Origin of the sequence: Neolewinella aquimaris (assembly GCF_014197245.1) — a bacterium.
GTDB lineage: Bacteria > Bacteroidota > Bacteroidia > Chitinophagales > Saprospiraceae > Neolewinella > Neolewinella aquimaris.
The window spans coordinates 260,077-490,762 of the sequence record NZ_JACIFF010000003.1 but is presented as its reverse complement, the minus strand read 5'-3'; the positions used below and the strand labels follow the sequence as shown (position 1 = coordinate 490,762).

The 230,686-nt window shown below is 57.8% G+C and carries 169 protein-coding genes and 2 tRNA genes (1 of these 171 cut by a window edge); 84 read left to right on the top strand and 87 right to left on the bottom strand.

Annotated features, from left to right (window positions below; genetic code table 11):
* The 6 genes from GGR28_RS08625 to GGR28_RS08600 all read right to left on the bottom strand — a co-directional run.
* Positions 1-763 carry the 5' portion of a RagB/SusD family nutrient uptake outer membrane protein gene (locus GGR28_RS08625; protein ID WP_183495359.1) on the bottom strand. Its footprint begins 578 nt before the window's first position, so only the first 763 of its 1,341 coding nucleotides appear in the window; its start codon is at positions 761-763; its stop codon lies beyond the left edge, outside the window.
* A 25-nt stretch (positions 764-788) separates the two neighbouring features.
* Positions 789-3,929 (bottom strand): SusC/RagA family TonB-linked outer membrane protein, encoded by a 3,141-nt coding sequence (locus tag GGR28_RS08620; RefSeq protein WP_183495358.1) that lies wholly within the window; start codon positions 3,927-3,929, stop codon positions 789-791.
* A gap of 183 nt (positions 3,930-4,112) precedes the next feature.
* Complete coding sequence (locus GGR28_RS08615; protein WP_183495357.1) at positions 4,113-5,708, bottom strand: ATP-dependent DNA ligase; 1,596 nt, start codon at positions 5,706-5,708, stop codon at positions 4,113-4,115.
* Positions 5,709-5,855: 147 nt separating this feature from the next.
* Entirely contained in the window at positions 5,856-6,902 is a 1,047-nt protein-coding gene (locus tag GGR28_RS08610; RefSeq protein WP_183495356.1) for a ligase-associated DNA damage response exonuclease, read from the bottom strand.
* Between the two features lie 83 nt (positions 6,903-6,985).
* Entirely contained in the window at positions 6,986-8,875 is a 1,890-nt protein-coding gene (locus GGR28_RS08605; RefSeq protein ID WP_183495355.1) for a CocE/NonD family hydrolase, read from the bottom strand.
* A 72-nt stretch (positions 8,876-8,947) separates the two neighbouring features.
* Positions 8,948-10,792 carry a hypothetical protein gene (locus tag GGR28_RS08600; protein ID WP_183495354.1) on the bottom strand — a complete coding sequence of 615 codons (1,845 nt, stop codon included), beginning with the start codon at positions 10,790-10,792 and terminating at the stop codon, positions 8,948-8,950.
* A gap of 105 nt (positions 10,793-10,897) precedes the next feature.
* Between GGR28_RS08600 and GGR28_RS08595 the strand changes: the two genes are divergently transcribed.
* The 6 genes from GGR28_RS08595 (at position 10,898) to smpB (ending at position 17,763) form a co-directional block, all read left to right on the top strand.
* A complete protein-coding gene (locus GGR28_RS08595; protein ID WP_183495353.1) occupies positions 10,898-13,087 on the top strand; it encodes a S9 family peptidase in 2,190 nt (729 codons plus the stop codon).
* A gap of 302 nt (positions 13,088-13,389) precedes the next feature.
* Positions 13,390-13,845, top strand: a complete 456-nt coding sequence (locus GGR28_RS08590; protein WP_183495352.1) for a helix-turn-helix domain-containing protein — start codon at positions 13,390-13,392, stop codon at positions 13,843-13,845.
* Positions 13,846-13,862: 17 nt separating this feature from the next.
* Positions 13,863-15,236, top strand: a complete 1,374-nt coding sequence (locus GGR28_RS08585) for a T9SS type A sorting domain-containing protein (RefSeq protein ID WP_183495351.1) — start codon at positions 13,863-13,865, stop codon at positions 15,234-15,236.
* A 118-nt stretch (positions 15,237-15,354) separates the two neighbouring features.
* Positions 15,355-15,807, top strand: a complete 453-nt coding sequence (locus GGR28_RS08580; protein WP_183495350.1) for a helix-turn-helix domain-containing protein — start codon at positions 15,355-15,357, stop codon at positions 15,805-15,807.
* A 23-nt stretch (positions 15,808-15,830) separates the two neighbouring features.
* Positions 15,831-17,234 carry a T9SS type A sorting domain-containing protein gene (locus GGR28_RS08575; RefSeq protein ID WP_183495349.1) on the top strand — a complete coding sequence of 468 codons (1,404 nt, stop codon included), beginning with the start codon at positions 15,831-15,833 and terminating at the stop codon, positions 17,232-17,234.
* Positions 17,235-17,298: 64 nt separating this feature from the next.
* Positions 17,299-17,763, top strand: coding sequence for an SsrA-binding protein SmpB (gene smpB, locus GGR28_RS08570; RefSeq protein ID WP_183495348.1), 465 nt, complete (start codon positions 17,299-17,301; stop codon positions 17,761-17,763).
* Here smpB and GGR28_RS08565 read toward each other — a convergent pair.
* Positions 17,758-18,870, bottom strand: a complete 1,113-nt coding sequence (locus GGR28_RS08565) for a lytic transglycosylase domain-containing protein (protein ID WP_183495347.1) — start codon at positions 18,868-18,870, stop codon at positions 17,758-17,760. The genes smpB and GGR28_RS08565 overlap by 6 nt on opposite strands.
* Positions 18,871-19,341: 471 nt before the next feature.
* On the opposite strand from GGR28_RS08565, the gene GGR28_RS08560 reads away from it, so the two are divergent.
* Genes GGR28_RS08560 through GGR28_RS08550 form a run of 3 tightly spaced genes read left to right on the top strand, consistent with a single transcriptional unit; the run spans position 19,342 to position 22,667 of the window.
* A complete protein-coding gene (locus GGR28_RS08560; protein ID WP_183495346.1) occupies positions 19,342-20,346 on the top strand; it encodes a Gfo/Idh/MocA family protein in 1,005 nt (334 codons plus the stop codon).
* Between the two features lie 9 nt (positions 20,347-20,355).
* Positions 20,356-21,207 carry a hypothetical protein gene (locus tag GGR28_RS08555; RefSeq protein WP_183495345.1) on the top strand — a complete coding sequence of 284 codons (852 nt, stop codon included), beginning with the start codon at positions 20,356-20,358 and terminating at the stop codon, positions 21,205-21,207.
* Complete coding sequence (locus GGR28_RS08550; RefSeq protein ID WP_183495344.1) at positions 21,204-22,667, top strand: sugar transferase; 1,464 nt, start codon at positions 21,204-21,206, stop codon at positions 22,665-22,667. The genes GGR28_RS08555 and GGR28_RS08550 overlap by 4 nt, the downstream gene beginning before the upstream one ends.
* Positions 22,668-22,670: 3 nt before the next feature.
* On the opposite strand, the gene GGR28_RS08545 is transcribed toward GGR28_RS08550, so the two are convergent.
* Positions 22,671-23,420, bottom strand: coding sequence for a TrmH family RNA methyltransferase (locus GGR28_RS08545; RefSeq protein ID WP_183495343.1), 750 nt, complete (start codon positions 23,418-23,420; stop codon positions 22,671-22,673).
* Between GGR28_RS08545 and tamL the strand changes: the two genes are divergently transcribed.
* Complete coding sequence (tamL, locus tag GGR28_RS08540; protein WP_183495342.1) at positions 23,389-25,908, top strand: translocation and assembly module lipoprotein TamL; 2,520 nt, start codon at positions 23,389-23,391, stop codon at positions 25,906-25,908. The two genes, GGR28_RS08545 and tamL, sit on opposite strands and share 32 nt — an antisense overlap.
* Here tamL and GGR28_RS08535 read toward each other — a convergent pair whose 3' ends face one another.
* The 5 genes from GGR28_RS08535 to GGR28_RS08515 all read right to left on the bottom strand — a co-directional run bounded on the left by GGR28_RS08535 (position 25,909) and on the right by GGR28_RS08515 (position 33,224).
* Positions 25,909-29,343 carry a M36 family metallopeptidase gene (locus GGR28_RS08535; RefSeq protein ID WP_183495341.1) on the bottom strand — a complete coding sequence of 1,145 codons (3,435 nt, stop codon included), beginning with the start codon at positions 29,341-29,343 and terminating at the stop codon, positions 25,909-25,911.
* Between the two features lie 113 nt (positions 29,344-29,456).
* Positions 29,457-30,209 (bottom strand): ribonuclease H-like domain-containing protein, encoded by a 753-nt coding sequence (locus GGR28_RS08530; RefSeq protein ID WP_183495340.1) that lies wholly within the window; start codon positions 30,207-30,209, stop codon positions 29,457-29,459.
* Positions 30,210-30,275: 66 nt separating this feature from the next.
* On the bottom strand, positions 30,276-31,157 hold the full coding sequence (locus GGR28_RS08525; RefSeq protein ID WP_183495339.1) for an OmpA/MotB family protein: 882 nt from the start codon (positions 31,155-31,157) through the stop codon (positions 30,276-30,278).
* Between the two features lie 9 nt (positions 31,158-31,166).
* Positions 31,167-31,937: a M48 family metallopeptidase gene (locus GGR28_RS08520; protein WP_183495338.1), complete on the bottom strand. Its 771-nt coding sequence runs from the start codon at positions 31,935-31,937 to the stop codon at positions 31,167-31,169.
* Positions 31,938-31,952: 15 nt separating this feature from the next.
* A complete protein-coding gene (locus tag GGR28_RS08515) occupies positions 31,953-33,224 on the bottom strand; it encodes a 3-phosphoshikimate 1-carboxyvinyltransferase (protein ID WP_183495337.1) in 1,272 nt (423 codons plus the stop codon).
* 181 nt (positions 33,225-33,405) lie between these two features.
* Here GGR28_RS08515 and GGR28_RS08510 point away from each other — a divergent pair, with 181 nt between their 5' ends.
* Positions 33,406-34,611: a PAS domain-containing sensor histidine kinase gene (locus GGR28_RS08510; RefSeq protein ID WP_183495336.1), complete on the top strand. Its 1,206-nt coding sequence runs from the start codon at positions 33,406-33,408 to the stop codon at positions 34,609-34,611.
* Positions 34,595-35,656, top strand: a complete 1,062-nt coding sequence (locus tag GGR28_RS08505; protein WP_183495335.1) for a response regulator — start codon at positions 34,595-34,597, stop codon at positions 35,654-35,656. Before GGR28_RS08510 ends, GGR28_RS08505 begins: the two co-directional genes overlap by 17 nt.
* A 20-nt stretch (positions 35,657-35,676) precedes the next feature.
* Here the strand turns inward: GGR28_RS08505 and GGR28_RS08500 are convergent, their stop codons facing one another.
* The 7 genes from GGR28_RS08500 to GGR28_RS08470 form a co-directional block, all read right to left on the bottom strand.
* Positions 35,677-36,423, bottom strand: a complete 747-nt coding sequence (locus GGR28_RS08500; RefSeq protein WP_183495334.1) for a hypothetical protein — start codon at positions 36,421-36,423, stop codon at positions 35,677-35,679.
* Complete coding sequence (locus tag GGR28_RS08495; RefSeq protein WP_183495333.1) at positions 36,420-37,331, bottom strand: universal stress protein; 912 nt, start codon at positions 37,329-37,331, stop codon at positions 36,420-36,422. The genes GGR28_RS08500 and GGR28_RS08495 overlap by 4 nt, the downstream gene beginning before the upstream one ends.
* Before the next feature lie 221 nt (positions 37,332-37,552).
* Positions 37,553-38,308, bottom strand: a complete 756-nt coding sequence (locus GGR28_RS08490) for a hypothetical protein (RefSeq protein ID WP_183495332.1) — start codon at positions 38,306-38,308, stop codon at positions 37,553-37,555.
* Positions 38,309-38,320: 12 nt separating this feature from the next.
* A complete protein-coding gene (locus GGR28_RS08485; protein ID WP_183495331.1) occupies positions 38,321-39,136 on the bottom strand; it encodes a universal stress protein in 816 nt (271 codons plus the stop codon).
* 4 nt (positions 39,137-39,140) lie between these two features.
* Positions 39,141-40,010, bottom strand: a complete 870-nt coding sequence (locus GGR28_RS08480; protein ID WP_183495330.1) for a universal stress protein — start codon at positions 40,008-40,010, stop codon at positions 39,141-39,143.
* 133 nt (positions 40,011-40,143) lie between these two features.
* Positions 40,144-40,635 carry a universal stress protein gene (locus GGR28_RS08475; RefSeq protein WP_183495329.1) on the bottom strand — a complete coding sequence of 164 codons (492 nt, stop codon included), beginning with the start codon at positions 40,633-40,635 and terminating at the stop codon, positions 40,144-40,146.
* Positions 40,636-41,009: 374 nt separating this feature from the next.
* On the bottom strand, positions 41,010-41,489 hold the full coding sequence (locus tag GGR28_RS08470) for a hypothetical protein (RefSeq protein ID WP_183495328.1): 480 nt from the start codon (positions 41,487-41,489) through the stop codon (positions 41,010-41,012).
* Positions 41,490-41,706: 217 nt separating this feature from the next.
* Here GGR28_RS08470 and hemN point away from each other — a divergent pair, with 217 nt between their 5' ends.
* Complete coding sequence (gene hemN / locus GGR28_RS08465) at positions 41,707-43,128, top strand: oxygen-independent coproporphyrinogen III oxidase (protein ID WP_183495327.1); 1,422 nt, start codon at positions 41,707-41,709, stop codon at positions 43,126-43,128.
* Here hemN and GGR28_RS08460 read toward each other — a convergent pair.
* The 5 genes from GGR28_RS08460 to GGR28_RS08440 all read right to left on the bottom strand — a co-directional run bounded on the left by GGR28_RS08460 (position 43,063) and on the right by GGR28_RS08440 (position 47,340).
* Positions 43,063-44,259: a T9SS type A sorting domain-containing protein gene (locus GGR28_RS08460; RefSeq protein ID WP_183495326.1), complete on the bottom strand. Its 1,197-nt coding sequence runs from the start codon at positions 44,257-44,259 to the stop codon at positions 43,063-43,065. The genes hemN and GGR28_RS08460 overlap by 66 nt on opposite strands.
* Before the next feature lie 270 nt (positions 44,260-44,529).
* On the bottom strand, positions 44,530-45,243 hold the full coding sequence (hisA, locus tag GGR28_RS08455; RefSeq protein WP_183495325.1) for a 1-(5-phosphoribosyl)-5-[(5-phosphoribosylamino)methylideneamino]imidazole-4-carboxamide isomerase: 714 nt from the start codon (positions 45,241-45,243) through the stop codon (positions 44,530-44,532).
* 81 nt (positions 45,244-45,324) lie between these two features.
* Entirely contained in the window at positions 45,325-45,600 is a 276-nt protein-coding gene (locus GGR28_RS08450; protein WP_183495324.1) for a YciI-like protein, read from the bottom strand.
* Position 45,601: 1 nt separating this feature from the next.
* Positions 45,602-46,312 (bottom strand): LytR/AlgR family response regulator transcription factor, encoded by a 711-nt coding sequence (locus GGR28_RS08445; protein ID WP_221233842.1) that lies wholly within the window; start codon positions 46,310-46,312, stop codon positions 45,602-45,604.
* On the bottom strand, positions 46,309-47,340 hold the full coding sequence (locus tag GGR28_RS08440) for a sensor histidine kinase (RefSeq protein WP_183495323.1): 1,032 nt from the start codon (positions 47,338-47,340) through the stop codon (positions 46,309-46,311). Before GGR28_RS08440 ends, GGR28_RS08445 begins: the two co-directional genes overlap by 4 nt.
* 171 nt (positions 47,341-47,511) lie before the next feature.
* Here GGR28_RS08440 and GGR28_RS08435 point away from each other — a divergent pair, with 171 nt between their 5' ends.
* The 4 genes from GGR28_RS08435 (at position 47,512) to GGR28_RS08420 (ending at position 55,422) form a co-directional block, all read left to right on the top strand.
* Positions 47,512-47,913: a Spy/CpxP family protein refolding chaperone gene (locus tag GGR28_RS08435; protein WP_183495322.1), complete on the top strand. Its 402-nt coding sequence runs from the start codon at positions 47,512-47,514 to the stop codon at positions 47,911-47,913.
* 118 nt (positions 47,914-48,031) lie between these two features.
* Positions 48,032-50,776, top strand: a complete 2,745-nt coding sequence (locus GGR28_RS08430; RefSeq protein WP_183495321.1) for an outer membrane beta-barrel protein — start codon at positions 48,032-48,034, stop codon at positions 50,774-50,776.
* A gap of 132 nt (positions 50,777-50,908) precedes the next feature.
* Positions 50,909-53,578 (top strand): M1 family aminopeptidase, encoded by a 2,670-nt coding sequence (locus GGR28_RS08425; RefSeq protein WP_183495320.1) that lies wholly within the window; start codon positions 50,909-50,911, stop codon positions 53,576-53,578.
* Positions 53,579-53,622: 44 nt separating this feature from the next.
* Positions 53,623-55,422, top strand: a complete 1,800-nt coding sequence (locus tag GGR28_RS08420) for an SLC13 family permease (RefSeq protein ID WP_183495319.1) — start codon at positions 53,623-53,625, stop codon at positions 55,420-55,422.
* A 58-nt stretch (positions 55,423-55,480) separates the two neighbouring features.
* On the opposite strand, the gene GGR28_RS08415 is transcribed toward GGR28_RS08420, so the two are convergent.
* The 9 genes from GGR28_RS08415 to GGR28_RS08375 all read right to left on the bottom strand — a co-directional run bounded on the left by GGR28_RS08415 (position 55,481) and on the right by GGR28_RS08375 (position 62,599).
* Positions 55,481-55,554: transfer RNA gene (locus GGR28_RS08415), tRNA-Pro, on the bottom strand.
* A gap of 128 nt (positions 55,555-55,682) precedes the next feature.
* Entirely contained in the window at positions 55,683-56,618 is a 936-nt protein-coding gene (locus GGR28_RS08410) for an energy transducer TonB (protein WP_183495318.1), read from the bottom strand.
* An 18-nt stretch (positions 56,619-56,636) separates the two neighbouring features.
* Complete coding sequence (locus GGR28_RS19185; RefSeq protein WP_183495317.1) at positions 56,637-57,077, bottom strand: VanZ family protein; 441 nt, start codon at positions 57,075-57,077, stop codon at positions 56,637-56,639.
* Positions 57,078-57,082: 5 nt separating this feature from the next.
* Entirely contained in the window at positions 57,083-57,472 is a 390-nt protein-coding gene (gene gcvH, locus GGR28_RS08400; protein WP_183495316.1) for a glycine cleavage system protein GcvH, read from the bottom strand.
* Between the two features lie 23 nt (positions 57,473-57,495).
* Entirely contained in the window at positions 57,496-58,800 is a 1,305-nt protein-coding gene (locus GGR28_RS08395; protein WP_183495315.1) for a citrate (Si)-synthase, read from the bottom strand.
* A 136-nt stretch (positions 58,801-58,936) separates the two neighbouring features.
* Positions 58,937-59,557, bottom strand: a complete 621-nt coding sequence (locus tag GGR28_RS08390) for a hypothetical protein (RefSeq protein ID WP_183495314.1) — start codon at positions 59,555-59,557, stop codon at positions 58,937-58,939.
* Positions 59,558-59,629: 72 nt separating this feature from the next.
* Entirely contained in the window at positions 59,630-60,442 is an 813-nt protein-coding gene (locus GGR28_RS08385) for an aldo/keto reductase (protein ID WP_183495313.1), read from the bottom strand.
* A 33-nt stretch (positions 60,443-60,475) separates the two neighbouring features.
* Positions 60,476-61,855, bottom strand: coding sequence for an NAD(P)H-binding protein (locus GGR28_RS08380; protein WP_183495312.1), 1,380 nt, complete (start codon positions 61,853-61,855; stop codon positions 60,476-60,478).
* Positions 61,856-61,915: 60 nt separating this feature from the next.
* Positions 61,916-62,599 carry a LolA family protein gene (locus GGR28_RS08375; RefSeq protein WP_183495311.1) on the bottom strand — a complete coding sequence of 228 codons (684 nt, stop codon included), beginning with the start codon at positions 62,597-62,599 and terminating at the stop codon, positions 61,916-61,918.
* 258 nt (positions 62,600-62,857) lie between these two features.
* On the opposite strand from GGR28_RS08375, the gene GGR28_RS08370 reads away from it, so the two are divergent.
* Complete coding sequence (locus GGR28_RS08370; protein ID WP_183495310.1) at positions 62,858-63,310, top strand: MarR family winged helix-turn-helix transcriptional regulator; 453 nt, start codon at positions 62,858-62,860, stop codon at positions 63,308-63,310.
* Between the two features lie 24 nt (positions 63,311-63,334).
* The gene (locus GGR28_RS08365; protein ID WP_183495309.1) at positions 63,335-64,576 is read left to right on the top strand and encodes an ABC transporter permease; all 1,242 of its coding nucleotides are present in this window, start codon (positions 63,335-63,337) and stop codon (positions 64,574-64,576) included.
* Between the two features lie 72 nt (positions 64,577-64,648).
* Here GGR28_RS08365 and GGR28_RS08360 read toward each other — a convergent pair whose 3' ends face one another.
* The 3 genes from GGR28_RS08360 to dprA form a co-directional block, all read right to left on the bottom strand.
* Positions 64,649-65,698, bottom strand: coding sequence for a fatty acid desaturase (locus tag GGR28_RS08360; protein WP_183495308.1), 1,050 nt, complete (start codon positions 65,696-65,698; stop codon positions 64,649-64,651).
* Positions 65,699-65,865: 167 nt separating this feature from the next.
* The gene (locus GGR28_RS08355) at positions 65,866-67,050 is read right to left on the bottom strand and encodes an alkaline phosphatase (RefSeq protein ID WP_246416535.1); all 1,185 of its coding nucleotides are present in this window, start codon (positions 67,048-67,050) and stop codon (positions 65,866-65,868) included.
* Between the two features lie 81 nt (positions 67,051-67,131).
* Positions 67,132-68,229, bottom strand: a complete 1,098-nt coding sequence (gene dprA / locus GGR28_RS08350) for a DNA-processing protein DprA (RefSeq protein ID WP_183495307.1) — start codon at positions 68,227-68,229, stop codon at positions 67,132-67,134.
* Positions 68,230-68,376: 147 nt separating this feature from the next.
* Between dprA and GGR28_RS08345 the strand changes: the two genes are divergently transcribed.
* Positions 68,377-68,464: transfer RNA gene (locus tag GGR28_RS08345), tRNA-Ser, on the top strand.
* Positions 68,465-68,558: 94 nt separating this feature from the next.
* Here GGR28_RS08345 and GGR28_RS08340 read toward each other — a convergent pair.
* On the bottom strand, positions 68,559-70,775 hold the full coding sequence (locus GGR28_RS08340; RefSeq protein WP_183495306.1) for a RecQ family ATP-dependent DNA helicase: 2,217 nt from the start codon (positions 70,773-70,775) through the stop codon (positions 68,559-68,561).
* Between the two features lie 242 nt (positions 70,776-71,017).
* On the opposite strand from GGR28_RS08340, the gene GGR28_RS08335 reads away from it, so the two are divergent.
* On the top strand, positions 71,018-71,992 hold the full coding sequence (locus tag GGR28_RS08335) for a KpsF/GutQ family sugar-phosphate isomerase (RefSeq protein ID WP_183495305.1): 975 nt from the start codon (positions 71,018-71,020) through the stop codon (positions 71,990-71,992).
* A 10-nt stretch (positions 71,993-72,002) separates the two neighbouring features.
* Here GGR28_RS08335 and rplI read toward each other — a convergent pair whose 3' ends face one another.
* The 5 genes from rplI to GGR28_RS08310 all read right to left on the bottom strand — a co-directional run bounded on the left by rplI (position 72,003) and on the right by GGR28_RS08310 (position 75,461).
* Positions 72,003-72,449, bottom strand: a complete 447-nt coding sequence (rplI, locus tag GGR28_RS08330) for a 50S ribosomal protein L9 (RefSeq protein ID WP_183495304.1) — start codon at positions 72,447-72,449, stop codon at positions 72,003-72,005.
* Between the two features lie 212 nt (positions 72,450-72,661).
* Complete coding sequence (gene rpsR / locus GGR28_RS08325) at positions 72,662-72,928, bottom strand: 30S ribosomal protein S18 (protein WP_221233841.1); 267 nt, start codon at positions 72,926-72,928, stop codon at positions 72,662-72,664.
* 30 nt (positions 72,929-72,958) lie between these two features.
* Positions 72,959-73,429 carry a 30S ribosomal protein S6 gene (gene rpsF, locus GGR28_RS08320; protein WP_183495303.1) on the bottom strand — a complete coding sequence of 157 codons (471 nt, stop codon included), beginning with the start codon at positions 73,427-73,429 and terminating at the stop codon, positions 72,959-72,961.
* A gap of 259 nt (positions 73,430-73,688) precedes the next feature.
* On the bottom strand, positions 73,689-74,672 hold the full coding sequence (locus GGR28_RS19350; protein WP_183495302.1) for a M23 family metallopeptidase: 984 nt from the start codon (positions 74,670-74,672) through the stop codon (positions 73,689-73,691).
* Between the two features lie 276 nt (positions 74,673-74,948).
* Positions 74,949-75,461, bottom strand: coding sequence for an RNA polymerase sigma factor (locus GGR28_RS08310; protein ID WP_183495301.1), 513 nt, complete (start codon positions 75,459-75,461; stop codon positions 74,949-74,951).
* Between the two features lie 353 nt (positions 75,462-75,814).
* Between GGR28_RS08310 and GGR28_RS08305 the strand changes: the two genes are divergently transcribed.
* Positions 75,815-76,138, top strand: a complete 324-nt coding sequence (locus GGR28_RS08305) for a thioredoxin family protein (protein ID WP_183495300.1) — start codon at positions 75,815-75,817, stop codon at positions 76,136-76,138.
* A gap of 15 nt (positions 76,139-76,153) precedes the next feature.
* Positions 76,154-76,690, top strand: a complete 537-nt coding sequence (locus tag GGR28_RS08300) for a response regulator transcription factor (protein WP_183495299.1) — start codon at positions 76,154-76,156, stop codon at positions 76,688-76,690.
* Positions 76,691-76,716: 26 nt separating this feature from the next.
* Here GGR28_RS08300 and GGR28_RS08295 read toward each other — a convergent pair whose 3' ends face one another.
* A complete protein-coding gene (locus tag GGR28_RS08295; RefSeq protein ID WP_183495298.1) occupies positions 76,717-77,250 on the bottom strand; it encodes a helix-turn-helix transcriptional regulator in 534 nt (177 codons plus the stop codon).
* A gap of 239 nt (positions 77,251-77,489) precedes the next feature.
* Between GGR28_RS08295 and GGR28_RS08290 the strand changes: the two genes are divergently transcribed.
* The 4 genes from GGR28_RS08290 (at position 77,490) to GGR28_RS08275 (ending at position 79,263) form a co-directional block, all read left to right on the top strand.
* On the top strand, positions 77,490-77,966 hold the full coding sequence (locus tag GGR28_RS08290; RefSeq protein ID WP_183495297.1) for a YtxH domain-containing protein: 477 nt from the start codon (positions 77,490-77,492) through the stop codon (positions 77,964-77,966).
* 96 nt (positions 77,967-78,062) lie between these two features.
* Positions 78,063-78,431, top strand: a complete 369-nt coding sequence (locus GGR28_RS08285; protein WP_183495296.1) for a phage holin family protein — start codon at positions 78,063-78,065, stop codon at positions 78,429-78,431.
* 1 nt (position 78,432) lies between these two features.
* The gene (locus GGR28_RS08280) at positions 78,433-78,879 is read left to right on the top strand and encodes a hypothetical protein (protein WP_183495295.1); all 447 of its coding nucleotides are present in this window, start codon (positions 78,433-78,435) and stop codon (positions 78,877-78,879) included.
* Positions 78,880-78,885: 6 nt separating this feature from the next.
* Positions 78,886-79,263, top strand: a complete 378-nt coding sequence (locus GGR28_RS08275) for a PRC-barrel domain-containing protein (protein ID WP_183495294.1) — start codon at positions 78,886-78,888, stop codon at positions 79,261-79,263.
* Positions 79,264-79,269: 6 nt separating this feature from the next.
* Here GGR28_RS08275 and GGR28_RS08270 read toward each other — a convergent pair whose 3' ends face one another.
* The 5 genes from GGR28_RS08270 to GGR28_RS08250 form a co-directional block, all read right to left on the bottom strand.
* Positions 79,270-80,364, bottom strand: a complete 1,095-nt coding sequence (locus tag GGR28_RS08270) for an AEC family transporter (protein ID WP_183495293.1) — start codon at positions 80,362-80,364, stop codon at positions 79,270-79,272.
* Positions 80,365-80,440: 76 nt separating this feature from the next.
* Positions 80,441-81,613: a pyridoxal phosphate-dependent aminotransferase gene (locus GGR28_RS08265; RefSeq protein ID WP_183495292.1), complete on the bottom strand. Its 1,173-nt coding sequence runs from the start codon at positions 81,611-81,613 to the stop codon at positions 80,441-80,443.
* 22 nt (positions 81,614-81,635) lie between these two features.
* The gene (locus GGR28_RS08260) at positions 81,636-82,028 is read right to left on the bottom strand and encodes a hypothetical protein (RefSeq protein WP_183495291.1); all 393 of its coding nucleotides are present in this window, start codon (positions 82,026-82,028) and stop codon (positions 81,636-81,638) included.
* Positions 82,029-82,045: 17 nt separating this feature from the next.
* Positions 82,046-83,542 (bottom strand): SusD/RagB family nutrient-binding outer membrane lipoprotein, encoded by a 1,497-nt coding sequence (locus tag GGR28_RS08255; protein WP_183495290.1) that lies wholly within the window; start codon positions 83,540-83,542, stop codon positions 82,046-82,048.
* Positions 83,543-83,604: 62 nt separating this feature from the next.
* Positions 83,605-86,814 (bottom strand): SusC/RagA family TonB-linked outer membrane protein, encoded by a 3,210-nt coding sequence (locus GGR28_RS08250; RefSeq protein ID WP_183495289.1) that lies wholly within the window; start codon positions 86,812-86,814, stop codon positions 83,605-83,607.
* A gap of 279 nt (positions 86,815-87,093) precedes the next feature.
* On the opposite strand from GGR28_RS08250, the gene GGR28_RS08245 reads away from it, so the two are divergent.
* Together GGR28_RS08245 and GGR28_RS08240 are read left to right on the top strand one after the other, a co-directional pair.
* On the top strand, positions 87,094-88,563 hold the full coding sequence (locus GGR28_RS08245) for a hypothetical protein (RefSeq protein ID WP_183495288.1): 1,470 nt from the start codon (positions 87,094-87,096) through the stop codon (positions 88,561-88,563).
* A 72-nt stretch (positions 88,564-88,635) separates the two neighbouring features.
* Entirely contained in the window at positions 88,636-90,567 is a 1,932-nt protein-coding gene (locus GGR28_RS08240) for a sodium:solute symporter family transporter (RefSeq protein ID WP_183495287.1), read from the top strand.
* Between the two features lie 80 nt (positions 90,568-90,647).
* Here GGR28_RS08240 and secG read toward each other — a convergent pair whose 3' ends face one another.
* Positions 90,648-90,911 carry a preprotein translocase subunit SecG gene (gene secG, locus GGR28_RS08235; RefSeq protein ID WP_183495286.1) on the bottom strand — a complete coding sequence of 88 codons (264 nt, stop codon included), beginning with the start codon at positions 90,909-90,911 and terminating at the stop codon, positions 90,648-90,650.
* Positions 90,912-90,915: 4 nt separating this feature from the next.
* A complete protein-coding gene (locus tag GGR28_RS08230) occupies positions 90,916-91,737 on the bottom strand; it encodes a hypothetical protein (RefSeq protein ID WP_183495285.1) in 822 nt (273 codons plus the stop codon).
* Positions 91,738-92,058: 321 nt separating this feature from the next.
* Here GGR28_RS08230 and GGR28_RS08225 point away from each other — a divergent pair, with 321 nt between their 5' ends.
* A complete protein-coding gene (locus tag GGR28_RS08225; RefSeq protein ID WP_183495284.1) occupies positions 92,059-92,394 on the top strand; it encodes an ArsR/SmtB family transcription factor in 336 nt (111 codons plus the stop codon).
* On the opposite strand, the gene GGR28_RS08220 is transcribed toward GGR28_RS08225, so the two are convergent.
* Both GGR28_RS08220 and GGR28_RS08215 read right to left on the bottom strand, forming a co-directional pair.
* Entirely contained in the window at positions 92,391-94,049 is a 1,659-nt protein-coding gene (locus GGR28_RS08220) for a M23 family metallopeptidase (RefSeq protein WP_183495283.1), read from the bottom strand. The two genes, GGR28_RS08225 and GGR28_RS08220, sit on opposite strands and share 4 nt — an antisense overlap.
* Before the next feature lie 85 nt (positions 94,050-94,134).
* Positions 94,135-95,373: an acyl-CoA dehydrogenase family protein gene (locus tag GGR28_RS08215; RefSeq protein ID WP_183495282.1), complete on the bottom strand. Its 1,239-nt coding sequence runs from the start codon at positions 95,371-95,373 to the stop codon at positions 94,135-94,137.
* 160 nt (positions 95,374-95,533) lie between these two features.
* On the opposite strand from GGR28_RS08215, the gene GGR28_RS08210 reads away from it, so the two are divergent.
* Both GGR28_RS08210 and GGR28_RS08205 read left to right on the top strand, forming a co-directional pair.
* Positions 95,534-96,121 carry an SET domain-containing protein gene (locus GGR28_RS08210; RefSeq protein WP_183495281.1) on the top strand — a complete coding sequence of 196 codons (588 nt, stop codon included), beginning with the start codon at positions 95,534-95,536 and terminating at the stop codon, positions 96,119-96,121.
* Positions 96,122-96,134: 13 nt separating this feature from the next.
* Positions 96,135-96,767 (top strand): SDR family oxidoreductase, encoded by a 633-nt coding sequence (locus tag GGR28_RS08205; RefSeq protein WP_183495280.1) that lies wholly within the window; start codon positions 96,135-96,137, stop codon positions 96,765-96,767.
* Here the strand turns inward: GGR28_RS08205 and GGR28_RS08200 are convergent.
* On the bottom strand, positions 96,764-97,096 hold the full coding sequence (locus tag GGR28_RS08200) for a DUF2853 family protein (protein ID WP_183495279.1): 333 nt from the start codon (positions 97,094-97,096) through the stop codon (positions 96,764-96,766). The genes GGR28_RS08205 and GGR28_RS08200 overlap by 4 nt on opposite strands.
* Positions 97,097-97,237: 141 nt before the next feature.
* Between GGR28_RS08200 and GGR28_RS08195 the strand changes: the two genes are divergently transcribed.
* Together GGR28_RS08195 and GGR28_RS08190 are read left to right on the top strand one after the other, a co-directional pair.
* The gene (locus GGR28_RS08195; RefSeq protein ID WP_183495278.1) at positions 97,238-97,903 is read left to right on the top strand and encodes a DUF4129 domain-containing protein; all 666 of its coding nucleotides are present in this window, start codon (positions 97,238-97,240) and stop codon (positions 97,901-97,903) included.
* A gap of 23 nt (positions 97,904-97,926) precedes the next feature.
* Positions 97,927-99,171 carry a DUF4350 domain-containing protein gene (locus GGR28_RS08190; protein ID WP_183495277.1) on the top strand — a complete coding sequence of 415 codons (1,245 nt, stop codon included), beginning with the start codon at positions 97,927-97,929 and terminating at the stop codon, positions 99,169-99,171.
* Between the two features lie 3 nt (positions 99,172-99,174).
* Here GGR28_RS08190 and GGR28_RS08185 read toward each other — a convergent pair whose 3' ends face one another.
* On the bottom strand, positions 99,175-100,056 hold the full coding sequence (locus GGR28_RS08185; protein ID WP_183495276.1) for an aldose 1-epimerase family protein: 882 nt from the start codon (positions 100,054-100,056) through the stop codon (positions 99,175-99,177).
* A 68-nt stretch (positions 100,057-100,124) separates the two neighbouring features.
* Here GGR28_RS08185 and GGR28_RS08180 point away from each other — a divergent pair, with 68 nt between their 5' ends.
* From GGR28_RS08180 to recG, 3 genes are read left to right on the top strand one after another with little or no spacing between them, the layout of a single operon-like run.
* Complete coding sequence (locus GGR28_RS08180) at positions 100,125-102,449, top strand: CotH kinase family protein (RefSeq protein WP_183495275.1); 2,325 nt, start codon at positions 100,125-100,127, stop codon at positions 102,447-102,449.
* A gap of 19 nt (positions 102,450-102,468) precedes the next feature.
* Positions 102,469-103,215, top strand: a complete 747-nt coding sequence (rlmB, locus tag GGR28_RS08175; protein WP_183495274.1) for a 23S rRNA (guanosine(2251)-2'-O)-methyltransferase RlmB — start codon at positions 102,469-102,471, stop codon at positions 103,213-103,215.
* Positions 103,216-103,253: 38 nt separating this feature from the next.
* Positions 103,254-105,383 carry an ATP-dependent DNA helicase RecG gene (gene recG, locus GGR28_RS08170; RefSeq protein WP_183495273.1) on the top strand — a complete coding sequence of 710 codons (2,130 nt, stop codon included), beginning with the start codon at positions 103,254-103,256 and terminating at the stop codon, positions 105,381-105,383.
* Positions 105,384-105,448: 65 nt separating this feature from the next.
* Here recG and GGR28_RS19460 read toward each other — a convergent pair whose 3' ends face one another.
* Positions 105,449-119,311 carry a PKD domain-containing protein gene (locus GGR28_RS19460; protein ID WP_183495272.1) on the bottom strand — a complete coding sequence of 4,621 codons (13,863 nt, stop codon included), beginning with the start codon at positions 119,309-119,311 and terminating at the stop codon, positions 105,449-105,451.
* A 1,338-nt stretch (positions 119,312-120,649) separates the two neighbouring features.
* On the opposite strand from GGR28_RS19460, the gene GGR28_RS08160 reads away from it, so the two are divergent.
* From GGR28_RS08160 to fcl, 19 genes are all read left to right on the top strand, one after another.
* Positions 120,650-121,429, top strand: a complete 780-nt coding sequence (locus GGR28_RS08160; protein WP_183495271.1) for a polysaccharide biosynthesis/export family protein — start codon at positions 120,650-120,652, stop codon at positions 121,427-121,429.
* 29 nt (positions 121,430-121,458) lie between these two features.
* Entirely contained in the window at positions 121,459-123,816 is a 2,358-nt protein-coding gene (locus GGR28_RS08155; protein WP_183495270.1) for a GumC family protein, read from the top strand.
* Between the two features lie 8 nt (positions 123,817-123,824).
* Positions 123,825-125,132, top strand: coding sequence for a lipopolysaccharide biosynthesis protein (locus tag GGR28_RS08150; RefSeq protein WP_183495269.1), 1,308 nt, complete (start codon positions 123,825-123,827; stop codon positions 125,130-125,132).
* Between the two features lie 27 nt (positions 125,133-125,159).
* Positions 125,160-126,089, top strand: coding sequence for a hypothetical protein (locus GGR28_RS08145; RefSeq protein ID WP_183495268.1), 930 nt, complete (start codon positions 125,160-125,162; stop codon positions 126,087-126,089).
* A gap of 6 nt (positions 126,090-126,095) precedes the next feature.
* Complete coding sequence (locus tag GGR28_RS08140; protein WP_183495267.1) at positions 126,096-127,262, top strand: glycosyltransferase family protein; 1,167 nt, start codon at positions 126,096-126,098, stop codon at positions 127,260-127,262.
* Positions 127,259-128,512, top strand: coding sequence for a glycosyltransferase family 4 protein (locus GGR28_RS08135; RefSeq protein ID WP_183495266.1), 1,254 nt, complete (start codon positions 127,259-127,261; stop codon positions 128,510-128,512). The genes GGR28_RS08140 and GGR28_RS08135 overlap by 4 nt, the downstream gene beginning before the upstream one ends.
* Entirely contained in the window at positions 128,512-129,861 is a 1,350-nt protein-coding gene (locus GGR28_RS08130) for a hypothetical protein (RefSeq protein WP_183495265.1), read from the top strand. Before GGR28_RS08135 ends, GGR28_RS08130 begins: the two co-directional genes overlap by 1 nt.
* Positions 129,854-130,879, top strand: a complete 1,026-nt coding sequence (locus GGR28_RS08125; protein ID WP_183495264.1) for a glycosyltransferase family 4 protein — start codon at positions 129,854-129,856, stop codon at positions 130,877-130,879. The genes GGR28_RS08130 and GGR28_RS08125 overlap by 8 nt, the downstream gene beginning before the upstream one ends.
* Positions 130,876-132,009 (top strand): glycosyltransferase family 4 protein, encoded by a 1,134-nt coding sequence (locus tag GGR28_RS19330; protein WP_183495263.1) that lies wholly within the window; start codon positions 130,876-130,878, stop codon positions 132,007-132,009. The genes GGR28_RS08125 and GGR28_RS19330 overlap by 4 nt, the downstream gene beginning before the upstream one ends.
* A complete protein-coding gene (locus GGR28_RS08115) occupies positions 132,006-132,932 on the top strand; it encodes a glycosyltransferase family 2 protein (protein WP_183495262.1) in 927 nt (308 codons plus the stop codon). The genes GGR28_RS19330 and GGR28_RS08115 overlap by 4 nt, the downstream gene beginning before the upstream one ends.
* A 13-nt stretch (positions 132,933-132,945) precedes the next feature.
* Positions 132,946-133,548, top strand: coding sequence for a putative colanic acid biosynthesis acetyltransferase (locus GGR28_RS19455; RefSeq protein ID WP_183495401.1), 603 nt, complete (start codon positions 132,946-132,948; stop codon positions 133,546-133,548).
* A gap of 86 nt (positions 133,549-133,634) precedes the next feature.
* Entirely contained in the window at positions 133,635-134,888 is a 1,254-nt protein-coding gene (locus GGR28_RS08105; RefSeq protein WP_183495261.1) for a WcaI family glycosyltransferase, read from the top strand.
* Positions 134,867-136,285 carry an exopolysaccharide biosynthesis polyprenyl glycosylphosphotransferase gene (locus tag GGR28_RS08100; RefSeq protein WP_183495260.1) on the top strand — a complete coding sequence of 473 codons (1,419 nt, stop codon included), beginning with the start codon at positions 134,867-134,869 and terminating at the stop codon, positions 136,283-136,285. Before GGR28_RS08105 ends, GGR28_RS08100 begins: the two co-directional genes overlap by 22 nt.
* Before the next feature lie 108 nt (positions 136,286-136,393).
* Entirely contained in the window at positions 136,394-137,509 is a 1,116-nt protein-coding gene (gmd, locus tag GGR28_RS08095; protein WP_183495259.1) for a GDP-mannose 4,6-dehydratase, read from the top strand.
* A 360-nt stretch (positions 137,510-137,869) separates the two neighbouring features.
* A complete protein-coding gene (locus GGR28_RS08090; RefSeq protein ID WP_183495258.1) occupies positions 137,870-139,495 on the top strand; it encodes a DUF1800 domain-containing protein in 1,626 nt (541 codons plus the stop codon).
* A gap of 12 nt (positions 139,496-139,507) precedes the next feature.
* Positions 139,508-141,103, top strand: a complete 1,596-nt coding sequence (locus GGR28_RS08085; protein ID WP_183495257.1) for a DUF1501 domain-containing protein — start codon at positions 139,508-139,510, stop codon at positions 141,101-141,103.
* Positions 141,104-141,230: 127 nt separating this feature from the next.
* Positions 141,231-142,190, top strand: coding sequence for a UDP-glucuronic acid decarboxylase family protein (locus GGR28_RS08080; protein WP_183495256.1), 960 nt, complete (start codon positions 141,231-141,233; stop codon positions 142,188-142,190).
* A gap of 110 nt (positions 142,191-142,300) precedes the next feature.
* Positions 142,301-143,617: a UDP-glucose dehydrogenase family protein gene (locus GGR28_RS08075; RefSeq protein ID WP_183495255.1), complete on the top strand. Its 1,317-nt coding sequence runs from the start codon at positions 142,301-142,303 to the stop codon at positions 143,615-143,617.
* A gap of 18 nt (positions 143,618-143,635) precedes the next feature.
* Positions 143,636-144,568, top strand: a complete 933-nt coding sequence (gene fcl / locus GGR28_RS08070; RefSeq protein ID WP_183495254.1) for a GDP-L-fucose synthase — start codon at positions 143,636-143,638, stop codon at positions 144,566-144,568.
* 157 nt (positions 144,569-144,725) lie between these two features.
* On the opposite strand, the gene sucD is transcribed toward fcl, so the two are convergent.
* The 4 genes from sucD to carA all read right to left on the bottom strand — a co-directional run bounded on the left by sucD (position 144,726) and on the right by carA (position 148,546).
* Positions 144,726-145,595 carry a succinate--CoA ligase subunit alpha gene (gene sucD, locus GGR28_RS08065; protein ID WP_183495253.1) on the bottom strand — a complete coding sequence of 290 codons (870 nt, stop codon included), beginning with the start codon at positions 145,593-145,595 and terminating at the stop codon, positions 144,726-144,728.
* 45 nt (positions 145,596-145,640) lie between these two features.
* Complete coding sequence (locus GGR28_RS08060) at positions 145,641-145,958, bottom strand: FtsB family cell division protein (protein ID WP_183495252.1); 318 nt, start codon at positions 145,956-145,958, stop codon at positions 145,641-145,643.
* Between the two features lie 72 nt (positions 145,959-146,030).
* Positions 146,031-147,314 (bottom strand): phosphopyruvate hydratase, encoded by a 1,284-nt coding sequence (gene eno / locus GGR28_RS08055; protein ID WP_183495251.1) that lies wholly within the window; start codon positions 147,312-147,314, stop codon positions 146,031-146,033.
* Between the two features lie 113 nt (positions 147,315-147,427).
* Complete coding sequence (carA, locus tag GGR28_RS08050; protein ID WP_183495250.1) at positions 147,428-148,546, bottom strand: glutamine-hydrolyzing carbamoyl-phosphate synthase small subunit; 1,119 nt, start codon at positions 148,544-148,546, stop codon at positions 147,428-147,430.
* A gap of 81 nt (positions 148,547-148,627) precedes the next feature.
* Between carA and GGR28_RS08045 the strand changes: the two genes are divergently transcribed.
* Positions 148,628-150,346, top strand: a complete 1,719-nt coding sequence (locus tag GGR28_RS08045) for a GMC family oxidoreductase (protein ID WP_319936710.1) — start codon at positions 148,628-148,630, stop codon at positions 150,344-150,346.
* Between the two features lie 17 nt (positions 150,347-150,363).
* On the opposite strand, the gene GGR28_RS08040 is transcribed toward GGR28_RS08045, so the two are convergent.
* A complete protein-coding gene (locus tag GGR28_RS08040; protein WP_183495249.1) occupies positions 150,364-152,190 on the bottom strand; it encodes an acyltransferase family protein in 1,827 nt (608 codons plus the stop codon).
* A 260-nt stretch (positions 152,191-152,450) separates the two neighbouring features.
* A complete protein-coding gene (locus tag GGR28_RS08035) occupies positions 152,451-154,250 on the bottom strand; it encodes a S8 family serine peptidase (protein ID WP_183495248.1) in 1,800 nt (599 codons plus the stop codon).
* Positions 154,251-154,530: 280 nt separating this feature from the next.
* Here GGR28_RS08035 and GGR28_RS08030 point away from each other — a divergent pair, with 280 nt between their 5' ends.
* Both GGR28_RS08030 and GGR28_RS08025 read left to right on the top strand, forming a co-directional pair.
* The gene (locus tag GGR28_RS08030; RefSeq protein ID WP_183495247.1) at positions 154,531-155,409 is read left to right on the top strand and encodes a hydroxypyruvate isomerase family protein; all 879 of its coding nucleotides are present in this window, start codon (positions 154,531-154,533) and stop codon (positions 155,407-155,409) included.
* Entirely contained in the window at positions 155,406-155,984 is a 579-nt protein-coding gene (locus GGR28_RS08025; RefSeq protein WP_183495246.1) for a hypothetical protein, read from the top strand. Before GGR28_RS08030 ends, GGR28_RS08025 begins: the two co-directional genes overlap by 4 nt.
* Here GGR28_RS08025 and GGR28_RS08020 read toward each other — a convergent pair.
* Entirely contained in the window at positions 155,930-158,806 is a 2,877-nt protein-coding gene (locus GGR28_RS08020) for a CHAT domain-containing protein (protein ID WP_183495245.1), read from the bottom strand. The genes GGR28_RS08025 and GGR28_RS08020 overlap by 55 nt on opposite strands.
* Before the next feature lie 116 nt (positions 158,807-158,922).
* Here GGR28_RS08020 and GGR28_RS08015 point away from each other — a divergent pair, with 116 nt between their 5' ends.
* The 3 genes from GGR28_RS08015 to GGR28_RS08005 all read left to right on the top strand — a co-directional run bounded on the left by GGR28_RS08015 (position 158,923) and on the right by GGR28_RS08005 (position 161,883).
* Positions 158,923-159,741 carry a 2,3,4,5-tetrahydropyridine-2,6-dicarboxylate N-succinyltransferase gene (locus GGR28_RS08015; protein WP_183495244.1) on the top strand — a complete coding sequence of 273 codons (819 nt, stop codon included), beginning with the start codon at positions 158,923-158,925 and terminating at the stop codon, positions 159,739-159,741.
* A gap of 694 nt (positions 159,742-160,435) precedes the next feature.
* Positions 160,436-161,572, top strand: a complete 1,137-nt coding sequence (recF, locus tag GGR28_RS08010; protein ID WP_183495243.1) for a DNA replication/repair protein RecF — start codon at positions 160,436-160,438, stop codon at positions 161,570-161,572.
* A 5-nt stretch (positions 161,573-161,577) separates the two neighbouring features.
* Positions 161,578-161,883 carry a DUF721 domain-containing protein gene (locus tag GGR28_RS08005; RefSeq protein WP_183495242.1) on the top strand — a complete coding sequence of 102 codons (306 nt, stop codon included), beginning with the start codon at positions 161,578-161,580 and terminating at the stop codon, positions 161,881-161,883.
* Positions 161,884-161,965: 82 nt separating this feature from the next.
* Here GGR28_RS08005 and GGR28_RS08000 read toward each other — a convergent pair whose 3' ends face one another.
* Positions 161,966-162,637, bottom strand: coding sequence for an endonuclease III domain-containing protein (locus GGR28_RS08000; protein ID WP_221233838.1), 672 nt, complete (start codon positions 162,635-162,637; stop codon positions 161,966-161,968).
* A 354-nt stretch (positions 162,638-162,991) separates the two neighbouring features.
* Between GGR28_RS08000 and GGR28_RS07995 the strand changes: the two genes are divergently transcribed.
* Positions 162,992-163,462, top strand: a complete 471-nt coding sequence (locus tag GGR28_RS07995) for a single-stranded DNA-binding protein (RefSeq protein WP_183495241.1) — start codon at positions 162,992-162,994, stop codon at positions 163,460-163,462.
* 213 nt (positions 163,463-163,675) lie between these two features.
* Here GGR28_RS07995 and nadC read toward each other — a convergent pair whose 3' ends face one another.
* A complete protein-coding gene (gene nadC / locus GGR28_RS07990) occupies positions 163,676-164,539 on the bottom strand; it encodes a carboxylating nicotinate-nucleotide diphosphorylase (RefSeq protein WP_183495240.1) in 864 nt (287 codons plus the stop codon).
* A 100-nt stretch (positions 164,540-164,639) separates the two neighbouring features.
* On the opposite strand from nadC, the gene GGR28_RS07985 reads away from it, so the two are divergent.
* Positions 164,640-165,263, top strand: coding sequence for an HD domain-containing protein (locus tag GGR28_RS07985; protein WP_183495239.1), 624 nt, complete (start codon positions 164,640-164,642; stop codon positions 165,261-165,263).
* A gap of 16 nt (positions 165,264-165,279) precedes the next feature.
* Here GGR28_RS07985 and GGR28_RS07980 read toward each other — a convergent pair whose 3' ends face one another.
* The 4 genes from GGR28_RS07980 to mqnC all read right to left on the bottom strand — a co-directional run bounded on the left by GGR28_RS07980 (position 165,280) and on the right by mqnC (position 170,544).
* Complete coding sequence (locus GGR28_RS07980) at positions 165,280-165,984, bottom strand: SCO family protein (RefSeq protein WP_183495238.1); 705 nt, start codon at positions 165,982-165,984, stop codon at positions 165,280-165,282.
* An 18-nt stretch (positions 165,985-166,002) separates the two neighbouring features.
* Positions 166,003-168,552 (bottom strand): protein-disulfide reductase DsbD family protein, encoded by a 2,550-nt coding sequence (locus tag GGR28_RS07975; protein ID WP_183495237.1) that lies wholly within the window; start codon positions 168,550-168,552, stop codon positions 166,003-166,005.
* Between the two features lie 126 nt (positions 168,553-168,678).
* A complete protein-coding gene (locus GGR28_RS07970) occupies positions 168,679-169,389 on the bottom strand; it encodes an SAM-dependent methyltransferase (RefSeq protein WP_183495236.1) in 711 nt (236 codons plus the stop codon).
* 12 nt (positions 169,390-169,401) lie between these two features.
* Entirely contained in the window at positions 169,402-170,544 is a 1,143-nt protein-coding gene (gene mqnC, locus GGR28_RS07965) for a cyclic dehypoxanthinyl futalosine synthase (RefSeq protein ID WP_183495235.1), read from the bottom strand.
* 469 nt (positions 170,545-171,013) lie between these two features.
* Between mqnC and GGR28_RS07960 the strand changes: the two genes are divergently transcribed.
* From GGR28_RS07960 to GGR28_RS07950, 3 genes are read left to right on the top strand one after another with little or no spacing between them, the layout of a single operon-like run.
* Positions 171,014-173,971, top strand: a complete 2,958-nt coding sequence (locus GGR28_RS07960) for a SusC/RagA family TonB-linked outer membrane protein (RefSeq protein ID WP_183495234.1) — start codon at positions 171,014-171,016, stop codon at positions 173,969-173,971.
* A 19-nt stretch (positions 173,972-173,990) separates the two neighbouring features.
* Positions 173,991-175,736 (top strand): RagB/SusD family nutrient uptake outer membrane protein, encoded by a 1,746-nt coding sequence (locus GGR28_RS07955; RefSeq protein WP_183495233.1) that lies wholly within the window; start codon positions 173,991-173,993, stop codon positions 175,734-175,736.
* A 28-nt stretch (positions 175,737-175,764) separates the two neighbouring features.
* Positions 175,765-177,537 (top strand): alkaline phosphatase, encoded by a 1,773-nt coding sequence (locus GGR28_RS07950; RefSeq protein ID WP_183495232.1) that lies wholly within the window; start codon positions 175,765-175,767, stop codon positions 177,535-177,537.
* 298 nt (positions 177,538-177,835) lie between these two features.
* Here GGR28_RS07950 and GGR28_RS07945 read toward each other — a convergent pair whose 3' ends face one another.
* The 5 genes from GGR28_RS07945 to GGR28_RS07925 all read right to left on the bottom strand — a co-directional run bounded on the left by GGR28_RS07945 (position 177,836) and on the right by GGR28_RS07925 (position 183,162).
* On the bottom strand, positions 177,836-178,561 hold the full coding sequence (locus GGR28_RS07945; RefSeq protein WP_183495231.1) for a rhomboid family intramembrane serine protease: 726 nt from the start codon (positions 178,559-178,561) through the stop codon (positions 177,836-177,838).
* A 10-nt stretch (positions 178,562-178,571) separates the two neighbouring features.
* The gene (gene rbfA / locus GGR28_RS07940; protein WP_183495230.1) at positions 178,572-178,967 is read right to left on the bottom strand and encodes a 30S ribosome-binding factor RbfA; all 396 of its coding nucleotides are present in this window, start codon (positions 178,965-178,967) and stop codon (positions 178,572-178,574) included.
* 67 nt (positions 178,968-179,034) lie between these two features.
* On the bottom strand, positions 179,035-180,435 hold the full coding sequence (locus GGR28_RS19320; protein WP_183495229.1) for a c-type cytochrome: 1,401 nt from the start codon (positions 180,433-180,435) through the stop codon (positions 179,035-179,037).
* A gap of 255 nt (positions 180,436-180,690) precedes the next feature.
* Positions 180,691-181,275, bottom strand: coding sequence for an energy transducer TonB (locus tag GGR28_RS07930; RefSeq protein ID WP_183495228.1), 585 nt, complete (start codon positions 181,273-181,275; stop codon positions 180,691-180,693).
* An 87-nt stretch (positions 181,276-181,362) separates the two neighbouring features.
* Complete coding sequence (locus tag GGR28_RS07925) at positions 181,363-183,162, bottom strand: tetratricopeptide repeat protein (protein WP_183495227.1); 1,800 nt, start codon at positions 183,160-183,162, stop codon at positions 181,363-181,365.
* Between the two features lie 182 nt (positions 183,163-183,344).
* On the opposite strand from GGR28_RS07925, the gene GGR28_RS07920 reads away from it, so the two are divergent.
* Genes GGR28_RS07920 through GGR28_RS07910 form a run of 3 tightly spaced genes read left to right on the top strand, consistent with a single transcriptional unit; the run spans position 183,345 to position 191,868 of the window.
* A complete protein-coding gene (locus GGR28_RS07920; RefSeq protein ID WP_183495226.1) occupies positions 183,345-188,468 on the top strand; it encodes an adenylate/guanylate cyclase domain-containing protein in 5,124 nt (1,707 codons plus the stop codon).
* Positions 188,465-189,622, top strand: coding sequence for a catalase family protein (locus GGR28_RS07915; protein WP_183495225.1), 1,158 nt, complete (start codon positions 188,465-188,467; stop codon positions 189,620-189,622). Before GGR28_RS07920 ends, GGR28_RS07915 begins: the two co-directional genes overlap by 4 nt.
* Before the next feature lie 5 nt (positions 189,623-189,627).
* The gene (locus GGR28_RS07910; protein WP_183495224.1) at positions 189,628-191,868 is read left to right on the top strand and encodes a hypothetical protein; all 2,241 of its coding nucleotides are present in this window, start codon (positions 189,628-189,630) and stop codon (positions 191,866-191,868) included.
* Positions 191,869-191,871: 3 nt separating this feature from the next.
* Here the strand turns inward: GGR28_RS07910 and GGR28_RS07905 are convergent, their stop codons facing one another.
* Positions 191,872-193,194: an aminopeptidase P family protein gene (locus GGR28_RS07905; RefSeq protein ID WP_183495223.1), complete on the bottom strand. Its 1,323-nt coding sequence runs from the start codon at positions 193,192-193,194 to the stop codon at positions 191,872-191,874.
* A 364-nt stretch (positions 193,195-193,558) separates the two neighbouring features.
* Between GGR28_RS07905 and GGR28_RS07900 the strand changes: the two genes are divergently transcribed.
* Positions 193,559-196,024 (top strand): ligase-associated DNA damage response DEXH box helicase, encoded by a 2,466-nt coding sequence (locus tag GGR28_RS07900; RefSeq protein WP_183495222.1) that lies wholly within the window; start codon positions 193,559-193,561, stop codon positions 196,022-196,024.
* 366 nt (positions 196,025-196,390) lie between these two features.
* Here GGR28_RS07900 and GGR28_RS07895 read toward each other — a convergent pair whose 3' ends face one another.
* Both GGR28_RS07895 and GGR28_RS07890 read right to left on the bottom strand, forming a co-directional pair.
* Positions 196,391-196,924, bottom strand: a complete 534-nt coding sequence (locus tag GGR28_RS07895; RefSeq protein WP_183495221.1) for a hypothetical protein — start codon at positions 196,922-196,924, stop codon at positions 196,391-196,393.
* A gap of 48 nt (positions 196,925-196,972) precedes the next feature.
* Positions 196,973-199,993, bottom strand: a complete 3,021-nt coding sequence (locus tag GGR28_RS07890) for a T9SS type B sorting domain-containing protein (RefSeq protein WP_183495220.1) — start codon at positions 199,991-199,993, stop codon at positions 196,973-196,975.
* 104 nt (positions 199,994-200,097) lie between these two features.
* Here GGR28_RS07890 and GGR28_RS07885 point away from each other — a divergent pair, with 104 nt between their 5' ends.
* The 7 genes from GGR28_RS07885 to GGR28_RS07855 all read left to right on the top strand — a co-directional run bounded on the left by GGR28_RS07885 (position 200,098) and on the right by GGR28_RS07855 (position 204,393).
* On the top strand, positions 200,098-200,826 hold the full coding sequence (locus tag GGR28_RS07885; protein WP_183495219.1) for a CDP-alcohol phosphatidyltransferase family protein: 729 nt from the start codon (positions 200,098-200,100) through the stop codon (positions 200,824-200,826).
* Entirely contained in the window at positions 200,823-201,074 is a 252-nt protein-coding gene (gene purS / locus GGR28_RS07880) for a phosphoribosylformylglycinamidine synthase subunit PurS (protein ID WP_183495218.1), read from the top strand. Before GGR28_RS07885 ends, purS begins: the two co-directional genes overlap by 4 nt.
* A 172-nt stretch (positions 201,075-201,246) precedes the next feature.
* The gene (locus GGR28_RS07875; protein WP_183495217.1) at positions 201,247-201,663 is read left to right on the top strand and encodes a methionine-R-sulfoxide reductase; all 417 of its coding nucleotides are present in this window, start codon (positions 201,247-201,249) and stop codon (positions 201,661-201,663) included.
* Between the two features lie 9 nt (positions 201,664-201,672).
* The gene (locus tag GGR28_RS07870) at positions 201,673-202,176 is read left to right on the top strand and encodes a peptide-methionine (S)-S-oxide reductase MsrA (RefSeq protein WP_183495398.1); all 504 of its coding nucleotides are present in this window, start codon (positions 201,673-201,675) and stop codon (positions 202,174-202,176) included.
* A gap of 43 nt (positions 202,177-202,219) precedes the next feature.
* Positions 202,220-203,440 carry an IscS subfamily cysteine desulfurase gene (locus GGR28_RS07865; RefSeq protein ID WP_183495216.1) on the top strand — a complete coding sequence of 407 codons (1,221 nt, stop codon included), beginning with the start codon at positions 202,220-202,222 and terminating at the stop codon, positions 203,438-203,440.
* Positions 203,441-203,638: 198 nt separating this feature from the next.
* Entirely contained in the window at positions 203,639-204,055 is a 417-nt protein-coding gene (iscU, locus tag GGR28_RS07860) for a Fe-S cluster assembly scaffold IscU (RefSeq protein ID WP_183495215.1), read from the top strand.
* Between the two features lie 11 nt (positions 204,056-204,066).
* Entirely contained in the window at positions 204,067-204,393 is a 327-nt protein-coding gene (locus tag GGR28_RS07855; protein ID WP_183495214.1) for a HesB/IscA family protein, read from the top strand.
* Between the two features lie 164 nt (positions 204,394-204,557).
* On the opposite strand, the gene GGR28_RS07850 is transcribed toward GGR28_RS07855, so the two are convergent.
* On the bottom strand, positions 204,558-205,103 hold the full coding sequence (locus GGR28_RS07850; protein ID WP_454557394.1) for a DUF7935 family protein: 546 nt from the start codon (positions 205,101-205,103) through the stop codon (positions 204,558-204,560).
* A gap of 204 nt (positions 205,104-205,307) precedes the next feature.
* Here GGR28_RS07850 and GGR28_RS07845 point away from each other — a divergent pair, with 204 nt between their 5' ends.
* The 3 genes from GGR28_RS07845 (at position 205,308) to GGR28_RS07835 (ending at position 206,956) form a co-directional block, all read left to right on the top strand.
* On the top strand, positions 205,308-205,607 hold the full coding sequence (locus tag GGR28_RS07845; protein ID WP_246416529.1) for a HesB/IscA family protein: 300 nt from the start codon (positions 205,308-205,310) through the stop codon (positions 205,605-205,607).
* Positions 205,585-206,388, top strand: coding sequence for a class I SAM-dependent methyltransferase (locus GGR28_RS07840; protein WP_183495211.1), 804 nt, complete (start codon positions 205,585-205,587; stop codon positions 206,386-206,388). The genes GGR28_RS07845 and GGR28_RS07840 overlap by 23 nt, the downstream gene beginning before the upstream one ends.
* Positions 206,389-206,458: 70 nt before the next feature.
* Positions 206,459-206,956 (top strand): hypothetical protein, encoded by a 498-nt coding sequence (locus GGR28_RS07835; protein WP_183495210.1) that lies wholly within the window; start codon positions 206,459-206,461, stop codon positions 206,954-206,956.
* Between the two features lie 8 nt (positions 206,957-206,964).
* Here the strand turns inward: GGR28_RS07835 and GGR28_RS07830 are convergent, their stop codons facing one another.
* From GGR28_RS07830 to GGR28_RS07810, 5 genes are all read right to left on the bottom strand, one after another.
* Complete coding sequence (locus GGR28_RS07830) at positions 206,965-207,744, bottom strand: OmpA family protein (protein ID WP_183495209.1); 780 nt, start codon at positions 207,742-207,744, stop codon at positions 206,965-206,967.
* Between the two features lie 32 nt (positions 207,745-207,776).
* Complete coding sequence (locus tag GGR28_RS07825; RefSeq protein ID WP_183495208.1) at positions 207,777-208,877, bottom strand: ferredoxin--NADP reductase; 1,101 nt, start codon at positions 208,875-208,877, stop codon at positions 207,777-207,779.
* Positions 208,878-208,949: 72 nt separating this feature from the next.
* Positions 208,950-216,341, bottom strand: coding sequence for a T9SS outer membrane translocon Sov/SprA (sov, locus tag GGR28_RS07820; RefSeq protein WP_183495207.1), 7,392 nt, complete (start codon positions 216,339-216,341; stop codon positions 208,950-208,952).
* A 71-nt stretch (positions 216,342-216,412) separates the two neighbouring features.
* On the bottom strand, positions 216,413-217,006 hold the full coding sequence (gene ruvA, locus GGR28_RS07815; RefSeq protein WP_183495206.1) for a Holliday junction branch migration protein RuvA: 594 nt from the start codon (positions 217,004-217,006) through the stop codon (positions 216,413-216,415).
* An 88-nt stretch (positions 217,007-217,094) separates the two neighbouring features.
* A complete protein-coding gene (locus GGR28_RS07810) occupies positions 217,095-218,438 on the bottom strand; it encodes a TolC family protein (RefSeq protein ID WP_183495205.1) in 1,344 nt (447 codons plus the stop codon).
* Positions 218,439-218,480: 42 nt separating this feature from the next.
* Here GGR28_RS07810 and GGR28_RS07805 point away from each other — a divergent pair, with 42 nt between their 5' ends.
* Positions 218,481-220,580, top strand: coding sequence for a ComEC/Rec2 family competence protein (locus tag GGR28_RS07805; protein WP_183495204.1), 2,100 nt, complete (start codon positions 218,481-218,483; stop codon positions 220,578-220,580).
* Between the two features lie 11 nt (positions 220,581-220,591).
* Here the strand turns inward: GGR28_RS07805 and frr are convergent, their stop codons facing one another.
* Together frr and serS are read right to left on the bottom strand one after the other, a co-directional pair.
* Positions 220,592-221,155, bottom strand: coding sequence for a ribosome recycling factor (gene frr, locus GGR28_RS07800; protein ID WP_183495203.1), 564 nt, complete (start codon positions 221,153-221,155; stop codon positions 220,592-220,594).
* A 34-nt stretch (positions 221,156-221,189) separates the two neighbouring features.
* Positions 221,190-222,473: a serine--tRNA ligase gene (serS, locus tag GGR28_RS07795; RefSeq protein WP_183495202.1), complete on the bottom strand. Its 1,284-nt coding sequence runs from the start codon at positions 222,471-222,473 to the stop codon at positions 221,190-221,192.
* Between the two features lie 385 nt (positions 222,474-222,858).
* Here serS and rho point away from each other — a divergent pair, with 385 nt between their 5' ends.
* Together rho and GGR28_RS07785 are read left to right on the top strand one after the other, a co-directional pair.
* Positions 222,859-224,820, top strand: coding sequence for a transcription termination factor Rho (rho, locus tag GGR28_RS07790; protein ID WP_246416506.1), 1,962 nt, complete (start codon positions 222,859-222,861; stop codon positions 224,818-224,820).
* Between the two features lie 188 nt (positions 224,821-225,008).
* Complete coding sequence (locus GGR28_RS07785) at positions 225,009-225,650, top strand: MBL fold metallo-hydrolase (RefSeq protein ID WP_183495200.1); 642 nt, start codon at positions 225,009-225,011, stop codon at positions 225,648-225,650.
* Between the two features lie 596 nt (positions 225,651-226,246).
* Here GGR28_RS07785 and GGR28_RS07780 read toward each other — a convergent pair.
* Entirely contained in the window at positions 226,247-229,423 is a 3,177-nt protein-coding gene (locus GGR28_RS07780; protein WP_183495199.1) for an ATP-dependent DNA helicase, read from the bottom strand.
* Positions 229,424-229,450: 27 nt separating this feature from the next.
* Complete coding sequence (locus GGR28_RS07775; RefSeq protein ID WP_246416498.1) at positions 229,451-230,410, bottom strand: ribose-phosphate pyrophosphokinase; 960 nt, start codon at positions 230,408-230,410, stop codon at positions 229,451-229,453.
* Positions 230,411-230,686: the final 276 nt, after the last annotated feature.

Here is a 230,686-nt window from a genome sequence, read left to right as displayed (position 1 = left end):
AGGTTGGCGTAAGGGAATAGAATCCGCTTTCGATCACGGTATTGGCGGCATCGCGTGCTTCGGCGTAGCGGTCCATTTGCAGGTAGACCCGCGCAAGCAGTGCGGTAGCGGCGTACTTGTCGGCAAATATTCCGTTGGTTTCCGGAAGCAGGTCGGCTGCCGTGGTCAGGTCAGAAATCACCTGAGTGTAGACGTCTTCCACCGACGACCGGGCAACGTTGCTTTCTTCCGAGATTCCGCGGGTGGGGGTCAGTACGAGGGGCACACCTAATTGATCGTTGCTCTGACCGGATTCGTACGGAAGGCCGTAGAGGCGAACCAGGTCGAAGTACACCAGTGCGCGAATGAAGCGGGCCTCTCCTTCTATTCGTTCGCGATCGTCGGCGTCCACGACCTCGAGAGCGGAAAGTACGTTGTTGGTGATGTTGATGGCATCGTAGCTATCGAGCCAGGTAGACTCCGCATCGGCATTGCCGGTACTGATTTGCTTGCGCGCGATCTCGTCGGGGCTGTTGAAGGTGCCGACAAAGAGGATTTCGCCGGTTCCGCCGAGCAGGTCAGCGTCGCGTAGGTTGTTACCGCCGTATAGGTCGCCGTCGCCGAGGATGTCGTAGGCACCGACGAGTACGGCCTTTACCGTAGCGTCGGAGCTGAGGGCGACATCTTCGCTGATGCTCTGGGAGGGTTGCAGTTGGAGCTGGTCGCTACAGGAAGCGGAGAAGATACCGAGCCCCAGCAGCGTAACGAGAATAGAATAGTTCATGATGTTCGTTTGGGTTGGTGGGGAATTACAGTCCGACGTTGATACCAAAAATGATGGTTCGGGGCTGGGGAGCGGTGTAGAAATCCACGCTCGTCAGCACGTTCGGTGAGTCGTCGGCCAGGAAGTCGGCGGCCACCTCGGGGTCCCAACCGGCGTAGTTGGTGATGATGGCCAGGTTCTGACCGGTGACGTAGAACCGCAGACGGTTGACTCCGATGCGGTCGACGATGCTCGTCGGCAGCTCGTAAGACAGGGTGACCGTCTTGAGGCGAACGAAGTTGCCGCTGCTGAGGTAGCGACTGCTCCGGCCGTTGTCGGCGTTACCCCAGAAGAAGCGGGCTTCGGGTACGTTGGTGATGGTATTCTCGGGGGTCCAGGCATCTAGCTGGTCGCGGGTCTGGTTGTCGAACCAGCAGCCACCGCAGCTCTGGAAGACACCGGCGGAATTGTGCACCTGATTGCCGAAGCTGCCCTGCATGAAGACGCTCAGGCTGACGCCCTTGTAGCTAAAGTCGTTGGTCCAGCCGGCCAATTTATTGGGTAGGGCATCGCCGAGCACCACGAAATTGGCTTCGTTGGCACTGTTGGTGGTAGCTTCAGGATTGATGATGTTGCCGTCGTCATCCTGCTCGTTAATGTAAAACAGGCCGTCTCCGTTGGCGGGATCCACGCCGGCGTACTCGTAGCCGTAGAAAGTGCCGATGCTCTCGCCGACCTTTACGACATTCATGTACCGGCTCCCCCCGTCGTCAATGATATCCTGCCCCTCGGCGAGGGAAAGAATTTCATTTTCATTGAGCGCGAAGTTGGCGCTCGAACTCCAGCTAAAGGCCTGGTCAAAAATGACGGCGTTGAGCAACACTTCCACTCCCCGGTTGCGCAGTTCTCCGACGTTGCGGAACTGGGTACGGAAGCCGGTGGTTCCGGGTACGGGCACGTTTAGGAGTAGGTCGTTGGTGTTCTTAACGTAGTAATCTACTTCACCGCTGAGTCGGTTGTTGAACAGACCGAAATCGATACCGACGTCAAACTGAGCAGTTTCTTCCCAGGTCAGGTCGGGGTTCGCGATCTGGATAGGTCCGAGACCGGAGGTAGCAGCATAGCTGGACGCATCATACAGACCCCGACTCGCGAAGTTGTTGATGTCGGCGTTGCCGGTCAGGCCGTAGCTCGACCGCAATTTCAGGTAGCTGACGGTGGCGTTGCTTTCGAAGAAGTCTTCCTCGCTGATGACCCAGCCCGCGGCAACGGCCGGGAAGAAACCATACTGATTGTTGGTCCCGAAGCGGCTCGAGCCGTCCAGGCGACCGCTGATGCTAAATAGGTACTTCCGGTTGAAGTTGTAGTTCGCCCGCCCGAAGTAGCTGAGGAAGGTGAATTCGGTCAGGTCGGTGGTGCCGTCCGTGATCTCCGCCGCACTGGCGATCGTCCGGAGCTGGTCGAGGGGAAACTCCTGTCCTTCGACGAGGATGTTCTCCTGGTCTGACTTTTGAAACTCGATACCTCCGACAAAATCAACGTTGTGGCCGGCGTCGAAGTCCTTATTGTACAGCAGCAGGGCCTTCGTGTTGTAGTTGACGATGTTACTCCAGCGGCTGTCCGCGAAGCCGTTGGTGCTCTCGCCGCCGTCGGTGAGCCGCCCGAGGAACCTGTCCTGTTTGATGTTGGCCACGTCGACACCCGCCTCCGCACGCAGGGATAGCCCCTCGACGAGGTCGAATTCGCCGAATACGTTGGCCAGTGTACGGAAGCTGATGGACTGTTTTTCACTGTTCTCCAGTTCCACCAATCCGTTGTAGTAGGTGGTTACGGGCCGGTCGAAGAGCTGGCCCGGTTCGAAACCCTGGTATTCTTCTCCGGTAGTGTTCCGTACGGGAGTGATGGGCGACAGGGCGATCAGTTGGAGTGGGGTGCTGAACTGATTGTCGTTGCTTACCCGGCTGTTGTCGGAGCGGCTAAGACCGAGGCGCAGTCCGTAGCGAAACCGATCGGAGGCCTCCGCGTCCAGGTTGAGGCGGGTGCTGAGGCGCTGAAAGCCGTTGTCCACCAGAATACCCTCCTGATCGGAGTAACCGAAGCTGGCGTAGTAGGTCAGTTTGTCGCTGCCTCCGCTGGCGCTCAGGTCGGCGTTGCGGCTCTGGCCGGTACGGAAGGCCTCGTCTTCCCAGTTGGTATTGGTTTCGTTGGTGCGCCAGTTGCTCGGACCACTGTAGCGGTCGAAGCGGCCTTCCACGAAATCCAGATAGGCCTGGGTGGTGTTTTCCAGGGTGTACTCATCGTCGGAGAGGCCGAACTCGTTGAGCCCGTTGTTAAAATCGTAGCGGGCACCGCCCCGGGCCGTTTGTTGGAAGAATTCGACGAATTCCTGGGCATTGAGAAATTCCTGACGGCGGCTCGGTTCGCTGCTGCCGAAGCTGACGTTGAAGTTGATTTTCGTACGGCCGCTGACGCCTTCTTTGGTGGTGATGAGCACGACTCCGTTGGCGGCCCGTGATCCGTAAATGGCGGCAGAGGAGGCGTCCTTCAGGATCTCGATCGACTGAATGTCGTTAGGATTGAGGTCGGCCAGGAAGTTCTGACTTCCCGAACCCGGGCTGCTGAAGGTACCGCTGGTGATGGGTACGCCATCGACCACGTAGAGCGGATTGTTGCCGGCTGAGATGGAGGAGCTTCCACGTACCCGGACGTTGATCCGGCCACCGGGCTTGCCGCTGACCGCCTGTACGAACACACCGGCGGTACGTCCCTGAATGGCTTGCTCGGCACTGGTAACGGGCAGGTTCTGGATGGCATCTCCCTCGATCTGGGCGATGTTGCCGGTCAGGGTACTCCGAATCTGCTTACCGTAGCCTACGACGACCACTTCAGACAACTGGGCGGCGTCTTCATCCATGACGATATCGTAGGTAGTTCGACCGTCAAGGGGTATGTTTTGGGTCTTGAATCCGGTATACGAGGCCACCAGTGCTTCCACTCCCGCGGGGACGTTTAGGCTAAAGTTGCCGTCGATATCGGAGACCGTCCCGGTGCTGGTGCCCTCGGCGAGGACCGAAGCTCCGATGAGTGGCTCCCCGGATTGGTCGGTAATGGTTCCGCTTACGGTAGTCTGTGCCGTCAACCCGAGCACAAAACCCAGGCAGAACAGGCTTAGTAGTAGTCTCTTCATTTCACTAGTGAGTTGTTGAACCGATAAAGGTAATATTGTCTCATATACCAGCAATCGCAATCTATGTGGTATTTGTGACGGGTAACCACCATCCTATGGCGATATCACTAAGATAAGCTATTGATAGATTGGTTGTTACTAACCAATGGGCAAGCTTGCTTACGTTGTGTTCACTGCCCCGCCCTAGCTGCCGTATGTTTTCAGCAGCGCCTCCAGATCGTCCTTGGTATTAGCTTCTTCGACGGGCTTGTCCTGCCGCCAGCGGAGCATTCGCGGGAACCGGAGGGCCACGCCCGATTTGTGACGTGTACTGCGGCGAATGCCCTCGAAACCGATCTCGAACACCTGCTTTGGTTTAACGCTCCGCACCGGACCGAACTTCTCTACGGTGTTGCGGCGTACCCAGGCGGTGATCTGGTTAAATTCTTTGTCGGTAAGCCCGCTGTATGCCTTGGTGAAGGGCACGAGCTGCTCGCCGTCCCAAACGCCGAAGGTGAAGTCGGTATACAGGTTGGCGCGCCGGCCATGGCCCCGCTGTGCGTACATCATCACGGCGTCGATGGTGAGGGGATCGACCTTCCACTTCCACCAGTCGCCCTTTTTTCTACCCTGTTTGTATTCGCTATCGAGGCGCTTGAGCATGATGCCCTCGCTAAATTTCTCCCGTGCGGTTTCCCGCTCGATGGCCAAATCTTCCCAGTGCTCGAAGGCAAAGACGGGGGACAATTGCAGGATGCCCTCGGTGTCGTATTCCTCCACCACCCGTTCGAGTAGTTGGCGGCGCCCGGACATGGGCAGCTTGCGGATGTCGCGGCCTTCGTATTCGAGCAGGTCGTAGCACATCAGCACCACAGGGGCGTCCTTCAGCAGTTTTTTGCTAACGTTTTTGCGGCCGATGCGGGTTTGGAGCACGTTGAAGCCAAGGGGCCGGCCGTCCTTAAAGGGCAGTATTTCTCCGTCGATCACCGTGCCGTTGGGAAGGGCCTGGGCTAAGATGGCGTATTCAGGATACTTATCGTTGACCAGTTCTTCCCCCCGCGACCAGATGAAGGCCTGATCGTCGCGCACGATGAGCTGGCCGCGGATCCCGTCCCACTTATGCTCCGCCTGCCATTCCGCGGGTGTACCCAGGTCTTCGGCGGGCTGCTCCAGTTGGTAGGCCAGGTAGAAGGGATAGGGGCGGGAGATATCGTCGGTGGCCGACTCCGAGTGAATCAGGTCTCCAAAGGTGGTGTCGTTGGGCGTCCAGTTGCCCATGAGTCGGTGGGCCAGGTTTGTTTCCTCGATGCCAGTGGCGCGGGCGAGGGCGCGGGTCATCAGTTTTTGACTAACCCCTACCCGAAAATTGCCGGTGATGAGCTTATTGAAGAGGTAGCGCTCGGTGGTGCCGAGGCCGCGCCAGGCTTCCTGTACGGCTTCCTTTTTACCCTCCTCGTCGTAGCCGGCGAAGCGCTCGATGTAGTCGATCCAGTAGGTAAGGGTGTGGTCGTAGTCGGCCTCCGGCGGCGGCAGCACGAGCGCAATGGTTTCGGCCAGATCACCGACGACGTGGTAGCTTTCTTCCAGGATCCAGGTGTCGATGCCGCTGAGTTCGGAGGCCCAGGCGCGCAGCAGTTTGGAGTTGACCGTCCTGCGGGGCCGGCGGTGGGAGAGCAGGGCAACGGTCCAGAGCTTGTCCTCATCATCGACCTGCAGAAAATAGTCGGCCAGGGACTCCACTTTGGAGTTGATCTTGGTGGTGCGGTCGAGGCGGCGAAAGAGTTCGGCGAAGTTTTTCATGGGTTAACCGCAGATTTTGGCAGATTTTGGTCGCGGATCAACACAGATTGCCGCGTCAGGTCCCCTGGGCCCCAAAGGGGGGCAACAGCCGTGCAAGAAAATCCGCGAAAATCTGCGAAGCCAATCTGCCCTGATCTGCGGTTCACCTCACTCCCCATCAGCTACCGCATTTTCCTTGTTTGTCTCCTCGTTCCCCTTGGTTTCGATCTCTGCCAGTTCGCCCTCGTATTCGGTCTCCAGTTCCGTGGCGTTGTAGCCGAGTTCGCGGAGGTATTTGCTGAAGATGGAGGTGTAGCCGTGGGTGACGTAGATGTTATCGGCTTCGGTGAGCTTGATGGCTTCGAGCAGACTGGGCCAGTCGCAGTGGTCGCTGAGGATGAAGCCCCGGTCGGCTCCCCGTCTTCTTCGCGCGCCACGCAGCGTCATCCAGCCCGAGGCGGCGGCCACGGAGGCATTGCCGAATTTCTTCACCCAGGGCTGTCCTATGGCACCGGGGGTCGCCACGACGATATTGCCGGGGTATTCTTTTTTATTGACTTCCCGGGTCACGCGGGTGGTCTCGGGCAGCACGATGCCCTGATTGCGCAGCACCTCGTTGGTGTTTTCGATGGCGCCGTGGGTGTATATTTTGCCGATGGAAGTGTCCAGACCGTTGAGCAGGCGCTGGGCCTTACCGAGGGCATAGCCGGTAATGATGGCGGTGCGTCCTTCGGCAGCGGTGGCGCGCCACCAGTCGTTGATGTCGGCGAAGAGTTCTTCCTGGGGCGTCCAGCGGTACACGGGGAGTCCGAAGGTAGATTCGGTGATGAAGTGCTGGCACTTCACCGGTTCGTAGGGCTGGCAGAGGCCGTCGTCCTCGAGCTTATAATCGCCGCTGGCCACCCAGATTTCCCCCTTATACTCGACCCGAATCTGGGCCGAACCGATGATGTGTCCCGCCGGGTGAAAGCTGAACTTCACCCCGTTGATGGTCTTCACCTCGCCGTATTCGACCGTCTCGAGCTTGATGTCGCCCAGGCGGTACTTGATCACGGGGGCGGCCAGGCGGGTGGACAGGTAGTACTCGTTGCCCCACCGCGAGTGGTCGGCGTGGCCGTGGGTGATCAGGGCGCGGGGGACCGGTTTCCAGGGGTCGATGTAGACGTCGGCGCGTTCACAGTAGATTCCGCGGTCGTTGAAGGTGAGGAGGGGCATCGGGAGTGGAACGGGGAGAATCGCCCATCGGTTCAGGCCCCTCGTCCGCCGAATCCTTAACTCTTACTCGGCCGACGAGCCGGCTACCGCCGGAACTCGGCGGACGAGACCACCGGCACCCGCACCACACTCGGATACTCCGCCGAGTGGTGAATGGCATTACGCGCCACCACGCCCTCCTGCTCCGTCACGTTATCGCCCCCCGTATTCAGGTTGCGGTCGAAGCGGGGAAAATTGCTGCTGCTGACCTCGATGCGAAGGCTGTGCCCCGCCCGGAAGAGATTGCTGGTGCTCATCGGCGTGAGGTCCACCCGGTAGACGTTGCTTTCCTCCATGAATACTTCCTTGTCGTAGCCCTCGCGGTAGCGGACACGCTGGATGGTCTCGTCGAGGTTATAGGCCGCACCGTCGGGGCTTACGTCGATCAGTTTGATGGTCACGTCGGTGTCCTTTGCGTCGCTGCTGAGGTAGAGGCTGGATTCTACGAAACCACTGATTTCCGTATCATCCGTAAAGGGTTCGGAAGTATAGACCAGAATGTCGTTGCGCGCCTCCATCACCCGCTGATCAAAGCTACCGCCCTCCACTGCATCACCGGTGCAGCAAACGTTGCCGCCGTAGCTCTTCACCGGGTTCATCGGGTCGTAGAGATAGTGGTCCGGACGGTCTTCCCCGGGGGCTTCCTTTACCAGGCGACCATTTCCGTACATGGTGTTGGCGCCACCGTCGCTGTCGAGGTAGAAGCTCATCATTTCCGCGCTCGGCGGGGGCCAGGCGGTGGTGGTTTGCCATTCGTTGCTGCCCATGGTGTAGTAAGTGACCCGGGCTAGCGTATCGATTATTTCGGGGGAAGCGTCTTTGAGCCACTTGTCGAAGAAACCGTATACCAGCGCATCGTAGTCGTAGCGGGCATCGCCCACGCTGCGCTCGCCCACGATGGTGTTCTCGGTTGCGCGGGTGTAGGCGCAGTGCAGCGTCGGTGCGATCCAGAGAAACTGGTTGTCGCGGGCTTCCTGGGATTCCGCATTCTCGCGTACGTGATTGAACAGCGCCAGGTTCGGACTGATCGATACGTCGTACCAACTCGTGAACCAGAAGGTCGGCACGTCGAAGGGCATATCGTCGTGGTAAAGTCCGCCCTCAAACCACGCCAGATCGTTGGGCTTACGCTTGATCATGTCTTCGTAGATGCCCTTCGGTCCCTTCCCTTCCTTGATGATATCTGCCACCGGGAGGGTCGCAAGCAATTCGGTAGAGGAGATCTCCGGGTATTCGGGAGCCATATCGTAAAAGCGAGACAAACGCAGCAGGTCTTCCCGGCTAAGCCCTTCCTGCAACCGGGGCGCCTGGGGGTCGTGCTGCACCTGGTAGAGCCAGCTGGTAAAGAGCATTTGCTGGGCCCCGCCGCGGTACCAGTTGCCCTGTTCCATGTAGTCCCCTACCCTGCCCACGCCGGCACCGTAGCCCATCGGCACCATGGCCTTGAGGGCGGGATGTCCCATGCTGGCGACGGCCATTTGCCACTCGGCGGTGGAGCTGCAGCCGTACAGACCGACGTTTCCGTTGCTCCAGCGCTGCTTACTCAGCCAGTCGATCGCGTCGTAGCCGTCGGTCAGTGGCACGCCCAGTATGTCCCATTCCCCCTCGCTGAAGTAGCGCCCCCGCTCGTTCTGCACCACGTAGGCGTAGCCGCGCTCCACGGCTTCCATGGCCCGTTCGTAGTTGCGCGTTTGCTCCTCGCCGTCCACCCATGCGTTAAATTGGTAGGGCGTACGCACCAAAATCACCGGGGCCCGGTCAACATTTTTCGGGCGATATACGTCGGTGGCCAGCCGCTTCCCGTCGCGCATCGGCACCATGATTTTTTGCTCGATCACCGCTATCTCCGCTAGCTCGTTGTAGGCGTCGGAGGTCTGGGCGGGGACGCGGGTGCAAAGGAAAATCAGTAAGAGCAATGATAAATGGCGCAGCATAACAGGTTGGTTTGGTAGTCGTCGTGAAGATAGTTTACCCGCCCGACGATTCTCTATGCACACCCAACAGCATCATCCCCCGTCCGACGGATCCTTCTGCTCACCCAAAGGCATCATCCCCCCGTCCGACGGATTCTTTTGCTCACCCAAAGGCAACGTCCCCCCGTCCGACGGATCCTTCTGCGTGCGAAGCAGCAGAAGTCCGTCGGACGGGTATACCAATCCCACCCGCCGATAAAGCTCAATATCCGCCGCACTCCCCACCAACTCAAAGTTTCCTTCGGGCAGTGGTTCCCGCCGCTCCTTCATGTAAAATTCGGCTACCGCGGGATCCTCCACGACGGTAATCTCCCGGTTCTTCCCCAAATACCGCGCATAAAATCCCTCGTCGGAAAAGGCTACCCGTGCAGTGGTGGGTACCTGACTGACCAACTCGGCCACGGCAGTGTAGGTGGGGACAATGTCGTAGTAGTACAGGTGCAGCGAGAATTTCTGCGGGGTATCAAGGGCGAGATACAGTGCCGACAGCAGTACCGTAGCCGCCGCAATAGGAGTACCCTTCACCCTGAGCCGCCTACCTAACGCTACAATTCCCCAGATTAGGAACAGGGCAACCACCATCCCGCCAAACTGCAACTGAAAGATGATCGTCCGGTGGAACGGCACCGCCCGCATCAGCAGGACTGTAACGACCGTACAGCTGATCAATAGGAGCTGAAAACATGCCAGTCGTCGGTACCCTTTCACCCGCGACCGCCACCAGGCCACCACGGGCAGCAGAAACAACAGCGACATCAGCCAGGGAAAGACCTCCGCCAGTTCCTGGGTACTGTAGTTAGCGTAATCCGGAAGGGTCGGCAGAAACCGGGCCGCAAATGCCCCGTATTCCTCCGTACCCGCCGCCACGTATCGGTTGGCCGTGATGGACTGGAATCCGGAAAAAGTGAGGGCGGGCAGATAGAACATGAGCACCGCTGCTCCGGCGATCAATTGGGAGATCAATAGCTGGTAATCAATGCGCCGCTCCTTAATCCAGTCGGTCAGGACCCAGCACAGCATAGCAACGTGCACGTACAGAAATACCGGCACCGTAGCGTAAGCCATCACGCTCCCCACCGCGAATAACCCTCGCCAACGCGCCTTTCCACTACCCAGGTAATGCCACAGTCCCACAAAGGCCAACCAACTGGCCAAAAGAAGCAACAAATACCCCCGCGCCTGGACGGCAAAGCCCCAAACTGGTAGTAGCACCGATAAGAGTACGATGACGGCCCCAGCCAGCCAGCGGTTTTTAATCACCCCTTTCAACCAGAAAAACTGAATTGCCCCCAGGGCGATAAAGCTTACGAGCGATATTATCCGACCGGTAAGCAATAGGTCGCCCATACTTCCGAAAGCGGCGGCATTGAGGGCATTGAACAGCAGGTGATTGTTGGGGAGCATGTAGTACGACAGCGACCGAAACACCCCCTCCCCCGCCGCGTTAAGGGCCGAAAAGATTTCGTCAAAGGAAGGGGGCAACAAGCCGTTGCCGTACCACCATAGGGCACCCTGAATCATGGCAATGGAAGAGATAACCGCAACATCCACTCTCGGTACCGAGAATCGCGAGGTTGCAAACCCCCTCCGCTCCCGCTTCCGCCACGATCGGTACAGGTAGGCCAGGCTGATCAGGCCGACAACTATCCCGATTGTAGCAAAGGCGTTTCCCGCGTGCTTGACGGTCGGGGTAAAGAAATCAGTGGTCCACTGCGCATCCCGGTAAAATGCATCCCGCTGCATATAGAATACGACCAGATTGTCGTATTTCCGACTCAGGTACCACGCCGCGTAACCCGTCCCCGCCAAAAAGCAGCTCGCCGCAACCAGGTAGGCCACCCTCGACGCACTCCTGCACATGGTACCGGACAGGATCATGATATTTTTTTGCCAAGATAGCGCGTCGGGATACGTTGTCGTGGCAACCTCTGTGGGCCGCGCGCCGTTGTCTAATTTTCCTATAACCCCACCTAAGGTCCTTTGATGCGTCTACTCCTTCCCCTCCTCTTTATCCTGTCCGTTGGCCTTTCCGCCCAGCAAAAGGCCATCACCCTCGAAGACATTTGGGCCGATTATACCTTTAACCCCGACGGAGTCAGCGGCTTTAATTTTCTACAGGACGGCCGGTCCTACGTTCGCCTGGAAGATAACCGGGTAGTCACCTACGACATCGCCACCGGCAACCGGGAGCGGGTGATCCTAAACGCAGATGTCCTCCCCACCGATAGCGGGTTTAGTGGTCGAATGGACGACTATACCTTCAGCGACGACGAGACGAAAATTCTCCTGAGTAGCCAGACGGAACAACTCTTCCGCCGCAGCTCCCAGTCGTACTTCTTCGTCTACGATACGGAAACGGAGCAGCTTACGCCGGTCTACTCCGAAGGGAAGCACCGGCTGGCTACCCTCGATCCCGCAGGCGAACGGGTAGCCTTCGTGGTCGACAATAATGTATTTATCAAGAATCTGGCCGACGGGAAGCTCACCCAGGTCACCGAGGACGGGGAAGCCAATGCCATCATCAACGGTGCCACCGACTGGGTATACGAGGAAGAATTTGGGTTCAGCAAGGCACTGTACTGGAGCCCCGACGGGGAGCGGCTCGCCTACCTGAAGTTCGATGAGCGCAGGGTACCGGAATTCACTTACACCAATTTCAAGAACGGGATGTACCCCGAGTACGTCACCTTCAAGTATCCGAAGGTTGGCGAGGCCAACAGTACCGTCAGCCTGCACAGCTACAGCGTTTCCAGCGCACAGACCACCGACCTCCTCACCGTAAACCAGGAGAACTCCGGCGACTGGCACTACCTGCCCCGCGTAAGGTGGACCGAAAACCCCGATGAGCTCACCGCCCAGCGCATGAACCGCCACCAGAATAAACTGGAACTGCTGCTTTTTGATCTCCACACCGGCGAACGGCGTACCCTGCTGACGGAGGAGAACAAGTACTACGTCGACGTTCACGACAACCTGACCTTCGTCGACGACGGCTTCATCTGGAGCAGCGAGCAGGATGGCTTCAACCAGCTCTACCTCTACGATATGCAGGGAGAAAAGCCCCAACAACTTACTTCCGCCCGCTACGACGTCACCGAATTTTACGGGGTATACGATGGCCGGTTGTATTTCCAGGCTGCCGGGCGCGATCCCATGCAGCGGGAAGTGTACACCAAGAGCCTGCGCGGGCGCGATCTGCCCCGTCCGGTTGCCGCCGAGCCGGGCTATAATTCAGCCCAGTTCTCGAATACCTACGACTACTTCGTGCTGAGTAACTCGACGATCAATCGCCCGGAAACCGTCACGGTCATGGATGCTACGGGCAGTCCGGTACGCAAGATCATCAGCAACACGGAACTTGCCGAGCGTGCGGCGGCCTACGGTTACCGGCCTGCGGAATTCTTCACCTTTGCGACGGAAGAAGGAACCGAGCTTAACGGTTACATGATTAAGCCCGCCAGTGCGACCACCAACAAAAAGCATTCCCTGCTGATGCACGTCTACGGCGGTCCGGGTAGCCAGCAGGTTGTCGACAACTGGCGCGGGCAGAACATGGCCTGGTTTCAATACCTCGTACAGCAAGGTTTCGTGGTGGCGGTAGTCGACAACCGGGGTACCGGCGCCCGGGGGGAAGAAATGAAAAAGCGCACCTACCTCACACTGGGTAAAGAAGAAACGGAGGATCAGATCAGCGCGGCCCGCTACCTCGGTTCCCTGGATTACATCGACGAAAAGAAGATCGGCATTTTCGGGTGGAGCTACGGTGGATTTATGGCCCTGCACGGTATTCTACAGGGCAACGACGTTTTCGCCGCCGCCATCGCCGTAGCCCCGGTAACCAACTGGAAGTGGTACGACACCATCTACACCGAGCGCTACATGCGTACCTACGCCGAAAACCAACGGGGGTACGACGAGAACAGCCCGATCAATTACGCCGATCGGTTAAAGGGGGACCTGCTGCTCGTACACGGAATGGGAGACGATAACGTCCATTTCCAGCATACCGCCGAGATGGCGAATGCACTAATTATGAACAACAAGCAGTTTGATACCTACTTTTACCCCAACCGAAACCACGGCATCTACGGCGGCCCCACCCGGCTGCACCTGTACACGAAGATGACTAACTTTCTGATGAACAGCATCGGACCGAGTATTACTTCAAAATAAGATTTTACCGCTTAGAGCGAACTCCAAAGCTAAGGGGGCAGTTGATCCACCCACAGTATAAGTTTAATTGATTCAGAAAGGCACGTCATGACCCGGCAGTGCCTTTCTTCTTTTTACTCCTTTCGGTGGCCTAATCCCGGGGTTGGCCTGTCCGTATCCACTTACGGCCCGAAAAGAGGAATATTTAACTAAATGCGTCGGGTTTTTTCAATACGGGCACGCTCCGGGGCCGCTAATTTCATATAACGGTTAGGCCCGTTCGCCCTCGGTATACTCCGCTTCGCACCAGTTAAATATCCGCTATGCTATCCGTGACCACAACGCTGGCTCGCACGGCCATTTCTCGCCTGCGAACTGCCGAGGATTCCCTTACCCGGCACACCATACTGGCCACCTTCGATCACTGGAGAAGCAACTTCCCCTCAAAGAAAAACTGTCGCTTCCAGCGGACGCTGGCGATTCTCCGGCAATCCGACGGGCCCAGTTCGGTGGAAGAATTAAGCCAGGCCGTCGGGGTAAGTGAACGGCAGCTGCAACGCCTCTTTCGCGATCGGGTGGGAATGACGCCCAAATTTTACCTCCGATTTCTCCGCTTCGAGCGCACCTACCAATTCTTAGTGGCTAACCCCCGGCACCCCTACGCGGAAATCGCCTTCCGGTACGGATATGCCGACGAAGCACACCTCATTCGGGAGTTCCGATTCTTCTGCGGCCTTACCCCTCGTGGGCTAGCGGCTACTATTCCCGCCTTATCCTAAATTCAATTATCCAAGCTATGAAGACACCCATCCTCCAACTAGCCGTTTTCCTTCTCCTGACCTGCCCGCTTATTGCGCAGACCAGCCAACTACCGTACGCGCTGCGAAGCCACCGGGCGGACCTGCCCACACCCGTAAGCAAACACTTGCAAGAGCTGGAACAGCGGTTACTTGCCGGACCGTTGGAGCGCACGCTCACCAAAGCTATTGCCGATTCCATGTACCTAGATTCTACCATCACCTATCATCCGGTAGACGTGGGTGAAGCCAACCCCGTATTCGTCCCCAGTTCCCGCAGTGTATTCATGGAAACCGGCCCCGGGCAACTGCGTATCGTCGAATCGGTATTCGAGGAAGACGCCTGGCACTTCAGTACTCAGACCCGCACTCAACACGATGAACTGGGCCGGGTAATCACCCAGTTTGCCGAGGCCTTCGATCGTGACATCGGTACCTGGCTGCCCGTATCGCGGCTAAGAACGTACCCCCGGGCTGTCTCTACCACGCTGTTAGATTCCCTCTATGTGGAAATGTGGATAGAGGAGGATAACAGTTGGCAACGCGTGATCAATGTCCGCCATACCTACGGCGAAATGGAAAGGCTGCAAAAATCCACGACGTCCCTCATCCTCGATGGGGAAGAATTAACGTTCGAGGATGAGTATTCCTACGACGAGAACGGCGACAATACGGAGATCCACTATTACTTGATCAGTGATTCCGAGCGCCTACTAACCAGTCAGGAAACCAGAGAATATTCCAATCATCTGGTGACAAATTCGACCCTATTTCTCTATGATCAAATCGACGAAGACCTGCTCCCGGAAGAGTACATTACTTACACCTACACGGGTACTGGATTGACGGATTCGATCACAACTTACCTATGGGACGATGCCCAGGAGGACTGGTCGTTGAGTAGCCTGAACAACTACGACTACAACGGCCTGGATGCCGTGACCGATGAGTACACCGCCACCTTCGATATTTTCGGAGATACGAGCCTGACCTGGATTAAAAATACCTACGTGGCCGGAACAACGTATCTCGAAACAGTAGAGGAGTTTGCCTTCGTGGAAGACCTGAATTCCTACCGGCGGGACGCCTACACCCGTTACTTCTACCGCGAGGCTTCTACCGCGGTCAACGACCGGCCACGACTCACTCGTCAACTTGCCATCTGGCCAAATCCAACCGCCCATTCGGTGGAAATTAACCTTCAGGAATCCGCCCTGCTCCACCTCTACGACCAGACCGGCAGGCTGATTCTGACCCGCAACTGGGCTCCCGGTCAGGATCGCTTCGACCTGCCCGGTCTGTCCCCGGGAATCTACCAGCTAAGTGCCCGAACCGCTGAGGGAGTATATGGAGCGCGTCTCATCAAGAATTGATTGTAGGGGACCAGGAGTTGCATGTTTTAACATAAAATGTCTGAAACATACAATCCTGCCGGGTGCTGGGGGACTATTTTTATAGGCGACCTCCCCTCACCTGCTTTCTCCGTCCGTTATGGTTGCCCTGGGTTCCGGCTTCGTCTCCAACGCGATCGACCTGCTACGCAGCGCCGAACGTCACGAAGCACGCCACCTTGTCCTGGCGAGCCTCGCCCGCTGGCGGGAAAAGCTACGCACATCGCCCCCCGGACACTTCCGAAGAGCGATCCACCTGATTCATCGGGGGTCTCCGGTTCCGCGATCCGTGCGTGACCTCAGTCTGGCCGTGGGAGTAAGTGAACGACAGCTGCAGCGCATCTTTCGCGACCGTACCGGAGTGACGCCGAAGGTCTATCTGCGCTTCTTCCGGTTCGAACGAGCCTTCCTGTTTATGCAAGGCAATTTCTGGGCGTCGCTGGCTACTACCGCTTTCCTCCATGATTATACGGATGCGGCCCACTTAATCCGGGAGTTTCATGCCTTTGCCAGATCCACGCCACAGGGCTTGCTGCGTGGGGTCGGAAATTGACGCTCCCCCTAATTCGCTTGACTATGAACCACGCTACACTCCTTTATCTGCTTCTCTGTTTATCCTTCGCGACGCCCGTGTTAGCTCAGGTACATCAACTACCACCCAGCGTGGCCACTCACTGGGAAGAGGTGCCCCCGACCATCCGGTTTCAGTTGGAGTCCGCCGGATGGCAGATCGGGGATCCGGTGCCGGAGGAAGCGGTCCGTAGGAGCCGTTCGCGGACCGATACGATGTACCTGGATTCAACGATCACGTCCGTCCCGTTCGGTGCGGGAGGCGGGAATGCGGCGTTACGACCCTTCCACCGAATAGATTTTACCGACGTCGAGCCGCGGGTGCAGTCGATCGTCAGCTCGTTTTATGACACCATTACCACCAGCTGGGAGTTACACAGCCGTCAGTTGATTACGCGGGACGATCTGGGTCGAAACATTTTTCACACCAACGATTTTTACAACGACACCTTAGATAGTTGGCAGCCGAATACCCGGACATTTACCTTTCCCTACGGGACTTCCTTGACACAGGTCGATTCACTCACTATTGAATCTTTGTACCCCGATAGCTCGGAGTGGACGCATACACTGACTCAGAAAAACGAGTTCGACGGCCAGAACCGACTCGTGCTCTCCCGAAACTGGTTGGGCGAAGGAGACAACCTGCTTCTGTTTGAGGACCGCTACGCATACGACACGGCCGGAGACAACCACGAGATCCGCAGCTATATTCTTCAGGATACGGGAGAGTACTGGGCCACACTCACCGAGAAAGAATACGACAACCACTACCTCACTACGCAGACCATAAGCAGGTTTCCGGCGCCCGGCATCCGGTTACCGATTCAGCAATTCCGGTTCAGCTACACGCCAGAAAATCTCGTCGATACCTTCGAAGATCATTACTACGGCATCGTAAAAGAAGATTGGGAGCTCGCGCGTAGGGAACACTACGAGTACAATGAGGATCAGCAGCGTACCGACGCATACACTACCTTTTACAATTTTGCCCAACCCGGTACCCCCTCCCTCGAGGCCTGGCACCATGTCGACTACCTGGCGGGTTTGAGCTACGCGGATACGGAAGATTACTACATCTACGATACGATCGCGGACACCTACGTGAGGGAGGAGCACACCCAACATCATTACCGCTCGCAGGCTACCTCCCTGTGGGAACGACAACTAGTCGCACGCCCTTTATCCGTTTGGCCGAATCCGGCCGCCCAATGGGTGGAACTCAGGCTGGATGAACCGGCTACCCTACGTGTCATCGATCAGTTCGGTCGCTCGCTCATCGAGCGAAGGCACCCGCCCGGAACGGGACGGCTCAGTCTTGCCGCACTTCCGGCCGGCAGCTATTACCTTACCGCGACGACCGCCACCGGAATATACCTGGCCCGCTTACTTAGATCGGGCAGCCCGTAACCGGAAAGCCGCGAGCCTTAGGTAGGAGCAACTTTTCCGCCGGTCGGCGTATTATATCCCAGCTATGGCCAAGAAAAATAAGGAAAAGGAGTTCGTAAACCGTAAAGCCAGATTCGAGTACGAATTTCTGGAATCGGTGGAGGCGGGCATTAAGTTACTGGGTACCGAGATCAAGAGCATCCGGGCCGGCCACGTGAACCTGCGGGATGGCTACTGCGCCTTTGACCGCGGTGAGCTCATCCTGCGCTCCCTCTACATTGGCGAGTACAAACAGGGCAACCAGTTTAATCACGAAGAACGCCGCCCCCGGAAGTTGCTGCTCAAACGGCAGGAACTGCGCAAGTGGGAAAAGAAGGTCAAGGAAAAGGGCTTCACGATCGTTCCCTACCGATTGTTTCTCAACGAGCGGGGCCTGGCCAAGGTCGAAGTGGTCCTCGTACAGGGTAAGAAGGTCTACGATAAGCGGGACACCATCCGGCAGCGCGAGAACAAACGCACCATGGACCGGATCAAGAAGGAGTACCTATAGACTGGCGAAGGCGCGGTAGTCCGTGAGGAAGCCCAGCAACATCCGCTCCTCAAGCAGGCGTAAGCTCCATACGGGCGAACGGTAAGCGAGGCGGCTGGCACTGATTCCCAGCAGGGTGAACTTCGGGTCGAAGCCCATCATGTTTGCTGCCTCATTTGCCGCTACGAGGTTCTCGTCGAAGGGCAACTCGACCAGGTTTGGTCGTCCCCAAATGAATTGCTGCACCCGATATTTTTGCTCCTGCGGTACCCGCAACCTATATCCCTGCTCACTGGCCGGAATGTAGTGCTGAACGAAGGTGGGATTCATACGGATCAGGGTGGAGAGCCGTACGTCACATTCGCGGGCAATCTTGGCCAGGCTCATGCGGGTATACACCCGGATGCTCTCTACGCCCTCGGCCGCCATGGGATTCAGTCCGTGATCGTCGTAATAGTTTACCGCATAGGCGGCGGCGAGGTAGGCGGCAACGTAGCGGCGCGTCTCCCGGGGCAGGTAGTTGCTCGCCTTGTCGTACTGCCTGCTGCCCGCCGAGCGGATGGCCTTGCGTACACGACCGGCACCGCAGTTGTACGCGGCCAGCGCGAGGTGCCAGTCTCCGAACTGAGCGTGCAGGTCCTTCAGCATGAGCACGGCGGCTTCGGTGCTGCGGTGCAGGTCGAGGCGCTCGTCGATGATACCGTCTACCCGCAAGCCCATTTCGCGGGCGGTGGCGGGCATCAGTTGCCACAGGCCGGCCGCACGCGCCGAAGAGACGGCATTGGGTACGAGCATCGACTCAGCTACTGCCAGGTACTTCAGTGAAGCGGGCAGGTCGTGCTTGCGGAGGTAAAAATCGAAAATGGGGAAATACTGGTTGGCACGGCCGAGCATGCGCTCGGTACTGCTGCCGCCACCGCCCATGTAATCGTTGATCTTGCGTTGAACGAAGGCGTCGGAAGTGGGAATGCCGGGGGGAAGGTCCAGTCGTTCTAGCCGGTGTACCATCTGGGCACGGCTGCGACTTTTAAATTTGACGGGTGAGGAAAGGGAAGCGACAGCTATGGAGGGGACTGCTACCAGTAGGAGTAATAACCACTGGCAGAGCGTCCTTTGCAGCTTGCTCATTAAAGTAAATTTCGTGAAAAGATGACGTCCCGCAGTGCAATGCGTGACGTGTGGCGGACGGATATCCTGTCCTGGTGAGCAGGTCCAAAAGGACCGTTGTCCTGCACCTGTGACCACAAAGCTAGGGGCATTGGCCTACACCGATCAAGGGTTTAGGGGGTACCCCGGGGTTTTTTAACAGTTCCGGGTGTGGGAGGACAGACGCCCGGATTTCGTCACTTTCCGCGACTTCCGACGTTTCGTTGGCCCCCGCCTCCCGCACCGTTGATTACCCGTATCGTCTGCACCTCTGCGGAATTTAATTGCAGGGGATCGAACGCCTCCCGGAGAAGCCATTCTTTCTTTAATGTTTTGTTAATAATCCGCCAAGTTGACTTTTTAACACTTCCCAACGCCTCCGGTCAGCGGTTGCTGCGCCCGATCGTTGTGGCCGGTGCGACTTAGCTTTGCCGTCACTTAACTACTGACACCATGCTCAAGATCGGACTCATCGGCGTAGGCCACTTGGGCAAGATTCACCTAAAGTGTATCCGCCTGGCCCGGGAGGTCTACGATCTGGTCGGGGTCTACGATGCCGATGCGGAACTTGCTGCCCGAATTGCCGAAGAGTATAAGGTGCGGGCCTTCGGTTCGGCCGCCGAACTCATTGCGGCGGCGGAGGTCATCGACGTAGTGACGCCTACCTCCACCCACTTTCGGGTAGTGAAGCAGGCACTGGAGGGCAACTGCCACGTCTTCGTGGAAAAACCCCTGACCGAGACGTTGGAGGAAGCCAAGGAGCTCATCGAACTGAGCCGCCGCGCCAAAAAGTTGGTGCAGGTCGGACACGTAGAGCGCTTCAATCCGGCCCTGCTCGCACTCGGAGAGGTCAGCGTACAACCCTACTTCATCGAGGCCCACCGCCTAGCCATGTTCAATCCGCGCGGAACGGACGTGAGTGTCGTGCTCGACCTGATGATCCACGACCTCGACATCGTGCTTAAACTGGCCGACAGTGAGGTAAGTGAAGTGCGCGCCAGCGGAGTTGCCGTCCTGAGTGAAACCCCCGATATCGTGAATGCCCGCATCGAATTTTGTAACGGTGCCGTGGCGAATCTCACCGCCTCCCGCATCAGCCTCAAAAACATGCGCAAGGTCCGCCTCTTCCAGCGCGATGCGTACATCAGCCTCGACCTGCTGGAAAAAGAGAGCCAGGTGATCCGGCTTTTTGACGCCGATGCCACCGGCATTCCCGAACGCGGGCAGCAGTTTCCGCTCGAGACGCCCCGCGGTCACCGGATCATTCATGTCGACCAACCGCCGAGCGGACCGGTCAACGCCATTCAGATGGAACTTGAGAGCCTGGCCCACAGCATTCGGGAAGGCAAACCCGCCGCCGTCAGCATCGAAGACGGGTACCGCGCCCTCTCCCTCGCCCAGCGCATCTCCGACGCAGTCGCTGAGAACCAGCGCCGGTTGCCGCACCCCCAATCCTGATTCCCGAGCATGCGCCCGCTGTTTCTCCTCTCTCTGACCCTGTTACTGACCGCCTGCCCGCCCGATCTGGAGGTAGCCCCGGCCCTGCTCCTGGTGGAAGATTTTTCCCTTTCCACCACCGAGGGGCAAGGCGCTCCGACTACCGAGATCACCGAGGTATGGGCCTTTGCCGACGAGGAATTCATTGGCGTCTTCCCCCTCCCGGCCAGAATCCCCCTGCTGCGCGTAGGCACCGTAGCTATTCGACTGGAAGCGGGCATCCACCAGGACGGTCGTAGCGTGACGCCGGACATTTACCCCTTCTACACCTCCTTCAGCAGCAGCATTGACGTGGCCAGCGGCCAAACCCTGGACCTGGGCGTACTGCCCATCCGTTACCGTGACGAAACCGTCTTCGGGTTCATCGAAGATTTTGAGCCGGGTCGCGGGCGGACGTTTACCGAAATCCTGGCTGGCACCGGCGGAATTCGTCCGCAAACGGACGTAGTAAGAAGTGGCGGGGCCGCGGGTGCCGTGGAACTCGGGGACAGCAATCGGCTCGCCGAGATTGCAACTGGCCAAACCTTCACCGGGCTCGCTACCGTACCTATCAACGTCTGGTTGGAAGTCGACTACCGTGGCGACGCCCCGGCGGTCTTCGGCGTGATCGGAGAGCAAAACGGGATCGCGGTGCGCGTCTTCGATCCCGGCTTTCTGCCGCGGGACAATTGGACAAAGATTTACTTCAACCTCGGCCCCGTGATCGGTTCGTCCGGGCTGGAGCAACTGCAGGTGGCCATTTCCACTCTGCTCGGCGACGAGCGGGATCGGGGCACTGTTTACCTCGACAACCTTAAATTGCTCTACTTTCCACCCCAATGACCCACGTCCTACCCGATACTACCGGTTTTCCACCGGACACGGCCGCGCGGCGGCGGCGTGACGGGTGGGTCTACATCGCCGGCGATCTGGTGGCCGCCTGGCTGGCCTGGACGATCTTCTTCTGGTACCGGGGCGTGGCGGAAGGTTCCATGGACCGGATAACGGACATCCTCGGTGACATCAACTACGCCTGGGGCAGTTTCTTCATCCCCCTCTGTTGGGTGCTGGCCTATGCCCTCTTCGATCAGTACCGCGACATCTACCGCCTGAGCCGGCTAACTACCCTGGTGCAAACCCTGGTGCTATCGGTACTCGGTACCCTGGTCCTTTTTTTCGCGGTGCTGATCGACGATGCGGTGGCCGACTATTCCTACTATTCCCGTAGCCTGCTCGTCCTGTTTAGCCTCCACTTCCTGCTTACCTCCTTCGTGCGGATGTACCTGCTCACCCGCGCCAGCCAGCGCCTGAAGGCGGGGGAAGTATCCTTTAATACCCTCATCATCGGGGGCGGGGATCGCGCCCTCGATCTCTACCAGGAGATCGCCTCCCGCCCGAAGGCCCTGGGATACCGCTTCATCGGCTTCGTAGATGGTCGTCCGCGTGCCAACTCCCCCCTGGCGGAGGAACTGCCGAAGCTCGGTAACCTAAGCGATCTCGGGCACCTCATCGAATCCGGGGGAATCGAGGAGGTGATCATTGCCGTCGACAACAGCCAGCACAGCCGGTTGCGTGACCTGCTCGGCATCCTGAGTGCGTACGAGGCGCAGGTATTGGTCAAGGTTATTCCGGACATGTACGACATCATGCTCGGTACGGTGAAGATGAACCACGTCTTCGGGGCCGTACTCATCGAAATCCGGCAGAACCTGATGCCCCGGTGGCAGCGGGTAGTGAAACGACTTCTTGACGTGGCTTCCTCCGCGGTCCTGCTCCTGCTGCTGTTTCCCCTCTGCGTATACATCGCGATCCGGGTCAAACTCTCTTCTCCCGGGCCCGTGCTCTATACCCAGGAACGCATCGGGCTGAACGGAAAACCGTTTCGCATCATCAAGTTTCGGTCCATGCTCCCCCACGCCGAGGCGGCGGGACCGCAGCTGAGCAAGGACGACGACGACCGGTGCACCCCCTGGGGAGCCACGATGCGCAAGTGGCGGCTCGACGAAATCCCCCAGTTCTGGAACGTGCTGCGGGGAGACATGTCGATCGTCGGTCCCCGCCCGGAGCGGCAGTACTACATCGACCTGATCAGTGCCCGGGCACCCCACTACCGCCACCTGCTGCGGGTACGCCCCGGCATCACCAGCTGGGGACAGGTCAAGTACGGGTACGCGAGCAACGTAGAGGAAATGATCCAGCGGTTGAAGTTCGATATTCTCTACATCGAGAACCGTTCGCTGGGGCTCGACTTTAAGATCCTCTTTTACACCGTGGTGGTATTGGTACAGGGCAAGGGCAAGTAGCTCCTACCTACGTAGCGCGCTACACAGGATGCCGGCCGCCACCGCAGCGTTCAGGCTCTCGGCGGTTCTGCCCGGGGCACGGGGAATGGTGATCCACCGGTTGACTTGCTCCCGCGTCCCCGCCCCGATGCCCGGCCCTTCCGCTCCGATGACCAGCACGCCCGCGGCGGGTGGGGTGATCGAATAGATGTTTTCGCCGGCAAGGTCGGCTCCGAACACGGGGAGGTCGGGGCTAGTGCGGATTACCTCTTCCAGGAATTGCTCCCGGTAAACGATGCGTAGGAACGACCCCATACTGGCCTGGATGCTTTTGCTGTTGTAAAGATCCGCTGTACCGGGGCCGCCGAAGACGTAGGAAAAGCCGAACCAATCGGCAATGCGGAGTAGCGCACCGAGGTTGCTGGGCGACTGAACGCCGTCGAGGTAAAGCGACCAGCCGTCCGCCAGATCGGGGGGCAGTGCCGGATCGTGAGCCGGCATATCGACTACGGCGAGGACCTGGTTGGGGGTAGTGAGCTGGGAAATGCGGCCTAACTCCCGTGGGGTAACAACGGTGAGCGGAACATCGGCTTGGCGGGGGGCGTTATCGGCCCAGGTTTCGAGGGCGTAGAGGTGATCGACGCGGTAACGGTCCTGGGATAGGAGCTCCGCTACGATCCGGGTTCCCTCTACGGTGAATTTATGGTAGTTTTGCCTTACTTTTTTCTGACGTAGGCTGCTTATGAACTTGATGGTACCGGAGCTGATGGGCATACTGGCTGGGGGTCTGCGGCGCGTCGTTCCGGTCTTGGTAGCCGCCCTGTTGCTGACATCCTGCAATGTTACGAAATACCTGGGGGACGGCGAAGAACTGCTCACCGCCCAGCGGGTAGCGGTCGCTAAGGGCAGTAAACTGGAAAACCGGAGTGAGGTCGTGTACGAGCTTTCCACCCTCACCCGCCAGAAACCCAACGGCAACTTCCTGTTCCTCTTCCCCCGCGAGCATTTTTACCTGGCCAACAGCAAAGCCCGGGACACCACCCGCATCGACCGTTTCCTGCGCAACACCATCGGTCAGCCCCCGGTGCTGTACAGCGACAGCCTCTCGCGGCGTTCGGCGATCCTGATGACCGATTTTCTCCGGTACCGGGGCTACTTCAACGCGACGGCCTACCACGAAGCCGATCGCCGCCGGCGCAAGAAAGTCAGCCTGATCTACCACGTTTCCCCCGGTGCCCGCTACGTGATCGATACCGTGGAGTACGGCAGTCCGGAGCCGCAGATCGACAGCATTCTGCAGGTACTGAAGCAGGAAAGTGCCCTGCAACCGGGAGCGCCCCTCAACCTTACCGCCTTCGACGAGGAGAAATCGCGGATCAGTCAGGCGCTCCGCAACGAGGGCTACGCCTACTTCTCGGCCAACTACTTCGACAAACTGGAGATCGATACCAGTCAGCGGAAGGGGCACGCGAACATTTACCTGAATATCCTGCCCCCACAGCAGGACGATGCCTACCGCAAGTACCGGGTGGGACAGATCACCGTGCTCACCGATTACTCTCCCGCCCGCAGCGCCACGGGTACTACCTATCCCGGCGACACCGTTGTGGAGGGCATCCGTTTCCTCTCACCCACCGTCGATTTTCGGATGCGCCCCGAGCTGCTGGTCGATAATATATTCCTGCAGCAAGACAGTCTCTACAGCCGGGAAGCCTACGAAAAGACCAACCTATCGCTCGGCGGTCTCGGGATCTATCGCTTCGTCCGAATCAATCAGGTGGTCGACCCGAATCAGGACGATGTCCTCAACTACGAGATCCAGCTGTCTCCCAATAAACGCATGGCGATCGGGGTGGACCTTGACCTGAACTTCACCAACCGGAGCCTCCTCGACAGCACCGGCAGCGCGGGGGGTGCCCAGAACAACAACCTGATCGGCATCAGCGTAAGTCCGAATTTTCGCAACCGCAACGTGTTCGGGGGGGCGGAACTGCTCTCGATTTCCCTACGCGCGGGGGTGGAAGTAAACCCCAGCCCCGACAGCTCCCTGCAGTTTTTTAACACCATCGACCTGGCGGCCGAGGCCACCCTAAACCTGCCACGCTTCAAGGATTTCGGCCTGTACGGCCTTGCCCGGAGGACCGGTCTGGTGTCGAGCGACTTTTACCAGCAGTTGCGGGAGCGAGCGAGTACCCGGTACAGCATGGCCTACGAATACCTGCTGATCCGCACCTTCTACGCCTACACTACGGCCAACGCCCGGCTGGGCTACGATTTCAGGAGGTCCGCTACCACCTCCTACCGCATCAATCATGCGGCCCTCGACATCCTCAACTTTACGATCGAGCCGCAGTTTGAGGCCATCCTGAGTACCAACCAGCGGTTGCGGCGCAGCATCAGCGATCAATATTTTTTGAGCTTGCTGTTCCGTAACCTGGAGTATACCCGCGTGGGTCGCCCGGACCGGCGGGGCCGGTCGATCACCTTCAACGGTCAGTTCGAACTGACCGGGGCGGAGATGTTCCTTGCCCAGCAGTTGTACGATCAGCTGGACACCCGCAACGACTTCGCCCGCTACGCCCTGCTGGTGGCAGATACCCGATTTGCCAAACAGATCTCCCCGCTACGGAGCATCGCCACCCGTTTACTCGTCGGCATCGGCAGGCCCTTCAACAGCGACCAGGAACTACCTTACGTCAAGCAATTTTTCGCCGGTGGCGCCAACTCCATGCGGGCCTGGGCACCCCGGGGCCTCGGGCCGGGCGGCTACGTCGATACCCTGAGCATCGACAACTCGAGCGGAAGCTTCAACAACAACCTGCGGCTGTACCAGACGGGCGACCTCCAACTGGAACTGAACCTGGAATACCGCTTCAACCTGTTTTCCTTCGTCCGCGGAGCCATCTTCACGGATATCGGCAATGTGTGGACGATCCGGGAAGATCCCGATCGGCCGGGATCTCAGTTTCTCCTGAAGGGCAGAATTCGGGAGGAAGAGGGCTCTACACCCTTCTATCACCAGCCGTTTTACCGGCAGCTGGCGGTAGCGGGGGGCACGGGCATACGAATCGACCTGAGTTACTTCGTATTCAGGCTCGATGCCGCCATTCCCCTTCGCTACAATTATCCCCAGCTGGGAGACGGAGAGCCCATCCGGCCCCGGGAACCGATCAGCTATCCGGAGCGTGCCTACTGGAGGAGTTTCGACAAATTCGGCCTGGGCGACATTACGTTCCAGCTGGGCCTGGGCTACCCCTTCTGATTACCGGGCTAGGGTGACCGTCACTACGGTAGAGGCACCCGGCTCGGTGACGCGCAGGGTGTAATTGCCCGCAGGCAAGTCGTCCAGCATGAAGGGGATGGAATTTTGTCCGGCCGCCAGCCAGCGGGATTGGGAGAGTACCCTCCGACCCGCGGCACTCCAGAGCTCGATGTGTGCATCTCCCGCCACCTTCGCGGCGAGGGACACGGTGGCGGAACCCGTGGTGGGGTTGGGAAACAGGCTTACGGAAGGGTTGCGGGGAGCGGTGCCGGCTACGCCGCTCACGAGTTCCCCGCGGTCGACTACAACGCCGAGTTCGGGAGCCTGTGCGGTCGCGCGATCGCCGGCACTGGTCGTCACGGTGACCTCTCCGTTGTAGGAAAAAAGGTCCAGCACCTCCACGTTATCTATCCACCAGCCGTCGTCTCCGGCGGAAGCGTCCGCGACAAATCGCCAGCGCACGTACAGGTCTTCGTCCCGGAAATCACTGAGGTCAACAATGGCTTCGTGATAACCCTCACTGTCTCCCCAGAAGGAAGGCGTACCGCGGAGGGCGGCCGGCGCCCGGGGGCCTACCGTGCCCCGGTAACCAAAGCGCATGAACCGGCGATCGACGTTCTCCCACGTAGTACCGTCCCTGCTTACCTGGACGATACCGGCGTCGTAGGCGGGCTCCGTACGGTACCTGGTGTGAAACCGGAGGGCCGGGTGCGTGCCGGTTACCCGGACGGGTTCGGTAAACTGTAGGATTTGGTCCTGTTCCGCCGATGCATTGGGGATAAACCAGGCGTGCTGTCCGGCAAAAGTCAGTGAATCACCCCGTACCCAACCGAGGTTGCCCTCCCGGGAGATCGTTGTCCACGGCGAGGTCTCCGTTGCTTCGGCCCCGTCAAAAAACAGCCGGTCGCTGAAGCGTTCCGGATCGGTCACCGCCGTGTAGACGATCACTTCCCGTTCGCCGGGCGCAATGTCGTCTAGCTGGAATACCAGGCGGTTTCCCTCCAGAGCGAAAGCGAGGGCGCCCCGCACACTGCCGCCGTCGATCGTGAGCCCGTCGGGCAGCTCGTCGGTCAGCGTAATGCCGGTGGCCGGATCCGGCTTATCGTTGCGTACCGTGAGGGTGTACTCGATGCGCTCGCCGGCGGTGACCGTTGGGGCACTCGCCGACTTGGAAACCTTTATCGTACGAATGCAACTCGGTTCCGTGTCGAAGGCCTCCCGGTTGTCGTCGCGAAACTGACTGTCGCCCTGCGTTGCGGAACGTCCGAGCCCGCGCCGTTGAAACACCTCCCACAGCAGGCACTGATTCGCACCGTCGTTCTCGAAGCGGTCGGCGATGAGGAGGGCGTCGCGACCGTCGATGAGTCCGGGACTACAGGGGGTGTACTTCATCGCTTCGATGACAAGGCGTACGGCGGCATTGTTTCCGCCGGTTCCGTTGACGAGGTCAGCGTCGAAACCGTAGGTTTTGGTCATTTTCCAGTAGATGTCCCAGAGGGTAGTCGCCCATACTTCTCCGAGTCCGTGGGGCACGGCGGCCGTGATCACGTCGTCGTACGTATGGTTGTTGATCCGAAAATCAGTAGAGTAGTACTGGGAACGCAGGCCCCGCGCGCCGGGTCGGCTGGAGGTGGAGTACACACCAATGCTTCTTGGTTCAGTGCCCGTGGGGGTGGAAGTAGGGGATTGGGGGGTGGAAGCCAGGAGGAAAAAGTCGGACCACCCCTCCCCCATTTGCTCGTCGTTGAGCAGGCAGGTATTGGTTTGGGGGCCACCGACGAGGCGGATGCTGACGCCGTGTCCGTACTCGTGGGCCACGACGCCGTTGTCGAAGGCACCGTCCAGCGGACTGAGGTCGTTGTCGCGCAGTTCTACCGCTACGGCACCCCCGGTTTCGACGATTTGGCGCAGCGGCTGGCAGTCACTTTCCCTCATGAGCACGGCGGGAATGGTGACGGGAATGTCGTCGGGTTCGCTCGCTCCCGACATGGTGAGAATCCCGTTAGCGGGATTGGAGATGATGACGCCTACCGCCCCCGCCCGCTCGGCGTGGTAGGCCTTGAGCTGAAAGGAGCAGGACCCACGGGAGAGCATGGCGATTTTCCCCCTGACTTCTTCGGAATTGATCAATTCGGAACACCCCTCGGTGGGTTTTTCAGTGCCGTCGCGACCGATGGCAACCTCCGCCCGTACTTCAGTTCCGTTGATCCTGGCACCAAACATCGCGCCCCCGGTCGCACGAATACCCGATTGCTCGACGGGAGCGATCACCCGCAGGAGGCTGTTGGAACGCCACAGGTACATTTGCATCCGCGCGGACCTGCCGTCCCTCCCGGTATAGAAATTGGCATTGTTCGAGCCGGCACCGTCCTGGCTTTCCGCGTGAACGGGGTCGTTACCGATACCCCCCCGGCCGTAGTTGTTCTGCTGGAAGTTGCCCGCCGCCTCATCGAAGCCGTGGCGGTAGGTCCAGTCGTGGATCATGTTGCCGAGGTAGAACAACTGGGTGATCGAGGAACGGTAGATGCTGTCGGGCGACTGCTGCGGCTGAAAGGGAAAATCAAAATCGAGCTCCCGCCCACCGTCGGCGACGAAGCCGGAGTCGGGTTGGTTGCGCTGCTCGTCCGCGTCGCGGTAGGCAAATACGTTGTTGCCGCGGGTGCTGGTGTATTCCGGCCCCGGTTTACCGTCGGTATCGTGCCAGCCATAGGGGGAAGCCACCGGGTCGGAAGGGTCGATCAGCAGCTTCCGCCCACCGTCGTTTGGTGATTCCAGCCCGAAGGGGAACACGTGATACAGTGCTTCGTCATTGGGTGACATGAGGGTTTCGGAAGTCTTTGCTTTCAGTGGTGGCGTTACACCCGCGGCCCCGCCCGTATCCGGTGCTTCAAGTTGGCAGCTGACCGTAAGGGAAGCGCGGTACAGCTCGGTGCCGTCGGTCGCGTCGATCATGGAAAGGTAGTGGATCGATGAATCGAGGTTCTCGATGTCGAGTTGCCAGGCCAGCCGAATATCGTGGTTTCCCGGAAGCGGATAGTAGGTCAGCTCCGCCGAAGCAAGATGGGAGTTTGGGGCTGGCCGGGAAGCACTGAAGGCGCGCTGGGCAGACAGGGAGGGGGAAAGTGCGGCGGTGCGTTCGTGGATGTTCGCCTCCAGCCGGGAGGTGTAGTGCCCGACGCGTCCGTTGCGAAAATGTACCGCGGCCTGGGCGTTGTAGACGGGGGTGCCGTAAAGAAACTGGCCGACGTACACGTGCTCGACGCCACTCGGCGAAGCGTACCCGCGCACAATGCGCAATTCGGCCAGATCGCTGGCCACGAGCCCTAGGTCCTCCTGTTGTGTCCGTAAAAAATCAAGTGCGGGAATGCTGCCCTCCTGAGCCAGCAAAGCAGCCGTGGTGCCATAAAGGCACAGGCAAAAAAGAAAACGTGTCATGAGAGAAAATTAGCGACCCGCTCCAAAGCGGCATCGGGGATCATACCCGAAGCTAACGTCACGAACTGCCCCCGGCGTGTGGCGACCGGTATATCTCTCTATTTATCCGCTCTTTATCGTTCCACGTAAAATACCTGATCGTCCTCAAAGAGTGGCTTGCGTTGGTAGCGGAGAAACAACTGCGCGGTGGCCAACACGTCTTTCTCGCAGTATACGGCAATGCGCTCCACGTCGTCTTCTTCCCAGAACACTCGGCCTACATCGCTGCCGTCGATGTCGTCCTTCGGGCTGGGAAACCCGAGTACGGCGGCCAGCAACTTGAGGGAGACGTAGGCCTTGCGGTCGCCGAATTTCCACAGGTCCATCGTATCCACCAGGTGCTTCGTCTCCCAGGGCTTTTTGCCACTGATGTCGAGCAGGGCGGGCAGTTTCTGCTGGTGGGTCACGATCCGGCGACACATGTAGGGCACGTCGAATTCCTTGATGTTGTGCCCGCAGAGGAAGTACTTACCGGGGTCGCCGTAGTACTGGTCGAGCATTTCGTTGAAGTCGGCAAGCAGCTTGGCCTCGTCGCGGCTGGCGAACGACTTCAGGCGGATCTTGAGCTGCTTGTCCTTGTCGCGGTACACGGCTCCGACGCTGATGCAGACAATCTTACCGAACTCGGCGAAGATGGCGGCCTTGTCGGTGTAGGAGGCTGCCAGCTCGTCTTCCGTCAGTTCTTCCCCGTACCGCTTGAGGGCACTGGGGGCTTTATACGCCCAGAGCTTTTGAAAATTTTCGTCCAGCTGCCCGTACGTGGGCTGGCCGCTGACCGTCTCGACGTCTAGAAATAATACCCGGGTAATATCAATCTGCTCGACCATACGTATAGAATAGGGCAACAAGTTATCAACTTATTGCTAAATTTAAAACAATTGTTAGCAAAAAGTTTACTCTTCGCCGATGCGGGCGACCTTATTCAGTTCCCTCAGTAAGTTGCCGATGTTGCTGGTAAAGATGAAGTCGATGCGGCGGTTGCGGGTGCGGCCGTCTTCGGTGGCGTTGCTGCGGGTGGGTCCGTATTCGCCCTGGCTGGCGGCGATGAGCCGGTTGGGACTGACGTAGTAGGCAGTGGCCAGTTCGTCGGCTAATTTGCTGGCACGCAGGGCCCCGTATTTCCAGTTGTCGGTACCCCGCAGGGGGTTGGGCTGGTTGTCGGTATGGCCCACGATGCGCAGTTTCAGTAGGGGGTTCTGCTGCAGGGTTTCGGTGACCAATTTGAGTATGGCCTCACTCCCATTGGCGAGGTAGCCGACCGATCGCGGTCGAAACAGGACCATTTCCTGAATGCTCAAAATGATCTCCCCGGGCATTTCGGCCACCTCGTAATCTTCCGGGGGGAGCTTCGTTTCCAGGGAATCGCTCAAGCGGTTTGCGGCCCGGCGCAGCCCGTCGGAGTACTGCCCGATGGCCAGGGCCTGGGCGTTGATGAGCGAATCGAGCGTACGCTGTCGGTCCAGCAGTCGCCGCCGCAAATCCTCGATTTGTCCGCTCATGTCGGAGTTGGTGGAGCTCAGGCTACGCTGGAGGCGCTCGATTTCGTCGTCCTGAACGAGGAGGCGGTCCTGTAATCGGTTCTGGGTTTCGAGGAGCATGTCGTTGCCGCCCCGGCTGCGTTCGAGGGCGAGGGTGAGTTGCTGAATGGTATCGGCCTGCATCCGCGTCACGGTAGCCAGGCTATCGATCCGGGGCTGATAGCGTTCGGCGGCTTTTTTGGGGGAGATGCAACTGGATAAAACGATGGCCAATAGGCCGTAGATGAGAGGACGCATGGGGTAAAATTAGGGTAAGGCGATGGGATTGAAACGCAATCCGGCCCCGTGTTCTTTTAGCCACGCGTCGTATACGACATAATCCGGCAGGGCACGGGCCACTTCGGCCCAGAAGCGGGCGGAGTGATTCTGCTCTACGAGGTGTGCCAGCTCGTGGATGATCACGGCATCCAGTACCGCGGTCGGCGCCAGCAGCAGGCGGGTGGCCAGGTTGATGTTCCCGACGTGGGAGCACGATCCCCAGCGGGTGTAGGTGTCGCTCAGTTTGACCTTTCTGATCGGCCTGCGGAAGTGCTGTTCGTTCAGTTGCCGTACGCGTTCACTAACGAGGGGAAGGCACTGTCCGGCAAAGTACTTGGCCAGCAACTTCGGGATCACCTTCGTCGTATTTGGGCGGGAATCGCGGGAGCAAAGCAAAATTCGCAAGGAGCCGTGCCCGGTACGCTCGATCTTGTGCAGGCTCTGGTCGTGGGTCTCCAGCTCGATCCGGTAGGCCTCTCCCCGGAAGTCGAAGCGGTACGCACTGGCGGCGGCGGGTACGGCAAAGTGTTGGAACGCCTCGGGCTTTTCACGGGCGGTCTGCTCGGCCCAGGCCATCATTTCCGCAACGCGCCGCTCCCGTTCACCGGCCCGCAATCCGTGGGGCAGGCGGATGTAGAGTGCGCGCTGCCGCACCGAAGCGATGGTCGAGCGCCGCCCGCGCTCGGTGATGATGCGTACCGGGACCGGGAGGCCATCCAAATCAATGATGCTGCGCGTCTCGCTCGTTTTACGGGGCATTACGTGGCGTGTTTTTTAGGTATCCGAATCTTCCCTGACCGCAAACCCCAGTAGCTGCAGGTCTTCGTAAAAATCAGGATAGCTCTTTTCGACCACTCCGGGATTTTCGATCCTGACGGGATGGAGCAATCCGAGCGGAGCCAGGGCCATGGCCATCCGGTGATCGTGGTAAGTCGCGAAGGTGGGGGTGCCGCCGGCAAAGGAGGCTTCTCCCTCCTGGGCAAAGTACTGGATGCCGGTCTTTCCGGACATGCGCGGGGGAATTTTGTAAAGCGACACGCCCAGTTTGCCCAACTCCGCCTTCATAGCCTTGACCCGGTCGGTTTCCTTGATGAACAGGGTCTGCAGACCGGAGTAAAGCCCCTGCACCCCCAGCCCCGCACAGGTAGCCATCAGGGTCTGGGCGATGTCGGGGCACTCCACGAAATTATGCTCGAAGAGGGCGGGAGCCGCCGTACCGTTTGCCTTGGTCAACCGGATACCCGTATCGGTAAACTCGGTTGCAACGCCGAAGTCCTCGTACAGGCGAGCGACTACTGAATCCCCCTGCAGGCTGTCGCGGAAGAGTCCTTCGATTTCCAGGTCCGCCGCTTCGGCCATTGCCGCCAGACTGTAGTAGTAGCTGGCCGCCGACCAATCGGCTTCCACCGTGAAGTCGCGCGCCTGGTAGTACTGGGGGTTGATGACGATGGTCTGCCCCTCCCAGTGGTGGTGGATGCCGAAGTAGCTCATCAGCCCCAGCGTCATATTGATGTAGGGCAGACTCACGATGTCGCCCTCCAGGGTGAGCTTGAGCCCGGTCGGCAGGGTGGGAGCCAGCATGAGCAGACTGGAAATATACTGGCTGCTGGTATTGGCGGCGATGCTGATGCGGTCGGTCTTGTCCAGGGCGCTGTAGCCGATGCGGAGGGGAGGGAACCCTTCCTTTTCCGCGTATTCGATGTTTGCGCCGAGCGCGCGCAGGGCTTCCACCAGGATGCCGATGGGTCGCTCCTTCATGCGCTGGCTACCGGTCAGCAACTGGGTGCCCCGGCGGCGGCAGAGGTAGCCGGTGAGGAAGCGGTAGGTGGTGCCGGCCGGTCCGCAGTCGAGGGTATCCTCTTCGGAATCGATGAGCCGTTGCAGGCGTACGGTATCGTCGGCGGCGGCCAGGCGCTTGATGGCAAAGCCGCCGGGGGTCAGGGCCCGGATGAGCAACGCACGGTTGGCGATGGACTTGGAGCCGGTAAGCTCGACGCGGCCCCGCAGGGGCCCGCCGGGATGGGTGATCTCGAGGGGGGCATTCATGGCGGACAAAGGTAGCTAGTCAGCAGACAAGGACCCACCCGCCCTGAGACAGCGGATAAGGTAGCCTAGGACCTGGAGGGCTTACCCGTAAGTTCTAAATATCATTCTTTGGGGCTTAGCGGGCGGCTACCAGAACAGCATCCGGTATCTTCGGCATCGACACCAAACCGCCCGCAAGAGAATGAGCAACCGCATGAGTCAGGACGAGAGCCTTCGGTTAAAGGCCCTGTTCGAGATGGCGACCGATGGCATCATCACCATGAACAAGTACGGAGTGATCGAGAACGTCAACCGCGCCGCCGGTGAACTATTCGGATACGACCCGGAGGAGCTGCGGGGGCAAAAAGTGAATATCCTGATGGCGGAGTACGATCGCACCCACCACGATGAGTACCTCGAACGCTACCAACGAACCAACGTCCCCCATATCATCGGCATCGGTCGCGAGGTGACCGGTAAGTGCAAAGACGGACGGGAGTTCCCGCTGCGCCTCGCGGTAAGCGAGGTGAAACTCGACGGAGGCATCCTCTATACCGGTATGCTGCACGACCTGAGCAGTTTCAAGTTGGCCCAGAAGCGGGTGGAGGATCTGAATAAAAACCTGGAAGAAAAAGTAAAGGAACGCACGGTGGAACTCCGCCGCCGGGAGGAAGATCTCCAAAATGCGCTCGGGAAAGAACGGGAGCTCAACGAACTAAAGAGCCGGTTCCTGAGCATGGCCAGTCACGAGTTTAAAACTCCCCTCAGCACCATACTCAGCTCGGTGGAGCTGATCGATCTGTACCAGGAGACGGAGCAGCAACCCAAGCGTTCGCGTCACATCGGGCGCATTAAGGCCGCCGTGGGCCAACTCATCGACGTACTCAACGATTTTCTCTCCTTTTCGCAGCTCGAACAGGGGCAGGTAGCGGTCAACATCACTGCGGTAAACATCCGTTCCCTGCTCTCGTCAAGCATCGAAAGCAGTCAGGGACAGTTCCGCTCCGGCCAGGAAGTCACCCTCGATACCAATGGCGCACCCGACCAGATACACACGGATCCCAAGCTGCTCCGGCATGCCGTAATCAACATCATATCCAATGCCGCCAAGTACTCCGGAGACGATGCGCCGATCCACATAGCCGCGGGAGCGGCGGAAGATGGGGTATTCATCAACGTTACCGACCAGGGAATCGGCATCCCCCCCGAAGATCGACCGCACCTCTACGACCGGTTCTTCCGGGCACGCAACGTTGAGAACATCCAGGGTACCGGCCTGGGGCTTAACATCGTGAACCACTACGTGAAACTACTGGGCGGGCGCCTCGATTTCACCAGCACCCTGGGCCAGGGCTCCACCTTCACCATATTTCTTCCCCTAACTATCGACAATGGCAACGGAGACTGAATGCATCTTAATCGTTGAGGACAACCAGGAAGTAAGGGAGAATCTTGCCGAAATATTGGAATTGTACGGTTACCGGATTCGCATTGCTTCCAACGGCCTCGACGGGGCCAAAGCGGCCATCGAGCACCTTCCGGATCTCATTCTTTGCGATGTCATGATGCCGGAGTTGGACGGCTTCGGCGTACTGAACCTGCTCTCGGAAAACGAACGTACCGCCGCCATCCCCTTCGTATTTATTACGGCTAAGACCGACTCGGAAGACATCCGCCGGGGCATGAACCTGGGTGCGGACGACTACATCACCAAACCCTTCTATAAGGACGAACTGCTACAGGTCGTCCGCACCCGCCTAAAAAAGGCCAGAACCCGCGTCAGGGTACTGGAGGGGAATGCTCCAGCCGGAGTACACCTGAGCGACCCGGAACGAGGGCATGCCCGACTAGAAGAATACTTCGCTTCCGAAGGAGAACGACGCGAATTCGAACAGGGTACTATGCTGGTCCGTGAGGGAGAATACCCCCACTTTATCTACCGGATCACGCAGGGACATGTCCACCTGAGCCGCACCCACGAGTACGGCCGCAATTACATTATCGCCGAGGTTGGCAACGGGGAGATGTTCGGCATTTCGAGCGCGCTCGAGCGAAGCCCCTTTCACTATACGGCCAGGGCGGCGTCTCAGCAGGTAGTCGCCCTGTGTCTCCCGATTGCCAAGCTGCTCCACCTCCTGAACAGCGACCGTTTTGTCGCCGAAGCCCTCATGCACACCCTCGCCAGGCGCGTGGTTAACTACAGCGAACGGCTGGTCAACCAGGCGTACGACAGCGTCAGAAGACGCACCGCCCTCGTACTCTGCGACCTGCACCAGCAGTATGCGGAAGGAAAAATCGATCTGTCGCGGGAGGAACTCGCACAAATGGTGGGCACCACGAAGGAAAGCGTGACCCGCGCCCTGTCGGAATTCAAGCGCGACAACATGGTAGAGATCAGCGGCCGGGAAGTACGTGTCACGAAGCCGGACGCGCTCTACACCCTACTGGTGTAGGTACCCGAATCGGTAAGGGGCTATATCCGGAATTCCTCATCGGGACCGAACAGAAACAGCAGATCCCAGAGCGCTTCGCTTACCCGCTCCACCCTAATTTTGACCTGGGCGGGCGACCGCTCCCCTGCATCCCGACGGAATGCCTGTAACTCTTTCGTAAGCCGGTCGTGCGCCGCCCGGAACGGGAGGGGGTCGGACTTGATCCCGGGATAGAACTGGGCAGACGGCTGAATATGCTTGACGTCCTGCCAAACTTCCCGCGCGTCGAGGCCACAGTCCTCGATCTCTTCCCAATCGAATAATTCATCGGTGTGGGAGATCATATAGTCTACTGCCAACCAGGACGCAACGAAGTCGTAAATACTGGCTACGTACAGCTCGTTGAACGAAGCGGGATCGCCCACAGACAATTCGTACACGGCACGGTCCAGTTGCACCGCGGCCAGCACCAGGTCGCCGTCTTCAATGCTGTTGCGGGCATCCTCGTACGCACACTCCGCCATGTCGATATGGTACAGTACGCGGTCGACGGCGTCGGTCGTCATGGGCCGGTACCACTGCTGACGCAGTTGCCGGATCGTAAGGTCGAAGTCCCGTACCGCAGCAACACTTGCTTTGGGCTGTTGAAAATGCACAGCATGCAGCAAGTTGACGTACTGCTGTTCCGCCTGCAGCCCCAGCGCTTGCTGCTCGTCGGTGCAGTGGAGCATAAGCAAGGCCGTGACGGTCAGAACCAGGGTGCGGAGTGGGTAGCGTAGGAAATTCATGCTTCTTCATTTTCACGGTAGGCCCGAACGGCACTTCCCTCCTGCTTGTCGTTGCCCGCGTGTAGGACCAGCACGGGCAACTTGGAACGAAGCGCCAGATCCTGGGTCAGGGAAGCCTTGAGCAGTGCGCGCCAGTGGCTGCGCATCCGATTGACGATGACGATCAGGTCGGCATCGATTTCGTCGGCGTAGTCGAGGAGGCCCTGACTGAGGTCTCCGGCCTTTACGGTGGCAACCTCGAAGGGATAGTTCATGCCGGCATCCTGATCGATCAGCTGCTCCATCAAGTCCCACGGAATGACCCTTCGCTCTCCGTCCGCCTTTGCGTCCTGCACGTGCACGAAGTCCACTTTACTCGCGTACCGGCCGGCCAGTTCGGATAGCTGCCACAGGGGGAAGGGATCGGCGGTGGTGTGGTTGTTCGCCACCACCATGCGGCGAAAGGGACGGTACCGCATGTGGGGTGGCACAATGAATACGGGCCGCTCGCACGCTTCGCTCACGGTCGTGGCCGTGCTACCCAACCACTTGCCGAGGATGGAACGGCTGCTGCGCGGAGCCATGACCACCATCGCGATATCGGGTTTACTGGCGCGCCGTACGATGGCAGCGGCCGGGGTCAGGCTCACCCCCGTCTCGAACGCGAGTTCAACGCCGCAGGGGGGCTCGACCAGGGGATATTCCGTCCCGTCGCCGCTGGGATAAGCGAATTGCCGCAGTCGCTCTTCGTAACTGCCCTGTATCGTACCGTCCCCCCCGATGTACAGGGTTGAACGGGGGTCGATGGAGCCGCTATAGTAGTGCACGAGCACCACGTTGAGGTTCATCTCGCGGGCCAGGTGGAGGCCGAAGCGGTACGCATTGTGGGAGGGGATGCTGAAGTCAGTGGGAATTAGGATGTTTGGCATGGTAGTTGGATTGGATTACCCTCCAAAATTGCGCCCTACCGGCGACCCCGGGACTGTTCGGCATCAGGTGACCGGATGATTCGTATCACTTTTCAGTCGGCGCCCCGGCCGGCGGTCCCGAACCCGATCGGCAACTGTTTCGGTTCGCCGTAGTAGCTCGGATAGTCATCCTCCGATTCCGCGAGGTAGTCCAGCAGGCGTCGAGATGGTCTGGGAGTAGGTTAGATCGCCGGAGCGGCGAAGGGGTAATCCGTGATTACGGCGAGGTAATAGAAAAAGTGATCGCGAATTTCCTCGCTCGGGACGGCCATGAGGCCGTGATCCGCCCGCTGAATCAACTCACCGAATTCTACCAGGGCGACACTAAGCGTCACCCGCGCATTCTCGGCCTGGGCGCTGTAGCGCGTCAGACCCGGAAATAGGTGATCGGAGTAGCCTACCGTGAGAGCAGCGGACTCTTGCCACTTTTCGGCCGCGCGCTCGTAGGCATCCCGGTATTCGTTCCACTCTACCAGGCACATCATCTGGTCGTGACTGATCTCCTCTACCCACTCCCAGGATCGAATGAAATCGTAGAGCACGTCGGCCGGATGATCGATGCCGTACTGGGGCCGCAGATCTTGCAGGGCGTTGCGCAAGTGTTGCAGGTGCATCGCTACGGTTTGGGACTGACCGTTGTCAAGCGACGCATTCAGACCCGTCATCCACAGGTCGAACATTCGGACGACTACCTTCTCCCGGTCGGTCAGCGGCAACGAGACGTATTTCTCACGCAGTTGCCGCCAGCTGTGCTGGGCCAGCGAGTTATAGGCGGTAACCACCGATTTATGGTTCCACTCCGTACCGATCCATACGATCATTAACTGCCGCTCGAGCGGGCTGAAGTCGATGCGTTGATCTTCCGTACAACTCCCGCCGGAGACGGAAGCCAAGGTAGTGAGCAGGAGTACGGCCGTAGTACGTAGCATTACTAACATGTCAAACTTGGTTTAATGGGCAAAAGAGAGTTGTTCCTGAAGTACCAGGATGGGCACCGCGGAAGTCCACACCGCACGCCGGGTATTCGAAGACATCAGCACCCGACTGAGCCAGTGGGAGTCTCGGTGGACGATCGCGAGGAGATCGGCAGCTACCGTCCTGACAAATCCCCGGATCGCCTGATCCACGGAAGCGCCGTCGTTGGACTGAGTGAACAGGTCGTAACGGACGTCGCTAAGCAATTCCTTGACCCGGTCTTCGGGGAAGGCCTTCGGCTTACTGCCGCGGTAGTGAAATACCTTCAGTTCCGTGCCCGCCCGGTCGACCAGGTCGAACAGGGGGTACAGCGTTTCGGCACGTCGGACGGAAATTTCGTCCGTAGTCCACACCATTTTTTGCGGGAACGCGGGTGCAAAGTCACCGGGAACAGCAAGGATGGGAACCGCTACCTCATCCATCAATTCGGTAGTGGTACTCCCAAAAAATTTGGCTGGTATGTAGTGTTCTCCCTGGCACCCCATGACCACCAGGTCGGTATCGCTGTGCTGTATGATGCTCTTCAGCCGGGCCGCCGGCGTTCCGAGCTCCATCCGTACTTCGACGGCTAGGCCCTGCTGCCGCAGCCGTTCGGCCAGGGCGTTCATGTGGGCCTCTCCGTCCCGGTATAGTTCGGCGCTGACTTCACCGATACGCATCGGGTCCATCGGCATAGAGTGGATGTACGCCAGGGTGATCCGCGCGCCGAATTCCGTGGCCAGGATGGCTGCGTAGGCGGTGGCGTTGTCCGCGGCCTTACTGAAATCGGTGGGAACGAGTATGTGTCGCATCAGACTAGTTCTGATTGGTATCGGTAGGAAGGATCAGCAGGGGAATGCGGCAGTGTGTAAGCAGCTTTGCCGTGGTGGTGCCGAAGAACAGACGCACCAGTAGCGAGTGCTGCCGCCGGCCCAGCACCAGCAGATCGATCTGTCGATCGTCGATGTATGTTCCAAGCCGATCGCACAGCTCGCCGGGGGGAATGAGGTCGACCTCCACCGGATAGCCGGGGAAATCATCGTTGAATGCGAGCTGCACTGCCTCCCGCTGGATCCGGTCTTCCCGGCTTTCGTCTTCCCGGATAACGTGGACAAACCGGATGGACACATCGAGGGCAGACCGAAAAAAGTCGAAGCCCCGCTTAGTTTTCCGTAGATCTTCCTCCCGGTCGAAAGCCAGCGCAACATTGGCGATTGCGGGTCGGTCGAATCCCTGAGGAATAACGAGTACCGGACAACTGCTGCGTAGGGTCACGGCCCGCACGATACTTCCGTCGAGCATCGGCCGGTCGCGCTCCAGCCCGGATCCTACTCCCCCCATCACGATGAGTTTCGTTTCGGGATCCCGGGACATTTCGATGATCTGGGATGCCGGATTACCAATGATCGCGCTCTTTTTGACGACCGTAAGGGTGTCGCCCCGCCGCCCGGAAACCGGCGAGTAGAGGAGACTGTTGACGCGAACGAACTCCTCCAGCCTCCGCTCCGCCCGAATCTGGGCTTCCGGTCGCCCCTTCAGTTCGATGAGGGTATCCTGGGAAGTGAAGCCGTCGTAGACGTGTACGACGTGCAGGGTGGACGCGGTGAGCTCGGCAAGGTGATTGGCGTATCCGAGGGCAAAGGCTGAGGTGGGCGAAAAATCGGTGGGGACGAGAACGGTGGACATTGTGTTGGCGGTTGGTGTCCAACAAATATGCCGGGGGGTGACCGGCTTTTCGCTGACACGTGTCATACCGCTATATGATAAAGATCATCAACTGTCGGATACTGCGCCACGACATCAGCATTACCTCCTATTCCTACATGCCGGCGGCGACCCCACGCCACAGCTTTGCGGTCTTGCGCATCAGCTCGTCGGTGAACCCGCGGGGGATAAGGATCACCGGGCACCCGCCGCCGTCCGATACCTGCTGGGCGATACCGCCGAACAGATCGAGCTTTCCCCCGACACCCGTCCCGATACCGCCCATGATGATGAAGGCCACGTTTTCGTCCTGGCTGCGCCACTTGATGTACACCGGCGGCACGCCCTCGGCCAGAATGGTCTCAACCGTATTGATCGCGCTGCTGGAAAAGACGTGCGCCTCGGTAAATTGGCGGAGCTCCTTGCGGAGGGCCTCCCGGGCCGCGGCACGTTCCTCCGGGGTTTCGGGCCGGTTGCTGCTGATCAATGAGTTATACACATGGATCACCGACAGCTGAAGCCCCGTGGCCTCCGACAGGTAAGTGGCAAACCGCAGTGCGGCGGCGGAAGCCGTAGAAAAGTCGACGGGTACGAGTATTTTATTCATGACTGCGCGGTGTTAGTTGTAGCGTGAAGTTCGGCCACAGAAAAATGTCACCGAATGATGCAAATCAGTCTAGATAATGACCCTCATCAACCCCAAGGCTGAGGCTTTCCAAGCCGACCCTGCAATTCCAAGGTTGAGGCTTTCCAAGCCGACCCTGCTCCACCCGCCTTTCAGGGTCGCCCCAGAGGGGCTCAACCTGAGACCATACCAAGGATGAGGCTTTCTAAGCCGACCCTGCAACACCCGCCTTTCAGGGTCGCCCCAGAGGGGCTCAGCCTCAGACCACTCCAAGGATGAGGCTTTCTAAGCCGACCCTGCTCCACCCGCCTTTCAGGGTCGCCCCAGAGGGGCTCAACCTTACCCCCCAGCAATCCTTACCCCATCATCCAGTACAACAACAGATTAGTCAGTATACCGGCCACCAGTCCGCGCACGATTTGCACCTGCCTGCGGTGGGCAGTCGGCCACAACCGGACCATGAAAACAAGCCCCCCGAGCACGCAGCCGGCAACCAGTACCGACGGCACGGTCGACAACGGGAACCCCGACCACCCCAGCACCGAAAGCAGCAGGTCCTCCCCCACGTAAGCGACGAAATAGGTGAGCGCCAGGACCATCCACTTCGTCCCGAACAGGAGACCCGTTCCGGCAATCAGTAGGGTAACGTAAATGGAAATCGCAGTCACGGCATCCCAAAAAATCGGATCAAAGTACGGGGACGGCCCAACGAAGTCCGCTGCCGAATAGGGAAAATGGTAGAGCAACTGGTTCGTCAGCAAGCCCACCGCCAGCAGGCAAAAAACCGAACCATACACCCGCCGGGTGCGCCGGGAAATGAAAGTAGTCTGGGTCATCGTCTGCATTAGTAAGATGGTTGGGATTAGGAAGACCGTTCAATGACCACAAGTAGCCGGCTTTCCCACATTTCTCCCAAATCCATTCTACTACCGGCGGGGTAAGGTCGACGTCCGTCGCAGCCCGTTCGATCCGGTGATCTAAATCACGCCCCGGAATGACGTACGTCACTTGCGGACTTCCCCGTCCACCGGACATTTGTAAAAAGCCTTTCACTTGTCTCTTTTCCAGAAATACGACCGCCCGGTACCCCGCTACACCAGCTACCCGACTGTCCCCTACTGGCAATCCACCGCGCCGTCGGAGCAGGCCTGGCTCGGCGCGATCAACCGGCGACTGTCGGCCTCCCCGGAAATTAGCCTGTACGTCCACCTTCCTTTTTGCGAACGGCTGTGCACCTACTGCGGCTGCAACAAACGCATCACCAATAACCACGCGGTAGAGGGAATATACATCGATGCCGTACTGGCGGAGCTGGCTATTTACAGAAGAACATTGCACCCGCGGCCCCGCCTGAAGGAACTCCACCTCGGCGGCGGTACGCCCACTTTTTTCTCACCGGCCTCGCTGGCCAGGCTCGTCGACGGAATCACCCAAGAACTGGATGTGGCGGAGCAACCCTCCTTCAGTTTCGAGGCCCACCCCGGCAGTACGACGCTGGAACACCTGCGCGTGCTGGCCGAACGGGGATTCAACCGGATCAGCATCGGTGTACAGGACTTCAGTCCCGCGATCATGCGGCTCATTAACCGATGGCAAACGGAAGCCGACGTGATCCGTACCATCGAAGACGCCCGACAATCCGGTTACCAATCCGTCAACTTCGACCTGATCTACGGACTACCCCGGCAGGCAATCCGCGACGTGGTGTACACGGCCGAAAAAGTACACGACCTGCGTCCCGACCGGATCGCTTTTTACGGCTACGCTCACGCACCCTGGGTCAGTCCGGGACAGCGCGCCTACGCCGAGTCTGACCTGCCGCGCGGCCGGGAAAAATGGAACCTGTACACCATCGGCCGCAGCCTGTTGGAAGAGGCGGACTACCGGGACATCGGCCTCGATCACTTCGCCCAACCCGGGGACGAGCTGTACCGCGCGCACAACAACGGCACCCTGCACCGCAACTTTATGGGGTATACCACGGCCAGCAGCCCGGTTACCCTGGCCCTGGGTTGTTCTGCCATCGGCGACAGTTGGGACACTTACGTCCAGAACGAAAAACAAGTAGAGGCATACCAGTACGCGGTGCTCGTGCAGGGCAAACTGCCCATCGTGCGTGGCCACCAGCTTACGGACGAGGAGCAAATCGTGCGCCGCCACATCCTGAACCTCATGTGCCGCGGCTACACGGATTGGAAGGACGAAAACCTTCAGTGCCCGGCACTCGACCGCGCCGTGGAGCAGTGGAACGAGATGGCCGTCGACGGTATCGTAAGGCGCTCCCCCTACCGGGTGGAGGTGACCGCGGCCGGACGGCCCTTCCTGCGCAACATTTGCCTGCCGCTCGACGACCATTACTGGGAGAAGCAGCCCGGCCGTGTGGCGGGTAGCACCCCGCTTGCTACTGAGCTAGAGTTTTACGACCGGCAGATACCCGAACTCACCATCCAGAATGCGATAGATTCCCGTAGATAGACCGGTGAGGTCCAGTCGGTAAGTATTGGTGCCACTGCGCTTCATCCTTCCGCTAAGATCGATGGATCGGCCCAGGGGATCCAGTACGCGGGGAAGTTGCTCGGAAGTGGTGGTCGTAAATTCCAGCACGCCGGCGGTGGGGTTTGGAAAGGCTACCGGGCCAGTTCGGCTGCTGCTACCCTTGTGGACGGCAACTTTGGCTATGAGTGAATAGGTGTATGTCTGCCCGAAATCGACCTGCCGTAGCCGGTAAAATGAAGTGCCGGTGAGCGGATTGCGATCCGTAAAGTCATACCGATTGGTGCTTGCGGAGGTACCACTTCCGGTTACTCGTCCAAGTGCTTCCCACGCGCTGCCGGTTGCCGATCGCTCCACCTCGAAGTAGTCGTTGTCGATTTCCGTGGCGGTGGTCCAGTTGAGGTTTACCTGACCGTTTTCGGGGATGGCGGCGAAGTCAGTCAGTTCGATGGGCAATTGTGTCTGAAAGTTGGGCTCCTGCAGCAGCAGATTATCCATCAGCGCGTTTCCTTTTCCGCCTCCGTCCATGAGGGTACCGATTACGATTTCGCCGTCGTCGGTCCAGCAGAGATCCTGATTGGGGGTTTCGGTACCGGTGTTTGTCCAGAGTTGGGTGTTGTCTCGGTACAGGGTGCCTACGCCGGAGGTAGGGTCGTAGGTAAAGCGATAGTTACGGTAAACGTCGTCGTCGGCGATGGAAAAATTCGGCGAACTGATCACCGCGGAACATCCGCCCCCGGCTTCGGTAACCCGGTATTTGACGTTCATGTCATTTGCCCCCATGATGAAATTACCCCGCTTGAAGATCGTGGCCGTCGTCTCATCGCGCTGGTAGTCGAAGGACAGGTCGATTCCCTTCACGTTGAATTGGGCTACGGAGGGAATGGTCAGTAGAATATCCTGCTTATTGGTACCACCGCCCGGGGTAAGTCCCTTCGAATTTCCATCTATGCGGGTCTTGGTATTAGCGAAGGAACCGACCGAGGTTGCGTTGGGACCGACGACCGCAACCTTAGGATCGGTATTCTCCCAGTTGTAGTATAGTACTATAGTTTGGGCTTTGGCGGCGAATGAAAGGGTGAAACACAGGAAGAGAAAGTACAGATTCTTCATGGAGTGTAGTGTAAAGGTGAGCGGGCAAAGCGGTCCCGGCATCCTTGCTCTGAAGGAACCAAGGCATCAGGAAACTCGAAAATCAGGAATGGAGGAGGGGGACCGTTATTGCACCAGCTAAGAAAGCGACAAGGGTGATTTACTGTCGAAAATTCGGCAGTAAGTAGTCCGGTCAGTTTACGAATTTGGACACGGAATCCCATTAACGCCAAGCAGCCGGACCCTCGTATATGTTAATTCAACTCTGGTTGAAAAAGAAGCGGTAATTCTTCAAAATCGACTCAGATCCCCTAACCCGATCCGCCCCTCGTAAATCGCCTTCCCCACGATCACCCCGTAGCAGTCCAGCGCAGCCAGCGCGTCCAGGTCTTCGGTCGTGGTCACTCCCCCGCTAGCGATCAGGTTCACCTCCGGCTGTTCCCGACGGATGCGGGCGTACAGCTCGCGGGCCGTCCCCTGCAGCAGCCCGTCCTTACTTACGTCGGTACAGATGGTATACTTCACCCCCCGCTCCACGTAATCCGCCAAAAACTCAAACAGCTCCCGGTCGCTGGCCTCCTCCCAGCCGCTTACGGCGATCTTATCACCGCGCACGTCAGTCCCCAGAATAATCCGCTCCGGCCCGAAGCGCTCCAACCACCCCAGAAATACTTCCGGCTGCTTCACGGCAATCGTTCCCCCGGTCACCTGGTGGGCTCCCGCCTCGAAGGCCACCCGCAAATCCTCGTCGCTCTTCATCCCCCCACCCCAGTCGATCTTCAACTTCGTTCCCCCGGCAATCCGCTCCAGCACCTTATGGTTGACGATCCCGCCACCCCGCGCCCCGTCCAGGTCCACCACGTGCAACCGCTCCAGCCCCGCCGCCTCAAACTCCCGCGCCACCGCCAGCGGATCTTCATTGTAAACCGTCTTCCGCGCATAATCGCCCTGCGTCAGGCGCACGCACTTACCATCAATCAAATCAATCGCGGGAATAATAAACATAGCGCTCACTTTAATTTAAAGCCCCAAGGTAACCACCCCCCTCAATCCCTCTCCCCTTCACCCCCTCACTCCTTCTCCCCTTCACTCCCCCACCACCACCGTCCACTTCCTCACCCACCACCGCTTCACCAGCCCGTTCTTGACGTACGGATCCTCCCGGGCGAATTCCTCCACCGTATCCTGATGTTTGCAGCGGAACACCAGGGCAGCCCCGTCGATTGGGTCGTAGGCGCCGGCCATCAGGAGCGTCCCCTCCTCCTGTGCCTTTCTGAGCATATTCAGGTGGGTATCGCGGTAGGGTTGCCGGCGCTCTTCGTAGCCGTCGGCCGTTTCGTAGAATAGAATGTAGTAGTTCATATCAGCTAAACAGTTCTTGCTTGACGTGTTCCCGGTAACTGCCGCCAATGGGAATTTTTGCTCCCCCGATGTGCAACATGTTTCCCTCCAGGACCTCGACCTTGTCCTTCGCTACGATGTACGACTTGTGTACCCGCAGGAAGTTGGCCGGCAGTTCTTCCTCCAATTGCTTCAGGGAGCCCAGCGCGAGGGTGCGCCCGGTAGGGGTATGGTAAGCGACGTACTCCCGCATGCTCTCGATGTAGAGGATATCGGCGTGGGGAATGCGGTAGGTTTTTCGGTCCGAGCGGACCAACTGGTAGGGCGGGGCGTCACTCTGGGGCGGCGGCGCGCCGGAGCGGGCTACATCGGAAAAGCGGTATTCTCTGGCCTTACCCACCGCGCGGACGAAGCGTTCAAAACTGAATGGCTTGACCAGGTAGTCCACCACGTCGAGTTCAAAGCCCTCCAGTGCATAATCGCTGTAAGCGGTGGTCAGGATCACGGCGGGCGGGCGGCGCAGGGTACGCAGAAAGTCGAGCCCGGTCATTTCCGGCATCTGAATGTCGAGAAAGAGCAGATCGATCTCGTGCTCCCGTAGGATGTCCATGGCCGCTACCGGATTGTTCGCTTCCCCCACCACCCGCAGGTCGCTTAGGCGATCACAGTAGGAACCGACTAACCGGCGGGCCAGTTCTTCGTCGTCGACGATCAGGCAGTTGATGGGGTTCACGTTAGTTGGAGGTTCAGGGTGACGGCAAAACGTTCCTCGGCTGACTCGATGCTCATTTGGTGCCGGTTCGGGTACAGGAGTTCCAGCCGCTTGCGGACATTATCCAACCCGATCCCCCCTACACCGTCCAACGGGGTGGGGATCGCGGGGACGCTATTGATCACCGTGAATTCAATGCCCTGCGACGTCGTTGCCAGGTTGATCTCGATAAAGCCCACCCCAATATCCTCCACGCGGCTGTGCTTAAAGGCGTTCTCCACGAAGGGAATCAGCAGGAGGGGGGCGATCGGCAGGTTCGGACGGCTGTCGTCCAGGTCAGCGGTGATGTTCATTCCCCGACTGTCCTTCAGTTGCAGCAGCGCGATGTAGTTGCGGATGTATTCGATCTCCCGGCTGAGGGCTACTGCTTCCGTTTCCGAATCATACAGCATGTACCGAAGCATACCGGAGAGGCGGAGGAGACTTTCCGGAGCCTTCTCGTCCCGCAGCAGGGTCAGGGTATAGATGTTGTTGAGGCTATTGAAGAGGAAGTGGGGGTTGACCTGCGACTTCAGAAACTTGAGCTCCGTAGTCAGCTGCTCCCGCTGGGCCTGCACGGCCTGTTTCTCCCGGTAGCCGGCGTAGCGCATCACCTCGATCAGGGAAGAACCCAGAAAGGCCGTCGCCACGGGCAGCAAGTACCGTAGGGTGGCCATACCCATTCCGCGCGGACGTGCACCCCGTCCGAAATCGATCGGAAAGGCCCGGTCGGGTACCGAGCCGTATTGCAGGATCAGTGTAGCCGCAGCGACTAGGGCCGCTCCCGCCACCACGTACCAGCCCCGCCGGTCGGAAAAGTAAAGCCGGGGAAGCAGTACCGCCCCGTTAATGATCACTACCGCAGCAATAGCGACCAGCAGTGGCCACAGGCGGCGAAAGAAGCGCAACGGTGCATCGTTCCCGCCGCCAAGAATCATAAAGACCACCACCCACAGACCTACCCAGGCCAGGGCCTGCAGGGCGATCCGCGAGAGTTTTAGTCTTTCCATGGGGCAAAGGTCGCCCGTGGGGGGCGGGGATTAAAGTCCGTTTCGACCTGTTCATTGATGAAACCGGCCCGTTGATTGAAAAGAATTGCGGAGGGCAGTCGGCCGCGGCACTTTTGTATCACAAACCGCGGGAACGCCCGCTTCTTCAATCATCATCAAAACCAAATCACGATGAAAACTACAAAAGCAATCTTATTCTCCCTCTTCTTCGTCCTGGCCGTCGGCTCCGTCAGCGCGCAGCGCGGCGGCAACCACGACCCCGTAGCCCAGGCCGAGCAACAAACCGAACACCTTACCGAGGTACTCGAGCTCACCCCCGAACAGACCGAACGCGTAAAGGCGATCAACCTGCAGTTCGCCGAAACCGTGAAGGGTGCCCGTGAGGAAATCGGCGACGAACGCGCGGCCATGCGTGAAATCGTGGAGAAGGCCAACGAAGCCCGCAGGGAGGAAATGAAGTCCGTGCTCAACGACGAGCAACTGGTCAAACTCGAAGCCCTGGAAGCCGACCGCGAGCGTCGTCAGGAAAACGGCAAGAAAGGCGGCCGCAAGGGTGGTAAGGACCGGAGCTGATTTCACCCGTAGCGACGGCCTTCAGCCGTTACGCTGCCTGGCATATCCGGGTGGGGTGACGGCTGGAGGCCGTCGCTAAATTAATAGCGTGACGGCTGAAGGCCGTCGCTACTTGACTATGCGAATCACCTTACTACTACTTATTGTTGTCGGAATTCCTGGCGTAATTCTGGCCCAAACCGTCCGCGGTCATGTCGTGGATGCCGGCGAGACGCTGCCCCTGCCCGGTGCGTACATCAGCTTAGCGGTTGCCGGCGAATCGGCTCCGGTACGCCAGACTACTACGGATGCGGACGGTGATTTTGTGCTTGCCCCGGTTTCTCCCGGAAGCTACCGACTCACCGTCAGCTTTCTCGGCTACCGCACCGAAGAGCTGCTACTTACGGTAACGGATACCGACCTACAACTACCCACCTTCAAGCTCGTGCCGGGCATTGAACTCGATGAGGTGGAGGTCACCGAAGCCGTCGTGCCCGTCCGCCAGCGCGGCGATACGACCGAGTTCAACGCCGACGCCTACAAAACCATGCCGGACGCCACGGCCGAGGACCTCATCGAAAAGATGCCCACCATCACCATTACTGACGGCAAGGTGCAGGCCCAGGGGGAAGACGTGGCGCGGGTACTCGTAGACGGACGTCCCTTCTTCGGCAACGACCCCACCGCCGCCCTGCGCAACCTGCCGGCGGAAGTGATCCAGCGCATTGAAGTATTCGACCAGCAGAGCGACCAGGCTGAGTTTACCGGCTTCGACGATGGAGAAACCACTAAAACGGTAAACATCATCACCCGTCCGTCCATGCGCAACGGAGAGTTCGGCAGCGGATACGCGGGCTACGGCACCGACGATCGCTACTCCGTGGGCGGCAACCTCAACTGGTTCGACGACGATCGCCGCATCTCCGTGGTGGGGCTCTCCAACAACGTAAGCAAGCAAAACTTCTCCTCGGAGGACCTTCTCGGCGTAACCAGTTCGGCCTCCAGCGGACGCGGGCGGAGGGGACCGGGCGGCGGAGGCGGAGGCGGCGGGCAACGCGGGAGCGACGGCGGCGGCCCGGAAAGCAACACGGCCAGCGATTTCCTCGTCAGCGACCAGGCGGGGATCGTAGCCTCCGACGCGTTCGGCATCAACTACTCCAATAAGTGGAGCGACAAACTGGAAGCCACGGGCAGCTACTTTTTCAACCGGGCGGACAGCTACACCGAAAGCGACATCAGCCGGCAGTTCTTCGACGCGGAGGAGCTACGGGAAACCTACCTGGAGGAAGGAGTAACCACCAGCACCAACACCAACCACCGCTTCACCGGAAAACTGGAGTACGCCCTCGACGAGCGAAACTCCTTTATCTACCGCCCCCGCCTGACCTGGCAGGGCAATACCGGTACGGAAAGCATCTTTGGGCAAACCCTAGACAGCGGCCAGCTGCTGAACGACAACCAGAGCGACTACACCGCCGACCTCACGGCCCTCAATTTTTCCAACAACCTGCTCTGGCGCCACCGCTTCGCCACCCGGGGCCGTACGCTTTCCGTCAACCTCAGCGGCGGCATCAGCCCGAACGACGGCAGCAGCTACCTGAATTACGTAAGCACGTCGGCCACCGATACGCTCGCTAACGAGCAAGTCGACCAGCAGTCGCTCCTTGATACGCGACAGTGGAACGGGGGCCTTAATGTCCGGTATACCGAACCCCTCAGCCGCTCCGCCATGCTGCTTTTCTCCGCCGCCACCGGCTACCGGCGGGAAGACAGTGAAACGTTCACCTACGACCTGGACCCCACCAACGAAGCATACACCGCCCTGAATTCCACCCTGAGCTACGTGTTCGTCAACGACTACTTCACCCAGGAAGTGGGCACGGGAATCAACTACCGCAGGGGCAGCCTGAACGCTAGTGCCTCCGCCGGACTACAGTACGCTAGCCTGGCCGGCGATCGCAGCTACTGGACGGTGCTCCCCACGCTCCGCCTGCGGTACCGTACCGGTAATTCGGGTAACCTGACTGCCCACTACCGTAGCCGCACCGAACTGCCGTCGATCCTGCAGTTGCAGGAGGTGATCGACAACTCCAATCCGCTCTTCCTCACCACGGGCAATGCCGACCTGCTCCCCGCCACGGACCATAACTTCACGGCCCGCTACAACCTGACCGACACGGAACGCTCCAGCGTCTTCTTCGCCCTGCTCGGAGGAAGCTACACGGCCAACGCAATCGTCAACAGCACCACCCTCTCCGAATCAGCCGGCGGTGTACAGCTTACCCGCCCCGTAAATTTGGACAACGACTGGACCCTGCGCGCCCTGACTACCTACGGCTTCCCGGTCGGGGTGCTGGGCAGCAACCTCAATGTCGATCTATCGACTAATCTGCGCAACGCCCCCGGCCTGATTGACGAACAGCTCAATAATGCCCTTACCACCACCACCGGCCTGGGCCTCACCTTGAGCAGCAACATCAGTGAGCGCATCGACTTCACCCTCTCCTCCCGCAGTAGCATGAACTGGGTCCGCAACGACCTGCAACTTGCCAGTAACAACGACTTCTTCCAGCAGCGCAGTCGGGTGAAATTCAGCTGGCTCCCCGGGGAGAAGATCGTAGTGCGTACCGACCTTACCCACCAGCTCTACCGGGGCCTGGAGGAGAGTTTCGACCAGGACTACCTGCTCTGGAATGCCAGCATCGGTATGAAGGTGATGGAAAACGACCGGGGTGAAATCAGCCTGAATGCCTTCGACATACTAGGGCAAAATACCGCCCTGACCCGCAGCGTGACCGAAACCTACACCGAAGATATTCGGACGAACGCCCTGCAGCAGTATTTCATGCTGAGCTTCAAGTACGACCTGCGCCGCTTCCAGTAACGTGCCCACGTAGTCTGCTTTTCCGAATTTGCCCGGCTCCCGCGCGCCGCCGCCCTAAAGTCCCGTTAACGAAAGTCCGTTGTCCAAACAATTAGCGCCCTGGCGCGTCATACTTGCTTAAATCAAGTCTTGATGTACAGATCCGCGATTCTGAGTCTGCTGGCCACCCTGCTGCTGGCCGTAAGCTGCAACACCACCCGTCCGACGGTCGACCCCGTTCAAACCACGCCCGCCCCGGTAGAGGAACCGGCCATCACCGAAACGCGGGACCTGGACACGATGACCGTCACCCCCGAAGCCAACGGCACGATCACCGAGGAAGAGATGGAGGGGACTCCGGAACCCACGGAAACGCGGGTAGCGCCCCGCGCCATTGCCTTCACCCGCGTCAACGACCTGATGCACACCAAGTTGGAGATCAGCTTCGACTGGGAGCAGGAAATGGTGATCGGTAAAGCCACCCTACGCCTGAGGCCGATCTTCAAGCCGGCTACGGAGGTTACCCTGGATGCGAAGAATTTTGAGTTCAAGTCCATCACTTCCGCCAGTGGTGAGCCGCTGGAGTACAGCTACGGCGAGGACAAGCAGCAGGTGACCATCCAGCTGGATAAGGTGTATACCCGCGGAAAGGAGTTTACCGTGGTGATCGACTATACGGCCATCCCCCACGACGCGGGCGGTGCCGGTGAGGCCATTACCTCCGACAAGGGCCTGTTTTTTATCAACCCCCGCGGAGAGGAGGGCGATAAGCCCCGCCAGATCTGGACACAGGGAGAGACCGAAAACAACAGCCGCTGGTTCCCGACCATCGACAAACCTAACGAACGTACCACCCAGGAAATCTACGTCACCGTCGAGGATGAATACAAAACCCTCTCCAACGGCACCCTTGTGAGCTCCACGCCCGCCGGCGACGGCATGCGGACCGACTACTGGAAGATGGACATCCCCCACGCCCCCTACCTCTTTGCCCTGATTGTGGGTGATTTCGAGATCGTGGAAGACGAACCCTGGAAAGGCAAACCCGTCAACTATTACATGGAGCCCAAGTACGCCGACCACGCCAAGGCGATCTTCCCCCACACCCGCGAGATGCTGACCTTCTTCAGCAACCTGACCGGCGTGGAGTATCCCTGGCCGAAATACAGCCAGGTGGTCGTGCGCGACTACGTTAGCGGCGCGATGGAGAATACCACCGCCGTGATCTTCGGCGAGTACATGAACGGCACGGCCCGCGACCTGATCGACGTAGACCAGAACGAAAAGGTCGTGGCCCACGAGATGTTTCACCACTGGTTCGGCGACTACGTGACCTGCGAAAGCTGGTCGCAACTGACCCTCAACGAGGGATTTGCCAACTACAGCGAGTACCTGTGGATGGAGAAGAAGTACGGCCAGGACGCCGCTGACTATCACCTGATCAACGAGTGGCAGGGCTACTTCGGCTCCGTCCGCAACGGCGAGCCCCACGAGCTGATCTGGTACGACTACGACGACAAAGAGCAAATGTTTGACGCCCACAGCTACAATAAGGGCGGCTCGGTGCTGCACATGCTGCGTAGCTACGTGGGCGACGAAGCCTTCTTCAGCAGCCTGAACAACTACCTCGAACAGAATAAGCTTTCCGCCGTCGAGATCGATGAACTGCGCATGGCCTTCGAGGACACTACCGGCGAGGACCTGAGCTGGTTCTTCGAGCAGTGGTTCCATAAGGCGGGACATCCACAGCTCAGCATCACGACCGACTACGCCGACGGCAGCGTATCGCTTACCGTGGAGCAGACCCAGGCGACGGACTACAACGTTCCCGCTGTTTTCCGCCTCCCGGTCGACATCGCGGTGTACACCAACGGCACACCCGAAATTCATTCAGTAGTCATCGATCAACGCGAGCAAACTTTTACCTTCCCGGTCGCCGCCAAGCCCGACGTCGTGATCTTCGACCCCACCCACCAGTTGCTGGCCGAATACGACTACGAGAAGTCACCAGAGGAACTCGCCGCCCAGTACCGCTACGCCCCGGCCTTCCTCGACCGCTATAGCGCGGTGGGACGCCTCTCGATGCTCGAGGGCAACGATACGCTGCGAGAGGAAATCCTGACGGCAGCCCTGCAGGATACCTTTTACGCCATTCGTGGCACGGCACTCCAGAGCCTGGAAGCGCCCACCCCAGTCCAGCTCGACCTGATCCGGGAGATCGCACGCAACGACAATCACTCCCAGGTACGTGTCACCGCGATCATGCTGCTCACGGAAGCGGTAGACGAGCAACTCCCCGAGATTGCCGCCGCCGCTATGGAAGCCCAGCCCTACACCGTTGTGGCCGCCGGCCTGCAGGCTATGGTCGCCACCGATGCCGACGCCGCCGCCCGGGCCGCCGAGCAACTCGAAGCGATCGACAATGCCAGCATCAGCGGGGCGCTGGCCGCCCTGTACAGCGAAACGGGTGCCCTGGAGAAGCTTCCCTACCTGGAGCAGCGACTGGCAACCACCGACGGCTACGAAGCGATCTCCCTCTATACCGCCTACCAGGCCCTGCTGGCGAAGGGAGCTTCGGCACAGCAAACGAGTGGCGTGGCGATCCTCAAGGACCTGGCCCTCGACCAGTCGCAGAGCCCCTGGCGCCGCCTGGCCGCTACCAAGGCCATCAGTGACCTGCGCAACGACCTTTCTACCCGGGTAGAGGAGGCAACCGAAGACGCCGACCTGAATAAGCTCATCATGGAAATGGGCAACAGCCTGGAGACGATCAAGGCCACCGAAACGAACGCGGAGCTCAAGAGCATTTACCAGCAGTTCTGAGCGGGTAGACTGCATGGCGGAACTTTCTATCTTTGCCGCCATTTATGATCAGTCCCGCCATAGCTACACTGACGATTGCCCTGGTGGCGGTCATCCTGTTCGTTACCGAATGGCTTTCCGTCGACCTCATCGCTATGCTGCTGGTGGTGGCCCTGGTGGTCACCGGAGTAATCAGTCCGCAGGAGGGCCTGGCGGGTTTCAGCAACGAAGCGACGCTGACGGTGGCCTTCATGTTCGTGCTTTCGGCGGCCCTGCTGAAAACCGGTGCACTGCAGCAAGTGGCCGGCAAGATGGCGGGGCGGTTTCGCCGTCAGCCTAAGAAAGCCATGCTGTTTCTGGTCTTGGTGGTGGCCATCTGCTCCGCTTTCATCAACAATACGCCGGTGGTGGCCGTGTTTATCCCCGTCGTTAATCGCATTGCCGCTACCGCTAAGATCAAGGCCTCGAAGCTCCTGATCCCCCTTTCCTTCGCCAGCATCTTCGGGGGGCTCTGTACCCTGATCGGTACGTCGACCAATATTTTGGTCAGCGGGATCGCTCAGGACCACGGCCATGTAGGGTTCAGCATGTTTACCCTGGCCCCCGTCGGCCTGATTTTGCTCGTCATCGGTGCCCTGTACCTAACCTACTTCGGCAGCCGGCTGCTTCCTGACCGCGACAGCGACGATAGCCTGGCCGACAAGTTTGCCATGCACGATTACCTGGCCGAGATCGTCATTCTCGACCATCCCGATCTGGCCGGCAAGCGCATCATGGACTCCTCGCTGGTGCGCGAACTCGACATGGACATCATCGAGATCCGACGCGAAGATCAGATGTTCGTCCTGCCCCCCGGTGATTTTCGGCTGGTAGCGGGGGATACCCTCAAGGTCCGCTGTGACCGCAAGAAGATCCTGAACCTAAAGGACTGGGTTCGCCTCGTCGACAACAGTGGCAGCGTGCGCGTGATGGGAACGGGACTGGAGCGCGACAACAGCAGCCTGGTGGAAATGGTAGTGACCCCTAATTCCGAATTCGTGGGGAAAAACCTGCGCGAGGTCGACTTCCGCCGGAGTTACCGGGCCGTCCCCCTAGCCATTCGCCAGCGTGAGGAAACCCTGCACGAGCAACTCTACAACCTGCCCCTCACCCCCGGCGACGTTATCCTGGCCGAAGTAAAGAGCCACTACCTGGCCGAACTACAACACATCGAGCAGCGGCAGGACAGCCCCTTCATCCTGCTTTCCAGCGACTCGATCACCGACTTTAACCGCGGGCGGTTCCTATTTGTCAGTGGGTTGATTCTCACCGTCATTGCCCTGGCAACTTCGGGCCTGCTCCCGATCAGCATCGCCGCCCTACTCGGTGTATGCGTGTTAGTTTTAGGGCGTACGGTAACGATGTCCGAGGCTTACGAGTCCATCGACTGGAAGATCGTGTTTCTCCTTGCCGGTGCCCTCAGCCTGGGACGGGCAATGAGCAACAGCGGACTGGACAGCGACATCGCCGCCCTCCTTACGGGATCGATTTACGCCTGGGGCCCCTTCGCCCTGGTGGCCGGAATGTACTTGGCGACCAACCTGCTTACCGAAATGATGAGCAACAACGCTACCGCTGCCCTGCTGGCTCCCGTAGCGCTGGCCTGTGCCGAGCAGATCGGAATTGACCCGATGCCGCTACTGGTTACGGTAGCCATTGCGGCCTCCGCCAGTTTTATGACGCCGGTGGGGTACCAGACCAACGCCATGGTGTACAGCGCGGGGCGCTACAAATTTCTTGATTTTACCCGCTTTGGCGCGCCACTGAGCCTCACCTTCTGGGTGGTTACTTCCCTGGCCGTTCCCTTGTTGTTCGGCATGGTCTAGGGCGGGGACGCAGGTGCAATGAAAAAGCCAAACTGCGGGGCAATTTGGCTTCGTGGAGTCGGGATGACTGGATTCGAACCAGCGGCCTCGTCGTCCCGAACGACGCGCGCTACCGGGCTGCGCTACATCCCGCGCGGAACAAATATAGGGTGGGAAATGAATTTTCTCTCCCCGGTAAGTTTATCCCCATTAAGCCCAAATGAAAAGAGCCGGCATCCTGGGGGATACCGGCTCTTTTTTCAGTAAACGGGAAGGAGTGTTTACTCCAGTTTGAACTTCACGGGGAGGTTGAACTGTACGCGAACGTTACGTCCACCCTGCTTACCGGGGCTCCACTTGAGGCCTTTCTCGTTCATGAGGTTGACTACGCGGAGGGCTTCTTCACCGGTTTTCGCACCCGGGTTACGGACGACCTTGGCGTCGGTAACGGTTCCGTCTTTCTCGACAACGAAGGAGACAACGGCCATTCCTTCCACGCCGTTCTCACGGGCGATCGCGGGATACTTGATGTTGCCGTAGATGAATTCGAGCATCTTCTTGTCGGCACAGGCTTTCTTTTCCGCGTAGCTGCCCAGGTCATCGCAACCGGGGAAGAGGGGCATTTGCTCTACGACCTTAAAGATCTCCTCTACTTCGGGGGCGGGTGGCGGTGGCGGGGGTGGCGGGGGTGGGGGCGGTGCCTTGTCCTCCTTTACTTCGGGCGGGGCTTCCTCCATGATGGTTTCTTCGTCGACGGAAGTGTCCTCAAACTCGGGGGGATCTTCCTCGATAAGTTCTTCCTCCGGTACTTCCTCGATCACCGGTGGCGGGGGCGGGGGCGGGGGCGGGGGGGGTTCGGCCGTCCGGGGTGGTTCCATTTCGATCTCCTCGTCCAGTTCGAGCGCTCCTGCCGGAATGATGATCTCTGCGGAGTACTGCGTCCAGGCGAAGGCGAGGAGCGACAGGCCTACGGCGAGTGCCAGACCGAAATTGAAGAAGGTGGAACTGAGTCCGAACACATCGACCCGCTCGTACTTGGCGCGGTTCTCGATGTACGAGCTGTTCTTATCTGCGGCTTCGGTATACTCACCGGCGATTCCCTTTTCCGTTCTTTTTTTGTACACGTTGCGCATCATTACAATGAGCCCAATGAGCAAAGCCAGAATAGCTATTAGAGTAATCGCCAGGGTGCTACCACTAATTGATAGGTCTCCCATGACAAAGGTTTATAAAAGTTATTGCTGCGACTTCAACGTAGTGAAGTACTTATCTACAAAATGATGGAGGGCCAAAAAGATGAATCCTCCGAGGACCGACCCAATCAGGTTGGCTACCATATCGACGGGATCGAAATCCCTACCGGTACCGGCAACTCCCTGTAACACCTCCATTAGTACTCCGAAGAGGGTGGCGGCGGCAGCGGCCGTTGCCGCTTGCTTCCGTACGGAGGATGCTCTGATTGAGAAAGACAATAATACTGCAAAAATGGCGTAAGCGCCAAAATGTGCAACCTTATCCGGTGAAAATAGCTGTCCCCAGTCAAAAATTCCCGGAATGCGCTGGCCTGGGGCTAAACTCACGTAGGTGATCAGGCAAGCGTACGCCAGACAAACGTACCGTTGTAGCTGCTGACGGTGGTAAGATGTAGCGACGGCCGATTTTGGTGGTTGGCCCATAAAAGTTATCCGATTAATTTCGCGTAGGCGGCCGCGTCGAGCAGTCCCTCCCGGTCATCGGGGTCGGAAAGTTCCACCTTGACGATCCAGCCCTTGCCGTAAGCGTCCTCGTTGACCATGGTGGGGTTGTCCCCTTCGCTCTCGTTGAGTTCAGGGTTGAACTCGATGACCTTGCCGGCAAGTGGCATGAACAGGTCGCTGGTTGTCTTGATGGCTTCGACGGTTCCGAAGACTTCGTTGCGGTCAAGCGTTTCGCCTACCGTATCTACCTCGACGTAGACCAGTTCGTCCAGTTGTTCCTGGGCAAAGTCAGTGATACCGATGGTGGCGATGTTGCCTTCGATCAGCACCCACTCGTGCTCCTCGGTATATAAAAGGTGGTCGGGAACGTTCATAAAATTTGGCTTACTTGGATGGTTTAATTGTCTTTCACCTGGGCCTTGACCCAGTCGCTGGTTACTGACTTAGGTCGCTCGAGTGGCATTCCAAGAGCCCGGCTCCAGATACCGGCGGCCAGTACCCCGAATGCCCGGCTGACTCCGAACAGCACGGTGTAGTAGCTGAATTCCCGAAATCCGTAGTGAACGAGAAGTGCTCCGGAGTGGGCGTCTACGTTCGGCCAGGGATTCTTGACCTTACCTAGTCCCTGAAGGATCGGGGGCACCACGTCGAAGATTTTCCACACGGTGGTAATCAGATCGCTATCCTTGACGTACTGCTCGGCGAAGCGGCGTTGGGCGGTGAAGCGGGGGTCTGGTTCGCGGAGCACCGCATGTCCGTATCCCGGTATCACTTTTCCCTCATCGAGGGTTTGCTGGACGTAATCGGCAATTTGCTCCTCGGTGGGCGTTTCCGTCCCGAGGCTGTCGATCATTTCGAAGATCCACTTGATGACCTCCTGATTGGCCAGTCCATGGAGGGGTCCGGCCAGGGCATTCATTCCCGCGGAAAACGCGAGGTACGGATCACTCAGGGTAGATCCAACCAGGCTGACGGTATGAGCCGAGGCATTTCCGCCCTCGTGATCGGCGTGGATCGTGAGGTAGAGCCGCATGAGGCTGCGGAAATCTTCATCGTCGCTGCCCAGCATGTGGGCGTAGTTCGCGCTGTAGTCGAGGCTGGTATCCGGCTCGATGTGTGCTCCGCCCTTGAATGCGCGCCGGTAAATGTAGGCGGCTACGTGGGGCAAACGTGCAATGAGGTTCATGCTGTCTTCGTAGACGGCATCCCAGTATTCAGACTTCGGCAGGCCTTCCGCATACCGGCGGGAGAAAACGCTGTCCGACTGCATGGCCATGATCCCGATGGTAAACTGGGTCATCGGGTGGGTATCGGCCGGCATACTGTCGAGGGTAGTGTACACCTGCTGGGGGATGTCGGCCCGCCGGTGCCACTCCTGCGTAAGGGCGTCGACCTGCTCCGCGGTGGGTACCTCACCCGTCAGCATGAGCCAGAAGAGTCCTTCGGGTTTCGGTTCACCCTGGGGGCCGCTGGGAAGTTTCTCCTTTACCTCGGGGATGGAGTAGCCCCTGAACCGAATGCCCTTGGTTGCGTCGAGCTGACTCGTTTCCCAGAGCATCATTTTAATACCACGCGCTCCGCCGAGTACCTGCCCGAGGGTAACCTCATCTACTTTGGTGGATCCCTTTTCCTTGGCGATGGTGCGTAATTCCTGGTAGAGGGCGAGGGCTTTGTCGGCGAATTTCTGTTTGAGGGCTTCCATTAAGGGTGTAAGAATTTGAAAATATGGTCACGATCGACTTCCCGCACGCGGCGGAGGATAACTGGCTAACGCCCCCGTGTAGGTAGGGTTCGTCACCGGACAACCGGCGGCGGTCCGTTCGGCAAATAACGGAATTTTACGCGGATTGGCCGGCGGTACCCTGCTTATCTGAATCCTCCGAATCCGGTGGGTGCATCCGTTCCCGTTCCCGCTTGGTGAGTAGCTCCCCGTCGTCGTCGCTGATGTAAAGGTCCGCCGCCGTTTGGTTGGGATGAGCAATGAGGATGATGTCGCGGGCGGCTTGGTAGAGCAGCAGAATGATGGTAATCATAAATCCACCGATAATGGCGGCATACACCAGCATTATGTAGTAGACCACATTGTAGGTGCCGGCGAGTGTTTCCTCTGCATTGTTGATGGGTACGTTAAGCAACATCAACAGAATAAGGGCCGCCACGAAAACAATGGCGGCGAAGCGGGCAATCCACCAGATTCGATCGTAGTGATATCCCTTCAGTTTCCGGTCGGCATTCTGGCTGAACGAAAGCAGGGTAAGCATCAGGGCAAGAATGGTTGCCGTCGAGGTCATTGCCCCGCTCGCGGTAAATCGAAGCGTCGGCCGAATTTCCCGCAGGTTGTCGATGGCCTCCGCATCCGAAATGTTGCCAAGAAACTTTGTACCGAAAAAGATGACCAGCGCGGAGATCGCCCCGCCGGAAAGCGACGATCGTAGAATGGAGAAGTGGGATTCGCTCATGGATTCGGTTGGGGGGGGGGTGCGTCCGCTCGGTTAAAATTGTCCTGGAATAATATGTTCGGGTAGCTGGTACTAAAAATCAAAATTGTGGGGGTCCGGCCCGAAGCGCTGCCCCCGCTCCAGTTGGTCGATGGCCACCATGTCGCTTTCCTGCAATTCGAAGTCAAACAGCTGGCCGTTCTCGTTGATGCGACTCTGGTGAACGCTTTTGGGGATCACGATTACGTCGTTCTGCACACACCAACGCAGGACTACCTGTGCCGGCGTTTTATTGTAGCGCTTGGCGATCTCGGCAAAGAGGGGTTCCTGGAGAAACTTGCCCTGCATCAGTGGACTCCAGGCCGTGATTGCAATGTCGTGCTCGTCACTCGCCGCAATTGCCTCCGCCTGTACGAGGTAAGGGTGATATTCGATCTGGTTGACGGCCGGTACAACATTACCCGCAGCGATGATTTCCTCAATATCCGCTTCCATAAAGTTGCTCAGCCCGATGCTGCGCACTTTCCCCTGTTCCAGCGCGCGTTCAAGTTCTTGCCACGCTGCCGCTTTTCCGTCGACCGGCCAGTGAAGCAGGATCAGGTCGACGTAGTCGGTCTGTAGCCGCCGCAGGCTTTCTTCGAGGGCTGCCGTAGTTCGGCCTTCGCGAATGTCGTCGTTCCAGATCTTGGTGGTCAGCCATACGTCCTGTCGGGGCAGTTCTGCCTGCTTGATCGCCTTCCCGACTGCTTCCTCGTTCTTGTAAATCCGGGCGGTATCGATGTGGCGGTAACCCGCCTCGAATGCCCAGTGTATGGCATAGATGGCTTCCTGCCCGTTATTGGATTGCCATACGCCGAGACCGAGGCGGGGCATTTCGAGTCCGTTGTTTAGTCGTTGAGTTTTCATACCGCCATGAACGGACTTTGGCGGAACGAGTTCTCAATTAGATTCTTTGTGGGACAGATAATCTCCAAACCGCTTCATTACCCAGGAGTGAGCGGGTGCCTGAGTCATGATGTAGAGATACCAGGGTAGCGACGGCACAAAGTCATGAATTGCAGAGATGATGTAGCGATCATTCAGTACGCTCCGAAATTCTAACCAGCCCTTGTTTTTACGCTTCACCAGTAGCCCCCCGACGATGTAGAACAGCTGGCGGTGATCATCGCTCCGGCTCGGGATGAAGGTGAGCTTCAGTAGGGGAACACCCATGACCTGAAACGTAGAGTGTTCACCCGAACTCTTTACTCCCACCAGCGCCCGGAAGAAAACGGGTAACCAGCGCTGGTACAGTCTGGCCACAAAAGTAGCCGTATGGCGTCGGGGATTGGGCAAGCGTTGAACGCTCCGGACGGTGTTTTTCTCCTCCCGCTCGGGTACCCGCTGTGGTAAAGGCGATAGGGTCGAGGGGGTAAACAGGACCTTGCTTGCCGATTCCCTGAAGTTCAGGCGATCGGGAAAAGTGGAGAGGACGTTGCTGTCGGCAGCGACCATGCGATGCCGCAAGCTCTCGACCAGGGGCTTGACTAAATCACCGGAGGTATCGGTAAAGTTGCTCACCCAGAAGGTGGAAAGTCCGGGGCTGAAGTAGCGGACGGGCCGCAGGATGCGGCGCTTACCCAGCAAGCTGGCCACGGTGCCTAACATGCTCATATAGGTTGTAGTGTCGGCACCACCAATGTCGATGGCCTGGTCGTAAGTAGACGTATTTCCCAGACAGTGATCGATGATCTTTAGTGCGTCGTCTAAGTCGATGGGGTGGGTTACGGACTGGCACCAGGACGGGCAGATCATCACCGGGAGGCGCCGGACCAACTTTTCGATCATTTGAAAGGAGGAGCCGCCCGCCCCGACAATAATACCGGCACGAAGCGTGGTCACGGGCACCCCGGTGGAGGCCAGGGTAAGCTCGACCTCCCGGCGGCTGCGTAGGTGACGGCTGTACTGTTCGGGCACTTCATCACTAGGAAGTAGACCACCCACGAATAGAATTTGCTTTATTCCTCGGTTGCTGGCGGCACGGGCGAAGTTGTCGGCTAGTAGCAGGTCGGTGTCCTCAAAACTGCCCTGTGACAGACGCGTAGAAGGAGACATCGAATGCACCAGGTAGAGTGCCATATCCGCCCCCTCTAGCCCTTTTTCGGTACTGGTAATTGAGTAAAGTTCTACTTTTCTCCATTCGGCTTTGTCGTAGTCCGGATCGGGGCGCATAGTGCTGCGGCTAAGCGCGATGATCCGATACTCACGGTGATAGCGTTCGATGAACCAGCGGCCGATAAAGCCGGTCGCGCCGGCAATAACGAGGGTAGGTCGTTCCATGCAGGTCAAACGGGAACGCGGCTCCTTGGTTGTCAGCCCTGCACCCGCGTCCCCGCCAGATTAGAAACGCAAATCTTCGACGTGATAGCCGGGAAACTCAGCTTTGCTGAAGGTGAAGGTGCCGTCGGCCAGCGGAGCGTTGCCGCGGGGGGTGTCAAGGAAGAAGGCGTAGGTGCTACCATCGCGGCTGAAGGCCCTCACGGAAACGATCTCCTTGCGCTTGTCGTCGACCAGCAACCGTAGTTTCGTAAAGTCACTGGCGTTGCGATCAACGGGTTTCATTTCGATGACCATGAGGCGGTTGCCGTCCTGTACTTCCTCTCCCTGGAGAGCGAATATGTACTGATCCCCTTCGTAGAAAGAGAAAAGGTTCTGGGGGGTAAGCATACCGGTGGTTTCGCCGGGCGCCGGAAGGTCATTGATCTGTACTTCCTTGCTGGCGTGAAGGATGAAGTAGGCAGCTTCCTTGTTAATGATTCCTTCCTGATCGCCAAGCTTGAAGCGCACCAGATCTCCCTGCCGGCTGAGCGTGCCGCGCTGAATTTCCGCCGGCTGTCCGGGAAATTGCAATTCCAGGCGGAAGTTGGCCGCTAGGGTGTTGAACCCATCGTATTTATCGCGAATCTGCTCCAAAATTTGTTTGGCAGCGGGATCGCTGTCGGACGCCTTTCCGTAATATCCGTCCTGGGCGGACAGGGGGAGGAACGCGATGAGCAGCGAAAGAGTGATCAAAATAGCTTTCATAAGTAGGTTGGCTTTCGTAGTCTTAAACGTCAAATTCGGGGCGGTGGCCGTTGCGAGTTTATTAATTCAACGTTAAACACCGGCGAACAGGATCGAACGTATCGACACGAATTAGACTTATAGCTGTTAGACCACTAAGATTGCAGAAATTAGTTTTTGAATTGCTTATATTTCAGAACATTTACGCTTATTTGTTACTTTTGCTATTACCCCTTGTTATAACTACCAGATTGCGCTAACCCCAACAAGCCCTACCCAATGAAAAATGAAGATTTTGGACGCAACGGAATCATCTCCGATGATCAGTTTCGTGATTTACGTTTCAACATTTTACACAGTTGCAGCTGGATCAACAACAGCATGCGGCAGTTCCTTCTGCCCCACGGCGTCACACCGAAGCAGTACAATATCCTACGCATTTTGAACGACCGGTCACCGGACTCCCTGTCCATTCAGGAGATCCGGGACATGTTGGCCGATAAAATGTCGGACGCTAGCCGCCTGGTGGATCGCCTGGAGAAGAAGAACCTAATCAGTAAGTTTCCCTCGGATCACGACAAGCGAAGCAACCGTGCGACCATCACTACCCAGGGTAGGTCACTGTTGTCGGCGATCAACCGCAACAGGAGGCAACTGGACACAATGATTAGCGAACGACTGTCGGAGACTGAGATCGAGCACCTTAACACGCTGCTCGACCGGCTCAAGTAAGGGACGCTTGACTACCTTTGGGCAATGAATCTTCCCGCGCGGATGGCGTGGCGGTATCTCTTCGCCCGTAAGTCAACCAATGCCATCAACATCATCACCTTTGTGGCCGCCTTCGGCGTCGCCATCGGTGCGGCTGCGCTGATCATTGCCCTTAGTGTGTTCAATGGATTTGAGGACATCTTCGTGGGTATGTTCAACAACCTCAATCCCGACGTACGCATTACCGCGGCCCGGGGTAAGACCTTTGAAGCAACCGATGACCTACTGGCCCGGATCCGAAAAGTAGATGGCGTCAGGGTAATTTCCCAGACCCTGGAGGAGACGGCTCGTTTCCAGTACCTCGGTCACCAAGCCTTCGGGCCGCTGAAGGGGGTAGATAGCGACTACGCCGCCGTCAACGGGATCGACACGATGATCGGGGAGGGAAGGTATGACCTCGATTATCCGCAGGTACAGGCACTCGGAGCCATCGTGGGGCAGAATCTCGCTCAGGAGTTACTCATCGATCCCCTCAACCAATTCAATACGCTGTCCATTTATGTCCCCCGCCCCCGCACGCGCGGTGGTGGAACGATACTGGCCTCGGGGAGGCTCCCCTACCAGGTACGCGAAGTGTTGCCGGTCGGGATCGTGCGCAGTCAGGAGGCTTTTGAAAACCAGGCGGTGGTGATCAAACTTTCACTGGCCCGCGAAATTATGGGGGTTGAGGATGGGATTGTCTCCGGACTCGAAATTAAACTCCACCCAGGATTTGCTAACGGAAATACCTACCAACGGATTCGCGAGGCGGTCGGGGATCAGTTCGTCGTTAAAAATCGCTTCGAACAGGAGAACAGCATTCTGAAGCTGATGCGCGTGGAAAAATACGTTGCTTACGCAATTGTATCCCTAATGATGATCCTCATCAGCTTCAATCTGGTCGGAGCGTTGTGGATGATCGTACTGGAAAAGCGAAAGGACATCGTAATTCTTCGGAGCCTGGGGATGGAGGGCCGCGACATCAGAAATGTCTTTCTCCGGGTGGGTCTGCTGATTTGCGCCCTCGGATTGCTGGCCGGCTTTGGTCTGGCAACGCTGGTCTACATCATTCAGACGCGCTACGAGATCATCGGTCTACCGTATACCCTGGCGGAGGCCTACCCCCTATCCTTGCGTCCGCTTGACTTCGTCGTGGTCGCAGTCACGGTACTGTTCATTGGGTTGTTAGCATCCATTCTACCCGCGCGACGTGCGGAGCTGGTCGAACTGGCGGTGAAGGAAGGATAGCGTACAAAAGAAAACGACCCGCCCCGAGGTGATCGGAGGCGGGTCGTCAGTGCAAGAGATTCTTTGCCGGATTTAGGCGGCGAGTTTGCCTTCACCCCGGTAGAACTCCCGGAAGGAGATCATACGCTGCTTTTCCTCGTCCCATAGTTTGTTGAACATAAGAGGAAGGCTCTGGAGGAAGGTGATCTTAGTTACGTGGCGCTGCAGAACGGGGTTCTCCTTAGCACACCGGCGCAGGTTGTAATTTGGAATACGGCTACTAAGGTGGTGAATGTGGTGGTAGCCGATGTTGCCGGTAAGGAAGTGCATGAAGCGGGGAAGCTTGTAGAAAGTTGCACCCTTGATGGCGGCGGTAAGGTAGTCCCAGTTCTTGGACCACTGCATGTAGGTATGATCGTGCTGGTGCTGTACGTAGAAGAACCAGAATGCGATAATACCGAAGAAGAAGATGATGCTGCCCTGAACGATCAGGAACGCTTTCCAACCCACCAGGAAGCCGAGCCCGACGTAGGCGGCGAGGATCAGCAGGTTGTTGATCTGCTGCTTCCGGATGATGGGTGACCAACCGGGGAAATTGATGCGGGGCATACGGAGCACCACACCCAGGTAGATCATCGGGAGGATCAGGAAGAGGACGACCGGATTGCGGAAGACCCGGTATTTAAAGCGCCCCCAAGCATTCAGCTTGCGGAACTCACCTACCGTGAGGAAGTCGATGTCTCCGATATCACGGTGCTCCAACTGGCCGGTGTGACCGTGGTGGAAGCTGTGTACTCGTGCCCAATACGTGTAGGGAATGGAACTAAAGAAGGAGCAAACGAAGCCGATGGCGTCGTTCATCTTCCGCTTTCCGAGGAAGCTGTAGTGGCCGCAATCGTGCTGAATAATGAAGATGCGAACCAGGAAAAACGCGTTTACCATACCGAGCGCCAGGGTCAGCCAGATGGAGTATTCGACGCTGAAGTACATCGCAACCCACAGGGCCAGGAAGGGACCGAAGCTACTGAACAGCTGTCCGATTGCACGCCAGGTGTTTGCTTTCTGGTACTGGGAAATGATGGTTTTCCAATTTTTGAGGGATTGGTGGATATCATCCACACCGTTTTGGATATTTACTTGCACGTTGGTGATTTTGAAAATGATCTCATGGTCAAATCAGGATGGATAGAAGCGCCGAATATACTACTGCCGGCGCTGATTGCACGAGTTCACAACAGTCATAACGCATGCTCTCCCTTAGTGTTACGGGTCAAAACGTTATTGTTGCGTCATATTATACGAAGGCAAACTCACCGGAAACCGTACAGCAACTTCATCTTGTCGAAGATGGCAGTGTTCTCGTAGATACCGGAGAACCGCGCAGCTCCGGGACCAAAAGCGAAAACCGGGATGAGATCGGCCGTGTGGTAGTCGGAGGTAAACGCTCCCTGGATGTTGCCAAGCTCGGAACCAGTATTGATGGCATAGCCACCGGTTTCGTGGTCGGCAGTGACGATGACGAGCGTTTCACCATCCCGTTGGGCGAAGTTGAGGACCTCTCCGATGGCGTTGTCGAATTCGATCATTTCGGAGATAATGTAGTCGCTTTTGTTGGCGTGCCCTCCCCAGTCGATTTGCGAACCCTCGATCATCAAGAAGAAGCCCTGATCGCCCGTATCCCGCTCGTCCAGAAAGTTGACCGCGAGCTTACTGGCCTCCACGAGATAATCCCTTCCTTCACTGTAGGGAAGCGGCTCCCCGTCCGCGGTGTAGTACGCGAAGTTTTTGGCCCGATCGACTTTCAGGTTCTTGAGATCGGTGTCGACAAACGATCGGACATCGTTGCCCCTTTTTCTCAATTCATCGCTGAGGTTGCGGGTGTCCCCCTCCCGTCGCTCGAAGAACTTCACGCCGCCGCCGATGAAGAGGTCAATGTCGGTGTCCATGAGGTCCGCCGCGATCTCTTCGTAATTTTGTCGAAACTTCGCGTGGGCATAAAAGGACGCGGGAGTAGCATGGACAATGGATGAAGTAGCGACCAGACCGGTAGGCATTCCGGCGGCCTCCGCCATTTCCAGTATGGTGGTTACCGGCATCGTATCCAGATCGACCCCAATGGCACCGTTGTAAGTTTTAACTCCCGCGCTAAAGGCCGTCGCTCCGGCGGCGGAGTCCGTAATGAGGTTGTTCCCACTGTAGCTTTTGTGTAGACCGATCACCGGGAACCGTTCCAGGTTGAGTCGGTTGCCGTTGCTGTACAGCCCCGCCGTAATCTGGCTAATGCCCATGCCATCTCCAATCATCAGGATGATGTTTTTGGGACCACCCTGAGTTCTGGCGTAACCATCGACCGATGGGGGAAGCGCAGCATCATTTGATCCCGGCTCTCCAGGGGTGTTCCTTCCCGACGGGGCGGTAGAAGTTTGGGGAGCCGGCGGACAAGCGGTGAAAATCAGTACGGCAAAGAAACCGGAAAGTAAACGCAGGTAGTTCATGCAGCAAAGATAGAGCAAGGACCGAATGCAGCAGGGCAAGCAACTTTAAATAAGCGTCAAAGTTTACGAAGCCCTCTGACCTCAGCCACTGGCGACCCGGTACCGCTGTCCAGGCAGTGCTGTAATAATTCCCTTCATCTCTAGCGTGAGGAGGGTACCGGCAAGTTTTGTCGGCGGAAGTTCCATCCCGCGGATGAGGTCATCGATTGCCAGAGATTCCTCTGTTCGTAGTAGGTCTACCAGCTGGCGCTCGCCCGGTTCGAGGTCGAACAACCGCAACTGAGAGGACGCCGCTCCCGATTGCCAATTCAACAGCCGTAGGATGTCGTCGCCACCCTCAATTAAGTGAGCGCGCCCACTTTTTATCAGGGCATTGCATCCGGCCGTCCGGCTATCCCCGCCCCGCCCCGGACACGCCCCCACCCTACGGCCGTAACCGTGGGCCATGTTGGCCGTGATCATGGATCCCCCCGACGTGTCGGACTCGACCACTACCGTGATGTCGGCAAGCATGGCAACGATGCGATTACGTGCGGGAAAATGCTCCCGTTCGGGCGACTGCCAGGGAGGATATTCGGTAAGCAAGCCACCACCCCGCTCCGCCATCTCAAGGGCTACTTTTCGGTGGGTGCGCGGGTAGATGTGCTGTAGACCACTTCCTAGTACTGCTAGAGTGGGCAGGCCGAACTGCATGGAGCGACGGTGTGCGGTGATGTCCACGCCATAGGCCAATCCACTGACCACCAGGACTCCGGAGCCGGCGAGCGGATCGATAATTCGCTCGACCTGTTGTGCTCCGAGGGCACTCATCCTGCGGGTGCCGACTATGGCTACGGAGCGTGTATTAGTAAAGTCGGTCGTCCCGTAGTGGTATAGAACGGCCGGGGCGGTATCGTATTTAGCCAAGGGAAAGGGATATGCCTCACCGCTCCAGAAAAGAACGTTGACCCGGTGGCTGGTACAGAACTGACCAATCCTTTCCGCCTCCCTCAGGTGCTGAGTACCTTCAAACTGGGTGGCGGTCCTTTCCGCTATTCCGGGAATCTCCAACAGTTCTCTGCGACCAGCTTCCAACACTGCGGCCGGGCTGCCGAAGTGCCTAACCAGCAGACGAAACAATTTAGGCCCGATGGCCGGAACGCGGCTCAGTGCGACGGCGGCGTATTCCTCCGAAGACATAACTAGGGGTGTACAATCCAGGAATTTGCCGCGAGCGAGGAAAAAATACGGGGCGGGAGCTAATTAAATTTGTAGTGCGCGGCAGCTCAAATATACTACATTCAAACAGAATGTTTCGATAATCCGTCTTAAATTTGCCGAGCTTCCGGAGGATTGGCGGAGCTGGTTGAACGTGCCTGATTCGAAATCAGGTGTGCCCTTACGGGTACCGGGGGTTCGAATCCCTCATCCTCCGCATCGGGTGTTTAGGGGTTGAAGGAAAGAAGGATTGAGGGAATGATGTTCCTGATGCCCCTCAATCCTTCAATCCCTTCAATCCCTCCTCCCTGTCAATTCGCCATTTCGCTCAAAAACTTGATGCGCACCAGCTTGATCTCATCGATGGTGACATCCTCTTCTTTGAGCTGCTGGAAAGCCAGATCGGGATCGTCCGTATCGGCGTTCATGAAGTAGTCGTAGGTTTCTTCGAGGCTGTATTCGTCGACTTCCTCCTCGACGTAGTAGTCGATGTTCAGCTTGGTTCCGGAGGAGACGATGACAACCATTTCGCTGAGTAGCTCGTCCATGGTGAGCTGGTTACCGGAAGCAATATCCTCTAACGGTAGCTTGCGGTCCACTCCCTGAATGATGTTGACCTTTGTCTTTGATTTGTTGGCCACCTGCTTCACGACAAAGTCGCTGGGCCGGTCGATGTTATTCTCCTCGCAGTATTTCTCGATCAGAACCAGAAAGGGAGTCGCGTACCGACGTGCTTTGCCAATGCTGACGCCGTGAATGTTCTTCATCTCCTCCAGATCCACGGGATAGCGCGTGGCCATATCTGTCAGAGAGGGATCTTGGAAGATCACGAAGGGAGGAATCCCGAGCCGCTTGGCCTCCTTCTTCCGCAGGTCCTTAAGGGCCAGCAACAGGGCCTGATCCAGCACGACAGACTTAGCATCGTCCGCCTCACCCTGCATATCTTGGGCCAGTTCCTTTTCGAAGTCGTGGTCGATGGGGATTTCGAACTTTACGGGCTTTTTGAGAAAAGCTTCGCCCTTCTTCGTTAGCTTGATGGTGCCGTAAGATTCAATGTCCTTGCGCACCAAATTATTGAGAAGTGCTTGACGAAATACGGAACTCCAGAAGACCTCTTCCTTGCCCTTTCCCGAGCCGAAACCCGGAAGCTGGGTGAACTCGTAGTCCTTCATCTGCTTCGTCTCCTTCCCCAGTACGAACTCGATGAGTGTCTTAAGCGGGTAGTTTTCGTCAAGTAGCCTGACCGACGTAAGTGCCTGGACCATCTCCTCGGTCACCGCTACTCTTTCGCGCGGGTGCCGGCAGTTGTCGCACATCTTGTTGCAGTTCGCTTCGTCGTATTCTTCACCAAAATAGTGAAGCAGGAAGCGTCGGCGACAGGCGGTCGTTTCAGAGTACGACATCACCTCCTGCATCAGCTGGGCTCCCATTTCGCGCTCCATCAGGGGTTTATCGCGAAGAAATTTTTCCAGTTTCAGGATGTCCTTGTAGGCGTAAAACGCAATACACCGCCCTCCCATACCGTCGCGGCCGGCGCGGCCGGTCTCCTGGTAGTAGTTCTCTATGGACTTAGGAATGTCGTAGTGCATCACGAAGCGCACGTCGGGCTTATCGATGCCCATGCCGAAGGCGATCGTGGCGCAGATGACGTCTACATCCTCCATCAGGAATTCGTCCTGGGTGCGGGACCGGGTCTTGGGATCCAGTCCGGCGTGGTAGGGTGCGGCCTTGATGCCATTCACCACCAGCGCTTGTGCGATCTCTTCGGCCGATTTGCGGCTCTGTACGTAGATGATCCCCGACTGATCGGGCATCTCCTTCACGATCTTGATGATCTGTCGGAAGGTGTACTCCTTCTTTCCCTTGGGACGAACCTCGTAGTAAAGGTTGTCGCGATTGAAGGAGGAGACGAAGGTGTTCTGATCCTCCCCCATGCGGAGGTTCTTCACGATGTCGGACTGCACCTTGGGGGTAGCCGTAGCCGTGAGGGCGATGATCGGAATGTCGTGTCCGATCATGTCGAGCATTTCTCGGATACGCCGGTATTCGGGGCGGAAATCGTGTCCCCACTCCGAAATACAGTGGGCTTCATCGATGGCAACGAAGGAGATCACGGCTTCCCGGAAAAAATCGATGTTCTCCTCTTTGGTAAGGGTCTCGGGGGCAACGAAGAGCAACTTGGTCTTACCGGAGGTGATGTCTTCCTTTACCTGCCGCATCTGCGTTTTCGAGAGGGAGGAGTTGAGGAAGTGAGCGATCTCGTCGCTATCGCCGTGCGAACGGATCGAATCGACCTGATTCTTCATGAGTGCGATCAGCGGCGAGATGACGAGGGCGCAGCCCTCCATCATGATACCCGGTAGTTGGTAGCAGAGGCTTTTTCCGCCGCCCGTAGGCATGATGACAAAGGTGTCTTTGCCGTCGAAGAGAGACTGGATGATGGCCTCCTGATTTCCCTTGAATGTGTCGAACCCGAAATTTTCGGCTAATGCTTCCTCAAGAAAGTTAACTGACGCTTTTGCAGTCATTGATGTATCGCTTTGTTCCAATCAACCCATGGTCATTGCCCGCCTCTACACGGATCGACCGTGGATGCAATGACAGTGTAAAAAGGTGATTGGTTCGGATTTATTCCGCAGTTATATGGTTAAGTAGTCCTTTCCCTTTAAAATAGGGCTAATTCTGGCTTCCAAATCATGAGACGATAGAATATACCAAAAGTCATTCCCAACTTTGCCCATCGCTCATCGCGACGAAAATACAAACCGACTTGAAATATTCCAGCCCCGTTTCCGAAACAGCCCGCCAGACCCTCCGCATCGAAGCCAAGGCACTGGAACAGCTAGCTGATAGCATCGGAGAAGACTTTACAACTTGCGTGGAAGCCATCTACCGGCGGGGAGATCGACTCATCGTGACCGGTGTAGGTAAAACCGCATTAGTGGCCCAAAAGATTGTTGCTACCCTTAATTCAACCGGAACTCCGGCATTTTTTTTACACGCAGGAGACGCGATTCACGGCGATATCGGTATGGTGCAACCCTCAGACCTGGTACTTGTCCTCAGTCGCAGCGGCGAAACCGCCGAAATAGATGTGCTTTCCCTGCTCGTCAAAAACATGGGCAATACCCTGATCGCCATGACCAGTAAGCGCGATTCAACCCTGGCCCGCCGAGCACAATACCTTCTGCTGACTCCCTTCGAGAGGGAAGCAGACCCCAATGAGCTCGCACCCACCACCAGCACGACCCTGCAAATGGCGATGGGAGACGCGCTAGCCACCTCCCTACTCGCGCTGCGTGGATTCACTCCCGCCGATTTCGCGAAATTTCATCCGGGTGGGTCGCTAGGCAAACAACTGTACCTAAAAGTGGGAGATCTTTACCCACGTAACCAGCGCCCCCTGGTCTATCCCGACACCCCACTACTGGACACCCTGTACGAGATGACCAGTAAGTGCCTGGGAGCCACTGCGGTAGTAAATCGTACGGGTGAACGACTCGTCGGTATCATCACGGATGGCGACCTGCGAAGAATGCTGAATCGCCACACCGATCTGACCGATATCCGGGCCGAAGATATGATGACCACCTCTCCCAAATCCGTTATTGACACGGACCTCGCGGTCGCCGCGGTTACCCGGTTGAGGGAAGACAGCATCAGTCAGCTCATCGTAACGGATGAAGCCGGTGCGTACCTGGGTTTCGTACACCTCCACGACTTTATGCGGGAAGGGATGGTCTAGAAGTTGTTGCCTACTCCTGGACGATCTCCATATCCATCTCCTGTACCACTTCCGGGTGCAGGCGCATGGTAAACTGGTAGGTACCGAGTTCCTTTGCTTCTTCGGGAAGAATGATCTTCTTGCGCTCGACGTCTACGCCGAACTGCTCCTGCAGCAAATTGCGGATTTGCAGCTGGGTGATCGAACCGAAAATGCGTCCGCTCGTACCCGATTTGGCACCTACCCGCAGGGTCTTGCCCTTCAGCTTGTTGGCTACCTCACGGTACACGTCCAGTTTCTTCTGCTCCTGCGCGTTCTCACGACGGATCATCTCATTGAGACGGCCCATGTTAGACTTATTGCCAATGATGGCCAGCCCGCGGGGAAGCAGGTAGTTGCGGCCGAAACCGTCCTTCACTTCAATTACTTCGTGCTTATCGCCGACTTTCTCGACGTCTTGCAGCATAATTACTTTCATGGTATGAAATTTAAAATCTCAAACTTCACATTTGAAATTTATTATGGTGTCCCGGCCTTTAGGAGCGGTGCCCCGTACTGTACGCCGGTTAGTTTCTATAAATGGAGTGAGGGGGTCAAGGATTGAAGGAGTGAGGGGATGAAGGATCGAGGTGGCTCTCACCCTTCAATCCTTCATTCCTTCAACCCTTAAGTCCTTCACTCCCTCACACCCTACTTAAGCAGGTCCGTCACGTAAGGCAACATCGCCAGATGACGGGCACGCTTGATCGCGGAGGCGACTTTACGCTGGTACTTGAGGGAGTTGCCGGTGATGCGGCGGGGAAGGATCTTACCTTGCTCGTTGACGAAGGTCAGGAGGAAATCGGGATCCTTGTAATCGATGTACTTGATGCCGAACCTCCGGAAGCGGCAGTACTTTTTTCTACGTCCTCCGATCTTGGGATTCGAGAGGAACTTAATATCATCGCGAGTGGCCATGATGCGCTGTTTTAAGGGTTACTACTGTAGTTATTCCTCTTCCTTAAAGGATTCGGCATCGCCCGAGGGCACGCCGGTGAGGTGAGGGCTATCGGCCTTCTTACGGCTGATGCCGTGGGCGGCGGGCTCGGTCTTGGCAGGCTTCTCCTGCTTGTGCCGCTTGGCCTTGCCAATTTTGCCGGCACGCTTGTCGGCATTGTACTGCACGCCGTACTTGTCAAGCGCAACCGTAAGGAAACGCAGGATGCGCTCGTCGCGGCGCATGCCAAGTTCGTAGTTTCTCAGAAAGGCGCCGTTTGGAGCGGTGTACTCCACACAGTAGTAGACACCGTTGTTGCGCTTGTTGATGTCGTAAGCCAGCGTACGCAGGCCCATCTCATCCACAAAAACAATCTCACAGCCCTCCTTCTGGAGGTTGTCTACGTACGCCTGAGCTGTCGCTTTGATCTCATCCCCCGACAGCACTGGGTCTACGATAAAGGTAGTCTCGTAATTTCTCATCGGATCAGGTGTACTGATTAGTTAAAAACAATGGTTTCGCACGCTTCAGTCCCGTGGGTGGGTCCAAAGCGGGTGCAAAGATACGTTTTTTCGCTTATCCTGCAAGCATCTGAAGGAGAAAGAACCAAAGCGTAGCAGCGGCGGGCGGGTACGCAGGAGCAGTGAACTTCAGAAAGAGCAGCGCCCTACCCCCAAAAACAAATGGGGCAATCATCAAAAAATGATCGCCCCAATTTGAATGGTTTGTAAAAAATCCCGGTTATTCGTCGAACGACATGTTCATCTGCCGCGAGGCCGTGACCAGTTCACGGTACTCTTCCGTAGTCAGGCCATCGTAGCAGTACTGAATCGGATCTACCCGCTCGCCGTCTTTCTCAATTTCGTAGTGAAGGTGATCGCCGGTGCTCTGCCCCGTGCTTCCGACCAGGCCGAGGAGGTGGCCACGGTCTACCTTCTGTCCTTTCTTAACCTTGATGGAGCTCATGTGCGCATACCGCGATTTGAATCCGTACCCATGATCGATCACCACGCAATTTCCGTATCCCGCATGCTGTCCGGCAGATTCGACGACGCCCTTACCTGACGCCTGTATTTCGGTGCCCTTACGGCAGTTGAAGTCGATGCCGTAATGCATCTTATTCACACCCAGGGTTGGGTGGATCCGGAAGCCAAAGCCGGATAGATTTTCCATTTTGCGCGTAAACTGGTCGTCGCGAATGGGCTTAATGCTGGGAATGGACGCCAGCATGTCTTCTTTGCGCAGGGCAATATCGGCAACCTCATCGATCGAGCGACTGTGCAAGTCGATCTGGTACCGGAGCTGGTCTACCCTGGCGCGCAGGTCCGCCATTTCCGACCCGACATTCGGGAAACTTCGCAGATCTTCGTAAGCATCGTGACCTCCCTTACCACCTAGGAACACATCATCATCAACCGGTTCCATACGCAGAGCCAGTCGAACGGTGTTGTTGCTGCGATCATGTAGATGAGAGACGACCTCGGAGAGGTCCGCGTACTCGGTGGCTAGCGCTTCGTTCTCTGCTTTGGCAATTTCAAGTTCCTGCATCAGCATTCGCTCGCCGGGACTGGGAAAGTACCGGTGCACAACTGCCGTGAACACTAGGCCGGTCAGCACTGCAGCGCACAAAAACCCAAATGCCTTGAGTAAGGTGAAGTTTAGGGGCCTTCCGAGTCCGTCGTACTTTAGGGTACGCGGGTTAAAAACAAACTTTTCACGCCTCATTAACGAAATCTTGAACCAGAAAAAAACCGCTATGGCATGGATTGTTGGTTTGTTAATCCTCCACTGCGGTATGTGCAAACGACGGCTTACTCGTCAACGCGGCACGGTGGCCGGCGGCAAAGTAAGTCGTCGTTCGTAAAGCTACAACTCCAAATAAATAAAGTTGAGCGTTGTATCACCATGTAGCTTACACGATACGGAGACGAAGGGCCCGATCGCGGCAGTTACACTTATTTGGTTCAGCTAAGTCGAAAAATTTAAGATTTGGGTAACGCGCTAGAGGGCAGACGGGCGCTCCCCGATCAGCACCTTGAGTTTCTTGCGGGCCAGAAAGATCCTACTCTTGACCGTTCCGATGGGGATGTTCAGGTAGCTGGCGATCTCCTTATACTCGTATCCCCGGTAAAACATCAGGAAGGGAACGCTGTAAATCTCACTGATCTGGCGAAGCTTATCCTCTAGCTCCTCCATGCGCATGTTCATCTCTCCGCCATTGGCGATCGCACTCTTGTTCTCGACGGCAAACAGAAAACTTTCGACCGGCTCGTTGACGTGCTTACGGCTCTTCATCTTCCGGTACCGGTTGATGTAAGTGTTGCGCATGATGGTGGATGACCAGCTTTTGAAGTTGGTGCCCATAGCAAACTTATCCCGGTGCTTGTAGGCACGGAAGATGGTCTCTTGCATGAGGTCCTGGGCGTCTTCGTAATTACGGGTGAGGCGGAGTGCAAACGAAAAAAGAATGTTTTCAAGTCGGTCCATTTCGGACATGAACTGCTGGTTGGTCATATTAAAACTGTAAAAATGTGTGTAAGGTGGTAGAATGCACTCTGCCAATAGGCAGCAAAGATCGTGCCATGCAGCTATTTGTTTACATATCAGTCTATTACAAATATCTAAAGCGGCTAAGGCACAGTGGTATTCAACCAAATGATTATATACAGTAAATGAAGTTGTGTCGTTGGAACTGCAATTGAGCGGTCTGCCACCTCCGGAGAAGACAAATTCGGATCCGTGCGAACAAGCACTGATTGACCTCGTTAATCCGACCAAGGACAACCACATCAGGGGCTGTTAAACTATACTGGTCCACTACATACTGCCGCCTTTCGCCTGGAACAGGCGAATCTGGAATTTAATCGATGCAAAGCCACACCCTCAAGAAAATCGATGATGATAAGATAAATGAGCTATTGACTCGTTCGGGCCTCTCGCTACTGCTCATCACCTCCTCCTGGGACGGGCACGGCATCATCATGCGTACCTTACTGGAAGGGCTTTCAAACCGCTACGGAAAAGTGCTCTTCGCGGTAGCTGATGTTGAGGATTCGCCGCGAATTTGCAAGATCTTCAATGTGACCAATCCTCCGGGGCTGCTCTTTGTACGGGACGGCGAGTTGATTGACCGGGTGCAGGGAGCCGTAGGTGGAAGCAGCATCGTAGAACTCATCGAGCAGAACTCATAAGACAAATTAGAATCCATGATGAGCGACGAAATATTTAAGGTGTTCGTACTAGAGGACATGCCGGTTGACCTTGAACTGGTCAAGCGACAGGTTAGGAAGTTTAACCCCAGTGTGCTGTTTGCGGTAGCCCGGCACCGCGCCGAATTTGAAGAAAAGGTTACCATGTTTCAGCCAGACGTCGTCTTATCTGACTACAACCTTCCGGACATGAACGGCCTGGAAGCGCTACTCTACGTGAGAGAGCACCTGGATAGTACACCTTTCATATTCATTACCGGCATTCTCAACGACGAAGAGAAAGTTGCCGAAGCGATCCTCACCGGTGCCTCCGGTTACTTGCTGAAGGAGAACCTCCGCAACCTGCCGGAGTTGCTCACCAGTGTGATCAAGCAGAACGAGCAAGCAATGGCTCAGCGGGAGATCGAGTGGGATCGCCGCCGTAATAATCAGATCAAACTTGGTAAGAGTATCGCACTCCTCCGCCAACTCAACTTTCCCGGCAGCGATGAAATCGCCCTTAGCCTCCAGGAAGTTGCCGATAACCTGAGGTAGCTCCCGGCTGGCTGCCTGACGCTGCCCTACATGGACATCATTGCGGAAGCGGACGAACGGGGTTCGCTATTGTTGACTTCACTGTGACCGCCAGTAACGGGGTAAGTGGGCCGCAAGGAGTTTTCGATCAGCCGGTTGTACTCCGACATGTGGTTGATAAAAACCAGAAAGTTGTCGATGTCGCCGTCGATCGATGGCGCCGAACCGTCGGTCATGTCGCGCTTGAACTCATAGAAGATCTTGAATCCATCGAGCATTCGCTGGATCTTGTTGGACACCTCTTTGATTTCTTCGATCGTATTCTGGCTGAGACCCCGGTTGAACCCGTTAATCACTTCATCATCGTTGCTGATTGAAGCGATGTCGGTCACGACCATGTCCTCCAAGGGGACCGAAAAATAGCGTGCCATGTCGTTAATGAGCGATAGCCTCGGCTCAACGTTCTTTGTCTCGTAAGCGGCAATATTGCTTCGCTTGATGCCCAGATCGTCGGCGAGCTGTTGTTGTGACAACTTACGCCGCTTCCGCAGAAACCGGATGTTGCTGGATAAAAAATTCACTTGTTGGGGTTTATTTGGTTGTAGTGTCACCACATGATGAACACGAAGATAAAGCTTCAACGTCGGTTCTGCGGACGACGATATGTGTCAGGTAATATTAAACACAATGAACGGACGAAATAGGGGATAAACGTAGTCTATATCGTATCTTAGATGGAGCTCAATGAACATTTTTATCTCCCTCCACGATCTAATTACTGAACGTCGTTTTGATGCTCACTAACTTAAATTTTCCACAAATGAATGACAACAATAGTTCCGGTAAAGGGTGGGCGCTTGGCTTTGGTCTGCTTGCAGGCATTGCCGTAGGTTACTACCTCAACTCCAACGAAGGCCGCTCCATGCAGCGCAAGGCTCGGGCCCAGTTCGACGAGTACGGCAATCAAATCAACGACTATTCCCAGCAAGTTTCCACTAAGGCAAACCAACTGGTAGATACCGCCAAGACCAAGAGCCAGGAATACTTGGAGCAAGCCAAGGCCAAAACCAACGACCTGACCAATCAGGCAAAGGTAAAACTCGAAGAAGGCAAGCAATGGGCTTCTACCCAGGCCGATTCCGTCAAGAAGACCGTCGAAGAAAAGGCCCACGCCGCCGGCGAATCAGCCAAGGCTACGGCCAGCGATGCGGAAAGCAGCTTCAACCGCGGCGTCAACAAGGCCGAACGGAAGATGGACGAGAATCGCGAAAAGATCGACCGCACTACCAAAAGCTAATTTAAACGAGGCTGCCGCCCGTTTAGCTTCAACCAGCAACGGCCATGCAATGTACCCACCACTGCATGGCCGTTTTTATTTAAATCAACCCTAGATATGCAGGCAAAAGAAGAACTGCTCGAACAGTTAGGAGAAAGCTACGGCTACGTCAACCGTCTCGTCGAGAAGAAAATAGAGTACTTTAAACTGAACCTGGCGGAAACCTCAGCAAATGTGATTTCGGGAATCATCACCGGCATCGTACTGGCCGTGGTAGGACTGATCACGCTTCTCTTTGCACTCGTCACGCTGGGATTCGCACTGGCCGACGCCTTCGACAACAGTGTGTACGGGTTTGGAGCAGTCACCCTCATCCTACTGGTGATATTCCTGATCATACTTTTACTAAAGCGTAGCCTCATTACGGACCCTACGGTAAGCAAGGTGATCACCAAATTCTTCCAACACGACGGAAAAGAAGTTTAAGATGATACGCAAGTCAAAAATCAATAGCCTAGCGGAACTCCAACAACGCAAAAAGCAGGTCCGCATGGAAACCGAACTCGCAAAACGTGAGTTCGCCCACAGCATCGGTACCACAAAGGGCAACGCCGGAAGTTTCCTGCTCAAGAACGTCGCCCTGCCCGCTGGTGGCGCGGTTGTCGGGATGATGGTCCTGAGCAACCTCCTGTCCTCTAAGAAGGGAGGTACCCCGGTGATCAAGGAAACCAAGGTGATTCACGAATATCCCGACGGACGACCCTACGACGGCAAAAAATCCCCCAAACGACGCAACCGGGCAAAAACCCTTACCTCCATCATCGGCATCGGCCGCTTGCTTATCCCCATCATCCAGGCCGTCATCGGTACGGTGAATACCCAGCAGGCGAAGGAAGCCGCTCATACCGCCAAACGAGCAGCAGTACGCAAATAGCGCGGGATGGAAAACCCCATATTTTCTCTCTCTGCGATTATCGGAAGTGAAATTAAATCCACGGCCGGAACGGATATTGCCATCCTGGAGGACATAATCTGTAACAAGGACAACGGTAAGATCACCTACCTGATCCTGTCACCCCACGGCAAAGAGGCAAGCAGCGAAGAAACCCTCCTATTTGCCGTTCATCACTCCTTCTTCTACTTCGATACGGCCGTAGAATCGCTGACCTTTAACGCGAAAATCGGCAAGGCCGACCATAGTTTTTTTCTGGATCTGCCCGGTCAGTACGGCGATACGGAGGTCGAGGACGTCTCCAGCTTTAGCCGGTATCTATCTACCTACTCGGCCGTTGCCGGGCACCGGAGCGATAACGACTAGTCGCCTTTACGCACGTGCCTTCTCCACTTCTCCCGTCTGAGACAGGGGTCGGAGGACGTATACGAACGGATAAGCAAGCATCAGCAAGCCCACGGGGGCGATTACGGTTGGCGACGCAAAATGGTCTCCGAAGGAGAAAACGGTCAGGATGACCAGGGTCGAAAAAGGCAGGGAGAAGGCAAGAAGGTTCAGCCCTAAGTCTAGATCGAACACGGCAGCCCCGCTTTTTCCCCTCAGCAATTCAACCGCGGACATGTGGGCGAAGGGCCAAAAACTCACGGCGCACTGGGCAAAGATCACCGCAAGCAAAGCCGTTGCTCCTGCGATCCCGCCCAGGTAGATCAGCACTCCACTCAGTAAAAAAGCTAGCCCCGAACGAAAGCAGAGTACCCGTACGATGCGCGCGATTTCCCCGCGTCGAATGTTGACGGCCATGCCGATGAACAACAATACGATAGGCGTCATCAGCCCGGCCAGGCGGGCCACGGTGTCCTCCACGAAGAAGGGTAAACTGCTGAGGTCCAACCCAAACGTAAGCATCAGCAGCGCGGTGATGATGACCAGATTCACCGGTTCCTTTAGTAGGGATATTCCCAGGTCCTTCAATTTGGTACGCCGGTTGATCTTTTCGGAGTCCGCTTCGCGACCGCGGTAGTACCAGTTCATGGCGATAAGGTAGAGCACGATAAGTACGAACACCTTGTTTCCCACGTCGGCCAGGGCGGCCAGGGCGAGCGACCCATCCCCCAGGTACTCCAGAATGAATGGGAAGGCGCTCAGCCCCGGCGCCAGGGAGGGGACAAGCATCATTATCGTACGCCACTCCTTACCGTCCGCCGCAAACCCAAGCCGGGGCAAGGCCCAGGAAGACACGAGATACAGGGCGGCATTCAGAACCAGCGCCAGCACCGGCAACAGGAGCAGGCTAACGGAAATCTCGACCTTTAGTAGGGCCACGAAGATGGTCGCCGGCAGGATGATGCTCAGGATGAGCACCTTCACACCGGCCAGATCCTGCTTCCCGCTGAGCTTGCGCTGCATCAGGTAACCGGCGAGGATCAGTAAGGCGAAGGCAATTGTTTTTTGGAGCGCTGGATTCATTCTGGTAGTTGGGGTTCAGTAGTCAAAAATTGCTCCGGGCGGCCAACAATAACCCCCCGGAGCGGAGCAACATAAATTACACCAGGGTCTGTTTGAGTGCCGTGAGAAACAGGTCAACCTCCTCCGGCTTACCCACACTTACGCGACAGTAATCTTTTCCGTGTACGTTGAACGATCGGACTCCGATCCCCTGGTCGAACATGCGTTCCAGAAAGACTTTTCCCTCCAACTGAATCGGGAAGAGGATGAAACTGGTTACGGAGGGCACGTACGCGAGTTCCAGACTCTCCAGGCCCGCGTAGGTCTGCTCGCGGAAGGCGGTCGTTTGCTCCCGGCTTGCATCCTGGAATTCGGTATCGCCCAAGCTCGCCATGGCGCCCTCCAGGCTGGTCTTACACAGCCCCATATTTCCCCGACTCACCCGGTATACCAGGTCGAGCGTTTCGGGTAACGCGACCGCGTAGCCGATACGCAAGCCGGCCATGCCGTGGATTTTACTGAAGGTGCGCGCGACGATGACATTCTTGCCCTCCAGGATGAGCGGGACCATCGTTTGGGATTTGTAATCCGGCAGAAACTCCAGGTACGCCTCGTCGACGAAGACGGGCGTGGTATCCGCTACGTCCCGGCAAAACTGCTTCAGTTCCTCGTTGTCCGTGAGCGTACCGGTTGGGTTGTTGGGATTGCAGATGTACACCATTTTGGTGTCGTCGTTGATCGCGGCCTTCATCGCGGGCAGATCGTGCGACCAGTCGTCGGTCAGTTTCACTTTGTTCCACTCACCGCCCATACCCATCGTAACCTTGATGAGCGACATGTAGGCGGGGTCGGCGGCAACTACGTTGCCCCCTCCAACGAAGTGAATGATGGCCATTTTTTCCAGAACGTCGGAGGAACCCGGCGTAAGCATGATGTAGTCCTCCGGTACGCCTTCGAAGTCAGCGATCATCTTCTGCAGCTGAGCCGCCGCCTCGTGCTGGTACCGGTTGCCGGCGGAGGCGGAAGCGGCAATGGCCTGAATCGCCAGGGGAGAAGGGCCGTAGGGGTTTTCGTTAGCGAGCATACGGGCCTTGAGTTCGGGGCGTCCGGCCAGCGTACGTTCCCATTCGTACTGGGGCATGTACTCCCGGAAGCCCAGGTGCCCGGCGTGGGGAGTGTGTCCGCTTAGGGACAGGTTGGGCAGGGCGGCCAGCCCGGCTCCGGTAAGGGCGGCGCGGCGAAGCCACTGGCGGCGGGTAGTAGGTTGCATCGTGGGATAGTTGTGAAAGTGATTAAAGGTTGGTGAGAATGCGGAAGGCCGCTCCGTTGTGGGTGCCGGACCATTCGAGGCGGGTCACTCCCGACAGGGAAGTGGCAGGTAGGTTGAGCAGTGCCTTGCCGTTCTCGTCCGTCGTGATGGTGGTGAGCAGGTCCTGCGTCTGACTGTAAATGTTGAGTTCCAGATCCGGGACCGGTGTGGCGATGATTCCAATATTGACGTCGAGGATGTTTTCCTTGTCCAGCTCGGTGAAGGTGGCCCGGTAGCTGACGGAGTCGCCGGTGCCGTCGTCTAGTTTTTCGACTTCCGCGTTGACCGGCGAGGCGACGACCGTAAAGGCAAGCTCGTCGTCCAGACAGGAACAGAGGAAAGTAAGCGGGAGAAATAATAGGATACGAAAGTTCATCGGTATATAGTTTGGGGTTATTCGGCCCACCAGAGCGCGGTGAGCTTGTTGTCGGGTCCGCCGTTCGTGCTCACGGCGGCGGTTACGTTGGCGGAGTTGAGGCTGTATTCAGACTCCGGGTAGCGCAGTCGGGTGGGCACCTTTCCTTCGTTCTCCATTACGGCCCGTGGATCGGGGGCGGGCAGCACGGGGTAACCCGTCCGTCGGTACTCCGTCCAGGCTTCGATTCCCTGGGGAAAGAGCGCTTTCCACTTTTCGGTAATGATCGTTTCCTTACTCGCCTCCAGACCGCTGCCGTAACCGGACGGCCGTGCGAGTCCGTACTGTTGAAAGCTGGCGTCTATACCGGCGTCGAGGTACTCCGCTGCGCTAAGTCCGGCGGTATAATCCCCATCCAGTGCGGCTTCGGCCAGGATGAAGTTTACCTCCGCGCTAGTGATGATCGGGACCGGGGTCGACTCCTGCATGAAGTAGGTACCCGGACGACTGGCGGTAGTAAAGTAGGCTACGGCATCGCCCTCGGGCAGTCCGTTGGGTGCGCCGGCGTACTTGCCCACCCGCTCGCCGGCCTGGGCCGTCTCGGCGTACACTTCCAGCCGGGGATCGGTAGCATTGCCTTCACCGTCCGACATCGCATTGATCAGCGTGGTGCTGATCGACCAGTCCTCGCGGCTGTTGAAGACCATCACTTCGTGCCAGCTGTTGTTGTTCTCGCTGTTCTGCCGCGCGGTAGGCTGGAAGAATAGGGCGTCTTCGGTGGAGGTGACGACGGGATACTGAGCCGGGTTGCCCAGGATCTCCGCAAAGACGGCGCGGCTCTCGGTTTCGGCTTTGGCGGCCTGGCGGTTCGCCAGGCGCAGGCGCAGGCTATTGGCAAACCGCTTCCAGGCCGTAATATCGCTCCCGAAGAGGATGTCCTTTTCGATGGCGGGGCCGTTTTCGTCGAGCTGGTCGCTGGCCGATTTGAGGTTGGCGAGCATCGCTGCGTACACCTCCTGCTGGCTGTTGTAGGCGGGGGCCAGGTTGCCTTCGGTGGAGCCTACGAGGGCCTCAGCGTAGGGGATGGCACCCCAGGTATCGGTCATAATGGAGTAGACGTACTCCCGCATGATCAGTGCCGCCGCCGCGAAGTTTTGATTGTAGTAGCTTCCTTCGGGATCGGAGGTGAGGTTGATGACCGTCTGCAGGTTCACCAGACTTTCGGTGTAGAATCCGTCCCAGGTACCGTTGCGGAGGGTGGCCGCGGGGTTATACGTATCACCCTCGTTTACGTACTGGTTGCGGGCGAAGTACTGCATCCAGAGCATCCCCCCGTCGAGGTTGAGGCGTTCGTTGCGGTTGCGGTGGCCGTGGATGCGATCGAACGACTCGCGGATCGCCAGGGGGAACACCGTTGCCGGCGGCACCAGTTCGGGTTCGTTGGGGTTTGCGTTGAGCTCCTCGAATCCCTCGTCACAGGAGGTGGCAAACAGGAGGAGCAGCGCCAGGACTGGCAGCGTAAATAGTGCTTTCATCGTATTGTTTTTTGGGCGGGGACGCAGGTGCGATCCAATGCCGTTAGAGCGGTGAAACTGGCTTAGAACGTCACATTCAGGTTGACGCCAAAGCTGCGGGTGCTGGGGATCGATGTATAGTTTAGGGCTCCCTGCAGGTTACCGCCGTAGCTGTTGAATTCCGGGTCCACCTGGCTGTGGTTGCTGTAGAGCATTGCCAGGTTGCGCCCGATGATACTGATGCTGGCCGCGCGCAGAAACGATACCTGATCGAGGAGGACGGCGGGCAGGGCGTAGGTGAGTCCGGCTTCCCGCAGCTTCACGTAACTGGCGTCGAAGATGGCGCCCTCGTTTGCGTAGCGCACGCTCAGCGCACCGACTACGTCGCGGGTTTCGTTCACCACGTCGTTGACTACGTACTCCGGTGCTTCATCCGTACCGATGTTGCGGGCCCCGATGCCGATCACGCCCTCTTCCCGTCCGACGGCGGTGAGTTCGTAGACACCGGTTTGCATCCCGATGGAGGAACTCTCCTCGGCAATGTTGCCGCCGAGCCGGGCATCGATCAGGAAGTTGGCACTGAAGGCGCCCAGGCGGAAGTTGTTGCGGATTCCTCCGATCCAGTCCGGCGAGACGTTGCCCAGCACCTTCAGGTCCGGATCTTTGACCGGTATTCCATCCTCATAGATCACCTGTCCGGCCAGCGGGCCGTCCGGAACCCGGGCGAACCCACTTCCGAAGAGGGTACCGAAGGGCTCACCCACCCGGGCTTCCAGACTGAGGCCACGGCGGCTTTGTAGTACGATGGTTTCCAGTTCGTTGCCGCTTTCGTCGGTGAACAGCTTGAGCACCGTGTTTTCGTTCTTGGCGTAGTTTATCGCGACGTCCCATCCGAATTTCGGCAGGTCGATCACCGCGCCGGTCAGCACGACTTCTACTCCCCGGTTTCTCACCTTGCCGGCGTTGATGAGCTTGCTTTCGTAGCCCGTTGCGCGACTGACGGCAATGTTGATGATCTGGTCTTCGGTCGTTTGCTCGTAGCCGGTGACGTCCAGTCCGATCCGCCCGTTCAGGAAGCGAAGGTCAAGGCCAACCTCCTTACCGGTGGTTCTTTCCGGCCGCAGGTCGGTGCTGGCGATGGAAGCCTGTTCGGCGAAGAGCGGCGTGGTTGCATTCCAGGGGGTGGTCGGATCGTACACTTGGCGCAGGCGGTACGGGTCGGTATCGGAGCCCACCTGCGCCCAGCCGGCGCGCACCTTGGCGTAGCTAAGGATGAACGAGCCGATATCGAAGGCATCGGTGAGCACGCCACTCAGGCTGACGGAGGGGTAGAAGTAGCTGTTGTTGGCGGCGGGAAGGGTACTCGACCAGTCGTTGCGGGCGGTCACGTCCAGGTAGAGAAAACTTTTGTACCCAAAGCTGGCGGCTCCGAAGAACGAGTTCACTTCCTTTTCCTCGATGCGGCTGGCGTTGGTGTTCTGGCTGGCGTTGTTGGCGACATTGTAGAGGCCGTTAATGGTTACGTCATTGACTCCGATGTAATTGCGCTTGTAATAGTTGGTGCGGTGGTTGCCCCCAAACTGGGCGTTAAGGCTGAGGTTTTCTCCAAAATAATTGTTATAACTGAGGATAAAGTCCAGGTTGGTTTCCTGGCGGCGCAGTACATCTTCGCTGAAAGACTGGGTGCGTTCGGTACCGCTCTTGATGCGTTCCGAGCGGTTGATGGAGCGGCGGGTGTCGGTCCAAAGGTCCGTACCGCCCCGCACCATTAGGCTAAGGCTGGGTAAAAAATCATAAGTGAAGGCGATGTTCCCCAGTAGCCGGTCCTTGTCGTTGCTATTGGTTAGGTAAAGCTGCTCGTAGAACCGGTTCTCGGCAAACGAATGCTGCCAGTTGGCATAAGGGTACTGATCGCCTTCTCTAACAATATGAACGTCCATATACTGTTCGTAATCGCGCAGCAGGCCCCAGTCGTCGTGGCGGTGGTGCCAGGTCCCCAATTCCCACAGTGCGGGCTGCTGGCGGTTGTCGCTGCCTGACTTTACGTACTCCGAGCTTACGCTCACCCGGAATTTAGGAGCCAGTTCCTGGTCGATGTTGAGGCGGAAGTTGTTGCGCTTGTAGTCGTTGTTGTACATCAGCCCCTTGGTATCCATCTGTCCGAAGCTGAAGCGAAAGTTGCCGCTGCCGTAGTTGTTGGAGATGCTCAGGGTGTTGTTGGCCGTCTTGCCGGTATCCCAAAAATTACTCCAGCTGTCGGGGACGGGGACCAGGGGCGCTACCTCGGTACCCGTCCACCACTGCCGCACCAGTCGTCCGTCCATGGGCGCTCCCCAGCTTTCGTCTACCCCGGCGGTACCCACGAGGGGCGCATCGGGGTAGGCGCTACGGAACTGCTCCACGGCCAGGGGGTCGGTAATGCCTCCGTTGCGGCCGTCGGCATACCAGGTGACTCCGCCGGTGCCCCCTCCGTAGATGTTCTGAAACTGGGGGGTTACGAACGGATTCTCTACCGAGTAACTGCCGGAGTAGCTGACCGTCAGGCCATCGGCCCCCTTGCCGCTCTTCGTGGTGACCAGGATTACGCCGTTTGCCGCCCTGCTTCCGTAGAGGGCCGCGGCGTTCGCTCCCTTTAAGATGGTCATCGATTCGATGTTGTCGGGGCTGATCTCGGAGATGCCACCCCCGTAGACGTTGTTATCTACCGCTCCGTCGATGGGCGTGGCGAAGTCGCCCTCCATGGGTACTCCGTCGATCACGTACAGGGGCTGGTTGTTGCCCAGCACCGAGGAGTTTCCCCGGATGGTCACCTGGGATCCGCCGCCCGGCACGTTGGCCGCCGTCACTTGCAGTCCGGCAACCTTTCCCGACAGGCCGTTGACGACGTTGGTGCTACGGGTCTGTTCGAGGGCGTCACCGGCAAGGTCCTGGACGGCATAGCCGAGCGATTTCTTTTCCCGCTTCACGCCCAGTGCGGTCACTACCACTTCCTCCAGGTCGAGGGCAGATTCCCGTAGAATGATGGCAAAGGAAGTTTCGGTACCTACCTGGAGGGTAAGGCTTTCGTAACCCGTATAGGTAACGATCAGGTTGTCGACTGCGTCCGGCAGCGTGAGTTCGAAGCGGCCGTCGAAGTCGGTGACCGTACCAATGGTGGTCCCTTCGGCCATTACGGTCGCTCCGATGAGCGATCCGACATCATCGGTGACCGTACCGCTGATGGTGCGTTGTTGGGCGAGCAGGCTGCCGGATAGCAGCAGGAACAAGCCGGCGAGGTGTCTGAGAAGTTTCATATACTAGGTAGGATGCTGCCCGGTGAGGCGTGAGTAGGAAAAAGTGTTCTTGCAGGATCCCGATCGGTAAATCTGTGCCACAAATTTCACTACAGCAGCGGGGGGGATTCAAATCATAAAGAAGCCGATATTGTGATGGCTTAACTTTACATTTGCCCCCGTTTCGTCCGGGATATATTCGTCCCGCCGCGAACCAACTGGCTGTATTCACCCTATTAAAGCACACTCGTTAGTTGAACCGCGTGCTTCATCCCACCCCCATTTCCCGCCCCTTTTGTTATGTCAATAGCTAAAAAAGAGATGCTAATGGAGCTGATCGCCAGCCTGGACAGTTCCGAAAAACGCTTCTTCACCCGTCACACCAATCGAACCGCATCCGCCAATTCCGATAAGTTCTACCGACTGTTCCGCCACCTGAGCAACGGCGGTACGCTGGAAGACCCCGGATTACAGAAACTACTCGACCTGAGCGGACCGACCCAACTAGTCAATATTCAACGGCATTTGTACGGACAAATCCTCGACGCACTGCGGCTCCAGCACCGGCGACGCGACCCCGGCGTCCAGGTGAGGGAACAAATCGACTACGCCAACCTGCTTTACGACCGGGGACTTTACCTGCACGCCCTAAAGATTTTGGCCCGCGCGAAGGAGCTGGCCTTCTCTTTCCACCTCGACCTGCACCATCTGCTCATCATTGACTTCGAAAAAACCATCGAGAGCCGGCACATTACCCGATCCTCTACGGAGCGCATGACCTCCCTTACCTCCGAGAGCCGCAAGCGACAGGAGGTGATGAGCAGTACCGTACGGCAGTCCAACCTGCAGCTTACACTCCAGCGCCACTTCATCGAGCACGGCCACGTATCTACTCCCCGCGAGGCCCGTAACTTCTACGCTTTGTACCATCACTACTTCAGCGATCCGGTGCCGGCTACGGCAACCTATAAAGAGCGGGTACTCGGTCACCAGTGCCGCTTTTGGTACCACTACAATCAGTTGCAGCTAGACCAGGCGAAGGTTCATACGGCCAGCTGGACGGACATCATCGAGGCCCGCAGCGAACTACGCGAGCGGGATGCGAACTTTTACATCAAAGGAATGGACCGCCGGCTGCTCGTTGCTTTCCTCCTGGGCGATGCGGAGGATCACCGGAGCATTTACGCCCGCCTGCAGGAGTTTTTGTCCCACACCCAGGGCACCCGGCAGCAGCGGAATAGCGAAATTATGGCCGAGATCGTTCTGTTCCGTGCCGAATTAAACCAGCTATTACTCGATTTGCCCGGCACCTGCGCCCCCGCCCAACTACGCGAGATCGGCAAACGCATCGGGGCAGTGGTCGGGGTGGATCGCCACAAGCAGCTCGTCCTGTACTACAAGCTTGCGGTGTTGTGCGTACTGAACGGCGAACGGCAGCTGGCCCTGGACTACCTGGAGCCGGTACTCAACGAACGGAGTACGCTGCGCTACGACCTGATGGTGTACGCCCGGCTACTGCAGTTGTGGTGCCACTACCGGCTAGGGCATACCGAGTTTGTGGATTACGGGGTCAATAACCTGGCGCGCTACCTCGGTCGGATCGGCTACCGCAGCCCCTATCCCTCCCTGATCTTGCAATTGTTGCGGGGGCTGCTGCGCAGTGAGGAGGCCGTGGCGCGGGCGAATTTTGCGGAGCGGGTAGCGCCACTACGGGAGAACGTCTTTCACCTGAGGGAGCTGAGATACCTGAACGTCGATCAACTTAAGTGAGCATAAGGGCCTATATTGTCGCGCTTTACGCCACCGTGGCGTCGAGCACTCACAACGTCTTAAAGGAACATCATGGAGTTAGGTCAGCTAGGTACGATCGATACGATCATTTTTGCCGTATACATTGTTTCCGTCATTGCCTTTGGGGTGTGGATTGCTAACCGGGAGAAGACGAATACAGCGAGCGACTACTTCCTTGCCAGCCGTAGCCTGCCCTGGTGGGCGGTGGGCGGCTCCCTGATCGCGTCCAATATTTCGGCCGAGCAGATCATCGGCATGAACGGTTCGGGCTTTGAGCTGGGACTGGCGATCGCGACCTACGAACTGATGGCGGCCATTACGCTGATCCTGGTGGCCAAATTTTTCCTGCCCGTGTTCCTGAAACAGGAGATCTACACGATGCCCCAGTTTCTTGAGGAGCGCTATGACGGCACCGTCCGCACGATCATGTCGGTTTTCTGGATCGCGCTGTTCGTCTTTGTGAACATCGCAACGGTACTGTACCTGGGCGCGCTGGCCATTCAGACGCTGCTGGGGGTTGACCTGTGGATCGGCATTGTGGGGCTCGTCCTGTACTCTGCCTCCTTTTCCATCTTCGGCGGTCTGAAGGCGGTGGTCTGGACGGACGTCGTGCAGGTGGTCGTCCTGATGGTCGGCGGCACGGTAGCTGCTTACGGGATACTTACGGTAGTGGGTGACGGCAACTTTATCGTCGGCATCGAGAACCTGTTCAATACCCTCCCCGATCACTTTGAGATGCTCTTCGAACCCGGCGACACTTACCTCGACGTAGCCAATGCCCACGAACTTTCCACCGGCGTAACCCCGGACGGCGTGGCGACGACCCTCCAGCCGGGCGACCAGTTCAAGTCATCCTTCCAGTTGCTGCCGGGCATGGCCCTGTTGCTGGGTGGTATGTGGATCGTGAACAGCTACTACTGGGGCAACAACCAGTACATCATCCAGCGGGCACTGGCGGCCAAGGACCTGCCCGAGGCACAACGGGGCGTGGCCTTCGCGGCCTTCATGAAGCTCTTCATCCCCTTCTTCGCCGTCCTGCCCGGCATCGCCGCCTGGTACCTGCTGCGCGAGCAAGACCCCGCTAACCTTCCCATCACCAAGGCCGACCAGGCCTTTCCATGGGTACTGGCCAACTACGTCGGTGTAGGATTCAAAGGACTCACCTTCGCGGCCCTGGTGGCCGCCATCGGCTCCTCCATCAGTTCGATGGTAAACTCGACCTCGACCATCTTCACGATGGACATTTATAACAAGTTCATTGCTCCCAACGCCACCCAGGGCCGGCAGGTGAGGGTCGGCCAGATTTCGGCCGCCGTTGCTCTGTTGATCGGCGCAATGGTGGCACCGGCGCTGGCTAATGCCGGACAGGTGTTTCAGATCATCCAGGAGTACACGGGCTTCATCAGTCCGGGGGTACTTACGGTATTCGTCTTCGGCATGTTCTACCGCCGGGGCACCTCACAGGCCGCGCTGGTCGTGGTCCTTGCATCGGTACCCCTCTCCTGGGCCTTCCAACAGCTGATGCCGGACCTTCCCTTCCTCGACCGGATGGCCTTCATCTTCCTCCTCTCCGCCGCCCTGATGATCGTGGTAAGTGCCCTGACCGCTAAGAGTAAGCAACAGCAGGTCGCGGAACAGGAAAAGGTCGCCGGCTACGGTGAACAGCAGAAGCGCGACCTGAGCGGCAAACTGATCAAGGACATCAAGCTTCGCAACGGCCTCAGTATTGCCGTCATCGGGGTGGGCCTGGCAACCGGCATCCGCCTGCTGCTGCAACCCGTGCCCGGCGTACCGGAACTCATGGCCTGGATCTTCGTGGTGCTCTCGGTGATCGTGATCGCGTTGCTGTACACCGATAAGACGGCGGACGATTACAAGGCCATCGACCTGGATCCGGCGCTCTTCCGGACCCGGATGGGCTTCAACATCGCGGCCATCGCCATCATTCTGCTGCTCGCCTTCATCTATACGTTCCTCGCGTAAGTAGGGAGGCAAGGGCCAAACGTAAAATCCCCCGCTCACGGCCGTGAGCGGGGGATTTTACGTTTGGGTTGCGCCTAAGCTTAGAAGTTAGCGTCGAGCGAGGCACCGGCACCGACCGAACTAACGGCCAGGGCGGTAAGGATGCAGAGGGTGAACAGTGCGATGGCCAGTCCCCAGGTCACCTTCTCGATGACGTCGGTAGAGCGCGAGGCACCGAGCATTTGGTTGGCCTGTCCGCCACCGAAGGTGGAGTCGATGCCACCGCCCTTGGGATTCTGGATGAGTACGACGAGCATGAGCAGCAGACAGACTACGCCGGTCAGGATGGTAAGCAGATTGACCATGGGGCTATAAGTTTTCCTTCACTTCTTTAATGAGGCCGGCAAAGATCGTCTTTTTCTCCGGATAAATCAAACTGAGCCGGCGGTACATCCGGATCGCGTTCTGGTACTGCCCCTGCTTCACCAGTAGGGCGGCCAGCGTTTCGCTTACCACCGCGCCCGTTTCACCATCTCCGCCGATCGTGCTCCCACCCGATTCCCGGAGGTTTCGTAACTGCTTTAGCCGCGACCGCAGGCTGTCCCGGTCTCGCCTGCGCCGCACGACTTCGGCGAAGCGGGCGGGGTCTTCGGGGTGAGGGGTGGAAGTAACGGGCGGCGGCGTGGGCATTCTTTGGATGACGGCGTGGTAGGCGGATGCGGTTTCAATCCAATTCCCCTCGTTTGCCGGTTGTACCGGTCGCTTTGGTGTAGTGGAAGGAAATACGGGATCCGACGGTGTGCTCCGGGGGGGTACCGGGCGCGGGGCTACCGGATCCGGTGCCTGAATTTCATTGAGGCGGGAGGGCAATTCTTCAAAGGGGTCGGCCAGGGGGGCCAGTTCCAGCTCTTCGAGCTCGAGAAGTTCGAGGACCTCACCGCGCTCCTCTTCCGATCGCTTGATGGCCTCCAGCAGATCGAACAAGTGAGGCCGGTCGAACGTAGCCGCCGCGAACCGATTGAGGTAGCGTTCGAAACCAGGATCGTGGTCTTGCCGGGCTTTCATGACGACGAGCAGGCGCACGTTTGGGGCGTACGGATAATCGCTAGCCAGCTGCAACAGTTCCTCCATGCTCACTTCCGACAGCAGGGCGGGCTGTTCGAGGTAGCGAAGGATTGATTGATTATTCATAGATCGCGGTGCGAAAGCCGAAGGTCGGTTGAAACCCCTGAACGTGCAAATGGGGCGATAATTCACCACCATTCGGAAAAAAAGAAGATCCTTTTGTTAAATTTTGTAAAAAAGTGGTCTTTTTGTTCCTATCTTTGTGATCGACCCGAAATCATACACACCACCCTAAAGATCTTGTGTTGTTCATAGTGTTTGTTATGTAGCCTTTAACTTAACCGTTAAAGGCTTTTTTTTTGCCCCTAATCAGGTGGAATTTGTCCTCATCCGTTGGGGGAGATCGGATGTAAAGTCGTAGCTTATATCTTAATTATCCAGCGTCCGATGCTTCCAAACGATCAAAACCACCCACCCGATCCCGACGATCGTCGTTTAAACATTGATTCTGAGCAACTTCGCCGAGCGGTAAGCCTGCTGCGCGCGCTCAATCACGATCTACGCCGGGACATCATCGAACTCCTTAAATCGGAAGGAAAGATCACGGTTACCGACATCTTCGTGTCCCTGCGGATCGAGCAGTCAGTAGCCTCCCAGCACCTGGCGATCCTACGAAAAGCGGAAATTGTCATATCTGAACGCGATGGAAAGTACATTTTCTACTCCCTCGACCGCGAAAAGCTAGAGAAGATAGTCGATTTCATCGCCAACCTGCAGAATTAACGTCGAAACGTCCGCTCAAACCGCGCCTCGTTCCCCCGTGAATCACTTACCGTCAGCTCGAAGCGGTGACTACTCCCCGCCGCGATCAGCTTGCCCTCGAAGGTGTGCGAGAGGCGGCCCGATTTAGCGTCGTATTCCATAAGCACCCACTTGTCGTCTACAGTTCCCCGGTAGGTCAATCCACCCCCCTCATCGTTATCGATGAGAAGACTGAAGCCCGCAGCCCGCCGCAGATCGGTTCCGAACCGTTCGATCCTGATCCGGGGCGGGAGGGTATCGAGCAGCATGGCAAAATCGCCGAAGCCCTTAATCCGCGTCATCATGCCCCCATCGGGAAGCCACTCGCCCCCCACACTGCTGAATTTCCCGTCCTTGCCGCAGCGGCCGATGTAGACTTTATCCCGCAAGCGCTCGGGAATCGGTGCCCGGGGCTGCAAGGTGAGTTTTCCACTACCGTGCAGCGGGGTTTCCTCATCCTGCAGTTGGTGGGTATCGCTCAGGTATCCCGCCGACTCATCCACCAACCTGACGTACCGGAAGCGCAACGGCGCATACAGCGCATCCTCACCCAACTCCAACCGCAGCCCGCCGGTGTCGATGACACTCGCTTCTCCCTGCGGCAGAAAATACTGAAAGGGCAGGTCTGGCGGGGTCGCAGGAGCAGCGGAAGATACAGATGAGCGGTCGCGCTGCACGATAAAGCGGGCGATCGACTCATTGCCGGCGTAGTCCCGAACAACGGCGGAGATAGCAACCGGGTTGTTGCCCGGCAAGCGGATCACCCCCGTACCGCTGCCGTCGGGCACCGACTTCCAGAACATCGCCTCCGGGACACGGGCGAAGAGCAGGTAGTACCACGATTTGTTGCGCTTCCATTCGACGTAGTCGGTCAGTGCGTTCAGGTACTCCGTCTTTTCGTAAGGGATGCGGTCGTAGGTGAAGGAGAATACCGGGACGGAGTCCACCAGAATTCGGGCACCGTAAATGCCGTTCCAGTTGGGCATGACGTTCTGTCGGTCGAAGGCCTTTAGGGCAAAGCCCACCCGATCCGAGCGGACGCGAATGGTGTCGGGCAGCTCCTTCTCCAGCAGGTTGAATATCCGGGTGGCTCCTGGCTCTCCTTCCTCGGTGAACTCGTAAAGCTTAAGTTCCCGCAACTGGGGGGTTCGGGTGTCCGGTATCGTAAAGCCCAGAGAAAGTGGATTGAGGGGTGCATCGGTGGCCGATTCCCGGATCTCGAAGTGGAGGTGCGGTCCGAAACTGAACCCGCGGTTTCCTACCCCACCGATTCGCTGGCCGGCGGTGACCGGGAAGTCCTCCGCTCCGAGGGACAGGTCCACTTCAAACGTTTCCCGGGCGTACTGCAGACTGCGGATCGTGTCCAGAAGCTCCGGTGCCAGCACTTCGAGGTGACCGTATACGCTTCGCTTTCCGTCGGGATGATCGATGTAGATCGCCTGCCCGTAACCGCCGCCGGTGATCTTGATGCGACTTACGAAGCCCTCCCTCACGGCATAGACCGGCGTACCGACCGCCGCCCGGAAATCGAGGCCGCCGTGGAAGTGATCGCTGCGTAGTTCACCAAAGGTACCGGTGACCAGGAGCGGCCCACGCAGGGGCGGGGTGTACTGGGCGTAGAGGTGGGAGGGCAACAAAAATGTGAGCCCAACACAAAACAGAAAAACAATTCTCACAACTGATCTTTGAGGTGCGGTAAAGATACGCACCGGTCAGACCGGATCAGCCGAATGCATTCAGCCCGGTCACGTCGTGCCCCGTGATGAGTAGGTGTACGTCGTGCGTTCCCTCATACGTCAGTACCGTTTCGAGGTTCATCAGGTGACGCATGATGGGATATTCGCTGGTGATGCCCATACCGCCGTGAATCTGCCGCGCCTCGCGGGCGACTTCCAGGGCCATGTGTACGTTGTTGCGTTTGGCCATGCTGATCTGGGCGGGCGTTGCTTCGCCCCGGTTGGCCAGGGTACCGAGGCGCCACGCCAGTAGCTGCGCCTTGGTGATCTCCGTGATCATTTCGGCCAACTTCTTCTGCTGTAACTGGAAACCGGCAATGGGCTTACCGAACTGTTCGCGCTCCAGTCCGTAGCGCAGGGCCGAGTCATAACAGTCGAGGGCAGCACCGATGGCTCCCCAGGCAATGCCGTAGCGGGCCTTGCTGAGGCAACTTAGCGGACCGCGCAGGCCACGAATATCGGGAAAGACGTTGCCCTTCGGCACCCGCACGTTTTCGAAAACCAATTCGCCGGTGATGCTCGCCCGCAGGCTCCACTTCCCGTGAATCTCCGGCGCACTGAATCCCGGGGCGTCGGCGTCGACCACCATCCCCCTTACCTTACCTTCCTCGTCCTTCGCCCAGACTACCGCCAGGTCCGCGATGGGGCTGTTGGTGATCCACATCTTGGCACCATTGAGCAGGTACGCATCTCCGTCGTCGACGATAGTGGTTCGCATGCTACCGGGATCGGAGCCGGCGTCGGGCTCGGTAAGACCGAAGCAACCGATGAATTCCCCGCTGCCCAATTTGGGTAAATACTTCCGTTTGACCTCTTCGCTTGCGTACTTAAAGATGGGGTACATCACCAGGCTTCCCTGCACCGAGGCCATGGAGCGCAACCCGCTGTCGCAGCGTTCGAGTTCCTGCATGATGACGCCGTAGGCGATCTCGTCCATGCCGCCGCCGCCGTATTCGACGGGCAGGCTGGGCCCGAAGGCGCCGACCTCCGCCAGTCCTCTGAACAGGTGGGTGGGGCACTTGCCGCGCATGGCCGCATCCTCGATGATGGGGCTTACCTCCGCCTTCACCCAGTCCCGGACGGCCTGCCGGGCCATGCGGTGGTGGTCTTCGAGCAGGTCGTCAACCAGGTAGTAGTCGTGAAACTGGTAGCGATCGGCGCGGGCCGTATGGTGAAAGTCGGCTTTGGTGGTAAATTTCTTGGGGGGGGTGGTGGTTTCGGGCATGAGCTGACAACTAAATGATTGTGAGGTAAAAGTACGTACTCGGCGGCGTTGCTTCACCACCCCGGGGGCTGAGATTCCACCGCTAAACCGGCGGGCGACAAAAAATAATCCCGCCCCACCTGCCGAATGGTTTACTTTGAAGAAAAAAACCCAATCGGTTGTGATTCATCCTGATACCGAGTTAAGATTTATCGGCGACGACATCGGCTACGGCGTCTTTGCCACTGCTCCAATCCCGGCCGGCACCATCGTTTACGTAAAGGATAGCCTGGAAATCGTCATCTCCCCGGAAGCCTTTCAGCAGCACACCCTCCCGATGCAGGAAGTGATGGAGAAATACTCCTACATCGACGAGCGGGGAAACCGTATCGTGAGCTGGGATTTTGCCAAGTACGTCAACCACTGCTGCAACTGCAATACCATGAGCACCGGCTACGGCTTCGAGATCGCCCTGCGGGACATCGCGGCCGGAGAGCAAATTACCGACGAGTACGGGCTGTTTAATCTACAGTACGCGATGCCGCTGGTCTGTTCTCACACCAATTGCCGCGGATGCGTAGGCCCCGGTGACCTCGACCGCCACTACCGGGAGTGGGACCGGAAAGTCATCCAGTCGATGACTCACTTCACTTCCGTAGCCCAACCCCTGCTGCCGCTCGTCGATGCCGAAACGAAGCAGGCGCTGGACGCCTTTCTGGCGGACCCCCGCGCCTACCGCTCCGTACTCGCCCTGAAGCACAGCGACTGATCAATACCTGCACTTGAACGTACTCATTACGGGAGCTTCGCGGGGAATCGGGAGGGCGTGTGCCGAACGGTTTGCCGCCGCCGGAAACCACGTAGCGGCCGTGGCCCGCACGGAAGAACAACTGTCGAACCTACGGGATACATTCCCGGGCCTCGTCAGGATGGTGGTGGCCGATCTGAACGAATCTCCCGACCTGAGTGGCGAATACGATGTAGTGATCCTCAACGCGGGTTACTACGCCCCGGGGGGGTTACTCGACCGGGAACGCGACGTATTTTCAGAATCCTGGCGGCTCAATGTCGTGGCCAACCACCACGCTGCCCGTCAACTGCTGCCCGCCATGATCGCCCGGGGGAGCGGACACCTGGTGGTCATCGGATCAACGGCAACGGACGACCCCTCTCCCCACATGACGGCCTACGCTGCCACGAAAAAAGCACTACGGGGACTGTTTGATGGATGGACCCAGGAACTGGCGGGGAGCGGCGTACGCACCACGCTCATTGCGCCGGGCGCGACGCTGACGAGTAGTTGGGAAGGCGAAACGCCACCGCCCCGCATCCTGGCCGCCACGAGTGTGGCTGACCTGGTGTACCGGACGGTGACGGAAGGGCTTACCGGAAGATTGGTACTGAAGGCCGACTAGCCGTAGTGGCTTTCCATACCCAGTTCCTTTACGACCAGGTAGTAAAATACGGCGCGGTGCTTGCTGCGGTCGACGTACTGCTTGCATACGGACTGTACGGCTTCCATCGCCTTCGCCTCGTCGGTCATGCCCAGCTTCTTCTTGCAGAAGTTGTCTACCACCCGCTTCAGTTCCGCCTTATCGCTACAGGCGACCTTGTTGGAGTCGTTGTTGTAGATCGATGGGCCAAGACCCTTAGCCACCTTGCGGAGCAGCTCCTTATCGCCGCCCTTGTCGATTTTTTCCAACGAAGCTTCGTAGGCAGCTACCTTCTCATCAAATTTACTCACGTGCATGATTTTATGCCGACACAGTGGGTCGGCGGTTCGAAAGGCTGGTAATTTAACAAAATATCGCAGTCCAGCGCATACGCAACCGCTGTTTGGGCCCGTCCGCCAAACCCCTACCTTAGCCGCACCCACCCCGCCCGAATGTCGCCAATTCCGAACGCCTGCGTCTTTCTGTTGCTTTGCCTCTCCCTCGCCGTACGGGGGCAGACGGGGTCTCCGATCTTTCCGGCGGAGCGTCACGGTGAACTGCGGCAGGAAGTAGTATACCAACCACCGGAGGTGCCCGAAACAGTAGCGCAATCCGAACCTACCGGTCCCCTCCTCGACTTTGGGGCATTCCGCTGGCCCCTGATCGTGGGTGTTTCCGTCCTGCTGTTGATCGGTCTGGCCGTTCTCCTGCACCGGATACAGAAGGACCTAGGCTCCACCCGAAGTGGCAAATCCTCTTCCGAAACCGCTGCCGGCCCCGTCAGTGTATCCGAGGTACGGGAGGAAGAGTTGGTGAGCCGTGGAATTTCTCCGCAACTCCTGCAGCGAGCGGAGGCCGCCGCACAGTACGACTTAGCGGTACGGCTGCTGTACCTCGACCTGCTCAATCGCCTCCAGCTCGCTCAATTGATTGGGTACCGACCACACTTCAGCAACCGGGATTACCGGGCGCAACTAGACGGTCACCCACTGAGTGAAGAATTTGCCCAAGCCGTCCGAACCTACGAACGATACTGGTACGGCAAGCACCGCATCGACCGCCTCAGCTACCGGGTTGCCCACGGAGTATTCACCAATTTGCAGGCCCGTATCCCGTGAAATCAATCGCCCATCCTCCGCGCTTGCTGCTAGGTCTGGCACTGCTGACCCTTTTCGGCTGTCCCTCCGTCGACTGGTCTGAATCGTACCGCTACGACCAACAGTCTCCCTTCGACCTCTACACCCTGTACGAGTTACTCGCGGCGCGGCCCGAGGGGATGACCGTGCTCCGGGACAGCCTCGATCTCGAACGCCTGGACACCGCTACAGCGAGCAACTACGTCTTCATCGGTCACTGGCCCTTTTACCGGGAGCGTGCCGTGACCGGCTTACTCGATTACGTAGAGCGAGGCAATACCGTCTTCCTGGCCGCAACCGAAATACCCGAAGACCTGGCCTATCACTTATTCGGTGACGCTTGCTACTACGAAGAGTTTGAAGACTACGCGGGCTACGGCAATGAGCGCTTTCCGCTCGTGATGGTCGACTCGGTCACCACCTACCGCTACCCCGCTGGCGATAGTTTTCACCTGGTCAACATCCGTTTCTGGAAGCCGACCCCTACCGCGCTACACGTGGTCAGCGACCGGCTACTCTGCAACGAGACCCTCGACAATCAGGTACTGGGCGTGCTCCACACCAGCGGGATCAATTTCGTCCGCTTCGGTTGGGGCAGGGGCAACTTTTACTTTCACTCCAATCCCGTCTTTTTTACCAATTGGTTCCTGGTAGATTCGACGGCGTACCGGTATCCGGAAGCGATGCTGTCCGTGATCGCCGAGGGGCCGATCTACTGGGACGAATACCACCGTCGCTACCGCCGGGACCCCAACTCCGTCGGGGGGCAGGGTGCCACTCCCCGCAACTATACGGGCGGCAGAAATTTGCTCAACGGCAACCGGACGTTGCTCTACGTACTGGAGCGGCGCGAACTGGCCTTTGCCTGGTACACCCTGCTGGCCGGGGCCATCCTCTTCGTGGTTTTTCGGGGCAAGCGCCGGCAACGCATCATCCCCATTATCCCGCCGCGGGAAAACGGCAGTCGCCGGTTCATCGATACCATCGGCCGGCTCCTGTACCAAAAGGGCAATCATGCCGCTCTGGCCCGACGCGAACTGGCTTTTCTACGCCTGCACCTCAATCACCGTTTCGGGGTAAAGTGGGCCGAGGGAGATCCCCCGCCGGCCGATCTTGCTAGTCGCTGCGGTCTGCCCCCCGAAGTGGTCGAACGGGCCCTGCTGCAGATTCGGGTTGTTTCGTCGGGGAAGGCCCTCCACGACGGTGACTTGCTCCGTTTCTACCGGGCGATCGAACCGTTGTACGGGTAGGGCTTACAGGATCTTAATGTCGTAGCTCATCTCGTACACTTCGTTAGGTTGCAACTCGACGATGCCTTCCTTGCGTACAAATTCACCACCGGACGTTGCGCTATCCGCCAGGCCGATCCAGGGTTCGATGCATACGAAGTCGCCGTTCGTTTTGGCCCAGATGCCAAGGTGAGTCCAGCCGGCGTAATCTAATTTAAGTACCGGCCCGTGCTTGCGGCTTTCGAGAATGACGCTGCGCGACTCGAGATCCTTGAAGACCAGCGCGTCCTCGGCGAAAAGATCGTGGGTGAGCGGCAGTATAGTACCGTCTTCCTGCCAGGGTACGGGCCGGGTTTCGTTGCTGATCGTCCCCTGCTCGGTGACGCGGTAGCTCTGGCTGGCTTCCGGGTGTTCGAACCGCAGCACGTAATCTTCGTAGGTATCTCCCTCAAAGAAGGGCACCCGGAACGCCGGATGTCCGCCCAGATGGAAGAAGATCGGCTTATCGTCCGTGTTCATCACCTCGTGGTAAATGATCAGGTGCTCGTTGCGCAGCCGGAAGGTGATGCGAAAATCGAAGTGAAAGGGGTACTGCTCCAGGCTTTCCTCGTCGGAGCACAGGCGAAACACGATACGATCTTCGAGTTTAGAGAAGAATTCGAGCTTGTCGTTGTTGCGAACAATGCCGTGCTTGGGGATGCGGTACTCCCGACCGTCGATGGTGGTCTTGTCGTCTTTGAGCTTGCCGATGATGGGAAAAAGTACCGGCGCGGTGCTTCCCCAGACGTCGGGATTGCCCTCCCAAATGTATTCCTTGCCGGTAGACCGTTTGACCAGGCTCTTCAACTCCGCTCCGGTTGACTGAATCTTGATGCTGAGTTGGTCGTTGTGCAGGCTAAAATCCATTGGGAATTTGGTAAATTGGTGCAGCCAAAACTAGGCTGCCACAAAGTAATCATTTACGCCTTTCCGGCTTGCGCCCCACACTAATCCTCTTCGCCCTCCTTCTACTCCCGCCCGTCGCTTCCGTTGACGCGCAGGCACAACTGCTATCCTTTGACCCGGCACCCGGCGTTTACCGCAACGCGCAGGACGTGTTTATTTCGGGCGGGGACGCAGGAGCGGTGTACTACACTACCGATGGCAGCCGGCCCGATCCGAGGTCCCGACAGTACGACGGGCGTCCCGTGAAGGTCACCGCCACCACGGTGCTGCGGGCAGCGGTCTTCGATGGCTTTATCCAGTCCGGGCCGGAGCACGGCGGCACTTACCTCATCGATGAGCCGGCGTCGGAGCTGCTCACGGTTTCGGTAGGCATTGACCCCTGGCGGTTGTTCAACCCCGTTTCCGGTTGGTTCATGCCCGGTCCCGATCCCGGCACCAGCGAGTGGGATCCCACCGGCGCCAACTGGTGGACGCGTAAGGAATTTCCCGGCCAGGTCGACCTCATCGAATCCGACGGCACTACCGTTCACAGCGGCGTTCTCGGCTTCCGGATGTTCGGTGGCCTCAGCCGCACCTTCCCCCAGAAGTCCTTTTCCCTTTCCGGCCGGAAGGCGTACGGCAACAAGAAGATCGATTACCCCCTCTTCGGACCGGAAGGCAACCGGGACTTCCGTTTCCTGGTCGTGCGCAACGGGGGGTCCGACTGGGGCCGCAGTTACATTCGCGATGCCCTACTGACGGGTTTGCTCCGCGACGAAAGTTGGGATCTCGACCTACAGGACGCCCGCCCGGTGCGGGTCTACCTCAACGGGAAGTACTGGGGGCTGTACCACCTGCGCGAAAAGATCAATCCGCGCTTCCTGGCCGATCGCCACGACGTCGACAAGGATTCCCTGAGCCTGCTCGAGCACGAACTGACCGTCAAACACGGCAGCTCCCGGGAGTACGAACGGCTGCGCGATTTTATCATCAATTCCGACCTCACGCTACCGGAGAATTACGAACGGCTGGGCGAGCTCATGGACATCGACAACTTCCAGCGGCTCCAGATCGCCCAGACCTACTTCGACAACCGGGACGCCGGCGGCAACATCCGCTACTGGCGGCCCGACGGTCCCGGTGAGCGATTTCGCTGGATCCTCTACGACGTCGACCAGGGGTTCGGTCTGCACCGGGAGGAAGGATGGAAGATCAATACCCTGGAATTTTATACTGAGGCCCACGGCCCCCAGTGGCCGAATCCGCCCTGGTCCACCCTGTTCCAGCGGCAGTTGCTCACCAACCCCCGGTACCGGCGCGGCTTCGTCAACCGTACCCTCGATTACCTGCATACCGACTTCAGTGCCGAGGCGGTATCGGAGCGGACCGAAGCGGCAATTGCCTCCGTAGCGGTTGAGATGCCGCGACAGTTGGAGCGGTGGAATCAACGTCCGGACTACTGGCAGTACCACATCGACAAGCTCCGGCAGTTTGCTCGTCTCCGGCCGGACTACCTGCGTGAGCACTTTCGTCAATTCTTCCGTGGGGGGGACGATCGATCAGTAGACCTGGCGGCGGGGCGTGGGGGATACATCATACTCAACGAAAACCTGCACGTGGCGAGCGACGGCCTTACCGGAGCGTACTTTGCCAACGTACCAATTACCCTGGAAGCCGTCCCCGAGCCCGGGTATCACTTTGTAGGGTGGGAAGGGATTGACGATGCCGCTCCCCGACTGGAACTGGACCTGCAGCGAGATCAGGCGTACCGCATCAGGGCCGTCTTCACGCCCGCCACCCACGCGCTGGCCGGAGAGGTGATCATCAACGAGGTATGCCCCCGCAGCAAACTTGCCGGCGACTGGTTGGAATTACACAACCGGGGAACGGTAGCCGCCGACCTGACCGGTTGGTACCTGACGGACAACAGCGACCGGAGGTTTACCCTGCCGGCCGGCACCCTGCAGCCCGGTGCCTACCTCGTGATCTGCCGGGAGGAGAGCAACTTCCGGGTGATCTATCCCGAGGTGCCGGACTTCATCAGCGGCTTACCCTTTGGGCTGAACAAAGAGGACGAACGCATCGGCTTATTCAGTCAAGACGGCAGTTACGTCAACGCCATTGCCTACCAGCTTCCCCCGCAGCGGGATAGTTCTTTCTCCTACGCGCTGGCCCTACCCGGCCTCGACAACAGCAAGCACCGCAACTGGGTGGTGGAGGCCGGTCGCGGCACCCCCGGCTTTGCTAACCCCGCCCACCTGCAAAGCGCCGTCATCACGCGACAGAACTTCTGGGCCCGGATCGGCGTGGGTATCGCGGTACTGCTGGTGGTGGGGGTTGTACGGTCATTGCACCTGCGTCCCCGCCCCTCCTGAATGATACTATCTTGCGGGCATGAAGCAACGTGAGGACCTCATTTACGGCCGCCACCCGGTACTCGAAGCCCTGGCGGCGGGCCAACCCGTAGACAAAGTGTACCTGCAACAGGGTACGCGGGGGGAGTTTGAGAAGGAGCTGCGACAGTCGTGTAAACTACACGCGGTACCCATGACGCTCATTCCCCAGGCGAAGCTACAGCGAATGGTGAGGGGCAATCACCAGGGGGTCGTCGCGCAACTTGCCGCCGCCGCCTACCATAGCGTGGAGGACATCCTGCCCCTCGTATACGAACGGGGAGAGACGCCGCTGTTCCTCCTCCTCGACGGGGTGACGGACGTACGGAACTTAGGTGCCATCGCACGCTCGGCCGAAGTGTGCGGCGCACAGACGATCATCATTCCACAAAAGAACAGTGCCGGGCTGACCGCCGATGCGGTGAAGAGCAGTGCGGGTGCGCTCAGCCGAATACCCGTGTGCCGCGAAAAGAGCCTCGTAAACACCGTCGAATTCCTACAGATGAGTGGCGTCCGTGTGATCGCCAGCGATCTCGAAGCGGAGCGATACCTCCACGACATCGAGCTCACTGGGCCGCTGTGTATCGTGATGGGAGCCGAGGACGAGGGCATCAGTACCGGCGTGGCCCGGGCGGCGGACGTGACCTTTAAAATACCGCAGGCGGGTACACTCAATAGTTTCAATGTGTCGGTTGCCGCGGGTATTCTCCTCTACGAGACCATGCGCAAACGTATGGGAATGGGCTGATGCTTGCGTATATTTACCGCAAATTGTTTTAACTTAGCATGACGCCCTCCGTCTCCAAGGCCGGTGTACTGGACCGTGGCATTGCCAGTTTGCGGGGCATCGGGCCCGCCAAGGCCGAACTCCTGGCCAAGGAGCTTCAGATCTTCTCACTGGGTGATTTGGTCTACAGCTACCCCTTCCGCTACGTCGACCGCACCCAATTTTACCGCATCATCGACCTGTTGCCCGATCAGGGCAACGTGCAGATCAGGGGGAAGCTGGTCACGCTCATGACCAAGGGGGAGAACCGCAAGAAACGGCTGGTGGGCCGGCTACGCGACGAGAGCGGGGCGGCCCTCGAACTCGTGTGGTTTCGCGGCGTCAACTACCTGGACCGGACCTTCAAGATCGGGGAAGAATACGTGGTGTACGGTACCGTACAGGAGTTTAACGGCAAGCTGAACATCACCCATCCGGAAATGGAACTGGCGGCCCGTGCGGTGGCGGAGGAGGCGGCAACCTTCGAGCCGGTTTACGCCAGCACCGAAAAGCTCAATAAGCGGGGGCTGGATACGCGGGGGCGGCGCAAGTTGATCCGCAGCGTGATCGATCAGCTGCAGCCGGCCGATCTGCCGGACATGCTGCCCGAATACTTACGGGAGGAATTGCGGCTCATCAGCCATTACGATGCGGTACGATCGATCCACTTACCGGCCAGTCAGGCGGAGCTGGATGCCGCCGTGCGCCGGCTAAAATTCGAGGAATTGTTTCTGCTGCAGCTGCGGTTGTTGCAGCTCAAGGTAAGCCGGGAAGCACAGGTGGCGGGCTACGCCTTCGGGCAGATCGGAACGCACTTCAACCGGTTCTACCAGGAATTTTTACCCTTCAGCCTCACGGGGGCACAAAAACGGGTGCTGCGGGAAATCCGTCAGGACCTCGGCCGGGGCATCCAGATGAACCGCCTGCTACAGGGAGACGTCGGTTCGGGAAAGACGATGGTCGGGCTGATGTCGATGCTGATGGCCCTCGACAATGGCTTCCAGGCCTGCATGATGGCCCCCACCGAGATCCTGGCGTACCAACATTACGAGTCCATCCGGGAGTACCTGAATGGCATGGATCTGCGGGTAGCCTTTCTGTCGGGCAACGTGAAGGGGAAGGCCCGCAGGCAAATCTTGGAGGACCTCGCAGCCGGTGAGATCGATATTCTCCTGGGCACCCATGCATTGATCGAGCCTCCCGTAGTGTTCAAGAACCTCGGGCTTGCGATCATCGACGAGCAGCACCGTTTTGGGGTGAAGCAGCGGGCGAAGCTCTGGAAAAAAAACAGCCCCTACCCGCCCCACGTGCTGGTGATGACGGCCACGCCGATCCCCCGGACGCTGGCCATGACCGCCTACGGCGACCTCGACGTGAGCGTTATCGACGAATTGCCGCCGGGCAGAACCCCCATCAAGACCGTTCACTTTACGGAGCACCGCAGGGAGCGGGTATTCGGGCGCATTCGGGAGGAAATTGCCAAGGGGCGTCAGGCATACGTCGTCTATCCCTTGATCGAAGAGAACGAAACACTCGACCTGCTGGCGCTGGAGGCCGCGTACGACGAAATGCTGGTCCGTTTTCCCCGACCGGATTACCAGATCAGCGTCGTACACGGTAAGATGAAGCCGGCGGATAAGGATTTCGAGATGGCCCGCTTCAAAAACGGGGAGACGCAGATCATGATGGCTACCACGGTGATCGAGGTGGGGGTGAACGTTCCGAATGCCACCATTATGGTGATCGTACATACCGAGCGATTCGGGCTTAGTCAGTTGCACCAGTTGCGGGGCCGCGTGGGGCGGGGGGCGGAAGAGAGCTTCTGCATTTTGTTATCCAGCGTTAAGCTAAGTAAGGAGGGGCGGCAGCGGATCAATACCATGGTAGCCACCACCGACGGATTCAAGATTGCCGAGGCCGACCTCAAGTTGCGGGGACCCGGCATGATCGACGGGACCCAACAAAGCGGTGTTTTACAGATGCGGATTGCCGATTTGGCGCAGGACGGCAGGATTCTTTCCGTAGCCCGGGACAAGGCCAAGGATATCCTGGCCGATGATCCGAAGCTCGAAAAGCCTCCACACCGAAGACTCGGGGCGCATCTGGAGCGCAACCTGAAAGCCATCAGGGGCTGGAGTCTTATTTCTTAACAAAAAAAACGGCCCGTAACGAGATCTCGTTACGGGCCGTTAGCGTACGGGGCGTGTCGCCGTTGCTAGCGCAATTTGACAAACTTCCTTACCAGTTGACGGTCACCTTCGATGACTCGTAGGGTGTAAGTGCCCATGGGCAAGTCGGAGACGTCCAGCCTATCCTGTAGGATAGTATCCTCCTTGTCGTACTGGAGATTGCTGATCATTCTGCCGTTGATGTCCAGGATCATTACGTCCACGCGTCCGGTATGGTCACTTTCCAACTGGAAATTTAGGTTAGCGGAAGCGGGGTTGGGGAAGATGTCTATACCGTATTCCGTGGTCGGCAGCTGTTCGCCCCCCAGCGTGTAGGGAAGCGCGTCGGCCGCTTTTCCACTTCCGGGCGGGGTTCCGGTAAAGTCGGCCTCGCAGTTTACGCCCTTCCCACCCATATCGGCAGGCAGGGATTTGAACTTCGACAGCAGCACCTTATCCAGCAGGCTGTACGATTCGCGGCTGGCAATCCGGAGGGTGTGCTCGCCGGCGGCCAGGTCGAAGGATACATCCGTGCCGTTGTCGTTGACTTTGACCCACTTGAAGCCTTCGGTAAGCAGCTCGGTACCCCCGATGAACTTCGAGAAGTTGACCCAGGGGGAGTCGTCGATCTTAACCCAGAAGGAGTTACTCGAATTCCTCCAGGCGTTCATCCGGAAGAACAGGTGGTAACGTCCCTCCAGTTCAACGTCCACCAACATGGAGATCTCGGAGGCGGGAGAAGCGGTACTCGGAGGAGTAAAGCGACTTTGGCCCCGGTAACCGATGTAGGCACCGTTGGACACGGTGGAGTGGTAAGCCGTCTCCCATCCGGTGTTCAGGGTCGCGCATTCCGCTTCCAGCCAGTAGTTTCCATCGTTGGCGGGAGCTTCCTCGCACGCGTCACCAATACCGTCGTTGTCGGTGTCGGTTTGGTCCGGATTGGCAACGGCAGGGCAGTTGTCCGTGTAGTCCGACACGTAACCGGTGGGTTGTACACATTCGAAGACGTACACATTGGGGTCACCGAATCCGTCCCCGTCTGCATCGGCAAAGAACACGCGCTTGAAGGAGATCGATCTGTCCAGTGGATCACAATCGAATTCATCTTCGGCACCGTCGCCGTCGTCATCGTTGTCGCAGGCGTCACCCAGGCCGTCACTATCGGTGTCGGTGAGGTCGCTGGAGTTGAACTCAGGACAGTTGTCCAATGCATTGAGCACGTAACCTTCCGGCGCTTCGCAACTCTCTACCGAAACGTTCGGGTCTCCGTATCCGTCGCCATCCGCATCTGAGTAGAAGACCGGTAGTTTCTGATCAGGGTTAGCGACCGTGGGGCAATTGTCGTCGACATCGTAGACGCCATCGCCGTCCGTATCGGCTTCGTCCTGGAATGCTGTGATCGTGACGGAATCACGCGCAACATTACCGTTGTTGTCCGTTACGGTGAGCACGACGGAGTAGACTCCCACGCCGAAGGTTTGTTGGGGAGCGATGCCAGTAAGGCTCCCTCCCGTCCATGACCAATCGTAAGAAACGATCTCTCCATCCGGGTCGTTGGAACCGCTACCGTCGAACTGTACGTTCAGCGGTGCCAGGCCAGAAACGGGGGTTGCACGGGCCACGGCGATTGGTAGTTCGCCTCCGGCTTCCAGTACAGTTACCGTGACAGTGTCCCGGGCAATCGCATCCCGATCGTCAGTGACGGTGAGTACGATTTCGTAGACTCCCGGCGTCGTAAGCTCGATCTCGGGGGAGACACCGGTGCTGCTACCTCCTCCGGTCCACGTCCAGTTGTAGGCAACGATCGTGCCGTCCGGATCGGACGACTTGCTGCCATCAAGCTGTACGGTAAGGGGGGTAGACCCGCTTTCGGGACTTGCTTCCGCAACTGCGATCGGCAACTCGTTCGTCGATTCTAACACTGTGACCGAAAGCTCGTCGGTATCGGTAGCTCCCTGGTCGTCGGTTACCGTCAGAGTAATGTTATACACCTCCGGCGTTTCGAAGACCACGGTAGGCTTGACGCCCTCTGCAGATCCGCCGTTCCAGGTCCAGACATAGCTCACGATGGTGCCATCGTTATCCGTAGAAGCCGAACCGTCGAGCGTGACGCTGAGCGGAGCGAATCCACTGGTTACGCTGGGCTGCCCCTGCGCTATGGGTGGCTGATTGGGCGTACTGCCGGTGCAGGCCGTGTCCACCTCACCAAATCCGGCAGGCTTTACGTCCTCTACGTTCAGGTGCAATTTATCCAGGTAGGCGCCATTTTCGCGGAAGGCAAAGTCTACGGTATTCGCTCCCGCCGCAAGGGCAAAGGAGTTACCGGTCACCTTGCTCCAAGCGAAAGCATTGTACTGTGAAAATCCATTCCACTCCTTCCACTGTCCGTCGTTGACCCGGACCCAGAAGGAATCGTCGCCACCATTGACGGCAAATACACGGGCGTACATGAAATATGCTCCGGCCTCGGCGCTTTCGACGAGGAACCGTATCCGGGTAGATGGAATGTCGGCGGGCGGAACCGATTTGGCGTCCGGTCCTAGGTAGACGACGTACTGGCCACCCGATGCATTGGTATTCGATCGGTTTACCCAATCGCTCCCCACTACAGCGCACTCTGCTTCCAGGGTGAACTCAGTGAATCCAAGCACATTGTCGTCGCAGCTGTCTCCCAGACCGTCGCCGTCGCTATCGGCCTGGTCGGGGTTGGCAACGGCGGGGCAGTTGTCCGTGTTGTTGGTTACGTAGCCGGCCGGCTGTTCACAGACGACCAGGCTGTCGTTGGGATCACCGAAGCCATCTTCGTCCGTATCCGCGTAGTAGGTCTGGTATGCACCTACGTTGCGGTCGAGCGGATCGCAGTCGTCGCCATCCGGAACATTATCTCCATCGTCATCATCGTCGCAGTTGTCCCCAAGTCCGTCACCATCGGTGTCGGTAGTATCGGTGGATGCGAAGTCCGGACAGTTGTCATCGGCATTAGCAACGTACCCGTCTGGGGCGATACACGCTTCTAGCGAATTGTTGGGATCCCCGAGTCCGTCTCCGTCCGCATCCGCATAGAATACGGAGATAGCCTGATCCGGATTTGCTACGGTCGGACAGTTGTCGTCGGCATCTGCGATGCCGTCACCGTCCGTATCCGCACCCTCTTCGTAAGCCTGCACGGTAATTACGTCCGTGTCGGTTGCACCTTCGTTGTCCGTAACGGTCAGCGTAACGGAATAGACTCCGGTAGTAAACGACTGTGAAACCACGACACCCGTAGCCGACCCACTTCCCCAGCTCCAGTCGTAGCTGGTGATGGTACCGTCCTGGTCGCTAGAGGCACTGGCAATCAGATCTACTCGCAGGGGAGCGGCACCACTGGCCGGGCGGGCGGATGCAACGGCAACCGGAGCAATGTTCGCGGCCCTCTCCACGGTGACCGTTACCCGGTCTGTAGCCGTAGCTCCCAGATTGTCGGTAACCGTTAGGAGGATATTGTAGATGCCCTGGTTGGCCAGCGTAATGGCAGGATTGACACCGCTAGCGGAGCCACCCTCCCACGTCCAGGCGTAGCTGACGATACTTCCATCCGCATCGGTGGATGCACTGGCGTCTAACTGCACGTTGAGCGGAGCCGGTCCACTGGTGGGGGTTGCTAAAGCCGACGCAACGGGGCGGCGGTTGTCCGTAGTGGATCCGCCACAGTTTATGCCAGTTTCACCTTTGCCGACCGGTAGGGCCTTATCGTAGTCAATGTGGATCTTATCTAGCTGACCGCCGTTCTCACGGAAGGCGATGTCGATGGTGTTGTAACCTTCCTGCAAACTGAAGGGGCTGTTCACCAGCTCGCTCCAGTTGAACTTTCCGTCGGCTACGATTCCGTTGGACCACTGAATCCAATTGCCGGTGTTGATGCGAATCCAGTAGGAATCGTCTCCGGTAGTTGCGGCCAGTACCCGTCCGAAAATGTGGTACCGTCCGGCACGTACCTTCTCGAGGGCGAAACGTATGCGGTTGGCGGGGATATCGCTGGGAGCTGCGTTTTTGGATTCAGCCGTTCTGCTGACTACGTAGTCGCCACCGGATGCGGTCGTGTCGGACTCGATGCTCCAGGCGTTGCCGACTTGGGCACACTCCGCTTCCAGCCAGAATACGTTTACCCCCGCAATCGAGGAATCACATGCATCACCAATTCCGTCGTTGTCGGAATCAGCCTGGGTGGGGTTGGGTGTAGCGGGGCAGTTGTCTACGTTATTCAGTACGTATCCGGCAGGTTGATTACAGGCGACGATCGAGTTGTTTGGATCACCGAACCCGTCCCGATCAAGGTCCGCGTAGTAGGTGGTACCGATACTTTGCGTTCTATCAAGGGGGAAACAATCCTGACCATCGGGAACGCCGTCGTTGTCGTCATCTGGATCACAGGCATCGCCCAGTCCGTCACCATCCGTGTCCGTCAGGTTGGTGGAAGTGCGATCGGGACAGTTGTCCAGACTATTCGTCACGTAATCTGCGGGTACCACGCATCCCTTTATGGTGTTGTTGGGGTCACCGTAGCCGTCGCCGTCCAGATCGGCGTAGTACGTTTCCTGACTTTGGTCGGGGTTAGCAACGGTGGGGCAGTTGTCTTCAACGTCGCGAATGCCGTCGCCGTCGGTGTCGGTCTGATTAGCCTGAACACTGATGTTCACGACATCGGTATCCGATGCGCCGTCTTCGTCCTTTACCGTAAGCGTAACGGCGTAGGTTCCATCGGGGAAGGTTACGGTGGGTTTCACTCCCACTGTCGAACCACCGTTCCACTTCCAGTCGTAGCTGACGATCACGCCATCCGCATCGGATGATTCGCTTCCGTCGAGTTCTACGGTCAGGGGGCCGAGCCCACTGTTTGGTGTGGCGGTAGCAACGGCTACGGGAGCCTGATTGGGGTTGAAGCCACAGTTCGAAGCCTGCTCGCCCACGCCGGTTGGCCTGATTCCATCCACGTTTACGTGGATTTTATCCAGTTGGAGGCCGTCTTCTCTGTACGCAAAATCAATGGTAGAAGTACCATCGGGCAGTTGAAGCGGGTTACCTATCAGCTCATTCCACTCAAATCTCGGTCCCTGGCTTATGCCGCTAGCCCAGCGGACCCAGCTTCCGTCGTTTACGCGGAACCACACTGAGTCGTCCCCTCCATCCTGAGCGAGTAAGCGGGCGAAAACGTAGTAAGTTCCCGGCTGGACACTATTCAGGGTAAAGCGGATGCGGTTAGCGGGTACATCAGCGGGCGGCTCATTAAATGAATTGCCGCTGGGGAATACCACGTACTTCCCATTGGAAGCCTCACTGCTGCTGCCTTCGATCCACGCCGTACCTACGGTTGCACACTCGGCTTCCAGCCAGAAGATGCGCTTTCCGACTACTGAAGGATCACAGGCATTGCCGATCCCGTCGTTGTCGCTGTCCATCTGATCGACATTGGCGACTGTCGGGCAATTGTCGGTATTGTTCAGCACGTAGCCTTCCGGAGCGACACAGTCGGTAATGCTTACCGCCGGATCACCAAATCCGTCTCCGTCCGTGTCTGCATAGTATGTGTTAAACCTGCCGACGCGTTCGTTGAGGGGGTTACAGTCCTGATCGTCAGGGACTCCGTCACCGTCGTCGTCGTCGTCGCACTGGTCGCCGATTCCGTCGCCATCCGTGTCCGTAACGTCACTGGAGGATAGCCCAGGACAGTTATCGTCCGCGTTGGAGACGTATCCGACCGGTGCTTCGCAATTTTCCACGAATACGGCCGGATCACCCAGGCCGTCGTTGTCGAAATCAGCGTAGAAGGTGGGCAACACCTGGTTAGGATTCGCAATTAGGGGGCAGATGTCTTCATCGTTGATGATGCCGTCGCCGTCCGTATCTCCCTGTCCATTCAGTACCCGAAGTTCGGCACTGGCAGTACCCTCCGTTCCTTCGTCGTCCGTCACCGTTAGCGTGATATTGTAGGTTCCTTCGGGGAAGGTGACCCGGGGATTCGGTCCACTAGCAGTGCCCGTGCCCCAGTCCCAGCTGTAGCTGACGATGGTTCCTTCCGTGTCGCGTGATTCACTTGCATCGAGATTGACCGCTAGGGGTGCGGAACCGTAAGGGGGTTGCAGGTTGATGATCGCGATGGGTGCTTCGTTCACCGAAGCGCAGTTGATTGCATCCTCGCCGAATGAGGTAGGAACCTTTCCGTCCAGGGACAGGTACAACTTATCCAGCAGGGCACCATCCTCGCGGAAGGCGATGTCGATCGTAACCGTGCCGTCGGGAAGGGTGAGGGGTAGTTTTCCGACTTCCGTCCATCCCCAAACGCCGTGGGTGAATCCTTCCCACCAGCGGAACCACTCGCCCCCGTTGATCCGGACCCAGAACGAGTCATCAGCCGGACTAGGCGCGAAGGCACGACCGAAGAGACGATACGTACCGGCCTGCACATTTCGGATGGTGAACCTCACCTGATCCTGAGCAAGATCGGCGGGGGGCTCGCTGGTAGAAGTACCGTTCAGGTAGACCACGTAGGATCCGCTGGACGCGCTGTCGCTCCTCATCTTCGTCCAGTTTGACCCTACATCACCACATTCGGCTTCGAGCCAGAAAATACTGGATCCGCTGGCCGAACCGTCGCAGACGTCACCGATGCCGTCTCCATCCGTATCGATCTGGTTGGGGTTGGCGTTGTCCGGACAGTTGTCCGTGTTGTTGGCGACGTAGTTGGCGGGCGGCAGGGCACAGGTGGCGAAGCCATTGTTGGGATCACCAAAGCCATCTCCGTCGAAATCGGCGTAGTAGAAGGTTGCTACACCAACCCGGGAGTTGAAGGGTTCACAGTCGTCGATGTCGTTAACACCGTCGTTGTCGTCGTCGGGGTCACAACCGTCGCCGATACCGTCGCCGTCGGCGTCGGAGAGCGTCGTCGAGTTCACCGTGGGACAGTTATCGGACCGATTGGTCACGTAGCCGGGAGGCGCAACACACGATTGAACCGCCTGATTGGGATCTCCAAATCCATCCCGGTCGATGTCGGCGTAGTACGTTACCGGGTTGGTAAGTTTTACCGTAAGGGTAGCGTTGTCGGAGGCACAGCCGTTGGCTCCACCCGCCGTATAGACGTAGGCACCGGCAGGGAAAGTAGCAGGATTGAATGCATCGGACACCGTTGCACCTTCGAAAGTCCAGCTTCCTCCCGCCTGGGGATTCCCACCAAGCGCAGCCAGGCGGCTGTACAGGCTGAAGGAATCTTCGTTGCGACAGACGGAGATGGTACCGTCGTTGCCCGCGCTGGCCGCCTCGTAGTTTTCATCGAGGGTAACCGAAACGGATGCCTGGCACCCTCCGGAACTGGTAGCTACGGCACGGTAAGTACCCGGTGCAGTTACTACAATCGAAGTTTCAGTACTGATCTGCTGGTTGCTGCCGTTAAACCACTTGACAGCGGCAGATTCATCGTCCGATACGGCAGTGAGTTCAATCGAACTGACCGAGCAGCTGAAGGTCGTATAGGGTGCGGCGATCTGAAGGTTTGACGGCGTAAGTCCCTCCAGAACTTCTACGGTACTGCTGAGGGGACAATTGGCCCCCGTCGTTTTCAGCGTGTAGGTGCCGGCCACCGTAACGACCGGATTCTGTTGTGTTGAAGTATAGCCATTGGGGCCCGTCCAGCGGTATTCACCGGTCGATACATTGCCCTTTAGGGCGACACTTCCCGTGGTACAGTCCAGTACCTTCGGCTGTCCGTCGGTATTCGCATTGACCGTACAGTTGATGTCCGTGTCCCGGACGTTGATCGTAAAGTTCGAGGAGACCTTTATGTTATTGTAATCGGTGGCGGTCACCGTCACCTGCACACTCTGGCGGGCTTGATCTACACCGGCCTCGATCAGGAAGACTCCGGTTGTGGTATCGAAGCTGATCCAGCTTGGCAAGGCTTGCCCGCCCGCAAGGGTGGCAGCATATACGAGTCGGTTACCGGGGTATCCTTTATTAAAGGACGGAGATACATCGTACGAGCGTTCTTGCAGAACATCCACCGTCACGTTGGCGATAGCCGCCGCCGTGGGCAATTGCTGCGGCCGCACGTTGATCATGTACAGGACGTTGTCCTGCCAATCGCAGTTGCCCTGACCGGGTCCACATCCATTTCCGATGTTGTCCTGAAGTACGATGTACTCGTTGGGAATCACCCGGCCATCCCGGTCTACCGCTTTGTAGAATCTGACGCCCACAATTTTATCGGCAAAGTCACCCTTTATGTTTCCACCCCGCGAGCTGTAACCATTGACGGTTATTGAAAACGGTACGTCGATTACCGGAGCCCGGTCACCGGCAACGGTAGGGAAGGTGTTTTGCAACCAGGGAAGTACGGCCTGGAACCAGGACGTTCCGTGGTCGAACTGCATGGAAGCAGGTACATTGTTGTTCGGATCCCGTAAGGAGGAAATATTGGAACTGCGGGAGTGGAAAGCAGCTAACTGGACAACCCGCACATCCTGATTCGGATCAGCCTGCACGAAGAATTCCGTTAGGATCAAATCTCCCTCCTTGCCGGAATTTACCTGTTCCGCGGTAGGAATGTCGGAGCTCGGCCGGATGTTGGGCTGTCCGTTGCTGTCCTTGCCGAACTGCGTTTTGAAGCCGAACACGTCAAAGATCTGCTGGGCGGTAATTTCGCTACTGCCCTCCGGAGTGTCCATCCAGGCTCCCCGCAGGGTGGCGGAGATGTCGACGCCATTGTCAGCATTAGACTCGATCACCAGCTGCTCGGTAATCAACTGCCGGTACGGTGCACCTTCGTGCACGAAGCGAATCACCGCATCGACAAACTGTCCCGGTTCAATAACCAGACCATTCCTGGGGACCAGGTCCCCCAACACGATAAAGTTGTTCTGATTGGTCGTAGTAAGCTTGGTGATGACCAGCGGATTGATGCCGTCGTTATGGATTCTCACCGTGTTCTCCAGGCGGGTGATGGTAGTGTCTCCCTGGAAGTTGATCGGCCGCTCGATTTTGTTGAAACTGTAGAAATCGTCGGCGGGCAGTCCGCGGTCGGTATTGCGCAGTACCGTCAGGTTCTGTAACCGCAGCACCGCACCCGTCTGGGGGATGAGGGTAAACGACCGCACCGACTTGCCCTGGTTGCCGAACTTGTCTTTAACCGTGACGGTCAGCAGATTGCTCTGCGCCGGCACGCCGTTCGCAATGGTTACGTTGAATGGACCTTCGTAAAGGGTCGGACCTTCACCATTTAGGGTGTAGTAAATATCCTCCAGCCCTCCGCTTCCCGACTTGTCGGTAGCGGCGAGGGTCACGCTGACCTGTCCGTAGTATTCGCCGGCCTGGTTCTTGTTGCCCCGAATACTGACGGCGATCTCCGGTGCGAAGGCACTACTGTCTACCGGTACGATGTCGAGGTAGATGATCTTGGTATTTCCGTTGGCGGGGGCGCCTACGTCGTCAAGGGTCATCTTGCCGTCGCTTACCCGTACCGTGTCTACCCCAACCTGAAACTTACTATCGGCGGAGGGGACGAAGTCGTTGATTACGGTTTCCCCCTCTACGCGAATGGTATGACGGCTGTTGGTACTGACCAGGTCGCCGGCGGCCAGTTCGATTTTGTACAACCCATTGGGCAAAGCGATCTCCCAGTCGTGGGGATTGTTCTGCCCGAACATATCGAGGTGGTTGAACGACCGCAGCAGTTTGTCCTCATCGGAGCTTGAATTGGTTATGCCCCGCTCATCGCCGCGGGCTGCGGCGGTATTGTCCAGCGGTTGCTTGGTTTCGGGGTTGATCCAACCGTAAAACATTCCATTTCCCCGTGCGCCGTAGGCCGCGCCTACATCGGCCAGGTATCCTGCGGGAGGATTGAAGGAGTTGTCCTGAAAGTTGATTTGAATGGTTCCGTCCTTCACCTGTCCGTTCACGGTTGCCGTGATGGTAAGAATGCCGGACTCGAATCCGGCCGCCGTAGCGGTAACGGTACCGGTGTACACCCCGACGTCCAGCTTGGTGGCATCAACCGCGACATCGATCTGCTCGCCGTAGGTAAAGCTACTGGGCAGCACGATCCAGGGTTGATCAGCCGTGAGGGTCACGGCATCATCGGCGATGTTGGTATTGGCAATCAACTCAGTAGTGTACTGACCCGACATTTTACCTTCGATGGCACCGATGCTGATCGTTGCGGGCTCGAAACTGAGTGCGGGATCAGGTGCTACGTAAGGCTTCGCATTAGTCAGCAAGAACACGTAGTCTTGATAGTCGCCGTTTTCCGCATCCTCAAAGGCAACCAGGTAGCTGTTTGGGACTATCGCACCCTGGCGGTCGCGGGCCGGGTAGATACGGGCGCGGTGAGCAACCGTCCCGGTGTTGATTCCGTCCTCGGTGTAGCTGTAGCGACCGAAGGAATTGGAGTAGACATACACTCCGAATGCTCCACGGCCGGGGGTAAAGCTAGTCGTACCCGATTCCAGGCTGGGGTAAAGGGTCTGCGCTTCGGATAATCCGTCAGCCATGACCCCGAGTTGGTTACGGGTGATGTTGTTCTCGATCCGGGTGTACCAACCAAAGGGTAGTAGCTCCGCCGGCGAATAACGCGCTACGGCTACCATACCGACCGGGCCGGGGCCGGCTGCTTCAAACAACGGTTCGTTGATTTCCTGGCCCACCAGCGCGGGGTCGGTGCTGCTTTTTAGCGTAGTCCAACCCACGTCGATTTTCACGCCAAGGGTGTTCACGACATCCTGCAGGGGCGGTTCCAGACTGCCCTCGTAACCGACGGTTTTCAGGCCGTGCAGTCCAAGCGTGAACGTTCCGTTTCCGGCGTTCGTGGTAAACACCAGACTTCCTTCCTGGTAGCCCAGGTTATCCAGCGTGCGCAGCGGCTTGTAGGTCACGACATAATTTTGCGAGGACGCAGGAGCAAGCACTACGGTCGATGGGCCGGTAAAGGAAAAGTTGTTGGCGAAGGGGCCGTTACCTATCCTCACCCCCGTAATTTCGAGGGGGGCATTACCGGAATTGGTGATGGTGACCGTCTTGGTATCTTCCTGGGGCGCGGGTGCTCTTTCGGAGGCCTCAAACAGCAGCTCAGCGGGATTGGCCGTGATGACGGGAGCAAGCACCAGTTGGGCGGGCTCAACGTTTCGGACCAGAACTACCACATCCTGGTAGTCAAATCCGCTCGTATGCTCTTCGAAGGCTATGATGTAGGTATTGTCTACGTTTGGCACCTCGTACACCCGCACGTGGTGAGGAATGGCCTGGTCGAAGGAGTTCTGGGCGTCTTCCGAGTAGATGTAGCGGTTGTTGAAGAAGGGCCAGCGGCTGTAGAATCCAAACACCTTGGCGCCCGGATTAAAGCTCGACACTCCGTTAATTTCCGGAGCAAGGGTTTGCCCGTTGCCCGAAATTTTGTTCTCTACCGTAAAGAGCTCGGCGGCGGAAGTGCTGATGCCGCTCTCGTACCAGCCAAAGCCCAGAATGGGGTTGTTGGCTTCCGGACCGTACACGCTTAGCACTTCCATGGTTACGGGAGCATCTACCGCCCGCTTGAAGTACTGAATACGCAGTTCGTCGCCCAGGATATCGTTATATGTTTTGCCGGCAGGCAAATCAATCGTGTTGGTTGCGGGATCCCGGTCTCCCACCTGGATGGCAAGGCCATAGGTGTCGAAGATCTGCTGGAGGGAGGGTTCGTTGCCGCCGCCGTTGCCCTTCTTACCCAGGCCGCGTAGTTCGATCTCCGCGGAAACGGACGTGTTCTCGCCCGAAACTTTCAGGGTAGCAATCTTGGATCCGATGGTGGTCGGATTAAAGTTGATGAGAAAAGAAGCCGAGCGGTTGGGATCAAGGGAGGTGGGAAGCGTAGACAGGTTGGCCTCGAACTGGTCGCCGTCGTCGCCGGAAATGGTGACCGTCGGACGCAGCAGTGCCGCGTTACCCGTATTGGTAATAAAGACCGTGATGTCTTCGCCCGGAATACCGTCGGCCACATCGTCGGTAATCACCGAGATCGGGTTGAGCTGAATCGCGGGCTCGGGAGAGGAATTTTCACTGGGCTTCACCAGGACGATCGACTGCCGGCCGAAATCCGACACGTACAGGTTACCGGTTACCTGATCTTCTGTGATGTCCAGCGGATCCTGGAATCCGGTCAGACCGGGAATACCGATTTTGCTGGTCAGGATGTCGCCATTGGGACCGTTGGGTATCAGGGCGATGATGTCACTACCACCACTGTAACGGCACACCAGCAGGGCGCCCTGTAGGTTGCCGCCCTCTGCGGAGCTACGGTATTCGATGACTCCGTTCGGCGACTTATTGTACTCAAAATTGAAAGCAATACCCCGGTAGTTTGGATCGGGGGATACGGAGTTCGGGTATCCGGAAACGTCAACCGGTCCCCGGTTCAGCACGAACTCCCCGCGGAGGGGGTTGGCGTGACCGTAGAAGCCCAGCGACTTGGTGGGATCGACGCGGAACAGAAAATCTCGCTGCGTATTGTTGTTAAACGTAGCGGGAATGACCGGGTACTTTCCCGATGGATCGGCGTGATTGTAAATTTCTCCGTTCGGCCGGCGGGTACCGTTAACTGATGCGGGAGTGTTACTTCCGCCTGCCGTTCCGTTTGTGGGAATGTACAGTTGTCCGTTGGAGTGCCACGCCAGATCGTAGGCATTGCGAATACCGGTCGCATAGAGCGTAAGGGGTGCGTCGACGTAGTAAGGATTGTACGTACCGTCGTCGGGAAACTGTTCTCCATTTTCCTCGTAGGTGCCGGTGCCACTACCGAGAGTAGGCGAATTGACATCGACGGCATTTATCGCTGCCTGATCCATGGTGGTCTTCGCGTTCAGCGGCCACTTACTGGAGGGAAGCTTGTCGAGGTCGAGGCGCAGCGTTGCGCCCGATAACAACCGCTCCTCACGAAAACCCCACGACTTATCGGGAGCTCCGCCCGCGGTGTTACTACCAACGTTGAAGTAGATTACGTTGGTCTCTCCCGGCCGGAAGGACAGTCCGTTGACCAGGTGGTCGCGACGCGACCGGGGCAGGTTCGTTACGATGAGGTTCTCAACCTCCAGATCCGGACCCGAAAGCCGGCTGATCTTACCGTCCCAGGATGGACCATTGGTCAGGACACCGGTGGAGTGGCTCACGTAAGCGACCAGGTTGCCGGAGGTAGCGTCGGGAGCGAATACGAGACCGATCGCGGCCCGTTCGCCGTACTTATTCTCAATAACCGAGATGGATTGCTTTCCGGTAAGGGTACCGTCCAACTCGATGTTCCAGCGATCGATCGTTCCGGAAATGCGGAGACCGTACAGCTTGCGGTCCGGACCGATGGTAAGGGAGGTGTAGAATTCACCCGTGGCCACGTTGCCGGCCTGGCGAAAGGAGACATTGTCCAGGGCCGAGGCGCTACCGCCGTTGTCGGCAGCCGTGGTAAAGACCGCGGTATAAACTTCGAACACCGCTCCCGTAAGGTCCTTCACCCCGTCGATGACGAAGCGGTAGGAAGTGTTTGCTTCCAGAGGGATGGACGGGGTCAGGTTGATGGCATCGCCTCCACCCGTTCCGTTGGCCGTTGAGGGAATTTCCACGCCGGTCGCCGCATTAAACAGCTTGACCGTACGGTTATTGACCGTGTTGTTGTCAACGCCGAAAATTCCGTTCTGTCCGTTGGGCAGATACAGTTCGTTCGCTGAGATAGAAGTGGTAAGCGAGACTCCGGAAGCTCCGTTTGCCGGAGTACTTGCGATGACCCGTGGCGCTTCCTGTACGCGTGCGTGAACTTCGAGTTTCGAAGCACTCACCTCATTCTCCGCCAGCAAGCCAGTGGCGCAGAATAAGCAGACAAGGAGGAACCGACTTTTGGCTAATAATTGTAAAGTGTCTTTCATTAGTGTCGTTTTCTAAAGCGTAGCCGGAGGGGTGCACTCCGGCCAAACAATGCTGATAGTCTATAAAATATAGAGCAGCCCCACCTATCCTTTGCGGCAGCAACTACCGTTTAAGCCGGGCGGGGGGGGGGAAGTAGGGTTTTTGTCGCTGGGTACCTTCCGGAGCTTCTTACCGAAACGGTGGAAGGAGAGGTGTCGCGACAGTTTTCAGTTGGTTTTTAGTGAACGCGAGAATGGCTTAAAAAAAGTCATGGCCGGGGTTGGGCGAATGTTGTTCCAGCAAATACGAAAACTTAAGGGGGGAGGGATTGCCCCAGCTGGCATACTGTAGAAGGATTAAGCAAATGGAATGTTCTTAGTAAAGGTAACAATCCCCCTAAGGCCGTGCAAGGTAACGAGCAGCGAGGGCGACAAAAACATCTGTGCAAGTATTGCACCTGAGCCGACAAACATAGGGAAGATGGAGTATAATTTTGACGCTTCCGTGGCCTTTAGGCGGTTCTGCGGGAGGGATTCAGTGAATTAAATCACCAATACGGGGTAAACGTGTTGTTGTTTCGAACGGATGGAGCTTCCCAAACTATGGCTTGTGCATGTGTTAACGATAGTTTAAATATGCGCGGGCGCGAAAAAGGCCCATTCTCTTGCCGGCGTTAGCCGCCCGGGAAAGCTTGCACCTGCGACCCCGCCCTATTGTGCTGTCGGTGACTTCTCCCGGAAGTCGTCACATTTGTAATAACCTACCGACGGCCCTATGTTTGCAGTAGAATTCGCGCGGGATCCGGTGTCCGGCGCATTCTAGCTCACCGGCTGGCGGAGGGCTTAGCGACACTTGAACAAACACGACCGTACTTACCGCAGTCAGCCTGTGGTACCAAACAATTATCGGCATCAGCACCGCCTGGATGTACCACGGTCGGTGCATTGCGCGTTGTCATTCAGCCCGTGGTGCCGTTGGGTTGTGCAGACAACTTAGCAACCACGGGAGTTGGGCCTTCAGGTATTATGTCTGGGCCAAAATCAACTTGCTGCAATGGGACATTCAGGACAACCGTAACCATCGTTTATACCTGCCCACCACAAACATGCTCCAAAATCTCATTGATCCGATAATCTAAGCGAGTGCCGTCGGTCAGCTTGATGTTGACCGCGACCGGAAGTCGATTCTTTCAAACGGTAAAAAATTTAGGGTGGCCCCTCGTCACCGCCAACTGTATTGTGTACCGTATCCATTTTGTCCAATCGTGAAGATGTGTTGCCCCGACACATAGAGGCCGGAGGCGTATGTTCTCTATCTTGTCCTTCTTTTCGCTAACCACCCCTCCGAAAATTCTACCAATGCGGCTACTTTCCCTGTTGCTTACCCTGGCGGTGCTCACCGCCTCCGGTTGTGTTTCTTACAAAGAACTGGTCAATTTCGATTCCGTCCGCATGCCCCAGGGTAAAACGGAAGACATTGAAAACGCCCTCGAACTCAGAATTCAACCCCGCGATCTGCTGCGGATCGAAGTGGAAAGCGTCGACCCCCTCGCCGCGGCCCCCTTCAATGAAGCCGTTACGGTTGGCGGGCTCGGACAGGTCAGCAACCAGAACCTACAGTTGTTTCAGGGGTACCTGGTGGACCAGGATGGGTACATAGACCTACCGTTGCTTGGTCGGATAGAGGTCGCCGGTCTGACCGTAGAGTCGCTACAGCTACTGGTACGGGGAAAACTGAAGACCTATATCGTGGATCCGGTGGTAAGCGTTCGTTACCTTAACTTCAAGGTTACCGTTCTTGGCGAGGTCACCATTCCGGGGGTAATTCCCCTCCCTAACTCCCGCGTCACCATCCTCGAAGCCCTCGGCATGGCGGGTGACCTGACCGACTACGCCAACCGCTCATCCGTACTCATCGTCCGGGAGCAAGACGGAGAGCGGAGCTACAGGCGATTGAACCTGCAATCCGATGAGATCTTCGCTTCCGAATATTACTACCTCAAGCAGAACGACGTGATTTACGTAGAACCCATCAAGGCCCGCACGGCTACGGTTTCCGATCCCGGCCAACGCTTGCTATCTTATTTAACCCCCGTCTTATCCGTCGCCGGAATCGTTATTGCCCTGGTGACGCGTTGATCGTAGGTCACGCCGAAAGTCTTACCACTATGAAAAACTTTTCCGAGGATTTCAAGCCGCAGATGCGCGGTAGCGTGCCGAACGGCGGGGGGTTCACCCCGGAGATTCGGCTGAACTACGCCGCGCTTCTGGGGCGGATGCTCCGCAACTGGTACTGGTTCGTGCTGGCCGTCGGCGTGTGCATCGGCCTGGCCTGGCTGAACCTGCGCTACACCACTCCGGTCTACCTTGCCCAAACGTCGATGCTCATACAGGAGCAGTCCGGCGGTACGAGCGGACTATCGAAGGAAGTGATCGCCCAGGAACTGGGATTCGAGAACAGCTACGTGATCGACAACGAAGTGCACATGTTGCGCTCCAAGTATCTCATGCAGCGGGTAGTCAATCTACTGGGCCTCGACACCAAATTCATCCACCAGGGGTCGGTACGCAACACGGAGATTTACAATCCTGAGTCCTTTAGTCTGGTACCGGCTGACACCAGTGCTACCGATATTGCGGGCAGCCCGGTCCAGTACGGTAGCGTCATGGTCCGCTTCGACAATGAGGACAACTTTTCGCTCATTCGGGCGGAGGGGGATACGCTTTCCGTTCCTTATACTCAACCGTTTAACATCGGCAGCCGCGAGTTCCGTTTGCAGCTTACACCCGAATCTCCACCCACCGACCATCGCTCCGTCTTCGAAATCAAGGTGATGAACCCCTCGGATGTGGCAAACAGCTACACCAAGGCACTGACGGTTAGCCAGGTAGAGCGCTCGGGGGTGGTGAACCTTTCTCTGACGGATCCCATCCCTGAAAAAGCCGAAGACATACTCGATGCGCTGGTGAACGCCTACGAGCAGCAAATCGTCGAGCAACAGAGCCAAACGGGCGGACTGACCCTGAGCTTTATTGAGGAGCGTCTTGGTTACGTAACCGAGGAGCTCTACGAGGTGGAATCGGACGTAGCCAGTTTCAAGCGGGGGGCCAATCTAAGTGTAGATATTCAGACCCAGGGGGCCAACTACCTGGCTCAACTCAACGAAGCGGACGCCCAACTGGCCGAGCTACAGGTGAGGCAGGAACTGATCGAGGAGATCCGGAACACCCTGACCTCCTCCAACGAAAACTTCGAAGCCCTGCCGGTTGCTTCCGAGATCATCTCCGGGGTACTGACGGACTTGATCGTACAGTACAACCAGCTCATTTTTGATCGCGACAACAAGCTGGAGGGCTACACCCAGCAGCACCCCCTGATGGCGACTTACAACGAGAAGTTGAACAACATCCGGGAGAGCATCCTTCGCAGCATCAACTCCGTTCTGAGGGAAACCAACGAGCGGATCGCCCGCATCCAGGAGCGGATTCGGCCACTGGAGAGCCAGATGACCCGCATTCCCGGCAACGAACAGAAATTGCTACAGATCATGCGTCAGCAGGAGATCAAGCAGAATCTGTTTATGTACTTACTGGAAAGGAGGGAAGAAGCCGCCCTGACCGTAGCCGCCCAGGTGCCCAACACCCGGATCATCGACCGTGCGGAGGCCAGCCCTTCCCCGATATCACCGAATAAGCCGATCATCTACCTGCTCGCAATTGGCGTCGGCCTCTTTATCCCGGCGGGTACCATGTTCTTACGGGAATTGCTAGGAACTACGGTACCTACGGAAGATGAGGTACTGAACTACCTGCCGTACCCCATTGTGGGCCGGATCGTGAAGAGTTCCGAGCACGGCAAGCTGGTCGTCAACCAATCTACCCGCACTGGTATCGCCGAGGCGTTCCGGTTGCTGCGAACCAACCTGGGCTTTTTACTGCCCGGCGAGCAGTCATCGGTGGTTCTGGTCACTTCCAGCGTCAGTGGAGAAGGCAAAAGCTTCATCTCTTCCAACCTTGCTGCTGCCCTGGCCCTGACTAAAAAGAAAGTAGTCGTAGTGGGGCTGGATATGCGTAAGCCTAAGCTGGCCGAGATGGTCCTGAAGGATGAGGGCGAACGAAAGAATGCCGGTTTGTCAAACTACCTCATCGGCAAATCTTCCTACGAAGACATCATCAGGCCTACCGTCCTCGATCGGTTGTACATCGTACCCAGTGGCCCCCTGCCCCCCAATCCGGCGGAACTACTTATGGAGAACAACATGGGAACCCTGATCCAGCGATTGCGACAGGATTTTGACGTTGTCATCCTCGACGCTCCACCGGTTGGCATCGTAACCGACGGTTTGCTCATGAAGGATTACGTGAACGTAACGCTCTTCATTACCCGCTTAGGCGTCACGCCGAAGAAGAGCATGCCCTACATCAATGAAATGGTGGAGGAGGGCAAGCTACCGCGCTTCAACCTCATCGTGAACGGCATCAATCCCAAGGCCGCTTACGGTTACGGTTACGGCTATTATCAATAGAGAATCCCTTGCAAATCTTTTCTGATTTAGCGGCCCGCTCTCCCAAACTGTTTAAGTGGGGGAAGCTTCTTGGGGTTACCGGAGGGGCCCAACTGGTCATCCAGGGTGTTGGATTCATCGTCGGAATCTTCATCATCCGTACCCTTTCCACGGAGCAGTACGCCTACTACACCCTGGCAAACACCATGCTGGGAACTATGACGGTACTGGCCGACGGCGGCATTTCCACCGGCGTCATGTCGGAGGGAGGAAAAAAGTGGCAGGACAAGCAGGAACTCGGCAAGATTCTGGCTACCGGGATGCACATGCGACAGCAGTTTGCGGTCGGCAGCCTAATCGTTTCCGTGCCGATCCTCTACTACTTGTTGCAGGAACAGGGGGTCGTGTGGTGGGAGTCGATCTTACTCATCCTATGCCTTGCGCCTACCTTCTGGGCCGCGCTTTCCGGTTCGCTCCTGCAGATCGTGCCCAAGCTGCACCAGGACATCAACGAGCTACTGAAGATCAACGTCACCATCAACGTGGTACGTTTGCTGGTCACGCTTCCCGTGTTGCTCCTCTTCCCCTTTGCTTCACTGGCGGTTCTGGCCTCCGGGGTCAGTCAGGTCGGAGGCAACCTTCAATTTCGCAAACTGTCGCTGAAGAAGGCAGACTGGCAAACGGCCTTTAGTCCGGAGTACCGCACCAAGATCATGGCCTCGGTGAAGCGCATCCTACCGGGGAGCATATATTACTGCATCTCGGGCCAGATTACCGTCTGGCTGATTGCCATCTTCAGCAGTACGGAAAGCATTGCCCAGATCGGCGCACTGTCGCGGCTGATGATGTTGCTCACCCTGGTGCGCCTGTCCATCGAGATGTTGATCGTGCCGCGCTACGCCCGCCTTCCCGCGGATAGAAGGTTGATCATCGTGCGTTTCTTTCAGGTGGTGGGCCTGATCAGTTTGCTCTGTGCCGCAATCGTGGGTGCGGTCTACCTGTTCCCGAATATCTTTCTCTGGATTTTGGGTAGCAAGTACCAGGATCTGGAGCATGAAGTTGTGTTGATGACTATGGGAAGCTGTTTGATGCTCATTAGTGGAGTGATGCACATGATGTCTTCCTCACGGGGCATCATCCCCCAACCTTACCTCTTCATCGGTGCCACCATTGTATTTCAGGTGCTGGTACTGTTGTATTTAGTCGACTACACGACCCTGGCCGGCGTGCTCTGGTTTTCGATCTTATCGGCCTTGTCAAACATTCTCTACCGGATAGTCGATTTTTTCTATCAGACTCTTAAAAAGATGGAATTTCCGGACCACGAAGTGGTCTGAGCAGTTTCCAAGTGAACGACTTACACTATGAAGGTTTTGACTACCCTCGCCGAGCGTGACTATTTTTTAGGTTTCGCGGCCCTGCTCAACTCCATGGCTCGCCACGGTACCTACGTGGATAAAGTCATCGTGGGATACCGGGAAGCGCTGCCGGAGTGGCTGCCCGCCCTGGAGCCATCGACGCACGGTAAAACCTTCGTTACCCCCGGCGGATTAGAAGTAGAACTGGTCGAGCTTGACGGAAGCCTGCACATGGTGCACGAAAAACCAAAATGGTTCCGGCACGTCTCCGAAGTCCTGGCCCCCGAGGCCGAGGAGTATTTCTTCTTCGACTCGGACATCGTGATCAACACCCGCATGGACTTCTTCGGCGAGTGGGTCCAGGAAGGGGTAGCCATCTGCGGCGACGTAAACTTCATCTTCGACCGCACGCATCCCGTGCGAAAAAAGTGGGCCTCAATTGCCCGTGCTGGAGGAAAGACCATTACCAACGAAATCGACGGGTACTACAACAGCGGCTTTCTGGGCTGGACAAAGGAGACGAAGTCCTTCATCACCGACTGGAACGACGCCTTTGCCCTCCTTGCTCCGTACAGCGGCGATATGAATGAGTTCCGGGTGTTTGACCGTACGGCCACCGTACTGAGCACCAACCAGGACTCCCTCAACCTGGCCGCCATGATGACCGATCAGCCCATTTCCCTCATCGGGCCGGAAGCCATGGGCTTCATTTACGGGATGCGGCTCATGCACCACCCGATCGGCCCCAAACCGTGGACGAGGAGCTTCACCAAAGAATTTCTGAACGGCAAGCCCCCCCGGGAAGCCGATCTGATCTTTTGGGAAAACATCAACGGCCCGGAACTTAGCCCCCTGCCCGCAGGCAAAGTCAACAAGATGTTGCGCCTGTGTAAAACACTCCGTTTCGGCGGTCGGTACTACAAAAGCCTGGCCTAAACTAACATGAAGCGTATTCAATTCTTTTGTGGCTCACTGGCTCCCGGCAAGGACGGGGTAGGCGACTATACCCGCCGGCTCGCCGCCGAGTTGATCGGTATGGGCTACGCGGTGGCAATAGTGGCTACCCACGATAAAGTCACTCCGGAACTGGTTAGCGGGACGCAGGCCGCGGACGGTACGTCGGTTTCGGTTGTCAGAATCCCCTATGCCACCACGGAAAACGAGCGCACCCACCTGCTGCAGGCCGCGATCGATGAGTTCGACCCCGACTGGTTGAGCCTGCAGTACGTCCCTTATTCCTTCAATGCCTACGGATTACCCCTATCCTTCGCCCGCAAACTGCGCACCCTCCGCAACCGCGGAAAATGGCACGTAATGTTTCACGAACTGTGGATCGACCAACGCGGGCTACTTACCCCCAAGGACACTACCATCTCGCTCCTGCAACGACTGGCGGCAGTGGCCGTAGTGCGATCGTTGCGGCCCGAAATCCGGCACACCCACCTTCCGGGCTACCAAAACAAACTCCGTAGTCTGGGAATTCAGACGCAGCCCCTCCCGCTTTTTCCGAACATCAGCCCCGTCAATCGGCCGGTTACCTTACCTAGTCAGGAGACTTTCCGCCTGGGATTCTTCAGTCAGATGGACCTCCGGGAGGAGATCCTCACCTTGATTCGGAAACTGATGCAGTGGACGGATTCCCAGCAAAAGACGCTAGAAATTTTCCTGATGGGGGGGTCGGAATCGAAGTCGCGGGAGACCTCGGCTACGCTAAATGAGCTCTTCCCCGGCGCTACCATTCATGCCCTGGGATTCATGCCATCCGAAGAAATCAGTCAGATAATGGCCTCCCTTAATCTGGGAATCACGCCTGTACCGTACCACGCAATCGGAAAAAGTGGGACCGTAGCGGCATTTTTGAGTCACGGCGTTCCGGTAGCTGCCCCCTGGAAGACGGAACGCAGCCCGAGCTTCTTCTCCCCGGAACTGACCGCAGCTGTTCTGCAGACCTTCTCTGCTCCTGCGCTCCGCGCCGCCACGGAAGCTGCCGCCGTGCTTGACACCACCACCATTTCGGTACAGGGTGTTGCCCGCCGCTTTACCGCAGACTTAGGGCTAGCACCCAGCCACCAGCCAACCGAATTTTCCGCATTCTCACGCCCCCAATGATCATTCTCTCCCACCCTACCGGAAACGCAAATCTTCGTGCGATCGCCGAAAGTCTGTACCGCAGCGAATCACTGGAAGCCTTCTATACTTCCATCGCCACTTTTCCCGGTAATTTTTGGGACAAGGCAGGCAAGCTTCCCGGTATGGGCGACTTCGGCCGCCGCGCCTATCCTTCCCACCTGCAGGCTTTGACCCATCAGTACCCCCCGGTCGAATTGGGCCGCATGTTTGCGGGCAAGGCCGGTCTGCCCGCACTCACCGCCCACGAAAAGGGGGTGTTTTCGGTCGATAAGGTCTACCAGGCCCTCGATACCCGGGTGGCACGCCACCTTGACGATCACCCCACTGTCCGCGGGGTGTACGCCTACGAAGACGGAGCCCTGGCTACCTTTACCGCCGCAAAGGAACGTGGCCTCAGGTGCTACTACGATCTTCCCATCGCGTACTGGGACACCAAAGGACGGTTGGTCTCCGAAGAAGCCGAGCGCTACCCCGCGTGGAGCCCGACCATGGGCGGCGGCACCGGCGACAGCGACGAAAAACTGGAACGTAAGACCAGGGAACTGGAACTGGCGGACGCGGTCATCGGGCCCGGATCCTTCGTAATGGACTCCCTGCCCGACTGGGCGGCCGACAAGCACCGCATCGTCGCCCCGTTCGGCTCACCACTCGTGCCTGCCGTCAGCGGTCCCGTCCCCGCCAAACCTACCGACCGCCCGCTGCGGGTACTGTTTGCGGGATCCCTTACCCAGCGCAAGGGACTCGCGGATTTGTTTGCCGCAATGAAACTGCTCGATACTTCGGCAGTAGAGCTGGTTGTTCTCGGAGGGCTCCGCCAACCGCTCGAATTTTACCGCTCACAGTACGCCGGCTTCACCTACGAGCGCACGCGTCCCCACAGTGAAGTCCTCAAGCTCATGGGCAGTTGCGACGTGTTCTGTTTGCCCTCCATCGTAGAGGGGAGGGCCCTGGTCATGCAGGAAGCGATGAGCCAGGGGCTACCCATCATCATCACCCCTAACACCGGGGGGGCGGACCTGGTCATCCCGGATGAGACCGGCTTTTTGGTGCCCATTCGGTCACCCGAAGCAATTGCCAAAAGCATAGAGTGGTTCGTGCAAAATCGCACCGAAATTCCCCGCATGGGGGAGGCCGCCCGGCGGCACGCCGCCCGCTACACCTGGGAAGCGTACGGTAATGCAGTGGTCCGCGGTCTACAGCAACACCTACAGTTAAATCCTGTGGATTGATGGCGTCTCCCTCCCTCTCCCGCACGATGAGCTTGCCCTCAACCCAGACGTATGATCACGGGGCAGCCCGGACCATCAAGCAGTTGTTCTGGTTGTACGTGCTCCTGCTCATTTTCGAGGGAGCGTTGAGAAAGTGGTTCTTACCCGGGCTGGCGACTCCCCTGCTCATCGCACGTGATCCGGTGGCTTTGCTCATTCTGTTGCAAGCCGCCGCGAGCCGTTTCCGGGTACTCAATCCCTACACGCTCGTATCCTTCGCGTTTACGATCGTAGCTTTCTTTCTGGCGCTCGCGGTAGGACACCAAAACCTGATGGTCGACATCTTCGGTGCCCGAATTACCGCCCTGCATTTTCCCCTGATCTTCGTACTCGGTCAGGTCCTGACCCGCGACGACGTACTCCAGGTCGGGCGCTTTATTCTCTGGCTGGTGATCCCCATGGTGATCCTGATCGGGATTCAGTTCTACAGTCCCCAGTCGGCCTGGGTAAATCGGGGCGTAGGTGGCGATATGGAGGGTGCGGGGTTCAGCGGCGCAATGGGGTACTTCCGCCCACCCGGCACCTTTTCGTTCACCATCGGCGTAACGCTGTTCTTCGACCTGGCGGCCAGTTTCGTCGCTTACTTCTGGATCAGCCGCAAACATGAAATTTCGAGCCTCCTGTTGTTGGTGGCAACGGCAGGCGTATTGCTGGCGATTCCGTTGTCCCTCAGCCGCGGCTACGTATTCCAGCTGGGAATTACGATAGCCTTTCTACTCATCGCCTCCTTCAGGAGCGGCCGTTCTTTCGGTCGCATCGTCATCTTTTTACTCGTCCTTCCCCCCGCGTTGCTGATCATGTATCAGTTTCCCTTCTTCCAGACCAGTATCGACGTGCTACTGACGCGGTTTACCCTGGCAGCTAAATCGGAGGGCGGCAGCATCGAGGGGACCCTAATGACCCGCTTCCTGGGCGGCAACCTGGGCGCCATCAATAACTCTACCCGCGAGGGATTATGGGGGTTCGGGATGGGCATGGGCACCAACGTGGGCAGCAAACTGATCAGCGGAGAGTTGGTGTTTCTGGTGGGGGAAAACGAGTGGCAGCGGGTCATGGGTGAATTCGGCCCCTTTATCGGCATTATCGCCATCGGTACCCGGGTAGTTTTGGCCATCCACCTGATGCTCAAGAGCCTCGCCACCCTGCTGACGAACAGCGACGCCCTTCCCTGGATCCTGCTCAGTTTCGGCCTGGTTCAGATCGTTTACGGCCAGTGGGGACCACCCACCATTCTGGGCTTTGGAATACTGACGGCATCCCTGATCGTTGCCGCGATCAACGACCCCTACACCGAAAACCAAGATGCCTGAGCCAAACTATACCCTCAAGTTGGTATTTCGCAAGCGGTACCCCACGGCCTTTAGCATTGAGAGACTGTTCGAGCAGCTCAGCCCGGAGTTTGTCCGTAAGGGCCTTCGGGTGCAACAACTCGAACTTCCCGTTTACAACAATACGCTTCCCAACGTCCGGCAGAACCTGGCGTGGGCGGGCGCGCAGGAGCAGAGCAGTTCAGAACAGCAAAGCATTTGGCACGTTACCGGTGATGTCAATTCCGTTGTTTTCAACCTTTCCGGGCCGACCGTGATCACCATCCACGACTGCAATCCGCTACTGCGGTACGCCAAGTGGCATCCGCGGTACTGGTTTTACCGTTGGCTGATCTTCGAGTGGCCCATTCGGCGGGCATCCGCCGTAACCGTGATCAGTGAAAAGACCCGCCAGGAACTTCTCGAACTGACCAGCTGCGACCCGAACAAGCTGCGGGTGATCCCCAATTTCGTCGATCCCGCCTTCACCCACCATCCGGCCGACTTCCGTGCGGAGTACCCTACCATCCTACAGATCGGGGTGAAGAAAAATAAGAACATCGCGCGGCTTGCGGAAGCCCTCCACGGTTTGCCCTGCCGGCTGGAGATCGTGGGTCAGCCCGATCCCACCGATCTCCAGGTACTGGATGACTTCGGGATCGATGCGCACTGGGCCACCGGACTAAGCGATGAGGAAGTTAGACAGCGTTACGTAGACTGTGATCTACTGGTTTTCGTTTCAACCTACGAGGGGTTTGGTCTTCCGATCCTCGAAGCACAAATGACCGGCCGGGCCGTAGTCACCAGCGACCTTTCCCCCCACCGGGAAGTTGCCGGCGAAGACGGTGCCGTTCTGGTAGATCCTTATGATCCAACGGACATCCGGCGCGGTATCACTCAAATTATCCAGGACAAGACGTACCGTCAAAATCTTATTCAAAGGGGGCGGGCCAATGCCGACAACTATCACATCGGGTCGATTGCCAATCAATACCTTGCTCTATACTCCAGCTTACTGTGAAAGATAAACTTACTATTCTCTTCCCCGCGGGAAGCTTTTACCCAGCCCAGACGGGCGGTCCTGACAATACCGTATACTGGATTACCAAGGCGCTGACCCGGCGCGGGCATAAGGCCATCATCTCCACCACCGACTTCGGGCAGTCACTGCCCATGCCCAGGGGAAGATGGCTCGACACCGACTACGGGTTGGTGGTCTATACCCGCACCCCACTCCATTATTTGCCCCTGGGGTTGGTTGCCCGGGCGTTGGGCAAAATTCGCAAGGCCGACATTCTTCACCTTTCGATGATCAGCTACCCGGCCTCCTTGGTCATGGCGACGCTGAACACCTGGTTTTTCGGCAAGCCGATGATCTGGTCTTCGCGTGGCGATTTGGATCCGCCCATGCTCCTGCGTTCCCGCCGAAAGAAGGCGGCGGTGATTCAACTGATCAACTACCTGGTCAGTAAGGACCTCCTCTGGTTTCATTCGACCTGTGATGCAGAAACCCAGTACATTAGAGACAATTTTGGGACTGAATCCAAGATCATTCAGATCCCGAACTACATGGAATTGCCGGAACCCATCGTCACGACCAAGGAAAAATACTTTCTATACATTGGCCGCATCGACCCCAAAAAGGCCGTTGAGAACCTGATCACCGGATTGGCAAATTCGGAAACCTTCCTGAAGGGTGAGTTTACCCTGAAGATCGTCGGAGACTACTACAACGAATACGGCTACGGCCTGGTCAAACAGGTAGAAGATCTCGGTCTGACCAATAAGATCCGCTTTCTCGGACACCGAGACGGGCGCCAGAAGGAAGAATTACTGGCTGCCGCGTGGTTTACCTTTATGCCGTCCCACACGGAGAACTTCGGTATCGTAGTGATGGAAGGATTAGCGCAGGGCACTCCGGCGGTGGCCTCTACCGGCACCCCCTGGCAAGTACTCGAAGAACACAATGCGGGCTACTGGATCGACAACGACCCGGACAGCCTGACCCGTATCATTGACCATATTCACACCCTCTCCCCTCCCCAAATGAAGGAACTAAACAAGAATGCTCTGCGGCTCGCCCGGGAGAAGTTCAGTATCCACGCCAACGTAGGCGAATGGGAAGCAGCTTACCAAAAGATGCTATCATGAAACAGCTTACCATCGTCATCCTCACCTACAACGAAGAGGCAAACATCGAGCGCTGTCTCGATTCGCTGGCGACCGTGCAGGCACCCGTTTTCGTAGTTGACTCCTTTTCCAAAGATCGGACCCTCGATATTTTGGAACAGCGGGGCATCCCCTACGTGCAGCACGTGTTCAAGAATTACGCCGCGCAGCGCAACTGGGCACAGGCCAACCTACCCAACCCCGGCGAGTGGGTCCTTCACCTCGACGCCGGTGAGCGGTTAACCCCCGGTATGGCCAAATGGATCAACGAATCTTTCGACCCCGACCAGCGGGAGGTTGACGGGTACATGTTTGCCCGCCGGGCCATTTTCATGGACCGCTGGATCAAGTACGGCGGCTACCACCCCATTTATCACCTTCGCCTCTACCGGCGGCACCTGGGTCACTGTGAAAACAAGGTCTACGATCAGCACTTTGTGGTGGACGGCGAGACCGCCAAGGCCAGCAAGGATGCCGATCTCGAGGACGGTGTAATGAGCAGCCTGCGCGACTTTACCGTTTCCCACGCCCGCTGGGCCGTCTTCGAGGCGGTTGAGTCCATCCTGGCGGAGAGCGACACAGGGGAGGTAAATGCCCGGCTGATGGGCAATCCCATCGAGCGTAAACGGTGGCTGAAGAGTCGCGTATTCCAACGATCGCCCCTTTTTCTGCGCAGCTTCATGTACCTGTTTCACCGGTACATCATCAAGTTGGGCTTTCTGGACGGCAAGGAGGGACTCATCTTTCACTTTCTGCAGGGTTTCTGGTTCCGCTTCCTCGTTGATTCCACGATTTTCGAGATCAAGCAGGAAATGAAGCACCGCCCGCTGGAGGAAGTAGTCAGGGATAAGTACGACCTCGACGTAAACCTCTTTCTCAACCGTGAGCCGGCAACCGTTGCGTAGAATGTCCCGCCGCATCCAGGACCTGAGTAAATTCAGTATGCCGGAAGGCTTCCGGGGAAGGCCCGCCTGGGTCGTTCAACTGTGGTGGATCACCGAATCGCTCCTGTTCCGCCCCTCGCCCCAGTTCATGTACGGCTGGCGCCGGTGGCTGCTCCGACGCTTCGGAGCCGCGGTGGGGGAAGGTGTGGTAATTCGCCCTTCGGTACGTACCCAGTTCCCCTGGAAAGTCTCCATTGGCGACCACGCTTGGATCGGCGATGACGTGGTGCTTTACAGTTTGGGCAACATTACGATCGGCCATGACGCAGTAGTTTCACAAAAAAGCTATCTTTGCACCGGTAGCCATGACGCGGAAAGCCCCGAATTTGCTATTTACAGTTGCCCTATATATGTAGAGGCAGAATGTTGGATAGCCACCGATGTGTACATTGCTCCGGGGGTTACCATAGGCCGAGGCACCTTGGTGGGTGCCAGATCCTCCGTTTTTAAAGACCTCCCACCGGGAAAGATCTGTATGGGATCGCCCGCGCGGGTTATAAAAGACCGAATCCAATCCGAAGGTGAATCTACCGGATCAGAGTCAAATGACTTAGATCAAGTAAGACAAGCACCATGAAGTTTATACCCAACCAATCAACCCCCACGCCCCAGCGAATCTAAGACGAAACCTAAAAGCCGGCAATAATCGTCGGCCCTACTACTGTGAGAATTTTAATCTACGGCATAAATTATGCCCCGGAACTTACCGGTATCGGTAAATATACCGGGGAGATGGCAGCGCACTTTGCCAGCATCGGGGATGAGGTGGAAGTAATCACCGCTCCTCCTTACTACCCCCAGTGGAAGGTCAAGGAAGAATACCGGGGAGGATATCGCCAAGAAACGATCGACGGGGTCCGTGTGCTACGGTGTCCACTGTACGTGCCGACCGAAGTCACCGGCGTGCGGCGCATCCTCCATGAGGTTAGTTTTGTCGTGAGCTCGCTCTGGTACTGGCTTCCGCGTTATTTCCGGACGTACGACCTGATCCTGTGCATCAGCCCGCCCTTTCACCTCGGTTTCGTAGCCTTGCCCCACAAGTGGATTCACGGCACCCCGGTGATCAATCACATCCAGGACCTGCAGGTGGATGCGGCACGCGATTTGGAGATGATTCGCCAGGAAGGACTGCTGCAACTGCTCGAACGAGCCGAACGGTGGCTGCTGCGGCAAGTAACTGCCATCTCGACCATCAGCACCGGAATGGTCCGGAAAATTGTTAAAAAAGGGGTAAATCGAGAAAATATCGTTCTCTTTCCGAACTGGGTGGACCAAAATCTCGTATACCCAGTATCGCGCGAAGCATCCGCCAGGAGCGATTGGGGTTTTACTGACCACGATCGCATCGTCCTGTACGCAGGCAACCTGGGGGAAAAGCAAGGATTAGAAGATGTTTTATTCGTTGCTGAGCGACTCCGCGACATTCCGAATCTGACCTTTCTCATTATAGGGGAGGGCGGAGCAAAGTCTCGCCTTATGGCGATGGCCGAGGAAATGAATCTGGATAATGTCGTCTTCAAGCCACTTCAGCCGTTAAAACGGCTGGCAGCCTCACTTGCCGCGGCGGATGTCCATCTCGTATTACAGAAAAAAGCCGCTGCTGACCTGGTCATGCCCTCCAAACTAACGAACATTCTGGCCGTTGGTGGACATGCACTCGTAACGGCGGAGGCCGGTACCACCCTTCACGATGTCGTGTCGGAACACCACCTTGGAACAACCATTGAACCTGAAGACATAAACGCTCTAGAAAAGGGCATCAGAGAAATACTGAGCGGGCAGCGCGCGGCGGATTGTCGTGGTGCGCATGCATTTGCTGCGAAAAATTTAGATAAAGAGAATATCTTATTAGGCTTTAGACGGATTCTGACACTAGACACTAAACAACACACTTCATGGAAATCTCATCCCAGTTAAACACGGCGTCCCACACGAGGGTGCTGCGGGCGACCCCGCACCGCTATGATCTTATTGCTACGGACTTCATCCTTATCAATCTCTCCTTTTTTCTTGCGAGCATAATCACCTACGGAGTTTTCGATTACGACAGCGTAATCAACGGGCGCAACCTGGCGCTGGTGGTTTTTGTCAACATCGCCTGGGGCTGGCTCTGCGTGTACTTCAACGCATACCGCTGGTACGAGCGGGTAAGGATGGAACAGCAACTATCTAAAGTCTTCAAACTTTTGATCTTCCTGCTGTCCTTCACCTCTCTATTTTATTATAACGTACTGAGGGAAGCACCGTATACCCCCTTCATCCTGCTCGCACACGGCCTGGCCCTGATCCTGGTATCCACCGGCCGGGTGTTCCACCGCCTACGGGAGGAAAGCCCGTTTGAAAAGTTTCGCTACGTGATCGTGGGCGGAAAGGCGGAAAACCTCCAACAGCTCTTCAAGGCCTTCGATTATTGTTTCCCCGGAAGCGCGGAGTTCGTGGGCCGTTTCGGCAATACTCCCCACGCTAACGTATCCAATATTGGCCAGTACGATGAACTGAAGTCTTACCTGCTAAGTCGACCAAACATCGATAAGCTAATCTTCTTCCACAGCGACCTGTCCCTAAAGGAGGAGCGGGAGATCATGCGTATCTGCGAGGCGCAGTTCATCGATGTGGAGGTCGCACCCCGTGAGACGACCCTCTTCCCTCGGACCTACAAGTGCCAACAACTCGGTGACTTGTCCATGCTTACCCTGAAGGAGGAACCCCTCACCGCGCTCCGTAATAAGTTCTTTAAGCGCGCCTTTGACATTGTCGTCAGCACGCTGGTGATCCTGTTCATTTTTCCAATCCTGATGCCCATCGTGGCCATCGCCATCTACCGGGAAGACCCGGGACCAATCTTCTTCCGCCAGGAGCGTACGGGCTACCGCAACAATGTGTTCCGGATGTGGAAGTTCCGCTCGATGCGCCTTAACGAACGCGCCGACGAGAAGCAAGCGACCCGCGGCGACGATCGCATCACTAAGGTAGGAGCCTTCCTGCGTAGGACCAGTCTGGATGAGTTTCCTCAGTTCATCAACGTGTTCCTGGGTCAAATGTCCGTCGTCGGTCCCCGCCCGCACATGGTGAAGCACACCGAAGAGTATTCCCGCATCATCGACACCTTCATGATCCGCCACAAAGTGAAGCCCGGCGTGACCGGACTGGCGCAAATTAACGGCTACCGGAGTCCTACCGATGAGGTGTGGAAGATGGAAAAGCGGGTCGAATACGATGTATGGTACCTAGAGAACTGGAGTCTGTTGATGGACATCCGCTGCGTACTGATGACCGTGTATAATGCCCTCAAGGGTGAAGAAAACGCGCTATAGGAATAAATTTACACACCGGTTTAACTCATGAGGGGGTGGGGGAGATGGTACTTTTACCGACTCCCCTGCCCCCCTTCTTTTTAAATGCACCCAATAAAACCATAGACCATGTCAAAAAAGGCCATTATAACCGGTGTCACCGGACAGGACGGCGCCTATCTAACCGAGCTGCTGCTGGGTAAAGGCTACGAAGTTCACGGGATCAAACGCCGCGCATCGCAGTTCAACACCGATCGCATAGATCACCTCTACCAGGACCCCCACGTATCGGAACGCAACCTGATTCTCCACTACGGAGACCTAACGGACTCCACGAACCTCGTTCGCATTGTTCAGGAAGTACAACCCGACGAGATTTACAACCTAGCAGCCATGAGCCACGTGAAGGTGAGCTTCGACATGCCGGAATACGCCGCCGACGCCGATGGCATCGGTACGACCCGCTTACTGGAAGCCATCCGGTTGTTAGGGCTGACGGAAAAAACAAAGTTCTATCAGGCATCCACTTCTGAGCTGTACGGTCTGGTTCAGGAGGTTCCCCAGTCGGAGACCACTCCTTTCTATCCGCGTTCGCCCTACGCCGTAGCGAAACTTTACGCCTACTGGATCACGGTCAACTACCGGGAAGCATACGGTATGTTCGCCAGCAACGGCATCCTGTTCAATCACGAAAGCCCCCTTCGCGGAGAGACCTTCGTAACCCGCAAGATCACCCGCGCCGTTGCCAAGATCTCGCTCGGCCTGCAGGATCAATTGTTCCTGGGTAACCTGGACGCACAACGTGACTGGGGCCACGCAAAGGACTACGTCGAGGGAATGTGGCGCATCCTCCAGCACGATGAACCCGATGACTTTGTCTTGGCGACGGGCATCACGACCCGCGTTCGCGATTTTGTCCGCATGTCCTTTAAGGAAGTAGGAGTCGAGTTAGAGTTCCGGGGCGAGGGCGCCGATGAGGTGGGCATCATCTCCGAAATCCACAACGACGACTTCCCACTTGCGGTAGGAACTACGGTCGTCTCGGTCGATCCCCGTTACTTCCGGCCTACGGAAGTTGAGCTCCTGCTTGGCAACCCGGCCAAGGCGCAGGAGAAGCTTAACTGGAAGCATACTTACGATCTGGCGGCAATGTGTTCCGAGATGGTGCGGGCCGACGTGACCCTTTTCCGTCGCGACCAGTTGTTAAAGCGCGAGGGCTTTGAGGTGAGAAACCAGTACGAATAGCGAGCACTTGACCTCCCAACCGTGAAAATTTTTGTCACTTGCAAAATATCTTTCGTGGTTGGGAGGTTAATACTTCCGACAGCCGATTACTCGCGGTTGTTCTAGCAATAGCGATCAAATTCAGCCCGTTTCGCTTTATTTCCTCCGATGTTATCATCGGATTATAGTGAGGGCTTGTTTCGCAACTTGATTAACGATTTGGTTTTTAGACACGGTCCTTGTAATTTTGGGCCGCCGGGAGAAATCCTGGGTATGACACGCCTTCTAACGGTATTCCAATTTGCAAAGCTCTCAAGATTAGTTCCAACGACGTAAGTCGCGGGGGCATCACCTGATTGTTTTACGTTAAATACCGAAGATTTGTCTAAACAGTCCACACAGCAGCCAACTGCTGCTTCTCCGATCTCACCCTATACTGGGGCTTGGGATCTCGAAAAAGCTGCTCACCTTCTCCGCCGCACCGTTTTAGGTCCCTCCTTAAAAGAGATTAAAACCGCCCAGCAAGCCGGCCTTAGTGCTACGCTGGATCTGCTTCTAAAGTCAGCCCCCATTCCAGACCCCCCGGTTAAGTACCGGAACGACTACGACGAATACGTCCAGCTCGGCCAAACCTGGATAAACGCCAGCTACAAGGGGTCCAACCAGTACCGTGGCATGTCCCTCAAGGGGTGGTACTACAACAACATGATGCGGGTCGACCAGACCAACATTCAGGAAAGAATGTGCTTCTTCTGGCTGAACTACTTCGCCATCTCAGGTCCCCTGACCGATCACCGCGCGATGTACAAGGAACTCCGGTTGTACCAGGAGCTAGCGGTTGGCAACTTCCGGACTATGCTGCAGCGCATTGCTGTGGAACCCCGGATGCTTTTCTGCCTCGATGGTCACACCAACCACAAGAAGAATCCCAACGAAAACTTCGCCCGCGAAGTAATGGAGCTCTTTACGGTAGGTAAAGGAGAACTGGCGGGTGAAGGAGATTACACCACCTTCACGGAGCAGGATGTCGCCGCACTGGCCCGTGCCTTCACCGGATGGCGCAACAAAGACTTCCTCTACAGTGACTACGATATTCCCGTAGAAAGCTACTTCGACAGCGCTGCCCACGATACCGGCGACAAGCAGTTGAGCCATCGGTTCGGCAACAAAGTGATTCGCAACGGTGGAGCCAACGAATACAAGCAGGTCATCGACATCCTGCTCAGTTCCAAAGCCGCAGCCCTCAACTTCTGTAAGCGACTCTATCGGTACTTCGTGTACTACGATATCGACGACGACGTGCTCGCCCACGTAATCTACCCCCTGGCGGATACGCTTATTGCCAATAACTTCGAAGTCAAGCCCGTACTGCGTCAGTTGCTTTCTTCGCAGCACTTTTACGGGCAAAGTATCCGGGGTGCAGTCATCAAGAATCCGCACGACTTCATTTGCAGTATGGTGCGCCCCTTCGGTGAGTTTTGGCACGAAACCAAAACCCTGAATCTCCAGCGACGGTACGAACTTGGCAACCAGTACGCCAACTACTGCACGGAACTGCAGCTCGAATTCCTGGAACCGCCCAGCATCTCGGGCTGGAAAGCCTACTACGATGCTCCGCAGTACTACCGCCACTGGTTGAGTCCTGCACTGATGCAGTCACGCGATAGGATCGCATTGGACAACATCCTGGACGAGGATTACCACATCAAAGGAGACCGGATTGATCTGGATTACTATTCGTACGTCAGATCACTCTCCGACCCCCACAACGTTGACAAGGTGGTCGAAGAGACGGTACTTGTTTTTCTTCCCCGCCCGATTACGAGTGCGCAGACAAGCAAGTTGAGGAACATGCTCCTAAGGGGAGCGGCCGTCAGCGATTGGAACTGGCTAGTAACCAAGTACATCCAAAATCCCGGTGTGGACACGTATTCCCGCCCCGTAGACGACCGTCTTCGCGATTTTTTCAAAGTAATGTTTGGCTTCGCCGAATTTCAACTACAGTAACTCCTCACTCCCATGAAACGTAGAAATTTCCTGCAAACGGCGGCAGCCTTTAGTATTCCTGCACTAGTTCCCATCACCGGTGTCAGAGCCAACAGTTCCCGCTTCACCTCACTCATCGAGCCTGAGTCCGATCGCATCCTGGTGATCATCCACCTCTTCGGTGGCAACGACGGACTCAATACCGTCATTCCGATCGACCGCTACGACGACCTACTTAATGTCCGGCGTAGTGTAGCCATCGAGGAGAAAAGAGTCCTCAAACTCACCGATACCCTAGGCCTTCACCCCGAGATGAAGGACATGAAGAACCTCTTCTCGGACGGCCGACTCGGCATCGTTCAGAGCGTCGGATACCCCAACCAGAACCGGAGTCACTTCCGTTCCACCGACATTTACACATCGGGTTCCGCGGCCGACGAATTCCTGACCTCCGGTTGGATGGGCCGCTACCTCGAAACGCAGTACGCTGGTTACCCCGCAGGCTACCCGAGTAGTGCCGAGCCCCATCCGCCCGCAGTCTCGATCGGCGACGTGGCTCACCCAACCTGTGAGGGTACGAAGATCAACTTTAGTCAGACGGTCCTCGATCCGAACAACACCCGGACGCTTGCCATGATGAACGGCATGAGCCCGGACGACAAGTACGGCGAGGAGTTGGCGTTCATTCGTACGACCATTCGCCAGACGAATAGCTACAACGACGTAATCAAGGATGCGGCCGACCGTGGTCGCAATGCGGTAACGTACCGCTACCGCGACGAATCGCTTTGGCCCAAAAACTCGAGCAACCCCCTGGCAGAGCAACTCAAAAAGGTTGCCCGAATGATCAGCGGAGGCCTTCGCTCGAAGGTGTACACCGTCTATATGGATGGTTTCGACCTACACGCCTCGCAGGTTGTCGAGAACAACACCCACATGGGTACTCACGCTCAACTTCTGAGCGACGTAAGCCGGGCCATCGGCGATTTCCAGAACGACCTGAAAGCTCAGGGGCTGGACGAGCGCGTACTTGGCCTGACCTTCAGCGAGTTCGGCCGCCGTATTCGTCCCAACGCGAGTTTCGGTACCGACCACGGTTCCGCCGCGCCGATGTTCCTCTTCGGAAGCTGTATTCAATCCCAGGTGAGTGGGGATAACGTCGATCTAAACGGCGACATCTCCCAGGGCGACGGGGTCTCCATGCAGTTTGACTTCCGGGACGTATACGGATCGATCCTTGTCGACTGGTTCAACGTACGCACCTCCCAGGTCAAGAACTTACTCCACGACGGGTTCAAGTACCTGCCGCTAACCAATAAGTGTAACGAGGACGATGTAGTCAACACCGACGATACCAGTACGGAAGACGGATGGACCATCGGTCAACCCTTCCAGAGTGGAGACGGCAAGGAGATTTCGATCTCCGTGGACAGCCCGGGCAGCAATCGCCTTCGCTACTCCCTCTTCGACGGCCGCGGCCGCCTGGTCCTTGCCAATGAGATTGGTGTCGAGGGCAAGGCCGACCATAAGCTCTTCACCCGACCCAGTCGTCTGCCCTCCGGCACTTACGTACTTCGACTAGCAACTGATTCTGGCGCCGCACTTACCCGTGAAGTGCAGTTCAACTAGGTTGCCGTACGGTACAAAACGGTACTTTAGCCAATAACACACTCGATGATTTTGTGGTTACCAGGGGGGTCGTAGACCTCCCTGGTTTTCCTTTTCCGCCCCCTTACTATTTTCAACCCCAGCTCCTATGAAAAAAGTCTTGATCACCGGCGCGGCCGGCTTTTTGGGTTCCCACCTGTCCGATCGCTTTATCGCCGAAGGGTTTCACGTTATCGGAATGGATAACCTGATCACCGGATCGATGGACAACATCGCCCATCTGATGCCCCGAAAGGAATTTGAATTCTACTACCACGACGTGAGCAAGTTTGTCCACGTACCCGGTGAATTGGACTACATCCTGCACTTCGCCAGTCCGGCCAGTCCTATCGACTACTTGAAGATGCCGATTCAGACCCTGAAAGTTGGTAGCCTCGGCACCCACAACCTTCTGGGTCTGGCGAAGGCCAAAAACGCCCGGATGTTGATCGCTTCCACGAGTGAGGTCTACGGAGACCCCCTGGAGCACCCCCAACAGGAGAATTACTGGGGTAACGTAAACCCCGTGGGTCCGCGCGGAGTGTACGACGAAGCTAAGCGCTTCCAGGAAGCCATGACCATGGCCTACCACACCTTCCACAATCTGGAAACGCGCATCGTCCGCATCTTCAATACCTACGGCCCACGTATGCGACTAAACGACGGTCGCGTACTGCCCGCCTTCTTCAGTCAGGCCATTCGTGGGCAGGGCCTTACGGTTTTTGGCGACGGCAGCCAGACGCGTTCCTTCTGCTACGTCGATGACCTGGTGGAAGGAATCTACCGCCTACTGATGAGCGACTACGCCCAGCCGGTTAATATCGGCAACCAGGACGAGACGACCATTATGCAATTCGCGGAGGAGATCCTCGAGCTGGTAGGAAACCCGGATGCTCACCTCGACCGCCGTCCGTTGCCGGTCGACGATCCCAAAGTGCGCCAGCCCGATATCACCCGGGCGCGCGAAATCCTGGACTGGTCGCCGAAGATCAGCCGCGAGGAAGGACTGCGCCGTACCCTCCCTTACTTCCGCGACGCGGTTGCCCGGGCCGATGCAAAAAAGAATTAACAACCAAACCAATTAACCATTTTAGGTAGGGCCCCTGCGCACGGCTTTTTATGAGTACGCTGCTCCTGCGTCCCCGCCCACTTAACCCCTTTACAAAACCTTACCACACTATGAAAATTGCAGTAGTTGGAACCGGATACGTAGGACTCGTGACCGGAACGTGTTTTGCCGAAACCGGCAACGAAGTGATCTGTGTCGACATCGACGCGGACAAAGTAGAAAAAATGAAGCAGGGCCACGTGCCCATTTACGAACCCGACCTGGAGGTGCTCTTTGAGCGCAACCAACGTCAGGGTCGCCTCAAATTCACGACCGATCTGAAGGAAGCGGTAGATGCTTCCGACATTATTTTCCTGGCCCTCCCTACCCCTCCCGGTGAGGACGGTTCGGCCGACCTGCGCTACATCCTGGGTGTAGCAAAAGACCTCTCTAAGCTGATCACAAAGTACACTATTGTCATCGACAAAAGTACCGTACCCGTAGGCACAGCCGAAAAGGTACACGCCGCCCTCGTGGAAAACTTGGACGAAAGCCTCTTCGACGTAGTTTCTAACCCTGAATTCCTCCGGGAAGGCGTGGCGGTCGATGACTTCCTCAAGCCCGACCGCGTGGTCATCGGTACCGACAGCAAGAAGGCGGAAGACAAGATGCGGCGCCTCTACGAACCCTTCGTACGCAGCGGCAACCCCATCATTTTTATGGACCTGCGCAGTGCCGAAATGACCAAGTACGCCGCAAATTCCTACCTGGCCACCCGCATTTCGTTCATGAACGAGATCGCTAACCTCTGTGAGAAGGCCGGCGCCGATGTCGATGCCGTACGCAAGGGCATGGGCAGCGATTCCCGTATCGGTAAACGATTCCTCTTCCCCGGCGTAGGCTACGGCGGCTCTTGCTTCCCCAAAGACGTACAGGCACTCGCCCATACAGCCGGACAGCACGACTACGACTTCCGTATCCTCAACGCCGTGATGGGCGTCAATACCAAGCAGCGCTTCCGCATTGCCGATAAGCTCGAGGCTCACTTCGGCGAGGAACTGAAGGGCAAGACCATTGCCCTGTGGGGACTGGCCTTTAAGCCAAACACCGACGACATTCGTGAAGCACCAGCCCTCTACACCATCGACCGGCTCCTGGAGGCGGGAGCGCAGGTGCGGGCATTCGACCCCGAAGCGACCGAGCACGTACGTAAGATCTACGGCGAAAAAGTTACCTTCTGCGAAGACCAGTACGAAGCCCTCGACGGTGCCGACGCTCTGGCCATCGTTACGGAGTGGAGCGTATTCCGTACCCCCGATTTTGACCGGATGAAATCCCTGCTCAAGCAACCAATCATTTTTGACGGACGTAACCTTTACGACCTGGAGAGAATGCAGGAAGCGGGTTTCCACTACGACAGTATTGGCCGCCAGCCCGTCGTCAGCTAGTCGATAAAGACTCCATTCATGAAACCAACTAGCAAGATCTACGTCGCGGGTCACCGTGGCATGGTAGGCTCAGCCATTGTCCGCAAACTCCGCGCCGACGGCTACGACAACCTGATTACCCGTACGAGTCGGGAGCTTGACCTGCGCGATCAACGCGCAGTGAACGAGTTCTTTGCCACCGAACGACCCGAATATGTATTCCTCGCCGCCGCCAAGGTGGGGGGGATCATGGCCAACAACGTTTACCGGGGCCAGTTCCTTTACGACAACCTCATGATCGAGGCCAACGTAATCGAAGCCGCCCGGGTGAATGAAGTGAAGAAACTACAGTTCCTTGGCTCTTCGTGCATCTATCCCAAGCTGGCTCCCCAGCCGCTAACGGAGGATGCCCTGCTTACCGGCCCCCTGGAACCGACCAACGAACCCTACGCGATCGCAAAGATCACCGGCATCAAACTGTGCGACGCCTACCGGGCGCAGTACGGCTGCGATTTCATCTCGGTGATGCCAACCAATCTGTACGGTCCGAACGACAACTACGACCTGGAAACCAGCCACGTGCTCCCGGCACTGATTCGCAAGATTCACGAAGCGAAGAAGGAGGGTAGTCCGGAAGTCGTAATGTGGGGCACCGGATCACCAAAACGGGAGTTTCTCCACTCCGACGACCTGGCCGCTGCCTGCGTGTACCTGATGCACGAGTTCAGCGATTACGGCTTCGTCAACGTAGGAACGGGAGAGGACCTGAGCATTCTCGACCTGGCCCGGACCATCAAGGAGGTGGTCGGCTACGACGGGGAGATCACTCAGGATCGCAGCAAACCCGACGGTACGCCGCGTAAGTTGATGAACGTGGATAAACTCCACGCCATGGGCTGGAAACACACGATCGGGCTCCGGGAGGGGATTGAGCGGGTGTACGCGGAACTGGAGGGAAAGGACTGGTACTAGAACCGGACTTACCGTACATGCGAAGGGCGCCGAGATGATCTCGGCGCCCTTTTTTTGTCGCTGCCGGAGGCAGCATTCTGCTTGCGCGGTCAGAGACCGCATTGTACTAACGCTGCCGGAGGCAGCTTTTTACTTCGCTGCCGGAGGCAGCATCGTACTAGTTGAGGGCCTTGACCATGGTGCTGCCGATGTCGGCGGGACTCTTGACTACGTGGATGCCGCACTCCTCCATGATCTTCATCTTGGCTTCGGCGGTATCTTCGTGGCCACCGACGATGGCACCGGCATGGCCCATGGTGCGGCCTTTAGGGGCGGTTTGTCCGGCGATAAAGCCTACGACGGGTTTGGTACCGTGCTCCTTGATGTAGCGGGCGGCATCAGCCTCCATCGTGCCTCCGATTTCCCCGATCATGATGATGCCCTCGGTATCCGGGTCGTTCATTAGCAGTTCGACCGCGTCCTTCGTGGTGGTTCCGATGATGGGATCACCGCCGACGCCGATGCAGGTACTCTGGCCCATACCGGCCTTGGTTACCTGGTCAACGGCTTCGTAGGTCAGCGTACCGGAGCGGCTGACGATACCGATCTTGCCGGGAGTGTGAATGAAGCCGGGCATGATGCCGCACTTGGCCTGTCCGGGAGTGATCACACCGGGGCAGTTGGGGCCGATCAGGCGGGTATCGTAATCGTTGATGTAGGAGCGGACCTTCACCATGTCCTGCACCGGAATTCCTTCCGTGATACAGATGATCACCTTAATTCCGGCAGCGGCGGCTTCCATGATCGCATCGGCAGCGAAGGGAGGTGGAACGAAGATGACGGAGACATCCGCGCCCGCCTGCTGTACGGCTTCCGCTACGGTGTTGAATACGGGTCGGTCGAGGTGAGTTTGTCCTCCCTTACCGGGGGTAACGCCGCCGACGACATTGGTGCCGTATTCGATCATCTGCTCGGCGTGGAAGCTTCCCTCCTTACCGGTGATGCCCTGTACGATTACGTTGGAATCTTTAGTGACTAAAACTGCCATCTTATCTATTGTGGGTTGTAGGCTCCGCCAAATACCGGAAAAGCCCTATTGATCTACTATGATGAATACGTCCTCATCGTCCTGCTGCATGTAGTAGTTCTCCCGGGCAAAACGCTCGCGATTCTGCTCCATGTTCAGCTTTTCCGCCTCCGCTTCCGCCGTAAGCCTGTCGTACCGCTTCAGGTCCGCTTCCAGTCGGTTGACGGTGGAGTTCAGCCGAAACTGGGTACCGACGTCGTGACGATCGAAAAAGAGCATCAATCCGGTAAAGCAGACGAGCGTAACGAAGTAGCGATTCCGCAAATAAGCGGGCACCTTCATCCACAACTCGGTAACGGGATTGGTTTTTTTGCGGGTGGACATGCGGGTGAAGATAGGGATAGTGTGGGAGTACGGTAGTAGTTTAGTACGGTAGTAGTTTAGTACGGTAGTAAGTTAGCGGAGTAGGTGGCGTCCGGGGAAGTAGGCGGTTTCGGCGAGTTCTTCCTCGATGCGGATCAGTTGGTTGTACTTGGCGATCCGATCGGAGCGGCTGGCGGATCCGGTTTTGATTTGTCCGGTATTGAGGGCTACGGCCAGGTCGGCAATGGTGGTATCCTCGGTTTCTCCGCTGCGGTGGCTCATCACGCTGGTGTAACCCGCCAACTGGGCCATGCTGACGGCGTTGATGGTCTCGGTAAGGGAACCGATCTGGTTTACCTTGATGAGGATGCTGTTGGCACTCTTTTCCTTGATGCCGCGGCCTAAGCGCTCGGTGTTGGTTACGAACAGGTCGTCGCCAACCAACTGACAGCGATCGCCGATGCTGGCATTGAGGGCTGCCCAGGCCGACCAGTCGTCTTCGTCGAGGCCGTCTTCGATGCTGAAAATGGGGTACTTGTCTACCCAGCCCTTCCAATAGTCAACCATTGCGGCCGATTCGATCTTGCGACCGTCGGATTTGTGGAAGTGGTACACACCTTCCTTGCTGTCGTAGAACTCGGACGCCGCGGCATCCATGGCGATCATGATGTCCTCACCGGGCTTGTAGCCGGCCGCTTCGATGGCACGTAGGACGATCTCGATGGCCTCCTCGTTGCTCTTGATGTTGGGGGCGAAGCCTCCCTCGTCACCCACATTGGTGCTGTAGCCCTTACTCTGCAATACCTTTTTGAGGTGGTGGAAGGTCTCGACGCCCATGCGCAGCGATTCGCTGAAGGTGTCGGCGCCCAGGGGCATAATCATAAATTCCTGAAAGTCGATGCTGTTGTCCGCATGGCTACCGCCGTTGAGGATGTTCATCATCGGCACCGGCATGGTGTGGGCGTTGACGCCGCCGATGTAGCGGTAGAGGGGCTGGTTGAGTTCCAGCGCGGCGGCCTTTGCGGCGGCCAGGCTTACTCCGAGGATCGCGTTCGCGCCCAGTTTGCTCTTGTTCGGGGTACCGTCGAGCTCGATCATCACGTCGTCAATGTAGCGTTGGTCGGTCACGTCGACCCCCAATAGTTCTTCGGCAATTTTCTCCTCGACGTTGCTGATGGCCTTCTGCACGCCCTTGCCCAGGTAGACGCCCTTGTCTTCGTCGCGCAGCTCCACGGCTTCGTACTTACCGGTACTCGCTCCACTGGGGACGGCGGCACGGCCGACGATTCCTTCGGCGGTGACCACTTCTACTTCTACGGTTGGGTTGCCACGGCTGTCCAGAATTTGGCGGGCGCGGATGTCAAGGATACTACTCATAGTCGATGGTTGTGAGGACGCAAGATATTGCGTCTTTGCTTAAGATATACTGCGGGCGGGGCCGCGGGTCCGGTGTTTACGGACGGGAACAGCAAAGGAAGGTGGTGAGCGGCTTAATCCCGCACCCCCCCATTCATTCTTTCTTTGATCGAATCAACGAACTGGTCGAAGAGATAAGCGGCGTCGTGGGGGCCGGGGCTGGCCTCCGGATGGTACTGCACACTGAACGCGGGCTTGCCCAGAATTCTGATTCCCTCGATGGTGTCGTCGTTGAGGTTTCGGTGAGTAACCTCGACGATATCGAGATTCTTTTCGATTTCTTCCGGGCTGACGCCAAACCCGTGGTTCTGGCTCGTGATCTCGCTCTTACCCGTGAGCAGGTTGAACACGGGATGATTGATGCCCCGGTGGCCGTTGTGCATCTTGTAGGTGGGGATACCGACGGCGCGGGCCAGAATTTGGTGGCCCAGGCAGATACCGAACATCGGTTTGTCCTCGGCCAGCATGGCCTGAGCCGTGTGGACGGCATAGTCCATGGCTCCCGGATCGCCGGGGCCGTTGCTGATGAAGAGTCCATCCGCGCCAAAGGCATTGATCTCCTCGATGCCGGCACGGGCCGGGAACACCTTTACGTAGCAGTCGCGACTAAGGAAATTCCGTAGAATGTTCTTCTTGGTTCCCAGATCGAGTACGGCTATTTTGATGGATGCGTTGGGGTCACCCATGGTGTAAGCCTCCTTGGTGGTTACCCGACTGCTGAGTTCAAGTCCCTCCATATTGGGGGCCGCGCCCAGTTGTTGCTTCAGGTCTTCCAGATCAAAATTTTCGCTGGAGATGATCGCGTTCATGGCACCCTTATCGCGAATGTGGCGGACGATGGCCCGGGTGTCGACATCGCTGATGCCCACTACGCCCTCTTTTTCGAAGTATTCCTGGATGGAGGATTGTGCCTGTTGGCGGCTGTAGGGAACCGTAAAGTTCTTACAGATCAGTCCGGCAATCTTGACGCTGTCCGATTCAATCTCCGAATCGCTGATGCCGTAGTTCCCGATGTGAGCGTTGGTAGCAACCAGGAGCTGGCCAAAATAGCTGGGGTCGGTGAAGATTTCCTGGTACCCCGTCATGCCGGTGTTGAAGCAAATTTCTCCGATGGTCGTACCGATCTTGCCTGCTGCTTTGCCGTGGTAAGTGGTTCCGTCTGCCAGAAGCAGTATTGCGCGTTGGTCGCTCATATTTATTCGGCGAGTTAATATATTGCTCGCAAAGATAGTTAAAGGCGGAGGACCTGGAAGACAGGTAGTAAATTGCATTTTGTGAAAGGAAAAGAAAAGCAGACTTACGACGCGATCGTCGTAGGTACCGGAATCAGCGGCGGATGGGCAGCCATGGAGTTGTGCCGCGCCGGACTCAAAACACTTGTACTCGAACGCGGCCGGTCCGTCGAACACGGTGATTACCCCACCGCTAACCTCGACCCCTGGGAACTCCCCTACAACGATCGGGTACCCGCCCACGAAAGGGAGGCCCACTACGCGAAGTTGGGCCGTAAGGATTACGTGCTCCGGCAAAGCAGCAAAGATTTTTTCGTTAAGGACGACGAGTACCCCTATACCGAAAAGCGCCGTTTCGACTGGATTCGGGGATACCAGACCGGCGGGCGCAGCCTCATGTGGGGTCGCCAGTGTTACCGGCTCAGCGATCTCGACTTCACGGCCAACGCCCGGGAGGGAATCGCGATCGATTGGCCCATCCGCTACGCCGATCTGGAGCCATGGTACGATAAAGTGAGCCGCTTTGTCGGCGTAAGCGGCCGCTCCGAAAACATGACCCAGTTGCCCGACGGCCCCTTCCTCCCCGCCATGCCGTTCAACTGCATTGAAACCCAGTTCCGCGATCGGGTGCAGCAGAAGTATCCCGAACGCCGGGTCACCCACGGCCGTGCCGCTCACCTTACCGCTTACGACCCGGAAGTGCACCTCGGCACCCGGGGCAAATGCCAGTACCGCGACCGGTGCATCCGGGGCTGTCCGTACGGAGGCTACTTCGCAAGCAACTCCAGCACCATTCCGGTAGCGCGAGCCACCGGCAACATGACGCTGCTCAATCACGCCGCCGTACGGGAGGTGATCTACAACGCCGATGCCGGACGCGCCACCGGCGTCAGGGTAAAGCATTCCGACACGGGCGAAGAAACCGAATACTTCAGTCGTGGAGTGGTTTTTCTCAATGCCTCAACCCTCAATACCGCCGCTATCCTACTCGCCAGTAAGTCCGATGCCCAACCCAACGGATTAGGGAACGACAACGATCAGGTCGGGCGCAACGTCATGGACCACCACCACCGCATCGGTGCGTCGGGATCGTTCGAGGGCCACCGCGACCAAATTGAAAAAGGCCGCAAGCCCAACGGCTTTTACGTTCCCCGCTTCGTAAATCTCGGCACGAAGGAGTCAAAGCGCGACTACCTGCGCGGCTTCGGCTACCAGGGCGGCGCAAGCCGCGATGGGTGGTGGCGCCTGGTACGGGAGGCCGACCTGGCCCTCGGACCGGAACTCAAACAACGACTCCTGGAACCGGGAGGATGGAGCATCGGCATGACCGGCTTCGGCGAATCCCTCTCCAACCCCAACAACCGCGTAACGCTGAATTACGACCTGCTCGACAAGGACGGACTGCCGACCCTCACCATGGACGCCGGCTTCGGAGAGAACGAGGCGCTAATGCGCGAAGACATGGGCACCTACGCCGCCGAAATGCTGGAAGCGGCGGGCGCCAAGAATATTCAGATCTTTCGGGAAGAGGCTCACCCCGGCTTCTCGATCCACGAGATGGGTGCCGCCCGCATGGGTCGCGATCCGAAGACGAGCGTTCTAAACCGACACAACCAGGTATGGAACTGTAAAAACCTGTACGTCACTGACGGTGCGGCCATGACCAGCGCCGCTTGCGTTAATCCAAGCCTAACCTACATGGCCCTCACCGCCCGGGCGGTAGACCACGCTGTCAGCGAGCTGAATAAGCAAAATCTGTAGGTAGGCCCTGCACAGATTTACTGAGGGTTCGTCTCCGGATCCGTACCAAGGATTTCGGTGAGCTCGGGCTCGAACAGTCGGGCAATGTATTCGGCGCCCGACTTCGTAAGGTGCTCCGTATCCTGACTCATGAACTTACCTTCCGGCGTAAATACGAGGATCTCCCCCTCGTCGTTCGCCAGCTTGGCCAGTATGTCTATATAGCGGTCGCCCCACTCTTCCTGCAGCTCCCGGTTGCGCCGCGGTCCGTGCGCCTTCATTTTGGTACGGTACGTAACAAAATTAGTTTCGTCAGTGATGTTGTTATAGTGAATTCCATTGCTGAACCCGAAATCTTTCGTTCCGAACACCCAGACCTTGCTCCGGTCCGCGGTAAAATTATGCGCCTGGCCGAGAGATTCTAAAAAGTCCTTGCCGAAGGTGCCCTGGGCGCCCAGTATCACCCTATCGGCTTCCTCAAAGCGGATGCGCAGGGAATCATCGGTCATAACCCGGCTCAGTTCGAAGTACCTTACCTCCAGCTTATCGGCAAGCGCCGACTCCAGCAGTACGTTCGCGACGTCACGGCCGAAGCTGTTTCCGATCACCAGCACCTTGGTCTTACCGGTATCGGAAAATCCTCGATCGAGTCGCTTTACCTTTTCGTTGTACTCGATGTGGATGTTACTCGATCCGCTGAAGAAGTTGCGCCGGTCACCGAGCTCCGCACGGTAGAGGTTCAGTTCTGGATAATCCTTGACGATCCCCCCAATGGTATAAATGTAAAATGCCGCACCGGTCGTAACTACGAATGCGGTTCCTACCGCCAGCAGTACGGTCCGGGTTTTCATCACCTGTGGCTTGCGGAAGGGGTTCTCAATACCGTAGTACGTAGCAACCGACAGGACTAAGGTAAGCAGGCTCAGCGCTACCGCCCACCCGGTGGTGATCTCCTCGATGAAGGCTGTCCGCGCGAAGGCAAACACGAGCTGGTGCCACATATACAGGCTGAAACTGATGTTGCCAATGAACCTGACGACAGGGTTCGCCATGATCGCCTGGTACACCCGATCCTGATCGAAGTATTGTTTGCCGGTTATCAGTACACCGACCGTGAGCATGGTCGTCAGCAGCACCTTACTGGTGTTGCTCTCCAGAATAGGGGCATACATGATCAACGTGGTCAGTGCCAGTAGGGTGTAAAGCAGCACGCGGCCCTGTCCGTACCGTTTAATGGTAGTATTCGTAAACAGGATGGCCCCGAGTCCACCGATCGATAGCTCGAAGAAGCGGTACTGAATGAAGTAGAAACTTGCCGCCACGTTACTCTGCAGCAGGAAGGCAACCATGGAAAGCAGCGTCAGGACGATCAAGATTCCCTTAACGTACCTGATTTTTTCTCCCTTGAAGAGAAAGAACAGAAAGGGATAGAGCATATAAAACTGCTCTTCAATGCCCAGACTCCAGGTGTGCATCAGCGGCTTATACTCATTCTTTACGGCCCAGTAGTCCGAAGAAGTGATGTACATCAGAATATTGTTGGCCGAAAAATTCGACGCGACGACAGCCTGGCTCAGGTTCTCCAGATCGTCGGGCAACATGTAGATGAGCCCGAGCACCAATGCAACGCCGGTAATGAACAGCAGGAGAGGGATTATCCTCCGAATTCTTCGCTCGTAGAAGTGAATGATGGAAAACTTCCCCTTCTCACTCTGGTGATAAACGATACTGGTGATCAGGTACCCGCTTATGACGAAGAACACATCTACCCCCAGGTAACCGTTCGGGAGCAACCCCAGGTGAAACAAAATGACGGAAACGACCGCGAGTGCGCGCAATCCATCAATATCCGTTCTATACTTCAAAGTAAATACTTTACTGAATTCAAGGCTGGTGGGAGTAGATGGGGCGTTTGGTACGGCTACCCCGGTTGATAAACAACAGTGAGTCAATGCCCGGCATCCACATTATAGTGTCGAAAAGGCTACGTTCGGTCCATCGCCAACCTTTTGCTGTACGAAGATACGGTCCGGCCAGTAGGACGACAAAGTACTAACGTGTAAAACGTCGACATCGACATCCGGGCCGATATTATAAATTTCTCCGCCCTACGCGCGCGTTTTCCTCATCCCACCGTCTCGCCCTGATTCATCGGCAAGTAGGCCTGTCCGGCAACCGAACTACTCAGCGACGGCGCGCGCTCGTAAAGCCCGGCGAAATCAGACAGCGTAGCCCCCGGATTGTCCGCCAGGAACTGAGCCAGCCTAGCCGTCACGATGGGTGCCGAGATCGATGTACCCAGTGGGAAAGTGGTATCTCCGGAGTTGAATTCCGGAACCCGGGTGGTCTCATAGGCGGCAACCGTAACCCGCCGGGGACCGTAGTTCGAAAATTTGCTGAGCCGTACGGCATCGGCGGTGGGCTTGCCGTCGTAGTGGTAAGCTGCCGTGGTGATCAGGTGCTTTTTGAAGGTAGAAACCGTTGAGAAGCCGGCGGGCCACTGGGGCGTTTTGTCGATGTTGGTCGTGTCGTTACCGGCGGAAGCGACCAGGTAGCAGCCTTGCTTCACGGCCGCTTCCAGGGCACACTGAAGGGCCGGGGGTGCCTTTTCGGCGTACATGCCCCAGCTCATGTTAATAATGGTACTCTTTACGGTCGCCGCTTCAAAGATGCCCACCAGGGCCCCGAAGTAGGAAGAGATGGCCTCCTCGCCGAAGATCTTGAAGTGTACCATCTTTAGGGGAGCCTCGGCACGGTAGCCACCGATAATGGCACCGGCCACGTAGGTACCGTGGGGAGCTTCGTCCTGGGGCTCCTTGTCCTTACCGATGAAGTCGTATCCTAATCCGCCGGTCTTCACAAATTCCGATTCCAGGGGCCGATCGTACCGGCTGGGCTCCCAGTGATTGCGGTTGTGAACCGAGTAATCCACCCCCCCATCGACGACGGAAACAACAATGGGCGTCCGGTCCCGATCAAACTTCGTGTGCGGCCGAAAGACCGGTTCGCTGTCTCCCCGGGGTCCGGTGGGGGACTTATCCACGTCGCCTTCCCTATTAGTAGGGTCGTCCGGGTGTCTTGCATTGACGATGTAATCGGGCTCGGCAGTCGCGTCGATCGTATCCTTCTGCGGTCGGACCCGGGCCGCTGCACCGCCGGTCGTATTGGGATCCAGACCAGGAGGAATTCCGAGCACAACGACACTGCCCAGCGGACCAAAATACGCTTCCGCTTCCTCGAGCCCCGTTCTGCCCGCCCATTTTCGCAGGTATTCTCCGTCTGCCTCGCAACTGCTGAGTAAGATGCGCTGGAACGACTTTCGATTGTGGCTAAAGGATAGCACCGTTCGGGGGCCGTCCGTTGGCTGATTACCTAGGGCCCGATAACGGATGCCGGGCTGAGCCGGGGGCTCGCGCTCGTAAACGGCCAGGGCGACGAAATCCGCCGGATCGAATTTTTCCTCGGGATTATCCGCCAGACTGAACCGGATGATGTACTCACCACCCCCCGGCAGGCCCCCGTCTACCTTCACTTTCTTGACCACCTCCCGGATTTCAATACATTCCGTCAGTGGCTTCACTCCATCATCGGATCGCCCGTACACCCGCAGCTGGAGCGTGGCCGGAGAGCCGTTGTACACGTGGAGGGTAAAGGAATTTCCGGCTATGCCCTTCAGTCGCGCGATCCGGTAGTTCCCTTCGGAACTACAGTCTTCTTTAAGTCCGGACAGGTCGTCTTCGGAGTAAACCACGCGATCCTGGAGGCGGTCAAAGCGCAGCAATTCGGGTTCGGGTTTATCGGGATGACTGGGCCGCAATACGGACGGGCTTGCCCGTAAATCCTGCTTTTGGCGTCGCTTGAGCCATATTCCGACAGCAACTAGACCGGCGCCGATCCAGCGAAGAGTGTGCTTGGGTGGTTTCATGTGTGTAAACGTTAAATTGAGTGTTCTACGTTGCTTCGGCTTACCTGCAGGTATGACAGAAAATAGGAAGTGTAAAAAAAGGATAACGAGGTACCGGCTGATGCTACGCACGGAAGCGCGCCCTGCACTGTTAATACGCCACACCAATTGTGCGTTACTAATTTAGTCCCCATTTTGTTACGCCTCACACTTCTTTTTGCCACCTGCCCGTCCTCCGACCTGCCTATAGCGCCGATAATTGCATTATCTTGTCAATCCATTACAATCCAATTTTAGCCTAATGAATCGCCGCAAAGTCCTTAAGAATACTGCCCTCGGTCTTGGTACCCTCGCCATGGGGCGGGCCATCGCCGCTACCGATGCCGCCACTAATACTGTCGCTGGGACCACCGCCGGGACCGCTACCACCAATCACAGCGCTTGCTTCTGGTGCTACAATGGCATGACCCTCGAAGAGCTCTGTGAACGCGGCGGCGACGTCGGCCTCAAAAGTATCGAGCTTACTACCGTCGATCAATGGCCCATCCTGAAAGCACACGGCATGACCTGCGCCATGGGCACCCTCAAGGAGTTCAGTATCGACCAGGGCTGGAACAATCCCGCCAACCACGAAACCCTGCAGGCAAACTACACCAAGGCCATTCGCGACGCAGCCGATCACGGCATCCCCAGCATGATCGTGATGAGCGGTAACCGGCGCGGCATGAGCGATTACGACGGCATGATCAACTGCGCCGTCGGACTAAAACCCATGGTGAAACTCGCGGAAGAAGCCGGCGTAACCCTCCAGATGGAGCTGCTCAACAGCAAGGTCAACCACCCCGACTACATGTGCGACCGTACCCAGTGGGGCGCCGCGCTGGCCGAAATGATCGGATCCGACCGCTTCAAACTGCTTTACGACATCTACCATATGCAAATTATGGAGGGAGACATCATCGCGACCATCGAAAAATATCACCCCTACATCGGGCACTACCACACCGGTGGAGTACCGGGCCGCCACGAGATCAACGACAGCCAGGAACTCAACTACCCGGCCATCATCCGGGCGATCCACGAAACCGGATTTACCGGCTACGTAGCCCAGGAATTCATTCCCACCTACGACGACAAAATCAAAGCGCTGGAAGAAGGATTGCGCATCTGCGAGGTATGAAAACCCCGCCGTACCAACTGATCGCCAACGTTGGAAGCATCCTGCTGGTAATGTTCGTCATCGCCGCTTACCGCTTCCTGCCCGGCCGTATGCCGGAGTGGGGATTCAGCCTCGCCTGGGTCGTCGCCGGACTGGTCACCGCCAGTTTGGCTATAGAGCTCTGGCTGCTGTGGCGCGACTTCCGCTCCGGGGTGCTCTTCCCCATGCGCAATGCTTCACTGTTCATTCTCCTGCTCAGCGTGGTCGGCATGCCGACCTACCTGATCTACCTCCTGTTCACGGGGCAGGACCCCGGACCGTCGACCCTCCTCCTGCTTCCCGTATTCCTGGCATTCGCGGTGCGCAACCTGTTCCGGATCCGAATTGACAACCTCACCCTACGGGCAAAAACGGGCTTCCGTTCCCCCGTCGAATTTCCCCTTTTCGACATTACTGCCGTGGAGCAGGACGATCGCTCAATTACGGTACAATCGGAGAACGGACGTACCGTTAGGCTACTCCGTGCCTTTTTCTTCCCCGGTCACTGGGAACGATTGTCAACCAAGCTGTCCGGCCTGTCCCGCCGGGCGGAATAATCGCCCCCCCGGAGCCTGAACAGTAACAAGCCCGCAACAAGCAACGCCAGTACCCCACCTATGCCCCATCCCACCACGGGTACTGCACCCACTGACCAGCTGTCGGTCAGCACAATGGGTCCCGGATCACCGTAAAGCACTACCCCCGACCAGTAGTACGGGTGGGCGTAGTCCGGCGAGGAGCGATGATCGGCCTGCGCGTGGTTTAGAGCGGTAGCCCGCCCCTCTCCATTCACCAATCGGCGGTAAAAGTCTACGATCAGCCCCTTAGTCGCCCGGTCGTCGACCTCCCATAGGGTAGTGAGCGTACTACGCGCTCCGGCACTGGCCAGGGCACTGGCAAAACTCATCGTCGTTTCCCCGGCCGCCAGTTCTCCCAGGGAAGTTTCACAGGCCGAGAGTACCGTCAATTCATTGTCCAGGGGCAAATTGCGCAGGTCATTGAAGTAGAGCATTTCCGCCCGGTCGATGCTGTCGCCCAGTTGGCTAAAGGCCACGTAGCTCAGATTCGGGTTGCCCGGATGAACGCTCCCGTGACTCGACAAGTGCAGCATCCGGGCACGCCCCAGCGAAGCCAGAAAGTTGTCGCGGTTGGCTTCCCGGCCGTAAAAAGCGGTTGTACGTGCCACCAATTTGGCGATCTGGCTCACCTCGTCCTTGTTGTTGGCCAGGGGGTGTAGGGTTCCCCGACCCGGCCGAAACGTCGGAGCAAAAGCAAGCAGGTCCTCTTCATAAGTCCGCGCCGGGCGCTGCGCCACTTCCAGCACGAAGCCCGCACTATAGGCGTAGTGCACGTCAGTCTTGCCCTGCAGGTACTTCACCGTATGGTAATCGAGCGGTAGGGGGGCGGCTTCCAGCGGTAAGGCCGCGAACGGCAGGTAATTAAGGCCACCGTCCGGCACAATGCACAGGCGGGGCCGCAGGTGCAGTGAATTGAGCACGGGAGGCGGTATCAATTGGTGGGTAAGCCTAAGCCCCTGCTCCAGAAATTGGCGGTCGAGGGAATCCTGTACGGCAACGGGCCGAAGGCTTTTGCGGCGGTACTCCCCCTCCGCAATACTCTCCCGCCACCGGTTGATCTCCGCATTAAGGTCCGCGGCCCCCTCAATGGGATAAACACTTAGCCGGCCGTCGGGAGTAACGACGAACACGAGGCCAAGTGAGCTGCCCAGGTGATATTCCAGCAGGGTACACTCGTTGCGTTTTATGTATTCGGTAAGGACTCCGCGATCCAGGACAAAGGGCTGTGGCGGAGTGGACTCGCTGCTTTCGCGCAGCAGGTCCAACTGAATCCGAGCTTCGGCAAGCACGTCGCGCTGCGCCGTTTCCCCCTCCGCCACCCGCCGTTCCAGGGCAGCTATACGCTCGTTCAGTCGTTGTTCCTCCACTGTTCGTTGACCGGCGGAGCGCAGGTTGGCCAGCAGACTGTAGGAGCGGGCGCGTTCGCTAAGAGCAAAAGCTTCCCAGAGGTGCGCCGTATCCTGGGTATTGCAGTACGCTCGGTAGTGGAGCGCGATGGCATTATCGAAGAAGGGGCGGAGGTTCTTACTCAAATAACTACGGCTATCGAAGTCGCTGACCCGTGAGCGGAGGTGGTCCTGCAGTGAAAGTACCGTATTGTAATCCTTCAGTGCCGCATTGCCTTTGTTCAGGGCGGTCAGGAATTCCGCCCGCGCCGAGAGCAGATCGATCATCGGCACGATATCGCCGGGATGATTGATCGCCCACCGCCCCACCGTATCGCCCGGCGAGGTGCCCAGGTAGCCGAGTTTCTGGTTAATCAGGGCGATGGCCTGTTCGCTACGCCCCATTGCGTGGAGCGCCCGGGGGTACTTGTCTACGATGGCGTATTCCCGCAGCATACCGGAATCATCAAAAACCTTCCGGGCCCGACCGTCGAATACATCACCCTTAGCGGCATTGCCCTTCCCCCCGTGATACTCTGCCAGGTTAAGGTACAGGTAGCCTAGAATGTAGGACTCCGGATTGCTGGCCACGAGAACTTCTACACCCTTCGTCAGACTATGAAAACTCGCTTCTTCATCGCCGAGCTCCCGTTGAGTGATGGCCAGTTGGTTGTATGCGCTGGCGGTATTGGCGGCCTCGTCGTACTTCGTAAGGGAAGCGTACGTCAGGGAACGCCTGGCATTTACGAGCGCTTGGTTCAGCTTGTCCAGCCGGAGCTGTACGATGGATGCATTATAGCAGGTATAAAACGCATCGTCGGGGGAGATTCCGTGCATTCCGTCGAGCAAAGTGAGTGCCCGGTAGCTGGCACTCAGTGCAAGCTGAAAGTTTCTACGCTGCTGGGCTACATTACTCAGGGTATTGAGGCTTCGGAGCAAGTTGAGGCTGTCTACGTCCGCGACGGATTCATAAATAGCAACGGCTTCACGGATTACGTCCATGGCTTCATCCAACCGCCCCAGGTAGGATAAGGGGTCTGCCAGCCCACCCCGCGAATGGGCGCGATCGTTGTGGGGACCGGCATAGATGCTATCCCTCACCCCAATGGCCTCCTGAAACCAGTGGGCAGATAGGGAATCCTCTGCCTCACTAAAGGCCAATACGCCCAGTTTATGCAGGGCTAGGCCAGAGAGACTATCTACGATCATTCGGCCCGCTCCGTCATAGGGAACAGTCGTCAACAACTCCCCAGCCCGTGCATAGTCCGCTGTATTCAAATACTGAATCCCCTGCGTCAAATTTACCCTACGGGCGGAATCACGAAGGGCGGGGACACTGGTTACCTGGGCGGTCAGCGACCACGGCAGCAGACCAATGAGTAAAACTGCCAACAAGGTCCGGTATGCGGTAGTCATGAAATGGATTCATTCAGGTGTGCTCCTTTAAGATAGGCCACTGCTTGGAATTCCCCGCGTTGTCCCGACTTTCCCCATCTTTGCGGGCTTACCAGCTACACCAGAACAGTATAAAGATGCAAGACCTCCGCAAATCCATAGAATCCGCCTGGGACAACCGCGACCTGCTCCAGGAGTCAAGCACCCAGGAAGCCATCAACTCCGTCATCGAGGAGCTCGACAAGGGCAGGTTGAGGGTAGCCGAACCCGGTCCGGACGGTGAGTGGATGGTCAATGATTGGGTAAAGAAGGCCGTCGTCCTCTACTTCCCCATTCGCAAAATGGAAACCGTGGAGGTGGGCCCCTTCGAGTTTCACGACAAGATGGAGCTGAAGCGGGACTACGCCAGTCAGGGAGTGCGAGTGGTACCCCACGCCATCGCCCGTTACGGAGCCTACCTAGAGAGCGGAGTCATCATGATGCCCAGCTACGTCAACATCGGTGCCTGGGTCGGTAGCGGCACCATGGTCGATACCTGGGCCACGGTCGGCAGTTGCGGGCAGATCGGTCGCAACGTCCACCTCAGCGGCGGCGTCGGTATCGGAGGCGTCCTCGAACCCCTGCAGGCCACTCCCACAATTATCGAAGACAACTGCTTCATTGGCTCCCGTTCCATCATCGTGGAAGGGGTACGCGTACGGAAAGAAGCGGTTCTGGGAGCCAATGTCGTTCTGACTCAGAGCACACGGATCATTGACGTTACCGGCTCCGAACCCGTCACCTACCGTGGTGAGGTGCCCGAGCGGTCAGTGGTCATTCCCGGCAGCTATACCAAGTCGTTTCCCGCCGGCGATTACCAGGTAAGTTGCGCGTTGATCATCGGTAAGCGGAAGGAAAGCACGGACAAGAAAACGAGTTTGAATGCGGCGTTGCGGGAGCATGATGTGGCGGTGTGAAAATTTACAATTTCAAATTTACCATGTACCATTTAGCTACCGCTGTTACATGCTCGCTGCGCTCGTCTCTGAGATTTTCCACCGCGGATCGGCTGCGCCTAGGGCAGATTGCTTCGCAGATTAACGCGGATTTCTGGCCCGCTCCTCTGTGCGTTCCTTGCACCTACGGCCCCGTCCTACTGTTACGCGTGTGACGTGCGGAGCTAAATTTAAAATTGGCCATTTGAAATTTGAAATTTGTTACCGCAGATCGGCTGCGCCTAAGCAGATTGCTTCGACGATTCACGCGGATTTTTGGCCCGCTCTTCTCCGTATTCATTGCACCTGCGGCCCCGTCTAACTGTGGTTCCTGTAGCGTGCGGAGCAAAATTTGAAATTGGCCATTTGAAATTTAAAATTTGTTTACCGCAGATCGGCTGCGCCTAAAGTAGATTGCTTCGCAGATTAACGCGGATTTTTGGCCCGCTCCTCTGTGCGTTCCTTGCACCTACGGCCCCGTCCTACTGTTACGCGTGTGCCGTGCGGAGCAAAATTTGAAATTGGATATTTGAAATTTGAAATTTGCTTACCGCAGATTTATTGCTTGCTCTTCCATGCTTATCCTTGCACCTGCGGACCCGCCCTCCTGTTGCGCCGTTGCCGTGCGGAGCAAAATGGTACTTTGTACATCGTCCTTTGTAAATTGTAAATCTACTTGCACCTTTCCCACCTCAAGCTCACCCAGTTCAAGAACTACGAAAGTCAGCACCTGGACTTCTCGCCGCGGTTGAACTGTTTCGTGGGATTTAACGGGGCGGGAAAGACCAATCTGCTGGAGGCCATATACTACCTCTGTATGAGCAAGGGGTACGGCAGTACCGTGGATCAGTACAGCATCCGCCACGGGGACCGGGGGGCAAGGATCGGTGGGACGTTTGTACTGGACGACGAGCGGGAAGACCGCATCGTGGTCAAATTACGGAAGCGCCAGCGGAAGGTGATCGAGCGCAACGGCACCGCTTACGCGCGCATCAGCGAGCACGTGGGTAGATATCCGGTGGTGATCGTGACGCCCGACGACATTAATTTAGTGCTCGAGGGCAGTGCGACCCGTCGAAAATTGCTCGATAATAGCCTGAGCCAGACCGATCCCCAGTACCTCAATCACCTGATCACCTACAACCGGCTGCTCGACAACCGCAACGCCCGCCTGAAGGAACTCGAAGGCCACCCCGACCATACCGGACTGCTCGGTGTGTACGATGCCCAAATGGAAGCACCGGCGATGTACATCTTCGAGAAGCGAAAAGAATTCGTGGACCCGTTCACCGAATTGCTCACCCAGGCGTACGCTACCATCAGCGGACGGCGGGAAGAAGTGGGGCTGGAGTATAAATCGCAACTGCTGGATACCGGCTGGGAAACCCTACTCGCCGAGCGCGCCGAAAAGGATCGCATCCTGCAACGGACCACCGGGGGCATACACCGCGACGAACTGGTGTTCACCCAGGACGAGCATCCCCTGCGCCGGGTTGCCAGTCAGGGACAGTTGAAATCGTTCGTTCTTTCCCTGAAATTGGCTCAGTACCGCCTGCTTGAGCGCAGCACTAATCGTACCCCGATCCTGCTGCTCGATGACATCTTCGATAAGCTCGATCACGAGCGGGTCAAGCAGTTGCTCGGCCTGGTGATGGGTTCCACATTCGGTCAGCTCTTCATCACCGATACCGATCCGGAGCGCATTACCTCCCTCATCAGTCATGATCCCGCGGTGGAGTGGCAGCGATTTTTGGTAGTCGACGGTGTGGCACGCAACGAAGCGGAGTGGAAACGGTTTCTAGAGGAAGAGTAGTCGCCATGTACAAAATCCCGCCAAAGAAACCCGAGCCCCAGGAGCTGAAGATGGCCTTCATGCGCCTCCTTCGCAACAACCACAACGAGGCCGGCTACTTCAAGGCCCGCACGAAGATGGTCTGGGAAAAATTCTTCGGCAAGCACGTAGCCCAGCACACCCGCGACTTCCTGGTCCGCAACCGCAAACTCTACGTCTACGTCACCAATGCCCCCCTGCGCAACCAGCTCACGATGGTAAGGGAAGGCATCCGCACCCGACTGAATGAGGAGTTTGGGGAGGAGTATTTGGTGGAGGTGGTGATTAAGTGAGTTAGTCGGTTAGTTCGGTAGTCTGTTAGTCGGTTAGTCATTTCGCCCCGCTAACGCACTAAACGACTAACGAACTAAAAGACTACCCCACTCCCACTCTCGCACAGTCATCAACCACCGGGCAGCTTTGGCATTTTGGACGGGTACCGGTGCAGACGTGTTTGCCGAAGGGGACGAGGACGCGGTTGATTTCTATCCACAGGTCTTCGGGCAAAATTTTGGTGAGGGCGTCGCGGGTTTGGTCGGGTGTTTTTGTGGCGACATAGCCCCAGCGGTTGGTGATGCGGTGGACGTGAATGTCGACGGCGATGATCGGATAATTGAGGGCAACGCCGAGGGCAAGGCTGGCGACTTTGGGTCCGACGCCGCGGAAGGCGATGAGCTGGTCGTAGTCGGCCGGGGTTTCTCCTCCGTAATTTTCGATGATGCTGCGGCTAAGGGCGAGGATGTTATCCGCTTTGGCGGGGGCAAAGGTGGACTTGCTGATAGTTTCGATGAGCGTTTCCCGGTCGAGGCGGACCATATCTGCGGGCGTACGGGCCAGGGCGAAGAGCTTGCGGCTGACTTCGGTGCTCGTCTCGTCGTAGGTGCGGACGCTGATGATGCTGCTCACCAGTTGCTCGTAGAGGCTGTCGTAGCCTTCGTCGCGCAGACCGAACATGGCGGCGGGTGCCTTATCGGCGACGGCCCCGGCGCAACGCGACAGGACGGAGTGAATGGGGAAATCGCTCATGTATGAGAAACCGGTATCCATCCACCAAATGTTTGGCGGCGCATAGGTCTGATCCGCCCAGGATTCTGGAAAGTTACTCGATAAATGGTCACAAAACTTGAAAAATGCTTGAAACTCAAAAAACGTACAACTAACTGGGAATGAATATTTTACAATATTCATAATCGTTTTTATACGTTTACATACATTTATACTCGCAAGTATGCGTTTAAATGACGATTACTGGATTGGGATGCCTTCACCTTTGCATCGTCACCGATTGAAAGCATGGTGTACTGCTTCATCAGCGATCGACCGGCGGCACATTTCATCACCAATGCTTGTGTCCATTATTAATGCGACAAGGGGCACGAGCCATTACCAATCCTTTTTATCATGAATGTACGTAACAGTGTAACCCTCATCGGTAACGTCGGTCAGCTTCCCATCACCAAGACGCTGCCGAGCGGCAACCGGGTGATCGAATTCAGCCTGGCCACCAACGACAGCTACCGCAACCGCGAAGGGGAGAAGGTCACCCGCACCGAGTGGCATCGCGTCAAGGCATACGGCAAGTTGGTTGATACCCTCGAGCGCTACCTCACCAAGGGCACTCAGATCGCTCTTACCGGCATGCTTCGTTACAATAAGTGGACGGACAAGTACGAGCAGCAGCGAAGCAGCGCCGAGATCATCCTCGAGGAATTCACCTTCCTGAGTGCAAAGGAGCGCAGCACGAGCGACGCCGATCACGAAACCGCCGAAATGGAGGTAGCCGAGCCCGCACCCAAGAAGACCTCGAAGCGGCGGGCAACGAAGAAGTCGGAAAAAACATCCGTTACCCCGGCCGAAGACCTGCCCTTCTGAATGCAGTTGGGCACCCACCTTCCTTTCATCCTTTAATCACATAACCGGATACGGAAGGGAGGACATTTTTGCAACGTAATGACGCCTTACCCCGGATCCGTCTACCGCTTAGAGAAACCATAGGCGCGTTTTCTTCACCCAGACGAACAGCAGGAAAGGTCGGGACCGGCATTCCTCCCCCCCCCCCAGGGCGAGTGAGTGCTGGTCTTTTTACTATACCACCTTCAGGCTGAGATCCAGGCTAACGGCCGAGTGCGTGAGTGCGCCTACAGAGATGAAGTCTACCCCGGTTTCTCCGACTTCCCGAATGCTATCGAGGGTGATGCCGCCGCTGGCCTCCGTCTCGTACCGGCCGTCGATGTGCGCTACGGCTTCGCGGAGCAGGGGAATCTCGAAGTTATCGAGCATAATGCGGTCGATCTGGCCCACCTCGAGCACTTCCATCAGTTCCACCAGATTGCGGACCTCCACTGTGATGGGAAGTTGCATGGCGTTCTCGCGGAAGAAAGACTGTACGCCCTCAATGGCCTTCGTGAGGGAACCTGCCGCATCCACGTGGTTGTCTTTGATCATGATGCGATCGTAGAGCCCGTCGCGGTAGTTGTAAGCTCCGCCCAGGCGCACCGCCCACTTCTCGAGGAAACGCAGATTGGGCGTTGTTTTTCGCGTGTCGAGCACCTTAACCGGCAAATCTTCCACTTCGAAGGAGTAGCGATTGGCCAGTGTAGCGATGCCACTCATGCGCTGCATGGTGTTGAGTACCAGGCGTTCGGCCTGGAGTAAGGCCCGCGTGTTGCAGGTCACGAAGAAGGCTTCGTCGCCTACGTGCATCAGGTCGCCGTCCTCCATTTTCTGTTCGAACTCCATACTGGGATCGACTGCGCTGAAGATCATCTTGGCTACCTCTACTCCGGCCAGGATGCCGACATCCTTGACTAAAAGCCTGGCGGTGTCCCGCTTATTCACGGGGATGGTTGCCTCGCTGGTGAAGTCACCGGGGCCGACGTCTTCGGCAAGGGCTTCGTTGATAAATTGCAGTATGCGTTGACGTAAGCTTTCGTCTATTTTGGCCGACATATGTTTACTTTGGTGCGCTACCAGACGTCTGGCAGTCTATTCAGTTAGGTCCCTGGCGGCAAAGGTACGCCTTCCCGCTACCACCGGTAAATCGTACCCCGTGATCGAAGCGTATTTTTTCGAGGTGCAGGCTCAACTGTCCAGTTCGTTGGTCGACTGGAAGAACATCAGACGTGCCTACGCGGGTCGGCCATACCACAACCTGGACCACCTCAATGAGATGCTGACCCACCTTAAACGGCACCAATCAGCGGCCGGCGCCGACCCGCTTCCCTTGGACCCACTGATCTTTGGAGTAGCACTGATCTACCACGACATCGTGTACCAACCAACCAGGGCCGACAACGAAGCCCGCAGCGCCCAGTCCGCGGTCAAAATGCTCCGGCGGGAAGGTAATCTCAGCGAGGGCCGCATCGACCGCTGTCGCCGGCTCATCTTGTCGACCAAAAAGCACCGCCCTTCCCCCGACGACGACGGCGACGAAGCACTGCTCAACGACCTGGACCTGGCCGTACTGGCGCGCGATCCCATCAGCTACGACCGCTATGCCGACGCCATTCGCAAAGAGTTCTGGATGTTTCCCGGTTTCGTCTTCCGTACCGGACGGATCAAGACCCTCACTAACCTGCTCGATCGGCCGCATATCTACCACACTGAATTGGGCCGCCAGGAATACGAAACACCCGCCCGGGAAAACCTCTGGCGTGAACTCCGCAATCTCTGATCGGAATTCAGGCTAGTTAGCGCGCCTTCTCATCCAGCAGCAGCCGGATGTCCTCCATCAAGTGATCGACCTCTTCCTCCACCAGTCCGCTGGCGTAGGCCCGTACGAAGCCCTCCCGATCCACGAGTACGATATACCCACTGTGATCGAATCCCCCCGGCGCGGCGTCGTTCTCCATGGCGATGCTCAGGTAATCCTCATCCAGATCATAGATTTCGAACTTGTCGCCGTAGATGAAGCGCCAGCGATCCATGTCCTTAATGCCCAGTTTATTGGCATAATCGGTCATCCGCTCCGGGGTGTCGCGCTTCGGATCGACGGTAAAGGAAACGAGGCGAAAATCAGGATCGTCCCCGAATTCTTCCTCTAACCGCAGCATCTGACTGGCCACCTTCGGACAGATGGTCGGGCAGGAAGTAAAGAAGAAGTCGGCTACGTACACCTTACCCCGCAGGTCCTCACTGCCGAAGGGGCGGTTGGACTGATCGACGTACTTCCAGGTCCGCACCGGCTCCGGAGAAACCACTCCCGTTTCCGGATCGAAGGGGTGGTTGCCCGGAAAGCCCAGGCTGTCGGTCAGGTAATACCCCGATTCCGAATCGACCGGATGGTGCTGCAGGTAGGGCGGAGCATGCTCCGGATCGACGCCGTTTTCGTGGTCGTGCCCACAGGAGACCAATGTCAGAGCAGCAAGCAAAGTAAGGCCGCGTAAATAAGTCATGCGCAATGGTATTCTGTCCTATTTGGAAAGCTGTTCGAAGGTCGACAAGCCGCACCGCAGGAATGTTTCGTAATCCTCCACGTCGGGAGTGTAGGCGACCGGCGGATTCAGCAACTGCCCATCGGGAGAAACCAGCGCATAGTACGGCTGGGTAGCGTGCTGGAAAACCTGCTGTTGAAAATAGTGCCACTTCTCCCCCACCTGATCGATCTTCTGGGTACGCCCCGATCCGTCCAGCCGCGCCACCTCGCGGTGTTCCGCCTCGGGCAGTTCCTTGCGGTCGTCGACGTAGAGGCTGATGAGTACGAAGTCCTCCGTCAGAAGCTCGTTGATCCGGTCCTCGCTCCAGACGTTCTCCTCCATCTTGCGGCAATTGACGCAAGTGTAGCCGGTGAAGTCCAGCATCACCGGCTTATTCACCTTACGCGCGTAAGCCAGACCCGCATCCAGGTCCTTAAAACAGGTGATGCCCTGCGGACAATCACAGGGATTGAGGTAACTGTAACACACCGGCGGTGCGATCCCACTGAGCAGATTGAGAGATTGGTAGCTGCCCGTTTCTTTATTCGTCGTAAACCCGAAGGCTAAGTAAGCGGTAAACAGTACGCCGGCAACGGCAATAATGGCAGCCACGGGCCCCACTTTTCGCTTGCTGCTGTCGTGCGGGAAGCTGATCCAGCCGAAGAGGTAAGCCGCAATTCCGAAAGAACACAGCATCCATACGATCAAAAAGGGTTCGATGCGCAGCAGGTTCCAGTCGCCCACCAGATCGGCGTTGCTCAGGAACTTGAAGGCCAGGGCCACCTCCACGAAGCCCAGCACCACCTTCACGCTATTGAGCCAGCCACCCGACTTGGGCATGCTGTTCATCACGCCGGGGAAGGCCGCAAAGAGGGCGAAGGGCAAGCCGAGTGCCACCCCGAATCCGGCCATACCGGCCGTTAGGGGCCAAGCACCATCACTCACCGCCTCTACCAGCAGGCTACCCAGGATCGGACCGGTACAGCTAAAACTGACCAGTGCGAGCGTAAGCGCCATGAAGAAAATTCCCGTTACGCCCCCCGTCCCCTCGGCCTGACTGGCGCGATTGCTCCAACTCTGCGGCAGCACCAGCTCATAAAAGCCGAAAAAGCTCCCCGCAAAGACCAGAAAAACGGCAAAGAAGACCAAATTCAGCCAGACGTTGCTGGCAATGCTGTTCAAAATCGAGGGATCGATGCCCGCCACTAGGTGAAAGGGCACACTCAACAGCACGTATATCAGGAAAATGAAGAAGCCGTAGAGGGCCGCCCGTTGCACCCCCTGGCTCCGACTGCCGCTGCTCTTCGTAAAGAAGCTCACCGTCAGCGGGATCATCGGAAAGATGCAGGGCATGATCAGCGCGAACAGTCCGCCCAGTAGCCCCAGTCCGAACACCCCCCAGAGGCTTCTGCCCCGGGTCACGGCCTCCCCCTCGCTGCACGTTCCGGCCGGTTCGGTGTTGAAGCATACCTCCGTTTCGGTCCCCGATTCGGCGAATACCTCACTATCCGTTACTGCTTCTCCACCAATTCCGTCCAGCGTAGCTACTCCGGCCGCCGGATCGAAGGTGAAGGGCAGGTCGCGGGGCGGCAGACACATTTCGTCGTTGCAGGTCTGGTAGGTCAGGTACCCACTCACCGTTGCATCCCCTTCTAGTTGCACAACCTGGGAATACGTGACGTTGCCTCCGTCGATCTTACTCACCACGGCCTCCCAGGTTGTATCGTATTTTTTCTTGAGGGTAGCGGAAGTTTCGGTGACCTCCCCGATGGCCGTCACCCCGCTGCCCTCGTCGATTACCAGTTCGGTCGGGATGGGCCCGATCTCCGGGTCGACGGTGGTGCTGTACACGGTCCAGTCGTCGATCATGGTGCCGGTCATGGATATTCGGTAACGGCTTCCCTCCAGCGTTTCGACGCGCAGTTCCCAGGCTACCGGCTCGTTCTCGGTCGGCGCGGGCGTAGCGGCGGTGTAGGTGGCCAGCACTTCCTCCTGCGGTTGGTCGTTCACTTCAGTGGGGGCGGCGGCGGGTGCTACTTCTTCCGGCACTACAGGGACAGCCGTCGCTTCTTTGGGCGGGGCCGCAGGTGCCGGCGGACTCAGGCTAAAAGCAAACTCCTCGGTCGTCGGCGGCAGGCACTGCTCGTCGTCGCAGCACATGAATTCCACCTCACCGGTGATGGGCGTCGTGTAATCAGTCACCCGGACGGTCTGGGTGAAGATCGCCGGCTCGTCGCTCAGGTACTTGATCACGTTTACGCCGAACAGCTCGTCCATTCCCTCCTTGCGGTGACCGGATTCCTCTACCTCGCCGATCCGTTCGTAGTGGTCGCCTTCCGTCCAGTAGAAGGTGGTCGGCACGGGCCCACCGTCGTCCGTATGCTGACTGTAAATGGCCCAGCCGTCTTCCGCAGTTGCCGTGGCGATCAGCTCGAAGCGGTCCTCGCCCAGGGCCCGTTGCTCGAAGGTCCAGGAGATCGGACTGGCAAACTGGGCGAACAGGGTAACGGAAAGCAGACTGAACAGCAGAGTCAGGCGTAACGCCATGGGAAAACAATTTACCGTGGTAAGACGAAGGATGATGAAGATAACGCCGTGTCCGCCCGGGTAGTTATGTCGGGTTAGTAGCGGATGGCTTTCCCCCCGAAAATCGCCGGTTTCCTTGCAGGACTTTTACATTGGCGCAAGGAGCAGGAACATGGCCGGCCGTTTCTGAATCTCTGCTCCTGCGTCCCCGCCCCAGTCCGCAATGGGTGCCGTGTGGATCCACTCCGTGTCCGTTGTCAGGTCCACGGCGACGGAAAACAGGGTTGTTGACGAAAGTGCCTCCACGGCGGTTTCGATGGTGGCCTGGTTGCGGTAGGGTGCTTCGATCCAGAGCTGGGTCTGCTTATTGCGGCGACTGTCGGCTTCGAGGCGGCGCAGGTCTTTGGCGAGTTGCGGGCGTTTGGGACTCAGGTAGCCGTGAAAGGTAAACGACTGGCCGTTCAACCCGGCAGCCATTAAACTCAGCAGTATGGCGGACGGCCCCGCCAGCGGAACCACCCGAACGCCCGTCCGGTGGGCCAACAGCACCAGTCTTGACCCGGGGTCGGCCACCCCCGGCGCTCCGGCATCGGAGAGCAGGCCTACATCTTGCCCCCCGAGCGCGGCTTCCAGAAAGGCCGGTAACTCATGGTCGCGGGTACGCTTATTGAGCTCGTAGTAAGTGCATTCCTGCAGGCGGTGGTCGAGTTCTACTTCTTTAAGGAAGGCACGGGCCACCTTTCCGGTTTCGACTACGAAGTGCTTGATCCGGCGTGTGATCGCCAGGGTACGTTCGGGGATGGTGTCGATGGCCCCCGGTCCGAGGGTGGAGGGAATGAGGTAAAGGGTGCCGGTCATGGCCCAAAAGTACTAGTCCACGATCAGCTCGGCCCGGTTGAGCTCCTGCTGGCGGATGTTCTGGGGCAGTTCCCGGTATTCGTACTGCTGGGTACGGAGCTGCGGACGGAAGCCGGCTTCCCGTATGGCTTCCTGAATGCCGTCGGCCGTAAAGCGCCAGCGGGCTCCGGCGGCGCTCACTACGTTCTCCTCGATCATGATGGAGCCGAAGTCGTTCGCGCCGGCGTGCAGACAAATTTGCGCCACCTGCTTGCCGACCGTCAGCCAGCTCGCCTGAATGTTGGTCACGTTGGGCAGCATGATGCGACTGAGGGCGATCATGCGGATGTACTCATCGCCGGTCACCGTATTGCGGGCACGTTTGATCTTTTTAAGTATGGTATCCTCATCCTGGAATGGCCACGGGATGAAGGCCAAAAAACCCTTGGCGTCGGCCGGCTTTTCGCTCTGCACCTGCCGCATGCGCACGAGGTGGTCCATACGCTCCCAGTTCGTCTCGATGTGGCCGAACATCATCGTTGCCGAGGTCGTGATGTCGAGCTTATGGGCAGCGCGCATAACGTCGAGCCATTCTTCTCCACCACACTTACCCTTGGAGATTAGGCGGCGTACCCGGTCGCTTAGGATTTCCGCCCCGGCGCCGGGGAGGCTGTCGAGTCCGGACTCCTTGAGTGCCTTCAAAACGTCGTAGTGACTCATACCCTCCAGCTTGGCCACGTGGGCGATCTCCGGGGGGCCGAGGGCGTGTAATTTTAGTTGGGGGTACAGCGATTTCAATTCACTGAACAGGTCGCAGTAGAATTTCAGTCCCAGATCGGGGTGGTGGCCGCCCTGCAACAGGAGCTGCTCGCCGCCGAAGGCAAAGGTCTCTTCGATCTTCTGCTTGTACTCCTCGATGCTGGTGATGTAGCTCTCTTCGTGACCGGGCCGCCGGTAGAAATTGCAGAACTTACAGTTGGCGATACAGACGTTGGTCGTATTGCTGTTGCGGTCGATGATCCACGTTACGGTCTGCTCCGGCACCGACTCGAAGCGCAGCCGGTTGGCTACGTACATCAGCTCGGCGGTCGCGGCATTTTCCAGGAGCCATACCCCTTCCTCGGCGGTGAGCCATTCGCGGTTGAGCCCCTTTTCCAGCAGTTCGGCAGTGTTCATACCGGGAAAACGGTCGAGGGGGAGGGTAGTTGTCTGGGTACTTTCATTTTTTACTGAAAGTTTGCCCCCTCGTCGGCCGACTATAAGTCGTCCGCCGAGTAGGGCAGGGTAAACATTGAACATTCCTACTCCAGTCGGCGGACGAGCCTCGTGCCTCGGTCGGCCGATGACCTACTCGCCGGCCGACTACAAGTCGTCCGCCGAGTAGGGGCAAGGATAACGTTGAAATTACCTACCTAGTCGGCGGACGAGCCTCGTGCCTCGGTCGGCCGACGACATCTCGTGGGCCGACTACAAGTCATCCGCCGAGTGGGGGCACGGGATGAACAATCAGGATTAGAACAAAATTTGGATTTATCAATAAAATTCCCAATAAATCGGTGCTGCCGCTTGGATTTTATTTTCATACCTTCCTGTTACCGTTTAATCACCAGAATTATTGCGGCCGCGCAACTCACTATACACGCACATGAAACTCCAGCTCCTACTCTATGCGCTTCTCTTTGGTGCATTGGCGTCCGTTCAGGCGCAGACCACGGTTACCGGTACCGTAACCGATCTTGATAATCAACCGCTTACGGGCGTAACCGTCAGCATACCCACCTCCGGCGCCGGTACCGTAACGGATGTCGACGGTCGCTTCAGTCTGCCGGCACAAATTGGCGACGTGCTGCGCTTTACCTACATCGGGATGGAGGCGCAGGAAGTCGAAGTAGAGGGCGACAGCCCGTTGAACATCGTGCTGGAAGAGGATGCCACCCAACTTGATGAGGTGGTAGTCGTCGGCTACGGAACCAGCAAACGCTCGGACGTAACGGGATCCATCGCCTCCGTCAACGATAAGGACTTCAACAAGGGCGTGGTCGTCAACCCCGGCCAGCTGTTGCAGGGCAAGGTCGCGGGGGTGAACGTCACGGCGGCGAGCGGAGAGCCGGGGGCGGCCCAGGACATCATCATCCGCGGGGTGGGGAGTCTGCGTTCGGGTACCACTCCCCTGTTCGTAGTAGATGGCTTTGCGCTGGATAACTCGGGCAACGGCGTACCGACCAACCCGCTCAACTTCATCAACCCAGCCGACATCGAAAGCATCGACGTCCTGAAGGACGCTTCCGCCGCGGCGATCTACGGCGCCCGGGCGGCCAACGGGGTGATCGTGATCACGACGAAGAAGGGGCGGGCCGGACAGTCTCAGATCAACGTTTCGGCCTCCGCCGCGGTGACCTCCCTGGCCCACCAGATCGACGTGTTTTCCGCCGATGAATTCCGCAACCAGATCCGGGCCATCGGCGGCATCCTCAACGACGGCGGTGCGAATACGAACTGGCAGGAAGACCTGACCCGTACCGCCAACACCCACCGCGTCAACCTCTCCCTGAGCGGCGGTGCGGGTAGCGGCAGTTACTTCGCTTCGTTTTCCGCCGAAGACCAGGAAGGGCTGCTGCGCAACAACGACCTGCAGCGGTACTCCGGACGATTGAACATGACCCAAAAAGCACTGAATGATCGCCTGAACGTAGCCCTGAATTTTTCCGCCACCCGCTTCAGCAACCGCCGGCCCAACTCCAATTCGGTGGTAACGGATATGCTACAGCTCAACCCGACCTTCCCGAGCGGGACGGACGGCGACCTGCCCGACCTGGTCGGCGATAACATCAACCCCCTCGTCCGGGAGCGCATCTACGACGATGTCTCCCTGAACAACCGCATCCTGGCCAACATCGCTCCCTCCCTCGAAATCGTTGACGGGCTCACCTACCGCTTCAGCATCGGCGTGGACTACTCCCTCACGAATCGCGACGTGCAGTACATGCCGTACCCCAGCATTGCCGACTTCGACCTGGGCAGCCTGGATTCGTACAATACCACGAACACCAATACCCAGACCGAAAACACCCTGACCTACGATTGGGACCGGGGCGCTCACGACGTGTCCCTCCTGGCCGGACATACCTACCAACAGATTGAGGTGGCCCGGAAGGGATTCTTCACCGCCGGTTTTCCGAACAACGGGGTAGAGCCCCGCTATCAGGTAGGCGCAGCGAGCGAGCCAACGCGGCAGTCCGCCTCCGCCACGATCAACGAACTGCAATCCTTCTTCGGCCGGGTCAATTATGGCTTCGACGATAGGTACCTGATCACCCTCACCATGCGGGCGGACGGCTCCTCCAAATTCGGGGCCAACAACAAATACGGCTATTTCCCCTCCGTCGCCATAGGCTGGAACCTGACCAACGAAGACTTCCTGGCCTCCAGCAAGGTGCTCACGATGCTGAAGCTGCGCGGCAGTTGGGGGCAGACGGGCAACCAGGAGATTCCCGCGAAGATCACCCAGGCCAGCTTCACGGAAAGCAACAGCAACAACGACACTTACCCCCTCGACCCGAATGCTACCGACCTCAGCGGCTACCCGTACGGCTCCATCTATACCCGCCTGGCCAATCCCGATATCCAGTGGGAGGTGTCCACCCAGGCCAACGTCGGGCTGGACTTCGCGTTGTTCAACTACCGCCTGACCGGCAATGTCGACGTCTTCAATAAAGTATCGGAGAACATCCTGCTCGAAGTCGCGCCGGTCGACCCCATCCAACCCGTCGACAAGTTCTGGACCAACATTCCGAATATGGAGATCCGGAATACCGGGGTAGAACTGGCCCTGAACTACAGCAGCGACGAGGCCCGGGACTTCGTCTTCGGGATCGGTGGCAACATCTCCATCACCGGCAACGAGGTGCGCAACTCCCCCTACAGCATCCTCACCACCGGTTCGGTGATCGGGGCCGGACAGACCGGCGCTACGGTCAATGGCGTCCTGAACGGCGAGCCCATCGGCACCTTTTTCGTGCAGGACTTCCTGGGCATAGGAGAGGATGGCCTAAACCTATTCGCCGACCTCAACGGCGACGGGGAGATTCTGGACAACGACCGCTTCTCCGCGGGCACGGCCCTGCCGACCTACATCTACGCGATGAACTTTGACTTCGCCTACCGCAATTTCGACCTGGGCATCAATTTTAACGGCGTCGGAGGTAACAAGATATTTAACCACGTGGCCCTGTCCATCTTCAATAAAGGCAATCTGGCCAACTCCCTCAACACCACCGACCTGGCGGTACAGTACCCCAACGAGGACGTATCGAACTCCAACCGGGTATCCACCCGCTACCTCGAAAACGGTGACTTCCTCCGACTTAACAACGCCACCCTCGGCTACAATTTTGATCTGGACCGGCTCGGCATCGGGCAGGCCGTAAGGAACATTCGGCTGTCCATCACCGGGCAGAACCTGCTGCTGTTCACTGACTATTCCGGCTTCGATCCGGAGATCAACACCGGCAGTTCCGTCGGCGACATCCAGACCTTCGGCATCGACTACTTCAGCTACCCGAGGGGCCGCACCTTCCTCTTCTCCGTTGACGTCACTTTCTAACTTCCCCAAGCGCAACATCATGACTACCCTCCGATATACCCTGTTGATCGCTTTCCTGAGCCTACTAAGTGGGTGCACCGATCTGAAGGAAGAAGTACTGGACGAATCCTTTACCGGCAGCGGCCTGGCGGAAACCATCAGCGGTGCTATTGCCCCTGCCTACGGGCAGGTTTCCTGGACCTGGCGACACACCAACTACTACGGCTTACAGCTCATCGCCTCCGACGAGGCGATCCTGCCCCACCGGGGCGGCACGGACTGGTTCGACGGCGGCAAGTTCCTCGCGGTGCACAGCCACAACATCACCCCCACCAACGATCTGGTCAGCAGCTCCTGGAACGAGCTCACCCGCAACATCTCGCGCACCCTCACCGCCATCGAAACCCTGCGCCCGCTGGTCGACGTGGGCAACAGCCAGGCCGAAAGCGCGCTCTACGAAATGATCGCCCTGCGCGGCTACCTCAACATGCTCATGCTCGACAGCTGGGGACTGATCTTTAAAAAGGAAGTTTCCCTCGAGACCTCGGAAATTCTGCGCGGACAGGATGCGGTGGACTACATCGCGAGCGAGTTTCTCTCCGTGGTCGATGTGATCAATACGGACCTCGGATCGGGTCGAATGACGCAGACCGCCGTTTATGGCTTCCTGGCCCGCCTGCACCTCAACGCCGCCGTGTACCGCGACCCCTACGGTACGCCAAACTTTCAGGATGAGGACCTGAGCAAGGTGATCGAATACACCTCCAACGTCATCAACTCCGGCCTGTACGACCTCTCCCCGGAGTACTTCAAACTGTTCGACGACGACAACAACAGCAACAGGGAACTGATCTTCGCCCTCGACCAGCGCGGCGTGCTGGAACGGGAACACAGTCGCTGGACGTACTGGTCGCTGGCGGGATCTCTGTGGGGCCGCCCCGAATTCCCCAGCTCGGACGGCACCGACGGTCCGGCCATCACGCCCGATTTTTACCGGACCTGGGAAGATGCTTACTCGGTGGACCCGGCCGAAGCCGACGCCCGCTTCTACATGCAGAACCAGAAAATTCCGGACGAGCTGCGTGATCTTACCGGCCTGTCGCCGGCCAACGACGAAGACCATTACTACTGCACGACGCCGGAGGAATACGAATTCGACCGGGGCATTATCCGGGGCATCATTTGGGGGCCGCGGAAGGACGAAAACGGCGCGTTCCTGCGCTGCGACGGCAACGACAACGTCTACCGCATCTATCCCGTGATTCAGATCAAGGGCAACGGCCCCGACCGCGACGTGGGGTACGTGAACCACGAACTTCAGATCGACTACACCAACGAGGGCCGGCTGCACTCCAAGGGATACCGGGTTTCGAAGTACCAGTTCAGCCGCACCTCCCCCAATGCCAACAACTTCAGCAGCATCGACATCGTACTCATGCGTCTGGCGGAAATGTACCTGATGCGGGCCGAGGCCCAACTACGAATGGGCAACGCCGAGGCTGCCCTGGCGGACGTCAATACCGTCAGGACGTCGCGTACGGCCCGCGAACCGGTACCGGAAGCCCTGGCCTCCGTCGATCTGGATATCCTCTTCCGGGAACTCGGGTTCGAATTTTACTGGGAGGGCCTGCGCCGTACGAACCAGATCCGCTTCGGGCGGTACGAGGACACCTGGACCGAAAAAACCGACAACGACCCCATGAATCGACTGTTCCCCATTCCGCAGTCGGCCATCGACGGCGCATCGAACACTCCGGGGTACCTGTCCCAGAACGCCGGCTACTAGCTACCTTAGGCGCGATACCGGCATATTCATGACACTTACCCACCACTGGCTGATCGCAGGCCTGCTCCTCCTGGCTACCACCCCCCTGCTCGCACAGGCCGAATACCGGGTCCACTCCCACAACGACTACCTCCAGGAAGTGCCCTTCTGGCTTGCGTACAGCAGCGGTGCCGCCTCGATCGAGGTGGATCTGGTGCTACAAAACGACACCCTGTACGTCGCCCACGCCCGTCAAGAGATCGACCCCACCAGAACCTTCTCCAATACCTACCTGGAAGAACTCGACCGCTTGACGGAAACGGAAAGACTTCGCCCCGTCCGGCTGCTCATCGACCTTAAAACCGAAGCCTACGCTACCCTGGATCGCGTGATTGCCGCTATTAATGCATACTCCAGTCTGACCCGTGACGGTAAGGTCACCTTCATCATTTCCGGCAACCGCCCACCTCCGGAAGATTATCCCAACTACCCGGACTTTATCTATTTCGATCACCAGAACCTGGATGATCTCGACCGGGTAGACCTGGCCAAAGTGGCCATGATCAGTCAGAGCTTCCGCAGCTACTCCGTCTGGAACGGCTACGGCAGAATGACCGCCCGTGATCTGGCCCGCGTGGATTCGGTCATCCAGCTAGCCCAAAGCACCGGCGCCCCCTTCCGCTTCTGGGCCACTCCTGACACTAAAACGGCCTGGGCGAGCTTTGCCCGTCTTGGGCTAGATTACATCAACACCGACCAGCCCACGGCGGCCCGGGCCTTTCTCAACAAGCTAAACCAACATACTTACGCGGCGCGTCCCCCCTTTGCACCCTATGCTCCCCAATACGAGATCGACGCTTCCGCATCTCCCCGAAACATCATCCTCATGATCGGTGACGGCAACGGGCTGGCGCAAATTTCAGCGGCCCGCATGGCTAACGGGGGAGAACTGTCACTCACCAGCCTCAAACACATCGGCCTGGTGAGTACCGCAGCGGCCGATGACCCCGTTACCGATTCGGCCGCGGCCGGCACCGCCATGGCAACGGGAGTAAAGACGAACAATCGCGCCATCGGAGTCGACACCGCCGGTCGGCCGTTGCTATCGCTCGTCGAGCAGCTCAGCGCCCACAATTACCGGACGGGCGTCATCACCACCGACGGGATTGCCGGGGCCACCCCCGCCGCCTTTTACGCCCACACGCCGGAACGGGACGATTCCGAAAAAATCCTTGGCGATCTAATCCGGAGCGACCTCTCGTTCTTCATCTCCGGCGGACAATCGCTGGAAAAAGCCATTAGCGGCCGCTTTACCCCTACCTCGCTGGATCGGTTCGAAACCCTGGACCATCCCGTGGCCATTCTCAACGGCACCGACAAAATGCCGGCAATGGCAGACGGCCGCGGTGCTTTCCTACCCGGGAGCGTAGCCAAAGCCCTTTCGGTCCTGGGTGCAGATGAACGCCCCTTCTTCCTCCTGATCGAGGGTGCCCAAATCGACAACGGCGGCCACGCAAACGAAATCTCGACCATCGTCACCGAAATGCTCGATTTCGACCGTACGATTGGCGAGGCCCTCCGATTTGCCGATACCGACGGCCAAACCCTGGTGATCGTCACCGCCGACCACGAAACCGGTGGACTAGGCATTGCGGGCGGCTCCACGGAAGGCGAAGTGCGGGCCGATTTTCTGAGCGTCGATCATTCAGGCACGATGGTCCCCCTATTCGCCTATGGCCCCGGCGCTCACGCATTCACCGGCGTATTCGAGAACACGGAGATCTTCCACCGCATCATGGCTGTTCTCGGAATCGAAAAGTAGGGAAGCGGGCGGCGGCGCGCAGGAGCAGAGAAGTCCCTGAGGAGCCGTTACCTCACCCATCCACCGGGCCTACACCGTCCAACGGGGTGTCCGAATTTCCCTCAGTCGGCGGACGAGCCTCGTACCTCGGTCGGCCGACGACTGCCCCCTCGTCGGCCGACTACAAGTCGTCCGCCGAGTAGGGGCAGGACCATTTAGAGGTAGGACCATTATTGAAGGTTACGATTTTTCAAGCACGCGTCCAGTCGGCGGACGAGCCTCGTGCCTCGGTCGGCCGACGACTTGTCTTGGCCGACGCCTACCGTTTCAGTCGCTCCCGCTCACTGAGTTCCTTTAGTTTTTCCCAGAAGGCTTCGTTTTCGCGCTCCTTCTTGGTTTTATTGAAGGCGTCCTCCTTTAGGAAGGGTTCCTTCTTCCGGGTTTCGCGGGTGATCTTCTTCTGGCGGGCTTTGACCTCGTGCTCCTCCAGCTCCGAGCGATAGACATAGGCGCCGAAAATGCCCATCACCAGACCGAGCAGGTGACTTTCCCAACTTACGCCCTCCTGACCGGGAAGGATGCCGACGATCATACCGCCGTAGTAAAACAGGACAAGCAGCGACACCGCTACCGCCCGAAAATCGCGCCGGAAGATGCCGCTAAAGGCGAGGAATGCTGCTAGCGCGTACACCACTCCACTGGCACCGATGTGGGTCACGTGCCGTCCGAGCACCCAAACGAGTGCCCCGGTGCCGATCCACAGGGAAGCCAGAACGCGGGGCCATAGCCGTGGGTAGAAAAACACCAGCAGGCCCGTCAGGGAAATGAAGGGCACGCTGTTACTGAGCAGGTGACCCCAGCTGCCGTGGAAAAAAGGGGATAGCACGATTCCCGGCACCCCGGCCAGCTCCCGCGTGTGGAGGCCATAGTAGGCGCTCAGCAGGCCGCCGGTGAGGTAATAGTCGATCACAAACACAACCCACATTAGTGCCAGCAGCCCGAGGGGCCATTTAATGACGTTCTTGAGGTTGCGTTTGCTGAGCATGGCGTGAGACTTATTCGTCGCGCTTACCGGCCTGTTGGCCCTCGGGCATTTGATCGTCGGAGTAAAGGCGCTCGAAGATGGTGTCGACCTTATTCATCTCATCGAGGGTCTCGTCCATAAAGTAGGAGAGATCGGGTAAGCGGCGGAGGTGACGCTTCAGGCGATGGGCCAGCGCACTTTTCAGACGGGAATGCTCCTCGTCCATTTGCAGGATCACGGCCTGTTTGTTGTCGGTATTCCAGATGCTGAGGTACACTTTGCCTACGCTCAGATCGGGGCTGACCTGTACGTCCATCACCGTGACCAGGGGCTGAGCACCGTAGATGTACGATCCTTCCTGCTGGAGCACGATGCTGAAGTTGCGCTTAATGAGTTCGGCGACCTGCCGTTGTCGTTTGGATTCCATGGGGAAAGGTTTTTTGGTTGGTACAAGGCAACGCTGACACTTAAAGATAGGTTGCTCGGGAGGGAGCTTACAGGGTTTTAAGATATTCCACTACCGCCCACCGCTCCCGATCGCTCAGTTTATCGCCGAAAGTGTGGCCGCCGTTTCCGTATCCCGGTACCGTGGTGTCAAAGGTCCACTGCTTATTTTTCGGTTCCGGATCATACAGCCAACCGAGTCTTTCGTGGTCGTAGGCTTTGGTGTCGCCACTCCGCGTCCAACGGTCGGGGCGGCTCTTGCTGTCCAGCAGCTCATAGATCGTGGGTACCGACCCATTGTGCAGGTAGGGAGCGGAGGCCCAGATGCCGTCTAGTGGGGGTGCCACGTACCCATCCGTTGGCTGGAAATAAGATTTCGGCTCACTGGTGGCAAACCAGCTCTTGTTGTACCACTCGACAATCCCCGATTGGCGGATGTAATCAGCGTAGAGGCGATCGGTCTTTACTACGTCGAGGTGAATCACCTTGTTTGGATAGGTTTCTTCCGCACCGTAAGTACCGTGGCAACCGGCGCACTTGTCGTTGAAGAGTAATTCACCTTCCCTGGCCATTACCTCATCCACCTCACCGGGGTAGGCAGGGGGTTCCAAAGTCTGCAACCAGGCATACACGTCCTTAAAGGCTTCCACCGATTTGCGGCTGTGGGTGCTGTCCGGCACGCCAAGTACGCTGGCCTGGAGTAGCAATTTAGGCATGCTGCCCCGGCCGATGCCATTATAATAGAGCGCATTTTTCTTCTTGACGTTCCAGAGGGGCGGGGTATCGGTGGCGATGTTGTAGTCCCACATCTCGTACTGCGGCTCGTCTACGTAGGTAAGATCCTCGGGATCACGGTGCATCATGCACGCTTCCGCCAGGCGAAAGGCCGGGTTGGCACCGGGTTGCGTGGTTTTGATCTTCGGTGCCATCACCTTGAAGTAGCGACCGAAATCCTTGAATGCCGCCACTTCGGGGTCTTCCTTTTTGTACTTCAGGCCCATACCGATGCGCATGCCCTGCCCCATCACGACCATGCTTTTTTCGTAGTCGGACCAGCTATCTCCCAATCCCAGTACGAGTTGTCCGTCCACCTCTCCCGAATGGCAGGTGAAGCAATTTCCATTGACCGTCTCCGCACCGTTGGGGGCCAGAAAAGCGGTCATGAAGTAGGGCATTCCTTCATTCAGTGCATTGCGGGGATACAGACTGTCCTGCGGCATTGTCGGTGCCTGCTTCCGCATTATGGCCATGGGTACGCCACTGCCGATGTAGTCGCCGTGGATGAGGTAATCCAGTCCGGCCACCGGATCGCCTCCTTCCGGCTGAGGACTAGCGGGGATGACCTGCGATTTCCAGGGAGCATCGCTGACGGGCTCCACCTCCGTAAGGGGCATGTATTTATTGCACGCCACCAGAAGGGCGAACGCCAGAAAAACGAATAGTTTACGCACGTGGCTTATTAAGGGTAGGTCGTGCCGGTTAAACAGCGAATTTTCGTTTTCGTTGCGGGTTGAGTATGGGCGTTTCAGGTTGAGGGGCCTTCGGTCCGAGATAGGTTCAACCGCGGATTACGCGGAGGGCGCAGATTTATTCGCGGATTTTGAGCCGCGCCAAAAAGGTCGAGGGGCCTCTGGTGCGAGATAAATCACTGACAACCGCGGCGGGACGCCACGAACCATGAGACCGCGGTGGGACGCCGCGAACCGTTATTCTCCGCAGCGTGCTCCGTGGAAACTTACGGGTATGCCCAGTTCTATGTCGAAGGGTTCGCCACGCTTAGTGGCTGGTGACCAGCGCACCTTTCGTTCTACGAGCAGATTAAGTACCCGCAGGGCTTCTTGTCCGTTGCGGTGATCCTTGCACCGGCGAACCTGCAGCGCTTCCATCAATCCGGTGGACTTGTTAATTTTGAAGGATACGATTACTTGCTCGCGGGCGGAACCCTTGGGATGGACTCTGTTCGTTTCGATGAAGGTGGAGAACCGCTTGATCCCACAGAATACCCGGTCTTCGTAGCCGGCTTCATCTTCGCATCCCGGATAGATCGGTAGGGACAACTTTTCTTTTGGAGGCAGGCGGGGCCGTTGTACGGAAATATCGCCACACTCCCGCCCGCTGCCGTTGAAGTAGATCTCCATTGCCCGTCTTTCGTGCCCGTACCTGGTATCCTGGCGTAGGGTTTCCCTGGCCGCTTCGGGTGCCTGCCGAAATCCCCAAGCCAGCATGGATAGCAGGAGGGTAAGTACCATGCCGGCGGCAAAAAAGCGGGAGTTCAGACCGAAGGTATTCATGGTAGAGGCGTTTTACCAAAGTTAACGCATGGAACTGAGTTTGTCAATGCCCCTCACCCCTCAATCCTTCATTCCTCGTTCACCCCCTCACTGTACCGGATCCCCCCTCAACTCCCGGTATTTTTTACGGGCCTCCACCGCCAAAATGCTGTTGCTGTAGTCGATAAAAAGGGTTTCGTATAGCTGTTGTGCCTTGGCCTTGTCGTCGAGCTGATTTTCGTAAAGCCCGGCCAGGGCGAAAAGGGCGTTGTCGAGGCGGATACTCTTAGGGTAGTTGTCGATGACTTTTTGGTACTGCCCGGCAGCCTCATCGTACTTCCGGAGTTTGTGGTACAGGCGGCCGCGGAGGTAAACCACATCATCCTCCAGATCATGACCGGGAAAGTCATCGACTAACTTATCCAGGGTGGCGAAGGCTTCGTCGAATCGGTTCTGAAACGTAAGCAGTTCGGCATCGGCGTAGGTCTGTAGGGCAACGGCACTGGTATCGAGACCGAGATTATCCATTATGAAGACCGACAGGTCGAGGGCATCATTGGCGATGAGGCGGGAGGTAGAGGCTTTGAGCACGTCAAACTGCGACTGCGCCCACTCGAAATCGCCCCGAAAGTAGCTGAGGCGGGCGTTGCGGAAGCGAGCTTCGTGCCCCAACAAATCCTCCTTAAATTGCTTGTCAACCTGACTGTACAACAGCGTCGACTCCCATACTTCTCCCTGCATCAGGTAGTAGTCTGCCAGGGCGATCTTGGCACGGGCGCGTACGTTTTCCTCCACGCCGTTGAGCTCGACAATACGAAGGAGAATCTCCGTTGCTTTGGGGAGGTCATTGAGGTAAAGGGCTTCAAGTTCCGCCAGTTGGATCGCGATGCGGGCCGAGGCCGGGTTGTTACCGAACTGACCCAGAAATTCCAGGTAGGCGGTTTCGAGAATTCGCAGATCGTCTTCGGTGTAGGCGTAACCGTTCGTGATCGCCCGGCGGCGGGTCAGCAGACCTTCCCGCTTGGCCTCCAGGTAATAGGGGGAGGCGGGTGCCTTATTCTCCACGATGTAGTCGAAGGCGGCGATGGCCGTCTCGTAGTCGCTGGCATTCGAGGCCAGGGTCCCGATGTCGAACACCCGTTCTCCATTCTCGCTAAGCTTCCTATCCAGGGCCCGCGCTTGCCGTAGGGCACCCTTGTAGTCTTTGCGCTGAATGAGGATCCAACCGAGCATTTCGGGGTATACGGGATTGTCCTTGCGGTCCTCCTGAATCCGGGCGTACAACTGCTTTTGGGCCTCCTCCAGGCCCTCACTGTCGAGGTAGCGTTGAAAGTAGGTCTGCACGTTGCGGCCCCGGCGGGGATCCTCGACCAGCGCATCGAGGTAGTTGGAAATCATGGGTTCCACGTCTCCCTTCCGGCGGTACAGGTCACCGAGGTTAAAGGCGAACGACACGTTTCCCTTCAACAGCTTATCGCCGCGCTCGTAGGTTTCGATGGCGTATTCGTACTTGGTCAGGACGATGAAGGCGTTGGCCAGTTGGGTGATCTGGATGTGGTCGCCCTTCAGGCTTTTGATGGCTTCCCGGTACTGCTTTTCGGCCGCCGGCGCGTCAAATTTTTGTTCGAGCAGCTGTCCGTACTTGACCCGTAGCGCGAGCTCGTCGGGCATGCGTTTGATCTGCTTTTTCAGGGCGTCTTCGGCCTCGTCGTAGCGCTGCAGGTTCATGAGGCTGCTCACGTAGCGGTCGAAGTAGAACGGATTGTAATTCTCCTCGGCCAGTGCCAGGTAGAGCTCTGCCGATTTTTCGTATTCGCCGTCCATGAAATACTGCTGCGCCAGCTGATTGGACTGGGCGGAAAGCCGGCACACGCCAGCGAGAATAAGGAGCAGGAGAAGATTGCGCATAGTCCAAGATAAACGCAGTCGCGCCGGATTAGGTGTAATCCGCCCGGCATTTCCGGCCTTCACTGCTCCTGCGTCCCCGCCCAAACAATGTGCGAACACCAATATTGACGAGATAACGTATATTAGCAAGGGCCGAGACAAGCCGCCACGTGTTCCCCAGCTTGTTTTGAAACGAGGCACTGATGACGGTAGAAAAAGTACTTTACGAGAGCATACGCTCGCGCATTTCCTATGTGCCCGAAAGTAAGTGGGGGCAGCCCGTGCTGCGTAAAAGCCTCAACTATGAGTTCCCTACACCCCGTGAAATCGCCAAATTTTATACCGAACACGACATTACCGAGGGACTCAACCTGCCCGGGGTGCGCCGCACGCTGGGAAAGGAAAAAATCAAGAACCGCCATTCGCTGATCCTGGAATGGATCGATGCGCCCACCCTGGCGGATCTGGCCGGGGAACACCAACACGATGTCACCGACGTGCTGCACCTAGCCGTTTCACTCAGCGATGCCCTGCGGAACATCCACGAGAGCGGCATCATCCACCGCGACATCAGCCCCTACAATATCCTGGTCGACCTGCCGGAGCGGAGGGTGACGGTTATTGACTTCGGCATTTCGACGCGCATCAACCTAAAGGAACAAAACCTCGGCAACCCCGAGCGGCTGGAGGGCAACTTACGCTACATTTCCCCCGAGCAAACCGGCCGCATGAACCGGGTGGTGGACTACCGCACCGACCTCTATTCGGCCGGCGTCGTGTTCTACGAGATGCTGACGGGTTGCCACCCCTTCGACACCCACGACCCCCTTGAACTGGTACACCGCCACATCGCCCAGCGACCGGTGCCGGTGAACACGGTGAACCCCGAAGTACCCGAGCAACTCTCCCGCTTGGTCGACCGACTGCTGGCAAAGAACGCGGAGGACCGGTACCAATCCGCCCGCGGCCTGCACCACGACCTGTGCCGTTGTTTGAAGGCCCACACATCCGGCGGGGGTATCGGCTCATTTCCCCTTGGAGAAAACGATCATTCGGGGAAGTTCCAACTCGTTCAGAAGCTCTACGGCCGCGAACGGGAAGTGACCGAGTTGCTGCGCGCCTTCGAGCGAGTGGGTCAGGGCAAAATGGAGGTGGTACTGGTGGCCGGATACTCCGGTACGGGCAAATCGGCGCTCGTGCGGGAGGTACACAAACCAATCACCCGGGCGCGGGGCTACTTCATCGAGGGCAAGTTCGACCAATTCCAGCGGGCGGTGCCCTACTTTGCCCTCATCGAGGCCTTTACCCGCTTCGTCGACCTCATTCTGACCGAAAAGGAGGAGCGACTGGCGGGTATTCGCGATAATATTCAGGCTGCCGTCGGGACCGAGGGGCGGGTGCTTACCGCCGTCATTCCGAACCTGGAACTGGTCATCGGTCCCCAACCGGAAGTACCGGAACTGGGTGGGTCGGAATCCCAGAACCGCTTCAACTACGTCTTCCGCAAATTCGTACAGACGATCTCCAGCGCGGACCAGCCGATCGTGCTCTTCATCGACGACCTGCAGTGGGCCGATTCAGCCTCCCTCGGCCTGCTGCGTATGCTGCTCACGGACATCGACAACCGGTACATCCTCTGTATCGGCGCCTACCGCGATAATGAGGTGAGCGCATCCCACCCCTTTATACAAACCATCAACGAAGTGCGCGAGGCCGGCGCCACCGTCTCCACCATCGAGATCGGCAACCTAAGCCGGGAAGACGTCAGCCAACTAATCGGTGACGCCACCGCCGTATCCCCGGAAAAAGCGGATGAACTGACCAAGCTGGTGTACGAAAAGACGCGCGGCAACGCCTTCTTCACCACCCAGTTCCTCCACTCCCTGTACGAAGAAGGGTGGCTGAGCTTCGATCACCAGCGGGCGATCTGGGACTGGAACGCTACCGAAATCCAAGCCCTGAACATCACCGATAACGTGGTCGAGCTGATGGCCGGGAAGATCCGCAAGTTACCGGGCCCCACTCAGGAACTGCTAAAGGTCGGATCCAGCATCGGCAGCAGCTTCCGGGTCGAGACGCTGGCCCTGATCGAGGGCACCTCCGAGCGGGAGGTGACCGAGACGCTCTTCGCAGCCCTGTACGAAGGACTCATCGTACCCGACGGCGAGGATTACAGCTTCGCCCACGACCGGATCCAGCAGGCCGTCTACTCCCTCATCCCGCCCGCCGAAAGCGCCCCGATGCACGCCCGGATCGGTCGGCTGCTGCTCTCCAGCATCCCGGAGGCCGAGCACGGTGAGCGGCTCTTCGACATTGCCAACCAGCTCAACCGTGGGCTATCGGCCATCACCGATCCGGAAGAACGACTCCGCTTGGTCGACCTGAACCTGGCCGCCGGCCGGCGGGCCAAGCAGGCTTCGGCCTTCCGCAGGGCGGCGGAGTACCTGCAAGTGGGGATCGACCTGTTGCCGGAGAACCACTGGCAGGAGCACTACGCGCTCAGTCGCGACCTCCACACCGAAGCCGCGGAGTGCAACTACCTGAGCGGCGAGTTCGCTACCATGGACGCCCTGATCAAAGAAGTGCTCGATCACGCCCGGGCCCTGCTCGACAAGGTGGCTCCCTACGAGATCCGCATCCTTTCCTACAAAGCCAAAAACCAGCTGCACGAGGCCATCGATACCGGGCTGGAAGTACTGGCCCAGCTCGGAGAGCGGTTCCCGAAGAAGCCCCGGTTGCCGCACGTGATGGCCGACCTGCTGCGCACCAAACTGAAGCTTTACGGAAAGGACGTCGATGCGCTCGAGCAACTGCCGGTGATGGTCAACCCGGAAAAGATCGCGGCCATGCGCATCATTGCCGACATCGCCTCATCCTCCTACTGGGCCCGGCCCAACCTTTTTCCCCTCGTCATTTTCCGCATGTGCCACATGTCGCTCCGCTACGGCAATACCGCCCTGAGTGCCTTCGCCTTCGCTACCTACGGCGTCATCATGTGTGGCGTGCTGGAGGATATGAAGTCGGGCTACCGTTACGGAAAACTGGGCCTGGCCCTGATGGAAAAATTCGAGGAGCGCGCCTGGACTACCCAGATCTACTGTCCCGTCTACGCCCTGATCATCAACTGGAACGAGCACGTCCGCAATACGCTGCGGCCCCTCCAGGAGTCCTACCACATCGGCCTGGAGACCGGTGCCATCGAGTTTGCCTGCATCAACTCCAACATTTACTGCATTCACTCTTACCTCATCGGCCGCCCCCTGCCGCGCATCGAGGAAGAGACCGCCGCCTACAGCCGCAGCTACCGCCAACTGAAGCAGGAAACCAACTTCAACTACAATGAAGTATACCGCCAGGGGATGCTCAACTTCATGGGCAAGTCCGCCAACCCCCTCATCCTGACCGGCACGGCCTACGACGAGGAGAAGATGACCGTCCAGAATGCCGAACGCAAGGACCAGACGGGCACCTTCTTCATTCACTTCAATAAGCTCATCCTGGGCTGTCACTTCCGCGACTATGCGAACGCAGCCGTCCATGCCGAACGTTGCCGCGACCTCCTCGAAGCCGTGCTGGCCAAATTCGAGATCCCGAACCACCATTTTTACGAAGCCCTGGTGTACCTGTCGCTGTACCGGAAAGCCGACGCGACGCTCCAGCGCAAGTACATGCGCCGCGCCAAGGCCAACATCCGAAAGATGCGGAAGTGGGCCAGGGATGCCCCCGAAAACTACCGGCACAAGGCCGACCTGATGGAAGCGGAGCGGTACCGGGTACAGGGCAGGTTCGGTGAGGCTCGCCTGGCTTACGATCGTGCCATCGCCGGGGCGGCGGCCAACGACTATCTCCACGAAGCGGCCCTGGCTTACGAGCTGGCCGGGCGGGCCTACCTGAACGAAAAGTTCGAGAAGCTGGCCGAGTTTTACATTAAGTCGGCCTACAGCAATTACCGGGAGTGGGGAGCCGAAGCCAAACTGAAGGACCTGGAGCGCCGCTACCCATCGTTCGTATCGGCCACGGGACGATTGGGCGGTAGCGCTACCAGCGGCACCCACACCCTGCAATCCTTTTCGGATTTCAACCACACCACCAATCTGGATCTCCAGACCGTGCTGAAGGCCGCCACTTCCATCTCGGGGGAGATCCAGCTGGGGAGTATGCTGAACAACCTGATGTCCATCGTCATTGAAAACGCCGGAGCCGACGAGGGAGTCCTCCTGCTAAAGCGGGACGATCGGCTGCTCGTTCAGGCCGCGTTTTCCGTAGAAGGGGCGGGGACGCAGGTGCTGCAGGCTATTCCAGTAGAGCAATCGGATCTGGTGGCACAGTCCGTAGTGGAGTTCGTGAGCCGTACGCGCCGCCCCGTTGTAATTGACGATGCGGCCAACGACGAGCGGTTTGCCCACGATCCCCACCTGTCGTCGGAAAAGTCCCGCTCCGTGCTCTGCCTGCCCTTCGTCAACCAGGGCAAATTCGTCGGCATCCTCTACCTCGAAAACAAGCTGGCGACGGGTGTCTTCACGCCCGAGCGGATCGACCTGCTGGCGCTGCTGTCCGGACAGATCGCCATCTCCATCGACAATGCCCTGCTTTACGAGAACCTGGAGGAAAAAGTGCGCGAACGTACCGAGGAGCTGGCGGTGGAAAAAGCCAAGTCGGATGATCTCCTACTCAACATCCTGCCCCAGGAAACGGCCGAAGAACTCAAGCAATTCGGCCGCACCGTGCCACGTCGCTTCGATAGCGTAACCGTGATGTTCACCGACTTCAAGGGCTTCACCTACCACGCGGAGGGCATGACGGCCGAGGAGCTCGTCAGCAGCATCGACGTGTACTTCCGGGCCTTCGACGAGATCATCGGCCGCCACAACATCGAAAAGATCAAGACCATCGGCGACGCTTACATGTGCGTGGGTGGCCTGCCGACCCCCAACGACACCCACGCGGTGGACATGGTCAATGCCGCCATCGAGATTCAGGCGTGGACGGTGGCGCAAAGCCGGGAACAAAAAGCGCTCGGCCTACCCCACTTTGAACTCCGCATCGGGCTGCACTCCGGACCGGTGGTGGCCGGGGTGGTTGGCCAGAAGAAGTTTGCCTACGACATCTGGGGGGACACCGTCAATACTGCCGCCCGGATGGAATCGAGCGGTATTCCCGGCAAGATCAATATTTCGGGCACTACCCGCGACCTGATCGCCCACCGCTTCAACTGCGTACACCGGGGGAAGGTGGCCGCCAAGAATAAGGGGGAAATCGACATGTACTTCGTGAAGCCGGATGTACCCAGCACCCGGGAAGCCTACTCCCATAACTATGAACTATGACTCACCCACCCACTACTTCCCGATCATGGGCAGATACCGCCATTCTCGATACCCTTGGCGGACTTCGTGACCGAGCCGTGCTCTGGTTCACCGCTAAGGGCTTTGCGGTCGCCATCGCGTTGCTGGTTTCCCTGTTTGGTAAACGCCGCATGTCGCACGACAACGGGATCGCGGCCCGGGGCATGGTGACCATTCTCGATAATCCGCAACTACCCCCCCACGAATTTTTCCGTCCCGGACGCACCTTCCCGTGCCGGATCCGCCACGCAACGGCCACCTTCCTGGACGATGCCGTACGGGGAATACGCAGCATGTCAATCAAGTTTTCGGACCACCACCTCCGTAGCCCCTTCGATATTCAGATGAACACGGGTGCGGTGAGCCTCTTCTGGTCGGCGGCGAGCTTCCTGCAGTTTGCCCGCATGCGCAAGGAGAAGTGGGGGGTCGAGTACCACGACTATTACCGCAAGTACCCCAGCGGCCTCGCGGGAGCGGAGGAGGCCATTCGCGAAAACCCGGCATCCTTCCATGATCTGCGCTACTACTGCAAAACCCCCTTCCGCTTCGTGGGCGACGACAACATCAAGCGCTACGCCAAGTACCGGGTCCGCCCCTTCGACAACCAGCCGGAGTCGGGTATCCTGCACAGTCCCGATGCGACCGACATCGCCAACCAACGCGTTCCCCGCCACGATCCACGGGGCCGCAACTACCTGAAGTACGAATACGAAGACCGGGTGAAGCGGGAGGGTGCCAAGTACACGATGCAGATCCAGCTGCTGACCGCCGCCGCCGATGAGGACCCGGAGATCTTCAACAACATGAAGCCCTGGAACGAAGACCTTCACCCCTGGCACGATCTGGCCGTGATCGAGATCGACGAAGCCCTGGACTGGAAGGAAAGCTGCCGCACCACCTTCTCGATTCGCAACATGCCGAAGACATTGGGGTTCCTGCCCGCCAAATCCATTTTCGATTACAATTCCCTCAATTACATGCGGGCCCAATCCGGTCTGGCCCACCGGGCGCGGTTCCTTAACTATGCTCTTTTCGGTTACCCACCGAGGATTCCCGACAACGACAACCGCAACTACTCCGACTGGGAGAATCCGCCCAGCATCATTAATCGCACCTATCCCGGTGTAACAAAGTAGTAGCCATGCAGTCCGACAATCGATCCGGTAAGCGCGTAATCATGGAAGTAGACCAGCCGATGGTTGATCCCCGTGAGGTATGCGAAGAATGCCTGAAGAAGACCAAGATCCGCTATCCGGACCAGGGCAATTTTTTCACGCCCCACCTGCGCAGCATCAACCACCTCGAGGTTGGCCGCTCCAAGATCATCTCCAGTCCCCTCACCATCCTGCTCGAGTATGTCGTGCTGCTCTACCAACGGACCAAGGAGGGCATACAGCACTTTCTGCGGCAATTGTTCCCGCGTCACCCCCGCATCCGGGGTCGCAATTTCACGGGGGCATCTTTCGTCGGTCGCACCACCTACGCCGGTCGCTACGACCACGGCAAGCCCATTCATCACCTCCACGTAGACGCATGGGCTCGCACCTGGTGGGGCAGTTGGCGACACCTGGCGGAGGGGGTCGCCGGTCACGACGGCAGATTCCGGCTTCCCTACGACCTGCGCGAAGCCCGGTCTTGGGCGGTGCGGCGAATCATAGTCGAAGTATCCCAGCTGTCCTTCCTCTACACCGAACGCGACAAACCGCGCCCCGTCCACTCCATCGCCGAATCGATCCGGGTGCCGAAGAAGGAACTCACCGGGATGGAATACAACCTGCGCGACATCCAGATCGACCTCTGGGCCTACCGCCGCGATACCCGCATCCCGCGCACCTACATCAACGACCACGACAAGGACGCCCCCGAGCGCTACGTGCAGGGCCGTACCGACGCACTGCAGGACCAGATCATCCCCATCGAACTCACCAAGCTCAAACACCTCGCCCAGCTGGAAACGGCACCGGAAACCCTCTCCATTCCACAGATCCAGGCGGATTACCCCCCTAATCTGACCACCTGCATCGAAAATACCCTGCCCCCGGAACTTAAGGGATACACCCGCGGCGATGAGTTTTTCGGCGCTCGCATGATGAACGGCATGAACGCCGCCAGTTTCACCCCCGACCCCGGCCACCCCCAGCATTACTGGATGCTTTACTGGGGCTACCAGGGATACGATCACAACGACATCTTCGCCTTCCCGACTACCGAGATCAAGTACACCATCCGTCCGGGCAACCATACTCCGATGCCCGTGGAGATCATCCTGACCGGCCAGCTCAACGCCTACAACCGGGATCCCTGGCAACGACGCCGGTTCCGCCCCGCGGACGGGGAGCAGTGGATGTACGCCAAGCGCGTCGCCCGCTCGGTCGGCGGACTGGTATCGGAGGTCGACGACCACTTCGCCCATACCCACACCAATACGGAGCAATACGCCCTGGCCGCCTTCCGCAACCTCCGCCTGAACCCCGTCAACTGGCTGATGCAGCCCCACCTCCGGGAAGTCTCTCTCGTAGATCATACCGCCGACCGCATTCTAGTCTCCCAAAAACACGGCTACATCCCCCGCGCCTCGGCACTTACCGGTCTCGGCATCCAGCAACGGGTAGAGGATACCATGGGCGTCCTGGACTGGAAGGGGCGCGAACCCATGAAGGTGATCAACGACGCCCACACCTTCGCAAAGGCGGAAAACCTCTTCTGGGACATTACCCGGGAGTACGTCAACGACTTTTTCGAACGCAATCTGGAAGCCATCGCCGAGCACTGGCTGGAGATCTACCTCATGTCGGAGGATATGGTCAACCACAGTGTCCGCGTCTTCCGGTCCCGGATCGACCTGGATAAGCTCGACGAACGCGAGCGCGAAATGATGGAAAAGCGGATTGCGTACTTCGAGTCCCGCTATAGCTTCGATCCCACCCTGCCCCGCCGGACCGTCGACGGGGAACTGAAAATCCTGTCCCCCATCACCGAATCAAAGACCTTCCTCGACGCACGGCCGGAGGATCTGCAAAACCTAAAGGACTGGTGCGTATACGTCATCCACACCGCTACCTTCATGCATACCTGGGTCAACGAGCACCAGTACGAAGACATCGGTGAGGTCCTCTACAGTTGTCTCGGCCTGCGCTTCGGCGATGGTCCCGACGGCGTCTTAGCCCCCGAATCGGATTACCGCATTGCCCCCGACCCCGTCCGCGCTACCCAGATGATGTGGTGGAGCAACTTGCTTTCCCGCACCGAATACGGCTTCATCACCCGCAACGAGGACGGCGACATCAATCCCCGCTTCTCCGAAATGCTCAAGGCCCACGAGGAGGAATTCCGTCGCTACGGCGTCATCGTGGATGACATCGAGGCACGTACCAATATCTAACGCTTATTCCGATTTTCCCAGCACCCGCGCGCCGCCGCCCGTTACGACCACGTCATCCTCCAGGCGGATGCCGCCGAAATTACGGTAGGCCGCAACTGCTTCGTAGTCAATAAATTGTGTGTGGTTATTCTCCTCGCGCCAGCGATCGATCAGCGTGGGGATGAAGTAGATGCCCGGCTCGACGGTGACCACAAAGCCTTCGCGTAGCTCACGGCCGAGGCGTAGGTTGCGGGTGCCGAAGAGGGGACTGCGTTTGATCCTATCGTCGTAGCCGACGAAGTCCTCCCCCAGGTCTTCCATATCGTGGACGTCGAGACCGATCATGTGGCCCAGGCCGTGGGGGTAAAAAAGGGCGTGGGCCCCGGCAGCAACAGCCTCGTTGGTATCGCCGCGCATGAGCCCCAGTTCTTTGAGTCCGTCGACGATGATGCGTGCCGACTGGTCGTGCAGATCGCGGTAGGCAACGCCCGGGCGGATGGCCTTAATTACCCGTTCCTTCGCATCGTTTACGATATCGTACACCGCCTGCTGACGTTCGTCCATTTCCCGGCCTACGGCGAAGGTTCGCGTAAGATCGCCCGCATATCCGGTGGGGGTTTCGGCTCCGGCGTCGATCAGGAGCAGGTCGCCTTCCTGCAGGGTGTTGCCGTGGTAGTGGTTGTGCAGGATGTGGCCATTGCGGGTCACGATGGCCGGGTAGCTGAGCCTGCCTCCGCCCGAGATGGCGATGCCTTCGATGAGTCCGGCAACCTCGGCTTCCGTCATGCCCGGCTTCGTCTGGGCGCGGGCTGCTTCGTGCATTTTCAGGCTGGTGCGGACGGCCCGTTCCATCTCCGCGATCTCTTCCGCGCTCTTCACCGATCGCAGCTCGACGACGGCACGGATCAATTCTTTACTAGGTGCGGTGCCTTCTCCGAGCCACTCCTCGATGTGGCGCTGGCGTGCTTCGCGGTAGGGGGGCAGGTAGTGGACGTTTTTCGCGGTTTTGAGGAGTTGGGCGAGGTCTTCCAGGCTTCCTCCGGCCCGGGCACCGATGCGTTCGGCCAGTTCGGCGGTACTGGGGTGTTCGCCCATCCAGACGATATCGTCGAGGGTCAGGTCGTCTCCGTAGAGGTGGCTTTCTCCCGTTGCGGCATCGATGGTGAGCACCAGGTCGGGCTGGTTGTGGCCGGCAAAATAGCGGAAGTTAGAGTCCTGCTTGAAGGGGTAGGTATTGCCGCGGTAGTTCATGGCTGCCTCGCCGTTTCCGGGCAGGAGGATGAGGCCGCTACCGACCAGTTGGGCCAGTCGTTTACGGCGTTCGGTATAGGTGGTGGGGGAAAACATGGGGCGTAAATTTAGGGCGGCGGTGCGCGGGTGCAAGGTAATGAGCGGATAGCGGTCGGACGGCTTAAGCGGTCGGACGGGGTGACCCCGTCCGTCGTTTCGATTGCCGGACGGGGGGTACCGGTTGGACGGGGGGTACCCGTTGGACGGTGGTACCCCGTCGGACCGCTGTAGCTCACCTCCAGCAAAAATCCAAGGGTTAGCGACAAATAGGCTTTTAGTGGGGATTAAATATTGACTAACCGCCATAACTAGCACACATATCAATCAAATATTTCGTTGAACAGCAATACCCTCTACCCGTTGGACGGGGTCACCCCGTCCAACGGGTAGAACCACCGGGATGATTGGCCGTTAGAGGATCGTGTCCGCATCCCCTTCCCCAAATCTCCTCCGCCGCGGCGACGACTGGTTCACCGGGCGTGGCTGGACGGCCTTCCCCTTCCAGCACGAAGCCTGGAAGGCCTACCTCGACGGCAAGAGCGGACTGGTCAATGCGCCTACCGGCAGCGGCAAGACCTACTCGCTGATCCTACCTATTCTGCTGGAATTTCTAAAGGAGCACCCTGACGATCCCGCTAAAGCAAACAATGGGCTGCAAGCCATCTGGATCACCCCCATCCGTGCCCTGACCCGGGAAATACAGGCGGCCGCTGAACGAGCCATCGAGGACCTGGGAATGAAGTGGCGCGTCGGCATCCGCTCGGGAGATACGAAGACCGGCGAGCGAACCAAGCAGCGAAATAAGCCCCCGGAAATTCTCATCACTACCCCCGAAAGCCTTCACCTGCTACTAGCCAGCAAGGGGTACGAAAAGTTTTTCTCCGACTTGCGCGTGCTGGTCGCCGACGAGTGGCACGAGCTGCTGGGCACGAAGCGGGGGGTACTGGTCGAGCTGGCGCTGAGCCGTTTGCGGGGAATCAGAGGCAATGCCTTTCGCACCTGGGGCATCTCCGCCACCATCGGAAATATGCAGGAGGCACTGGATGTTCTTGTGCCGGCGGGGACGCGGGAGCGAATCATCATCCGGGCAAAAGCCAGCAAGGAAACCGAGATGATCACCGTGATGCCCGACGAGATCGAGACCTTCCCGTGGGCCGGTCACCTCGGCATCAAATTATTGGAGAAGGTGGTGCCCATTATCTACGAATCCGGCTCTACTCTCATCTTTACAAATACCCGCAGCCAGTGCGAGATCTGGTACCAGCGGTTGCTGGAGGCCGACCCCGACCTTTCGGGAGCTATTGCCATGCACCACGGAAGCATCAGTCGGGAACTGCGCGACTGGGTAGAAGATGCGCTCCACCAGGGTACGCTGAAGGCAGTGGTATGTACCTCCAGCCTCGATTTGGGAGTCGATTTCCGACCAGTAGAAACCATCGTGCAGATCGGCAGTCCGAAGGGAGTAGCCCGTTTTCTGCAGCGCGCCGGACGCAGCGGTCACCGACCGGGCGCCAAAAGCACCATCCACTTCGTACCCACGAACAGCCTGGAACTGCTGGAGGCCTCCGCCCTACGACGCTGCATCGAGAATGAGGTGATCGAAAGCCGCATCCCCTACATCCGCAGTTTCGACGTACTGGTACAATACCTGGTGACGCTGGCCGTGAGTGGAGGCTTTCGGCGCGAGGAGGTGCTGAAGGAGATCAGGGGCACCTTCTGCTTTGCTTCGGTCAGCGACGAGGAATTTGCCTGGTGCCTTGATTTCATCACTACGGGGGGCAATAGTCTGGGGGCATACGACGAGTACCACAAGGTCGTCCGCGACGAGGAAGGCGTATATAAAGTAGAAAGCAAGCGGGTAGCTATGATGCACCGCCTCAGCATTGGCGCGATCGTGAGCGAAACCACCCTGATGATCAAGTATATGTCGGGCGGCTACATCGGTGCCATTGAGGAGTACTTTATTTCGAGCCTCAAACCCGGCGATACCTTCTGGTTTGCGGGGCGCAGCCTTAAATTTATGAAGGTCAAGGGGACGGAGGCCCTCGTCAAGAAAAGCAACGCGAAGAAGGGGAAGGTACCCAGCTGGCGAGGTGGGCGAATGCAACTCTCCAGCCAGCTTTCGGCCTACCTGCGTAAATCGCTGGAGGAACTAAAGCTGGAAGATTACCACGACGCCGAATTACTTAAACTGGCCCCCCTCCGCGACATTCAGGCCCACCGCAGTGCCGTACCTGCCACCGACGAGCTGCTGATTGAGTACTTCCACGACCGCGAGGGCTACCACCTGCTGATGTACCCCTGCGAGGGCCGCGGAATCCACGAAGGACTGAGCTCGCTCATCGCCTACCGCATCGGTCAGTTTGCACCCCTCACATTCACCATTGCCATGAACGATTACGGCTTCGAGCTCCTGAGCGACCAGCCCATCCCGATCGAAGAAGCCCTCGGCAGCGATCTCTTCAACCTGACCGAACTCACGGCCGACCTCAACGCCGGCATCAACGCCACCGAAATGGCCAAACGACGCTTCCGCGATATCGCCGCCATTGCCGGCCTAATCTTCAAGGGCTACCCCGGCAAGCAGAAAAAGGAAAAACACCTCCAGAGCGGCTCCCAACTCTTCTTCGACGTCTTCACCGACTACGAGCCCACCAACCTGCTCCTACAGCAGGCCTACGACGAGATCATGACCTTCCAACTCCAGGAGGCCCGTCTGCGCAGTGCCCTCGAGCGCATCAACGGTCAAACCATTCTCTTCCAACAACCCCGCAAGGCCACGCCCTTCAGCTTCTCGCTCATCGTCGACCGTCTGCGGGAGCGCGTCTCCTCGGAAAGCCTGCAGGACCGGATCAAGCGGATGCGGCTGGCGCTGGTGAGGGAGTAGGGGGGATGAAATTTAAAATTGGGAAGTTGAAATTTAAAATTTGCTGCGCAGACCCGTAGAGAGCTGGGGTAGCCGGCGTGTAGTCGTGGTCGTGCGTAGTGAGATCGTCTGGGAGTAGAGGCCGCCCCGCTTTACACCGTACCTCGATCTGCGAAAAAATCTGCGCCTTCTGCGTAATCCGCGGTGGAAACTACTCCGGACCGCAGGTCCTCCCCCCTTCATACGCTTGGCGTACAACGCCTCTACCCGTGAAGCACACGTACGAAACAGCGGTAGCCAAATTGTAAATGGCACCTTGGAAATGGTAATTGGTAAATTCCTCCCTCTAGTCAGCGGACGAACCTCGTACCTCGGTCGGCCGACGACTTATAATCCGCCGATCGCCCCGATCGTCCACTCTAGTCGGGCGTCGATGTTGCGGGTGGTGACCTCGAGGGGGAAGAAGACGAGCTCCATGCGAACATTTTCTTCGGTAAGGAAGAGGCTGCGGAAATTTTTCTCACCGGGATTGAGGTTTACCACCTGCTGCCGGCGCCCGCCCAGGTCACTGATGCTAAACATCAGATCGATGAAGGTGCAGTCGCTCTCCGAGGCGGGACAGACCCGCAGCTCTATCCGCTCGATCTCCCGGAAATCCTCGCCGGATATACTGGTGATGCGCGCACGCACGCCGCCGACTAGATCAATGTCGTCTACGTCCACTCCATTGTCGGCGAGTGCCTGATTGAATCCCGTAGCGAACTCCGGTCGAGCGACGACAAAGGTGCGGAAGGAGGATTGGCCGGCCGGAACAGTAAACTCAAGCACCGGGTAATTGATATCAAACAGGCGATCGCCAATCGTGCTTTTCGGGCAACCGAAAAGCGTCAGGACCAGTACCGAAAACAGTAAAAAGCGCATCCACATCGGTTTTATTTACCAAACTTACCCTGCTCCTGCGACCCCGCCCTAGCGTACCACTGTGACGTCGCCCCGGTAGCCCTCGCGGCGGCCGTTGATGTAACTGACCTCGACCACGTAAACGTATGTGCCCCCGCCAACGGGTCGGCCATTCACCCTTCCATCCCAACCCAGGGCGGGTTCGTTAGCCGGGAAGGGCTCGGGGGCCTCAAAAACCAGTCCGCCCCAGCGGTCGTAGACGCGCATGAACTCGATCCGCGCCACCGCCCGGCCACCAAAGACCGTAAAGCGATCGTTGCTGTCGTCGTCGTTCGGCGTGAATGCGTTGGGTATGTAGATCGGAAGGTCTTCAATGACGATGAAATTTATCAGCGCCGTATCGACGCAGCCTGCCGGATTGGTCCCCGTAACGAAGTAATCGCCCGAAACGACCGGCATTACGTTTACGCGTGCGCAATCGGGTGTAAGACAGGTAACGCTGTCCGGCCCCCAGGAAAACGTGACGGGGAAGTAGTTGCTCCGCGCCAGTAGCGTGGTATCGTACCCCAGCAACAGCTGCACCCGATCGGCAGTTTCAATGACGAATTCAGTGGGTTGGCTCAGGCTGCCGGACAGGCTATCGACGCAGCCATTGATGTCACGAACGTGGAGAGTGTACTCGTCCGCAAACAGTCCGCCGAGCCGTGGTTCGGACTGAAAATTGACCCCGTCGGCACTGTAGGTGTACTCCGGCGACCCGCCCGCCGCCGCCAGGGTAAAGGATCCGGTGGGTACTCCAAAACAGATCAGATTCTCCTGATCGACGATAGCGGCCACGATTTCTTCCGGATCATTTAGCGTGACGGAATCGGCTACCGTGCAGCCAAGGCTGTCCGTAAGATTGACGGTGTAGGTGCCGGCGGGCAGGTTGATCCGGTCGGGTCCTGATGGGCCGTCGGTCCAGGTAAACGTATAGTTGCCCCTCCCCCCCTCTCCGGAGGCGAAAATGGAGCCGTCATTGGCCGCGAAGCAACTGCTGCTGTCCGACTGTAAACGGACGGCCAGAACGGGAGGCTCCGTGATGGTGATCTCAAAATCGCCGGTGCAACCCTCCGCGTCTACCACATGCACGGGATAGGTGCCGGCACTGAAGCCGCCCCGTTGCGGTTCAGGCTGCAGACCATCTCCGAAGTCGTAACGGTAAGCGGGGACCCCGTTTGCTATTTGGAGAGAGATTCTGCCGTCGGCAGCTCCATTGCACACCGGTTCGGTAAAGGTTGCCGCGCCGGCGACCAGGCCCAGTTGCCGTTCGTCGACGAAAATATCTTGTTCAATCTCACAGCCATTTGCATCGCGGGCGCGGACGTTGACCATGGTGACGGGTAGATTTTCCAGTCTGGTATCGGTGGAATAAGGGCCACCGTTGAAGCTGTATTCGTAGCCTCCCGCCCCGCCGCTGAGTACGCGAAACTCCAGTGCCCCGTTGGTGCCTCCCGCGCAGTCGGGTTGAACGATGAGGGTGTCAAAAACGAATGCCTGGGGGCCACCTACACTGTAGGAAAAAGTTCCTTCGCAGCCCGTCCCATCGGTGATCGTGACCGTATACTCTCCAAGGTCAAGGTTATCGATCGCGGCCGTGGCGGCTCCGTTGCTCCAGGCATAACTGACCGGGCGGTTGGCTATCCGAGTGCGTCCGGTAAGGTCGATGCGTCCGTCGGCAGCGCCGGCGCAGGTCACTTCGCTGATCTCGGCGGTCGCGGAAAATTGATCGGCGCAGCACACTACGGAAAACTCGGAGGCGGTGACGTACTCGACACATTTGCGGGTGGTGGTTATGGCCAGGGAGACGTTGGGGGCGCCGGGCTCGGAGAAGGAAACTTCGTGGGGTCCTGCTCCGGAAGCGGTCCTGGGGGTGGCGGTAGGCCCGAAGTCCCAGGCCCAGGAGGCGATGCCGTCGATGGAAGTGGATTGGTCCTGAAAGGTGATCGTCTCGCCGACGCAGGCTTCGGCACTGCTGAACACCAGGTTGGGTTCGGGGCCGAGGAACGTGCCCGTGCCGCCGAATTCTATCGTAAACCCGTCGCCGGAGCTGGTGAAGTTCATGATCACGAGGGCATAAGATTTACCGGCTTCCATGTCGATGGCCCGGGCGAAGTTGTTGTCTCCCGGAGTACAGCCACAGCTTTCCGTATCGTCCGGGTCGGCGGCGGATAATCCCGTACGGCCCAGACAGGGGAGGTTGTTGTCGCCATTGCCCCCCGTTTCTCCTGAGTACATCTGCCGCAATACCGTCCGTGCGCCGCAGTCGTCTACTCCATTAGACAACTCGTACACCGCGAAATCGAGGTCTTCGTTGGGCGCGACGCCGAGGGGGGTGATGGAGAAGGTGAGGGTGCCGGGCTCGTCGCAGGTCCACTTGTACCAGGATGAATTAAACTCGTCCGGCGCCGATCCATTGCAGACGTCGCTGGTCCCCAACAGGTCGTCGTCGACCTGACCGTTGCCCTGGAGGGACTGCACCGCGAAGGGTGATTTGTCGCACAGTAATACGGCGGTACCGCAGTCGCTACTCGGATCTGGTACAGCATCGAACTGCTCTACGCAGAGTTCGAACGTACCTTCTCTCCCGTTGCGAGCCCCGACCAGAATGTAGTAGGTCTGTCCCCGTACGAGCTCATTAAAGATCAGGCTACCCCCATTCTGCACTTGACCGCCCGAGGCGAAGGGGGAGCGGCAGGCTTCATTCTGGAAATTATCACAACTACCGCTCATCAGTGCAAATTGCGGTTGCTCGATGGTGCCCCGCACGTTGCCCGGTACGGCACCGGTGACCTGAATGCTCACCGAGTTCCGGGTGGCGACAAACGAAAACCAGACGTCCTTGATTTCGAGCCGCTCGTCAAGGCAGATGGCGTACTGTTCCTGCTCGAGGGAAGTGGTGGCTCCCGTAGTGGAAAAGGCTGCCGCTCCCGAGCAATAGATCGGCTCGCGGGGAAGTGCGATGGCACCGCTACACTCGTCGTTGGCCGGCTGGGCGTGAAGACCCGTAGCCAGCAACAGCGCACATCCCAATAAGTAAACGTAGTTCATAGGTATCGGTAGCAGAATATATACTTAACAGGTGGGAAGACGCAATCCGTACCTCGGATCCGTAGTAAACTGTCCTTACCCTAACAAACTTTAACTTACCGGCCGTGAAATCATGGATCCCCAACTTCGTAACCCTGCTCAACCTCTTTTGCGGGTGCGCGGCCATCATCTGTATACTCGACCTCCGTTTCATTCCGGCCTTCTGGTTCCTGTTTGCGTCCGGGTGGTTCGACTTTGCCGACGGCCTCGTGGCCCGCGCCCTCAATGTAAGCAGCGAGCACGGCAAGGAACTCGACAGCCTAGCCGATATGGTGAGTTTCGGAGTGGTACCGGCCATGATCTACTACGTATTGCTGCTTTTGCCGGTTGACCTTGCACCTGCGTCCCCGCCCGCCATCACCTGGTCGTGGTACGCCGCCCCCGCCCTCTTCGTGGCCCTCTTCAGCGCCCTGCGCCTGGCCAAATTTAACCTGGATACCCGCCAGAGCGAGAACTTCCTGGGCGTAGCTACCCCCACCAGCACGGTGTACGCCACCGGTCTCATGCTGATCGTAGCGACCAACCCCGACTGGGCCCCCTACGTACTCAGCCGTTGGGTACTTTACCCCTCCATCCTCATCATGAGTTTTCTGCTGGTGAGTGAGTACCCCATGTTTTCTTTTAAGCTGAAGGGCTTCGGGTGGGCCGGCAATGAGACGAAGTATATCTTTGCCGCCCTGGCCATCGGCCTGTTGACCGTACTGTGGACCTCGGCTTTCCCCTTCATCGTCGTCGTCTACCTCATTCTTAACCTGGCCTTCCCGCCGCCTTCGTCCGCCAAGCAGCCCCTATGAAGTTTATCGCCCACATCAACATCATGCCCAAGACCGAGCTTCTCGACCCCCAGGGCAAGGTCGTCGTCAAGAACCTCCCCAATCTCGGCATCCAGGGTGTCTCCGACGTACGCATCGGCAAGCACGTGACCATCGCCCTCGAAGCTCCCAGCGAACAGGAAGCACACGACAAGGTAGAACTGGCATGCTCGAAGCTGCTCGCCAACGTGATCATGGAAAGTTATGACTTCGTCATTGAGGCTCAGTAGTCGGTGAATTTTTGAGTTGTTGGATTTGTGAGTTGGCCAGTCTAGCATACGTGACGAAGCGGGCGGCGGAGCGCAGGAGCAACCCAACAACCCACCCAATCAACAACTCAACAACTCACTAACCCAACAACCCACCCCCCAAACCTTCCCATTTTCCGTTTGTTTTCCGGGTATGAAGACGAAAGAAAATTGGAACACCCTCACCCCCGAAGAGGAGCGCGTGATTGCCCGCAAGGGTACCGAGATGCCCTTTACCGGTGAGTATAATAACTTTAAGCAGGACGGTATTTTTGTTTGCCGGCGCTGTGATGCTCCCCTGTACGACAGCCACGACAAATTCAGCAGCGGCTGCGGTTGGCCGAGTTTCGACGATGAGATCCCTAATGCAATCCAACACCTTCGGGATGCCGATGGTCGCCGGATCGAGATCCTCTGCAACAACTGTGGCGGTCACCTGGGGCATGTGTTCAACGGCGAGCGGTTTACGGAAAAAAACACCCGCCACTGCGTCAATAGCCTGTCGATCAAATTTATTCCCCGCGAGAAGTACGAGGCCGAGCACGGCTCCCTCGATACCGACGAAGCCTGAAGGGCAAACCTGATCCTTGGAAGCGGCTGTTTCTGGGGTAGGGAATACCACCTTCGTAAGCTGCCCGGCGTTATTTCCACCCGGGTTGGTTTCGCGGGCGGCAGGGCAACGGACCCCACCTACGTGCAGGTTTGCGAAGAAAATACCGGCCACGCAGAGGTAGTTTCGGTTAATTACGATACCCGAATACTCACCACACGAGATCTCCTAACCGAGTTCTTCACCCTCCACAATTTCGAGCTTAACCGCGGACGGGGAACCGGACAGTACCGCTCGGCGGTATTTTCCCTGGTGGAAGACGAACAGCTAACCACCGCCCGGCAAATGTTGCTTATTCTCGAACGGGCCGGCTACCAGCCCACCACGGACGTAGCAGTGGTCGCTGATTTTCACCCCGCCGATGCCCGCCACCAGCAGTACTGTACGGCGCGCGGAATGAGCCCCACCCGACGAAACGACACTAAGATCAGGGAACTTCTCGGTACAGCAACCAAACCAGGGACCGGGTGTTAACGTAGAGCATATCTATCCAGACAAGTCTGAAATAACTTTTACTATGGGCCAGCGCCTCATCTACCTCGACAACAACGCCACCACTCCCACCGATCCCCGGGTAGTGGATGCCATGATTCCGTACTTCTACGAGAACCCCGGCAACGCCGCCAGCCGCAACCACCCCTTCGGTTGGGCCGCAGAGGGCGCCGTCGACACCGCGCGTAAGCAGATCGCCGACCTGATCAACGTCGACGAACGGGAGATCATCTTCACCAGTGGTGCTACTGAGTCGGACAACCTGGCCATCAAGGGCGTCTTCGAAATGTACCAGCGCAAGGGCAACCACATCATCACCGCCAAGACCGAGCACAAGGCCGTCCTCGACGCCTGCGGCAAGGTCGAAAAGATGGGGGGCAGCGTGACCTACCTCAACGTTGACCGGGAGGGGCTCATCAACCTGGAAGAACTCGAAGCCGCCATCACCGATAAGACGGTACTGGTCTCCATCATGTGGGCCAACAACGAAACCGGCGTCATTCAGGACATGAAGGCCATCGGCGAAATTTGTGCCAAGCACGGCGTACTTTTCATGTCCGATGCTACCCAGGCCGTCGGCAAGATTCCGGTCGATCCGAAGGAAGTAGGCGTCCACCTCATGGCCTTCACGAGCCACAAGATGTACGGACCTAAGGGCGTCGGCGCTCTTTTCGTCAACCGCAAGAACCCCCGCGTCAAGGTCACCAGTCAGATGGACGGCGGCGGTCACGAGCGCGGCATGCGTTCCGGCACCCTGAACGTACCCGGCATCGTCGGATTCGGCAAAGCGGCAGAGATCGCCAAGGCAGAAATGGCCAGCGACGCCGAGCGCCTCAGCCGCCTACGCGACAAACTCGAAAGTGCCCTCACCGGAATGCTCGAAGAGAGCTACGTCAACGGCAGCCGCGAGCACCGTATGCCCCACGTCACAAACATTAGCTTCAAGCACGTCGAGGGAGAAGGCCTCATGATGACCTTTAACCAGAACATCGCCGTCTCCTCCGGTTCCGCCTGTACTTCCGCCAGCCTCGAGCCCAGCTACGTACTCGTAGCCCTTGGCCTCGGCGACGACCTGGCACATTCCAGCCTTCGCTTCAGCCTCGGCCGCTTCACCACCGAAGAAGACATTGATGAAACCATCGCCAAGGTCGCCGAAGGCGTCAATCACATGCGCGATCTCAGCCCCATCTGGGAAATGTACAAGGAGGGTATCGACATTGATGCCATTGAATGGTCGGCCCATTAATTAGGGAGTGAAGGACTAAGGGATCGAAGGATTGAGGGGGCAAGGGATTGAAGGGGGGTACGATTAATCTTTCTCTTCCCAATTCTTGTTATATCCCCAATCCTTCGACCCTTCATTCCTTCTTACCTTCTATCCCTTAATCCTTCGACCCCTCAATCCTTCTACCCTTCCTACCTTTATTCCTTCAATTCCTCTACCATGGCATACAGCGAAAAACTTCTAGACCACTTCAAGAATCCCCGCAACGTCGGCACCCTTGATAAGAATTCCGAAAACGTAGGAACCGGTCTCGTCGGTGCCCCCGAATGTGGTGACGTGATGCGCCTGCAGATCGAGGTCGATCCGGCTACCCAGAAAATTACTGCGGCTAAGTTCAAGACTTTTGGTTGCGGCTCTGCGATTGCCAGTTCCAGCCTCGCTACCGAGTGGCTTAAGGGAAAGACCGTCGACGAAGCCCTCGCCATCGACAACATGGCCATCGTTGAAGAACTTGCCCTTCCCCCCGTCAAAATTCACTGCTCCGTTCTTGCCGAAGACGCCATTAAGGGTGCCATCAAGGATTACCAGCAGAAGAAAGGTGTGCAGACCGTCGAGTCCATCGCCGCTTCCCACTAAATTTTAACACTATGCTTTTCGTTGCCGATAGCGCGAAGGAAAGGCTGCGCGAAATTCGTGAGGCCAAGAGCCTTCCCGAAAACTACTTTCTGCGGGTGTCCATCACCAGCGGAGGCTGTTCCGGACTGTCCTATAAGCTCGACTTCGACGACGAACTACAGCCCCGCGATCAGGTCTTTGAGGACAATGGAGAAACCGTCGTCTGCGACCTCAAGTCGTTCCTCTACCTCTGCAATTCCACCCTGGAGTTCAGCGGCGGTTTGGACGGTAGCGGCTTTGCCTTCAACAACCCCAACGCTACTCGTGAGTGTGGGTGTGGGGAGAGTTTTGCGGTGTAGGAATTGTTAAGTTATTTAATTGTTGAGTTGTTGAATTGGCCTTATCGGTACCGATTCACTTTGCTATCAAACTTTAATGAAACGCCATTTCGACCTAGTCGTTATGGCGTTTTCGCATTTAACAACCCGACAACTCACTAATTCAACAACTACCCCTTACCCATCTACCCCGTCAGCACCGACGAAGCCTCCCTCCTAATCGCCCCCTGGGCCAACGCTACGGGGTCCTCCGGTTGGCGGGAACTCATGGTACGCAGGCGACCGACGATCTGACTGCTGGTTTCGGCCCCCTCGGCCGCCCGGGCGATGAGGAGGCTGATGTTGTCGCGCGACTGAGTGATGATCGACCAGAGGGAATCGCTTACGTAGATCTGTTGGGTGATATTGTACTCCACCTCCTGACGGATGGCCAGCAGCAGTTCGGCGGTGTATTCACGGGGGGGCGTGGTCGGATCGGGCTGGATACGCAACAGCAGATTGGGGATGGAAATGCGCTCGAGCATAAGCGTAAAGCGCTCGCAGGCCTGGAGGCGTAATCCCTCGAAGTCTATCTGGTTGGTTCCGTCGGAGGGCGCTATGGGTGTGGTAGCCGTTTTTTCTAGTTGGATAACGGCTTCCCTGAAGCGGACCAGTGCATCGCGGAGAGCCCAGATCAGTGCAATTGACAATATCGTGGGTAATATCCAGAGGACAAGGGTGACGAGTTCCATAGCTTGCATTAGTGGGTCGAAACAGTAAGCGGCCTGCCAAGTTGGTTAAATTAGCCGGATATACCATGCCGTCCGCGACCTTTTGCCAAAAGCAACCATGTCAGCCGTACCGTTGTTAACCCACAAGTAAAGCCATTCAGAATTATGAGCGCCGACGTTAAGTCCCCCACCAAGACCGCCCCAATTTCTATTACTTCCTCCGCGATGGACCAGCTTGTTCGCCTCCGCAAAGAACTCGGAGTCGACAGCGATCACTTCCTGCGCATCGGCGTGCGGGGAGGAGGCTGCTCCGGTTTTGAGTATCAACTGGGCTTCGACTTACCGCAGGAAGACGACCAGCAGTTTATGGTCGGCGAGGAGCAGGTACTTATGAAGGCCGGTCACGCCCTTTACCTGCTCGGCATGGAAATCGACTGGGCCACCGGCCTCGAGAACCGCGGCTTCACCTTCAACAACCCCAACGCGAAGGAAACCTGTGGCTGTGGCACTTCCTTCAGTGCCTAGGTTCGGCTCCCTCTTCCCCGACCCGCTAAATGTCCGTCGGGGCATCCCCCTTTACTACCTCAAGTCTGAAGAAGAAAATCGCCGCGACGTCTACGAACGTTACGACGAACTGGTTGCACGCCAGACTGCCCTCCACCTCGCCGATGAGCTGCACGGTGGCTATCCCCTGAGGAAAGTTTCCGACTACATCCGCCAGTGGCTACCGGATTTGGCCGATGCCGCCGCGGTTGACATCGGTTGCAGCGTCGGTCGCCAGATTGCGGATATCGCTGGTGGCCACCCGAACTGGGACTGCTACGGCTTGGACTTCAGCTACCAGATGGTCCGCCAGGCCCAGGATTACTGGAAGGAAGGCAAGACCCTCAATCCGAATCTGTTGCGCTTCGGCTACCCGACCGTTGCGCTTCAAGGGCAGGTGCTCCCAAACCTCCACTTTGCCCTGGCCGACGCGAAGACCCTTCCCTTTCCCGACCGCAGCCTTGACTTGATCGTAAACACCTTCCTGATCGACCGCCTGCCCGATCTTTCGGCAACCTTTGCGGAGTGGTTACGGGTGCTCAAACCGGGTGGGCGCCTCATCACGATTTCTCCGCTGAATTTTCTCCAGCTCGATCACTGGAGACAGCATTATCCCCCCATGAAGATCATCGATCCCCTGCTGCGCGACGGCTGGGACTTGCTAGATCTTACTGACCCCCTGATGATTCACGAACCCATGGATGCGCGGGGCAACGAAGTGGTGTGGAAAACCCTCGCCTTCGTGGTCGAGAGCCCCTGCTGATCCCACTACCTTCTTTCTATGAAACTTATTGGCCGCTCAGTCATTAAGTGAGTTTCCAGTTTCTTCCCGTATGACGCCCCAGATCCGCTTTTCCCACTTCGTCGATCAATTTCCGCCCCTCGAACTGCCCATTACGTTCGGAGAGGAAACCGTACGTAAGATCAGCAAGGAAACCCCACCGCTCCCCCCGCGAATGATTGATCAATTCCTCGTACCGATGGAGCCGACCCTGGTCAATGAAGAATTTACCGAGTTCATTGCCTGCATGCGTCTTCCGGATGCCGAAGAATACGTAGGACTGGTGTACTGGCGGGCCGATCTGGCGCAGTACCACTACACCCTGGTGACCGTAAATCCAAAGACGGAGGAAGTCATCGACCGGCTCATCTTGGCTGGTACCAGCTACGACGGAGCGGAGCTCACCCAGACTACCGCCGCCATCACCGATGCACTTATGATCTACCAGGTCAGCGGTCAGGGCAGCGGGAAAGAGTTTGATTTTCAGGCCAGTGGCAGCACCGCACGCCGGTTCCAGCTCGCTGAATCCGGAAAGATCATCGAACTCTAGCGAAGGCGCTATTGAATCACCTCCACCCGCTCGCCGGCCGCGGATTCGTGGTTGCCGTAGCCGATCACCCGAAAGTTCTCGTTTGAAATGCCGGCTTCCACCAAGTACTTCCGGATGGTGGTGGCCCGCTCTTCGCTGAGCAACTGGGCCGCCCGGGGGTTGAGCTTGCGGGAGGTATGTACCCTGATCTCCACGAGCTTCTGGGCGTTGCGCACCGTTGCGGCGAGTGCTTCAAGCGCGGAGTACCCACCGGAATTAGGGTAAGCGGTATTGGGAATGAACGTCACTCCCAGCGGAGAAGCGCCGGGGATCGGTTCGGGTGCTTTTGGGGTCAGGCCGGCCGGCTCGCCCTGCACTTCCCGCATTGGCTGGCTGTACTGTGCTTCCACCTGCTGCTGCGGCAGATCGTCCTGTACGGAGTTTTCCCATTCCCGACGCTCGTAGGCGGCGGGCCGTTGATCGGAGTAGAGACCGGAACGAACAGTCGACCGCAGCACCGTGGTGTCGCGATCGCTGATCACCAGGGGTTCCGGGGCCGGGGCGGCGTCCCAGTCGGCACCGATCCGATTCACTCCGTCGCGTCTCCGCTGCTTCTCCTCCTGCTGCTTGCGGAACTTTTCCTTCATTCGCTCCAGCTCGTCCAAGTCCTTTGCGTAACGGGCCCGGGTCGCGTTCTCAGCACTTACCGTATCCCGCGGCTCCTGCGTCTGCGCCCTAAGCACGGGAAGCAGGCAACAGGTAAGCAAAACCAGCAGGGCAGTGCGGAAAAGGGTTGCGTGACTTGACATGATACTAGGGAATGTGTCCCTAAATATACGTCCTACACGTTGAAATCAATATCTACTTCCGGGGTGACGGGATGCGACTGGCAGGTAAGAATAAACCCCTCCTCCACTTCCGATTCATCCAGGGCGTAGCACACATCCATCTTCACGCCGCCCTTATCGACCCGCGCCATGCAGGTGGAGCAGGCACCGGCCAGACAGCTGTACGGAGGGGTTTTACCTTCCTCCAGCAGCCCATCCAGAATGGACTGACCGGGCTTGAGATCGATGGAAAATTGCTCCTTATTGAGCGTTACGTTGATCTTTCCGCCCTGGCTTTCGCCGTTGTTCTTACGGGCGGTATTGGCCGATACGAAGCGTTCGACGTGAATGAGCTTCTCGTCGATGCCGTGGCCCAGCAGGGCCGCTTCGACGTTGTCGATCATTTCCCCGGGACCGCATACGTAGTACCGGCATTCGAGCCCCTCCGTCGGGTGACGCTGAAGAAACTTGACGAGCGCCTTGCGATCGATCCGCCCGCGCGAACCTTCCCACTTGGTGTGACTGCGTTTGAACAACCCCTTTAAGCCCTTGGTGGCGTATTTCTTGGGCCGGGAGAGCGTGTGCTCCACGGTCAACTGCCCGGCGTACTTATTCTGCAGCTCCTTCAGTTGTTTGTCGAAGATGATGTTGTCCTCATCGCGGTTACCGTAAAGCAGGATCACCTCCGATTTAGGTTCCTCCTCCAGTACCGAGCGGAGGATGGACATCAGGGGGGTGATCCCGCTGCCGGCCCCGAAAAGGTAATAACGGCGGCGGGCGGCGGGGTCCACTTCGGCCAGGAACCGTCCCATGGGAGGCATCACATCGACCTCTTCTCCTACTTTCAGGTTACTTGCGATGTGGTTGCTTACGACTCCCCCCTTGACCTGTTTCACGGTAACGGCCAACTCATTGTCGTGGGGGGCGGAACACATGCTATACGCCCGTCGCTCCTCTTTGCCATCGATAAAAAAGCGGAGGGTCAGGTACTGTCCGGCCCGGTAGTTAAAGGCGGTCTTGTCGGCACCCGGCACGTCGAAATAGACGCTTACCGCCCGATCCGTTTCCGGCTGAAGGCGCACGACGCGCAGGGGATAAAATTGGGGTTGGCTCATGATCAGCTTTTGGGGGGGCAAAGGTAATTAGCTTGGGGGAAGTATGGTTCAGCCCTGCGTCACGAGTGCACCCTAGTTAAGCTGAAAGCGCACAACGATGCCACCACTTGCGGTCGTCTGCGGGAAACCCAGTGGATTAAAGGGCGTCGTCTTACGGTAGTCGAAGAAGCCCCGCAGGCTCAGGCGCTGATTCAGCTGATACTCCACGGAAGGGGCCAGGGTAAAGATGCGGCTCCCCTCAATAATTTCTCGGGTGGGCGGCAGCAGGCGACTGGCGTAGGTCTTCGATTCGCGCAGGCTGAGGTTGAACTGAATGTCCATATCGCTCACGTTGAGGCGGCCGCCGGTGCGGCTGTTGCCTCCTCCCTGTCGGTCGTTCAGGTTGGGAGTGGCGGGGTCGCGGGTGCGGCGCCTCCCCTGGAGAAAGCCGATCTGCACGTCCTGCAGTACAATCCCGAACCCGCCGATCACCTCCTTTCCGACACTCTCGGAGAGCAGCTTGCTCACCACGTTAATGCTGCGCGTTTCGTTGCTGGTGTAGGCGAAGTTTACGGACAACCCGTTGACCAGCTCGGCGTCGATAGCCAGCAGGGGAGCAAAGGCCTTCGATTCGGCCAGGTTGGGAATCTCGATACGGGGGTAGTAATTGAGGCTCACCGTATCGTAGCCGGTCAGTTGCGGCGTGGTCTGTCGCTCGATCGCATCGAGGTAGTCCAGGCTGGTCCCGTAACTCGAAATGCTGAAACTCGACTGAAACCCGTGGGTGATGTTGACCCGGCGGAAAATGTCGCTGAGCCCGCCGATTTTGTCGAGCCCGTTCCAGGTCAGTCGCCAGTTAGGTGCACCGACGATATCGAAGGGGTCAAGACTGACCGAACTCGCGTCCTCGCCCCGGTAAGCCGCCAGGAAGGCCGGCAAGAGGACCTCCTGCTGGTTGGGCCCGTAGCCGAAGGAATACCCCTGGGCGGCCAAATCCGGATCGGCGTGGGGCGTATTTCCGCCGCGCCGCTGGCTGATGATGAGGCGATTGGCTTCGAAGCTGGCAAAAAGGTCGTTGAGGCTGGTCGTATCCTGGCTGAAGAGGCTCATCGCACCCCCATTACTGAAGGTCAGGGAGCCATCGCGTACCGGCACACTGTGCTGGAAGGGTTCGTTGGGTCCCTTGTCCTGCACCTTGAAGGTCTCGGTGTAGTTTTCGGTGAAGGCGCGGTCCATTGTCAGTTCCAGGCGGAAATCGGTGAAGGGTTCGATAATGGCGTTGGCGTCCCACCGTTTGGTGTAGTTCTGGATGACGTCCTGGCTCAGCATCGGATTGTCGCTGATGTAGCCGTCCTGGGCCAGGGTATTCAGGTAATCCTGGTCGCTCTGCCGCTGCTCCTCGGCCAGGGTACGGATATTGGGTTGGAGGCCGGCCACAAAGCCCCAGCCCGGCGTACTCCACCCGTCGCTGAGTCCGAACAGGTTGGGTTCGGGCAGGAAGCCGGGAATGACGGTGGTGAAGTCCTCGCTGTAATTCAGGCGGGCGCGGCGCAGGGCCAGCAACGGACGGATGAGGGCCTTGGTCGTTTTGCTGGCTTCCTTGGTGCTTTCTTCGTCATCGTTGTTCGTGCCCGGGCGGCGGGTCGGGCGGCGGCGTGCGCTCTGATTGATCTCCCGCAGGAAGGGGATTTGATCGTAGAACTTCTCGAAGTTGAGGTCGGCTGTAACCTGCCGTTGCTGGCTGTTCTGAATCAGGTTGCCCAGCCCCTTCTCCTGGATCAACAGGGGAGAGGCGGCCCAGGAATAATTGCCGAGGTACTGGGCCCGCACGTCCACGAAATCGAGGAAGGGCAGGAAGCGGAGCGGCAGTTGGTAGCTGACGTTCAGGGTGTGGTTGTACTGCTTGGGCCGTCCGCCGTCGAGCAAGCTGCTCCAGATGCTGTCGCGGCGTAGGGTTTTGGCCTCCTGATCGGGCAGCAACACCAGCTCGTTCTCGTCGGGCTCGTCGATGGTGGCGTTCATGTTGGCGTTGAAGCCAAGACGAAGGCTGCGCGTAAGGTTCCACTGCACGTCGTAGCTGCGATTCCAGATGAATCGCTTGTTGAAGAAGGTATTGAAGCGCTCGTCCACGCCGGCAAAGCGGTAGCTGGTGGTGGAGAAACTGCGGTTGAGCACGTTGGTGATGCTGATGGTGTTGGGCAGCAGGTTCAGGTTGAACTCACTGAGTAGCCGCAGGTACTTGCTTTCGATGCCCTTGAACGGTTCCAGCCCGGCACCCTGTCCGCGGCTGAAGGTGTAGTCGACGGCCCCGGTATGGTCCTTGATGATCTCCGACTGGATGTACGGATCGCTTCGCTCGTTCTTCGTATAGCCGTAGCTGACGCTGAAGTTGGCGGGGTCGAGCGGACTCGGTTTAGTGCGGCGGGTCGCGGGAGCAATGCCGATATTATTTAGGTTGACCGCCGTGATTTTGTTGATCTCCTGGGCCTGCTCCCGGATGCTGTCGCGGATCTCTCCGGTTTCGGCCTGCTGCAGCTTCTCCTTTAGCTTGATGTCGTAGTCGTAGGGATCGTACTCCGGCGTACTTGTCTGCTTGCTGTGTTGCAGGTAGACCGGCAGGCGCACGCCCCACTTCGAGGGCAGGAAGCGGTCGACGCTGAGGTTGGTGGCCAGATCGTAGCCGGCGGTGCTAAAGCGATTGCGCTGTAGCACGCTGTTGTCCAGCGCGCCGAAACCGACGCTGCTGTAGTTGACGGCCGCGGTGAGGTTGCCCAGGTCGGCCAGCTGTACGTCGGCGCGTGCGATGGCGGCTACGCCGCCCCGCTCATCGAGCCCCTCGAGCCGTAGTTCGTTCACCCAGACTTCGGCGCTGACCCCATTGTTGTCGAGATCTTTTTCGTTGCGGACACCGATCATGAAAACCTTCACGAAGCCCAGGTTGGGGTTGCCCTTGATGCGGATCGTGTGATTGATGCCTTCCGCGGGGGAATAGCGCTGCTCGTAGGTGGCATCGCTGGCTATGTTGTTTCCGTTTCGTTCCAGCTTGAGGGCGGTGAGTATCTCAAGGGGTAGTTGTACTTCGTTCTCCGGCAACCAGACCGAATCGGCATAAGCCCGGCTATTGGCATTGAGCCTCGCCAGTCCTGTCGTATCGGAAAGGGACAGCGGCACCTCGTATTCGTAGTAGTTCTGCTCAAAATCGGATCCCATTCGAAGGAAAAGGCGCAGTTCGCCATCCTTAGGCCGTTGGAAGCGGCTTTCTCCCGCGGCCTCCGCGTGCACGAACATCTTCAACTCCTCGTAGAGTCGCAGGTCGGTTTCCGTATACTTAAAGACGGCCCGGCTGTCGCTGGGTTGGAGGTTCTGCACCTTCAGCGACAGCGACTGCTCGTTCTGTAATAAGCTTTGGATCCCGATGCTGTTCTCGCGGCGAATGCCGTTCGGCAGCACGTAGTTGAAGGGCTGGCGGCGGCTGTTCTCCTCGATATTGACGGCATCGACGAAAAATTCGGTGTTGTCTTCACCCCCGATGATCGGTCCGGTCGCGAAGGGGCGATTGTACCGGCGCCAACTGTTGCGCACCAGTTCGAATTCGGCGAAGCGCAGGGTTACCGGAGCTTCGAATTCCCGCATGTACATCCGCATAAAGCGAATCGAGCGAAAATCCTGAATGCCCCCCACGGCGGTCTTGTCGTCGGTATTGAGCGGCACCCGGAAGCGGTACCAAATGCGGTTGCTGGCGGGATCCTCGATCCGGTCGGTGATGAAGGGAGTGGTTTCCTGGTCGAGCTCCCGGGGATTGACCCGCGACTGATTCAGGGGGATTTCGTACTGGAAGTAGCTCTCCGATTCGTTGAGGGTATTGTCCTGGTTGAGGTCTTCGTCGTCGGGCAGGTTCGTGGCCGACTGCCGCAGGTTGCTGGCGGTATTTTCGTTGGCGGCAGAGTTTCCCTGGGTGTTGTTAAAGCTCTTGTAGCGGGTCAGTACGCTCGTATTTTCGGCGTACCGGTCGCTGTTGAAGTAGTAAAAGTTGTCGTTGGCTACGTCCTCCGACAGGCGTTGCTGCACCGTAGTATTTCCCGAGAAGGCGGCCAGGTAGTCCGCGAATTGGGTGCGCTCCAGCGCGTCGTCCGCCCCGTCAAGTCCTACGTCCTGCGCCCTGCGGCTTTCGGGATCGTTGTCGAAACCCTGAGTGATTTGCTGGGCGACGGGTACCCGCGACCACACCGTCTGGTCGACGGGGCGGCGCGGATTGACCGGCGTAGGCAGGCCGTTCTCAAAAAATTTACGGCTGTCCTTGAGGATGTCCTCGCTGACGTTGCCGAGATTGAGGTAGAGCTTGCCCTGTTTTTGCTGAGCGTTCGGTGCGGCCTGCGACGGATTGGTGGGATCCAGGAAGGGCGACAGCATCCAGAATTCGATAAATTCGATGTTCGAAGACTGAAAGTCAGTCGTGGTCATCTCCCGCATGATACCTCCCCAGCGACTCTTCGGGTCGAGCAGCTTCACGGGTACGAGCGGGTCCCCCTGGTCGGGTAGGGAGCCGGCGGTGAGCCCGGGGTAACCCTGGGGCGGATCGAAGTTATAGGGACCGCGCTCATTCGGATAGTACGAAAGGTCAAAGGTGAAGAACTGGAACAGATCGCGCTGGTAGCCCTGGTCGGTGTTGGGAAATACCTCCTGCTGGGGTACCCGACTTGTGTATACGTTCTGATCGTCCCCGGCCCCGGCCTGCCGGGCGCTCTGGTCGATGCGGTACCAGCTCAGGGAGGCGCGGTTGGCCCCGCTCACGAGCCCTTCCTGACTGGCTTCCGGAAAGAGGGGATTGTTGTTGGAGCCGTCGTTCTGGGGCACGGAGGCCAGGTACCACCGCTGTACGGGGGTCATCAGGTCGATGGGGCTGGAAGTGCCTTCAAAGTCATCGAGGTAGACGATGCCCCCCTTTTCGGTCCGACTCAGGTTAATGGCCTTACTGTGACCGGGGTCGAGAACAGCCGTTTCCGCCGTCACGCTCACGTTGGAGGGGGCGTTGGTGCTGAAGAAGGGCAGCTTATCGAGGGTACGGGTCAGCCAGCCAGAGGGCTTGTTGAAGGTAGCGTCGAAGCCGTAGATGCGGTTGTTGATCGGGTCCTCACCGATGTTCACCTTCTGGGTGAAGGGGCGCTCGAAGAGTTGCATAAAGGTACCCCCGACGGCCAGGTTGTCGTTGACCTCGTAATCGGCACGCAGGCCGAGCATGGTTTTGGTTTGCAGGCTGAAGATGGTGTTGTCCTCGAAGCTTACGTTGATCGGCACCCCGGAGCTCAGGATGGCATCGTTGAGTACCCGCACGCGGCCGGTGCTGTAGTCTACTGTGTAATCGCGACCCTCGACGAGCAGGGCACCGCCCGCCGTCACCCGCACCGAGCCCGGTGGAATGTTGAAGGCGCCCAGACTGATCTCGGACTGAACGGTGGACTTGTACGTACCGCGAATGGCGAAGCGGTTCTTCTCCGGGTACTCCCGGGCTTGGAAGAGGGTAGAGTCGTACAGCTCCTGGTAGGTAAAGCGCGGAGCTACGTCGGGCGGGAGCCGATTGGCCAAATCGCTGCCGAAAGGTTCGAGTACGGGAAAGTAGATTCTGCCGGTGGCCGGGTTGATCGTAATCCCGGGCACAAAGTCGAAGACCCCGTCGGGCTGTGGATCACCCTGGGTATTGAGGCGGTCGAGATTAAAGGCCCGGATAAGGGGCACGCCGGGGATGGGATTGAAGGTGCCGCCGGGCAGGTCGACGTCCACCGGCAGGAAGCGCTGGAAGCCCTGGCCGGGATTTTCGTACTGCACGTCGAGGCGAAAGTCCTCCTGGTTTACCTGGTAGGCACCGAGGGAGTAGACGTTCTTCATCATCAGGTCCCAGGCCGGCTCGCTCACCCGCTGGGTCGACGACTTGAGCAGTTTGGTGTAGAGTACCTGATTGGAGAAGTTACTGGTGTCGGAGCTGCTGTTGTCGGTATTGACCGAGAGCTCGCCCACCTTGAATATTTCACCGTTGTACTTGTAGCGGTAGGAGACGGCCACCACCTGATCGGGCTGCACGTTGATGTTGAGCGAGATAAAGCCCAGTTCCGGATTGATGGTGTACTCCCGCGGATTCAGTTTCCGGGCCGAGACCTTCTCAAAATCGCGGATTTGCTCCAGGCCGAAGCGAGCGGATTGCAGTACCGATACCGACCGGTCGATGTCACGTAAGTTCTCACCTAAGCTGACCAAACGGCCGTACAGGTCGTTAGCGCCGTTTTCGGGCAGGGGACGGCCGTCGCAAATTTCCTGGTAGCGGGGCGTCGGGAACTTCCCTACGGAGTTGGGGTTGGTTAGCCGTTCGGGCTCACCGAGGTCGGCGAAGGCCACGATGTCGCGGACGTCAAGTACCTCATTGCGGTCGTTGGTGATCCAGACTTCGATGTTCTCCAGATGGAAAAGCGTTTGGATCTGTGGCAGGTTTTCCAGCGCGTGCTCGTACACTTCCCGGTTGTAGTGACTAAGGAAGAAGTGGCGATTTTCGTCGTATTCGTCGGCATACACCTGAAACTCGGCCAACTGGCTTCCGCCCTCGATCGTGAGTTTTTCGCGCTGTGAGCGCTGCTGGCTGGCGATGGCCGTGAGGCGCAGGTGACCGAACTGCAACTCCGTCTTCAGACCGAAGAGGGATTGAGCCCCCTCGATCAGGGTACCGCGGAGGGGCAGGCTCACGTCGCCGGCCTCGATCTTACGGATGATGTCGTCTTCCCCAAAGGCCTCGCTGTTGTAGTCGAGCTTGATCTGGTTGTCGAAGTTGAAGTTGGCCCCGGTATTGTAGTTGGTATTCAGCTTGAGTTTGTCTCCGATCTGGCCGGTGACGTTCATCTGAATGTCCATGTCAAAATCGAAGATCGTATTGCGCCGGAAGCGTTCGACGATGAAGGGATTGTCCTGGTACTGGTAATTGAGACCGAAGCTCAGGTCTACGCTTCCCTGGGGCTGGATGCTGATTTCGGTGCCGCCAAACAGGTTGCTTACCAGGTCGGGATCAATTTCGATGTCGGCCAGAGGGTCGCCGATGTTGACGCTTTCGTCGGGGTTGCCTACGCCGGCCAGGTTGTTAAAGTACTTGCGCTGGTCTTCCTTGGCGCGGTACTCGAAGTATTCATCGAAGGTCAGGTAGGTGGGCGGGCGGAAATCGATGTCGCCCAGCCTTTCGCGGACGATGTAGCGGCCGGTCACCGGATCGTACTCGACGGTCTTTTCTACGGACGCGGGGTCCTGCAGGTCGACGGGGTTTGTATTCGGATCGGTGATGAAGTCACCGCGGCGGTCGCGCAGGGGAGGCAGGGTATCCCGTACCGCGACGAGGAATGGCTGGACGATGCCCTCCTGGCACCATTCGGCATCCGTAGCGGACCGGTAGGGGACATAGGTAAAGCTAAGCGAGACCAGGGCAACACAGAGTAGCGGTAGTGTCTTGTTCATACAATGCAATCCTTCCTAAACCCCGGTATGCAGTAAGGGCAATGTGCGGTAGTCAAAAAAAAGAGCTGCGATCAGGAAGACAATTCTCGGAGTGCGAGCTTGATCAGGTCTTCAGGCGTAGCCGTTTGGGGATGGGCCGCCAGCACCCGGTTCAGCGCACGCTGGACGGAGGGCCGGGCGAAGCCCAGGTTAACCAAGGCAGATAACGCCTCGGTCCGTAGCGTATTGCTTTGGACGGAAAGCATTGTCGGCGATTCACCGCTTTCCTTGATCATCTTGTCCTTCAAATCAAGGATTATCCGCTGCGCCGTCTTCGGCCCGATCCCCTTCACTTTGCGGATCGTCCCCACATCCTCACCGATCACTGCCGATCGAAGCTCATCGGCATTCATACTCGAAAGCACCACCAGCGCCGTAGCCGGCCCCACCCCGCTCACCGAAATCAGCAGCCGAAACAGCGTCCGCTCCTGCTCCTCGTAAAAACCAAACAGCGTCTGCTGGTCCTCCTTCACGTGAAAATGAGTCAGCAACTTCACCGTCTCCGCCCCCTCGATCTTAGTGTAGGTATACAGGCTGATATTCACATGATACCCAATCCCCCCCGCCTCAACAATTACAAAAGACGGATTCTTATGGGCAACGGCGCCCTTGACGTATGCAATCATGGGTGTAAGGTAGTGTAGTATGGTAGTACGGTAGTAGTATAGTACGGTAGTATGACCTACTGTACTATACTACTACCGTACTACCATACTATCTCACAATCTGCCCCGTCACCCTCAATAACTCCGTCTCCGTATTCTTCAGGTTCAGTAGGGCGTTGAGGCGCTGGGTTTCGGCATTGGCGTAGTTGAGCTGGATCTGGCGGTAGTCGAAGCTGTTAATGGTACCCCCGCGGAAGCGCTCTTCGGCGATCCCGATGTTGCGCTCGGCGTTGGCGATCAGTTCTTCGGTGATGCCGATGATGCGGGCCTGGTTTTCGTAGAGGGCCAGGGTGTTGAGCAAGGCGGTACGGAGCTGTTGCTGGGCGGACTGGTAGTCGAGCTGGGCGGTCACTTCCTGTAGACGGGCGGACTGGGTACGTACCCGGCGATTGCCCCCGTCGAAGAGCAGGTAGCTGGCCGTAAAGCCTACGTTTCCGGAGAGGGTGCGGGCCGCTACGCCAGGCAGTTCCTGTTCTCTACCGGGCTGGTCGCCGCCGAATTCGAAGGTCTGGGTGCCGGTTTGGATGGCGACGTCGTAGCCCGCACCCGCGCCGATACCGACGACGGGCTTGCGCTCGGCCTCGATGAGCTGGGTCTGGAGGGCGGCCAGGTCGCGGTTAATGAGAAGGTTCTGTAGGTTACGGTTTGCAGCGAGTAACTGGGCTTCCAGGGCGGCGGGGTCGTAGTCCGTAGGGTCGTAGACGAGATCGTCCGTGAGTTCCACCTCCTGGTTGAGGTCGTCGCTGCCCATGACCTGTAGGAGGGTCCGGACGGCATTGCGGTAAGTGACCTGCTGCACCACCAGGGTAGTCGAATCGGATAAGTACGCATCGCGGGCCTGCAGCTCATCGAAGGTGCCCCCCTGCCCGAATTCTTTACGCACCTCCTGGTAATTTATGCGGTCGCGGCTCAGGGCCAGTACCCGCTGGCGTACGTCGATCTGCTCGCGTTGCACCACGGCATCGTAGTAGGCGTTGATGATGTCCTGTACGGTATTTTCGATCTGTAGTTGCAGCTGGCCGGCGCTGAGGTCGGCGAGTGTTTCCAGCCGCTCCTTGTTGATGCGGATGCGTCCGCCGTTGAAGATCACCCAGTTGACCGAGGCGCTGGGCCCTACGGTATAGCTGGTGGTCGTACTCTGCACGACTATACTGGCGGGATTACTCTGATTGCGGTAGCCGACGCCGGGATTAATGCCCAACGAAATTGTGGGATACTTCTGGGTCAGCGCAAAATCGTTGTTGTTGCGGGCCACCTCCAATTCGTTGGCCGCGATCCGGATCTGGTAGTTGTTCTCCAGCCCCCTTTGAATCGCTTCGCTCAACGTAAGGCGTTCCTGGGCGGTGACGCAGGTGCAGAGTAAACAGAGAAAAAGCGAACAAATTTGGCGCATACCGCGGGGGATTAAGGTCGCAAAAATACTACCTTTCGGGCGGTGAGTACCCCAGGCAATCCGCAAAGGCAGGCCATTCCGTGGGCAACCGTGCCCCTGTTGCTGCCCGTCGTCGCACTGGCCGCCGGAATACTGGGTGCTTCCTTTCTACAGTATCGGTACGCGCCTGCCTTCCTGGGGGTTACCGTAGTCCTTAGCTTCTTGGTCATTGCACTGCACCTGCGTCCCCGCCCTGATGGCAAAACGGCAAATACTGCTTCGGTACTTGTCCTGCTGGCAATCTTTGCCTTTGGCGGTTGGTATGCGGGTGAGCGGCATCCGCTAAACGATGAGCGGCACTTTAGCCATTGCTATGCGCCGGGCGATCAACTCCTCGGAACACTCACGGCGGTGCGGCCCGGGGAGCGACTCACGACAACGGAAGTGCGGGTGACGGGCGTGATCAGACAAGACTCGGTACACCCGGCCAAAGGGAATTTGCTGGCCTACCTGCCCTCCGATACCGTTGCGATCGGCGATGAGATTTTGCTAGCCGCGGAGATAAGTGTTCCGACCGGCCCGCTCAATCCCGGCGCCTTCGACTACGCGGCCTACCTGGCCAACAAGAATATTTTCCACCGTACCTACCCCGATAGCCTTGAGTGGACGCGGGTGAGCCACCGGTCCGCCCTTACCCTCACCGCCATCGGCGACCGCTCGCGGGAGGCCTGGTTTGCCAGTCTGCAACCCTACCTGGATGGCGACGACCTGGCGGTGGCGGCCGCCCTGATCATGGGAAAACGCGACCTGCTGGGCACGGAAGTTAAATCGGCCTATGCGGATACCGGGGCCATTCACGTGCTGGCGGTGTCGGGACTACACGTCGGTATTCTGGCCCTCCTCGTGACCCAATTGCTGCGCCTGTTGTTGCCGCCGCGTCCGGTATGGTTGGCGGTGCGCGCCGTGGCGACCGTGCTGTTGGTGTGGTACTTCGCCCTCGTCACCGGCCTGAGCGCTTCGGTGCAACGGGCCGCGCTGATGGTGACCGTGGTAATCATCGGGAAATCGATGAACCGCAACAACAACATTTTCAACCTACTGGCGATCGCCGCCCTCGTGATGCTGGTCGTGGAGCCAAAGCAGCTTTTCCAGGTCGGTTTCCAGCTCTCCTTTGCGGCGGTGGCGGGTATTGCGTTGTTTACCCGCGGCCTTCAGAAATTGGTCTACCTGCCCGGTAAACTGCGAATCGGGTGGGACGCCATCAGTGTTTCCACGGCGGCCCAACTTGGTACCTTGCCCCTGTCGCTGTACTACTTCGGACAGTTCCCGGTGTACTTCATGCTGAGCGGCACCCTGGTCATCGTATTCGCCTACCTCGTGCTGGCGCTCGGACTTCTGCACGGTTTTCTGGCAGGCATTGGGGCCGCCGGCGGTCTGCTGGAACCCACGGGCACCCTTCTTCGCTGGGTGGTGAAGGTGCAGAACGAGTTCATCTTTTATTGCCGCCAGTTGCCCGGCGCGACCCTGCAGATTACCGAATTCGGACTTCTTTCCGCGGTGGGTCTTTTTTTGCTGATCGCCTGTGTGGCGTACCTGGTTTTTCGCCCCAGTCACCGCGCCCGCTGGGCAGCAATGAGCCTTACCGGGCTGCTGTGCGGCTACTGGCTGCTCGGTCCGGTAATTTCTCCCACCCCGCCGCAATTCACGGTGTACCACCTGCCCCGCAAGACCCTCATCGACGTATACGACGGCAGACACGGCATTGGGATAGGCGACCGTGTGGAAGACCGCCAGCTTATCTACAACGTACTTCCGTCGCGCGAACGATTCGGGACCGACTTTGCCGCTCACCTAGCCTTTACGACGGATACCATCCTGCCCGCGGCTACCGTAGCCTATCCCCTGCTGCGACTGCTGGATCGTCGGGTACTGCTGCTCGACCGCAACGCGCGGCCACGGCTCGAAAGCGGCCTCCCCGAGGTAGACCTGGTGATCCTGCGCAACGGCTTTTCGCCGCGGGACTTGCCCGTCGACTTACCCGAGGTGCCGGTGGTGATTGATGGTTCCAATCCGCCGTACGTTGCGGACCGGTGGCGGGAGACAGATTCCGATGTCCACGTAACGGCCGAGCAGGGAGCTTACCGCTACGTGATCACGGAGTAAGGATCGCCTTTTTACAGGGTCATCACTTCCTTTTCCTTGTTTTCGACGATGTCCTCAACCTTCTTGCTGAGTGTGTCGGTCCAGCCCTGCACCCGTTCTTCCATGCGCTTGCCGGCATCTTCGGGGTAGCCGTTCTTGACTTCCTTCTTGATGCTTTCCATGGCATCGCGGCGGGCGTTGCGGATGGAGATCTTGGCCTCTTCCCCTTCGGCCTTCACCACCTTGGCGAGTTGCTGGCGGCGCTCGGTGGTCAGGGGGGGTACGTTGATACGGATGAGCTGGCCGTCGTTCTGGGGCGTCACGCCGAGGTTGGCTTCGAAGATAGCCTTTTCGATGGTTCCCAGGTTGGACTTATCGAAGGGCTGGATGGTGATCGTGCGGGAGTCGGCGGTGCTGATGCTGGCCGTCTGGTTGATCGGCGTGGGCGTACCGTAATAATTTACCATGATGCCGTGCAGCATCGCCGGACTGGCCTTGCCAGTACGGACTTTGACGAGCTCGCGTTCGAGGTGTTCGATGGCCTCTTCCATGAGCATCTTAGATTCTTCCAACTGGTCGCTTAGTAGATCTTCCATTTTTCTTCGCTTTGGCGTAAAAGTAAGTACTCCCTTATTTAATTCGTTCCAGACGTGCTTTCCCGATGTAGGAATGCAGCACTTCCGGGAGTAGAATACCGTCCTCCGCCTGGTTGTTCTCCAGTAGCGCCGCGATAATCCGCGGCAGGGCGAGGGCGCTGCCGTTGAGGGTATGTGCAAGCTGGGTGCCCCGCTCGGTGCGGTAGCGCAGCTTGAGTCGGTTGCTCTGAAAGGTTTCGAAATTGGAAACCGAGCTGACCTCCAGCCAGCGCTCCTGGGCGGCACTCCACACCTCGAAGTCGAAGGTCATGGCGGAAGTAAAGCCCATATCGCCGCCGCAGAGGCGCAGGATCCGGTAGGGAAGGTTCAGCTCGTCGAGCAGGCCACCGACGTGGGCGACCATTTCGTCCAGCTTGGTGTAGCTCTCTTCGGGGGTTGTGATCTGTACGATTTCTACCTTATCGAACTGGTGTACCCGGTTCAGTCCGCGCACGTGGCTGCCGTAGCTGCCGGCCTCCCGGCGGAAGCAGGGGGTGTAGCCGGTGAGCCGCACGGGCAGTTGGTCGGCCTCGAGGAGTTCGCCGCGGTACAGGTTGGTCAGGGGCACCTCGGCGGTGGGGATCAGGTAGAGGTCGTCTTCCGGTACGTAGTACATCTGGCCCTCCTTGTCGGGCAGCTGGCCGGTGGCGCGGGCGGTATCCTCGTTGACCAGCAGGGGCGGCGCGTATTCGGTGTAGCCGGCGGCCGTGTTGCGGTCCAGAAAAAAATTCACCAGGGCACGCTGTAGTCGGGCACCCTGTCCGGTAAAGACCGGAAATCCGCTACCCGTAGTGCGCACGCCCAGTTCGAGGCTGAAGATGCCGTACTCCTCGGCCAGCTCCCAGTGGGGCTTGGCACCCGTGCCGGGGGTGGGCAGTTCACCCGGATGGTCCTGGTACACCTCATTGTCTTCCGCGCTGCTGCCGGCGGGCACCAGGGCGTGGGGGACGTTGGGTAGTTGGAGGAGCTGCTCGTCGAGCTCCGTCAGGACTTCGGTCAGGGCTGTTTCTATTGCCGCGGATTCATCCTTGATGACGTTGACGCGATCGCGCAGGCTACCCGCTGCTTCTTTCTGGCCGCTTTTGAATAGGTCCCCGATTTCCCGGGACAGTTGGTTGCGTTCCGCGAGCAGGTTATCGTTCTGGGTCTGGAGTTCCTTGCGTCGGTCGTCCAGGGCTACAACCTCGTCGATTTTGGCGGCGGCATCCGGGAGGTTCCGCTTTTCCAGACCGGTGAGTATCCGATCCTTATCCTCCCGCAACATCTGTACCTGTAACATATCTTATTAATTGAAGCGCCAAAGGTAAGTACCCGGAAAAGGACGCCGTAGCCCTCCGTGGTTGAACATTATGTGGTATGAAGCGTATTTAGTTGCATAGTGATCGCCGCCATCGCGTTGCATTCCGAAATAAGGTTGTAGCTTTGCGTAGCAAGCGATTCCGCACGCAGATCCCGGAGGTGGCATTTCTGCTCTTCCCGACGGTCACTTTTCATCGTTTCCGCACCATGGGCCTACTTCTATGCTTCCGTTCGGGAAGCCGGCCCGCAACCATCGGTTATTGAATCCTCACTGGGCGCTTCCTCGATACGGGACGCCGCCTTCTCTACCATCCCCCCCTTACGTACTATCCCAATAGATGTTTAGCATAGCGCAATTACAGAGCATGCTAGTTCCCGAATTAAGGGACTATGCAGAAAAACTCGGTCTCAAGTCTTATAAAAAGCTCAATAAGCAAGACCTCATCCTCACCCTGCTCGAGCAGCAGGCCGTGAAGGGCACCGAGAGTGTGAGCGAGCCGCCCGCGGCCTCCGACACCGACCGTGTACCCAACCGCCGCGCCGCCGCCGCCGCATCCGCCGCCCGCAGGAGCGAAGAAGACGCCGCCTCCGAAGAAAAGGAGGAAAAGCCGGCCCGCGGACGCGGGCGCAGAAGCAGCCGCAACAACTCCAACGATTCCACCGCCGAACCAAAACGGCCCGTACGCGGTCGCGGCCGGTCCAACAACGGCAAGGACGAAAGCAACGAAGACGAGGACCGGGATACTAAAAAGACCGAGGAGGAAAAGCCCACCCGTGGCCGCGGCCGGGGACGCCGCAGCATGCGGGATGAATCCAGCAATAAGAAGGACGATCGCAGCGACAACAACAGCTCGCCCGAAGCCGAGGAAAAGCAGGACAACAACCGCAACCGTAGCGGAAAATCCGATGACGACGGTCAGGACAACCGCAGCCGGGGACGCGGCCGGGGCAACAACGATAAGAGCAACGACAGCGACGACCAGCAGCGCAACGACCGCTACGGCAACCGTGGCCGGGTAGAAGAGCGCGACGACAGCCGCCGCAATAACAACAACGAGCAACGCCGCAGCCCCCGCAATGAGCGAGGCAGCGACGATCGCAACACGGATCGCAACACGGATCGCAGTTCCGACCGGAACAACGAGCGCAGCAACGATCGGGGAGGAAACCGCAACGACAACCGTCGCGGCCAGCCTGAGTACAAGCTCGACGGCATCATCAGCGCCACCGGCATCCTTGAAATGATGCCCGACGGCTACGGTTTCATGCGCTCGCCGGACTATAACTACATGACCAGCCCGGACGACGTTTACGTCAGCCAGCAGCAGGTCAAGTCGTACGGTCTGCGCACCGGCGATACCCTCCGCGGCCCCGTCAAGCCCCCCAAGGAAGGCGAAAAGTACTTTGCTCTCCTCGATGTCGAAAAAATCAACGGCTTCGACCCGAAGGACATTCGCGACCGCGTTCCCTTCGACTACCTCACCGCCCAGTTCCCCACCGAGAAGTTTACGCTTTCCGGCTCGACCCACGGTAAGGACTACGGCATGCGTCTGGTCGATCTCTTCGCTCCCATCGGTAAGGGTCAGCGTGGCCTCATCGTCGCCCAGCCCAAGTCCGGTAAGACCTTCCTGCTGAAGGACGTCGCCAACGCCATAGCCAAAAATCACCCCGAAACCTACCTCATCGTGCTGCTCGTCGACGAGCGCCCCGAGGAAGTAACGGACATGAAGCGCAGCGTTAAAGCAGAAGTCATCAGTTCCACCTTCGACGAGCCGGCCGAAAACCACGTTCGCGTGGCCAACGTCGTCCTCGAAAAGTCGAAGCGTTTGGTAGAAAGCGGTCACGACGTCTGCATCCTGCTCGACTCCATCACCCGCCTGGCCCGCGCCTACAACACCGTTCAGCCCAGCTCCGGCAAGGTCCTTTCCGGTGGTGTGGAGGCCAACGCCCTGCAGAAGCCCAAGAAGTTCTTCGGTGCCGCCCGTAACATCGACGGCGGTGGCTCACTGACCATCCTGGCTACCGCCCTCATCGATACCGGCTCCAAAATGGACCAGGTCATTTTCGAGGAATTCAAGGGTACCGGCAACATGGAACTCCAGCTCGACCGCCAACTCGCCAACAAGCGCATGTACCCGAGCATCGACTTCACCCGCTCCAGCACCCGTCGCGACGACCTGCTGCTCGACCGCGACGTGCTCCAGCGCATGTTCATCCTCCGCAATCACCTGGCCGACATGAAACCCGAGGAGGCCTTCCTCTTCCTCATGCGCCACATGAAAAATACTACCAGCAACGAGGAATTCTTGGCTACGATGAATAGCTAAGTTGTTGGATTATTTAGTTGTTGCATTGTTGTGTTTTTCGCCTAGGGCGGGGACGCGGGTGCAATGACTTTCGTTTGACGGCAGACCAATTTGGCACTCTTCGGAATGCCGGTTGGTCTGCCGTTTTTGTTTGGCCTCCGGCTCAGGCAATCGCTGTTGTTATTTTTGCAATCTTAAACCTCTACCCCTTGACCAACGTACTCGCCCTCACCCAAAACCCCGTACAGGAGAACACCTACCTCGTTTACGATACGGACACTAAGGAGGCCATCATCTTCGATCCGGGTTGCTTCACGCCGGCCGAGGAACGGGAGTTGGTAGCTACCATTGATGAGCTGGGGCTGAAGCCGGTTCACCTAATCAACACCCACTGCCACTTCGACCACGTGTTCGGCAACGCCTTCGTAATGGACCGCTACGGACTCAAACTCGGCATTCACCCACTGGAGGAGCAAGTACTCGAGGCGGCCCCGATGATCGTTCAGGCCTACGGAATGCCACCAATGACGCCTTCCCCCAAACCCGATTATTTCATTAACGAGGGCGATACGGTCAGCCTCGGCGAGACCACCTTCGAAGTGCTGTTCTGTCCCGGCCACTCTCCCGGAAGCATTTGCTTCTACAACCGCACCGAAGGATACGTGATTGCCGGCGACGTCCTCTTCCGTCGCTCCATTGGCCGCACCGACCTCCCCCTCGGGGACCACGATGCCCTGATCGGCTCCATCCTCACCAAACTTATGCCGCTGCCGGATGAAACAGTGGTGTATCCCGGCCACGGCCCCTCCACCACCATCGGTGAGGAGCGAAGAGAAAATCCCTTTCTGTAGCGGCGGCCTTCAGCCGCCTGGCTGCTTAGGACGTTATTGACAGCGTGACGGCTGAAGGCCGTCGCTACTGGTTCGTGGCATCCTGCCGCGGTGTGTCGGTTCGTGGCATCCTGCCGCGGTGTGTCGGTTCGTGGCATCCTGCCGCGGTGTGTCGGTTCGTGGCATCTTGTCGCGGCGTGTCGGTTCGTGGCATCTTGCCGCGGCGTGTCGGTTCGTGGCATCCTGCCGCGGTCACATTCGTCAGTATCCTATTATTCACCCAGTGAGATTCGCTCAGCCCCGTAGCGGCGGCCTTTAGCCGCCTGGCTGCTTCGGGGTTTTACAGGCAGCGTGACGGCTGAAGGCCGTCGCTACTGGTCCGTGGCATCTTGCCGCGCGTGTCGGTTCGTGGCATCCTGCCGCGGCGTGTCGGTTCGTGGCGTCCCGCCGCGGTCATCGTCGTCAGTATCCTTTTATTCACCCAGTGAAGTTTGTGCCGAGCCGTAGCGGCGGCCTTTAGCCGCCTGGCTGCTTCATGGTTTTACAGGCAGCGTGACGGCTGAAGGCCGTCGCTACTTAGGCCCGGCAGGATGCCGGGAACCACTTAAAGGCCGTTGTTATGCGTGATCATCCAGCCCGTATACGGTTTCGGTGCTCTGCGTAGGCACCTCGTCGGTCATATCCTGTACGAAGCGGCACCACTCGCATTCGGGTTTGCTGCAGCCGGTGAATTGCTGTTCCTGGATTGCGTCCCAGGCGGTGCGGAGAATGGTACGCAGCGCGTCTGTATCCTTCTGCAGTATCTCGATCTTTTCTTCCCGCTGTTCACCGTCGGGATTGGTCAGCAGATAACTGATGTGGCCTTCGCGGACCCGGCGGAGGTTTCCCGGCCGGTTATCGAAGAGCAATTTGTAGAAGGTGAGTTGCCGCCAGTAATCACCACCGTGGGGATTCTTCTCCGTGGGCCGCCGCATTTTGCCTGAACCACCGGAGCTGGTTTTGTAATCGACCACCCGTACGTAGGCATCATTGATTACGTCGATCCGGTCTATAATACCGGTGAGGGGTATACCGTCTACCTCTGCATTTTGGATCAGGAGCTCGACCTCGACGTCCTGCACCCAACCCTTGCGGTACCGGTCGTAATAAGTGCCCAGTTCGCGGCGACCTCGCTCAAGCCTACTTTGATACCCCCGTGTGGTGAGCATACCGCGGCGTTTGCCCAGCGCCATATCGAAGTTATAGATCAATTCTTCGCGGCTGGGGAATACGCGGGCAGGATCACGTTTCATGCGCAGAAAGTAGTCCTGCAACGCCTCGTGCAGGGCCGATCCGTACACCGTGCGTTCCCGCTCCCGGTCGGGTACCCGGAGGAGCTTTTCGTAGTAAAACCTTAGGGGACAGTCGAGGTAGGCATATAGCGCACTTACGCTTAACCGAAAGTCGACCAGTAGCTCCGCAATGGCGGACCGTTCGAGTACGGGGAAGCGTGCCTTGTCTTTTGGAAGTAACTGTAGGTGGGCGAGTTCGGCCAGGGTATCGGCACTAAGGCTTGCTTCCCGGACTTCTACTCCTCCGGCGCCGATCAGCTCATCCACGAAAGCCACGTGTTGCTGCAGCTTGTCCTGGTGGTTTAGTTCGGCACAGGAGAGGATCACCTCACTCCGTGCCCGGGTGAGCGCCACAAAAAATAGCCGACGCCGGGCTTCTTCCTCGTCCTCGGTACCGGCGTAGGTAAGCGTATCGGGCAACTTGAAGCGGTTGCTAGACCGCCCACCACCCGGGCCCCAGGCCTTTTCGGAGCAGTCGAGCATCCACACCTTCTCAAATTCGAGCCCCTTCGCGCTGTGGGCCGTGACCAACAGAACCGCCTCCGCCTGATCGAGGTGAGAGCGTAGGGGAAGCTCGATGCGGTTGCCGTCCATTTGCACCAGCGTATCGAGCAGTTCGGATAGGGTGAGGCGGGGGCGGCGGGATAGCTCACGCAGTACGAAATCGGTAAAGGTCGCTACGTGTTGCAGCAGTTCCGCCCGATTGGGATCGCGCAGTACGGAGGCCAGCAGTCCGGAACCGTTAAGCACCCATTCCACAAATTCCGGAAGGGAGAGGCTGCCGATGAGGCCGATGCCTTCCTCCAGCCAGTCGGCTACCCGGCGAATCTCCCCGGGCGCTTCAATGCCGTAAGGGTAAAGGTCCGACTGTCGGAGGTAATCGCGCCAGCTGGGCAACCTCCCATTACGGTCGAGGGTATCGAGGCGACCGAGATTTAGCACCGACAGGTCATGAGGCAGCAAACCGAAGCAGCGAAAGTGCAGGATTCGAAACAGCAGATACTCACCGGTACCCGGCCGCTCGTGCTCCGCCTGTAGGTAGCGCAAGATTTCGCGCAGTTGGCGTACCGGGCGGCCGTCGAGTACGTTGGGCCGGCGTTTGCTCCGGTAGGGGATTCCGGCGCGCTCCAGCAGGTGACGCAAGAGTTCCGCCTGGCTGTGCTTGGCGTAGATGACCGCCATCTCCGACCAGGGTACGCCCGCTTCGTGCCAGTGTTGCAACTGACCGACGAGGTACCCGGTTTCCTGCCGGTGATCGGTGAAGGACAGGTACCGTACGTCACGGCTTTCTTCCGTTGACATTGCACCCGCGGACCCGCCCAACGTGTGGTTGCTGTTGAGTCGCTTATCTATTTGGCGATCCGGCAGGCGGTCGCCGATGCGGAGAATATTACGATTGATGATGGCCTCGGCCCCGTCTAGAATGGCCTGGGTGCTGCGGTAGTTTTCGTTGAGGGTCACGACGGTGAGGTCGCGAGCGTAGCGGTTGTGGAAGTCGACCATGGCATTGAGACGCGCGCCCTGAAACTCGTAGATTGCCTGATCGTCGTCGCCGACAATGAAGACGTTGGGATTTTCCCAGTAATCCGTAAGGTGACGGATGATGCGGTCCTGGCTGCCGTTGGTGTCCTGGAACTCGTCCACCAATAAATAGCGATAGCGCTCCTGGTAGCTGCGCAGCAGGCTCGGATGGTCGTGGAAGGCGCGCAGGACCCAGCCGATCATGTCGCCGTAATCATAGCGACGTTGCCGCCGGAGCACTTCCTGGTACTTCGGAAACAGGCTTACGGCGCTGGCGAGTTTATCCATACGCAGGCGCTCTTCGGCAATTTTGCCTACGTGGGGATCGCCCTTCTGCTTGTCTTTGTACTTACGCTGGTAGGTGAAATCGGGGTGGTCCTCCAGACCGGCCACGTAACTCTCGATTCGTTGCTGTAGCTCATCTTCCGTCCAGTTTTCGGCCTTCATTTGGGCGAAAAGATCCTGCAGGTGATCCTCGTAGTGGTATGCCTCGTGATACCCGAGGCGGAGGGCATCGGTCTGGGGCAGGCCGTCCATCAATTCGCGGATGATGCGGATGCGTTCCAGTTCGGAGAGCGGCTCCAGGCCGGGGCGGCCGAAGTAGTGCAGGTTGTGCTGAATGACGCTGCTGCAGAAGCTGTGGAAGGTATTGATGCTGACCCGGTGGGCCTCCGGTCCGATGAACTGAAGCAGGCGCTTGCGCATGGCCTTCACGCCGGCATCGGTGAAGGTGAGGCAGAGAACATTGTGGGCGCCGGCGTCGGTCTTCAACAGGATGTTGCCGATGCGGGCGGCAAGCAGGTGGGTCTTACCAGTACCGGGGCCGGCCAGTACCATGACGGGGCCCTCAACCGCCTCGACGGCGGCGCGCTGACCGGCATTCAGGCGGGCTAGTTCGGCGCGAAAACCGGCGTTGTAGTCGTAAAGTTTGCGTGCGGGCATGCCCAGAATTAACCGTTCAGTCCGCTGCTAGTTGACGAAAAGAGCCGAGATACTTTCGTTGTTGTGGGTGTTCTGGATAGCGGTGGCGAAGAGGTCGCTGGAGCTCAATACCTTGATTTTTTCCGACTCCTTCCGCAGTGGAATGGTGTCCGATACGATAAGCTCGGTGAGCTGGCTGTTGTCGATGTTCTCGTACGCATTGCCACTGAGCATGGGATGGGTAGCGATGGCACGTACGGAGCGGGCGCCCCGTTCCATGATGAGGTCGGCGGCCCGGCAGAGGGTACCGGCGGTGTCGACGAGGTCATCTACCAGGATCACATCGCTACCCGTAACGTCGCCGATCAGCGTCATGCCCGCGATTTCGTTGGCGCGTTTGCGGTACTTGTCGCAGATGACCATATCCCGTTCAAAGTGCTTGGCGTAGGCGCGGGCGCGTTTCACCCCACCCATGTCCGGGCTGGCAAAGATCACGTTGCTCATGTTCTGCTCCTGAAAGTAGGGGATAAAGATCGCCTGGCTCTGGAGGTGATCTACCGGGATGTCGAAGAATCCCTGGATCTGGTCGGCGTGAAAATCGAGGGTCATGATGCGGTCTACCCCGGCCGCTTCGAGCAGGTTGGCGATGAGTTTGGCGCTGATGGGGACGCGCGGACGGTCCTTGCGATCCTGGCGGGCGTAACCGAAGTAGGGGATCACCGCGCACACGTAGCCGGCCGAAGCCCTTCTGGCGGCATCGATGGTCAGCAGCAGTTCCATCAGGTTATCGCTGGGCTGAAAGGTGCTGCCGATGATGAAAACGTACTCCCCCCTCACTGATTCCTCGATAATGGGTTGCATTTCCCCGTCGCTGAACCGGCTGACCCGAAACTGTCCCAGTGGATGACCGTAAGCACCGGCGATCTGCTCGCTGAGGTACATGCTCTTGGTCAACGACAGTAGGGTAACCTTGTCGTTCATGGGGGTGAGGCGGGGGTGGTGGGGCATGGGAATTTACAATTTACAGTTTCAAAAGTACCATTTACAATTTGGCTGCCGCGCGGGAGAGTCGTCGGCCGACCGAGGCACGAGGCTCGTCCGCCGACTGAGGAGAAGGAATTTGAAATGGAAAATTGCTGATTTAAAATTTGGCTGCCGCACGGGAGAGTCGTCGGCCGACCGAGGTACGAGGCTCGTCCGCCGACTGAGGAGAAGGAATTTGAAATGGAAAATTGCTGATTTAAAATTTGGCTGCCGCACGGGAGAGTCGTCGGCCGACCGAGG

Excerpts from the sequence above, each read along its gene's own strand:
- GGR28_RS08265 (WP_183495292.1), bottom strand. The coding sequence starts at position 81,613 with ATGCAACCTACTACCCGCCGCCAGTGGCTTCGCCGCGCCGCCCTTACC.
- recG (WP_183495273.1), top strand. The coding sequence starts at position 103,254 with ATGACGCCCTCCGTCTCCAAGGCCGGTGTACTGGACCGTGGCATTGCC.
- GGR28_RS07830 (WP_183495209.1), bottom strand. The coding sequence starts at position 207,744 with ATGTCAAGTCACGCAACCCTTTTCCGCACTGCCCTGCTGGTTTTGCTT.
- GGR28_RS07825 (WP_183495208.1), bottom strand. The coding sequence starts at position 208,877 with ATGAGCCAACCCCAATTTTATCCCCTGCGCGTCGTGCGCCTTCAGCCG.
- gcvH (WP_183495316.1), bottom strand. The coding sequence starts at position 57,472 with ATGAACGTTCCCGACCACCTTTTATATACCGAGGAGCACGAGTGGGTG.
- GGR28_RS19460 (WP_183495272.1), bottom strand. The coding sequence starts at position 119,311 with ATGAAAGACACTTTACAATTATTAGCCAAAAGTCGGTTCCTCCTTGTC.
- GGR28_RS08365 (WP_183495309.1), top strand. The coding sequence starts at position 63,335 with ATGAATCTTCCCGCGCGGATGGCGTGGCGGTATCTCTTCGCCCGTAAG.
- GGR28_RS08005 (WP_183495242.1), top strand. The coding sequence starts at position 161,578 with ATGTACAAAATCCCGCCAAAGAAACCCGAGCCCCAGGAGCTGAAGATG.
- GGR28_RS08140 (WP_183495267.1), top strand. The coding sequence starts at position 126,096 with ATGAAGCGTATTCAATTCTTTTGTGGCTCACTGGCTCCCGGCAAGGAC.
- GGR28_RS08545 (WP_183495343.1), bottom strand. The coding sequence starts at position 23,420 with ATGCCCATCAGCTCCGGTACCATCAAGTTCATAAGCAGCCTACGTCAG.
- GGR28_RS08515 (WP_183495337.1), bottom strand. The coding sequence starts at position 33,224 with ATGAATGCCCCCCTCGAGATCACCCATCCCGGCGGGCCCCTGCGGGGC.
- GGR28_RS07910 (WP_183495224.1), top strand. The coding sequence starts at position 189,628 with ATGCAGTCCGACAATCGATCCGGTAAGCGCGTAATCATGGAAGTAGAC.
- GGR28_RS08130 (WP_183495265.1), top strand. The coding sequence starts at position 128,512 with ATGGCGTCTCCCTCCCTCTCCCGCACGATGAGCTTGCCCTCAACCCAG.
- GGR28_RS08425 (WP_183495320.1), top strand. The coding sequence starts at position 50,909 with ATGTACAGATCCGCGATTCTGAGTCTGCTGGCCACCCTGCTGCTGGCC.
- GGR28_RS08355 (WP_246416535.1), bottom strand. The coding sequence starts at position 67,050 with ATGAACTACCTGCGTTTACTTTCCGGTTTCTTTGCCGTACTGATTTTC.
- GGR28_RS07960 (WP_183495234.1), top strand. The coding sequence starts at position 171,014 with ATGAAACTCCAGCTCCTACTCTATGCGCTTCTCTTTGGTGCATTGGCG.
- GGR28_RS08410 (WP_183495318.1), bottom strand. The coding sequence starts at position 56,618 with ATGGGAGACCTATCAATTAGTGGTAGCACCCTGGCGATTACTCTAATA.
- GGR28_RS08250 (WP_183495289.1), bottom strand. The coding sequence starts at position 86,814 with ATGAAACTTCTCAGACACCTCGCCGGCTTGTTCCTGCTGCTATCCGGC.
- GGR28_RS08505 (WP_183495335.1), top strand. The coding sequence starts at position 34,595 with ATGGCAACGGAGACTGAATGCATCTTAATCGTTGAGGACAACCAGGAA.
- GGR28_RS07890 (WP_183495220.1), bottom strand. The coding sequence starts at position 199,993 with ATGAACTACGTTTACTTATTGGGATGTGCGCTGTTGCTGGCTACGGGT.
- dprA (WP_183495307.1), bottom strand. The coding sequence starts at position 68,229 with ATGTCTTCGGAGGAATACGCCGCCGTCGCACTGAGCCGCGTTCCGGCC.
- smpB (WP_183495348.1), top strand. The coding sequence starts at position 17,299 with ATGGCCAAGAAAAATAAGGAAAAGGAGTTCGTAAACCGTAAAGCCAGA.
- GGR28_RS08560 (WP_183495346.1), top strand. The coding sequence starts at position 19,342 with ATGCTCAAGATCGGACTCATCGGCGTAGGCCACTTGGGCAAGATTCAC.
- GGR28_RS07950 (WP_183495232.1), top strand. The coding sequence starts at position 175,765 with ATGACACTTACCCACCACTGGCTGATCGCAGGCCTGCTCCTCCTGGCT.
- GGR28_RS07780 (WP_183495199.1), bottom strand. The coding sequence starts at position 229,423 with ATGCCCGCACGCAAACTTTACGACTACAACGCCGGTTTTCGCGCCGAA.
- eno (WP_183495251.1), bottom strand. The coding sequence starts at position 147,314 with ATGAGTAGTATCCTTGACATCCGCGCCCGCCAAATTCTGGACAGCCGT.
- GGR28_RS07850 (WP_454557394.1), bottom strand. The coding sequence starts at position 205,103 with ATGGAACTCGTCACCCTTGTCCTCTGGATATTACCCACGATATTGTCA.
- GGR28_RS08520 (WP_183495338.1), bottom strand. The coding sequence starts at position 31,937 with ATGCCCCGTAAAACGAGCGAGACGCGCAGCATCATTGATTTGGATGGC.
- GGR28_RS07855 (WP_183495214.1), top strand. The coding sequence starts at position 204,067 with ATGCTTTTCGTTGCCGATAGCGCGAAGGAAAGGCTGCGCGAAATTCGT.
- fcl (WP_183495254.1), top strand. The coding sequence starts at position 143,636 with ATGAAACCAACTAGCAAGATCTACGTCGCGGGTCACCGTGGCATGGTA.
- rbfA (WP_183495230.1), bottom strand. The coding sequence starts at position 178,967 with ATGGAATCCAAACGACAACGGCAGGTCGCCGAACTCATTAAGCGCAAC.
- GGR28_RS19185 (WP_183495317.1), bottom strand. The coding sequence starts at position 57,077 with ATGGGCCAACCACCAAAATCGGCCGTCGCTACATCTTACCACCGTCAG.
- GGR28_RS07945 (WP_183495231.1), bottom strand. The coding sequence starts at position 178,561 with ATGCTCAGCAAACGCAACCTCAAGAACGTCATTAAATGGCCCCTCGGG.
- GGR28_RS08270 (WP_183495293.1), bottom strand. The coding sequence starts at position 80,364 with ATGAATCCAGCGCTCCAAAAAACAATTGCCTTCGCCTTACTGATCCTC.
- GGR28_RS08125 (WP_183495264.1), top strand. The coding sequence starts at position 129,854 with ATGCCTGAGCCAAACTATACCCTCAAGTTGGTATTTCGCAAGCGGTAC.
- GGR28_RS08245 (WP_183495288.1), top strand. The coding sequence starts at position 87,094 with ATGTCAATAGCTAAAAAAGAGATGCTAATGGAGCTGATCGCCAGCCTG.
- GGR28_RS08300 (WP_183495299.1), top strand. The coding sequence starts at position 76,154 with ATGATGAGCGACGAAATATTTAAGGTGTTCGTACTAGAGGACATGCCG.
- GGR28_RS08580 (WP_183495350.1), top strand. The coding sequence starts at position 15,355 with ATGGTTGCCCTGGGTTCCGGCTTCGTCTCCAACGCGATCGACCTGCTA.
- GGR28_RS08275 (WP_183495294.1), top strand. The coding sequence starts at position 78,886 with ATGGAAAACCCCATATTTTCTCTCTCTGCGATTATCGGAAGTGAAATT.
- GGR28_RS07875 (WP_183495217.1), top strand. The coding sequence starts at position 201,247 with ATGAAGACGAAAGAAAATTGGAACACCCTCACCCCCGAAGAGGAGCGC.
- hisA (WP_183495325.1), bottom strand. The coding sequence starts at position 45,243 with ATGTTTATTATTCCCGCGATTGATTTGATTGATGGTAAGTGCGTGCGC.
- sucD (WP_183495253.1), bottom strand. The coding sequence starts at position 145,595 with ATGGCAGTTTTAGTCACTAAAGATTCCAACGTAATCGTACAGGGCATC.
- GGR28_RS07810 (WP_183495205.1), bottom strand. The coding sequence starts at position 218,438 with ATGCGCCAAATTTGTTCGCTTTTTCTCTGTTTACTCTGCACCTGCGTC.
- GGR28_RS08485 (WP_183495331.1), bottom strand. The coding sequence starts at position 39,136 with ATGCGACACATACTCGTTCCCACCGATTTCAGTAAGGCCGCGGACAAC.
- GGR28_RS07775 (WP_246416498.1), bottom strand. The coding sequence starts at position 230,410 with ATGCCCCACCACCCCCGCCTCACCCCCATGAACGACAAGGTTACCCTA.
- GGR28_RS07955 (WP_183495233.1), top strand. The coding sequence starts at position 173,991 with ATGACTACCCTCCGATATACCCTGTTGATCGCTTTCCTGAGCCTACTA.
- GGR28_RS08160 (WP_183495271.1), top strand. The coding sequence starts at position 120,650 with ATGCGGCTACTTTCCCTGTTGCTTACCCTGGCGGTGCTCACCGCCTCC.
- GGR28_RS08030 (WP_183495247.1), top strand. The coding sequence starts at position 154,531 with ATGAATCGCCGCAAAGTCCTTAAGAATACTGCCCTCGGTCTTGGTACC.
- GGR28_RS08225 (WP_183495284.1), top strand. The coding sequence starts at position 92,059 with ATGCTTCCAAACGATCAAAACCACCCACCCGATCCCGACGATCGTCGT.
- GGR28_RS08470 (WP_183495328.1), bottom strand. The coding sequence starts at position 41,489 with ATGACCCAGACTACTTTCATTTCCCGGCGCACCCGGCGGGTGTATGGT.
- GGR28_RS07970 (WP_183495236.1), bottom strand. The coding sequence starts at position 169,389 with ATGACCGGCACCCTTTACCTCATTCCCTCCACCCTCGGACCGGGGGCC.
- nadC (WP_183495240.1), bottom strand. The coding sequence starts at position 164,539 with ATGTCGGCCAAAATAGACGAAAGCTTACGTCAACGCATACTGCAATTT.
- GGR28_RS08255 (WP_183495290.1), bottom strand. The coding sequence starts at position 83,542 with ATGAAAGCACTATTTACGCTGCCAGTCCTGGCGCTGCTCCTCCTGTTT.
- tamL (WP_183495342.1), top strand. The coding sequence starts at position 23,389 with ATGAACTTGATGGTACCGGAGCTGATGGGCATACTGGCTGGGGGTCTG.
- GGR28_RS08595 (WP_183495353.1), top strand. The coding sequence starts at position 10,898 with ATGCGTCTACTCCTTCCCCTCCTCTTTATCCTGTCCGTTGGCCTTTCC.
- GGR28_RS19350 (WP_183495302.1), bottom strand. The coding sequence starts at position 74,672 with ATGAGGCGTGAAAAGTTTGTTTTTAACCCGCGTACCCTAAAGTACGAC.
- GGR28_RS07845 (WP_246416529.1), top strand. The coding sequence starts at position 205,308 with ATGGACCAGCTTGTTCGCCTCCGCAAAGAACTCGGAGTCGACAGCGAT.
- GGR28_RS08230 (WP_183495285.1), bottom strand. The coding sequence starts at position 91,737 with ATGAATAATCAATCAATCCTTCGCTACCTCGAACAGCCCGCCCTGCTG.
- GGR28_RS08460 (WP_183495326.1), bottom strand. The coding sequence starts at position 44,259 with ATGAAGAATCTGTACTTTCTCTTCCTGTGTTTCACCCTTTCATTCGCC.
- rlmB (WP_183495274.1), top strand. The coding sequence starts at position 102,469 with ATGAAGCAACGTGAGGACCTCATTTACGGCCGCCACCCGGTACTCGAA.
- GGR28_RS08620 (WP_183495358.1), bottom strand. The coding sequence starts at position 3,929 with ATGAAGAGACTACTACTAAGCCTGTTCTGCCTGGGTTTTGTGCTCGGG.
- GGR28_RS08420 (WP_183495319.1), top strand. The coding sequence starts at position 53,623 with ATGATCAGTCCCGCCATAGCTACACTGACGATTGCCCTGGTGGCGGTC.
- GGR28_RS08615 (WP_183495357.1), bottom strand. The coding sequence starts at position 5,708 with ATGAAAAACTTCGCCGAACTCTTTCGCCGCCTCGACCGCACCACCAAG.
- GGR28_RS08390 (WP_183495314.1), bottom strand. The coding sequence starts at position 59,557 with ATGAGCGAATCCCACTTCTCCATTCTACGATCGTCGCTTTCCGGCGGG.
- GGR28_RS07835 (WP_183495210.1), top strand. The coding sequence starts at position 206,459 with ATGACGCCCCAGATCCGCTTTTCCCACTTCGTCGATCAATTTCCGCCC.
- GGR28_RS08285 (WP_183495296.1), top strand. The coding sequence starts at position 78,063 with ATGCAGGCAAAAGAAGAACTGCTCGAACAGTTAGGAGAAAGCTACGGC.
- GGR28_RS08370 (WP_183495310.1), top strand. The coding sequence starts at position 62,858 with ATGAAAAATGAAGATTTTGGACGCAACGGAATCATCTCCGATGATCAG.
- GGR28_RS08440 (WP_183495323.1), bottom strand. The coding sequence starts at position 47,340 with ATGGAAAGACTAAAACTCTCGCGGATCGCCCTGCAGGCCCTGGCCTGG.
- iscU (WP_183495215.1), top strand. The coding sequence starts at position 203,639 with ATGGCATACAGCGAAAAACTTCTAGACCACTTCAAGAATCCCCGCAAC.
- GGR28_RS08015 (WP_183495244.1), top strand. The coding sequence starts at position 158,923 with ATGCAAGACCTCCGCAAATCCATAGAATCCGCCTGGGACAACCGCGAC.
- GGR28_RS08475 (WP_183495329.1), bottom strand. The coding sequence starts at position 40,635 with ATGAATAAAATACTCGTACCCGTCGACTTTTCTACGGCTTCCGCCGCC.
- GGR28_RS08075 (WP_183495255.1), top strand. The coding sequence starts at position 142,301 with ATGAAAATTGCAGTAGTTGGAACCGGATACGTAGGACTCGTGACCGGA.
- gmd (WP_183495259.1), top strand. The coding sequence starts at position 136,394 with ATGTCAAAAAAGGCCATTATAACCGGTGTCACCGGACAGGACGGCGCC.
- GGR28_RS08380 (WP_183495312.1), bottom strand. The coding sequence starts at position 61,855 with ATGGAACGACCTACCCTCGTTATTGCCGGCGCGACCGGCTTTATCGGC.
- GGR28_RS08100 (WP_183495260.1), top strand. The coding sequence starts at position 134,867 with ATGGAAATCTCATCCCAGTTAAACACGGCGTCCCACACGAGGGTGCTG.
- GGR28_RS08610 (WP_183495356.1), bottom strand. The coding sequence starts at position 6,902 with ATGCCCCTCCTCACCTTCAACGACCGCGGAATCTACTGTGAACGCGCC.
- GGR28_RS08135 (WP_183495266.1), top strand. The coding sequence starts at position 127,259 with ATGATCATTCTCTCCCACCCTACCGGAAACGCAAATCTTCGTGCGATC.
- GGR28_RS07920 (WP_183495226.1), top strand. The coding sequence starts at position 183,345 with ATGACGGTAGAAAAAGTACTTTACGAGAGCATACGCTCGCGCATTTCC.
- GGR28_RS08020 (WP_183495245.1), bottom strand. The coding sequence starts at position 158,806 with ATGACTACCGCATACCGGACCTTGTTGGCAGTTTTACTCATTGGTCTG.
- GGR28_RS08550 (WP_183495344.1), top strand. The coding sequence starts at position 21,204 with ATGACCCACGTCCTACCCGATACTACCGGTTTTCCACCGGACACGGCC.
- GGR28_RS08530 (WP_183495340.1), bottom strand. The coding sequence starts at position 30,209 with ATGGTCGAGCAGATTGATATTACCCGGGTATTATTTCTAGACGTCGAG.
- GGR28_RS08240 (WP_183495287.1), top strand. The coding sequence starts at position 88,636 with ATGGAGTTAGGTCAGCTAGGTACGATCGATACGATCATTTTTGCCGTA.
- GGR28_RS08290 (WP_183495297.1), top strand. The coding sequence starts at position 77,490 with ATGAATGACAACAATAGTTCCGGTAAAGGGTGGGCGCTTGGCTTTGGT.
- GGR28_RS08565 (WP_183495347.1), bottom strand. The coding sequence starts at position 18,870 with ATGAGCAAGCTGCAAAGGACGCTCTGCCAGTGGTTATTACTCCTACTG.
- GGR28_RS08395 (WP_183495315.1), bottom strand. The coding sequence starts at position 58,800 with ATGGAAGCCCTCAAACAGAAATTCGCCGACAAAGCCCTCGCCCTCTAC.
- GGR28_RS08280 (WP_183495295.1), top strand. The coding sequence starts at position 78,433 with ATGATACGCAAGTCAAAAATCAATAGCCTAGCGGAACTCCAACAACGC.
- GGR28_RS08195 (WP_183495278.1), top strand. The coding sequence starts at position 97,238 with ATGTCGCCAATTCCGAACGCCTGCGTCTTTCTGTTGCTTTGCCTCTCC.
- GGR28_RS08085 (WP_183495257.1), top strand. The coding sequence starts at position 139,508 with ATGAAACGTAGAAATTTCCTGCAAACGGCGGCAGCCTTTAGTATTCCT.
- GGR28_RS08025 (WP_183495246.1), top strand. The coding sequence starts at position 155,406 with ATGAAAACCCCGCCGTACCAACTGATCGCCAACGTTGGAAGCATCCTG.
- GGR28_RS08500 (WP_183495334.1), bottom strand. The coding sequence starts at position 36,423 with ATGAATTTCCTACGCTACCCACTCCGCACCCTGGTTCTGACCGTCACG.
- GGR28_RS08185 (WP_183495276.1), bottom strand. The coding sequence starts at position 100,056 with ATGGATTTTAGCCTGCACAACGACCAACTCAGCATCAAGATTCAGTCA.
- GGR28_RS07930 (WP_183495228.1), bottom strand. The coding sequence starts at position 181,275 with ATGAATACCTTCGGTCTGAACTCCCGCTTTTTTGCCGCCGGCATGGTA.
- GGR28_RS08375 (WP_183495311.1), bottom strand. The coding sequence starts at position 62,599 with ATGAAAGCTATTTTGATCACTCTTTCGCTGCTCATCGCGTTCCTCCCC.
- GGR28_RS08000 (WP_221233838.1), bottom strand. The coding sequence starts at position 162,637 with ATGGATACCGGTTTCTCATACATGAGCGATTTCCCCATTCACTCCGTC.
- GGR28_RS08115 (WP_183495262.1), top strand. The coding sequence starts at position 132,006 with ATGAAACAGCTTACCATCGTCATCCTCACCTACAACGAAGAGGCAAAC.
- GGR28_RS08080 (WP_183495256.1), top strand. The coding sequence starts at position 141,231 with ATGAAAAAAGTCTTGATCACCGGCGCGGCCGGCTTTTTGGGTTCCCAC.
- GGR28_RS08035 (WP_183495248.1), bottom strand. The coding sequence starts at position 154,250 with ATGAAACCACCCAAGCACACTCTTCGCTGGATCGGCGCCGGTCTAGTT.
- GGR28_RS08060 (WP_183495252.1), bottom strand. The coding sequence starts at position 145,958 with ATGTCCACCCGCAAAAAAACCAATCCCGTTACCGAGTTGTGGATGAAG.
- GGR28_RS07995 (WP_183495241.1), top strand. The coding sequence starts at position 162,992 with ATGAATGTACGTAACAGTGTAACCCTCATCGGTAACGTCGGTCAGCTT.
- frr (WP_183495203.1), bottom strand. The coding sequence starts at position 221,155 with ATGGAAGATCTACTAAGCGACCAGTTGGAAGAATCTAAGATGCTCATG.
- GGR28_RS08385 (WP_183495313.1), bottom strand. The coding sequence starts at position 60,442 with ATGAAAACTCAACGACTAAACAACGGACTCGAAATGCCCCGCCTCGGT.
- GGR28_RS08490 (WP_183495332.1), bottom strand. The coding sequence starts at position 38,308 with ATGTTAGTAATGCTACGTACTACGGCCGTACTCCTGCTCACTACCTTG.
- GGR28_RS08310 (WP_183495301.1), bottom strand. The coding sequence starts at position 75,461 with ATGACCAACCAGCAGTTCATGTCCGAAATGGACCGACTTGAAAACATT.
- GGR28_RS08600 (WP_183495354.1), bottom strand. The coding sequence starts at position 10,792 with ATGATCCTGTCCGGTACCATGTGCAGGAGTGCGTCGAGGGTGGCCTAC.
- GGR28_RS07975 (WP_183495237.1), bottom strand. The coding sequence starts at position 168,552 with ATGGCGTTACGCCTGACTCTGCTGTTCAGTCTGCTTTCCGTTACCCTG.
- GGR28_RS08585 (WP_183495351.1), top strand. The coding sequence starts at position 13,863 with ATGAAGACACCCATCCTCCAACTAGCCGTTTTCCTTCTCCTGACCTGC.
- GGR28_RS07895 (WP_183495221.1), bottom strand. The coding sequence starts at position 196,924 with ATGCGCTTTTTACTGTTTTCGGTACTGGTCCTGACGCTTTTCGGTTGC.
- rpsR (WP_221233841.1), bottom strand. The coding sequence starts at position 72,928 with ATGGCCACTCGCGATGATATTAAGTTCCTCTCGAATCCCAAGATCGGA.
- GGR28_RS07915 (WP_183495225.1), top strand. The coding sequence starts at position 188,465 with ATGACTCACCCACCCACTACTTCCCGATCATGGGCAGATACCGCCATT.
- GGR28_RS08525 (WP_183495339.1), bottom strand. The coding sequence starts at position 31,157 with ATGCGTCCTCTCATCTACGGCCTATTGGCCATCGTTTTATCCAGTTGC.
- GGR28_RS08480 (WP_183495330.1), bottom strand. The coding sequence starts at position 40,010 with ATGTCCACCGTTCTCGTCCCCACCGATTTTTCGCCCACCTCAGCCTTT.
- secG (WP_183495286.1), bottom strand. The coding sequence starts at position 90,911 with ATGGTCAATCTGCTTACCATCCTGACCGGCGTAGTCTGTCTGCTGCTC.
- GGR28_RS08260 (WP_183495291.1), bottom strand. The coding sequence starts at position 82,028 with ATGAACTTTCGTATCCTATTATTTCTCCCGCTTACTTTCCTCTGTTCC.
- GGR28_RS08215 (WP_183495282.1), bottom strand. The coding sequence starts at position 95,373 with ATGCCCGAAACCACCACCCCCCCCAAGAAATTTACCACCAAAGCCGAC.
- rho (WP_246416506.1), top strand. The coding sequence starts at position 222,859 with ATGCTAGTTCCCGAATTAAGGGACTATGCAGAAAAACTCGGTCTCAAG.
- GGR28_RS08450 (WP_183495324.1), bottom strand. The coding sequence starts at position 45,600 with ATGAACTACTACATTCTATTCTACGAAACGGCCGACGGCTACGAAGAG.
- purS (WP_183495218.1), top strand. The coding sequence starts at position 200,823 with ATGAAGTTTATCGCCCACATCAACATCATGCCCAAGACCGAGCTTCTC.
- sov (WP_183495207.1), bottom strand. The coding sequence starts at position 216,341 with ATGAACAAGACACTACCGCTACTCTGTGTTGCCCTGGTCTCGCTTAGC.
- GGR28_RS08435 (WP_183495322.1), top strand. The coding sequence starts at position 47,512 with ATGAAAACTACAAAAGCAATCTTATTCTCCCTCTTCTTCGTCCTGGCC.
- GGR28_RS07925 (WP_183495227.1), bottom strand. The coding sequence starts at position 183,162 with ATGCGCAATCTTCTCCTGCTCCTTATTCTCGCTGGCGTGTGCCGGCTT.
- GGR28_RS08155 (WP_183495270.1), top strand. The coding sequence starts at position 121,459 with ATGAAAAACTTTTCCGAGGATTTCAAGCCGCAGATGCGCGGTAGCGTG.
- GGR28_RS07905 (WP_183495223.1), bottom strand. The coding sequence starts at position 193,194 with ATGTTTTCCCCCACCACCTATACCGAACGCCGTAAACGACTGGCCCAA.
- mqnC (WP_183495235.1), bottom strand. The coding sequence starts at position 170,544 with ATGAACACTGCCGAACTGCTGGAAAAGGGGCTCAACCGCGAATGGCTC.
- GGR28_RS08575 (WP_183495349.1), top strand. The coding sequence starts at position 15,831 with ATGAACCACGCTACACTCCTTTATCTGCTTCTCTGTTTATCCTTCGCG.
- GGR28_RS08555 (WP_183495345.1), top strand. The coding sequence starts at position 20,356 with ATGCGCCCGCTGTTTCTCCTCTCTCTGACCCTGTTACTGACCGCCTGC.
- serS (WP_183495202.1), bottom strand. The coding sequence starts at position 222,473 with ATGTTACAGGTACAGATGTTGCGGGAGGATAAGGATCGGATACTCACC.
- carA (WP_183495250.1), bottom strand. The coding sequence starts at position 148,546 with ATGAGCGACCAACGCGCAATACTGCTTCTGGCAGACGGAACCACTTAC.
- ruvA (WP_183495206.1), bottom strand. The coding sequence starts at position 217,006 with ATGATTGCATACGTCAAGGGCGCCGTTGCCCATAAGAATCCGTCTTTT.
- GGR28_RS07865 (WP_183495216.1), top strand. The coding sequence starts at position 202,220 with ATGGGCCAGCGCCTCATCTACCTCGACAACAACGCCACCACTCCCACC.
- GGR28_RS08145 (WP_183495268.1), top strand. The coding sequence starts at position 125,160 with ATGAAGGTTTTGACTACCCTCGCCGAGCGTGACTATTTTTTAGGTTTC.
- GGR28_RS07980 (WP_183495238.1), bottom strand. The coding sequence starts at position 165,984 with ATGACTTATTTACGCGGCCTTACTTTGCTTGCTGCTCTGACATTGGTC.
- rpsF (WP_183495303.1), bottom strand. The coding sequence starts at position 73,429 with ATGAGAAATTACGAGACTACCTTTATCGTAGACCCAGTGCTGTCGGGG.
- rplI (WP_183495304.1), bottom strand. The coding sequence starts at position 72,449 with ATGAAAGTAATTATGCTGCAAGACGTCGAGAAAGTCGGCGATAAGCAC.
- GGR28_RS08535 (WP_183495341.1), bottom strand. The coding sequence starts at position 29,343 with ATGACACGTTTTCTTTTTTGCCTGTGCCTTTATGGCACCACGGCTGCT.
- GGR28_RS08340 (WP_183495306.1), bottom strand. The coding sequence starts at position 70,775 with ATGACTGCAAAAGCGTCAGTTAACTTTCTTGAGGAAGCATTAGCCGAA.
- GGR28_RS08510 (WP_183495336.1), top strand. The coding sequence starts at position 33,406 with ATGAGCAACCGCATGAGTCAGGACGAGAGCCTTCGGTTAAAGGCCCTG.
- GGR28_RS08605 (WP_183495355.1), bottom strand. The coding sequence starts at position 8,875 with ATGCTGCGCCATTTATCATTGCTCTTACTGATTTTCCTTTGCACCCGC.
- GGR28_RS08430 (WP_183495321.1), top strand. The coding sequence starts at position 48,032 with ATGCGAATCACCTTACTACTACTTATTGTTGTCGGAATTCCTGGCGTA.
- GGR28_RS08305 (WP_183495300.1), top strand. The coding sequence starts at position 75,815 with ATGCAAAGCCACACCCTCAAGAAAATCGATGATGATAAGATAAATGAG.
- GGR28_RS08495 (WP_183495333.1), bottom strand. The coding sequence starts at position 37,331 with ATGCCAAACATCCTAATTCCCACTGACTTCAGCATCCCCTCCCACAAT.
- GGR28_RS08590 (WP_183495352.1), top strand. The coding sequence starts at position 13,390 with ATGCTATCCGTGACCACAACGCTGGCTCGCACGGCCATTTCTCGCCTG.